This window comes from unidentified bacterial endosymbiont (assembly GCF_918797525.1).
In the GTDB taxonomy this organism is placed as follows: domain Bacteria; phylum Pseudomonadota; class Gammaproteobacteria; order Enterobacterales; family Enterobacteriaceae; genus Enterobacter.
On record NZ_OU963893.1, the window covers coordinates 1,491,809 to 1,722,494 of the forward strand.

Annotated in this window: 204 protein-coding genes, 8 tRNA genes and 12 pseudogenes (2 of these 224 cut by a window edge); 143 read left to right on the forward strand and 81 right to left on the reverse strand. The window is 53.1% G+C overall.

Features of this window, described 5'->3' with window-relative positions; translation table 11 throughout:
• Window positions 1-1,990 carry the 5' portion of a multidrug efflux RND transporter permease AcrD gene (gene acrD / locus NL510_RS07105; RefSeq protein WP_253382895.1) on the reverse strand. It extends 1,124 nt beyond the left edge of the window, so only the first 1,990 of its 3,114 coding nucleotides appear in the window; the start codon lies at window positions 1,988-1,990; its stop codon lies off the left edge, out of view.
• A gap of 238 nt (window positions 1,991-2,228) precedes the next feature.
• On the opposite strand from acrD, the gene nudK reads away from it, so the two are divergent.
• Entirely contained in the window at window positions 2,229-2,819 is a 591-nt protein-coding gene (gene nudK / locus NL510_RS07110) for a GDP-mannose pyrophosphatase NudK (protein WP_253382897.1), read from the forward strand.
• Between the two features lie 109 nt (window positions 2,820-2,928).
• Complete coding sequence (locus NL510_RS07115; RefSeq protein WP_253382899.1) at window positions 2,929-3,972, forward strand: DUF1176 domain-containing protein; 1,044 nt, start codon at window positions 2,929-2,931, stop codon at window positions 3,970-3,972.
• On the opposite strand, the gene tkt is transcribed toward NL510_RS07115, so the two are convergent.
• Window positions 3,973-5,961, reverse strand: a complete 1,989-nt coding sequence (gene tkt, locus NL510_RS07120; RefSeq protein ID WP_253382901.1) for a transketolase — start codon at window positions 5,959-5,961, stop codon at window positions 3,973-3,975.
• A 19-nt stretch (window positions 5,962-5,980) separates the two neighbouring features.
• Entirely contained in the window at window positions 5,981-6,931 is a 951-nt protein-coding gene (tal, locus tag NL510_RS07125; protein ID WP_253382903.1) for a transaldolase, read from the reverse strand.
• Between the two features lie 290 nt (window positions 6,932-7,221).
• Between tal and maeB the strand changes: the two genes are divergently transcribed.
• Window positions 7,222-9,501: an NADP-dependent oxaloacetate-decarboxylating malate dehydrogenase gene (maeB, locus tag NL510_RS07130; RefSeq protein ID WP_253382905.1), complete on the forward strand. Its 2,280-nt coding sequence runs from the start codon at window positions 7,222-7,224 to the stop codon at window positions 9,499-9,501.
• Between the two features lie 5 nt (window positions 9,502-9,506).
• Here the strand turns inward: maeB and hemF are convergent, their stop codons facing one another.
• Both hemF and amiA read right to left on the reverse strand, forming a co-directional pair.
• Window positions 9,507-10,406, reverse strand: coding sequence for an oxygen-dependent coproporphyrinogen oxidase (gene hemF / locus NL510_RS07135; protein ID WP_253382912.1), 900 nt, complete (start codon window positions 10,404-10,406; stop codon window positions 9,507-9,509).
• Entirely contained in the window at window positions 10,406-11,281 is an 876-nt protein-coding gene (gene amiA, locus NL510_RS07140; RefSeq protein WP_253382922.1) for an N-acetylmuramoyl-L-alanine amidase AmiA, read from the reverse strand. Before amiA ends, hemF begins: the two co-directional genes overlap by 1 nt.
• Before the next feature lie 176 nt (window positions 11,282-11,457).
• Between amiA and NL510_RS07145 the strand changes: the two genes are divergently transcribed.
• The 11 genes and pseudogenes from NL510_RS07145 (at window position 11,458) to NL510_RS07200 (ending at window position 21,213) form a co-directional block, all read left to right on the forward strand.
• Window positions 11,458-11,919: a GNAT family acetyltransferase gene (locus tag NL510_RS07145; RefSeq protein WP_301308602.1), complete on the forward strand. Its 462-nt coding sequence runs from the start codon at window positions 11,458-11,460 to the stop codon at window positions 11,917-11,919.
• 128 nt (window positions 11,920-12,047) lie between these two features.
• The gene (locus NL510_RS07150) at window positions 12,048-12,623 is read left to right on the forward strand and encodes an RpoE-regulated lipoprotein (RefSeq protein ID WP_253382933.1); all 576 of its coding nucleotides are present in this window, start codon (window positions 12,048-12,050) and stop codon (window positions 12,621-12,623) included.
• A gap of 92 nt (window positions 12,624-12,715) precedes the next feature.
• Complete coding sequence (locus NL510_RS07155) at window positions 12,716-13,615, forward strand: Dyp-type peroxidase (RefSeq protein ID WP_253382935.1); 900 nt, start codon at window positions 12,716-12,718, stop codon at window positions 13,613-13,615.
• Window positions 13,616-13,775: 160 nt separating this feature from the next.
• Window positions 13,776-14,789, forward strand: a complete 1,014-nt coding sequence (locus NL510_RS07160) for a sulfate ABC transporter substrate-binding protein (RefSeq protein WP_253382937.1) — start codon at window positions 13,776-13,778, stop codon at window positions 14,787-14,789.
• Window positions 14,789-15,622: a sulfate/thiosulfate ABC transporter permease CysT gene (gene cysT / locus NL510_RS07165; protein WP_253382939.1), complete on the forward strand. Its 834-nt coding sequence runs from the start codon at window positions 14,789-14,791 to the stop codon at window positions 15,620-15,622. The genes NL510_RS07160 and cysT overlap by 1 nt, the downstream gene beginning before the upstream one ends.
• On the forward strand, window positions 15,622-16,497 hold the full coding sequence (gene cysW / locus NL510_RS07170) for a sulfate/thiosulfate ABC transporter permease CysW (protein WP_253382941.1): 876 nt from the start codon (window positions 15,622-15,624) through the stop codon (window positions 16,495-16,497). Before cysT ends, cysW begins: the two co-directional genes overlap by 1 nt.
• A complete protein-coding gene (cysA, locus tag NL510_RS07175) occupies window positions 16,487-17,581 on the forward strand; it encodes a sulfate/thiosulfate ABC transporter ATP-binding protein CysA (RefSeq protein WP_253382949.1) in 1,095 nt (364 codons plus the stop codon). The genes cysW and cysA overlap by 11 nt, the downstream gene beginning before the upstream one ends.
• Before the next feature lie 67 nt (window positions 17,582-17,648).
• Window positions 17,649-18,560 carry a cysteine synthase CysM gene (gene cysM, locus NL510_RS07180; protein WP_253382951.1) on the forward strand — a complete coding sequence of 304 codons (912 nt, stop codon included), beginning with the start codon at window positions 17,649-17,651 and terminating at the stop codon, window positions 18,558-18,560.
• A gap of 5 nt (window positions 18,561-18,565) precedes the next feature.
• The gene (pdxK, locus tag NL510_RS07185) at window positions 18,566-19,402 is read left to right on the forward strand and encodes a pyridoxine/pyridoxal/pyridoxamine kinase (RefSeq protein ID WP_253382953.1); all 837 of its coding nucleotides are present in this window, start codon (window positions 18,566-18,568) and stop codon (window positions 19,400-19,402) included.
• A 418-nt stretch (window positions 19,403-19,820) separates the two neighbouring features.
• A pseudogene (locus NL510_RS22995) lies at window positions 19,821-20,999 on the forward strand (hypothetical protein).
• The gene (locus tag NL510_RS07200; protein ID WP_253382959.1) at window positions 20,968-21,213 is read left to right on the forward strand and encodes a hypothetical protein; all 246 of its coding nucleotides are present in this window, start codon (window positions 20,968-20,970) and stop codon (window positions 21,211-21,213) included. The pseudogene NL510_RS22995 and the gene NL510_RS07200 overlap by 32 nt, the downstream one beginning before the upstream one ends.
• A 251-nt stretch (window positions 21,214-21,464) precedes the next feature.
• On the opposite strand, the gene crr is transcribed toward NL510_RS07200, so the two are convergent.
• The 5 genes from crr to cysZ all read right to left on the reverse strand — a co-directional run bounded on the left by crr (window position 21,465) and on the right by cysZ (window position 26,254).
• The gene (gene crr, locus NL510_RS07205; RefSeq protein ID WP_253382961.1) at window positions 21,465-21,968 is read right to left on the reverse strand and encodes a PTS glucose transporter subunit IIA; all 504 of its coding nucleotides are present in this window, start codon (window positions 21,966-21,968) and stop codon (window positions 21,465-21,467) included.
• A 43-nt stretch (window positions 21,969-22,011) separates the two neighbouring features.
• Window positions 22,012-23,739 carry a phosphoenolpyruvate-protein phosphotransferase PtsI gene (ptsI, locus tag NL510_RS07210; RefSeq protein ID WP_253382963.1) on the reverse strand — a complete coding sequence of 576 codons (1,728 nt, stop codon included), beginning with the start codon at window positions 23,737-23,739 and terminating at the stop codon, window positions 22,012-22,014.
• A gap of 44 nt (window positions 23,740-23,783) precedes the next feature.
• Window positions 23,784-24,041 (reverse strand): phosphocarrier protein Hpr, encoded by a 258-nt coding sequence (gene ptsH, locus NL510_RS07215; RefSeq protein WP_110509083.1) that lies wholly within the window; start codon window positions 24,039-24,041, stop codon window positions 23,784-23,786.
• Window positions 24,042-24,358: 317 nt separating this feature from the next.
• A complete protein-coding gene (cysK, locus tag NL510_RS07220) occupies window positions 24,359-25,330 on the reverse strand; it encodes a cysteine synthase A (protein WP_253382965.1) in 972 nt (323 codons plus the stop codon).
• Between the two features lie 162 nt (window positions 25,331-25,492).
• A complete protein-coding gene (gene cysZ / locus NL510_RS07225) occupies window positions 25,493-26,254 on the reverse strand; it encodes a sulfate transporter CysZ (RefSeq protein ID WP_253382974.1) in 762 nt (253 codons plus the stop codon).
• A 229-nt stretch (window positions 26,255-26,483) separates the two neighbouring features.
• Here cysZ and zipA point away from each other — a divergent pair.
• The 3 genes and pseudogenes from zipA (at window position 26,484) to NL510_RS07240 (ending at window position 29,752) form a co-directional block, all read left to right on the forward strand.
• A pseudogene (zipA, locus tag NL510_RS07230) lies at window positions 26,484-27,450 on the forward strand (cell division protein ZipA).
• Between the two features lie 69 nt (window positions 27,451-27,519).
• Entirely contained in the window at window positions 27,520-29,535 is a 2,016-nt protein-coding gene (ligA, locus tag NL510_RS07235; RefSeq protein WP_253382980.1) for an NAD-dependent DNA ligase LigA, read from the forward strand.
• A 1-nt stretch (window position 29,536) separates the two neighbouring features.
• Window positions 29,537-29,752 carry a DUF3820 family protein gene (locus NL510_RS07240; protein ID WP_253382988.1) on the forward strand — a complete coding sequence of 72 codons (216 nt, stop codon included), beginning with the start codon at window positions 29,537-29,539 and terminating at the stop codon, window positions 29,750-29,752.
• On the opposite strand, the gene NL510_RS07245 is transcribed toward NL510_RS07240, so the two are convergent.
• Window positions 29,749-30,744, reverse strand: a complete 996-nt coding sequence (locus NL510_RS07245; protein ID WP_253382991.1) for a bile acid:sodium symporter family protein — start codon at window positions 30,742-30,744, stop codon at window positions 29,749-29,751. The genes NL510_RS07240 and NL510_RS07245 overlap by 4 nt on opposite strands.
• 88 nt (window positions 30,745-30,832) lie before the next feature.
• On the opposite strand from NL510_RS07245, the gene NL510_RS07250 reads away from it, so the two are divergent.
• A complete protein-coding gene (locus NL510_RS07250; protein ID WP_253382993.1) occupies window positions 30,833-31,774 on the forward strand; it encodes a LysR family transcriptional regulator in 942 nt (313 codons plus the stop codon).
• Here the strand turns inward: NL510_RS07250 and NL510_RS07255 are convergent.
• The 5 genes from NL510_RS07255 to NL510_RS07275 form a co-directional block, all read right to left on the reverse strand.
• On the reverse strand, window positions 31,765-32,106 hold the full coding sequence (locus tag NL510_RS07255; protein WP_253382995.1) for a FlxA-like family protein: 342 nt from the start codon (window positions 32,104-32,106) through the stop codon (window positions 31,765-31,767). The two genes, NL510_RS07250 and NL510_RS07255, sit on opposite strands and share 10 nt — an antisense overlap.
• Before the next feature lie 156 nt (window positions 32,107-32,262).
• Window positions 32,263-32,338: transfer RNA gene (locus tag NL510_RS07260), tRNA-Lys, on the reverse strand.
• A gap of 4 nt (window positions 32,339-32,342) precedes the next feature.
• Window positions 32,343-32,418 (reverse strand) — tRNA-Val (locus NL510_RS07265).
• A 29-nt stretch (window positions 32,419-32,447) separates the two neighbouring features.
• Window positions 32,448-32,523, reverse strand: a tRNA-Val gene (locus NL510_RS07270).
• A gap of 42 nt (window positions 32,524-32,565) precedes the next feature.
• Window positions 32,566-32,641 (reverse strand) — tRNA-Val (locus tag NL510_RS07275).
• A gap of 258 nt (window positions 32,642-32,899) precedes the next feature.
• On the opposite strand from NL510_RS07275, the gene gltX reads away from it, so the two are divergent.
• On the forward strand, window positions 32,900-34,315 hold the full coding sequence (gltX, locus tag NL510_RS07280) for a glutamate--tRNA ligase (RefSeq protein WP_253382997.1): 1,416 nt from the start codon (window positions 32,900-32,902) through the stop codon (window positions 34,313-34,315).
• A 45-nt stretch (window positions 34,316-34,360) separates the two neighbouring features.
• On the opposite strand, the gene NL510_RS07285 is transcribed toward gltX, so the two are convergent.
• Both NL510_RS07285 and NL510_RS07290 read right to left on the reverse strand, forming a co-directional pair.
• Window positions 34,361-34,756, reverse strand: coding sequence for a YfeC-like transcriptional regulator (locus NL510_RS07285; protein WP_253382999.1), 396 nt, complete (start codon window positions 34,754-34,756; stop codon window positions 34,361-34,363).
• Between the two features lies 1 nt (window position 34,757).
• Window positions 34,758-35,120: a YfeC-like transcriptional regulator gene (locus tag NL510_RS07290; protein ID WP_253383000.1), complete on the reverse strand. Its 363-nt coding sequence runs from the start codon at window positions 35,118-35,120 to the stop codon at window positions 34,758-34,760.
• A gap of 217 nt (window positions 35,121-35,337) precedes the next feature.
• Here NL510_RS07290 and NL510_RS07295 point away from each other — a divergent pair.
• The 3 genes from NL510_RS07295 to NL510_RS07305 all read left to right on the forward strand — a co-directional run bounded on the left by NL510_RS07295 (window position 35,338) and on the right by NL510_RS07305 (window position 37,930).
• Window positions 35,338-35,413, forward strand: a tRNA-Ala gene (locus tag NL510_RS07295).
• A gap of 41 nt (window positions 35,414-35,454) precedes the next feature.
• Window positions 35,455-35,530 (forward strand) — tRNA-Ala (locus NL510_RS07300).
• A 210-nt stretch (window positions 35,531-35,740) separates the two neighbouring features.
• Window positions 35,741-37,930 (forward strand): EAL domain-containing protein, encoded by a 2,190-nt coding sequence (locus NL510_RS07305; RefSeq protein ID WP_253383002.1) that lies wholly within the window; start codon window positions 35,741-35,743, stop codon window positions 37,928-37,930.
• A gap of 41 nt (window positions 37,931-37,971) precedes the next feature.
• On the opposite strand, the gene NL510_RS07310 is transcribed toward NL510_RS07305, so the two are convergent.
• From NL510_RS07310 to tnpA, 4 genes and pseudogenes are all read right to left on the reverse strand, one after another.
• The gene (locus NL510_RS07310) at window positions 37,972-39,159 is read right to left on the reverse strand and encodes a NupC/NupG family nucleoside CNT transporter (RefSeq protein WP_253383004.1); all 1,188 of its coding nucleotides are present in this window, start codon (window positions 39,157-39,159) and stop codon (window positions 37,972-37,974) included.
• A 173-nt stretch (window positions 39,160-39,332) separates the two neighbouring features.
• Window positions 39,333-40,867: pseudogene (gene tnpC, locus NL510_RS07315) on the reverse strand (IS66 family transposase).
• Between the two features lie 63 nt (window positions 40,868-40,930).
• On the reverse strand, window positions 40,931-41,266 hold the full coding sequence (tnpB, locus tag NL510_RS07320) for an IS66 family insertion sequence element accessory protein TnpB (protein WP_253379065.1): 336 nt from the start codon (window positions 41,264-41,266) through the stop codon (window positions 40,931-40,933).
• Window positions 41,253-41,561 carry an IS66 family insertion sequence element accessory protein TnpA gene (gene tnpA / locus NL510_RS07325; protein WP_253379067.1) on the reverse strand — a complete coding sequence of 103 codons (309 nt, stop codon included), beginning with the start codon at window positions 41,559-41,561 and terminating at the stop codon, window positions 41,253-41,255. The genes tnpB and tnpA overlap by 14 nt, the downstream gene beginning before the upstream one ends.
• Window positions 41,562-41,884: 323 nt before the next feature.
• Between tnpA and NL510_RS07330 the strand changes: the two genes are divergently transcribed.
• Entirely contained in the window at window positions 41,885-43,123 is a 1,239-nt protein-coding gene (locus NL510_RS07330) for an Nramp family divalent metal transporter (protein ID WP_253383006.1), read from the forward strand.
• 33 nt (window positions 43,124-43,156) lie between these two features.
• Here the strand turns inward: NL510_RS07330 and NL510_RS07335 are convergent, their stop codons facing one another.
• Together NL510_RS07335 and mgrA are read right to left on the reverse strand one after the other, a co-directional pair.
• Window positions 43,157-43,501, reverse strand: coding sequence for a DUF2502 domain-containing protein (locus tag NL510_RS07335; protein ID WP_253383014.1), 345 nt, complete (start codon window positions 43,499-43,501; stop codon window positions 43,157-43,159).
• Between the two features lie 126 nt (window positions 43,502-43,627).
• A complete protein-coding gene (mgrA, locus tag NL510_RS07340) occupies window positions 43,628-44,626 on the reverse strand; it encodes an L-glyceraldehyde 3-phosphate reductase (RefSeq protein WP_253383017.1) in 999 nt (332 codons plus the stop codon).
• Window positions 44,627-44,803: 177 nt separating this feature from the next.
• On the opposite strand from mgrA, the gene ipdC reads away from it, so the two are divergent.
• Complete coding sequence (ipdC, locus tag NL510_RS07345) at window positions 44,804-46,462, forward strand: indolepyruvate decarboxylase (RefSeq protein ID WP_253383024.1); 1,659 nt, start codon at window positions 44,804-44,806, stop codon at window positions 46,460-46,462.
• On the opposite strand, the gene NL510_RS07350 is transcribed toward ipdC, so the two are convergent.
• Window positions 46,463-47,698 carry an ion channel protein gene (locus NL510_RS07350; RefSeq protein ID WP_253383026.1) on the reverse strand — a complete coding sequence of 412 codons (1,236 nt, stop codon included), beginning with the start codon at window positions 47,696-47,698 and terminating at the stop codon, window positions 46,463-46,465.
• 205 nt (window positions 47,699-47,903) lie between these two features.
• Between NL510_RS07350 and glk the strand changes: the two genes are divergently transcribed.
• On the forward strand, window positions 47,904-48,869 hold the full coding sequence (gene glk, locus NL510_RS07355) for a glucokinase (protein ID WP_253383027.1): 966 nt from the start codon (window positions 47,904-47,906) through the stop codon (window positions 48,867-48,869).
• Window positions 48,870-48,905: 36 nt separating this feature from the next.
• On the opposite strand, the gene NL510_RS07360 is transcribed toward glk, so the two are convergent.
• Window positions 48,906-49,637, reverse strand: a complete 732-nt coding sequence (locus NL510_RS07360; protein WP_253383034.1) for a LytR/AlgR family response regulator transcription factor — start codon at window positions 49,635-49,637, stop codon at window positions 48,906-48,908.
• A 13-nt stretch (window positions 49,638-49,650) separates the two neighbouring features.
• Window positions 49,651-51,348: a sensor histidine kinase gene (locus tag NL510_RS07365; protein WP_253383042.1), complete on the reverse strand. Its 1,698-nt coding sequence runs from the start codon at window positions 51,346-51,348 to the stop codon at window positions 49,651-49,653.
• 384 nt (window positions 51,349-51,732) lie between these two features.
• Here NL510_RS07365 and alaC point away from each other — a divergent pair, with 384 nt between their 5' ends.
• Complete coding sequence (gene alaC / locus NL510_RS07370) at window positions 51,733-52,956, forward strand: alanine transaminase (RefSeq protein WP_253383044.1); 1,224 nt, start codon at window positions 51,733-51,735, stop codon at window positions 52,954-52,956.
• Between the two features lie 70 nt (window positions 52,957-53,026).
• On the opposite strand, the gene ypdK is transcribed toward alaC, so the two are convergent.
• Together ypdK and lpxP are read right to left on the reverse strand one after the other, a co-directional pair.
• Window positions 53,027-53,098 carry a membrane protein YpdK gene (gene ypdK / locus NL510_RS07375; RefSeq protein ID WP_099458937.1) on the reverse strand — a complete coding sequence of 24 codons (72 nt, stop codon included), beginning with the start codon at window positions 53,096-53,098 and terminating at the stop codon, window positions 53,027-53,029.
• Between the two features lie 336 nt (window positions 53,099-53,434).
• The gene (lpxP, locus tag NL510_RS07380) at window positions 53,435-54,352 is read right to left on the reverse strand and encodes a kdo(2)-lipid IV(A) palmitoleoyltransferase (protein ID WP_253383046.1); all 918 of its coding nucleotides are present in this window, start codon (window positions 54,350-54,352) and stop codon (window positions 53,435-53,437) included.
• A gap of 690 nt (window positions 54,353-55,042) precedes the next feature.
• Here lpxP and tssL point away from each other — a divergent pair.
• The 3 genes and pseudogenes from tssL (at window position 55,043) to NL510_RS07395 (ending at window position 58,944) form a co-directional block, all read left to right on the forward strand.
• The gene (gene tssL / locus NL510_RS07385; protein ID WP_253383048.1) at window positions 55,043-55,717 is read left to right on the forward strand and encodes a type VI secretion system protein TssL, short form; all 675 of its coding nucleotides are present in this window, start codon (window positions 55,043-55,045) and stop codon (window positions 55,715-55,717) included.
• Window positions 55,714-56,973, forward strand: a pseudogene (locus tag NL510_RS07390) (OmpA family protein); the annotation flags it as partial. The gene tssL and the pseudogene NL510_RS07390, both read left to right, overlap by 4 nt.
• 504 nt (window positions 56,974-57,477) lie before the next feature.
• A complete protein-coding gene (locus NL510_RS07395; RefSeq protein WP_366518939.1) occupies window positions 57,478-58,944 on the forward strand; it encodes a glycosyltransferase family 39 protein in 1,467 nt (488 codons plus the stop codon).
• Window positions 58,945-59,829: 885 nt separating this feature from the next.
• Here NL510_RS07395 and NL510_RS07400 read toward each other — a convergent pair.
• The 3 genes and pseudogenes from NL510_RS07400 to NL510_RS07410 all read right to left on the reverse strand — a co-directional run.
• Window positions 59,830-60,030 (reverse strand): annotated as a pseudogene (locus NL510_RS07400) (Arm DNA-binding domain-containing protein); the annotation flags it as partial.
• Window positions 60,031-60,199: 169 nt separating this feature from the next.
• Window positions 60,200-60,274 (reverse strand) — tRNA-Arg (locus tag NL510_RS07405).
• A 75-nt stretch (window positions 60,275-60,349) separates the two neighbouring features.
• Complete coding sequence (locus NL510_RS07410; protein WP_253383050.1) at window positions 60,350-61,279, reverse strand: formate/nitrite transporter family protein; 930 nt, start codon at window positions 61,277-61,279, stop codon at window positions 60,350-60,352.
• Window positions 61,280-61,594: 315 nt separating this feature from the next.
• On the opposite strand from NL510_RS07410, the gene mlaA reads away from it, so the two are divergent.
• The gene (gene mlaA / locus NL510_RS07415) at window positions 61,595-62,347 is read left to right on the forward strand and encodes a phospholipid-binding lipoprotein MlaA (protein ID WP_253383052.1); all 753 of its coding nucleotides are present in this window, start codon (window positions 61,595-61,597) and stop codon (window positions 62,345-62,347) included.
• A 44-nt stretch (window positions 62,348-62,391) separates the two neighbouring features.
• Here the strand turns inward: mlaA and fadL are convergent, their stop codons facing one another.
• A complete protein-coding gene (fadL, locus tag NL510_RS07420; RefSeq protein ID WP_494546344.1) occupies window positions 62,392-63,726 on the reverse strand; it encodes a long-chain fatty acid transporter FadL in 1,335 nt (444 codons plus the stop codon).
• Between the two features lie 366 nt (window positions 63,727-64,092).
• On the opposite strand from fadL, the gene NL510_RS07425 reads away from it, so the two are divergent.
• From NL510_RS07425 to sixA, 4 genes and pseudogenes are all read left to right on the forward strand, one after another.
• A complete protein-coding gene (locus tag NL510_RS07425) occupies window positions 64,093-64,377 on the forward strand; it encodes a YfcZ/YiiS family protein (protein ID WP_253383056.1) in 285 nt (94 codons plus the stop codon).
• Window positions 64,378-64,596: 219 nt separating this feature from the next.
• The gene (gene fadI / locus NL510_RS07430; protein ID WP_253383058.1) at window positions 64,597-65,907 is read left to right on the forward strand and encodes an acetyl-CoA C-acyltransferase FadI; all 1,311 of its coding nucleotides are present in this window, start codon (window positions 64,597-64,599) and stop codon (window positions 65,905-65,907) included.
• Window positions 65,907-68,055 (forward strand): annotated as a pseudogene (gene fadJ, locus NL510_RS07435) (fatty acid oxidation complex subunit alpha FadJ). The gene fadI and the pseudogene fadJ overlap by 1 nt, the downstream one beginning before the upstream one ends.
• 209 nt (window positions 68,056-68,264) lie before the next feature.
• Entirely contained in the window at window positions 68,265-68,750 is a 486-nt protein-coding gene (gene sixA / locus NL510_RS07440; protein WP_253383064.1) for a phosphohistidine phosphatase SixA, read from the forward strand.
• Between the two features lie 47 nt (window positions 68,751-68,797).
• Here the strand turns inward: sixA and smrB are convergent, their stop codons facing one another.
• Window positions 68,798-69,349, reverse strand: coding sequence for an endonuclease SmrB (gene smrB, locus NL510_RS07445; protein ID WP_253383072.1), 552 nt, complete (start codon window positions 69,347-69,349; stop codon window positions 68,798-68,800).
• A 145-nt stretch (window positions 69,350-69,494) separates the two neighbouring features.
• Here smrB and prmB point away from each other — a divergent pair, with 145 nt between their 5' ends.
• The 6 genes from prmB to NL510_RS07475 are packed head-to-tail and all read left to right on the forward strand — an operon-like array spanning window position 69,495 to window position 74,043.
• Window positions 69,495-70,427, forward strand: coding sequence for a 50S ribosomal protein L3 N(5)-glutamine methyltransferase (prmB, locus tag NL510_RS07450; RefSeq protein WP_253383073.1), 933 nt, complete (start codon window positions 69,495-69,497; stop codon window positions 70,425-70,427).
• Window positions 70,428-70,487: 60 nt separating this feature from the next.
• Entirely contained in the window at window positions 70,488-71,573 is a 1,086-nt protein-coding gene (aroC, locus tag NL510_RS07455; RefSeq protein ID WP_253383076.1) for a chorismate synthase, read from the forward strand.
• Between the two features lie 2 nt (window positions 71,574-71,575).
• Window positions 71,576-72,400 (forward strand): penicillin-insensitive murein endopeptidase, encoded by an 825-nt coding sequence (mepA, locus tag NL510_RS07460; protein ID WP_253383078.1) that lies wholly within the window; start codon window positions 71,576-71,578, stop codon window positions 72,398-72,400.
• Entirely contained in the window at window positions 72,400-73,209 is an 810-nt protein-coding gene (locus tag NL510_RS07465) for a sulfite exporter TauE/SafE family protein (protein WP_253383080.1), read from the forward strand. The genes mepA and NL510_RS07465 overlap by 1 nt, the downstream gene beginning before the upstream one ends.
• Window positions 73,209-73,754, forward strand: coding sequence for an elongation factor P hydroxylase (locus NL510_RS07470; RefSeq protein WP_253383082.1), 546 nt, complete (start codon window positions 73,209-73,211; stop codon window positions 73,752-73,754). The genes NL510_RS07465 and NL510_RS07470 overlap by 1 nt, the downstream gene beginning before the upstream one ends.
• 13 nt (window positions 73,755-73,767) lie before the next feature.
• On the forward strand, window positions 73,768-74,043 hold the full coding sequence (locus NL510_RS07475; protein ID WP_253383084.1) for a YfcL family protein: 276 nt from the start codon (window positions 73,768-73,770) through the stop codon (window positions 74,041-74,043).
• Between the two features lie 47 nt (window positions 74,044-74,090).
• Here the strand turns inward: NL510_RS07475 and mnmC are convergent, their stop codons facing one another.
• Complete coding sequence (gene mnmC, locus NL510_RS07480; protein ID WP_253383086.1) at window positions 74,091-76,088, reverse strand: bifunctional tRNA (5-methylaminomethyl-2-thiouridine)(34)-methyltransferase MnmC2/FAD-dependent 5-carboxymethylaminomethyl-2-thiouridine(34) oxidoreductase MnmC1; 1,998 nt, start codon at window positions 76,086-76,088, stop codon at window positions 74,091-74,093.
• A gap of 158 nt (window positions 76,089-76,246) precedes the next feature.
• Between mnmC and fabB the strand changes: the two genes are divergently transcribed.
• From fabB to NL510_RS07495, 3 genes and pseudogenes are all read left to right on the forward strand, one after another.
• On the forward strand, window positions 76,247-77,464 hold the full coding sequence (gene fabB / locus NL510_RS07485) for a beta-ketoacyl-ACP synthase I (RefSeq protein ID WP_253383088.1): 1,218 nt from the start codon (window positions 76,247-76,249) through the stop codon (window positions 77,462-77,464).
• Between the two features lie 73 nt (window positions 77,465-77,537).
• Window positions 77,538-77,705, forward strand: coding sequence for a hypothetical protein (locus tag NL510_RS07490; protein ID WP_253383090.1), 168 nt, complete (start codon window positions 77,538-77,540; stop codon window positions 77,703-77,705).
• Window positions 77,645-77,800, forward strand: a pseudogene (locus NL510_RS07495) (arabinose transporter); the annotation flags it as partial. The gene NL510_RS07490 and the pseudogene NL510_RS07495, both read left to right, overlap by 61 nt.
• A gap of 37 nt (window positions 77,801-77,837) precedes the next feature.
• Here NL510_RS07495 and flk read toward each other — a convergent pair.
• Window positions 77,838-78,843: pseudogene (gene flk / locus NL510_RS07500) on the reverse strand (flagella biosynthesis regulator Flk).
• A gap of 111 nt (window positions 78,844-78,954) precedes the next feature.
• Here flk and pdxB point away from each other — a divergent pair.
• From pdxB to purF, 9 genes are all read left to right on the forward strand, one after another.
• A complete protein-coding gene (gene pdxB / locus NL510_RS07505) occupies window positions 78,955-80,091 on the forward strand; it encodes a 4-phosphoerythronate dehydrogenase PdxB (RefSeq protein ID WP_253383092.1) in 1,137 nt (378 codons plus the stop codon).
• Between the two features lie 67 nt (window positions 80,092-80,158).
• Window positions 80,159-81,172, forward strand: coding sequence for an aspartate-semialdehyde dehydrogenase (locus NL510_RS07510; RefSeq protein ID WP_253383094.1), 1,014 nt, complete (start codon window positions 80,159-80,161; stop codon window positions 81,170-81,172).
• Entirely contained in the window at window positions 81,172-81,984 is an 813-nt protein-coding gene (gene truA / locus NL510_RS07515) for a tRNA pseudouridine(38-40) synthase TruA (protein WP_253383096.1), read from the forward strand. The genes NL510_RS07510 and truA overlap by 1 nt, the downstream gene beginning before the upstream one ends.
• Window positions 81,985-82,012: 28 nt before the next feature.
• Entirely contained in the window at window positions 82,013-82,672 is a 660-nt protein-coding gene (locus tag NL510_RS07520; RefSeq protein ID WP_253383098.1) for a DedA family protein, read from the forward strand.
• A 154-nt stretch (window positions 82,673-82,826) separates the two neighbouring features.
• Window positions 82,827-83,732: an acetyl-CoA carboxylase, carboxyltransferase subunit beta gene (gene accD, locus NL510_RS07525; protein ID WP_253383100.1), complete on the forward strand. Its 906-nt coding sequence runs from the start codon at window positions 82,827-82,829 to the stop codon at window positions 83,730-83,732.
• A gap of 70 nt (window positions 83,733-83,802) precedes the next feature.
• Window positions 83,803-85,071 carry a bifunctional tetrahydrofolate synthase/dihydrofolate synthase gene (gene folC, locus NL510_RS07530; RefSeq protein ID WP_253383102.1) on the forward strand — a complete coding sequence of 423 codons (1,269 nt, stop codon included), beginning with the start codon at window positions 83,803-83,805 and terminating at the stop codon, window positions 85,069-85,071.
• A complete protein-coding gene (gene dedD, locus NL510_RS07535) occupies window positions 85,061-85,747 on the forward strand; it encodes a cell division protein DedD (protein ID WP_253383104.1) in 687 nt (228 codons plus the stop codon). The genes folC and dedD overlap by 11 nt, the downstream gene beginning before the upstream one ends.
• Before the next feature lie 155 nt (window positions 85,748-85,902).
• Window positions 85,903-86,391 (forward strand): colicin V production protein, encoded by a 489-nt coding sequence (gene cvpA, locus NL510_RS07540; protein ID WP_253383106.1) that lies wholly within the window; start codon window positions 85,903-85,905, stop codon window positions 86,389-86,391.
• Window positions 86,392-86,426: 35 nt separating this feature from the next.
• A complete protein-coding gene (purF, locus tag NL510_RS07545; RefSeq protein ID WP_253383114.1) occupies window positions 86,427-87,944 on the forward strand; it encodes an amidophosphoribosyltransferase in 1,518 nt (505 codons plus the stop codon).
• 39 nt (window positions 87,945-87,983) lie between these two features.
• Here the strand turns inward: purF and NL510_RS07550 are convergent, their stop codons facing one another.
• Both NL510_RS07550 and NL510_RS07555 read right to left on the reverse strand, forming a co-directional pair.
• The gene (locus NL510_RS07550; RefSeq protein WP_253383122.1) at window positions 87,984-89,948 is read right to left on the reverse strand and encodes a glycoside hydrolase family 127 protein; all 1,965 of its coding nucleotides are present in this window, start codon (window positions 89,946-89,948) and stop codon (window positions 87,984-87,986) included.
• A 7-nt stretch (window positions 89,949-89,955) separates the two neighbouring features.
• The gene (locus NL510_RS07555) at window positions 89,956-91,362 is read right to left on the reverse strand and encodes an MFS transporter (RefSeq protein WP_253383124.1); all 1,407 of its coding nucleotides are present in this window, start codon (window positions 91,360-91,362) and stop codon (window positions 89,956-89,958) included.
• Window positions 91,363-91,658: 296 nt separating this feature from the next.
• On the opposite strand from NL510_RS07555, the gene NL510_RS07560 reads away from it, so the two are divergent.
• The 7 genes from NL510_RS07560 (at window position 91,659) to hisP (ending at window position 97,634) form a co-directional block, all read left to right on the forward strand.
• On the forward strand, window positions 91,659-92,672 hold the full coding sequence (locus NL510_RS07560; RefSeq protein WP_253383126.1) for a LacI family DNA-binding transcriptional regulator: 1,014 nt from the start codon (window positions 91,659-91,661) through the stop codon (window positions 92,670-92,672).
• Between the two features lie 41 nt (window positions 92,673-92,713).
• On the forward strand, window positions 92,714-93,283 hold the full coding sequence (locus NL510_RS07565; RefSeq protein WP_253384800.1) for a UbiX family flavin prenyltransferase: 570 nt from the start codon (window positions 92,714-92,716) through the stop codon (window positions 93,281-93,283).
• A 275-nt stretch (window positions 93,284-93,558) separates the two neighbouring features.
• On the forward strand, window positions 93,559-94,341 hold the full coding sequence (argT, locus tag NL510_RS07570) for a lysine/arginine/ornithine ABC transporter substrate-binding protein ArgT (RefSeq protein ID WP_253383128.1): 783 nt from the start codon (window positions 93,559-93,561) through the stop codon (window positions 94,339-94,341).
• 240 nt (window positions 94,342-94,581) lie between these two features.
• Window positions 94,582-95,364: a histidine ABC transporter substrate-binding protein HisJ gene (gene hisJ, locus NL510_RS07575; protein ID WP_253383129.1), complete on the forward strand. Its 783-nt coding sequence runs from the start codon at window positions 94,582-94,584 to the stop codon at window positions 95,362-95,364.
• Window positions 95,365-95,452: 88 nt separating this feature from the next.
• Complete coding sequence (locus NL510_RS07580) at window positions 95,453-96,139, forward strand: histidine ABC transporter permease HisQ (protein WP_253383131.1); 687 nt, start codon at window positions 95,453-95,455, stop codon at window positions 96,137-96,139.
• Window positions 96,136-96,852, forward strand: a complete 717-nt coding sequence (locus NL510_RS07585; RefSeq protein WP_253383140.1) for an ABC transporter permease — start codon at window positions 96,136-96,138, stop codon at window positions 96,850-96,852. Before NL510_RS07580 ends, NL510_RS07585 begins: the two co-directional genes overlap by 4 nt.
• Window positions 96,853-96,860: 8 nt before the next feature.
• The gene (gene hisP / locus NL510_RS07590; RefSeq protein WP_253384802.1) at window positions 96,861-97,634 is read left to right on the forward strand and encodes a histidine ABC transporter ATP-binding protein HisP; all 774 of its coding nucleotides are present in this window, start codon (window positions 96,861-96,863) and stop codon (window positions 97,632-97,634) included.
• Between the two features lie 35 nt (window positions 97,635-97,669).
• On the opposite strand, the pseudogene NL510_RS07595 reads toward hisP, so the two are convergent.
• The 4 genes and pseudogenes from NL510_RS07595 to yfcG form a co-directional block, all read right to left on the reverse strand.
• Window positions 97,670-97,866, reverse strand: a pseudogene (locus tag NL510_RS07595) (GNAT family N-acetyltransferase); the annotation flags it as partial.
• Between the two features lie 14 nt (window positions 97,867-97,880).
• A complete protein-coding gene (locus NL510_RS07600) occupies window positions 97,881-98,774 on the reverse strand; it encodes a TIGR01777 family oxidoreductase (RefSeq protein WP_253383142.1) in 894 nt (297 codons plus the stop codon).
• A 14-nt stretch (window positions 98,775-98,788) separates the two neighbouring features.
• Window positions 98,789-99,157, reverse strand: coding sequence for a dihydroneopterin triphosphate 2'-epimerase (gene folX, locus NL510_RS07605; protein WP_253383145.1), 369 nt, complete (start codon window positions 99,155-99,157; stop codon window positions 98,789-98,791).
• Window positions 99,158-99,232: 75 nt separating this feature from the next.
• Window positions 99,233-99,862: a GSH-dependent disulfide bond oxidoreductase gene (yfcG, locus tag NL510_RS07610; protein ID WP_253383147.1), complete on the reverse strand. Its 630-nt coding sequence runs from the start codon at window positions 99,860-99,862 to the stop codon at window positions 99,233-99,235.
• Window positions 99,863-100,000: 138 nt separating this feature from the next.
• On the opposite strand from yfcG, the gene yfcF reads away from it, so the two are divergent.
• From yfcF to yfcD, 3 genes are read left to right on the forward strand one after another with little or no spacing between them, the layout of a single operon-like run.
• Complete coding sequence (yfcF, locus tag NL510_RS07615) at window positions 100,001-100,645, forward strand: glutathione transferase (protein WP_253383155.1); 645 nt, start codon at window positions 100,001-100,003, stop codon at window positions 100,643-100,645.
• A 53-nt stretch (window positions 100,646-100,698) separates the two neighbouring features.
• Window positions 100,699-101,250: a phosphodiesterase gene (gene yfcE, locus NL510_RS07620; protein WP_253383157.1), complete on the forward strand. Its 552-nt coding sequence runs from the start codon at window positions 100,699-100,701 to the stop codon at window positions 101,248-101,250.
• 55 nt (window positions 101,251-101,305) lie between these two features.
• Window positions 101,306-101,872 (forward strand): NUDIX hydrolase YfcD, encoded by a 567-nt coding sequence (gene yfcD, locus NL510_RS07625; protein ID WP_253383159.1) that lies wholly within the window; start codon window positions 101,306-101,308, stop codon window positions 101,870-101,872.
• Window positions 101,873-101,875: 3 nt separating this feature from the next.
• Here the strand turns inward: yfcD and NL510_RS07630 are convergent, their stop codons facing one another.
• Window positions 101,876-102,895: a LacI family DNA-binding transcriptional regulator gene (locus NL510_RS07630; RefSeq protein ID WP_253383161.1), complete on the reverse strand. Its 1,020-nt coding sequence runs from the start codon at window positions 102,893-102,895 to the stop codon at window positions 101,876-101,878.
• 236 nt (window positions 102,896-103,131) lie between these two features.
• Here NL510_RS07630 and NL510_RS07635 point away from each other — a divergent pair, with 236 nt between their 5' ends.
• From NL510_RS07635 to NL510_RS07655, 5 genes are all read left to right on the forward strand, one after another.
• Window positions 103,132-103,575 carry a PTS sugar transporter subunit IIA gene (locus NL510_RS07635; protein WP_253383163.1) on the forward strand — a complete coding sequence of 148 codons (444 nt, stop codon included), beginning with the start codon at window positions 103,132-103,134 and terminating at the stop codon, window positions 103,573-103,575.
• 76 nt (window positions 103,576-103,651) lie between these two features.
• On the forward strand, window positions 103,652-103,924 hold the full coding sequence (locus tag NL510_RS07640) for a PTS sugar transporter subunit IIB (protein WP_253383165.1): 273 nt from the start codon (window positions 103,652-103,654) through the stop codon (window positions 103,922-103,924).
• 20 nt (window positions 103,925-103,944) lie between these two features.
• Window positions 103,945-105,336, forward strand: a complete 1,392-nt coding sequence (locus NL510_RS07645) for a PTS ascorbate transporter subunit IIC (RefSeq protein WP_253383167.1) — start codon at window positions 103,945-103,947, stop codon at window positions 105,334-105,336.
• Window positions 105,333-106,163, forward strand: coding sequence for a transketolase (locus NL510_RS07650; protein ID WP_253383169.1), 831 nt, complete (start codon window positions 105,333-105,335; stop codon window positions 106,161-106,163). The genes NL510_RS07645 and NL510_RS07650 overlap by 4 nt, the downstream gene beginning before the upstream one ends.
• A complete protein-coding gene (locus tag NL510_RS07655) occupies window positions 106,156-107,109 on the forward strand; it encodes a transketolase family protein (RefSeq protein ID WP_253383171.1) in 954 nt (317 codons plus the stop codon). The genes NL510_RS07650 and NL510_RS07655 overlap by 8 nt, the downstream gene beginning before the upstream one ends.
• Window positions 107,110-107,155: 46 nt before the next feature.
• Here the strand turns inward: NL510_RS07655 and pta are convergent, their stop codons facing one another.
• Both pta and ackA read right to left on the reverse strand, forming a co-directional pair.
• Window positions 107,156-109,297 carry a phosphate acetyltransferase gene (gene pta, locus NL510_RS07660; protein ID WP_253383173.1) on the reverse strand — a complete coding sequence of 714 codons (2,142 nt, stop codon included), beginning with the start codon at window positions 109,295-109,297 and terminating at the stop codon, window positions 107,156-107,158.
• 76 nt (window positions 109,298-109,373) lie between these two features.
• The gene (gene ackA / locus NL510_RS07665; protein WP_253383175.1) at window positions 109,374-110,576 is read right to left on the reverse strand and encodes an acetate kinase; all 1,203 of its coding nucleotides are present in this window, start codon (window positions 110,574-110,576) and stop codon (window positions 109,374-109,376) included.
• 337 nt (window positions 110,577-110,913) lie between these two features.
• Here ackA and yfbV point away from each other — a divergent pair, with 337 nt between their 5' ends.
• The 4 genes from yfbV to NL510_RS07685 all read left to right on the forward strand — a co-directional run bounded on the left by yfbV (window position 110,914) and on the right by NL510_RS07685 (window position 114,534).
• Window positions 110,914-111,369, forward strand: a complete 456-nt coding sequence (yfbV, locus tag NL510_RS07670) for a terminus macrodomain insulation protein YfbV (protein ID WP_253383177.1) — start codon at window positions 110,914-110,916, stop codon at window positions 111,367-111,369.
• 91 nt (window positions 111,370-111,460) lie between these two features.
• The gene (locus tag NL510_RS07675) at window positions 111,461-111,955 is read left to right on the forward strand and encodes a YfbU family protein (RefSeq protein ID WP_253383179.1); all 495 of its coding nucleotides are present in this window, start codon (window positions 111,461-111,463) and stop codon (window positions 111,953-111,955) included.
• An 11-nt stretch (window positions 111,956-111,966) separates the two neighbouring features.
• A complete protein-coding gene (locus NL510_RS07680) occupies window positions 111,967-112,626 on the forward strand; it encodes a sugar phosphatase (RefSeq protein WP_253383181.1) in 660 nt (219 codons plus the stop codon).
• 75 nt (window positions 112,627-112,701) lie between these two features.
• Window positions 112,702-114,534, forward strand: coding sequence for an SLC13 family permease (locus tag NL510_RS07685; protein ID WP_253383183.1), 1,833 nt, complete (start codon window positions 112,702-112,704; stop codon window positions 114,532-114,534).
• Window positions 114,535-114,575: 41 nt separating this feature from the next.
• Here NL510_RS07685 and yfbR read toward each other — a convergent pair whose 3' ends face one another.
• Window positions 114,576-115,175 carry a 5'-deoxynucleotidase gene (gene yfbR, locus NL510_RS07690; protein ID WP_253383185.1) on the reverse strand — a complete coding sequence of 200 codons (600 nt, stop codon included), beginning with the start codon at window positions 115,173-115,175 and terminating at the stop codon, window positions 114,576-114,578.
• 92 nt (window positions 115,176-115,267) lie between these two features.
• Window positions 115,268-116,482, reverse strand: coding sequence for an alanine transaminase AlaA (gene alaA / locus NL510_RS07695; RefSeq protein ID WP_253383194.1), 1,215 nt, complete (start codon window positions 116,480-116,482; stop codon window positions 115,268-115,270).
• Window positions 116,483-117,416: 934 nt separating this feature from the next.
• On the opposite strand from alaA, the gene lrhA reads away from it, so the two are divergent.
• The 14 genes from lrhA (at window position 117,417) to nuoN (ending at window position 133,929) form a co-directional block, all read left to right on the forward strand.
• Window positions 117,417-118,355: a transcriptional regulator LrhA gene (gene lrhA / locus NL510_RS07700; RefSeq protein WP_253383202.1), complete on the forward strand. Its 939-nt coding sequence runs from the start codon at window positions 117,417-117,419 to the stop codon at window positions 118,353-118,355.
• A 631-nt stretch (window positions 118,356-118,986) separates the two neighbouring features.
• A complete protein-coding gene (gene nuoA, locus NL510_RS07705; RefSeq protein WP_253383204.1) occupies window positions 118,987-119,427 on the forward strand; it encodes an NADH-quinone oxidoreductase subunit NuoA in 441 nt (146 codons plus the stop codon).
• Between the two features lie 15 nt (window positions 119,428-119,442).
• Window positions 119,443-120,117, forward strand: a complete 675-nt coding sequence (gene nuoB / locus NL510_RS07710) for an NADH-quinone oxidoreductase subunit NuoB (RefSeq protein WP_032612787.1) — start codon at window positions 119,443-119,445, stop codon at window positions 120,115-120,117.
• An 89-nt stretch (window positions 120,118-120,206) separates the two neighbouring features.
• Complete coding sequence (gene nuoC / locus NL510_RS07715) at window positions 120,207-122,009, forward strand: NADH-quinone oxidoreductase subunit C/D (protein WP_253383206.1); 1,803 nt, start codon at window positions 120,207-120,209, stop codon at window positions 122,007-122,009.
• A gap of 2 nt (window positions 122,010-122,011) precedes the next feature.
• Window positions 122,012-122,512, forward strand: coding sequence for an NADH-quinone oxidoreductase subunit NuoE (gene nuoE / locus NL510_RS07720; protein WP_148242330.1), 501 nt, complete (start codon window positions 122,012-122,014; stop codon window positions 122,510-122,512).
• The gene (nuoF, locus tag NL510_RS07725) at window positions 122,509-123,846 is read left to right on the forward strand and encodes an NADH-quinone oxidoreductase subunit NuoF (protein WP_253383208.1); all 1,338 of its coding nucleotides are present in this window, start codon (window positions 122,509-122,511) and stop codon (window positions 123,844-123,846) included. Before nuoE ends, nuoF begins: the two co-directional genes overlap by 4 nt.
• 54 nt (window positions 123,847-123,900) lie before the next feature.
• Complete coding sequence (gene nuoG, locus NL510_RS07730) at window positions 123,901-126,624, forward strand: NADH-quinone oxidoreductase subunit NuoG (RefSeq protein WP_253383211.1); 2,724 nt, start codon at window positions 123,901-123,903, stop codon at window positions 126,622-126,624.
• Window positions 126,621-127,598 carry an NADH-quinone oxidoreductase subunit NuoH gene (gene nuoH, locus NL510_RS07735; RefSeq protein WP_253383213.1) on the forward strand — a complete coding sequence of 326 codons (978 nt, stop codon included), beginning with the start codon at window positions 126,621-126,623 and terminating at the stop codon, window positions 127,596-127,598. The genes nuoG and nuoH overlap by 4 nt, the downstream gene beginning before the upstream one ends.
• Before the next feature lie 14 nt (window positions 127,599-127,612).
• Window positions 127,613-128,155 (forward strand): NADH-quinone oxidoreductase subunit NuoI, encoded by a 543-nt coding sequence (gene nuoI, locus NL510_RS07740; protein ID WP_225758355.1) that lies wholly within the window; start codon window positions 127,613-127,615, stop codon window positions 128,153-128,155.
• Between the two features lie 10 nt (window positions 128,156-128,165).
• Window positions 128,166-128,720, forward strand: a complete 555-nt coding sequence (gene nuoJ, locus NL510_RS07745) for an NADH-quinone oxidoreductase subunit J (protein WP_253383215.1) — start codon at window positions 128,166-128,168, stop codon at window positions 128,718-128,720.
• Window positions 128,717-129,019, forward strand: coding sequence for an NADH-quinone oxidoreductase subunit NuoK (nuoK, locus tag NL510_RS07750; protein WP_253383217.1), 303 nt, complete (start codon window positions 128,717-128,719; stop codon window positions 129,017-129,019). Before nuoJ ends, nuoK begins: the two co-directional genes overlap by 4 nt.
• Window positions 129,016-130,857: an NADH-quinone oxidoreductase subunit L gene (gene nuoL / locus NL510_RS07755; RefSeq protein ID WP_253383219.1), complete on the forward strand. Its 1,842-nt coding sequence runs from the start codon at window positions 129,016-129,018 to the stop codon at window positions 130,855-130,857. The genes nuoK and nuoL overlap by 4 nt, the downstream gene beginning before the upstream one ends.
• A gap of 76 nt (window positions 130,858-130,933) precedes the next feature.
• Entirely contained in the window at window positions 130,934-132,463 is a 1,530-nt protein-coding gene (gene nuoM / locus NL510_RS07760) for an NADH-quinone oxidoreductase subunit M (RefSeq protein WP_253383222.1), read from the forward strand.
• 8 nt (window positions 132,464-132,471) lie between these two features.
• Window positions 132,472-133,929: an NADH-quinone oxidoreductase subunit NuoN gene (gene nuoN, locus NL510_RS07765; RefSeq protein WP_253383224.1), complete on the forward strand. Its 1,458-nt coding sequence runs from the start codon at window positions 132,472-132,474 to the stop codon at window positions 133,927-133,929.
• Between the two features lie 161 nt (window positions 133,930-134,090).
• Here nuoN and NL510_RS07770 read toward each other — a convergent pair whose 3' ends face one another.
• Window positions 134,091-135,095 carry a chemotaxis protein gene (locus NL510_RS07770; protein ID WP_253383226.1) on the reverse strand — a complete coding sequence of 335 codons (1,005 nt, stop codon included), beginning with the start codon at window positions 135,093-135,095 and terminating at the stop codon, window positions 134,091-134,093.
• A gap of 64 nt (window positions 135,096-135,159) precedes the next feature.
• Entirely contained in the window at window positions 135,160-136,077 is a 918-nt protein-coding gene (gene rnz, locus NL510_RS07775) for a ribonuclease Z (protein ID WP_253383228.1), read from the reverse strand.
• A 70-nt stretch (window positions 136,078-136,147) separates the two neighbouring features.
• Between rnz and NL510_RS07780 the strand changes: the two genes are divergently transcribed.
• The 10 genes from NL510_RS07780 (at window position 136,148) to NL510_RS07825 (ending at window position 146,036) form a co-directional block, all read left to right on the forward strand.
• Window positions 136,148-136,609 (forward strand): GNAT family N-acetyltransferase, encoded by a 462-nt coding sequence (locus NL510_RS07780; RefSeq protein WP_253383230.1) that lies wholly within the window; start codon window positions 136,148-136,150, stop codon window positions 136,607-136,609.
• A 53-nt stretch (window positions 136,610-136,662) separates the two neighbouring features.
• Window positions 136,663-136,968, forward strand: coding sequence for a stress response protein ElaB (gene elaB, locus NL510_RS07785; protein ID WP_253383232.1), 306 nt, complete (start codon window positions 136,663-136,665; stop codon window positions 136,966-136,968).
• 96 nt (window positions 136,969-137,064) lie between these two features.
• Window positions 137,065-138,360 carry an isochorismate synthase MenF gene (gene menF / locus NL510_RS07790; protein ID WP_253383241.1) on the forward strand — a complete coding sequence of 432 codons (1,296 nt, stop codon included), beginning with the start codon at window positions 137,065-137,067 and terminating at the stop codon, window positions 138,358-138,360.
• 88 nt (window positions 138,361-138,448) lie between these two features.
• Window positions 138,449-140,119, forward strand: a complete 1,671-nt coding sequence (menD, locus tag NL510_RS07795) for a 2-succinyl-5-enolpyruvyl-6-hydroxy-3-cyclohexene-1-carboxylic-acid synthase (protein WP_253383243.1) — start codon at window positions 138,449-138,451, stop codon at window positions 140,117-140,119.
• Window positions 140,116-140,892 carry a 2-succinyl-6-hydroxy-2,4-cyclohexadiene-1-carboxylate synthase gene (gene menH, locus NL510_RS07800; protein WP_253383245.1) on the forward strand — a complete coding sequence of 259 codons (777 nt, stop codon included), beginning with the start codon at window positions 140,116-140,118 and terminating at the stop codon, window positions 140,890-140,892. Before menD ends, menH begins: the two co-directional genes overlap by 4 nt.
• The gene (gene menB / locus NL510_RS07805; protein ID WP_253383247.1) at window positions 140,889-141,746 is read left to right on the forward strand and encodes a 1,4-dihydroxy-2-naphthoyl-CoA synthase; all 858 of its coding nucleotides are present in this window, start codon (window positions 140,889-140,891) and stop codon (window positions 141,744-141,746) included. Before menH ends, menB begins: the two co-directional genes overlap by 4 nt.
• Window positions 141,746-142,711, forward strand: coding sequence for an o-succinylbenzoate synthase (gene menC, locus NL510_RS07810; RefSeq protein WP_253383249.1), 966 nt, complete (start codon window positions 141,746-141,748; stop codon window positions 142,709-142,711). Before menB ends, menC begins: the two co-directional genes overlap by 1 nt.
• On the forward strand, window positions 142,708-144,069 hold the full coding sequence (menE, locus tag NL510_RS07815; RefSeq protein ID WP_253383251.1) for an o-succinylbenzoate--CoA ligase: 1,362 nt from the start codon (window positions 142,708-142,710) through the stop codon (window positions 144,067-144,069). Before menC ends, menE begins: the two co-directional genes overlap by 4 nt.
• Window positions 144,070-144,202: 133 nt before the next feature.
• Window positions 144,203-144,742 (forward strand): YfaZ family outer membrane protein, encoded by a 540-nt coding sequence (locus NL510_RS07820; RefSeq protein WP_253383253.1) that lies wholly within the window; start codon window positions 144,203-144,205, stop codon window positions 144,740-144,742.
• Between the two features lie 94 nt (window positions 144,743-144,836).
• Window positions 144,837-146,036, forward strand: a complete 1,200-nt coding sequence (locus NL510_RS07825) for a nicotinamide mononucleotide deamidase-related protein YfaY (protein WP_253383261.1) — start codon at window positions 144,837-144,839, stop codon at window positions 146,034-146,036.
• Window positions 146,037-146,065: 29 nt separating this feature from the next.
• On the opposite strand, the gene glpC is transcribed toward NL510_RS07825, so the two are convergent.
• Genes glpC through glpA form a run of 3 tightly spaced genes read right to left on the reverse strand, consistent with a single transcriptional unit; the run spans window position 146,066 to window position 150,088 of the window.
• The gene (glpC, locus tag NL510_RS07830; protein ID WP_253383270.1) at window positions 146,066-147,256 is read right to left on the reverse strand and encodes an anaerobic glycerol-3-phosphate dehydrogenase subunit GlpC; all 1,191 of its coding nucleotides are present in this window, start codon (window positions 147,254-147,256) and stop codon (window positions 146,066-146,068) included.
• Window positions 147,253-148,470: a glycerol-3-phosphate dehydrogenase subunit GlpB gene (gene glpB, locus NL510_RS07835; RefSeq protein WP_253384804.1), complete on the reverse strand. Its 1,218-nt coding sequence runs from the start codon at window positions 148,468-148,470 to the stop codon at window positions 147,253-147,255. The genes glpC and glpB overlap by 4 nt, the downstream gene beginning before the upstream one ends.
• Window positions 148,460-150,088, reverse strand: coding sequence for an anaerobic glycerol-3-phosphate dehydrogenase subunit A (gene glpA / locus NL510_RS07840; RefSeq protein ID WP_253383271.1), 1,629 nt, complete (start codon window positions 150,086-150,088; stop codon window positions 148,460-148,462). Before glpA ends, glpB begins: the two co-directional genes overlap by 11 nt.
• Before the next feature lie 251 nt (window positions 150,089-150,339).
• Here glpA and glpT point away from each other — a divergent pair, with 251 nt between their 5' ends.
• Window positions 150,340-151,692 (forward strand): glycerol-3-phosphate transporter, encoded by a 1,353-nt coding sequence (glpT, locus tag NL510_RS07845; RefSeq protein ID WP_253383273.1) that lies wholly within the window; start codon window positions 150,340-150,342, stop codon window positions 151,690-151,692.
• A 75-nt stretch (window positions 151,693-151,767) separates the two neighbouring features.
• Here the strand turns inward: glpT and NL510_RS07850 are convergent, their stop codons facing one another.
• Complete coding sequence (locus tag NL510_RS07850) at window positions 151,768-152,649, reverse strand: LysR family transcriptional regulator (protein WP_253383275.1); 882 nt, start codon at window positions 152,647-152,649, stop codon at window positions 151,768-151,770.
• A gap of 161 nt (window positions 152,650-152,810) precedes the next feature.
• On the opposite strand from NL510_RS07850, the pseudogene NL510_RS07855 reads away from it, so the two are divergent.
• Window positions 152,811-154,002: pseudogene (locus NL510_RS07855) on the forward strand (MFS transporter).
• Between the two features lie 2 nt (window positions 154,003-154,004).
• Here NL510_RS07855 and yfaE read toward each other — a convergent pair.
• The 4 genes from yfaE to ubiG form a co-directional block, all read right to left on the reverse strand.
• Window positions 154,005-154,259, reverse strand: a complete 255-nt coding sequence (gene yfaE / locus NL510_RS07860) for a class I ribonucleotide reductase maintenance protein YfaE (protein ID WP_253383277.1) — start codon at window positions 154,257-154,259, stop codon at window positions 154,005-154,007.
• The gene (gene nrdB, locus NL510_RS07865) at window positions 154,259-155,389 is read right to left on the reverse strand and encodes a class Ia ribonucleoside-diphosphate reductase subunit beta (protein WP_253383283.1); all 1,131 of its coding nucleotides are present in this window, start codon (window positions 155,387-155,389) and stop codon (window positions 154,259-154,261) included. The genes yfaE and nrdB overlap by 1 nt, the downstream gene beginning before the upstream one ends.
• 81 nt (window positions 155,390-155,470) lie before the next feature.
• The gene (gene nrdA / locus NL510_RS07870) at window positions 155,471-157,756 is read right to left on the reverse strand and encodes a class 1a ribonucleoside-diphosphate reductase subunit alpha (protein ID WP_253383285.1); all 2,286 of its coding nucleotides are present in this window, start codon (window positions 157,754-157,756) and stop codon (window positions 155,471-155,473) included.
• Between the two features lie 335 nt (window positions 157,757-158,091).
• Complete coding sequence (ubiG, locus tag NL510_RS07875; RefSeq protein WP_253383292.1) at window positions 158,092-158,820, reverse strand: bifunctional 2-polyprenyl-6-hydroxyphenol methylase/3-demethylubiquinol 3-O-methyltransferase UbiG; 729 nt, start codon at window positions 158,818-158,820, stop codon at window positions 158,092-158,094.
• Window positions 158,821-158,966: 146 nt separating this feature from the next.
• Between ubiG and gyrA the strand changes: the two genes are divergently transcribed.
• Window positions 158,967-161,603 (forward strand): DNA topoisomerase (ATP-hydrolyzing) subunit A, encoded by a 2,637-nt coding sequence (gene gyrA / locus NL510_RS07880; protein ID WP_253383294.1) that lies wholly within the window; start codon window positions 158,967-158,969, stop codon window positions 161,601-161,603.
• 135 nt (window positions 161,604-161,738) lie between these two features.
• Window positions 161,739-164,582 (forward strand): two-component system sensor histidine kinase RcsC, encoded by a 2,844-nt coding sequence (gene rcsC, locus NL510_RS07885; RefSeq protein WP_253383296.1) that lies wholly within the window; start codon window positions 161,739-161,741, stop codon window positions 164,580-164,582.
• A gap of 65 nt (window positions 164,583-164,647) precedes the next feature.
• Here the strand turns inward: rcsC and rcsB are convergent, their stop codons facing one another.
• Together rcsB and rcsD are read right to left on the reverse strand one after the other, a co-directional pair.
• On the reverse strand, window positions 164,648-165,298 hold the full coding sequence (rcsB, locus tag NL510_RS07890) for a response regulator transcription factor RcsB (RefSeq protein ID WP_246978493.1): 651 nt from the start codon (window positions 165,296-165,298) through the stop codon (window positions 164,648-164,650).
• Window positions 165,299-165,314: 16 nt separating this feature from the next.
• Window positions 165,315-167,987: a phosphotransferase RcsD gene (rcsD, locus tag NL510_RS07895; RefSeq protein ID WP_253383298.1), complete on the reverse strand. Its 2,673-nt coding sequence runs from the start codon at window positions 167,985-167,987 to the stop codon at window positions 165,315-165,317.
• Between the two features lie 654 nt (window positions 167,988-168,641).
• Between rcsD and NL510_RS07900 the strand changes: the two genes are divergently transcribed.
• The 6 genes from NL510_RS07900 to mgtE all read left to right on the forward strand — a co-directional run bounded on the left by NL510_RS07900 (window position 168,642) and on the right by mgtE (window position 176,010).
• Window positions 168,642-169,748 carry a porin OmpC gene (locus tag NL510_RS07900; RefSeq protein WP_253383306.1) on the forward strand — a complete coding sequence of 369 codons (1,107 nt, stop codon included), beginning with the start codon at window positions 168,642-168,644 and terminating at the stop codon, window positions 169,746-169,748.
• A gap of 113 nt (window positions 169,749-169,861) precedes the next feature.
• Window positions 169,862-170,917 (forward strand): FAD:protein FMN transferase ApbE, encoded by a 1,056-nt coding sequence (apbE, locus tag NL510_RS07905; protein ID WP_253383321.1) that lies wholly within the window; start codon window positions 169,862-169,864, stop codon window positions 170,915-170,917.
• 72 nt (window positions 170,918-170,989) lie between these two features.
• The gene (gene ada, locus NL510_RS07910; RefSeq protein WP_253383323.1) at window positions 170,990-172,048 is read left to right on the forward strand and encodes a bifunctional DNA-binding transcriptional regulator/O6-methylguanine-DNA methyltransferase Ada; all 1,059 of its coding nucleotides are present in this window, start codon (window positions 170,990-170,992) and stop codon (window positions 172,046-172,048) included.
• Window positions 172,048-172,698, forward strand: coding sequence for a DNA oxidative demethylase AlkB (alkB, locus tag NL510_RS07915; RefSeq protein ID WP_253383325.1), 651 nt, complete (start codon window positions 172,048-172,050; stop codon window positions 172,696-172,698). The genes ada and alkB overlap by 1 nt, the downstream gene beginning before the upstream one ends.
• Before the next feature lie 76 nt (window positions 172,699-172,774).
• Window positions 172,775-174,418: a multidrug ABC transporter permease/ATP-binding protein gene (locus NL510_RS07920; RefSeq protein ID WP_253383331.1), complete on the forward strand. Its 1,644-nt coding sequence runs from the start codon at window positions 172,775-172,777 to the stop codon at window positions 174,416-174,418.
• 155 nt (window positions 174,419-174,573) lie between these two features.
• On the forward strand, window positions 174,574-176,010 hold the full coding sequence (gene mgtE, locus NL510_RS07925) for a magnesium transporter (RefSeq protein ID WP_253383340.1): 1,437 nt from the start codon (window positions 174,574-174,576) through the stop codon (window positions 176,008-176,010).
• Here mgtE and NL510_RS07930 read toward each other — a convergent pair.
• Window positions 175,973-177,253, reverse strand: a complete 1,281-nt coding sequence (locus tag NL510_RS07930) for a SulP family inorganic anion transporter (protein ID WP_253384807.1) — start codon at window positions 177,251-177,253, stop codon at window positions 175,973-175,975. The genes mgtE and NL510_RS07930 overlap by 38 nt on opposite strands.
• A 188-nt stretch (window positions 177,254-177,441) precedes the next feature.
• Between NL510_RS07930 and mqo the strand changes: the two genes are divergently transcribed.
• Entirely contained in the window at window positions 177,442-179,091 is a 1,650-nt protein-coding gene (gene mqo, locus NL510_RS07935; protein WP_253383342.1) for a malate dehydrogenase (quinone), read from the forward strand.
• A gap of 33 nt (window positions 179,092-179,124) precedes the next feature.
• Here the strand turns inward: mqo and eco are convergent, their stop codons facing one another.
• Window positions 179,125-179,634, reverse strand: coding sequence for a serine protease inhibitor ecotin (eco, locus tag NL510_RS07940; protein ID WP_253383344.1), 510 nt, complete (start codon window positions 179,632-179,634; stop codon window positions 179,125-179,127).
• Window positions 179,635-179,838: 204 nt separating this feature from the next.
• Between eco and NL510_RS07945 the strand changes: the two genes are divergently transcribed.
• The 4 genes from NL510_RS07945 to NL510_RS07960 all read left to right on the forward strand — a co-directional run bounded on the left by NL510_RS07945 (window position 179,839) and on the right by NL510_RS07960 (window position 183,803).
• Complete coding sequence (locus NL510_RS07945) at window positions 179,839-180,099, forward strand: DUF2534 family protein (protein ID WP_253383346.1); 261 nt, start codon at window positions 179,839-179,841, stop codon at window positions 180,097-180,099.
• A gap of 265 nt (window positions 180,100-180,364) precedes the next feature.
• Complete coding sequence (locus tag NL510_RS07950; protein ID WP_253383348.1) at window positions 180,365-181,882, forward strand: amino acid permease; 1,518 nt, start codon at window positions 180,365-180,367, stop codon at window positions 181,880-181,882.
• Window positions 181,883-181,896: 14 nt separating this feature from the next.
• Window positions 181,897-183,171 carry an arginine deiminase gene (gene arcA, locus NL510_RS07955; protein ID WP_253383350.1) on the forward strand — a complete coding sequence of 425 codons (1,275 nt, stop codon included), beginning with the start codon at window positions 181,897-181,899 and terminating at the stop codon, window positions 183,169-183,171.
• A gap of 167 nt (window positions 183,172-183,338) precedes the next feature.
• The gene (locus NL510_RS07960) at window positions 183,339-183,803 is read left to right on the forward strand and encodes an outer membrane lipoprotein (protein ID WP_253383352.1); all 465 of its coding nucleotides are present in this window, start codon (window positions 183,339-183,341) and stop codon (window positions 183,801-183,803) included.
• Window positions 183,804-183,985: 182 nt separating this feature from the next.
• Here the strand turns inward: NL510_RS07960 and NL510_RS07965 are convergent.
• Window positions 183,986-184,201: pseudogene (locus tag NL510_RS07965) on the reverse strand (DDE-type integrase/transposase/recombinase); the annotation flags it as partial.
• Between the two features lie 72 nt (window positions 184,202-184,273).
• Between NL510_RS07965 and NL510_RS07970 the strand changes: the two are divergent.
• On the forward strand, window positions 184,274-184,573 hold the full coding sequence (locus NL510_RS07970) for a hypothetical protein (protein ID WP_253383354.1): 300 nt from the start codon (window positions 184,274-184,276) through the stop codon (window positions 184,571-184,573).
• A 291-nt stretch (window positions 184,574-184,864) separates the two neighbouring features.
• Complete coding sequence (locus tag NL510_RS07975) at window positions 184,865-186,082, forward strand: ADP-ribosyltransferase domain-containing protein (protein WP_253383356.1); 1,218 nt, start codon at window positions 184,865-184,867, stop codon at window positions 186,080-186,082.
• Between the two features lie 65 nt (window positions 186,083-186,147).
• Here NL510_RS07975 and NL510_RS07980 read toward each other — a convergent pair.
• The 5 genes and pseudogenes from NL510_RS07980 to NL510_RS08000 all read right to left on the reverse strand — a co-directional run.
• Window positions 186,148-186,273, reverse strand: a pseudogene (locus tag NL510_RS07980) (IS3 family transposase); the annotation flags it as partial.
• A 243-nt stretch (window positions 186,274-186,516) separates the two neighbouring features.
• Window positions 186,517-186,593: transfer RNA gene (locus NL510_RS07985), tRNA-Pro, on the reverse strand.
• 213 nt (window positions 186,594-186,806) lie between these two features.
• Entirely contained in the window at window positions 186,807-187,673 is an 867-nt protein-coding gene (locus tag NL510_RS07990; RefSeq protein WP_253383358.1) for a hypothetical protein, read from the reverse strand.
• A 147-nt stretch (window positions 187,674-187,820) separates the two neighbouring features.
• Complete coding sequence (locus NL510_RS07995) at window positions 187,821-188,693, reverse strand: hypothetical protein (protein ID WP_253383361.1); 873 nt, start codon at window positions 188,691-188,693, stop codon at window positions 187,821-187,823.
• 257 nt (window positions 188,694-188,950) lie between these two features.
• The gene (locus NL510_RS08000) at window positions 188,951-191,368 is read right to left on the reverse strand and encodes a hypothetical protein (RefSeq protein ID WP_253383363.1); all 2,418 of its coding nucleotides are present in this window, start codon (window positions 191,366-191,368) and stop codon (window positions 188,951-188,953) included.
• 194 nt (window positions 191,369-191,562) lie between these two features.
• On the opposite strand from NL510_RS08000, the gene NL510_RS08005 reads away from it, so the two are divergent.
• From NL510_RS08005 to NL510_RS08135, 27 genes are all read left to right on the forward strand, one after another.
• Window positions 191,563-192,000 carry a hypothetical protein gene (locus NL510_RS08005; RefSeq protein ID WP_253383365.1) on the forward strand — a complete coding sequence of 146 codons (438 nt, stop codon included), beginning with the start codon at window positions 191,563-191,565 and terminating at the stop codon, window positions 191,998-192,000.
• Window positions 191,997-193,502 carry an EscC/YscC/HrcC family type III secretion system outer membrane ring protein gene (locus NL510_RS08010; protein WP_253383367.1) on the forward strand — a complete coding sequence of 502 codons (1,506 nt, stop codon included), beginning with the start codon at window positions 191,997-191,999 and terminating at the stop codon, window positions 193,500-193,502. The genes NL510_RS08005 and NL510_RS08010 overlap by 4 nt, the downstream gene beginning before the upstream one ends.
• Window positions 193,503-193,510: 8 nt before the next feature.
• Window positions 193,511-194,770 carry a type III secretion system inner membrane ring subunit SctD gene (gene sctD, locus NL510_RS08015; RefSeq protein ID WP_253383371.1) on the forward strand — a complete coding sequence of 420 codons (1,260 nt, stop codon included), beginning with the start codon at window positions 193,511-193,513 and terminating at the stop codon, window positions 194,768-194,770.
• A 1-nt stretch (window position 194,771) separates the two neighbouring features.
• Complete coding sequence (locus NL510_RS08020) at window positions 194,772-195,011, forward strand: hypothetical protein (RefSeq protein WP_253383373.1); 240 nt, start codon at window positions 194,772-194,774, stop codon at window positions 195,009-195,011.
• 19 nt (window positions 195,012-195,030) lie between these two features.
• Window positions 195,031-195,399, forward strand: coding sequence for a hypothetical protein (locus NL510_RS08025; RefSeq protein ID WP_253383375.1), 369 nt, complete (start codon window positions 195,031-195,033; stop codon window positions 195,397-195,399).
• A gap of 26 nt (window positions 195,400-195,425) precedes the next feature.
• Window positions 195,426-196,022: a hypothetical protein gene (locus tag NL510_RS08030; RefSeq protein WP_253383377.1), complete on the forward strand. Its 597-nt coding sequence runs from the start codon at window positions 195,426-195,428 to the stop codon at window positions 196,020-196,022.
• 17 nt (window positions 196,023-196,039) lie between these two features.
• Window positions 196,040-196,840: a hypothetical protein gene (locus NL510_RS08035; RefSeq protein ID WP_253383379.1), complete on the forward strand. Its 801-nt coding sequence runs from the start codon at window positions 196,040-196,042 to the stop codon at window positions 196,838-196,840.
• A gap of 22 nt (window positions 196,841-196,862) precedes the next feature.
• Window positions 196,863-197,609 carry a hypothetical protein gene (locus NL510_RS08040; RefSeq protein WP_253383381.1) on the forward strand — a complete coding sequence of 249 codons (747 nt, stop codon included), beginning with the start codon at window positions 196,863-196,865 and terminating at the stop codon, window positions 197,607-197,609.
• 55 nt (window positions 197,610-197,664) lie between these two features.
• On the forward strand, window positions 197,665-197,880 hold the full coding sequence (gene sctF / locus NL510_RS08045; protein WP_253383383.1) for a type III secretion system needle filament subunit SctF: 216 nt from the start codon (window positions 197,665-197,667) through the stop codon (window positions 197,878-197,880).
• 42 nt (window positions 197,881-197,922) lie between these two features.
• Window positions 197,923-198,123 carry a DUF1039 domain-containing protein gene (locus NL510_RS08050; RefSeq protein WP_253383391.1) on the forward strand — a complete coding sequence of 67 codons (201 nt, stop codon included), beginning with the start codon at window positions 197,923-197,925 and terminating at the stop codon, window positions 198,121-198,123.
• A gap of 10 nt (window positions 198,124-198,133) precedes the next feature.
• Window positions 198,134-198,502, forward strand: a complete 369-nt coding sequence (gene sctI / locus NL510_RS08055; protein WP_253383394.1) for a type III secretion system inner rod subunit SctI — start codon at window positions 198,134-198,136, stop codon at window positions 198,500-198,502.
• Window positions 198,499-199,245 carry a type III secretion system inner membrane ring lipoprotein SctJ gene (gene sctJ, locus NL510_RS08060; RefSeq protein ID WP_253383401.1) on the forward strand — a complete coding sequence of 249 codons (747 nt, stop codon included), beginning with the start codon at window positions 198,499-198,501 and terminating at the stop codon, window positions 199,243-199,245. Before sctI ends, sctJ begins: the two co-directional genes overlap by 4 nt.
• A 6-nt stretch (window positions 199,246-199,251) precedes the next feature.
• Window positions 199,252-199,848: a type III secretion system domain-containing protein gene (locus NL510_RS08065; protein WP_253383403.1), complete on the forward strand. Its 597-nt coding sequence runs from the start codon at window positions 199,252-199,254 to the stop codon at window positions 199,846-199,848.
• A gap of 5 nt (window positions 199,849-199,853) precedes the next feature.
• Window positions 199,854-200,564 (forward strand): hypothetical protein, encoded by a 711-nt coding sequence (locus NL510_RS08070; RefSeq protein ID WP_253383411.1) that lies wholly within the window; start codon window positions 199,854-199,856, stop codon window positions 200,562-200,564.
• On the forward strand, window positions 200,557-201,615 hold the full coding sequence (locus NL510_RS08075) for a TyeA family type III secretion system gatekeeper subunit (RefSeq protein ID WP_253383413.1): 1,059 nt from the start codon (window positions 200,557-200,559) through the stop codon (window positions 201,613-201,615). Before NL510_RS08070 ends, NL510_RS08075 begins: the two co-directional genes overlap by 8 nt.
• A 42-nt stretch (window positions 201,616-201,657) precedes the next feature.
• A complete protein-coding gene (locus NL510_RS08080; RefSeq protein WP_253383416.1) occupies window positions 201,658-202,005 on the forward strand; it encodes a hypothetical protein in 348 nt (115 codons plus the stop codon).
• Window positions 202,005-204,047, forward strand: coding sequence for a type III secretion system export apparatus subunit SctV (gene sctV, locus NL510_RS08085; RefSeq protein WP_436299126.1), 2,043 nt, complete (start codon window positions 202,005-202,007; stop codon window positions 204,045-204,047). The genes NL510_RS08080 and sctV overlap by 1 nt, the downstream gene beginning before the upstream one ends.
• Window positions 204,047-205,372 carry a FliI/YscN family ATPase gene (locus NL510_RS08090; RefSeq protein WP_436299127.1) on the forward strand — a complete coding sequence of 442 codons (1,326 nt, stop codon included), beginning with the start codon at window positions 204,047-204,049 and terminating at the stop codon, window positions 205,370-205,372. Before sctV ends, NL510_RS08090 begins: the two co-directional genes overlap by 1 nt.
• A gap of 5 nt (window positions 205,373-205,377) precedes the next feature.
• Complete coding sequence (locus NL510_RS08095; RefSeq protein ID WP_253383418.1) at window positions 205,378-205,758, forward strand: hypothetical protein; 381 nt, start codon at window positions 205,378-205,380, stop codon at window positions 205,756-205,758.
• Entirely contained in the window at window positions 205,758-206,162 is a 405-nt protein-coding gene (locus NL510_RS08100; protein WP_253383424.1) for a hypothetical protein, read from the forward strand. The genes NL510_RS08095 and NL510_RS08100 overlap by 1 nt, the downstream gene beginning before the upstream one ends.
• Window positions 206,143-207,081, forward strand: a complete 939-nt coding sequence (locus NL510_RS08105) for a type III secretion system protein SepQ (RefSeq protein ID WP_253383433.1) — start codon at window positions 206,143-206,145, stop codon at window positions 207,079-207,081. The genes NL510_RS08100 and NL510_RS08105 overlap by 20 nt, the downstream gene beginning before the upstream one ends.
• Before the next feature lie 5 nt (window positions 207,082-207,086).
• Window positions 207,087-207,737 (forward strand): type III secretion system export apparatus subunit SctR, encoded by a 651-nt coding sequence (gene sctR / locus NL510_RS08110; RefSeq protein ID WP_253383439.1) that lies wholly within the window; start codon window positions 207,087-207,089, stop codon window positions 207,735-207,737.
• Window positions 207,738-207,752: 15 nt separating this feature from the next.
• Entirely contained in the window at window positions 207,753-208,013 is a 261-nt protein-coding gene (gene sctS / locus NL510_RS08115; protein ID WP_253383450.1) for a type III secretion system export apparatus subunit SctS, read from the forward strand.
• 4 nt (window positions 208,014-208,017) lie between these two features.
• Complete coding sequence (sctT, locus tag NL510_RS08120) at window positions 208,018-208,812, forward strand: type III secretion system export apparatus subunit SctT (RefSeq protein ID WP_253383452.1); 795 nt, start codon at window positions 208,018-208,020, stop codon at window positions 208,810-208,812.
• The gene (locus NL510_RS08125; protein ID WP_253383454.1) at window positions 208,809-209,846 is read left to right on the forward strand and encodes an EscU/YscU/HrcU family type III secretion system export apparatus switch protein; all 1,038 of its coding nucleotides are present in this window, start codon (window positions 208,809-208,811) and stop codon (window positions 209,844-209,846) included. The genes sctT and NL510_RS08125 overlap by 4 nt, the downstream gene beginning before the upstream one ends.
• Before the next feature lie 94 nt (window positions 209,847-209,940).
• Entirely contained in the window at window positions 209,941-210,948 is a 1,008-nt protein-coding gene (locus tag NL510_RS08130) for an outer membrane beta-barrel protein (protein WP_253383456.1), read from the forward strand.
• Window positions 210,949-211,212: 264 nt separating this feature from the next.
• Entirely contained in the window at window positions 211,213-212,067 is an 855-nt protein-coding gene (locus NL510_RS08135) for a hypothetical protein (protein WP_253383458.1), read from the forward strand.
• A 122-nt stretch (window positions 212,068-212,189) separates the two neighbouring features.
• Here NL510_RS08135 and NL510_RS08140 read toward each other — a convergent pair whose 3' ends face one another.
• The 9 genes from NL510_RS08140 to NL510_RS08180 form a co-directional block, all read right to left on the reverse strand.
• Complete coding sequence (locus tag NL510_RS08140) at window positions 212,190-212,579, reverse strand: InvB/SpaK family type III secretion system chaperone (RefSeq protein WP_253383460.1); 390 nt, start codon at window positions 212,577-212,579, stop codon at window positions 212,190-212,192.
• A 51-nt stretch (window positions 212,580-212,630) separates the two neighbouring features.
• Window positions 212,631-213,719, reverse strand: coding sequence for a flavodoxin-dependent (E)-4-hydroxy-3-methylbut-2-enyl-diphosphate synthase (gene ispG / locus NL510_RS08145; protein ID WP_253383468.1), 1,089 nt, complete (start codon window positions 213,717-213,719; stop codon window positions 212,631-212,633).
• A gap of 9 nt (window positions 213,720-213,728) precedes the next feature.
• A complete protein-coding gene (locus NL510_RS08150) occupies window positions 213,729-214,322 on the reverse strand; it encodes a PDZ domain-containing protein (protein ID WP_253383470.1) in 594 nt (197 codons plus the stop codon).
• 205 nt (window positions 214,323-214,527) lie between these two features.
• On the reverse strand, window positions 214,528-216,597 hold the full coding sequence (locus NL510_RS08155; protein WP_253383472.1) for an inverse autotransporter beta domain-containing protein: 2,070 nt from the start codon (window positions 216,595-216,597) through the stop codon (window positions 214,528-214,530).
• 230 nt (window positions 216,598-216,827) lie between these two features.
• Complete coding sequence (locus NL510_RS08160) at window positions 216,828-217,229, reverse strand: CesT family type III secretion system chaperone (protein ID WP_253383474.1); 402 nt, start codon at window positions 217,227-217,229, stop codon at window positions 216,828-216,830.
• 242 nt (window positions 217,230-217,471) lie between these two features.
• Window positions 217,472-218,116: a helix-turn-helix domain-containing protein gene (locus NL510_RS08165; RefSeq protein WP_253383476.1), complete on the reverse strand. Its 645-nt coding sequence runs from the start codon at window positions 218,114-218,116 to the stop codon at window positions 217,472-217,474.
• Between the two features lie 157 nt (window positions 218,117-218,273).
• A complete protein-coding gene (locus NL510_RS08170) occupies window positions 218,274-218,690 on the reverse strand; it encodes a hypothetical protein (protein WP_253383478.1) in 417 nt (138 codons plus the stop codon).
• A 539-nt stretch (window positions 218,691-219,229) separates the two neighbouring features.
• The gene (gene yejM / locus NL510_RS08175) at window positions 219,230-220,990 is read right to left on the reverse strand and encodes an LPS biosynthesis-modulating metalloenzyme YejM (protein ID WP_253383480.1); all 1,761 of its coding nucleotides are present in this window, start codon (window positions 220,988-220,990) and stop codon (window positions 219,230-219,232) included.
• A gap of 19 nt (window positions 220,991-221,009) precedes the next feature.
• The gene (locus NL510_RS08180; protein WP_253383482.1) at window positions 221,010-221,237 is read right to left on the reverse strand and encodes a YejL family protein; all 228 of its coding nucleotides are present in this window, start codon (window positions 221,235-221,237) and stop codon (window positions 221,010-221,012) included.
• Between the two features lie 134 nt (window positions 221,238-221,371).
• On the opposite strand from NL510_RS08180, the gene yejK reads away from it, so the two are divergent.
• The gene (gene yejK, locus NL510_RS08185; protein WP_253383485.1) at window positions 221,372-222,379 is read left to right on the forward strand and encodes a nucleoid-associated protein YejK; all 1,008 of its coding nucleotides are present in this window, start codon (window positions 221,372-221,374) and stop codon (window positions 222,377-222,379) included.
• Between the two features lie 50 nt (window positions 222,380-222,429).
• On the opposite strand, the gene rplY is transcribed toward yejK, so the two are convergent.
• Complete coding sequence (rplY, locus tag NL510_RS08190) at window positions 222,430-222,714, reverse strand: 50S ribosomal protein L25 (protein WP_253383494.1); 285 nt, start codon at window positions 222,712-222,714, stop codon at window positions 222,430-222,432.
• Window positions 222,715-222,840: 126 nt separating this feature from the next.
• Window positions 222,841-224,601 carry a DNA repair helicase RadD gene (gene radD, locus NL510_RS08195; protein WP_253383496.1) on the reverse strand — a complete coding sequence of 587 codons (1,761 nt, stop codon included), beginning with the start codon at window positions 224,599-224,601 and terminating at the stop codon, window positions 222,841-222,843.
• 150 nt (window positions 224,602-224,751) lie between these two features.
• On the opposite strand from radD, the gene rsuA reads away from it, so the two are divergent.
• From rsuA to NL510_RS08210, 3 genes are all read left to right on the forward strand, one after another.
• Window positions 224,752-225,459 carry a 16S rRNA pseudouridine(516) synthase RsuA gene (gene rsuA, locus NL510_RS08200; protein WP_253383498.1) on the forward strand — a complete coding sequence of 236 codons (708 nt, stop codon included), beginning with the start codon at window positions 224,752-224,754 and terminating at the stop codon, window positions 225,457-225,459.
• A gap of 14 nt (window positions 225,460-225,473) precedes the next feature.
• Entirely contained in the window at window positions 225,474-226,670 is a 1,197-nt protein-coding gene (locus NL510_RS08205; protein WP_253383504.1) for a Bcr/CflA family multidrug efflux MFS transporter, read from the forward strand.
• 279 nt (window positions 226,671-226,949) lie between these two features.
• Window positions 226,950-227,294: a YejG family protein gene (locus NL510_RS08210; RefSeq protein WP_253383506.1), complete on the forward strand. Its 345-nt coding sequence runs from the start codon at window positions 226,950-226,952 to the stop codon at window positions 227,292-227,294.
• 3 nt (window positions 227,295-227,297) lie between these two features.
• Here the strand turns inward: NL510_RS08210 and yejF are convergent, their stop codons facing one another.
• The 3 genes in view from yejF to NL510_RS08225 are tightly spaced (at most 1 nt apart) and all read right to left on the reverse strand, a layout consistent with a single transcriptional unit that may run on beyond the window.
• A complete protein-coding gene (gene yejF / locus NL510_RS08215; RefSeq protein WP_253383508.1) occupies window positions 227,298-228,887 on the reverse strand; it encodes a microcin C ABC transporter ATP-binding protein YejF in 1,590 nt (529 codons plus the stop codon).
• 1 nt (window position 228,888) lies between these two features.
• Window positions 228,889-229,914, reverse strand: coding sequence for an ABC transporter permease (locus NL510_RS08220; protein WP_253383510.1), 1,026 nt, complete (start codon window positions 229,912-229,914; stop codon window positions 228,889-228,891).
• Window positions 229,914-230,686, reverse strand: the 3' portion of a protein-coding gene (locus NL510_RS08225) for a microcin C ABC transporter permease YejB (protein WP_253383512.1). Its footprint extends 322 nt past the window's final position; 773 of the gene's 1,095 nt are visible here — the last part of the coding sequence; its start codon lies off the right edge, out of view; its stop codon occupies window positions 229,914-229,916. The genes NL510_RS08220 and NL510_RS08225 overlap by 1 nt, the downstream gene beginning before the upstream one ends.

Here is a 230,686-nt window from a genome sequence, read left to right on the forward strand (position 1 = left end):
CGAAAACGCGTGCCTCTTTGATGTGGCTGAAGGCTTGAGTTGCCCGTTCGATAATGGCGAATGAGGAGCCTGTGGTGCTGTCGCGCTGATCCCAGTCTTTCAGTCGAACGAACATCCGCGCGACGTTCTGCCCGTTACCACCTGGGCCAGAGCCCACGGTTGCGAAAACAGAAACGACGTTATCTTTCTCTTTAGTGTGGAAGTAGTTCTCAACCTGCTGCACCACTTTCAGGGTCTGCTGCTGGGTTGAGCCACTCGGAAGCTGCACGGAAGTGATAAACATGCCGCGATCCTCAAGCGGCAGGAACGATGTTGGCAGACGCATGAATAAGAACACCATGCCGCCGAGCAGCAGGACATACACCACCATCCAGCGCACGCTGCGCTGCAGGATCTTGCCCACGCCAGCCTCATAGCGCGCCGCATTGCGGTTGAACATGCGGTTAAACCAGCCGAAAAAGCCTTTCTGACCGTGCTGCTCCCCTTTATGCAACGGCTTGAGCAGCGTGGCGCAAAGGGCAGGCGTAAGGATCATCGCCACCAGCACCGAGAGCACCATCGCAGAAACAATGGTAATAGAGAACTGACGATAAATGGCGCCGGTTGTTCCGCCAAAGAAGGCCATCGGGATAAATACCGCCGAGAGGACCATCGCAATCCCGACGAGCGCCCCCTGAATCTGCCCCATTGATTTGCGCGTGGCCTCACGCGGAGGGAGACCTTCCTCGCTCATGACACGCTCGACGTTTTCAACCACCACAATGGCGTCATCCACCAGCAGACCGATTGCCAGCACCATCGCAAACATCGTCAGGGTGTTAATACTGTAGCCAAACGCATACAGCACCGCGAAGGTGCCAAGCAGCACCACCGGAACGGCAATGGTCGGAATAAGCGTGGCGCGGAAGTTTTGCAGGAACAGATACATCACCAGGAACACCAGCGCGATCGCTTCGAGCAGCGTTTTCACCACATCCTTAATGGAGGCTTTCACGAAGGAGGTGGTTTCGTAGGCGACTTTGTACTCCAGACCGTGGGGAAAATAGTGGGAAAGCTCGTCCAGACGGTCAATGACCTGTTGCGCGGTAGCCATTTCATTGGCCCCGGAGGCCAGTTTGACCCCTAAACCCGAGGCCTGATTACCGTTAAAGCGGCTCAGATAATCATATTTCTCCGCCCCCATTTCCACGGTCGCGACATCACCCAGGCGGACTTCAGAGCCATCCTGATTCACCCGCAGGGTAATAGCACGGAACTGTTCCGGGGTTTGTAGCAGTGACTGCGAGTTGATGGTGGCGTTCAGGGCCTGGTTGTCCACGGACGGCGTGCCGCCAAGCTGGCCTACGGCAATCTGGGCATTCTGCGATTCGATGGCGTCGGTGACATCTTTCGCCGTCATCTGCACGCTGTTGAGTTTGTCCGGGTTAAGCCAAATGCGCATCGAATACTGCGAACCGTAGGCGTCGATATCGCCAACCCCGTTAATACGGCTGAGCGGATCCTGAATATTGCTGGCAACGTAGTCGGCAATATCCTGCTTATCCATGGACCCATCGGTGGAGACAAACGCGATAGTCAAAATGTTGGTATCACCGGTTTTACGCACGGTGACGCCCTGGTTCTGTACCGCCTGCGGCAGCTTGCGCAGGGCTGACTGTAGCTGGTTTTGCACCTGCTGCACCGCTTCGTCCGGGTTTGTGCCCGCAGTAAAGCTCAGGGTGACCGTCGCCTGGCCCGTGGCGCTACTTTGCGAGGACATGTACATCAGGTTATCGAGACCCGTCATGTTCTGCTCAATAACCTGGGTCACGGTATTTTCCAGCGTTTGTGCAGAAGCACCAGGATAGTTGGCCGTGACGCGCACGTTTGGCGGCGCCAGGTCGGGATATTGCTCAACAGGAAGTGAAGTTATGGCCAGGACCCCTGTCAGACACAACAGAATGGCAAGCACCCAGGCAAAGATGGGGCGATCGATGAAAAAATTCGCCATGAAAAAGTGACCTCGTTTTGCAGCACGTCATTATTTATTGCCCGCATCACTTTAGCGGCAAGACGCAGACCAAACGTGGAGAAATAAAGGAGATAGTGTAAATTATCATGCGCTTTTCGCCACGCAGGCCCTTTTACCGTTTTTTACCTGCCAGCGCCAAAGCCGTTCGCAATCCGACGGGCGACAACGCGGCGCGTGCGGCGTAGTATTACTACCCTCATTATGTCCTGGAGCCCCTATGACCCTGAAAATAGACATTATCAAAGACAAAATCCTTTCTGAAAATTACTTTGTCCTGCGTAACATTACCTACGATTTAACGCGCAATAACGGCGAGGTGATCCGCCACAAACGTGAGGTGTACGACCGCGGCAATGGGGCAACCATTATGCTCTACAGCCGGGAAAAACAGAGCGTCGTATTGATCCGCCAGTTTCGGGTGGCGACATGGGTGAATGGCAACCCGGACGGACGTCTGATTGAAACCTGCGCAGGCCTGCTTGATGATGACGAACCCGAGGTCTGTATTCGCAAAGAGGCCGTAGAAGAGACCGGCTTTGTCGTGGGCGAGGTCAAGAAAGTCTTCGAACTCTTTATGTCGCCAGGCGGGGTGACTGAGCTTATCCATTTCTTCATTGCCGAATACAGCGATGCACAGCGGGCCCACCGGGGGGGCGGCGTTGAGGATGAAGACATAGACGTGCTGGAGCTGCCGTTTTACCGGGCACTGGAGATGGTCAAATCTGGCGAAATTAAAGACGGTAAAACGGTAATATTGTTGCAATATTTACAAACATCTGGCTTAATGAACACGTCTTTCGAACGGTAGTGAATTGTGTTTCGTATAAATCTATCCGATAAATCCGATTGAGCACGCCAGGTTGTAACACGAAGATACCGATCAGAAAGATGTCTTCATTTCCGGGGTTGTGCCACTCATGCGTCACTGCGTTTTTATTCTGTTCTTATTTTGCCTCCTCCCCGCGCCGCTGGCGTGGGCTGCGCCCGCCCAGCAATCATTTTCAGACTGGCAGGTCACCTGCAATAACCAGAATTTTTGCGTTGCGCGCAATACCGGTGAACATCACGGCCTGGTGATGACGCTTAGCCGAAGTGCTGGCGCGAGAACAGATGCTACGCTGCGTATCGATCTCGGGGGGCTTTCCGCCCCCGCCGTGAAAGAGCCGGAGATTGCCCCTCGGCTGCTGCTGGATAAGGCCTCACTTAAGCTTGCGGCGTTGCACTGGCAATTGACGCCCTGGCACCTGAAGACGGACGATGCGGTGACCATCGCGGCATTTTTGAAGACTATTCAGGAAGGGCGGGCGCTGACATTGCGCGACGGCAGGCAGACCCTTTCGCTGGACGGCCTGAAAGCCGCGCTGCTGTTTATCGACTCTCAGCAAGAACGCGTCGGGAGCGAAACGGCCTGGATTAAAAAAGGCGACGATCCGCCGTTAAGCGTACCACCCGCCCCCCCTTTAAAGAAGGTGGCGATAGTTAACCCGACGCCGATGCCCCTTTCCCATACCGAGCTGAATGACCTGCTGGATTACGGCGCCTGGCGGATGAATAACAGCCAGTGTTCGTTAGATCCGAACCGCCGTGAAGTGCGAGTTACCGCCTTAACCGATGACAAAGCCTTGCTGATCGTTAGCTGTGAAGCGGGGGCGTATAATACCGTTGATCTGGCATGGCTGGTCTCTCGCAAAAAGCCCTTTTCGGCCCGTAGCGTCAGGCTGCGCCTGCCGTTTACCCCTCCGGGCGACAGCAGTGAAATGGAGTTGATGAACGCCAGGTTCGAAGAGAAAACGCGGGAACTGACCACCCTGGCGTTAGGGCGCGGCATTGGCGACTGCGGGATCCAGACACGCTGGCGTTTTGACGGCCAGCATTTTCGTCTGGTGCGTTATGCCCAAGAGCCAGCTTGTGATAACTGGCATGGGCCAGATGCCTGGCCCACACTGTGGATCACGCGCTAGTTACAGCACGCTCAACGCTTTCTTCACCACGTTCTCTACGGTAAAGCCAAAATACGGGAACAGCTTGTCAGCCGGCGCCGATTCACCGTAGCCGTGCATCCCGACAATGGCGCCTTTAAGCCCGACGTATTTGTACCAGTAGTCGGCAATACCGGCCTCAACCGCCACGCGAGCCGCAACGTTAGATGGCAGGACCGATTCCCGGTACGCCTCATCCTGGGCATCAAAGATATCGGTTGAAGGCAATGAAACGACGCGTACGGCATGGCCTTCGGCAGTGAGCTTCTCGGCGGCTTTTAGCGTAATTTCCATCTCGGAGCCGGTGGCAATCAGAATGACGTCTGGCTTACCGCCGCTGTCTTTAAGTATGTAGCCGCCGCGGGCAATGTTTTTCACCTGCTCAGGCGTGCGCTCAATCTGTTCCAGGTTCTGGCGCGACAGGATCAGCGCTGTTGGCCCGCTGTGGCGCTCCACGGCCAGCTTCCAGCCCACCGCCGCTTCAACCTGATCGCAAGGACGCCAGGTGCTGAAGTTTGGGGTGAGGCGCAGGCTGGCTAATTGCTCGACCGCCTGGTGCGTCGGCCCGTCCTCCCCAAGACCGATTGAATCATGGGTATAAACCATGATCTGCCGCGCCTTCATCAACGCCGCCATACGCGCCGCATTACGCGCATATTCCACGAACATCAGGAAGGTGGCGGTATAAGGGACAAATCCGCCGTGATGGGCGATGCCGTTGGCGATGGCGGTCATCCCGAACTCACGCACGCCGTAGTGAATGTAGTTCCCGGCAATATCCTCTTTCAGTGAGGTGGAGCCAGACCAGATCGTCAGGTTGCTGGGCGCCAGATCCGCCGAGCCGCCGAGCAACTCGGGCAGGATAGGCCCAATGACGTTCAGGGTGTTTTGCGATGCTTTTCGGGTGGCGATTTTTGCCGGGTTGGATTGCAGTTCCTTAATCAGGGCCTGGGTTTTTGCGTCCCACTCCTGCGGCAGTGCGCCGCTCATACGGCGGGAAAACTCGGCGGCCAGCTCCGGGTGCGCTTTTTTGTAGGCGGCAAACTTCTCGTTCCAGCGCTGCTGGGCCTTTTCACCCTCTTCACGGGCATCCCAGGCTTTGTAGATCTCTTTCGGGATCTCGAATGCCGGGTATTTCCAGCCCAGCTTCTGGCGGGTCAGCGCCACTTCCTCTTCACCCAGCGCTGCGCCGTGCGCCTCTTCTTTACCCGCTTTATTCGGCGAGCCGAAGCCAATGACCGTGCGACAGATAATCAGGGACGGTTTATCCTTAACGCTTTGTGCTTCCTGAATGGCTTTTTTCAGCGCTTCAGGGTCATGCCCGTCGATTTCATGCACCACGTGCCAGTGGTAGGCCTCAAAACGTTTTGCCGTGTCGTCGGTAAACCAGCCCTCGGTTTCACCATCAATTGATATGCCGTTGTGATCGTAAAAACCGATCAGTTTGCCCAGCCCCAGCGTACCCGCAAGGGAACAGACCTCATGGGAAATACCCTCCATCAAACAGCCGTCGCCCATAAATACGTAGGTATAGTGATCGACAATCTCGTGATCCGGCTGGTTAAACTGTGCCCCCAGCGTGCGCTCGGCAATCGCCAGCCCTACGGCATTGGCTAACCCCTGGCCCAGCGGACCGGTGGTCGTTTCAACGCCTGGCGTATAGCCTAGCTCCGGGTGGCCCGGGGTTTTTGAGTGCAACTGACGGAAGTTTTTAAGCTCGTCGAGCGGCAGATCATAACCGGACAAATGCAGCAGGCTATAGAGCAGCATTGAAGCATGGCCGTTAGAGAGAATAAAACGGTCACGGTCATACCAGGTCGGGTCGTTTGGGTTGTGCTTCAGGAAGTCGTTCCACAGCACTTCGGCAATATCGGCCATCCCCATCGGTGCGCCTGGATGGCCGGAATTGGCTTTCTGCACGGCATCCATGCTGAGGGCGCGAATGGCATTGGCTAGCTCTTTACGGGACATAATTCACTCCATGGCAAGGTTAACGTTTGGCGGCGAGGAGGTCTTCAAGTTTACGCTGGTCGACGGCGAACTGGCGGATGCCTTCCGCCAGCTTATCGACAGCCATCGCGTCCTGGTTGTGCTCCCAGCGGAACTCTGCTTCGGTCAGGGCTTTCGGTTTTGGTAACACGGTGGAGGTTGGCACCAGCTTGCGTATCACCGTATCGTCTTTATCCTGCAGCTCTTTAAGCAGGTTAGGGGAGATGGTCAGACGGTCGCAGCCTGCCAGCGCCAGGATCTGCTCGGTGCGGCGGAAGCTGGCGCCCATCACGATGGTTTCGTAGCGGTGCTGTTTGTAATAGTCGTAGATATTACGCACCGATTTCACCCCAGGGTCTTCCTCCACCACGTACGGATCCATCGGCTGTTTCGCCTGATACCAGTCGTAGATGCGCCCGACAAACGGCGACACCAGATACACGCCCGCTTCGGCGCAGGCACGCGCCTGCGCAAATGAGAACAACAGCGTCAGGTTGCAGTGAATACCTTCTTTTTCAAGCACTTCTGCGGCGCGAATGCCTTCCCATGTTGAGGCAAGCTTAATCAATATGCGTGACTGATCGATGCCCTGCTCCTGATAGAGTTCCACCAGGCGGCGGGCTTTAGTGATGCTCTTTTCCCGATCGAAAGAGAGGCGGGCGTCTACTTCGGTAGAGACGCGTCCGGGGATACTTTTCAGAATTTCCGCACCGATATTCACCGCCAGCTTGTCGCTCGCCTCGGCGACCTGCTGCTCCTGCGTCTTTCCGCGTTGCTTGCCGTAGGCAAGGGCGTCATCAATCAGATGACTGAAATGGTCAAGCCCTGCCGCCTTGAGCAGCAGCGAGGGGTTGGTGGTCGCATCTTCCGGCTGATAGTGTCGAATCGACTCGATATCGCCGCTGTCGGCAACCACGGTGGTGAATTGTTTGATGCCGTCTAACTGGTTCATAAGTAATTACTCCTTGAAATTAAAAGAGTTAGATGAGTGCGTTAGTTCACACTTCTGTGAAAATCATGATCGACTTAACAGAAAAGCATAGCAGACGGGACAGCCATTGCTGTCTGCGACGGGTAACATGATTGTTATAAATTGATAACATTTTTTGCGCTGCAATGGTGAGAGTTTGGCTGCCTTCAAAGTTTGTGGGTTCGCCTGGGGCGATACTATGCAGCACGCCAGGGTGTGCATCAGGATCCTAACATCACCCTTATTGACCGATACGTGAAAGGAATAACAAGATGGATGATCAATTAAAACAGAGTGCCCTCGATTTTCACGAGTTTCCCGTTCCGGGTAAAATCCAGGTCTCCCCAACCAAACCGCTGGCGACCCAGCGCGATCTGGCGCTGGCCTACTCGCCCGGCGTGGCAGCCCCTTGTCTCGAAATAGAAAAAGATCCGCTCGCCGCCTACAAATACACCGCACGAGGTAACCTGGTGGCGGTTATCTCTAACGGTACTGCGGTGTTGGGCCTGGGGAACATTGGCGCGCTGGCCGGAAAACCGGTTATGGAAGGGAAGGGCGTTCTGTTCAAGAAATTTGCCGGCATTGACGTGTTCGATATCGAAGTGGACGAGCGGGATCCTGACAAATTCATCAACGTAGTCGCCGCGCTGGAACCGACCTTCGGCGGAATCAACCTCGAAGACATCAAAGCGCCGGAATGTTTCTACATTGAGCAGAAGCTGCGTGAACGTATGAACATTCCCGTGTTCCATGATGACCAGCACGGTACCGCGATTATCAGCACCGCCGCGATCCTCAACGGCCTGCGCGTGGTCGAGAAAACTCTTTCTGACGTGCGCATGGTAGTCTCCGGCGCGGGGGCTGCGGCAATCGCCTGTATGAACCTGCTGGTGGCGCTTGGCATGCAGAAACACAACATTGTGGTCTGTGATTCCAAAGGTGTTATCTACAAAGACCGCGAGCCGAACATGGCGGAAACCAAGGCGGCATACGCGGTGGAAGACGACGGTAAACGTACGCTGGATGACGTTATCGACGGCGCGGATATCTTCCTTGGCTGCTCGGGGCCGAAAGTGCTGACCCAGGAGATGGTGCAGAAGATGGCGCGTGCGCCAATGATCCTGGCGCTGGCCAACCCGGAACCCGAAATTCTGCCGCCGCTGGCGAAAGCGGTGCGTGAAGATGCGATTATCTGTACCGGGCGTTCTGACTACCCGAACCAGGTGAACAACGTGCTCTGCTTCCCGTTCATTTTCCGCGGTGCGCTGGACGTAGGCGCGACGGCTATTAACGAAGAGATGAAGCTGGCGGCGGTGCGTGCGATTGCGGAGCTGGCTCATGCAGAGCAGAGTGAAGTGGTGGCTTCTGCGTATGGCGATCAGGATCTGCGTTTTGGTCCGGACTACATCATTCCTAAACCGTTCGACCCGCGCCTGATTGTCAAAATTGCGCCCGCAGTCGCAAAAGCGGCGATGGACTCCGGCGTGGCAACGCGCCCGATTCAGGATTTCGCTGCTTACGTCGATAAACTTACCGAGTTTGTCTATAAAACCAACCTGTTCATGAAGCCCATCTTCTCTCAGGCCCGCGCGGCGGCAAAACGCGTGGTGCTGGCGGAAGGGGAAGAGGCGCGCGTGCTGCACGCGACCCAGGAGCTGATCACCTTAGGGCTGGCGAAACCGATCCTGATTGGTCGTCCGAGCGTGATTGAAATGCGTATTCAGAAGCTGGGGCTGCAGATTACGCCGGGCGTTGATTTTGAGATCGTTAACAACGAATCCGATCCGCGTTTCAAAGAGTACTGGAACGAATATTACGCGATCATGAAACGTCGTGGCATCACTCAGGAGCAGGCGCAGAAAGCGGTTATCAGTAACACCACGGTGATTGGGGCGATCATGGTCCATCGCGGTGAAGCGGATGCGCTGATCTGCGGTACCATCGGCGATTACCACGAGCATTTCAGCGTGGTGCAGGAGATCTTCGGCTATCGCGAAGGGGTACACACCGCCGGGGCGATGAACGCGCTGCTGCTGCCAAGCGGCAACACCTTTATTGCCGATACCTACGTTAATGACGATCCAGGCCCGGAAGAGCTGGCGGAAATCACCGTGCTGGCGGCGGAAACCGTGCGCCGCTTCGGTATTGAGCCGAAGGTTGCGCTGCTGTCTCACTCAAACTTCGGTTCGTCCAAATCAGCCGCGGCGTGCAAAATGCGCCAGACGCTGGAGCAGGTGCGTGAACGTGCGCCGGAACTGATGATTGACGGGGAAATGCACGGCGATGCCGCGCTGGTGGAGAGCATCCGTAATGAACGTATGCCGGACAGCCCGCTGAAAGGATCGGCAAACGTATTAATTATGCCGAACGTGGAAGCGGCGCGTATCAGCTACAACCTGCTGCGCGTCTCCAGCTCTGAAGGGGTCACCGTGGGGCCGGTGCTGATGGGCGTGGCGAAACCGGTGCACGTGTTAACACCGATTGCGTCGGTACGTCGTATTGTCAATATGGTGGCGCTGGCGGTGGTTGAGGCGCAGACGCAGCCGCTGTAAATCGGTTAAACCCAGTCCCGAACCTTAATAAACTCACTCAAGGCAGCCTCCGGGCTGCCTGCTTTCGGCTCGAAATTGTACTCCCAGCGCACCAGCGGCGGCATCGACATCAGAATCGACTCCGTGCGCCCGCCGGTCTGCAGGCCGAACAGCGTGCCGCGATCCCACACCAGGTTAAACTCGACGTAACGCCCACGGCGATAAAGCTGGAACTCGCGTTCCCGCACGCCGTAGTGGCAGTTTTTACGCCGCGCCACGATGGGCAAATACGCGTCGGTATAACCCTGGCCTACCGCCTGCATAAAGCGGAATGCGGTATCGAAATCCGGAGTGTTGAGATCGTCAAAGAACAGCCCGCCGATGCCGCGTTGTTCATCACGATGCTTAAGATAGAAATAGTCGTCACACCACTTTTTGTAGGTTGGGTAAACGTCTTCGCCAAAGGGCAGGCAGAGGTCCCGGGCGGTGGTGTGCCAGTGTACAGCGTCCTCTTCAACGCCGTAATACGGCGTCAAGTCAAAACCGCCACCGAACCACCAGACCGGTTCAGCCCCGGGTTTTTCGGCGATGAAAAAGCGCACGTTCGCATGGCTGGTCGGGACAAACGGGTTGTGCGGGTGCACCACCAGAGAGACGCCCATCGCTTCGAAGCTGCGGCCCGCCAGTTCAGGGCGATGCGCCGTCGCGGACGCGGGCATCGCATCCCCGTGAACGTGGGAAAAATTAACCCCGGCCTGTTCAAATATACCGCCGTTGCGCAGCACGCGGCTGCGACCGCCGCCGCCCGCTTCACGCCGCCAGCTCTCTTCCTGAAATTCACCGCCGTCTGCGGCGGTCAGTTTCTGGCAAATCTCATCCTGCAACTGCAGCAAGAATGCTTTTACCCGCTGTGCATTGGGTTTCATCAACGTTTCCTGGAGTGGGCTTTTTGATTATCGAACCAGTTAAAGTAACTGATGACCCCGGAGGCAATGGCGTTGGCGATCTTCTGGCGAAACGCCGTGGTGCCGAGCAGCCGCTCTTCTTCGGGATTAGTAATGAAGGAGGTCTCGACCAGTACCGACGGAATCGAGGGGGATTTCAGTACCACGAACGCCGCCTGTTCCGTGCCTTTACTGTGCAGACGGTGCACTGGCTTTATCTTCTTCAGAATGTGCGATCCGAGCGTCAGACTGTTTTTGATGGTATCGGTTTGCACGAGGTCAAACAGCACCTGCTGCAACAGATGATCTTTGTCGGTCGCTTTTTTGCCTGCCACCTCATCCGCGCGGTTTTCGCGGTCGGACAAGTATTTTGCCATCGCGCTGCTGGCGCCACGGTTGGAGAGCGCAAACACTGAAGCGCCCGCCGCGGAGGGATTGGTAAAACCGTCTGCATGGATCGACATAAACAGGTCTGCACCGTGCTGGTGGGCGATCTCTACCCGGTCGTACAAAGGAATGAAAGTATCGCCAGAGCGCGTCAGGCGAGCGTCAATGCCGTGGTTGCGCAAAATGGTGCGCACGTTTTTGGCAATCGCCAGTACGACGTGCTTCTCTTTCGACCCGTTCCTGCCGATAGCGCCGGTATCAATACCGCCATGGCCCGGGTCAAGCATCACCAGGCGCTTTGCGCCAGGTTTTTTAGCCCTGGGTTTACTGTGTCCGTTACTGGTTTTGAGCGTGCTCTCGTCTTTTGCCTGAGCCTGCTTAGCAATGCCTGTTAACGTTAAGGCCGCCAGCCCCGCTTTGAGAACCTGACGACGCGATGTGAGTGCTTTTAAGGGTTTGAATGTGCTCATGCGGCCTGAATTGTAAAAATTGCGGTCATGGTGTTATATCGTATCGTGTTTACCGTTACGACTGTCCTGAATAGGAATTGTTTTACTTTTCATTTCAATACGTGACAAAGTGACATTATGCCAAATTTTGGCGAGTTTTTCCCCGCTTATTGGCTATTGCAGGCGTTCGCGCCATAATCACTGTTTTTAAACCTGAAAAGGCGGTTAATACCATGGAGATACGCGTTTTTCGCCAGGAAGATTTCGAAGAGGTGATCACCCTTTGGGAGCGCTGCGATCTGCTACGTCCGTGGAACGATCCAGAAATGGACATCGAACGTAAGGTGAATCATGACGTCACGCTGTTCCTTGTTGCCGAAGTAAACGCTGAAGTGGTGGGAACGGTAATGGGCGGTTATGACGGTCATCGCGGTTCGGCCTATTATCTGGGTGTTCACCCGGAGTATCGGGGACGGGGTATTGCCAATGCGCTGCTTAATCGTCTGGAAAAGAAATTGATTGCCCGCGGCTGCCCGAAAATTCAGATCATGGTGCGGGAAGATAACGACGTGGTGCTGGGCATGTATGAACGTTTGGGCTATGAACATGCTGATGCGTTGAGTTTGGGCAAGCGTTTGATTGAAGATGAAGAGTATTGATAACCCTTCGGCTGCTCACCCCACCCCCCCGTTTGCGCGTCTGTTTTAGGCATTAGCGAGATTAACATGGCACTTTTTGCCGATGTCGCAATCCAACAAGCGTTGATTTAACACGTAAGGACGTTTCAATGAAATCGCTGCGTTTACTTTTATGCGCCCTCCCGCTGGCCTTAACCGGCTGCTCAACCCTTTCTGCCGTTAACTGGTCTGCAGCTTATCCGTGGAACTGGTTTGGCTCCTCAACGAAGGTGACCGAAAAGGGCGTGGGCAAAATTACCGCCGTGACGGCGCTAGACCAGGACGCCATAGGGGATGCGCTGAGCAGTGACTATCGCCTGCGCAGCGGCATGAAGACGGAAAATGGCAGCATTGTGCACTATTTCGAAGCGCTGAAGGGCGACAAGCTGGCGCTGGTGATTAACGGCAATAAAGGCACGGTTAACCATATTGCGGTGCTGGATGAGGATATCCCGACGGCAAGCGGTGTCAGCGTGGGTACGCCATTTAGCGAGCTATACAAACAAGCCTACGGCAACTGCAACAGCGTGCCGTCCGACGATAAGGTTACGGTGGAGTGTCAGGCCGAAGGTAGCACGCACATTAGTTATCTCTTCTCCGGCGACTGGAGCGGTCCGCAAGGGTTAATGCCGTCTGACGACACCCTGAAAAACTGGAAAGTGAGCCAAATTATCTGGAAGCAGTAATTTGCGTCGGAACAAACCGCCTGGCTAAAAAAGCGGGTATAATCGCCGCCATCAATGCCACGCTGTCGTGGCATATTTTTTCAGGAGGAGCGATGTCTCAGGTTCAGAGTGGCATTTTGCCAGAACATTGCCGCGCGGCGATTTGGATTGAAGCCAATGTCAGAGGGGATGTGGATGCCCTGCGTGCGGCCAGCAAAATATTTGTCGATAAACTGGCCACCTTCCAGGCCACATTTCCTGATGCCCATCTGGGCGCGGTTGTCGCTTTCGGCAATAACGTCTGGCACCAGTTGAGCGGGGGGGAAGGGGCGCAGGAGCTGAAAGACTTCATCCCTTATGGTAAAGGTCTTGCGCCAGCCACCCAGTACGATGTGTTGATTCATATTCTCTCATTGCGTCACGACGTGAACTTCTCGATCGCCCAGGCGGCGATGGCAGCCTTTGGCGGCAGCATTGAGGTACAGGAAGAAATACACGGTTTCCGTTGGGTGGAAGATCGCGATTTAAGCGGTTTCGTCGACGGAACAGAAAACCCGGCGGGCGAAGACATCCGCCGTGACGTGGCCGTCATCAAAGAGGGCATAGATGCGGGCGGCAGCTATGTTTTTGTTCAGCGCTGGGAGCACAACTTAAAGCAGCTTAACCGCATGAGCGTGCATGACCAGGAGATGATGATGGGTCGCACCAAAGATGCTAATGAAGAGATTGACGGCGACGCCCGTCCGGTTACCTCGCATCTGACCCGCGTCGATCTCAAAGAGGACGGTAAAGGGCTGAAGATTGTCCGCCAGAGCCTGCCATACGGCACGGCTAGCGGTACGCACGGCCTCTATTTCTGCGCCTACTGCGCGCGGCTGTACAACATCGAACAACAGCTGTTAAGTATGTTCGGTGATACCGACGGCAAGCGCGACGCGATGCTGCGCTTCACCAAACCGGTGAGCGGTGGCTACTACTTCGCCCCGTCCGTCGAGCGCCTGCTGGCGCTTTAACACCCCTTACCCTAACCCTCTCCGCACAGGAGAGGGGAGCGTACCCTTATTCCCTTTTCTGCTTCTAAATCACCAAACGGTATATAAAACCGTTACTCCTTTCGTACTCGTTATAAATATTATGGCCATAAGATAGTCATCACATTTATAAGGGTGCGCAATGGCCGTTACTGTACTGAAAAAAGGATCGCTGGCGCTGGCGGGATTACTGCTGGTGGCGCAGGCGCAGGCCACTGAGCTGTTGAACAGCTCCTATGATGTCTCACGCGAGCTTTTTGCCGCCCTTAACCCACAGTTTCAACAACAATGGGCGAAAAACAATAACGGTGACAAGTTAACTATTAAGCAGTCTCACGCCGGTTCGTCCAAACAGGCGCTGGCGATCCTGCAGGGTCTGAAGGCCGACGTGGTGACCTACAATCAAGTGACCGATGTGCAGATCCTGCACGATAGAGGCAAGCTGATCCCGGCAAACTGGCAGAGCCGTCTGCCAAACAACAGTTCGCCGTTCTACTCCACCATGGGCTTCCTGGTGCGCAAGGGCAACCCGAAGAATATTCACGACTGGAACGACCTTGTGCGTTCGGACGTCAAATTGATTTTCCCTAACCCTAAAACCTCCGGTAATGCGCGTTATACCTATCTGGCGGCATGGGGTGCAGCGGATAAAGCAGACGGTAACGACAAAGCGAAAACCGAGCAGTTCATGACGCAGTTCCTGAAAAACGTCAAAGTATTCGATACCGGCGGCCGTGGGGCGACAACTACCTTCGCCGAGCGGGGGCTGGGTGATGTGCTGATAAGCTTTGAATCCGAAGTGAATAACATCCGTAAGCAGTATGAAGCGCAGGGTTTTGAAGTCGTTATCCCGAAAACCAATATTCTGGCGGAGTTCCCGGTAACGTGGGTGGATAAAAACGTGCAGGCTAATAATACCGAGAAAGCGGCGAAAGCGTATCTCAACTATCTGTACAGCCCGCAGGCGCAGGCGGTGATTGTCGATTATTACTACCGCGTGAACAATCCGGACGTGATGAACAAACTGAAAGATAAATTCCCCCAGACCGACCTGTTCCGCGTGGAAGACCATTTTGGCTCCTGGCCTGATGTCATGAAAACGCACTTTGTCAGCGGCGGTGAGTTAGACAAATTGCTGGCGGCGGGGCGTAAGTAATGTTTGCAGTTTCCTCCAGACGCGTGCTGCCAGGCTTTACCTTAAGCCTCGGGACTAGCCTGCTGTTCGTCTGTCTGATTTTGCTTTTACCGCTCAGCGCGCTGGTGGTACAGCTTTCTGAGATGAGCTGGGCGCAGTATTGGGACGTGATTACTAACCCGCAGGTCGTCGCGGCCTACAAGGTGACGCTGCTGTCGGCGTTTGTGGCCTCAATTTTCAATGGCGTGTTCGGCCTGCTGATGGCGTGGATTTTAACCCGTTACAGATTCCCCGGCCGCACGTTGCTTGACGCGCTTATGGATCTGCCGTTTGCGCTGCCTACCGCCGTTGCTGGCTTAACGCTGGCCTCGCTCTTTTCCGTGAACGGTTTTTACGGCGAGTGGCTGGCGAAATTTGATATTAAAGTGACTTACACCTGGCTCGGTATTGCCGTGGCGATGGCCTTTACCAGCATCCCCTTTGTGGTGCGCACCGTGCAGCCCGTGCTGGAAGAGTTAGGTCCGGAGTACGAAGAGGCCGCTGAAACGCTGGGGGCCACGCGGCTGCAAAGTTTCCGCAAAGTTGTCCTGCCGGAGCTGTCTCCTGCGCTTCTGGCAGGCGTTGCGCTGTCGTTTACCCGTAGCCTCGGCGAATTTGGCGCGGTCATCTTTATTGCCGGAAATATTGCGTGGAAAACAGAGGTGACGTCGCTAATGATTTTTGTGCGTTTGCAGGAGTTCGATTACCCGGCAGCCAGCGCTATTGCCTCGGTGATCCTCGCCGCATCGCTTTTGCTGCTGTTCTCTATTAATACTCTGCAAAGTCGCTTTGGTCGACGTGTGGTAGGTCACTGATGGCGGAAGTTTCTCAATTGACGCGCTATGACGCTCCCCGTTTTAACGGGGGAAAATGGTTTCTGATTGGGACCGGGATGGTGGTTTCGGCATTTATACTCGTCGTGCCAATGGTCTACATCTTTGTGCAGGCTTTCAGCAAGGGGATTATGCCCGCGCTGCAAAACCTGGCTGACCCGGACATGCTGCATGCCATCTGGCTGACGGTAATGATTGCCCTGATTACCGTGCCGGTGAATTTAGTTTTCGGCGTGCTGCTGGCCTGGCTGGTTACGCGCTTTAACTTTCCAGGCCGTCAGCTGTTGCTGACGTTGCTGGACATTCCTTTTGCGGTGTCACCGGTTGTGGCGGGTTTAGTCTATCTGCTCTTTTACGGCTCGAACGGCCCGCTGGGCGGCTGGCTGGATGAGCACAACCTGCAGATTATGTTCGCCTGGCCGGGTATGGTGCTGGTCACGGTCTTTGTAACCTGTCCCTTTGTGGTGCGTGAGCTGGTGCCAGTGATGTTAAGCCAGGGGAGTCATGAAGACGAAGCGGCGGTGTTGCTGGGCGCATCCGGCTGGCAGATGTTCCGCCGCGTGACGCTACCCAACATTCGCTGGGCGCTGCTTTACGGCGTGGTGCTGACCAATGCCCGTGCGATTGGCGAATTCGGCGCCGTGTCGGTGGTATCCGGCTCGATCCGCGGTGAAACCCTGTCGCTGCCGCTACAGATTGAGCTACTGGAACAGGACTACAACACCGTCGGTTCCTTTACTGCCGCAGCGTTACTGACGCTGATGGCGATTTTGACCCTGTTTTTGAAGAGTGTGGTGCAGTGGCGTTTAGAGAATCAGGAAAAACGTCAGCATCAGGAGGGAAATCATGAGCATTGAGATTGCCAATATTAAGAAGTCTTTTGGTCGCACCCAGGTGCTGAATGATATCTCGCTGGATATCCCTTCCGGGCAAATGGTGGCGCTGCTGGGGCCGTCCGGTTCCGGTAAAACCACGCTGCTGCGTATTATCGCCGGGCTTGAGCACCAGACAAGCGGGCACATTCGTTTCCATGGCACCGACGTAAGTCGACTGCACGCGCGCGATCGTAAGGTTGGTTTTGTGTTCCAGCATTACGCGCTGTTCCGCCATATGACCGTGTTCGATAACATCGCCTTTGGCCTGACGGTGCTCCCGCGTCGTGAACGCCCCAACGCGGCGACCATCAAAGCAAAAGTGACCAAACTGCTGGAGATGGTGCAACTTGCGCATCTGGCGGATCGCTTCCCGGCGCAGCTGTCCGGCGGGCAGAAGCAGCGCGTCGCACTGGCGCGTGCCCTCGCCGTGGAACCGCAAATCCTGCTGCTGGATGAACCTTTCGGCGCGCTGGATGCGCAGGTGCGTAAAGAGCTCAGGCGCTGGCTGCGTCAGTTGCATGAAGAGTTGAGGTTCACCAGCGTCTTCGTCACACACGATCAGGAAGAGGCAATGGAGGTGGCCGACCGGGTCGTGGTCATGAGCCAGGGAAATATTGAGCAGGTAGACGAGCCGGAACAGTTGTGGCGTGAACCAGCAACGCGCTTTGTGCTTGAATTTATGGGGGAAGTAAACCGTCTGCAGGGCACCATTCGCGGCGGACAGTTCCACGTCGGCGCACACCGCTGGCCGCTGGGCTATACCTCTGCGCATCAAGGGCCAGTCGATCTGTTCCTGCGTCCGTGGGAAGTGGATGCGAGCCGCCGCACCAGCCTGGATTCCCCGCTGCCGGTGCAGGTGCTTGAAGCTAGCCCTAAAGGGCACTACACCCAATTGGTGGTACAGCCGCTGGGCTGGTATACCGAGCCGCTGACGGTGGTCATGCGTGGCGAAGAACCTCCGTACCGCGGCGAGCGCTTGTTTGTAGGTCTGCAGCATGCCCGCATTTATCACGGCAACGAACGTATTGAGACGTGCGGGGATATTGCTCTGGCCGCGTCAGCCTGATAGGTTATCGCGTATGTTTTTCGCCCGGTGGCGTAATGCTTACCGGGCTTTTTATTGAGCAAAAATCGTGAATTCACTCGAACACACCATCGGCAACACGCCTCTGGTCAAACTTCAGCGCATGGGGCCGGATAACGGCAGCGAAATTTGGGTCAAACTCGAAGGCAATAATCCGGCAGGCTCGGTGAAGGACCGGGCGGCGTTGTCGATGATTGTGCAGGCCGAAAAGCGCGGCGAGATTAAGCCCGGAGACGTGCTTATTGAAGCCACCAGCGGTAATACCGGCATTGCTCTGGCGATGATCGCGGCCCTGAAAGGCTATCGTATGAAACTGCTGATGCCGGATAACATGAGCCAGGAGCGTCGTGCCGCCATGCGGGCATACGGGGCCGAGCTGATTCTGGTGACTAAAGAGCAGGGGATGGAAGGCGCGCGTGACCTGGCGCTTGAAATGGCTGAACGCGGCGAAGGTAAACTCCTCGACCAGTTTAATAACCCGGATAACCCCTACGCGCACTACACCACCACCGGCCCGGAAATCTGGCGGCAAACGGGCGGGCGTATCACCCATTTTGTCTCCAGCATGGGCACCACCGGCACCATTACCGGGGTATCGCGTTTTCTGCGCGAGCAGGATAAAGCCGTTACCATCGTCGGCCTGCAGCCGGAAGCGGGGAGCAGTATTCCGGGTATTCGCCGCTGGCCCGCGGAGTATATGCCGGGCATTTATAATGCTCAGCTTGTGGACCAGGTGCTGGATCTTCATCAGCGCGAGGCGGAGAATACCATGCGCGAACTGGCCGTACGTGAAGGTATCTTCTGTGGCGTCAGTTCAGGCGGCGCGGTAGCCGGGGCGCTCCGGGTGGCAAAGGCGGCTCCGGGCGCGGTGGTGGTCGCAATAATCTGCGATCGCGGGGATCGTTATCTCTCTACCGGCGTCTTTGGTGAAGAGAGTTATACGCAGGGGGCGGGGATTTAAGCGTCATGGAGATGATTTTATTCCGGGACAACACCCGGGCGCAGCAAACCGATATTGTCGCGGTGCAGTCTCAGGTGGTGTACGGCAGTGTGGGGAACAGCATCGCGGTGCCGAATATTCGTACTCATCAGCTAAACGTCACGGCGGTGCCAACGGTTCTGTTCAGCAATACGCCGCACTACGATACCTTCTACGGCGGGGTGATCCCCGATGAGTGGTTTAGTGGCTATCTGAAGGCGCTGGAAGAGCGCGACGTATTACGCGAGCTTAAAGCGGTCACCACCGGCTATATGGGCAGTGCCAGCCAGATTAAACTGCTGGCGCAGTGGCTTAAGGCCATCAAGGTACAGCATCCTGATTTGCTGGTGCTTGTCGACCCGGTAATGGGCGACATCGACAGCGGAATGTACGTCAAGCCGGATATCCCTGAAGCCTATCGTCAGCATCTGCTGCCCCTGGCGCAGGGGATCACGCCAAACGTGTTCGAACTCGAAGTATTGAGCGGTAAACAGTGCCGGACCCCTGAAAGCGCCATTATGGCCGCTCAGGCGCTGCTTTCTGACACGCTGAAGTGGGTCGCCATCACCAGTGCGCCGGTTGCAGACGATGCGGATAGCATCCACGTGGTGCTGGTCAGCAAAGAGGGTGTGACCGTCAGCGCACATCCGCGTGTCAAGACAGATCTCAAAGGAACGGGCGATCTGTTTTGCTCAGAGCTGGTCTGCGGCATTGTAGAAGGTGAAACCGTGGCGAATGCTATTCGCCGCGCGGGCGACCGTGTCACCAGGATAATGGTCTACACCCATGAAAAAGGCTATGACGAACTTATCCTGCCCGGTTAAACAAAAATAGCGCCCGAAGGCGTAATGCTGGTCATTAAGGTGACCAGCATTACAGCAAGCTCAATTTTTCGCTCCTGTCCAAAATAATACATCATCACCACACATAGCTTACATAAGTGGTCTCATTTAAGCTCTGTCGAGCTAATTAAATGACATTTTAATAATGGCATAATACGATAGATACATCGCTGCCTTGGGTAAATATTATTTCAGGTAAGGGGACTTACATCCTTACCCCTCTTACCCTATTACGTTCATTGCCTGATGAGACAGTATTATGCCGATACCCTCCTGTTCTAAACTTGCATTAAGCAGCTCGACTAAATTAGATGCATTCACGGAAAGAGAAGCAACGGAGAATTTTCATGAAATGATTTCTACATGGAGAATTAAAAATCATTCTGGAGAAGATCGCGATATGGCAGCAAGATGCATCCAGGAATGCTATGACAAGGAAACTACAGACCTTGATTTTGAGGGGTTGGGTTTATCCTCTTTGCCCGCTATTTTACCCCCCTCTGTAAGGAAAGTTAATCTTGCTAATAATAATCTGACTAATTTTCATGAGCACATACTCCCTTTGATTTCGAAAGGTATAGAGGTTAGTTACGAAGGTAACCCATGCTGTACCATTGGTAATAAAAGTTACAAATACGAAAAAATTGCACAAAACACACCCATATTATTTCAGTGGTCACTTTTAAAAGAAAATTCAGCCAAATATCAAAACGCTGATTGCCCAATGCCGCCTTGCTACATCGATAACATCCTCAATACGTGCAATATAGAAACTAACAGGCGAGTGGGTATATTCATTTCAGGCGTTCTTACTGAAAACCAGAAAAAATATCTGGAGAGGTTGTGTCTAAAGCAGCATAATTTGGAAATAATATATGCTGACGACATTGACTTTAGCGATTATGGCAATAAGAAATGCACATCCATCTTAAGTGAGTTAATGGAGAGTTTTCTTACCGAGGCAGAGAAAAATAATGAACCACCGGAGTATATTGAAGAATGTATGCATCAATATGAAAGGGTATTAAAGAAAATGGATGCACGGAACCCAGAGTTGACAATGTTTGATGTATGTACTTCATTTGAGGATTATAATACTGTTGATTTTTATCGAGCTATGTTTATGTTAAAATGAAAAAAGATATTTAGCGAGGTGGGTAAAAAAAATAATATAAAAGATAACGAAGTACTAAGCCTGAATGAAATTGAAGAGAACGGTGCGCTGATCTATTTTGATGTTGATATGAGACTTAATGCACCATTAGGTGATGTCTGGCTTCCTGACGGAGTGGGGATTTACCATGCCGCTAAGAAAACACCAACACTGGAAAATAGTATTCAGGCTGTTAATCGAGCCAATCACCCTGCGTTGAGAAATGTTATCCAATCCATTGAAGTCGACTTTCTCGGAAAGGTTACGCCTGGAGCGGTGTATGCAAGCTTTGTTCGCACATTAGAAACCTATTTCACCCCTAAGAAAAACGAATGCCTTTCAGAATTTATTGCTTTCCCGCTTCAGCATATGATTCCTGACGAGAGTCAGAATAATGGGGTCGTATCGTATAATCATACCCTCTAACTTCGACAGCGTATCGGCGACCAGCGCAATTGACCTTGCGGCACAACTTGCAGAGCAAACGCCGGAACACACGCTAATGCTCATGGACAAAGGTTTTTTACACCACTGGCAGTCCGGGGGCGTGAAGAAACACGGGTTAATTCTGCACAAAAAGAACGCTCAGTATCAGGTGATACAAAAGCCGGGTAAGGGGAGAATGAAATCGTTAAGCTAAATGTTTCTCCACAGGCGAGTTTGTATCTGACAGCCCAACTAAGCCTGTTCCCGGCAGTATCACCGGGTGAAATCCCGAAGTTATTAAATGAGATACTGGCCATGGCGAAGAGTTTTGTGCTGGTGGAACGCAGGGTGAGACATTATCCACGAGCAGTAAAAAAGAAGCCGCAACGCTACGCGTTGCGGCTACCTTCAAAAGCTTAACTGACAAGCATTAGCCCGAAGGCGCCTTTTTCTGTGCGGCAAGAATTACTTCTTAATGCGGATAACCGGGGTTTCACCCACGGTGACGCTGCCAGACAGTTTGGTCAGTTCTTTGATCTCATCCATGTTGGAGATAACCACCGGCGTCAGGGTAGACTTGGCTTTCTCTTCCAGCAGTGGCAGATCGAATTCAATAACCGGGTCGCCAACTTTAACACGCTGGCCTTCTTCTGCGATACGTTTGAAACCTTCACCCTTCAGTTCAACGGTGTCGATACCGAAGTGAACGAACAGTTCGATACCGCTATCAGATTCGATAGAGAACGCGTGATTGGTTTCAAAAATTTTACCGATGGTGCCGTCAACTGGAGCAACCATTTTGTTGCCGGTTGGTTTGATAGCAATGCCATCACCAACGATTTTCTCAGCAAACACAACATCCGGCACGTCTTCGATATTGACGATCTCGCCGGAGAGCGGAGCAACAATCTCAATAGTTCCGGAGTCGTTATTGCTTTTGTCACCGAACAGTTTACTAAATAAACCCATTAGACTTATCTCCTAAGCAGTAATTTGGGCCGCATCTCGTGGATTAGCAGATTGTTTTTTCTTCAATGAACTTGTTAACCAGCGTCATTAACTCGTCCGTTGTCGGTTGAGCAAGAGCCTGCTCTGCTAATACCTTCGCATCTTTGAAGTTCGTGTTACGGATGATCTTCTTAATGCGCGGGATGGAAATGGCACTCATAGAGAATTCGTCCAGACCCATACCCAGCAACAGAAGTGTAGCACGTTCATCGCCTGCAAGCTCACCACACATGCCAGTCCATTTACCTTCTGCGTGAGAAGCATCAATAACTTGCTTGATAAGCGTCAGCACTGATGGGGACATTGGCTGGTAGAGATGCGAAATCATATCATTACCACGGTCAACTGCCAGGGTGTACTGCGTTAAATCATTGGTACCGATACTGAAGAAATCCACTTCTTTAGCTAAATGACGCGCAATCGTTGCCGCGGCAGGGGTTTCTACCATTACGCCAACTTCGATGGTCTCGTCAAAGGCTTTACCTTCGTCACGCAGTTCCTGCTTGTAGATTTCAATCTCTTTCTTCAGTGTACGCACTTCTTCAACAGAGATGATCATCGGGAACATGATGCGCAGTTTGCCGAAAGCGGAAGCACGCAGGATTGCGCGAACCTGGTCACGCAGGATCTCTTTACGATCCATGGCGATACGCACGGCACGCCAGCCCAGGAACGGGTTCTCTTCTTTCGGGAAATTCATGTACGGCAGCTCTTTGTCGCCACCGATGTCCATGGTACGCACGATAACCGCCTGCGAGCCACAGGCTTCAGCCACGGCTTTGTATGCGGCAAACTGCTCTTCTTCAGTTGGTAGCGCGTCACGGTCCATGAACAGGAATTCAGTACGATACAGACCCACACCTTCCGCACCGTTGCGCTCAGCGCCTTCGACGTCACGGACGGTACCGATGTTAGCGCACACTTCTACCTGATGGCCGTCCAGCGTAATCGCCGGCAGGTCTTTCAGTTTAGCGAGTTCCGCTTTCTCGGAGGCAACCTGCTCCTGAACGGCGCGAAGTTGCTCGATCTCTTCATTAGTAGGGTTAACGTAAACCAGGTTGTTGACGGCATCCAGAATCAGATAATCGTCGTTTTTTACCTGAGAGGTGACGCTACCGGTTCCCACGATGGCAGGCAGTTCCAGAGAACGCGCCATGATCGAGGTGTGGGAGGTACGGCCACCCGCATCAGTGATGAAACCCAGCACCTTGTTCAGGTTCAGCTGTGCGGTTTCAGACGGGGTCAGGTCAGCGGCAACCAGGATAACTTCATCCTGAATGGCGCTCAAATCGATGATCGCCAGACCGAGGATATTGCGCAGCAGGCGCTTACCGATGTCACGCACGTCAGCCGCACGTTCTTTCAGGTATTCATCATCCAGTTCTTCCAGGGCAGTTGCCTGACCTTCGATAACTTCATGCGCAGCCGCGTCGGCCGTCATGCCTTTATCTTTAATCAGGGCTATGATTTCCTGCTCCAGCTCCTCATCTTCGAGCAGCATGATGTGCCCTTCGAAGATGGCTTCTTTTTCTTCACCGAAAGTTTCGCCAGCTTTAGTTTTGATGGTTTCCAGTTGCGCAGATGCCTTGGCACGACCGCTCAGAAAACGTTCAACTTCCTGATCAACCTTGTCGGCAGAAATTTTTTTCCGGTCAATGACGATTTCGTCTTCTTTCAACAGCAGTGCTTTGCCGAAAGCGATACCCGGGGATGCTAAAATGCCTGAAATCATAACCCTACCTTACTTGTGACTGATATTGAAAAGAACCCGTAAACTTACTCGAGCTCTGCCATCAGTTTAACCAGATGCTCAACTGCTTTCTGCTCGTCTTCACCTTCTGCAGAGAGGGTGACAACGGTACCCTGAGTCAGGCCCAGAGTCTGCAGTTTAAACAGGCTTTTTGCGCTAGCGCTTTTGCCGTTGGAAGTCACAGTGATTTCAGATGCGAAGCCTTTTGCTTCTTTAACAAACTGAGCAGCAGGGCGGGTATGCAGACCGTTCGGAGCGGTAATAGTAACTTCTTGCTGGAACATTGTATTTCCCCAACTTATAGGTTTAGTGTTGTGGAACTAAAGTCTAGCCTGGCGACTCAACTTTAGCCTGTATAGTTAGCGCTGACGTTTCTATCGTCATTAAACATTATGCAGCGAAAGCAAGACTTGAACCAAATCATAAAATCGATTCAGCATGGCTATTTCGTTCACTCATTAATTTCGCGCATCAAAATAATTGCTGGTTTAAATACCAGACCCAACGGGGTGAATCAATGCCAGGAGAGGCAAAACTTTGAAGCAGACCACAAAAAAGCACCCGGAAAGGTGCTTTTTTACGCGTTTTTAACATACTGGCATTACTGTTGCAGTTCTTTTTCCGTAAAGAGATCGGCAAACAATGCTGTACTTAAGTAACGCTCACCCGAGGAAGGCAGGATAACCACAATATTCTTATTGGTAAAGGTCTCATCTTCCTGAAGTTTGAGCGCTGCCGCAACCGCAGCGCCGGAAGAGATACCCGCCAGAATGCCTTCTTCATCCATTAGACGGCGTGCGGTAGAGATTGCTTCTTCATTACTGATGGCAACAACTTTATCGATAAGCTTAAGATCCAGGTTACCCGGAATGAAGCCTGCCCCGATACCCTGAATTTTGTGCGGACCCGGTTTAATTTCTTCCCCCGCCAGCGCCTGAGCGATGACAGGAGAGTCTGTCGGTTCAACGGCCACGGCAATCAGATCTTTTTTACCTTTTGTGCCTTTGATATAGCGCGTCACTCCGGTTAAGGTACCGCCGGTCCCTACGCCGGAGATAAATACATCAACCTGACCGTCTGTATCTTCCCAGATCTCCGGGCCAGTGGTTTTTTCATGGATTTCCGGGTTAGCCGGATTGCTGAACTGCTGAAGCAGCAGATATTTAGCCGGATCGCTGGCTACAATCTCTTCCGCTTTCTGGATAGCGCCCTTCATACCTTTCGCGCCTTCGGTCAGGACCAGGTTCGCGCCCAGCGCTTTCAGCAGTTTACGTCGTTCCACGCTCATGGTTTCTGGCATAGTCAGCGTCAGCTTGTAGCCGCGCGCTGCTGCTACGTAGGCCAGCGCGATACCGGTGTTACCGCTGGTCGGTTCAACCAGCTCAACGCCAGGCTTCAGCACGCCACGTTTTTCAGCATCCCAAATCATGTTTGCACCGATGCGGCATTTAACGCTGAAGCTTGGGTTACGAGATTCGACCTTCGCCAGAATGCGTCCATTACCGATACGGTTCAGTCGAACCAGGGGCGTATGACCGATAGTCAGCGAGTTGTCTTCATAAATCTTACTCATGGCCTGTCCTTAACTGTATGAAATTGGGATACCAACTCAGCATACCTGCTGAATAAGTCTGGGGAAGTAAGGAATTCGTATATCTATATGCTGATGGGAAATAATGCCATCCAGTATGGAATAAGGGCGGCATAAGCCACCCCGTGTTTACACATTTTTGCATTACTTCCATAACGCGTGCTGCGCTCGATAGCAATCCACCCACATGGCCGTCGCGCCGCAGACCGCAACCGGCATGATGAACAGATTCAGGAACGGAATCAGGGTGAAAAGACTGGTGAGTGCGCCAAACTGCATATTGGCGACCTTCTGCGTGCGCAACGCGGCGCGCATCTCCTTAAACGGCACTTTGTGGTTATCGAACGGGTAGTCGCAATATTGAATAGCCAGCATCCAGGCGCTGAACAGGAACCACAGCACCGGGGCCACCGTCTGGCCAATGCCGGGCACAAAATAGAGAATAAGCAGCACGATCGCACGCGGGAGGTACCAGGCAAATTTTTGCCACTCTCGCTTCATGATGCGCGGAACATCCTTCACGACCCCCAGCACGCCGGTATCGGGCGGGGTGGCGCCGGTAAGACGCGCTTCTAACTGCTCTGCCAGCAGCCCGTTAAAGGGTGCGGCTATCCAGTTTGCGAGGGTTGAAAAGAAATAACCGAACACCAGCAGCACCGAGATGACCACAACCGGCCACAGCAAATAACTTAACCACTGCAGCCAGTCCGGAACATGGCTCATGATGGCCGGCACCCAGCTTTCGAGCCTGGTGAATAGCCACCAGAAGGCACCGCCCATCAGGATGATATTGATCAGTAATGGCAAAATCACAAAGCGGCGAATGCCAGGCAGGGAGACCAGTTTCCAGCCCTGAGAAAAATACCAAACGCCGCTGCGTGGGGATGACGTAGATGTTGAAACCATAACCAGGCTGTACTCCTTTTACACAACCAGTGAAATTGCCCGCCTATATTATCCAGTTACGGAGCAATGACCAGTTCGGAAATGTTCGAAAAAACAGCAAAAAGCACGATTTAGCACATCTTTATGCTGTGAATGCTCCGCGCACACTTGCACTTGACGTCAACGGCAAATACTCTTAGTGAGTAAATGTTTGCCGTGGTGGCAAGGTGTTAGAACAACAGAGAATATAATGATGCAGGATTTGCGTCTGATATTAATCATTGTTGGCGCGATCGCCATAATCGCTTTACTGGTCCATGGTTTTTGGACCAGTCGTAAAGAGCGTTCTTCTATGTTTCGCGATCGCCCACTGAAGCGCATGAAATCCAGTCGAGATGACGATGACAGTGAAGATGATATCGCAGGCAGCGACGACGGCGTGGGTGAAGTTCGTGTTCATCGGGTCAATACTGCGCCTGGCGCAGCGCATGGGGAGCATGAAGCCCCCCGCACTGCGCAGCACCAGTATCAACCGCCGTATGCTTCCGCACAGCCGCGCCAGCCTGCGCAAGAGCCAGTGCGTCAGCAACCGCCACCGCCGGTCCAGCAGCCTGTCGCGCCTCAGCCGGTAATACAACCCCCGGTTCAACAACAGCCTGTGCACCAGCCCCAGCCGGTACAACCACCGACGCAGCAGCCTGTTTATGTGCAGCCTGCGCCAGTACCGCAGCCCGCGCCTCTCGTTGAGCCAGAGCCCGTTGTCGAGCCGGAACCGGTTGTTGAAAAGCCGCAGCGTAAAGAGGCGGTGATCATCATGAACGTAGCCGCGCATCATGGCACACAACTTAATGGTGAACTGCTGCTGAACAGCATTGAACAAGCAGGGTTCAAGTTTGGCGACATGAATATTTTCCATCGTCACCTTAGCCCTGACGGCAGCGGCCCGGCGCTGTTTAGCCTGGCGAATATGGTTAACCCGGGTACCTTTGATCCGGAAATGACTGGTGATTTTGTGACCCCGGGGCGTAACGATTTTTATGCAGGTGCCGTCCTACGGTGACGAACTGCAGAACTTCAAGCTGATGCTGCAGTCCGCTCAGCACATAGCCGATGAAGTCGGCGGTGTGGTGCTTGACGATCAGCGTCGTATGATGACGCCGCAGAAACTGCGTGAGTATCAGGAGCGCATCCGCGAAGTTAAGGAAGCCAACGCGTAAACGTCGCGTTATCTTCAACTCCTCCATAACCCCCGCCTGTCGGGGGTTTTTTCTCATTGATGGTGCGATATGGACTCAATCGAACAACAACTGACTCAACTGCGAACCACGCTTCGCCATCATGAATATCTTTATCATGTTATGGACGCGCCGGAAGTGCCGGATGCGGAGTATGACCGCCTGATGCGCGAGCTGCGGGAATTAGAGACGCAGTACCCGGAGCTTATCACCCCGGACTCCCCGACCCAGCGCGTTGGGGCTGAACCGCTTGGGGCATTTGGTCAAGTACGTCATGAAATGCCAATGTTGTCATTAGATAACGTGTTTGATGAAGATAGTTTTTTGGCGTTTAGTAAACGTGTTCAGAACAGGATACAAAAAGTTGATGCAATCACGTATTGCTGTGAATTGAAGTTTGATGGGCTCGCTGTGAATCTACTATATGTCAACGGTAAATTAAGGCATGCCGCTACTCGAGGGGATGGTACTGTTGGTGAGAATATAACTAGTAATATTAAAACGATTAGAGCCATTCCGTTAGTTCTTCTCGGAAAAGATATTCCGTCAAGAATTGAAGTTCGCGGTGAAGTTTTCATCACTCAGAAAAGCTTTGAGGAAATGAACAACGAAGCTCGCCGTAAAGGGCAGAAAATTTTTGCCAATCCGCGCAACGCTGCAGCAGGATCGCTTAGACAGCTTGATCCTAAAGTCACCGCCAAACGCTCATTAACTTTTTGTTGTTATGGTACTGGAGTAATAGAAGGAACTGAATTTCCTGGTACTCATATCGAAAGATTACATAAACTCCGCGATATGGGTTTCCCAATTAGTAATCATACAAAATTATGCCACAGCCCTTATGATGTTATTGAATTTTATAGAGAAATTTCAACAAGGCGTGACAGGTTAGGTTTTGATATTGATGGACTTGTAGTGAAAGTAAACTCAATCCCACTGCAGGAAAGTTTAGGGTTTATTGCAAAATCGCCACGATGGGCTACAGCTTTTAAATTTCCAGCTCAGGAGCAAATCACCCGGCTTCGTGATGTTGAATTTCAAGTGGGGCGTACAGGAGCTATAACTCCAGTTGCAAAACTTGCAGAAGTTAAGGTTGCTGGTGTTTTAGTAAAAAATGCAACGCTCCATAATGAAGATGAAATTAAAAGATTAGGCATAAAGATTAATGACAGAGTTATCGTAAGAAGAGCTGGTGATGTAATCCCGCAAATAGTTGGCGTTGTAGAATCTATGCGACCGGATGATGTTAAGCCTATTGTTTTTCCAACGGTTTGTCCCGTCTGTGGTTCAGAAATTGAACGCATCAAAGGGGAAGCTGTGGCTCGCTGTACGGGCGGATTAGTCTGTGGGGCGCAGCGTAAAGAGGCGCTGAAACACTTTGTTTCTCGCCGCGCGATGGATGTCGACGGCATGGGCGACAAGATTATCGATCAGCTGGTTGAGAAAGAGTATGTCCATACGCCAGCGGACCTGTTCAAGCTGACGGCAGGTAAGTTGACCGGTCTTGACCGCATGGGGCCGAAATCGGCGCAGAATGTGGTCAAGGCGCTGGAAAGCGCGAAACAAACCACCTTTGCCCGTTTCCTCTATGCGCTGGGCATTCGCGAAGTAGGTGAAGCGACGGCGGCGGGCCTGGCGGGGTACTTTGGCACGCTGGACGCGCTGGAAAAAGCCAGCATCGACGATCTGCAGAAAGTTCCGGACGTCGGCATCGTGGTCGCAACGCACGTCTTTAACTTCTTTGCTGAAGAGAGCAACCGCGAGGTGATCGGTAAACTGCTGAAAGAGGGCATTACATGGCCAGCGCCGATGGTCGTTAATGCCGAAGAAATCGACAGTCCGTTCGCCGGTAAAACCGTGGTACTGACCGGGAGCCTGAGCCAGCTCTCACGCGATGATGCCAAAGCGCGTCTGGCGGCGCTGGGGGCAAAAGTCGCGGGGAGTGTATCGAAGAAAACGGATCTGGTGATTGCCGGTGAGGCGGCCGGTTCGAAGCTTGCCAAAGCGCAGGAGCTGGGCATTGACGTGATCGACGAAGCGGAAATGCTGCGTCTCTTAGGAGAATAGCGTGGAGAAAGAACAGCTCGTTGAGATCGCTAACACTCAAATGCCGTTCGGTAAGTATAAAGGACGGATGTTAATCGATTTGCCGGAGGAATATCTGTTGTGGTTTGCCCGCAAGGATGAATTTCCGGCCGGGCGACTGGGCGAACTGATGTCTATCACGTTACTGATCAAAACCGAGGGGCTGACCCAGTTGGTTCAGCCCCTGAAACGGCCTTAAGCCTTCCCGGCGCGGGTCTCTACCTGCGCCAGCTTCTCTGTCTGGCGCTTATAACGACGCGCCAGCACCGCACAGGCCATCAACTGGATCTGGTGGAATATCATCAGCGGCAGCACCATCATCCCAATCACCGAGGTTGGGAAGAGAATGTTGGCCATCGGAATGCCGTTTGCCAGGCTCTTTTTCGAGCCGCAGAAGACAATGGTGATTTCATCAGCTTTATTAAAGCCGCATTTACGGGCGACATAAACGTTTACCGCAATCACAATCGCCAGCAGAACGATGCTGACCACCCCGATAAACAGCAGCGAGCCAGCGCCCACCTTATGCCAAATCCCATTAACGACCGCTTCGCTGAACGCGGAATAGACCACTAACAGAATCGACGTCTGGTCGGTTTTAGAGATCCATTTCTTGTGCTTCGTAACAAAAGCCCCCGTCCACGGACGCGAAAGATGACCAAGAATAAACGGCAGCAGCAGCTGGAGACAGATCTTGCCCACCTGCTCAAGATTACCCTCTGCGCCGTGCATATTCATCAACAGGCCAACCAGCAGCGGCGAGACGAAGATCCCAAGCAGGCTTGATGCGGAAGCGGAACAAACCGCGGCCGCAACGTTGCCGCCAGCCAGCGAAGTAAAGGCAATGGCGGACTGCACGGTGGCTGGCAGAATGCACAGATAAAGGAAACCGGTGTAAATCGCGGGGTCAACATTTACCGGTGCCCACCACGCAAACAGCACGCCGAGGACAGGGAACAGAATAAAGGTGCTACACATCACCCACAAATGCAGCCGCCAGTGTCCGCCGCCGGCAATAATGGCCTCTCGGGAGAGCCTGGCGCCGTGCATAAAGAACAGCAGGGCAATGGCTGCGGTCGTTAGCCCTTCAAAAAACGGCACGAACCCGCCGCGAGCGGGGTAGAAGGAGGCCAGCAGAACAACAACAATCAAAGTAAGGGTGAACGGATCGAGGATACGAAAGAGTTTCATAATGACTCCTGAAAACAGATTTCCTATTGTGCTTTTTTCCATTTGAGAAATAAAATTGATTTATTGCATCCATTCATGAATTTAACAGATGAATTATTCTCTACGTCAGCTTCGTGTTTTCGTTACTGTAGCGCATGCCCGCAGTTTTAGCCGGGCAGGGGAGAGGATTGGCCTTAGCCAGTCGGCCGTGAGCCACAGCGTGAAAGAGCTGGAGATCCAGACGGGCGTGCGCCTGCTCGACCGCACCACGCGTGAAGTGATGCTTACCGAAGCGGGCCAGCAGTTGGCTTTGCGCCTGGAGCGCTTGCTGGATGAACTCAACAGTACGTTGCGTGACGTGGGCCGACTTGGCCAGCAACTTTCCGGGACCGTGCGGGTCGCGGCCAGCCAGACTATTTCTGCCCACCTCATCCCACAGTGTATCGCTGAGAGTAATCATCGTTATCCGGACATTGATTTTGTCCTGCACGACAGGCCGCAGCAGTGGGTGCTGGAGAGTATTCGCCAGGGCGATGTCGATTTTGGTATTGTGATTGATCCCGGCGCAGTAACCGATCTGGAATGCGAAGTCGTGCTGTCCGAGCCTTTTTTATTGCTCTGCCGTGATGACGATCCGCTTGCAGGGTTAGCGCAGGTCTCCTGGCAGGCGTTGCAGGGAGCGAATCTTGTGTTACAGGATTACGCCTCTGGAAGCCGCCCGTTGATTGATGCAGCTCTGATGGCGCAAGGCGTTGAGGCAAATATCATGCAGGAGATTGGACATCCGGCCACACTGTTTCCTATGGTTGAAGCGGGCATAGGGATCAGCGTATTACCGGCGCTGGCACTGCCGCTGCCGCAGGGAAGCCGTCTGCGGGTGAAAAGATTTGCCCCGTGTATTAAACGACAGTTGATGCTGGTTCGACGTAAAAACCGGTCTCTGTCTGGTGCGGCGCATGCCTGCTGGGAAGTGGTGCGTATGCAGGCCCAGCGCTTGATGGAGGCCCGCACGCGCGATCCACTGTTTAAGGATGACGATAATCAGATATAGATATCAATCTGGTTATCGGCCGAAGGCTTATTAACGCCCTCGGTCACCCCCTTAGCGTTGGTCTGCTTCGGCATCGACTCTTCTGCCTTCTGGCGCTGCAACTGCGCCAGCTGTGCCTGCAACAGGGTCAGTTGGGATTCGAGTAATGCCTGCTGCTTTTGTTTCTCTTCTGCTGAGCCTTCACTCATTGCCAGTTCTTTGAGCTGCTGAGTCGCTTTCGTTATCTGTCTGGTCAGTTGGTTTATCCGGGATGCAATATCATTCCCGCCGGAACTGCTGCCGCTGCTGCCAATTTCTATCGTTGACAGTGATACCGCCCTGAACGTTGTCATATTGAGATCCTTTTCGCTATAAAACAGAGCTATCGGCACCGACAGGATTTACTTGAGATTTGTTACTGCTAACGAGGGAAGGGATAAAGATGGCAGGAATATCCGTGCTACATAGCGCAGATAGTAAAAAAGCGCCTTTAGGGCGCTTTTTTACATTGGTGGGTCGTGCAGGATTCGAACCTGCGACCAATTGATTAAAAGTCAACTGCTCTACCAACTGAGCTAACGACCCGAAATGGTGGGCGATGACGGGCTCGAACCGCCGACCCCCTCCGTGTAAAGGAGATGCTCTACCAACTGAGCTAATCGCCCATTTCGGAACTGCTGCGATAAGATGAGAATGGTGGGCGATGACGGGCTCGAACCGCCGACCCCCTCCGTGTAAAGGAGATGCTCTACCAACTGAGCTAATCGCCCAATCTCAATACTTATCTACACTGCGAGTCTACATAAAGTATATGGTGGGTGATGACGGGCTCGAACCGCCGACCCCCTCCGTGTAAAGGAGATGCTCTACCAACTGAGCTAATCACCCCCGCTGTGTGGAGTCGCATTATAGGGAGAGTTGAAAATGAGTCAACGCCTTTTCTAAAGTTTTTAATCGTTCGTCGTAAAATTAAACAAAACGATCGTGAGACGGGCTATAAAGCATGATTTCTAAACAAAAATTGCAAACTCTATCCTGATAAAGGGAACAACATTGAGGAATCGCCCTACAGTGATAGAATATTGCCCAATGTTTTTCTCCCAGGATTTGCCGATTGCCGGCATCTTTATAACGTAAGGCCATTTCATGAAAATCAAAACTCGCTTCGCGCCCAGCCCGACAGGTTATCTGCACGTCGGTGGTGCACGTACTGCTCTCTATTCCTGGCTTTTTGCGCGCCACAACAAAGGTGAGTTCGTGCTGCGTATTGAGGACACCGATCTCGAGCGCTCCACGCCGGAAGCAATTGAAGCCATTATGGATGGGATGAACTGGCTGAATCTGGAGTGGGATGAAGGCCCTTACTTCCAGACCAAACGTTTTGATCGCTACAACGCCGTGATTGATGACATGCTGGTTGCCGGTACGGCTTACAAATGTTACTGCTCCAAAGAGCGTCTGGATGCCCTGCGCGAAGAGCAGATGGCCAACGGTGAAAAACCGCGCTATGACGGCCGTTGCCGTCACGATCACCGCGAACATGCCGCTGATGAGCCTTGCGTAGTAAGGTTCGCTAACCCGCAGGACGGCTCGGTAATCTTTGATGATCAGATCCGCGGCCCGATCGAATTCAGCAACCAGGAGCTGGACGATCTGATTATTCGCCGTACCGACGGTTCCCCGACCTATAACTTCTGCGTGGTGGTGGATGACTGGGACATGGAAATTACCCACGTTATCCGCGGTGAAGACCATATCAACAACACTCCGCGTCAAATCAACATTCTCAAAGCATTGAACGCGCCAGTGCCGGTGTATGCGCACGTCTCGATGATCAACGGTGACGACGGTAAAAAATTGTCTAAACGCCACGGCGCGGTAAGCGTTATGCAGTATCGCGATGACGGCTATCTGCCGGAAGCCCTGCTGAACTACCTGGTGCGTCTGGGCTGGGCCCATGGCGATCAGGAGATCTTCAGCCGCGAAGAGATGATTGAACTGTTCTCGCTGAACTCAGTGAGCAAATCCGCCAGTGCGTTCAATACCGATAAGCTGCTGTGGCTGAACCATCACTATATCAACACCATGCAGCCAGAGTATGTCGCGACCTATCTGCAGTGGCATATTGAGCAGGCAAATATTGATACCCGTACCGGCCCTGAGCTGGCTGAACTGGTAAAACTGCTCGGCGAGCGCTGCAAAACGCTGAAAGAGATCGCGGAAAGCTGCCGCTACTTCTATGAAGAGTTTGACGCCTTCGACGCTGACGCCGCCAGGAAACACCTGCGCCCGGTGGCACGTCAACCTCTGGAAGTGGTACGCGATAAGCTGGCGGCCATTACGCAATGGACGGCTGAAAATGTGCATCATGCGATTCAGGCAACGGCGGATGAGCTGGAAGTTGGCATGGGTAAAATCGGCATGCCGCTGCGTGTTGCAGTAACTGGCGCAGGCCAGTCTCCGGCACTGGACGTCACCGTCCACGCCATCGGCAAGTCTCGCAGCGTTGCGCGTATTAATAAGGCGCTGGGCTTTATTGCTGAGCGTGAAAATCAGCAATAAGCCAGTTTGAGTGAACAAACGGCAGGTCGTCACCCTGCCGTTTTATTATGCATGCACTTCAGCAATGCCGAGACGGGTGAGAAAGCCGTGTATACCCTCGCGCGCCAGTAATACCTGAAGACGCTCCTGCTCCACCTGGGTCATGTTTTCCAGCGTATTGATAATTTGAGGCAGAAGGTTCGACGCTGCGGGCTCGCCGTACAGGGACGGGGCTTCAGCCAACTGGTACACCGCCTGGCGGCTGCGAATGGCAGGAAGGCTCAGAATGTGCTCCTTCACACGAGCATCAATGTGAATCAGCCGCGCCCGGCCACCTTTAACACCGTTAACCCCTTCGGTTTTCCACCCTTTCAGGCGTATCCAGCGATTAACCGTTTGTCTGGCGACTCCCAAACTTTCTGCCAGCTCTTCCGTGGTCATTTTACTGCGTAATTTTTTCATATCAGTTTTGATCGCGAATCCCTAAACGTTGCAATAAGCCGGTAATCCCTTCCCGCAGTAACAGCGATGTCATCTGCTTTTGCTCATCCGGCGTCATTTCATTCGCCAGTATCAGAAGCAATGTGTGAAGTGACCCGTCGAGGTAGGCATTTTCAGGTGCATCGGCTGTTTCGGATGCCCTGCGTGCGCTACGAATAAAATCGCGCACTTTTTCATTCACATGCACCAGACGCGCTTTTCCACCCTGAACTCCTGGCTTTGGCGACGTAATCCAACCCTCTTTACGAACCCATTTATTGATGGTCTGGCGGCTATAGCCCGTCAGCAGGGCTAACTCTTCCGGCGTCATTCGTTCCTTGATCATGCAATTTCCTGAGCGTTAGTAGGGGTAATTACGGGTTCATTTTATAGCACCGTTTTACGTGAAAACGTGACAGGCTTAACTCCTGACTGCGAGCAGATACGCAAAATGCTTTATTTGCATGATTTTTCGGCGATTGAATGGCAGGAGTGGATTTTGCCGTTGACACTCTGCGACGGAATTCATATTATGCCGCCCGTCAACATGACAGCTTTACGACGGGGCTATAGCTCAGCTGGGAGAGCGCCTGCATGGCATGCAGGAGGTCAGCGGTTCGATCCCGCTTAGCTCCACCAAACTCTGAACCCAACAGAGGGCGGTAAGTAAAGTAAAATCTGGGGCTATAGCTCAGCTGGGAGAGCGCTTGCATGGCATGCAAGAGGTCAGCGGTTCGATCCCGCTTAGCTCCACCAAAATGTGAACCCTCGTCGCAAGACGGGGGTTTTGTGCGTTTGTAACACCTTCCCACGGATTATGTTACCTTCGTGATAGTTTTTTATACCGCACCTCAACTCAAATCAATAAACGCCGCGATAATCCGGCTTGACCTTGCTTCGTTCAATTAATAAACCTATGATCCATCCGGTCAATAAGACGTATGGGTAAATAGATTATCTAATTTGATGAAAAGAAAAACTTACAACAATGTAAAGATATTTATGCTTACCCTGGTACTATGCCTGGTCGCTGTGCCTGCTTCTCGCTACCTTTCTCCGCGCGCGGTTGTTAATGGGCATGATGTTTATTTAGCATGGCTACCCTTAAGCGTCATGCTGGCGATGATTTTTTTATTGGGTCGTCGGGCGATCATTCCGGTTCTGCTAAGCTTCAGTATTACTAATATCTATCTTATTGATTTAACTCCGCTACATTATCTTGTTTTACTATTTTGCCAGACATTTTCAGTCTTTGTAGGCTGCGGAGTAATACGCCTCATGCTGGGTAAACGCTGGCGCTACAGTGCGCCGAACAAGTACCTTGGGATACGTATTTTCTGGCTCGGTTTTATGGTGCCGTTAGGCATTAAGTCATCAATGTATCTGGTCGGTTATATATTTGATTTTCCGCTGACTATATCCTCGTTCTTTGGTGAAGGTAGCGTAATTTATAACGTCGTTGATATTCTGAGTCTCATCGGTGCGGCACTGCTTTTCACAATGATGTTCTATTATCCATTAAGAATGATGATGAACCCCCGGTATGCCATCACGTTCTGGCGTCGAAGCGTGAAACCGGTATTTTTTCACAAAAAAGCATTATCCAGTGTCGTCTGGCTACTGCTGTTAATCGCCATTCTGGCACTTTTATGTGCGCCTTTTGAGTCACCGGTCATTGCTGGCTATCTGATGCCGCTTATTTTTATCCTCTTTACACTGGGCATCAGCCGACTGAGTTATGCGCTGATCTCTTTGCTCTGGGCGGCATCCGCACTCCTGCTGCTCACCTATAACTATAACTTTCTTAATGGTGTGGAATCGGGCCATTCGCTCTCCTTTGTTTTGTCTGTTCTCATCTCATTTGCTATCTGTTTGCTTTACATGTCGCGCATTTACCGGCGCAGCGAATGGATGAAGCAGGGCTGGCAAGAGAGGGCGCTTACCGATCCGTTGACCGGGTTACCGAATATTCGTGCGCTAGAAGATTATCTGCAGGTTCATCCTGACGCCAGAATGTGCTGCCTGCGGATGGATAATCTGGAGTTCCTCAGTCGCCACTACGGCATCCTTATGCGGGTACATTGCAAACGGACAATTGCGGCCTCGCTGCAGCCATTTTTGAAAAAAGATGAGAAGCTCTTTCAGCTTCCGGGAAGTGAGCTGGTGCTTGTTTTACTGGGGCCGGAAACCGCTGAGCGTCTGCAGCATATGGTCAATCAACTGAACAGTCGCAAAATTTTCTGGAACAATACCGGGCTGGATATTGAATTTGGCGCATCCTGGGGGAAGGTTGAAAACGGTGAGACGCTACACCATACGCTGGGGCAACTGAGCTGGTTATCAGAACAATCTTGCGGTGCTCATAATGTGCTGGCGCTGACCAATAGCCTGGAGGCGGCATCAGGGCAAACGACGGAGCGGGTATTGATGCTGGCGCGCATCAAACATGCTCTCGAAGCGGGTCAGTTTCACCTATACGCTCAACCTATCCAGGACGCCGAGGCTAAAGGTTATTATGAAATTCTGACGCGTATGGAAAGCGAAGGCGAGATAATCACCCCTGACCGGTTTATTCCCTTGATTACCCAGTTTAACCTCAGTCATCGGTTTGACCTCAGCGTAGTCGAGAAATTACTGGTATGGCTGCACGAGCGCCCGTCGACGCAGGTGGGCGCTCGTTTTTCTGTCAATCTGCTGCCGTTGACGCTCATACATAAAGAGGTCGCTGCCGAGATAATCGCACTCTTTGAGCGTTATCGCGTCGCGCCTCAGGCGGTAATTATCGAAATTACCGAAGAGCAGGCGTTTTCTAACTCCGGCAGCAGCATCAACAATATTCAGCAATTACGCGATTACGGTTTCCGTATCGCTATTGATGATTTTGGTACCGGGTATGCTAACTATGAGCGCCTTAAGCGCCTGCAGGCTGACATTATTAAGATTGACGGCTGCTTTGTGAAAGATATCTGTACCGACAGCATGGATGCGATGATCGTGCAGTCTATCTGTAATCTGGCGAAAACGAAGTCGCTCTGCGTGGTTGCAGAGTATGTCGAAACCGCTGAACAGCGGGAGATGTTGCTTCGATTTGGCGTCAATTATCTGCAGGGTTACTTGATAGGGAAACCAATACCGCTTACTCAGTTACAGTCATAAATAAGCCAGGAGCGGACCTCCCGGCTTTTTTTTAATCAGGATTACAGTACCAGCGCTGCGATAGACGCAGACAGGACGCTCACCAGCGTAGAGCCGTAAACCAGCTTCAGACCGAAGCGAGAAACCACGTTACCCTGTTCTTCATTCAGGCCTTTAATTGCGCCAGCGATGATACCGATGGAGGAGAAGTTAGCGAAGGATACCAGGAACACGGACAAGATGCCTTCCGCGCGTGGAGAGAGCGTGCTGGCAACTTTCTGCAGATCCATCATCGCCACGAATTCGTTAGACACCAGTTTGGTCGCCATGATACTGCCGACCTGCAGCGCTTCGTGAGCCGGCACACCCATCACCCAGGCAACAGGGTAGAAGATGTAGCCCAGGATGCCCTGGAAGGAAATACCGAGAACGGCGGCGAACAGTGCGTTCAGGGCGGAGATCAGGGCGATAAAGCCGATCAGCATAGCGGCAACGATAACCGCTACTTTGAAGCCTGCCAGAATATACTCGCCCAGCATTTCGAAGAAGCTCTGGCCTTCGTGCAGGTTGGACATCTGAATATTTTCTTCACTGGCGTCAACGCGGTACGGGTTGATCAGCGACAGTACGATAAAGGTGCTGAACATGTTCAGAACCAGCGCAGCTACCACGTATTTCGGCTCCAGCATGGTCATATACGCGCCCACGATAGACATGGAGACGGTAGACATTGCGGTTGCCGCCATGGTGTACATGCGGTTGCGTGACATCTTGCCAAGGATATCTTTATAGGCAATAAAGTTCTCAGACTGACCGAGGATCAGTGAACTCACGGCGTTAAACGATTCCAGCTTACCCATGCCGTTGACTTTGGATAACACGAAACCAATGCTGCGGATAACAATAGGCAGAACACGAATGTGCTGCAGAATACCGATAAGCGCAGAAATGAAGACGATTGGACATAGTACTTTAAGGAAGAAGAAGGCCAGGCCTTGATCGTTCATATTGCCAAAGACGAAGTTAGTCCCTTCGTTAGCAAATCCGAGCAGCTTTTCGAACATCTCAGAGAAGCCTTTCACGAAGCCCAGGCCTACGTTTGAGTTCAGGAAGAACCACGCAAGTAAAACTTCAATGACCAGCAGCTGAACAACATAGCGAATACGAATTTTTTTGCGGTCTGTGCTGACCAGCAATGCAAGTGCAGTAACGACAACGAGTGCCAGTACAAAATGAAGGACGCGGTCCATATTTGCTCCAAATATGAGGCAGGTTTAATTTCCGTGCACATTCTATGTAACAAGCGCAAAGAAAACGAGATCAAGGCCACACTTTAGTTACATCCTGTGATGAGTCTCAAAAGTATCGTTTCGGCGAACTCATATTGACGAAGCCGCCCCATTCTGCATTTCGCAGTTTTGCGTCAGTCGATCAGGCTATTTTTGGCGAAGGGTAATAACTCATCCAGCCGCTCCTGCGGCCATTCCGGCAGGCGTTCCAGCAACGATTTCAGCCAGCCATACGGCTCCACGCCGTTCAGTCGCGCCGTTTCCAGCAGGCTCATCACCGCTGCCGCACGATGCCCCGCCTGCAACGAGCCGGCAAACAGCCACGTATTCCGCCCCATCACCACCTGGCGGATCGCCCGCTCGCACCGGTTGTTGTCCAGCGGCAATGCGCCATCCTCCGCGAACCGGCTCAGCGCTGTTTTGTGAGACAGCGCATAGTTTATCGCCTTATGCAGCGCTGAACCCGGCGCGCATTTTTGTACCTGCGCCGTCAGCCAGCCCCACAGGATATCCAGTTGCGGCTTCGCATACCGCTGCCGCCACTGCCGGATCTTCTCCGCTGGCCGGTGGCGGATCTTTTTTTCAAGCCTGTACAGCCCGTGGAGCATTTTCAGCGCCGTTCCCGCATGCGGATCGCGATTTGCCTTATACAACGCCGCGAAGCCGCGCCGCGCATGCGCCCAACATCCCGCGTTGATGATATTACCGCCGTTTTTCAGGGAGTGATACACGGCGTAGCCGTCTGTCACCAGCCGGCCGCTCCAGCCCGCCAGCCAGGCTTCGGGATAACGCGCCGCCCGTCCGGGCTGACAGTCGAAGCAGACCACGCTGTCGCCGGTGGTTTCACCGCTGACATAGGTCCACAGGTAACCATTCTGCGCCTTTCCGCCCTTTTTCGTCTCCAGGATTTGCAACGGCGTTTCATCCGCATGAAGCACCGGGCGGCTTAACAGCGCTGTGCGCAGCCGTTCCGCCAGCGGCATCAGCCAGACGCCGGCCGCGCCCACCCATCCGGCCAGCGTGCTCACCGGCAGTTCCACCCCGGCGCGGGCGAACACCTGCTGCTGGTGATACAGCGGCTGGCGGTCGCAGTACTTGCCGACCAGCACCTGCGCCACCAGGCCGGCGTCGGGAATGCCCTTCGGGATAATCTGCGCGGGCAGACGACCGGAGACCACGCGCTGGCAGTCATCGCAACCGTACTGCGGGCGGACGTAACGTTTCACCACGAACTGCGCCGGGATGTAATCCAGCCGTTCGCTGATTTCATCGCGGATATGGCGCAGCGGCCGGCCGCAGTCCGGGCAGCCGCAGGCGTCAGGTTCGATAACGGTTTCTTCACGCGGAAGATGTTCCGGCAGCGGTTTACGCACCGGACGGGCTTTCTTCTCTTCCGGTTCCGGCTGCAGACGCGCAAGCCGGGTTTCGGCAGAGGCGATATCGGCGTCGACATCCTCTTCGAACAGGGAGCGCTGTAAGCCGCTGAAGGATTCAGCCTGACGGCCAAAGCGCTGCTGGCGGGCCAGCAGCAGGGCCTCCTTCAGCAGGTGTATCTGATGGTCTTTTTCGCTCAGGGAGGCGTCTTTTTACGGTTTTCTTCCAGCAGGGATAACGCCAGCTGACGCAGCGTGTCGGGGTCATTCGTGGAGAGAAGTACTGTGATATCCATACCGGATATTATAGGCTTTCCGGCACAGATATTCATTCAAAATCATCAGATTACCGGCAGATATTATGTCCATTTCGTCAGGTCGTGACCGGCCATTCTCTGCCAGTCAATGCCGGCGACCAGCCAGTCGAACTGCGCCGGCGTGAGCGACCATGCGCTGTCGCCGTCACGCGGCCAGGTGAATCGCCCCTGGTGCAGGCGGCGGGAACAGAGCCAGACGCCGTGTTTATCCCACCGCAGCAGTTTGATACGGGTGCGGTTTTTGTTGGTGAAGAGGAAGGCGGCGCCGTCATGCCAGGGCGTGGTGAGGGAGGCCTGAATATACTGCGTGAGGACATCAATGCCGCAGCGCATATCGACGGGCTGGCGGACAAGGAAGAGGCGTTCAGGCTTCAGCATGTTTCACCGCCCGGAGCACGTCAGGGAGTTGCGCGGGCAGGCAGTCGATACGACAGCCGCCGGGGAGATGGAGGGTGACGGCAGCGTTAATGGCGGAAGGCTCCGGAGTCACCCGGACGGGGATGACAGCGGAGTCCGGTTGATTGTTGATATCGGGGAACATGGAGGGCCAGTTTTTGAAGTAGCCGGGATTGATGTTGTGGTGCAGGGCGTACTGGCGGGAAGTGAGCCCGCTGTCGCGCCAGGCGCGGATATGATGCTTTTTGTCGTCGGCGGACCAGAAAGATAACGGCATGGCAAAACCTCAGGTGATTCAGGATGCCGCCGATGTTATCTGACTAAAAATTTTTGAAAATGTGAGTTCACCGGAACGATACTCTCAAAAATAGTGATCAGCAATACATTTTTGTTATGTTAGGTAAATGAGTGAAAAGTTAAGTTTGTGTGCTACGCTTCACAATTGACTGTGCATTTTCACATTCTGTGATATCGCACCGCCTGCCCACCTAACGTTCTTAGCTATCAGAGTAATCATGTTAAACATTATTAATGATCTTGATAATCATTCTCATTTTGATAGCATAAAACATAGCAAAGGCTATATTTCCAGAGGCAGACATGAGTAATAGTCGCATAGAGGGTCGCAGTGGCAGAGCCGCGCGTAAGCTGCGGTTCGCATTAATGGGACCTGCATTTATTGCGGCCATAGGCTATATCGATCCGGGTAATTTTGCGACCAATATTCAGGCCGGGGCCAGCTTTGGCTACAAACTGCTGTGGGTGGTGGTCTGGGCTAACCTGATGGCCATGCTGATTCAGATGCTCTCTGCAAAGCTTGGGATTGCGACGGGTAAAAATCTGGCGGAGCAGATCCGCGACCACTATCCGCGTCCGGCGGTATGGTTTTACTGGGTGCAGGCCGAAATTATTGCGATGGCGACCGATCTTGCTGAATTTATCGGGGCGGCTATCGGCTTTAAACTGATCCTGGGCGTATCGTTGTTGCAAGGCGCCGTGCTGACCGGGATTGCCACCTTCCTGATTCTGATGCTGCAGCGACGGGGACAGAAGCCCCTTGAGAGAATGATCGGCGGCCTGCTGCTGTTCGTCGCGGCGGCCTATATTGTCGAGTTGGTTTTCTCCCAGCCGAACATGGTTGAGCTCGGTAAAGGTATGGCGATCCCGAGCCTGCCAACATCTGAGGCCGTTTTCCTGGCAGCCGGGGTACTGGGGGCAACCATCATGCCGCATGTTATCTACCTGCACTCCTCATTAACACAGCATCTGCACGGCGGCTCACGCCAGGAACGCTATTCGGCAACCAAATGGGATGTCGGTATCGCCATGACGATTGCCGGATTTGTGAACCTGGCCATGATGGCTACTGCGGCGGCGGCATTCCACTTCAATGGTCATACGGGGGTTGCCGATCTTGACCAGGCGTATCTGACGCTGGAGCCGCTCTTAAGCCATGCTGCCGCGACAATATTTGGCTTGAGTCTGGTGGCGGCGGGTCTCTCTTCGACGGTAGTCGGCACGCTCGCAGGCCAGGTGGTGATGCAGGGTTTTGTGCGTTTTCATATTCCCTTGTGGGTGCGCCGTGCCGTGACCATGCTGCCCTCGTTTATTGTGATTCTGATGGGGCTGGATCCTACGCGGATCCTGGTGATGAGCCAGGTATTGCTCAGCTTTGGGATTGCCCTTGCGCTGGTGCCGCTGCTGATTTTCACCAGCAACGCATCCCTGATGGGCGAACTGGTGAATACGACGCGGGTGAAAAGGGTGGGGTGGGTCATCGTGGTGGTGGTGGTGGTGCTTAACCTTTGGCTGCTGGTGGGAATGGCCTTAGGGCTGTAATAGAAAAAGGAGCTAAATAGCCCCTTTTTACAATCAGTGATGGCCGTGACCGTGTCCATGACCTTTACCGTGACCCCAGCCGCCCCGGCGGTCATCACGGTCGCTCCAGCCTTCGCGGTAGCCGCGCTCGTAGGCTCTACGATTGTCCCAACCGCGGTGGCGGCCATTGTCATGCTTCCACCAGCGGTCTTTGCGCCATTCATAATGACGATGCCAGTAATCGCGGTCGCGCCAGCCACCGCCATCCCAGTAGTTACCATAATTGTCGCGATCGCCAATATGCAATTTAATGGATGGCAACAGGGTGATCTCGCCTGCAGTGGCGATTAGCGGGGCCGAAGCCAGCAACACCGCTGCAAGAATCAGTGACCTGAACATACTCTTCTCCTTCACGACCGGGGCCGATGTGCGGCCTGTTAACTCAATATTACGAATGGGTAAACCATCGTTACATCGCCTCAACTCCTAATTCATGAATGAGAGCATTTTTTGCTAAAAAAGAGGTTATGTTGGGCTGCTGAGGAGGGATTCTATGGTCGCCAGTTCATCAGCTGAGAAAAGACGATTCTCCAGCATGCCCGCGGCATCATCAATCTGGGCGGTTTTACTGGCGCCAATCAGCACCGAGGTCACCGCGTCGTGGCGTAAAATCCAGGCCAGTGCCATCTGCGACAGCTTTTGCCCGCGCTTTTCCGCTACCGCGTTCAGCTTGCGCACTTTTTCCAGCCTCTCTTCGGTTATCTGATCGGGATTCAGGAATTTACTGCCGCTGGCGGCGCGTGAATCTTCAGGAATACCGTTCAGATAGCGGTTAGTCAGTTGTCCGCCAGCCAGCGGCGAGAAAGGAATACAGCCGACGCCCTGTTCCTGTAACACTGCCAGCAAACCCTCTTCAGCGCCACGCTCAAACAGGGAATATTTGGGCTGATGGATAAGACACGGCGTACCGAGATCGTTCAGTATCTCAATAGCCTCACGCGTCCGTTCCGCAGGGTAATTAGATAAGCCCACGTACAGCGCTTTACCCTGTCGCACGATATGATCCAGCGCTTTCATCGTCTCCTGCAGCGGCGTTTGCGGGTCAGGACGATGATGATAAAAGATGTCGACATATTCCAGCCCCATGCGGCTGAGGCTCCTGTCCAGGCTTGAGATCAGGTATTTGCGCGAACCCCAGTCCCCGTATGGGCCATCCCACATGGTATAGCCCGCTTTAGTGGAGATGATCAGCTCATCGCGCCAGGGGAGAAAATCTTCCTGCAAAATGCGCCCGAAGTTACGTTCGGCTGATCCTGGAGGCGGGCCATAGTTGTTGGCAAGGTCAAAATGAGTAATACCCAAATCGAAAGCGCGGTGTAAAAGCTGGCGGCTATTTTCGATAAGCGTGGCGTCGCCAAAATTGTGCCAAAGCCCGAGCGAAACGGCAGGTAATTTTAGCCCGCTCTGTCCACAGCGGCGATATTGCATTGTCTGATAACGATTCTTGTCTGGCTGATAACCCATTCTCGTAACCTCTGATGCAGAAAAAAACAGTGTATACGTTTACACTAACCTGAAGAAATGGAGAATAACGCAGCTTTTTTGTAAAGCATTCTTTCCATGCCTGCTTAACGTCCTTCTGGACAGCCATCACGCTTCCTTAATACTCAAAGTGAGGTCAACGACTTAAGGACACCTGTTATGCAAACCCCATACCGCGTCGCCGACTACCTGCTGGGCCGTCTTACGGAGTGTGGCGCAGACCATCTGTTTGGCGTACCGGGCGACTACAACCTGCAGTTTCTCGACCATGTGATAGACAGCCCTGATATCTGCTGGGTGGGCTGCGCCAATGAGCTAAACGCTGCTTACGCCGCCGACGGCTACGCCCGGTGTAAGGGCTTTGCCGCGCTATTGACAACATTTGGCGTAGGGGAACTGAGCGCCATGAACGGTGTAGCCGGCAGCTTTGCAGAGTATGTGCCGGTATTACATATCGTGGGGGCGCCGGGTACGGCGTCACAGCAAAAAGGGGAGTTAATGCACCACACGTTAGGGGATGGTGAGTTCCGGCATTTTTATCATATGAGCGAGCCAATCACCGTTGCCAGGACGATATTGACTGAACAAAATGCCTGCTATGAAATTGACCGTGTGCTCACCACAATGTTACGGGAGCGCCGCCCGGGCTACCTGATGTTGCCTGCCGACGTGTCAGAAAAAAGCGCCACCCCCCCTGTAAACGCTCTCACGCTTAAGCCCGAGCAGGCCGACGTTGCCTGTCTGAACGCTTTTCGCGAGGCGGCGGCGATCAGGCTGGCGAAGAGCAAACGCCCGGCGCTGCTGGCCGATTTCCTGGTACTGCGCTATGGCCTTCAGAGCGTATTACAGCAGTGGGTAAAGGAGGTGCCGATGGCCCATGCCACAATGCTAATGGGCAAAGGGATCTTCGATGAACGGCAGGCCGGTTTTTACGGTACCTACAGCGGTTCAGCAAGTGAAAGCGTAGTCCAGCAGGCGATTGAGGGCGCAGACACTGTGCTCTGCGTCGGGACGCGTTTCGCCGATACCCTGACAGCGGGTTTTACCCATCAGCTCAGCGCCGTACAAACGATCGAGGTCCAGCCTCATGCTTCCCGCGTCGGGGAAGTCTGGTTTACCGGTATCCCGATGCATCAGGCTATTGAGACGCTGGTTGAACTGAGCAAACAGCATCTTCACGACGACCATATGCCCTCCGCCAGGCGTGATCGTGCTTTCCCACCGCCGAATGGCGCGCTCTCCCAGGAAAACGTCTGGAACACCCTGCAAACTTTTATTCGACCGGGTGACATCATCCTCGCAGACCAGGGCACCTCGGCGTTTGGCGCGGCTGGTTTGCGCCTGCCCGCCGATGTGAACTTTATCGTCCAGCCTCTCTGGGGGTCGATTGGTTATGCGCTGGCGGCGGCCTTCGGTGCACAAACGGCCTGTCAAAACAGGCGAGTCATTGTGCTGACCGGCGATGGTGCGGCGCAACTGACCATTCAGGAACTCGGCTCCATGCTGCGCGATAAACAGCATCCGATCGTTCTGGTACTGAACAACGAAGGGTACACCGTTGAAAGGGCGATCCACGGGGCGGCGCAGCGCTATAACGACATTGCGCTCTGGAACTGGACGCAAATCCCACGGGCGCTCAGCCTCGATCCTCAGGCCGAGTGCTGGCGCGTCAGTGAAGTGGGTCAGTTTGCGCAGGCGCTGGAAAAAGCAGCGAGCCACAATCGGCTATCGTTAATTGAAGTGATGTTGCCAAAAGCCGATATTCCGCCGCTATTGGAGGAGGTATCGAAAGCGCTGGAGGCGCGCAACCGGGCCTGACTACCTGTCGTTTTTCCAGGCCAATAGCATGGGTTTGCCCGCCAGCAGAAGCCAGGCGGGCAACATCACGATACAGAGTAAGGGAAAAAGTGTGGAGTCGGGCACGACCACGGCGGCCATAAAAAGGCTTAGCCATGCATCGCGCGTCACTACCAGCACCAGGCCAAGAATCGAACACGAAACGGTGATGGCCGCTGGAACAGCATCGACATGTTCATGTAGCATAAGTCCCAGCGCTACGCCGATAAATACCGCCGGGAAGATCCGCCCGCCGCGAAAGCCGCACGCCGCCGCCACAACCAGTGCCGCCAGTTTGACCAATGCGAACAGCAGATAATCGGAAACGCTAAACACCTGGCTGAACGCTAACTGTTGCATCTCGTCCAGCCCTTTAAACAGGGTCACCGTTCCGCCAATAGCACCTAAAACCCCGAGAATTAAACCCCCGGTCCCCAAAATCAATACCGGATGTTTAAGCTTATGCATCTGACGGTGCAGGCGCGGTAGACACCATACCGCCACCATCCCCAGCGCAATAGCAATGACCACCACCACCGCGCCGCTGAAAATGTCGGCGACCTGCATCTGGCCGTAGTGGGGCAAGGCGAGGGAGAAATGCGGGTGGAAAAACAGGCTGGTGGTCAGGGCGCCTGCTGCCGCGGCCATCAGCGGGGCAAAGAGTTTATCCCATAGTGGTACGTCATTATTACTGGTGAGGGTTTGGGAAAAGATCAGTGCTGCCGCGACGGGGGTACCAAATAGCGCGCCGATAGTGCCGGCAGAGGCCAGTATCGTCCAGTCGAGGGCCCCAATCCGGGGGAAAATGCGCGCGCCAAGAAACACCGCCAGGCCAATATTCACCGCCATGATCGGGTGCTCGGGGCCCAGGCTAACGCCACCCGCCAGCCCCACAATCAATGCGATGATCAACCCCGGCAGAGCAGAGGGATTGACCGGCGCGCCAATAAGCGGCTCCTGCGCAGGGTCGGGGCCAGCATGGCCTGGGCTGTAGCGAATCACCATACCCACCACTATGCCGGTTAGCGTGAGCATCATAATAATCCACGCCGGAGATTCAGGGCTGAAACCTAAATTTGCAGGAAGGGCAGTCCACAGCATCGTTTGCAGTACCGAGGCGACTTTCACCACGACGATAAGCACCAGACTTGAGGCAACGCCAATTATGAGCGCCGGAATTGCCAATAACAGCATAGTTCTGGCTCGCGGATGGAGCATGATGATTTCCTTGTAAAAAATGCTATGTCATTACTTTGCACAATCAGCATTATGGCAATAGTGCAAAAGGTGCTGAAACGGTAAAGTTATTCTGTGATGAGGATCGATAATCCAGGGGCATTCACCTTCCGGTCGTTGTTGTTATCACGCCTTGAATTTACAGTGTCTCAAAGATTTATTTTGACTTTAGCGGAGCAGTTGAAGAATGACAAAGTATGCGTTGGTAGGTGATGTGGGCGGCACGAACGCGCGCCTTGCATTATGCGATGTGAGCAGCGGTGAAATTTCCCAGGCGAAAACCTATTCCGGGCTGGATTACCCAAGCCTGGAGGCCGTTGTGCGCGTATATCTGGATGAGCATAAGGCCAGCGTTGAAGATGGCTGTATTGCCATTGCCTGTCCGATAACAGGCGACTGGGTGGCGATGACCAACCACACCTGGGCCTTCTCAATTGCCGAAATGCAAAAAAACCTCGGCTTTGCGCATCTTGAGATCATCAATGACTTTACCGCGGTATCGATGGCTATTCCGATGCTCAAGCCAGAGCATCTGATCCAGTTTGGGGGTACTGCGCCCGTTGAAGGTAAGCCGATTGCCGTTTACGGGGCCGGCACCGGTCTGGGCGTTTCGCACCTGGTTCACGTTGATAAGCGTTGGGTCAGCCTGCCGGGTGAAGGCGGCCACGTTGACTTCGCGCCAAATAGCGAAGAAGAGGGCATCATCCTTGAAGAATTACGTTCTGAGATAGGCCACGTGTCTGCCGAGCGTGTCCTCTCCGGCCCGGGGCTGGTGAACCTGTATCGGGCGATTGTGAAATCGGACGGACGCCTGCCGGAAAACCTGCAGCCAAAAGATATTACTGAACGTGCGCTGGCGGATAGCTGCACCGACTGCCGCCGCGCCCTGTCGCTATTTTGTGTGATTATGGGGCGTTTTGGCGGCAACCTGGCGCTTAATCTCAGCACCTTCGGTGGCGTCTATATTGCGGGCGGGATCGTACCGCGCTTTCTCGACTTCTTTAAGGCATCCGGTTTTCGCGGCGGTTTTGAAGATAAAGGGCGTTTTCGAAGCTACGTGCAGGATATCCCTGTATACCTGATTGTACACGATAACCCAGGGTTGCTGGGCTCAGGCGCCCATTTGCGCCAGGTGCTGGGTTATATCCTGTGATCGCTCTCCCCTCTGCGAAAGGAGAGGGGAGACCTTTCAAAGGTGCATGAGCTGACGGAATTCTTTGACCTTGCTGCGGCTCACCGGCACCTGAAAATCAAGATCCTTCAGGCGTAAAATGTAGGTGTTGTTGAACCACGGCTCTATCTCGCGGATCTTAATCAGGTTTACGCAATACGAACGGTGGCAGCGGAAAAAGCGTGCGGCTGGCAGCTTGCTGCAAAATTCGGTCATGTTCATCGCCATCACGTAAGACTCGCGGCGCGTATAAACAAACGTCATCTTCTCATGCGCTTCGGCGTAGTAGATATCGTTGACGGGCGTCACAATGATACGTTCATCCTTGACCAGATTAACGGTGTCATTTTCCCGCACGGTAGGGCTGGCATTAGCCGGAACGGCCTGCTGCTGCCAGGCGGTCTCGAGCTTTTGCAACATGCTGATAATGCGTGATTCCTGATAAGGCTTAAGGATGTAGTCAAAGGCGTCCAGCTCGAAGGCCTCTACGGCATGCTCTTTCCAGGCGGTAACAAAGACGATAAATGGCTTATGGGCAAACTGATTGATATTTTGCGCCAGCAGCACGCCGTCCAGCGACGGGATGTTGATATCGAGAAAAATGGCATCGACCCGGTTGTGCTGCAGGAATTTGAGCACGTCCAGGCCATCGTCAAAGGTGCCTGCAATCTCCATCTGGCTGTGCGTATTGATAAGCCAGCTTAGCTCCTGTTGAGCCAGAATTTCATCTTCTACAATGATGACTTTCATCTGTTACTCCGGCCTACGGCAGCAAGGATATCGGCGCATGAACGGCAACCCGTTCATGCGGAACGTAAAACGCAATTTCAGTTCCCGGCTCAAGGCGACGAATATGCAGCCCCTCGCCGTACAGCAGTTTGACCCGGTGATGCACATTCAACAGGCCAATTTTATTGCCCGGCATCTCATTGGACTCAACGCGTTCAATCACCTTCGGGTCAATACCATGGCCCGTATCACGCACCGCAATACGAACCCGGTTGCCGCTCTCGGTTACGCTGATGGTGACCACGCCTTTCCCTTTACACGGCTGTATACCGTGGACAATCGCGTTTTCGACCAGCGGCTGGATCAGCAGGCTCGGGATCACGCCGTTCACCTCTTCATCAATATCGTAAATCACCGTGAGTTTATCGCCAAAGCGCGCTTGCTCAATCGCAATGTAGTCTTTGATTTGATAAAGCTCTTTTTTGATGTCTATCTGCTCGTCATCGTTAAGCTCGATGTTGTAGCGCAGATAGCGTGAAAGATTGAAAATCAGCTGGCGCGCGGTGTCCGGATTCAGGCGAATGGACGAGGAGATCGCATTCAGGGCGTTAAACAGGAAATGGGGATTGATCTTACTTTGTAGCGCGCGCAGCTCCGCCTTATTTGCCATCTCGCGCAGCTGTTCTGCACGGGACACCTCCAGTTGGGTGGAGATGATTTGCGACAGCCCAATGGCCATCTCCTGCAGCGTGGAGGTTATCTGGTGCGCGTGGCAGTAGTAAATCTTTAGCGTGCCTGTCACCACGCCTTTCTCCCATAAAGGGATGACCAGCATAGAGTGAATTTCAGGGGTTCGGTGGGCTTCATCGTTGTTTTTAATAATGATTTTCCCGTAATTGATCGCCTTGCGGGTGGTGGGGCTAATTGTGTCGTCACTGTCACGATAGTTATCTTCCCCGACGCCAACGTAGGCCAGCACATGGTCAATGTTAGTAATGGCAACGGCATCAGCATGTATATCGCGGCGGATAATATCGCAGACCTGGCGCAGGGATTCGGCGTTTACGTCCCGGAACAGCGGTAGCGTTTTGTTGGCAATATCGAGCGCCAGCTTAGCCTGACGCGCGGCGCTGGCCTCTTTTTCCCCCTCGACGCTTTGCACCAGCAGTACGATAAATCCGATGCAGACGCTGCCGAGGATCATCGGTACACCGATTTTTGACACAATATCCAGGCCCAGCGCGGTTGTCGGTGCCCAAACCACGACCAGGATCATCGTCAGCGTCTCGCACATCATGCCTGCGACGATCCCGGCGCGCCAGTGCTGCTTTTTGGGGATTTTACGGTTAATCCAGCCGGAGAGCCCTCCGGCGATAATACTGGTGATAAAGCAGGGGATCGCCGTCACCCCGCCGATATCAATCAGATAACGATGCGTCCCGGCAATCAGGCCTGTAATAATGCCTACCCAGGGGCCAAATAAAATCCCGCCAGACATCACCGCAATGACACGCACGTTGACCAGCGACCCCTCTACAGGAACGCCGGACCAGGTACTGAACAGGGCAAACAGCGAAAAGATGGCGGTAACGGCCAGCAACTCTTTTGGCGAATGCGCAGACTTATGCAAAAGCTCGCGGAACAGGCGAATGCGAATGAGGAAGAACAGGCAGATTAGCATTAATGCCGCGCGATCAAAGACCGCCAGCAGCATAGTGAATATTTCGTGCACAAGTGAACCTGGGAAAACGGGAAACAATCATGATAGAAAACCTGACGCCTGTTGACCAGCTATCCGTCAGGTTTATCAAATGAGGAAAAACCATAACTTGCAAAGGGGATCGAAAGCGCATTGTCGGTTTATCCCCTTTTTGGCTGTCGGAGAACAGTCAGGTAACGGATTTGATAGCATTGTGTTAATCAACAAGTATTAAATCAGGCTTACTGCTACATCGCTTCCGCTTTTCTCGGCACCAGGGGTCCTGTTTTAGCAAGAGATGTTTTTTTCACATTCGCTCTCGACAGCACCTTTTTTTTCAGGTTATTTTCTAAACATGCCGCATCGGTGGCAGCGTCGCTCGGATGGTCCGGGCGCTCACGTTAATCTGAGGAATCTATGGCTGAATTCAGTCCTGAACGTCGTTTTACGCGTATCGATCGTCTCCCCCCTTATGTTTTCAATATTACAGCGGAACTGAAAATGGCTGCGCGTCGGCGTGGCGAAGATATTATCGATTTCAGCATGGGCAACCCTGACGGCCCAACGCCCGCGCATATCGTTGAGAAGCTCTGCACGGTCGCTCAGCGTCCGGATACCCACGGCTACTCAACCTCTCGCGGTATTCCTCGATTACGCCGCGCCATTTCCCGCTGGTATCAGGATCGCTACCAGGTGGATATCGATCCTGAAAGCGAAGCCATTGTTACCATTGGCTCGAAAGAGGGGCTGGCCCACCTGATGCTGGCAACTCTTGATCATGGCGATACCGTGCTGGTGCCCAACCCAAGTTACCCGATCCATATCTACGGTGCGGTGATTGCTGGTGCGCAGGTGCGTTCCGTGCCGCTGGTGGACGGTGTCGATTTTTTTAACGAACTGGAACGCGCCATTCGTGAAAGCTACCCAAAACCAAAGATGATGATCCTCGGCTTCCCGTCGAACCCAACGGCGCAGTGCGTGGAACTGGAATTCTTCGAGAAAGTTGTCGAGCTGGCTAAACGTTACGATGTACTGGTCGTGCACGATCTCGCCTATGCAGACATAGTGTATGACGGCTGGAAAGCGCCTTCCATTATGGAGGTGCCAGGCGCGCGCGATGTGGCCGTTGAGTTTTTCACCCTCTCGAAAAGCTACAATATGGCAGGCTGGCGTATTGGTTTTATGGTGGGTAACAAGACGCTGGTCAACGCGCTGGCGCGCATCAAAAGTTACCACGACTACGGTACCTTTACGCCGCTTCAGGTGGCGGCTATTGCTGCGCTGGAGGGCGACCAGCAGTGCGTCCACGATATTGCCGCGCAGTACAAACGTCGCCGTGATGTGCTGGTGAAAGGCTTACATGAAGCCGACTGGATGGTGGAAATACCCAGGGCGTCGATGTATGTCTGGGCAAAAATTCCTGAACCGTATGCGGCGATGGGATCGCTGGAATTCGCCAGGAAGCTCCTGCAGGATGCGAAGGTCTGCGTCTCTCCCGGCATTGGTTTTGGCGAATATGGCGACACGCATGTGCGCTTTGCTTTGATAGAAAACAGCGACCGCATTCGTCAGGCGGTGAGGGGCATCAAGAGTATGTTCCGGGCCGACGGGCTCCTTTCTGGTAAGAGCACGGTGGAATAGCCCCTGTCGTAATAACGCAAAAAAAACAGGCGCCACGGGTGACGCCTGTTTTTAAACTGTGCTTGCTTCGCTAGATCATCAGGGCAAAGGTTCCGGCCCACACCAAAACAATCACCGAAATGCCCATAAAGAAATATTTCACGTTCATCGCTCCGCGTATCTAAGGGTACGCACTTAAAAACCGAGTTCACCTGATGATAGAGCTGCAATTGAGCAGTCCACATGCCGCTAATTTCAGCTCAGAATTCTGTGCTTTCCTGTTGCCAGATGGCGCTAATGTACGCCTAAAAATTAGGGGTGACAAGAGGGGGATTTTTTAAATACTTTCTGATAGTTACGAGTGTCGGGGAACGGCGACAGTTTGATTTCAGCGCGCAATAAATCATCGTTGAGCGACGCATTAGCGGAATCGTTATTGAAGGTAATGACAGGTGATTGAAAAGGTTAGTTTCTTAGGGAAACTAACCTTGTGAAGGGGTTAGATATAGAGTGAAGATTCGCCTGGTGGGCGCGTTTTAAAGCGGCGATGCATCCACAAATACTGCTCAGGCGCCCGCATAATTTCTTTTTCTATCACTCTATTGATGAATGCGGCGGCTTCACCTTCCTCAGCAGGATAGTTAGCCATCTCAGGTGAAATATGCAGACGATAGCCGGATTTGTCCGCTTTTCTCACCATCGTCACTGTTAACATTGCTGCCCCTGAGAGACGGGAAATTACAAAGGTACCGTTTGTTGTCGCAACATTTTTAACCGCAAAGAAAGGGGCAAAGCTGCTGCCTTTACGCCCGTAATCCTGATCAGGCGCAAACCAGACGGCTTCACCTTTTTTCAAGGCACCCACCATACCGCGCAGGTTATTTCGGCTGATCATGGCTTTATTAGAACGCATACGACCGCGCGTTTGCACCCACTCCATTACCGCGCTGTTATGCGGGCGATAGGTTGCCATCATCGGCTGACAAATGCCCATTACACGTCCGCCGAGTTCCAGCGACATAAAGTGAACGCCGACAACCATCACGCCACGATTTTGCGCCTGTGCACGTTTTAAGTTTTCCAGTCCTTCGACATCAAACCATTTACGCACTCGTTCATCAGACCAGAACCAGGCCATACCGGTTTCAAGCAAGGCCATACCGATAGATTTGAAATTTTCTGCAATCAGCTTTTCGCGCTGCTGGGCATTGTACTGCGGAAAGCAAAGTTCGAGATTTTTAAGGGCAATAGATTCTCGCCGCTTAAGGAAAAACCGCGATGCGCTGCCCAGTTTAGAGCCCAGGATACGGATGACAGGGTAAGGAAGCTGAACCAGCAACCAAAGAACCCCAAGACCAAACCACGTAAACCAGTAACGCGGGTGTAAAAACGCGCGTGTAAATTTGGATTGAGACAAATTGTAGAACCTATGTAAAGCCTGTGAAAGTAACGCCTGAGGCGAAACCACGTGCTAAGTAGACCGTAAGACAAGGTCATGGTTGCAGGCTTTACCGATCTTTACGGCGTTACCTGGCCATTACTGACGTTGGGTGGATAGCATAATGTAGCATCCTTTATACGGTATGTGCTATCGATCGTTTTTGACTAAAAAAGCGCCAGTCGATGTGATGTTTGATTCCGCTCTGAATTTTCCTCTCATCCGCCTCTCGCCGTCCGCAGGCTTCCTCAAAGGGAATGTAACAATCACATTTAGCTGGGTATTTTGAAGAATTAAGCATTGATCTAAATCAATAATAGTGGTGATTTTTAATATTATTCTCAAAGCTTTAGCTTTTTCGCTATAAATATTGGATTTTATGAGGTATGTCAGTGTCTTTTACTGAATGGCCAGAACAAAATATCATTAACATTTAGAGGAAAATTCTTAAGAAATTTCTTATCAAGGAGGAAAGGTCGGTAAATTTGATCTTGAGTCGACCATTATTCTATCATCGCCCGGGAATAAGTTTTGTCTGAAAGCGTAAATGGCGACAATAAAGGATGACAAATGGCTGGCAGTTTGCGGAATGAAAAGAGGGTCGGTGACGATCTTTATGCCGGGCATGTTGGGAGAATATGAATGTGAACGGACTGCGGTACTAAGAACATGAGCGACAAACCGCTGTGGGAAATCGATGCATTGCTGCAAGACACCTGGCTGCAAACCATTAGTCTGCGCCACGGCCCCTCTTTTCACGATGGAGAAGGACGGGTGTTGTGGGAACGCTGCGTAGAAGATGTGGAGCGTGTTCAGGAGAGGCTTAAAGCCGCAGGAATGAGTGATGACAACTGCCAACATATCCTTTATGCGCAATGCGCCCTTCTTGATGAAGCTGTAAAGGGGCGTGGAGTCGAAGATGATGCCTTCATACAGTGGTATGACACATCGCTGCAGGAACATTTTGCCGGAACAGGGGATGTGGGTAATAAGCTTTGTAACCGTATGCGGGAGGTTTTACATGAGCCTGCGCCGGATATCGCGGTGCTGATCTGTTTTCACCGCGTCATGATGCTGGGTTTTCTGGGCGTTTACCGTTCACTCAACGATCCGCAGAGAAAGAAACTGGTTGATGCTTTGAACGTACTGGTTCCGCCGTTTACTTATCCGCAGACGCATCCCGTGCTCGCTGACGTACCGGCTGGCCGGGGAGCAAGGGGGATATTGTTCAGCTGGCCGGCATGCGTCCTGTTCAGCGTTCTGCTGCTGGTAGCGCTATGGTATGGGCTGGACCTCTGGCTGGATCGGACGCTGAGCGCTCTGTTGTCAGGAGTAAAAAAATGAGTTCAGCACAGTACCGTCTGCTGGCACTATGGGCAATGCTCCTTACGGCCATCATTTGCTTTGCGTTTCTCCCGGTTTCCATGCTGGTTGCGCTTCTGCTGACGCTGAGCGTCTGGAGCCTTATTATTGGCTTTGCGGTCGGTCAACGTGATAAAGAACGGTCGGATATTGTGCTGGATAACCTGCCTGATGCGGCATATCGCCAGCCTGTGGTGCTGGTTTGCGGCGATTTAACCCATCCCTGGCCGCAAAATAGCCCCGTGTTGATCGTCAGCCAGGGATGCTGGATCAGGGTCGATAATCATCAGGATCTCGACCGCGTGGCTCGCCAGCTGCTGTGGCTTCGCCCTGAATGGGGGCCACAACTGTCGGTGATGGTTGCCATTTGCCCTCAGCAGCACACGGATATGGCGCTGATGACCCGCCGTCTGCTCTCACTGCGCGGGCAAATCTGCCAGTTGCGCAAAGAAACAGGTCAATCCATTCCTTTGGTATTGAACGGGCAGGAGGGAAGCGCGATGACCAACGATGTACTGTGGCAGGCGGCGTTACCCGGTGAGGGCGTCTGGGTCTGGCGGGCATCTCAGGTATCATCATCTATTGCGTCGTGGGTTACCACGGGTGGCACCATGGCGATGCAACAACAGGTTCAGATGAATAGCCTGATGAGCTGGTTCTATCGACATGTCAAAGCCGTGTTTATCGATGCAACTACGGATATGCCTGTCGTTATGCCCACCGCCGTGCTCTGGGGGTTAATGCCACGCCTTGACGGCGCGCGCGATGGCTCCGTCTGGACCCGCTGGTTATCAGATCTGACAGCGTTGAACCGGGTGACGGGCTGGCAGCCAGCCAGTGAAGGGGCGACGAGCGCCTCGCTGCCCGACTTTATTCTCCCGCTACTCCCGGACAGTACTGGCCTGACGCCGCGTCAGCGCGTCAGGCGCTGTGCATTAAGTCTGTTCACTCTGGCAGGTGTCTTAGCCCTGCTCAGTAGCGCATGGAATAACCATGCCCTTATCCAGCGTATTGGCTTTGATATCGCCCACTATAACCGTATTCCCATGACCGACTATGGCCCGAAAGCCGCTGCCGTATCGGTTCTGCGCCAGGATGCCGACCAGCTTAATAATTGGGCGCGCAACCCCGAGCCGCTGAGGATGAGTTTAGGGCTGTACCAGGGAGAGCGTCTGGTTATGCCGGTTCTGGAAGCTATCCGCACTTATGTACCGCCCCCGGTGCAGGAACCTGCGCCGTAATCTGTATTTTAAAGTGATTTAAGCCTGTTTATATCCGTCATACTTCAAGTTGCATGTGCGTTGGCTGCACGCGTTCACCCCAGTCACGTACTTATGTACGCTCCCGGGGATTCACTCCCTTGCCGCCTCTCTGCAACTCGAATTATTTAGGGTATATCTATTTTGGATTTTCACCTTCATGCGCAAAGCCATAGGCTGGATTATTTTTTTTCTAAAAAGAAAGATTGCTTCCTCTCTTTTAATCGTATGAAGAAACGGGACATGAGTGGTAAACCTGAATTACCCATATTGTAGTGCAACACGTAAAGTGTGGGTAAAGTATGATGGTTTTGGATATCAGTTGAATGGCTTTAGGCTCTGTTTCTTTAACAAATTACGACCATCGGTCTTTTACCTTAGGCTGCTTTTAATCGTGCCATTAATTGGTTTTTGTTTAACTGAGATATACGATGGCTTCTCCAGAATAGGAAACGGAATTCATTATTTTATCAGGGGAAACTCTTGACTACGGTACGTTTAATTGGGTGGGTGAGCTTATATGCTTTCTTTTGGACCCTGGCAACAATCTATCTGGACCCTGCAGTTCCCTACGACGCCGTGGAAGCACTGAACTGGGCGCAAAATGCTGAGTGGGGATCACCGAAAAATCCCTGGCTGGTAGGTATGGTATGGCGTCCGGCACTCTGGTTTCCGGCGATCTCTTTAAGCGCTTACTGGTATATCACACATTTTCTGGCAATTGCTGTCGGGATGGCTGGTTGCTGGTTTCTCGCCAGATACCTCAGTAATAGTAACCGTCTGGCCTGGCTCGCGCTGTTCACTCTTAATCTGTCCGGAATCATCAACTTCGATATAATTAGTTATAATGATAACTATCTACTTGTTATGCTGTGGCCATGGATGACGCTGTTCTTCTTTATGGCGATAACTCGCCACCCTGCATGGTGGCTGCTATTTGCATTAACCGCCGGATTGGGAACAATGGCCAAATATTCGACACTGGCATTTGTAGGTGCGGTATGTATCGCGACACTGGTTGTACCAAAGATTCGGATGTGTTACCGGCAGCCAATATTCTATGTGGCGCTTCTTACTGGTTTCGCAATTATCGTTCCAAACTTCTTCTGGTTGCAGCAGCATGAATTCGCTGCGTTTAACTGGGTGGACTCACAGATAAGGCGGGAGTTCAATCCAGGGATATTTTTAAAGCTGCTCACTATTTATTATCCGCTACTGGTTTTATGGTGGATATTGCGGTTGAAAAAAATTCAGCTCAGATGGCCAACCGAAACTAATACAAGCGTCCTGATATTGGTAGTCTTGCTACCTCAGGTATTGATTTGGTTGTGGTTTATGTTTCATCACGGAGGACGGCTGACGGAATGGCTTCAGCCTTTTTTCATACTGTCACCGGCACTCGTTGTCGCCTGCGCCGTCCCCCCTGTGGCACAAACGTTAAGAGGTCCTGCTTTAGTACTCATGAGTACCGCTGTGTTGGTTCTGCTTGGATACAGCCTGGTTATGGCAACGAATGTGCGGGGGGCGGGGCAAAAAATGCGTTATATCATCCCGTTCAGCCTTGAAGTTGAGCAACTGTGGCAAAAGCGTTACGGTACTCCTCTACGTTATGTAGGCGGGGAACACCTGGCTGAGTGGCTTACTTTTTATGCACCGTCCAGGCCCAAAATCATCACACCCTGGAGTAATAAAGTAAAACCTAATATCTATAACGCTGATATCAGACTCTCCGACATACATCATTCGGGAGCATTACTCATCGGCAAGTCAGAGGATAATTGCACTCTCAGTTCGTTTACTCATGTGCTAGCGCTGTGGCCGCAGCTGCGACTTGATGCTATAAGCAAGATAGCGATTACGGAGGATAACCAACATAGCAGTTATCCTGTCTGCATAGGGTTTATAAAACCGGTCACTGAAACAAAAAACGCTCCGGTATCGCCACAGTAACTGCCTGTTTATAATGACTGCCCTGATCGCTGTGGAAGATTACTCCGACGGGCTTGCCGTGCGTTTCAGCGCTTTCATGGTGCTGGTGAGAACCCCGGTTCTTTCATGAGCGCCCATCTGGTAGCCTCTCTGAGGTGCCATTGTGGCAATGCTTTTGCTCTGGCCGAACCGGGGCTGATGCCATGTAGTTCAAATACCTGACTGCCTAATTCAGGCCGTCCGATCAATGGCGTTGGGGTAGGGCTCAACGGTCTTCAGGTCATAGCAGGTATTTTGGTGATTGGAGCTTCCCTTGCGTCAGGGGCAATCATAGGGACAGCCTTTGGAGGCATGTTGGTTTTGCATGGACTTAACGGTTTGCGAACCTTGTGTATGGCAAAACCGACAGCATAGGGTTACTTAAACAGGGTTATGTTCGCGGTATCATATCAAGGAAATGAGTAGGAAAGCGCCATTCATTGAAGTCTACAATGACACATGGGTCATTAAGTCATTATCTGATACCTACAATGAATGACCATGCTTTTTCATGAACCTGTAAGCTTTAAATGCAGGTTTCAAAGGTACGAATATATATATAAAATAACGAAACCTGCTACAGCGTAATTGAAGGCGCAACAAGGTTTTCTTGTGTACCACTGCAAATGGTATAAATGAGTCCTGCGAGAAAAATTGCTATTAATATCATGGCAAGCAGGAATTTTTTCTTTAACTGTGAAAGGCTGCTGGTTTTTTTTAGAAATAGTCCCTTACGCTAACGCTTGCGCATAAAATATATGCTTTGTAATTCCTATGAGAACTGAGCTTGTTAATTATTGGGTTCAGTTGAGGTGATATTTTTCAGTTTCCATCATTCTTCGTGAAGTTAATGCTGTTCTCACCGAACCGCTGCCTGGCTTCTGATAACGTGACCTCAGGATACACACCGAGTGCAAGAATCTTTTGTTTGCTACCAAAGCGATACTGAAAACGCCAGTATTTGGAACCGTTTGGGGTAATCAAAAGATGTATACCATTACCGTCTGTCATTTTGACGGGCTTCACAGCAGCCTTCGCATTCCTTACCTTTAACTCAGTGAGCGGCATAGTAAAAATCCTCGGCTGATGGTATCTGCATTATCGAACCAAACATACCAGCAATTGTACCAACATGGCACTGTGGATTTTGTGAGACTACTGGAGACGCGGGTGGACTATGAAGCTGAGTTAACTAACTGAATAGATTAAATAAAGTGGACGTTGAGAGACGAGCATTTGGTGTCCCCTGCAGGAATCGAACCTGCAACTAGCCCTTAGGAGGGGCTCGTTATATCCATTTAACTAAGGGGACGAGGCGGCACGAGTATAACGTTATTTCCACTGTGCGTTAAGCTCATCGCCGCCTGACTGCTCAAAGAGTCACCATTCAGGCCGATTTTTTTGCCTTTTTATCATTTTCTTCCTGAGCCTTAAGCTCAGCCTTGCGCTTGTTGGACATATCGTTGCGGATCTGCGCATGGCTTAGCAGCGCGAAGATAAAGGTCCCGCCGCAAATATTACCGGCAAGCGTGGGCAGGGCAAACGGCCAGAAAAAATCGCTCCAGTGAAGCGTGCCGTTAAAGACCAGATACAAAATTTCAACGGTGCCCACCACAATATGGGTTGTATCCCCCAGCGCGATTAGCCAGGTCATCAAAATGATGACCACAATTTTTGCGCTCCCCGCCGAGGGAAACATCCACACCATAGTGGCGATAATCCAGCCGGAGATTATGGCATTGGAAAACATCTCTACAGGTGTATTCTTCATCACATCCATGCCGATCTTTACAAACGCATCGCGGGTGGGTTCATCGAATATCGGCATATATTCAAACGCCCATGCCGCGATGCCTGTACCAATGAGGTTCCCCAGCAAAACCACGCTCCACAGGCGCATCAGCAAACCGAAATTACCGAGAGTTGGGTTTTGCATAACCGGTAATACGGCGGTGACGGTGTTCTCAGTAAACAGCTGTTGACGCGCCATAATGACAATAATAAAGCCGAAGGTATAACCAAGATTTTCCAGTAAAAATCCGCCGGGCACACCCTCCAGCTGTACATGAAAAATCCCTTTAGCCAGCAGTGAAGCGCTCATGGATAAACCGGCTGCAACAGCTGACCACAGCAGCGCCATGGCATCACGCTCCATCTCTTTTTCGCCGTCCTGGCGAATATGCTCATGAATGGCCATTGCCCGCGAAGGCAGGCGATCTTCATCAACCTCTATCTTCTCCCCACGGTTTTTCTCCTCGCTTTCAACTTCGACTTCTTCATTTTGCTCGCCAATTTTTTCTTCCATAACGTCCTTCATATCCGCTCCGACAAAAAAAGCTTTCTTTTAAGCGTAGCGGCTTTTAATGAATTGCCCGTGGGGATGCTCTTAAATCGTCGTCAATGGCAATAAAGGCGATACATCTCTTTCAAAGTCATTATAAAATCACCCGCGAAACGAATTGCAAAAGCCAGGCTATGCTGAGATTAGCGTGACGGTGGTTTCTACCCGTCATTGTGCTCATAGACATCGGTAACCGTGCTGTTACAATCGCTTGCACGTTTACAGGCGGAGCGTCACACGCTCCGTTACGGATGGCAATCAACGATAGCCATACTGAACAGGGAGACATTTATGAAACTTCGGCTGTCGGCGCTTGCGCTGGGTGCAACGATGCTTGTGGGCTGCGCCAGCTCTGGAGAACAAACGGGACGCTCAGATCCTCTCGAAGGATTTAACCGTTCTATGTATAGCTTTAACTACAACGTACTGGATCCCTATGTGGTTCGCCCGGTCGCAGTGGCATGGCGTGATTACGTTCCGCAGCCTGCGCGTAACGGGTTAAGCAATTTCACCAGTAACCTGGAAGAACCTGCGGTAATGGTGAACTTCTTCCTGCAGGGTGACCCTTATCAGGGGATGGTGCACTTTACTCGCTTCTTCCTGAACACCATTCTGGGGATGGGCGGTTTTATCGATGTAGCCGGTATGGCAAACCAGAAGCTGCAGCGTGAGCAGCCACACCGTTTTGGTAGCACCTTAGGGCATTATGGCGTGGGTTATGGTCCTTATGTTCACCTGCCATTCTATGGCAGTTTCACCGTCCGTGAGGACGGCGGCGATATGGTGGATACCCTTTATCCGGTGCTGTCGTGGCTGACCTGGCCGCTGTCGATCGGTAAATGGACGGTTGAAGGGATTGAATCGCGTGCGCAACTGCTCGACTCCGACGGCCTGCTGCGTCAGTCCTCGGACCCGTACATTCTGGTGCGTGAAGCGTATTTCCAGAATCGCGACTTTATTGCGAACGGCGGTAATCTGAAGCCGGAAGAAAATCCAAACGCGAAAGCGATCGAAAACGAATTAAAAGATATTGATTCGGAATGAATGAAAAAGGTGAGCAGCGCTCACCTTTTTCATGTATGCGCGAATTAGAACGCGTAGTTGAAGTTCATACCGTACAGCCACGCTTTCCCTTCAGAAGAGAATTCATACGGGCCTTCCTGGAAGGTCACTTTCTGACCATGCATATAAGAGATACCGGCATCGATTGAGGCATCTTTGTTAAATGCATAGGTTGCACCCGCGCTCAGCCAGAAACGATCCTGATCCGGAATTGAGATAGAGCGCTTATTCGCCGGAACCGGGCTATCATCAAATGCGATACCGGTACGCAGCGTCCAGTTGTCATCCATATAATAGGTTGTACCCAGCGCAATACGGTAAGCATCACGGAAGCTTTCATCTTTATAGAAGAGAGTATCGCCATTGCTGTTCGTCGCTTTCAGCTCCTGGAACTGGCTCCAGCTGGTGTAGGTCAGGCTATAGTGAACCGCCCACTGTGGCGCCACTTTATTGTAACCGGACACTTCCCACATCTCCGGTAAGTTAAGGCTCAGAGAACCCCCCGTGGTGCGGCCGTCGGTGCCCATTGGCAGGCCGAAGCTACCGAGGATCTGATTATAAGCGGAAGGCAGGCTGCTCTTATAATCGCCGTCGAAGTCGATTTTCACTTCAGACCGGTAGGTAAAGCCGTAACGGTTGTTTTTATCGATTTCATAAAGAATACCGGCGTTCCAGCCAAAGCCCCACTCGTCACCCTTCAGATACGCTATCTGAGAATTGGCAGGGATCCCCGCTACCTGCTGTGCCAGGCCTGGTATTGGCGGCAATGCGCCTGAGCCTGCAACGATTTGTCCCAAATCGCCCGCGTAGCGCTCAATCTTCGCTTTGGCGTAAACCGCATCAAAGCCGACGCCAAAACTCCAGTGGTTATTAAGACGATAAGCACCGCTCAGGTTAAGGTTTAACGTTTCGAGGTCGGTTGTACCGCCGTAGGCGCCTGCGGCGTAGTTATTATTAAACTCGGTCGCCAATCCATAATTAGAGGTAACGGATGCGCCCCAGCCAAATTGATCGTTAATCGGTGCCACGAAATGCAGGTTTGGAACCCATGCCGTTGGTGCAATGTTGTTCGCATTCAGGCTCGCGCCCGTTGGGGAACGACCGGACACATCAACACCCGGATCAACAAAGATGGCGCCGGCGGAGAAGGTTGGACGATCAAACATCATGATCAGTGCAGGGTTACGGCTTGCGTTACCTGCGTCATCAGCAATTGCACCTTCCCCGGAATACGCGCGGCCAAGGCCAGAGGAAGAAAATTCGTTTAGCTGAAAGCCCGCTGACCAGGCGGACGTAGAGACGATTGCCACTGCGACTGCCAGCGCAGTCTTTTTAAACAGGGTTTTCTGGCTCATGACCATAACCTCATTGAGTTATTTTTATTCAATAATTGTTACATACCGTAACAGGAACGCGAAGTGTAGGGTCTGCGGTATGACATACAAATCAGACCAGTGGCGAGAGTATAGGTCTGACCAGCTGGTATGTTGCAAGTTTGTTTATTAATATTTTCACACATGTTTCTTGAAACGGGATCTGAGTGGCAAAATTGTGTCCATTGCGACTCATCCGAAAAGGTGGTTTTTGTTTTAGATCATTTTTTAGTGTGATATTGGTCACTTATCCCGTTTGGGGTCATTAACGGCTGGAGAGCGACAGCATCGCGGCGTAAAATAGCAGCAACGTGTTTATCTCGCGCATGGCGCGAATACAGAGGAAATTGAGCTATGAGTAAATGCAGTGCTGATGAAACCCCGGTTTGCTGCTGTATGGATGTTGGTACCATTATGGACAACACGGATTGCACCGCCTCTTACAGCCGCATTTTTGGCAACCGGGCCGAAGCGGAAGAAACCCTGGCTGCGCTCAGCCAGCGTGCGCACGAAGTTGAATCCGACCCCTGTGAGATTAAATCCACCTTCACTGAGGTGGACGGCGGCGTGCAGCTGGATATCGACTTTGTATTCGCCTGCGAAGCAGAAACGCTGATCTTCCAGTTGGGTTTACGTTAACCCCGGCGGCCTGATGTCCTCAACCCGGTCTCTGTACGTGACTGGGTGCACACCATCGTCCCCCAAATGCCTCTGCCCTGCAGGGGCATTTTCTTTTTCTTCTCTGTGTCTTAGCTCGCATTTTTTCGTTTCCCCGATTGGCTGAATGTAAAAAAATGGTTAAGACTGTTGTCAGGTCAGACCACTTTTTATTTGCCTATATTTTTACAGGGGTGCGTTATGAGTCAGGCATTACCGCTTATCACCCGACAAGGTGACCGCATTGCCATTGTCAGCGGGTTGCGTACGCCGTTTGCACGCCAGGCAACGGCGTTTCACGGCATACCGGCTGTCGATCTTGGGAAGATGGTGGTGGGAGAGATGCTGGCTCGCAGCGATATACCGCCAGAGGTCATCGAGCAGCTCGTGTTTGGTCAGGTTGTTCAAATGCCTGCAGCCCCCAACATCGCGCGGGAAATTGTCCTCGGCACGGGGATGAACGTTCACACCGATGCCTATAGCGTCAGCCGCGCCTGCGCAACCAGTTTCCAGGCCGTGGCAAACGTCGCCGAAAGCCTGATGGCGGGGACCATTCGTGCCGGGATCGCTGGCGGAGCAGACTCCTCATCCGTATTGCCCATTGGCGTGAGTAAAAAGCTGGCGCGCATTCTGGTCGATGCCAATAAGGCCCGCACCACCGGGCAAAAGCTCAAACTCTTCTCGCGCTTACGGTTACGTGACCTCGTGCCTGTTCCTCCCGCAGTGGCTGAATATTCCACCGGCCTGCGGATGGGCGATACCGCCGAGCAGATGGCAAAAACCTATGGCATCACCCGCGAGCAGCAAGATGCGCTGGCACACCGTTCACATCAGCTCGCCGCACAAGCCTGGTTGGAAGGCAAACTCACCGACGAGGTCATGACCGCCTACATTCCGCCATACCGCGACCCTCTCGTGGAGGATAACAATATCCGCGGCGCCTCGACGCTGGCGGATTACGCAAAACTTCGTCCGGCCTTTGACCGTAAGCACGGTACCGTGACGGCGGCCAACAGCACACCGCTGACCGATGGGGCTGCCGCAGTGATCCTGATGACCGAATCCCGCGCCAACGAGTTAGGTCTAAAACCGCTCGGCTACCTGCGCAGTTACGCGTTCACCGCCATTGACGTCTGGCAGGACATGCTCTTAGGCCCAGCCTGGTCCACGCCGCTGGCGCTGGACCGCGCGGGGCTTACGCTTGCGGATTTAACCCTCATTGATATGCACGAAGCCTTCGCCGCGCAAACCCTTGCGAACCTGCAACTGCTGGCCAGCGAGCGTTTCGCCCGGGATGTTCTGGGCCGCGCACAGGCTACCGGCGAAGTGGATCAAAGCAAATTTAACGTGCTGGGCGGCTCTATCGCCTACGGTCACCCGTTTGCGGCAACGGGCGCGCGGATGATCACTCAGACGCTACATGAGTTACGTCGCCGGGGGGGCGGGTTTGGCCTCGTTACCGCCTGCGCGGCGGGTGGTTTAGGCGCAGCAATGGTTCTGGAGGCTGAATAATGGCGATACCCTCTGCATTTAATCTGACGGTGCGCCCCGATAACGTGGCGGTTGTCACTATTGATGTACCAGATGAAAAGATGAACACCCTGAAGGCCGAATTTGCCGTTCAGGTACGCGCGATGCTCAAACAGATCCGCGAAAACAAAGCGATTCGCGGTGTGGTTTTTATTTCGGCTAAGCCGGATAACTTTATTGCCGGGGCGGATATCAACATGATCGCCCGTGCGCAAAACGCGCAGGAAGCCGAAGAGCTGGCGCGCCAGGGCCAGCAGGTGATGGCTGAGATCCATGCCCTGCCGATCCCGACGATCGCCGCGATCCACGGCGCGTGTCTGGGTGGCGGGTTAGAGCTCGCGCTGGCCTGCCATAGCCGTATTTGTACCGACGATGCGAAAACCGTTTTAGGTCTGCCGGAAGTTCAGCTAGGCCTGTTGCCAGGCTCTGGCGGAACACAGCGTCTGCCGCGTCTGATTGGGGTTAGCACGGCGCTGGAGATCCTCTTAACCGGTAAACAGCTGCGAGCCCGACAGGCGCTGAAGGCCGGCCTGGTCGACGAGGTGGTTACGCATTCGATATTGTTGACCGCCGCTGTGGAACAGGCCCTGAAGGGACGTCAGGCACAACGTCCTTTGCCGGTGCGCGAGCGCATTCTTGCCGGGCCGCTGGGACGTGCGCTGTTGTTCAACATGGTGGGCAAAAAAAACCGAACAGAAAACCAACGGTAACTACCCGGCGGCGAAGCGCATTCTTGAGGTCGTTGAAACCGGGCTGGCGCAGGGCAGCAGCAGCGGTTACGCGGCTGAGGCAAAAGCCTTTGGTGAACTGGCGATGACGCCGCAGTCGCAGGCGCTGCGCACTCTTTTCTTTGCCAGCACCGAGGTGAAAAAAGACCCCGGGAGTGAGGCGGAACCTGGGCCGCTACGTGCGGTAGGCGTACTTGGCGGAGGGCTGATGGGCGGCGGCATTGCGTTTGTGACGGCAAGCAAAGGCAAGGTGCCAGTGCGCATCAAAGACATTACCCCTAAGGGAATCAACCACGCGCTGCAGTACAGCTGGCAGAATCTTGAAAGGAAGGTCAAACGCCGCCATATCAATGCCAGCGAGCGTGACAAAACGCTCGGCATGATTACCGGGACCACGAATTATCGCGGGTTTGCGCATCGCGATGTAGTGATAGAGGCCGTGTTTGAAGACCTGGCGCTCAAGCAACAGATGGTAGCGGACGTTGAGCAGTATTGCGCGCCACACACCATTTTCGCATCCAATACCTCGTCTTTACCGATTGGCGATATTGCTGCGAAGGCGGCACGTCCGGAGCGGGTAATTGGTCTGCACTATTTTAGCCCGGTTGAGAAAATGCCGCTGGTGGAGGTGATCCCCCACGCCGCAACCAGCCCGCAAACCATTGCCACCGTGGTGAAACTGGCGAAACTGCAGGGCAAAACAGCGGTGGTGGTGGCAGATAAAGCGGGCTTTTACGTAAACCGTATTCTGGCGCCGTATATCAATGAAGCGATGCGTCTGCTCACCGAAGGCGAAAAGATCGAACACGTCGATGAAGCGCTGGTGAAGTTTGGTTTTCCTGTCGGTCCAATTCAGCTTTTGGATGAGGTAGGAATAGATACCGGCACTAAAATTATTCCTGTGCTGGAGGCCACTTATGGCGAGCGCTTTACTCCTCCTGCAAATATTGTTGCTGCAATTTTGAAGGACGATCGCAAAGGCAGAAAAAATGAACGCGGTTTCTATCTTTACGCGACAAAAGGGCGTAAAAGCAAGAAACAGGTCGACCCCTCGGTATATGGGCTTATTCAGACTACCGGGCCGGGGAAATTGTCGGCGGCTCAGTGTGCTGAACGCTGTGTAATGATGATGCTCAATGAGGCTGCGCGCTGCTTCGGTGAGCAGGTTATCAAAACGGCACGCGATGGCGACATCGGTGCCGTGTTCGGTATTGGATTCCCGCCGTTCCTCGGCGGCCCGTTCCGGTATATGGACTCTCTCGGCGCGGGTGAAGTGGTTGCTGTTTTGCAACGTCTCGCCACGCAATATGGTCCGCGGTTTACACCTTGTGACGAATTAATGCATATGGCGGAACGGGGCCAGACATTTTGGTCTTTAAGGGAAGCTGTAAGTGTAAGTTAAGGTATGAAAAGGGTAAATCCCGAGGTGAATGAACCTGTTCTGGCGAATTTATAAACAGAGATTGACTATACTTACGCCATTGAGGTAAAAAACTGCGTTTCATTCACCGAATGGATCAGGCACAATGCCCGGCCATCGGGTTTTCTACCTCGCGACATCCATTGCGGGTAGTCGACGCCGGTGATTCTGGTTAACAAAAGCGGTGCAATATGCAAGTTTTTATCATGCGTCACGGCGACGCGGCACTTGATGCCGCCAGTGACTCAGTACGTCCTTTGACCGTCTGTGGCTGCGACGAATCTCGTCAGATGGCGACATGGCTTAAAGGTCAAAAAGTGGACATCGAACGCGTTCTGGTGAGTCCGTTCCTGCGGGCAGAACAGACGCTGGGCGTGGTGGGGGAGTGTATGAACCTGCCAGCCAGTGTTGATGTTCTCCCTGAACTCACGCCGTGTGGCGATGTCGGTCTTGTGGGTGAGTACCTGCAGGCGCTGTGCAAGGAAGGCGTCGCGTCCGCGCTGGTCATTTCCCATCTGCCGCTGGTTGGCTATCTGGTATCAGAGCTGTGCCCGGGCCAAACGCCGCCCATGTTCACGACTTCCGCCATTGCCAATGTTTCTCTCGACGAAACGGGCAAAGGGGTCCTCAACTGGCAAATGAGCCCGTGCAACCTGAAGATGGCAAAAGCTATCTGATGTGACGTGTGCGTTGGCGGGGTGCAAATGTGCTCTCCGCCACCCTTTCAGAGCAGCTCGGGCGGCTGCCACTCTTCCACTTCAATCAACACCAGTAATGCGGCATCCCCGCCATACGCTTTCGGTGCCTGATGAAACGCCATGACGTGTGGGTGTTGCGCCAGCCACAGCGGCGTTTGTTGCTTCAGGATATGTTTACCGTGGCCGTGCATCACGCAGGCGCAAAAAACATGTTCGCGGCGGCAGGCGGCAATCAACGCTCCTAATTCCTGTTTCGCCTGCATCTGGGTTAACCCGTGCAAATCAAGAAACAGCTCGGGTGAATAATCCCCCCGGCGTAATTTTTTCAGCTCGAAGTGACTGACGTCTTCGCGTACATACTTAACTGCTCCCTGGGTATTAAGCAGCGGCTGAAATTCATCTGAAAAATAGTGGCTATTATCCGCCTGTTCCTGTAAGAGTCGCTTGACCGGAACTTCAGTGATTTTTTTACGCTGAGGACGATGGACAATGGTGTCCTGCCTGATTTGGCGCGTCCCGGTCATCAGCTGTCGGAAGAGCGTCTGATCCTCCTCGCTGAGCGATGTTTTCTTTTTCATTTGTCCGTCTCATCTCTTATTTCCTTCAGTGTACCTGACTAAACGCATTTTTTAACCTCAAGCGGTACGCGTCATTGCTGATTTATCGCCGTCTTCATGGCAAACTAGCCGCCGAAAATTATGCGAGCATGCCCTGGAGGAAAGAGTGGATAAAATTTTTGTCGATGAAGCAGTAAACGAGCTGCATACCATACAGGACATGTTGCGCTGGTCGGTTAGCCGCTTCAGCGCCGCCAATATCTGGTACGGACACGGTACTGATAATCCGTGGGATGAGGCCGTTCAACTGGTGCTGCCTTCCCTCTACCTGCCGCTGGATATTCCGGAAGACATGCGCAGCGCGCGTCTGACCTCCAGTGAAAAGCACCGCATTGTAGAACGCGTGATCCGCCGCGTGAACGAGCGCATTCCGGTGGCTTATCTCACCAACAAAGCCTGGTTCTGCGGCCACGAATTTTACGTGGATGAACGCGTACTGGTGCCGCGCTCGCCAATCGGCGAGCTTATCAACAACCACTTCGCTGGCCTGATTACCCGTCAGCCGCAGCACATTCTCGATATGTGTACCGGCAGCGGCTGCATCGCGATTGCTTGCGCGTATGCCTTCCCGGAAGCGGAAGTGGATGCGGTAGACATCTCCACCGATGCGCTGGCCGTCACCGAGCACAATATAGAAGAGCACGGGCTGATCCACCACGTTACCCCAATCCGCTCTGACCTGTTCCGCGACCTGCCGACCCTGCAATACGATCTGATCGTCACCAACCCGCCGTACGTTGATGCAGAAGACATGTCCGATCTGCCAAACGAATACCGTCACGAGCCTGAGCTGGGCCTGGCATCAGGCTCTGACGGCCTGAAGCTGACGCGGCGTATTCTGGCCTGCGCGCCGGATTATCTGTCCGACCACGGCGTTCTGATTTGTGAAGTCGGCAACAGCATGGTACATCTGATAGAGCAGTACCCGGATGTGCCGTTCACCTGGCTTGAGTTCGACAACGGCGGTGACGGCGTCTTTATGCTGACCAAAGCGCAGCTTCTCGACGCGCGCGAACACTTCAGTATCTACAAAGATTAATCCAGCGGGCTGCGGCCCGTTTCACAACGCTCAAACACAAATAACGACATCGGAGCCGTGATGGCAGGAAACAGTATTGGACAAGTATTCCGCGTGACCACCTTTGGTGAGTCGCACGGGCTGGCGCTGGGGTGTATCGTCGATGGCGTACCGCCAGGTATCGAATTGACCGAAGCCGATTTACAGCATGACCTCGACCGTCGTCGTCCTGGAACCTCTCGTTACACCACGCAGCGTCGCGAGCCAGACCAGGTCAAAATTCTCTCCGGCGTCTTTGAAGGCCGCACCACCGGCACCAGCATTGGTCTGCTGATTGAAAACACCGATCAGCGCTCCCAGGACTACGGCAGCATCAAAGATGTCTTCCGTCCAGGCCATGCCGACTACACCTACGAACAAAAATACGGTTTCCGCGACTATCGCGGCGGCGGACGTTCCTCCGCGCGTGAAACCGCGATGCGTGTGGCGGCAGGGGCGATTGCCAAAAAATACCTGCAGCAGAAATTTGGCATCGCGATCCGCGGCTGTTTGACCCAGATGGGCGATATCCCGCTGGCGATCAAAGACTGGGCCCAGGTGGAACAAAACCCGTTCTTCAGCGCTGATGCCGACAAGCTGGAGGCGCTGGATGAATTAATGCGTGGCCTGAAAAAAGAGGGCGACTCTATCGGCGCCAAAGTCACCGTGGTGGCCGACGGCGTGCCGCCAGGCTTAGGTGAGCCGGTATTCGACCGTCTCGATGCCGATATCGCTCACGCGCTGATGAGCATCAACGCGGTGAAAGGCGTGGAGATTGGCGACGGGTTTGACGTGGTTCAGCTTCGCGGCAGCCAGAACCGCGACGAAATCACGAAAAACGGTTTCCAGAGCAACCACGCGGGCGGCATTCTCGGCGGGATCAGCAGCGGGCAGCAGATTGTCGCCAATATCGCGCTGAAGCCAACCTCCAGCATTACCGTGCCGGGCCACACGATTAACCGCTCTGGCGAAGAAGTTGAGATGATCACCAAAGGACGTCACGATCCTTGTGTCGGGATCCGCGCGGTGCCGATCGCAGAAGCTATGCTTGCGATCGTGCTAATGGATCACTTCTTGCGCCAGCGCGCGCAGAATGCGGATGTGATGACCACTATTCCACGCTGGTAACTATGAAAAAAACCACAATTGCTCTGCTGGCGCTGCTCGCCAGTGGAGCCAGTCTGGCCGCCACGCCGTGGCAAAAAATCACCCACCCGGTGGCGGGGAGCGCGCAGTCGATTGGCGCATTCTCGAATGGCTGCATCGTGGGGGCGCAGCCGTTGCCGCTGCAATCTGAAACCTACCAGGTGATGCGTACCGACCAGCGCCGCTACTTCGGCCATCCGGATCTGGTGCTGTTTATCCAGCGTCTGGGAAACCAGGTGCATAACCTGGGGCTGGGGACGATGCTGATTGGCGACATGGGAATGCCTGCCGGTGGCCGCTTTAACGGCGGTCACGCCAGCCACCAGTCCGGACTGGACGTCGATATCTTTCTGCAACTGCCGAAAGCGCGCTGGCGCGCTGCCCAACTGTTAAAACCGCAGGCGCTGGATCTTGTTGCGCGTGACGGTAAAAACGTGGTGCCATCGCTCTGGACGCCAGAGGTGTTCAGCCTGATCAAGCTGGCGGCGGAAGATAACGACGTCACGCGAATTTTTGTGAACCCGGCAATCAAGCAACAGCTGTGTCTGGATGCGGGAACCGATCGCGACTGGCTGAGAAAAGTGCGTCCGTGGTTCCAGCATCGTGCGCATATGCACGTGCGTCTGCGCTGCCCGGCGAACAGCCTGGAATGTGAAGATCAGCCGTCGCCGCCGCCGGGCGATGGCTGCGGCGCGGAACTGCAGAGCTGGTTTGAACCTGCCAAACCTGGCACCTCTAAGCCTGAGAAGAAGACACCGCCTCCGCTGCCGCCTTCCTGTCAGGCGCTACTGGATGAGCATGTACTTTAATGGATAATTTCGTCGATCTGTTCATGGTGACGCCGCTGATGCTGGTTGCGCTCTTTTTTGTTGCGATGCTGGCCGGCTTCATTGACGCCCTGGCGGGTGGCGGCGGTTTGCTGACCGTCCCGGCGCTACTGGCGGTAGGGATGAACCCAGCCCAGGCGCTGGCAACCAATAAACTGCAGGCCTGTGGCGGTTCGCTTTCCGCGTCGCTTTACTTTATTCGCTGCAAAGTGGTTAACCTTGCCGATCAGAAACTCAATATTCTGATGACCTTTATTGGCTCCACGGCGGGTGCGCTTCTGGTCCAGCACGTGCAGTCCGACATCTTGCGCCAAATCCTGCCGATTCTGGTTATCTGCATCGGCCTGTACTTTTTACTGATGCCAAAGCTCGGGGAAGAAGACCGCCAGCGCCGTCTGCACGGCCTGCCGTTTGCGCTTATTGCCGGCGGTTGTGTTGGGTTTTACGATGGCTTTTTTGGCCCGGGTGCAGGCTCGTTTTATGCCTTAGCCTTTGTGACGCTTGCCGGGTTTAACCTCGCCAAATCCACCGCGCACGCCAAAGTGCTCAACGCCACGTCCAACGTCGGCGGTCTGCTGCTGTTTATCATTGGCGGCAAGGTTATCTGGGCAACCGGGTTTGTGATGATGGCAGGGCAATTTTTAGGCGCGCGCGCAGGCTCGCGTCTGGTATTAAGCAAGGGGCAAAAGCTGATCCGCCCAATGATTGTTATTGTCTCTGCGGTGATGAGCGCCAAACTTCTTTATGACAGCCATGGACAGGAGATCCTCCACTGGTTGGGGATGCATTAATGGACAATACGCATAACTATGAACAGCTGATCGCAATTTTTGACGGCTGTTTTGCTGACGATTTTAATACCCGTCTGATTAAAGGCGACGACGAACCGATCTATCTTCCTGCTGATGCCGATGTGCCCTATAACCGCATCGTGTTTGCGCACGGCTTTTACGCCAGCGGTTTACACGAGATTTCCCACTGGTGTATTGCGGGGAAAGCGCGTCGTGAGCGGGTGGACTTCGGCTACTGGTACTGCCCGGACGGTCGCGACGCCGCGACGCAGGGACAGTTTGAAGATGTAGAAGTCAAACCGCAGGCGCTGGAATGGTTGTTCTGCGTGGCGGCGGGTTTCCCGTTCAACGTGAGCTGTGACAACCTCGACGGTGAATGTGAGCCAGACCGTATCGTCTTCCAGCGCCGTGTGCATGCGCAGGTGATGGCGTATCTTGAGAAAGGCATTCCGGAACGTCCGGCGCGCCTTATCAAGGCGTTACAGAATTATTACCACACGCCGGACATCACGGCGGAATGCTTCCCGTGGCCGGAAGATCTTTAACAGAGGAACTAAGATGATCGCAGATTTTGAAGCACGCATTCTGGCGTTAATTGATGATATGGTGGAACACGCCAGTGATGATGAGCTATTCGCCAGCGGTTATCTGCGTGGTCATCTGACGCTGGCCGTCGCCGAACTGGAGCCGGGAGACGATCACACTGCCGAAGCGGTGCACGCGGAAGTGACCCGCAGCCTGGAGAAAGCGATTCAGGCGGGCGAACTCTCTCCGCGCGACCAGTCTTTAGTGCTGGGCATGTGGGACAACCTGTTCCAGCAGGCCAAACGTTAAGACGCCGCTTTCACTCCCCCTCTCCTCGTTGAGGAGAGGGGGGAACGCTACTTAACCATTTTCCCTTTTAATAACTTCCGCACCCACAGCCGGTTTGGGTTCAGCCCTGCCAGGGTTATTGCGTCCAGCGGGATCGGCTCATCACTCATCTGCGCGGCCAACACTTCAGCCATGAGTGGCGCAGAGCAAAGTCCACGCGAACCTAAACCCCCCAGCATAAACAGCTCCGGATAAACCGGCGCGCTTTCCGCCGTTTGCCTGTTTTCAGCCAGATCCTGATAGGCCTCAAGCGTCGCGTCATAATCCGGCACATTTCCCGCCATCGGCAGATGGTCACGGGTGGCGCAGCGTACCCCGCATCGCGCATCGCCTGCGCTGACATCAACCTCTTTCGCCCATGCCGCCTCAGGGAAACAGTCAATCAAGCGCTGACGATTGTGCTGCTGATCGTCTTCGCGGTAGCGCATCTCCGTCTCTCCGCGGTGATAGCTGGCGCCGATGCAGTGATGCCCGTTAGACGGGTTTTGCGGCGTCAAATAGCCGTCATAGCAGAGCACCTGGCGCAGTTTGCTGAGTTCAGGCGTCGTGGGGATATGGCTGACCTGGCCGCCGACCGGATACAGCGGCAGCTTCTCTGTCTGGATAAACTGGCCGATGTGATGCCCGTTGGCCAGCACCACGCTGGCATGTTGTGCCTGCTTGCCATCGGCAAAATGCAAATTCCAGCGATCGGTGCGGCTGAGTGATTCAACCTTATGGTCATAATGAACCGAAAGCCCGCGCGACTGCGCAAGGGCTATTGCCGCCGTCGTCAGTTCAGCAGGGCACAGCCAGCCGCCGAGCGGATACTGAATACCCTCGCAGTCGGTTTCAATGCCGGTGGTTTCAAAAAACTGCTGCGCGGTTACCGCATGCGCGATGATCGGCGGTAAACCCAGCGACAGCATCTGGGTGATTTTTTGCTGGCTCTTCTCATCCCAGCCGAGCTGCGTCACGCCGCACCAGTGGTGATCAAATGCGACAGGCAGCGTGTCGTACAGGCGTCGGGCAAAGGTAAATGCTGCGGGGAAGAACTGGCTTAAGGCCGGATCGTGGGCGCTCAGCAGCGGGTAGAGCGCCCCCTGTCGGTTGCCCGATGCCCCCTTTGCCGGCGCTTCGTCTGCGCAGTAGAGCGTCACCTGCCAGCCGCGATGTAGCAGCGCGAGGGAGAGCAGGGCGCTGGCAATGCCCCCGCCGACTATCGCCACCTGGCGGGATGCGCTGGCGCGGCGAGCAAACCAGGGCGTGCGGGCGGGGACCGTCTGTTCCTGCTCCATCACCCCGACCAGCATGTCGCGTTTGCGACCAAAGCCTTTGGTTTTTTTCATGCTAAAGCCCGCCTCCTGCAAGCCTCGGCGCACAAAACCTGCCGAGGTAAAGGTGGCGAGCGTCGCGCCAGGGCGCGCCAGACGCGCCATCGCCATAAACAGATGCTGACTCCACATATCCGGGTTTTTGGCGGGAGCAAAACCGTCCAGGAACCAGGCGTCTACCTTCTGGTTCATTGCGTCGTCGAGTTTATCGGTCAGGTCGTTGATGTCACCCAGCCACAGATCCAGAGTCACGCGACCGCCGTCAAGCAGCAGGCGATGACAGCCGCCAATTGCTGGTGGCCACTGGTCCTGAAGCTGTTCCGCCCACGGGGCAAGTTCCGGCCAGTGCTGGTGAGCAAGACGCAGATCGTGTGCGGTCAGGGGAAATTTCTCGAAACTGATAAAATGTAATCTTTGTAGCGTAGCCTGAGGATGGGCAGCGTGAAACTGGTTAAATGCCTGCCAGAGGGTCAGAAAATTCAGCCCGGTACCGAATCCGCTCTCTGCAACGACAAACAGACTGCGGGGATGGGTGGGGAAACGCGCGCTGAGCTGATTACCGTCCAGAAAAACATACCGGGTTTCTTCCAGCCCGTTATCATTAGAGAAATAGACGTCATCAAAATCTCGGGAAACAGGTGTACCCTCAGCGTTGAATTCGAGGTTGGCGGGTTGTATGGCGTTTTGTTTCACGTAAGTTACTCGTCTGACAGGCAGTGGCACGATCTTAACGATGTGAGCCCATTGGTGCAAATTTCCGCATAAATTGGCTGATCGGACTTGTTCGGCGTACAAGTGTACGCTATTGTGCCACTCGAAACTTACTATAGTGCGACTTACAGAGGTATTGAATGAAACGTGCAGTGATTACTGGCCTGGGCATCGTTTCCAGCATCGGTAATAACCAGCAGGAAGTCCTGGCATCTCTGCGTGAAGGACGCTCCGGGATCACTTTCTCTGAAGAGTTTAAAGATTCAGGTATGCGTAGCCACGTATGGGGTAATGTCAAACTGGACACCACCGGTTTGATTGACCGTAAAGTGGTTCGTTTCATGAACGATGCCTCTATCTATGCCTATCTTTCCATGCAGGAAGCCATTGCTGATGCTGGCCTGAGCGAAGACGTTTATCAGAACAACCCACGCGTGGGCCTGATCGCCGGCTCCGGCGGCTCTTCAAAAGCGCAGGTGTTCGGTGCCGACGCCATGCGTAGCCCGCGCGGTCTGAAAGCAGTGGGTCCCTATGTTGTGACCAAAGCCATGGGCTCAGCGGTTTCGGCATGCCTCGCAACGCCGTTTAAGATCCACGGCGTGAACTACTCAATCAGCTCTGCCTGTGCGACTTCCGCACACTGCATCGGTAATGCGGTAGAGCAGATCCAACTGGGTAAACAGGACATTGTATTTGCTGGCGGCGGCGAAGAGCTGGGCTGGGAAATGGCCTGTGAGTTCGATGCAATGGGCGCGCTCTCCACCAAATACAACGACACCCCGGAAAAAGCCTCCCGTACCTATGACGCACAGCGTGACGGTTTCATCATCGCTGGCGGCGGCGGTATGGTTGTGGTGGAAGAGCTGGAACACGCTCTGGCACGTGGCGCACACATCTATGCTGAAATCGTGGGTTACGGCGCAACGTCTGACGGCGCTGACATGGTTGCGCCATCCGGCGAAGGCGCGGTGCGCTGCATGAGGATGGCGATGCACGGCGTTGACACCCCGATCGACTACCTTAACTCCCACGGTACCTCTACGCCGGTGGGCGACGTGAAGGAGCTGGGTGCAATCCGTGAAGTGTTCGGCGACAACAGCCCGGCCATCTCCGCGACTAAAGCCATGACCGGTCACTCTCTGGGCGCGGCTGGCGTGCAGGAAGCAATCTACTCTCTGCTGATGCTGGAAAACGGCTTTATCGCGCCAAGCATCAACATTGACGAGCTGGACGAACAGGCTGCTGGTCTGAACATCGTCACCCAACCTACCGACGCGACGCTGACGACGGTAATGTCTAACAGCTTCGGTTTCGGCGGGACGAACGCCACGCTGGTCATGCGCAAGCTGAAAGCATAAGCGTTTAAATGTAGAGTAGTGGGAGCCTGAGGGTTCCCTTTTTTATGCCTGTTACGCAGCTACCCAGTTACGCATGACAATTGTTTTCCCCGCAGAGAATATTACCTCTGCGAATGTCTCGCTGTTTCGCATCGCGTTTGCGGTGTTCCTGACCTACATGACCGTTGGCCTGCCGCTGCAGGTGATCCCGCGTTTCAGGATATCTCCTGCGGGGTCACTGCGCCGCTGGCGGGTCTGTTGACCACGTCGTTTGGCTATTTGGCAGTTTTCCTCGCCGGGGCCGTGTCCGCGCTGGCCGGAATTGTGGTAACCCTGGCGGCATTTCGACAGACGTAGATTTTTGCCCGGCGGCGCTACGCGTACCGGGCGCAGTTTAGGTAATCAGCAAGGCAATCGCCAGCGCAATCACCAGCGCAATAAACATCAGTCCCGGGCGGGCTGACAGGGTTTTGAAGGTTTCCACCACCGGCGCAAACAGCGGGTTATAGATTGGCTGAATGTTACGCGCTTCCGGCACGCCGTCTTCCCGCTCGGCGCGGCGAATAAAGATTTGATTCAACACATCCTGGATCTGCGCGGTGGTCAATACCGTTTGCGGCGTAGCCTGCCAGGTCTGCTGGGCATAATCCCGAATCGCGTCGAATTCGTGCGGCTCAAGCGGCTGTTTAAGCGCGGCCTGAAGCGTATGCAGAGTAGGGGCATGTTGGCTGCTGAGCGTCTGCCTCGCCTGCAGCCACGTGACCAGGTGGGTAAACTGTTTTGCCGGGATCAGCTCACCCGCCTTAACCCCTGAAAGCTCAAGCATCGACTGCCAGATAAGCTTGTTCGACTCGCCGGTCGCCGCGGCCAGTTTAGTGACCATCTGCTTCAGCGTGTTGTGCTCCGCCGGAAGCAACGATCGTTCAGTTGCCGGACGCTGCTGCGGCTGCGGAATAGAGAGCTGATTGTTTTGCAACAACGTCAGGACGGTTTTCAACTGCTCCGGCGTCAGCTGGCTCAGTGCGGTATGACCGAACTGTTGACGAATAAAATCGCTCGCCGCCTGGCGGTTGTTTCCCTGACCCAACAGCTCGGTCAGCTGCGAGACAATCTGACGGGTGGTGTGATTCTGCTGTGCAGAATGAATACGCTGACTCAAGTTTTGCTCGGCGGCGGGGAAATGGCGCGACTGCAGCGGCGCGTCGTTCCTGACCCCCAGATCGTGCTTAACGCCCGCCCACACTTCGGCGTTCTGCTGCGACGTAAGCGCTATCAGGCGCGTGATTCAAACGCTCCAGCACGGTGCGCTGTTGCGTAGAGAGCGGTTGTTCACCGGCGACATTGTGCTTTACGGGGCCATCACCCGGAGGGCGCGGCGGCGAACCTGATATAGGCTGCATCGTCAAAATCCTTAAAGTCAAACTCAGCGTAAACCCGGCTTACTTATATGCCTGGCGGCCAGATTATGGCACACTTGCCAGGTTTACTTCCTCTCAAACAGGTACTCAGACGTGAAAATCCTCGTTGATGAAAATATGCCTTACGCACGCGAGCTATTTAGCCGTCTCGGCGACGTTAAGGCTGTCCCTGGTCGCCCAATCCCGGTGGATGAACTGGCTGATGCAAACGCGCTTATGGTGCGCTCGGTGACCAACGTAAATGCGGCACTGCTTGGCGACACCGCGATAAAATTCGTGGGTACCGCAACGGCAGGGACGGATCATGTGGATGATAAATGGCTTGCGCAGGCGGGGATCGGTTTTTCCGCCGCGCCCGGCTGTAACGCCATTGCGGTGGTGGAATATGTTTTCTCTTCCCTGCTGATGCTGGCAGAGCGTGACGGTTTTGCCCTGAAAGACCGCACAGTGGGGATTGTCGGCGTGGGGAACGTAGGGGGACGTCTGCAAAAGCGCCTTGAGTCGTTAGGCATTCGCACGCTGTTGTGCGATCCCCCGCGTAAAGACAGCGGCGACGACGAGGAATTCCACTCTCTTAGCACCCTGGTTGAACAGTGCGATGTGATCACCTTCCATACGCCGCTGTTTAAAGAGGGGCCGTATAAGACTTTTCATCTGGCAGACGACGCGCTAATTCGTCGCCTGAAGGCGGGCGCTATTCTGATAAATGCCTGCCGTGGCCCGGTTGTCGATAACGCCGCGCTGCTGAAGTGCCTGGAAGAGGGACAAGAGCTCAGCGTGGTGCTGGACGTCTGGGAGCCAGAGCCCGATCTTAACATTGCGCTACTCAACAACGTCGACGTGGGTAGCGCGCATATCGCTGGTTATACTCTCGAAGGCAAGGCACGCGGCACGACACAAGTGTTTGAGGCCTACAGCGCCTTTATTGGCCAGTCTCAGCAGGTTGCGCTGGACACGCTGCTGCCCGCGCCGGAATTTGGCCGCCTTACCCTGCACGGCCCGCTCGATCAGGCAACGCTAAAAAGGCTGGTGCATTTGGTGTATGATGTGCGCCGCGACGACGCACTGCTGCGTAAATCAGCGGGTATTCCGGGTGAATTTGACAAGCTGCGCAAGAATTATGTCGAGCGCCGCGAGTGGTCCTCTTTGTACGTGATGTGCGACGACGCAACGGCCGCCGCGCAGCTGCATGAACTGGGTTTTAACGCCGTTCATCACCCGGCGCGTTAATGTCTTCTTAATGCTCCCTGTTGGGTACGCTGACAGGGACGCTCTTTTATTTCTGGAGTAAACCACCATGTCTGAAGGCTGGAACATTGCCATTTTAGGTGCCACAGGCGCCGTGGGCGAAGCCCTGCTTGAAACCCTTGCTGAGCGTCAGTTCCCGGTGGGCGATATCTATGCGCTGGCGCGGGCCGAAAGCGCGGGCGAGCATCTGCGTTTCGGCCCTAAATCCGTAAAGGTTCAGGATGCGGCGGAATTTGACTGGACCCAGGCGCAACTGGCGTTTTTCGCCGCGGGCGCTGAAGCCACTGTCTCTTACATCGAAGAAGCAACCCAATCGGGCTGTCTGGTGATTGATCTCAGCGGTCTGTTCTCGCTTGAGTCAGACGTGCCGCTGGTGGTGCCGGATGTCAACCCGTTTGTGCTGGCGGACTACCGTAACCGTAACGTGATTGCCGTGCCAGATAGCCTGACCAGTCAGCTGCTTACCGCGCTGAAACCGCTGATCGACGATGGCGGCCTGTCGCGTATTATCGTTACCAGCCTGCTGTCGGCCTCCGCTCAGGGCAAAAAAGCGGTGGATGCCCTGGCGGGGCAGAGCGCAAAACTGCTCAACGGCATCCCGGTAGACGAGGACGATTATTTTGGACGCCAGCTGGCGTTTAACATGCTGCCGTTGCTGCCCGACCGTGAAGGCTCCGTGCGCGAAGAGCGCCGTATCGTTGATGAAGTCCGCAAAATAATGCAGGACGAAGGTCTGATGATTTCCGCACACTGCGTGCAGTCTCCGGTCTTCTACGGCCACGCGCAGATGGTGGGTTTTGAAGCCCTGCGTCCGCTGGCGGCAGAAGAGGCGCGTGATGCCTTTAGTCGCGGCGAAGACATTGTGCTTTCTGAAGAGCGCGAGTTCCCGACCCAGGTAGGGGACGCCAGCGGCAGCGCGCACCTTTCGGTGGGCTGCGTACGTAACGACTACGGTATGCCGGAGCAGGTCCAGTTCTGGTCAGTTGCTGATAATGTTCGCTTTGGCGGCGCGTTGATGGCGGTCAAAATTGCGGAAAAACTGGTGCAGGAGTATCTGTACTGATGTCAGAAGTGGAGCACAAGCTGGTCTATAGACTCGCTCTCGGTATTGAGTACGACGGCAGTAAATACTATGGCTGGCAGCGTCAGAATGAGGTGCGCAGCGTCCAGGAAAAACTGGAGAAAGCGCTCTCTCAGGTGGCGAATGAACCGATCAACGTTCTGTGCGCAGGCCGCACGGACGCTGGCGTCCACGGCACGGGACAGGTGGTGCATTTTGAAACCACCGCTGTGCGCAAAGATGCCGCGTGGACGTTGGGCGTAAATGCGAATTTACCCGGCGATATCGCGGTGCGTTGGGTAAAAGCTGTACCGGATGATTTTCACGCACGATTCAGCGCCACCGCGCGCCGTTACCGCTATGTCATCTATAACCAGCGCCTGCGCCCGGCGGTTCTGAGCCAGGGCGTGACGCATTTTTATGAGCCGCTTGATGCAGAACGTATGCAGCGTGCGGCGCAGTGTCTGACTGGAGAAAATGACTTTACCTCGTTTCGTGCGGTGCAGTGTCAGTCCCGCACGCCGTGGCGTAACGTCATGCACATAAACGTCAGTCGTTATGGCGCGTATGTGGTGGTGGATATCAAAGCCAATGCCTTTGTACATCATATGGTACGGAATATTGTGGGCAGCCTGATGGAAGTAGGCGCCGGACACCAGCCGGAGAGCTGGATTGCAGAACTGCTGGCAGCGAAGGACAGAACGCTTGCAGCAGCAACGGCGAAAGCGGAAGGGCTGTACCTGGTATCGGTGGATTATCCGGACCGGTTTGACCTGCCAAAACCGCCAATGGGCCCGCTTTTTTTAGCGGACTAAACGAAGGCGCAATTAAGGTTTAAACAATATGGACGTAATACATTTTCTGATCGATTTCATTTTGCATATTGATGTTCACCTGGCTGAACTGGTCGCGCAGTACGGCGTCTGGGTTTATGCCATTCTGTTCTTGATTCTGTTCTGTGAAACCGGGCTGGTCGTCACGCCGTTCCTGCCGGGTGATTCACTGCTGTTCGTCGCAGGGGCGATATCCGCGCTGCCCACCAATGACCTGAATGTGCATTTGATGGTGGTGTTGATGATTATCGCCGCGATTATCGGCGATGCGGTCAACTACACGATAGGGCGAGTGTTCGGGGAACGGCTGTTCAGTAATCCTGACTCGAAAATTTTTCGCCGTAGCTATTTAGACAAGACCCATGCGTTTTATGAACGCCATGGCGGTAAAACCATTATCCTTGCGCGCTTTGTGCCTATTGTCCGTACGTTTGCCCCCTTTGTGGCGGGAATGGGACATATGTCCTATCGTCACTTTGCGATATACAACGTTGTTGGCGCCCTGCTGTGGGTACTGATCTTTACCTATGCAGGCTACGTGTTTGGCGATCTCCCTGTGGTTCAGGAAAACCTTAAGTTACTGATTGTTGCGATTATTGTGCTTTCAGTGTTACCGGGAGTTTTCGAAATTATTCGTCACCGGCGGGCGGCGGCAAAACAAGCGAAGTAAATGCACATCGGCGGTTCGAGCACATTTTTATCCAAAGTTTCGGGCTGTTATGTTTTAATGTGCAACATTCATGGTCTGTTGGAGGCAAAAATGGCATCATTCGCCTCTTATAGCAAAACTGGCATACGACCAGGTTCAGGCAGAAAGGTTATCAATGAGCTGGATTGAACGAATTAAAAGCAACATCGCCCCGACTCGCAAAGCGAGCATTCCTGAAGGGGTATGGACGAAGTGTGATAGCTGCGGCCAGGTTCTGTATCGCGCGGAACTGGAACGCAATCTTGAAGTGTGTCCGAAATGCGACCACCACATGCGTATGTCGGCGCGTAACCGCCTGCACAGCCTGCTGGACGAAGGTTCTCTGGTCGAACTGGGTAGCGAACTTGAGCCAAAAGACTTGCTGAAGTTCCGCGATTCCAAAAAATACAAAGATCGTCTGGCCTCTGCACAGAAAGAGACCGGCGAGAAAGATGCGCTGATCGTGATGAAAGGCACCCTGCATGAAATGCCGGTTGTCGCCGCCGCCTTTGAGTTCTCCTTTATGGGCGGCTCCATGGGCTCTGTGGTTGGCGCACGTTTCGTGCGTGCCGTTGAGCAGGCGCTGGAAGATAACTGCCCGCTGATCTGCTTCTCTGCCTCGGGTGGCGCGCGTATGCAGGAAGCGTTAATGTCTCTGATGCAGATGGCGAAAACCTCTGCTGCGCTGGCGAAAATGCAGGAGCGCGGTCTGCCGTACATCTCAGTACTGACCGACCCAACCATGGGCGGCGTATCCGCAAGCTTCGCGATGCTGGGCGACCTGAACATCGCTGAGCCGAAAGCGCTGATCGGCTTCGCCGGTCCTCGCGTTATTGAACAAACCGTGCGTGAGAAACTGCCGCCGGGCTTCCAGCGCAGTGAATTTCTCATCGAGAAAGGCGCTATCGACATGATCGTTCGCCGCCCGGAAATGCGCCTGAAGCTGGCAAGTATTCTGGCGAAGCTGATGAATCTGCCCGCGCCTGACCCGGATGAACCGCGCGAAGGCGTAGTTGTACCGGATCAGGAACCCGAGGCCTGATAACTGAAAAGGGCAGGGCCAGACGGCGCTGCCCTTTTACTTTTTAAACTGTTAATGACAACCGGGCATCATGGAAAATAAACGCATTCCCCAAGCCACGTCGCCCCTGGTCGCGTGGCTTTCTTATCTGGAAAATCTGCACAGCAAAACCATCGATATGGGCCTTGAGCGTGTCAGTCAGGTCGCTACGCGTCTCGGGATGCTGAAACCGGCGCCTTTCGTGTTTACCGTCGCCGGTACCAACGGCAAAGGCACCACCTGCCGTACGCTGGAATCTGTTCTGATGGCTGCGGGTTACAGGGTGGGGGTTTACAGCTCCCCCCATCTGGTGCGCTATACCGAGCGGGTTCGCGTGCAAAATACCGAGCTGGCGGAATCGGCGCATACGGCGTCGTTCGCAGAAATCGAAGCGGCACGCGGTGAGATCTCATTAACCTATTTCGAATACGGTACGCTCTCGGCGCTGTGGTTGTTTAAACAGGCGCAACTGGATGTGGTTATCCTCGAAGTCGGCCTTGGCGGACGTCTCGATGCCACGAATATGGTGGATGCGGATGTGAGCGTGGTGACCAGCATTGCGCTGGATCATACCGACTGGCTGGGACCAGACCGCGAGAGCATTGGTCGCGAAAAGGCCGGGATTTTCCGCGCTAACCGGCCCGCAGTGGTCGGCGAGCCGGATATGCCGCACACCATTGCGGACGTGGCGAAAGAGAAGGGCGCACTGCTGCTGCGTCGTGGCGTTGACTGGCAGTATGAGGTTTACGACAATGGCTGGCGTTTTACCGATGCCCGGGTCGTGCTGGATAACCTGCCTCTGCCGCAGGTGCCGCAGCCAAACGCGGCGACGGCCCTGGCGGCTTTGCGCGCAAGCGGGCTCGCAGTGAGCGAGCAGGCGATCCGCGACGGCATTCAGCACGCGATTTTGCCGGGTCGATTCCAGATTGTGAGCGGTTCACCGCGCGTGATTCTGGATGTGGCGCATAATCCCCATGCGGCGGCGTATCTCGCAGGTCGTCTCAAATCGTTACCAAAAACCGGGCACGTACTGGCAGTTATCGGTATGCTTCATGATAAAGATATCGGCGGCACGCTGGCCTGCATGGAGGCTGTGGTCGATAGCTGGTATTGTGCTCCCCTGGAAGGGCCACGCGGCGCGACGGCTGAACAGTTAAGGGAACATCTCGGCAACGGCAAAATTTTTGCGAGCGTTGAGCAGGCGTGGCGTACCGCGATGGCGGAGGCGAGACCAGAAGATACCGTGCTGGTGTGTGGTTCGTTCCACACGGTGGCACATGTCATGGAAGTGATGGACGCGGGGAGAACCGGTGGCGAGTAAGTTTCAGAACCGTTTAACAGGAACCATTGTGCTGGTCGCGCTCGGGGTGATTATTCTCCCGGGTTTGCTCGACGGGCAGAAAAAACATTATCAGGATGAGTTTGCGGCCATTCCGCTGGTGCCAAAACCGGGCGATCGCGACGAGCCGGATATGCTGCCAGCCGCAACGCAGGCGCTGCCTGCTCAGCCGCCGGAAGGTGCTGCCGAAGAGGTGCGCGCGGGAGATGCCGCCGCGCCGTCGCTTGACCCCTCTCGCCTGACGGCGAATAACAACATCGAGATTGATCCGCTACCGGTAGAGCAGCCTAAGCCGGCTGTAAAACCGAAGCCGGTGGAGAAGCCGCAGCCGAAACCGCAGCGAGATAAAGCAGCCGGACAGCTGGCTGCCGCCTCAGAATCGCCGCCGCCGGCTAAACAAGACGCGGCGCCAACTGGAAAAGCCTATGTTGTTCAGCTCGGCGCATTGAAAAACGCCGATAAAGTCAACGAGGTGGTGAGTAAACTGCGCGGGGCGGGGTATCGAGTTTATACTTCACCTTCCACACCGGTGCAGGGTAAAATTACCCGCATCCTCGTCGGTCCTGATGCCTCTAAGGATAAGCTGAAAGGGTCGCTGGGTGAGCTGAAGCAGATCTCCGGTTTGAGTGGTGTGGTGATGAACTACAGCGCGAACTAAAACCCGACGGGGAGAGGGTAGGGTGAGGGGCGTTGAACATTTTTTCAGCGCCTTTTTTATTTACGCGCGGGAAGGAAATCCCTACGCAAACGTTTTCTTTTTCTGTTAGAATTCGCCCCGAACGGGATGACAGGGCGTTAAATCGTGGGACACATATGGTCTGGATTGATTACGCCATCATTGCGGTGATTGGTTTTTCCTGTCTGGTTAGCCTGATCCGTGGCTTTGTTCGTGAAGCGTTATCGCTGGTGACATGGGGTTGTGCTTTCTTTGTTGCCAGTCATTACTACACGTACCTGTCTGTCTGGTTCACGGGCTTTGAAGATGAACTGGTTCGAAACGGGATCGCCATCGCGGTGCTGTTTATCGCAACGCTGATTGTCGGCGCTATCGTCAATTACGTGATAGGTCAACTGGTGGAGAAAACCGGTCTGTCTGGAACAGACAGGGTGCTCGGGATCTGTTTTGGGGCGTTGCGAGGCGTGCTGATTGTGGCCGCGATACTGTTCTTCCTGGATACCTTCACCGGGTTTTCCAAAAGCGAAGACTGGCAGAAGTCGCAGCTCATTCCAGAGTTCAGCGTCATCATCAGATGGTTCTTTGACTATCTGCAAAGTTCGTCGAGTTTCTTGCCCAGAGCCTAAGTGCTCTGAGATGTGGCTTAACGAGGAAAAAACGAATGTGCGGTATTGTCGGTATCGCCGGTTTCATGCCGGTAAACCAGTCTATTTATGACGCATTGTCGGTGCTTCAGCACCGTGGTCAGGATGCTGCGGGTATCATCACCATTGATGCACACAACTGCTTCCGTTTACGTAAGGCGAATGGCCTGGTAAACGATGTGTTTGAAGCCCGCCATATGCAGCGCCTGCAAGGTAATATGGGGATTGGTCACGTTCGTTATCCTACTGCTGGCAGTTCCAGCGCCTCTGAAGCCCAGCCTTTCTATGTCAACTCTCCTTATGGCATCACGCTTGCCCACAACGGCAACCTGACTAACGCCCATGAGCTGCGGAAAAAGCTGTTCGAAGAGAAACGTCGCCACATTAACACCACCTCTGATTCTGAAATCCTGCTCAATATCTTCGCCAGTGAGCTGGATAACTTCCGCCATTATCCGCTGGAAGCAGACAACATTTTTGCCGCCGTTGCCGCCACTAATCGCCTGATCCGCGGGGCGTATGCCTGCGTGGCGATGATTATCGGTCACGGAATGGTGGCTTTTCGCGATCCCAACGGTATCCGTCCGCTGGTGCTCGGAAAGCGCGATCTCGGCGATGACCGTAGCGAATACATGGTCGCCTCTGAAAGCGTGGCGCTGGATACCCTGGGCTTCGAGTTCTTACGCGACGTTGCGCCGGGTGAAGCGGTTTACATCACTGAGAAGGGCCAACTGTTTACCCGCCAGTGTGCAGATAACCCGGTCAGCAACCCGTGCCTGTTCGAGTATGTTTACTTCGCTCGTCCGGACTCGTTCATCGACAAGATTTCGGTCTACAGCGCACGCGTAAACATGGGCACCAAACTCGGTGAGAAGATTGCCCGCGAGTGGGACGATCTGGATATCGACGTGGTGATCCCTATTCCGGAAACCTCCTGCGATATCGCGCTGGAAATTGCCCGCATTCTGGATAAGCCATACCGTCAGGGCTTCGTGAAGAACCGCTACGTTGGTCGTACCTTTATCATGCCGGGCCAGCAGCTGCGCCGTAAGTCCGTGCGGCGTAAACTGAACGCCAACCGCGCAGAGTTCCGCGATAAAAACGTGCTGCTGGTCGATGATTCCATCGTGCGCGGCACCACCTCCGGGCAGATTATCGAGATGGCGCGTGAAGCGGGTGCGAAGAAGGTGTATCTGGCTTCAGCAGCCCCGGAGATCCGCTTCCCGAACGTGTATGGTATCGATATGCCCACCGCCACCGAGCTGATTGCTCATGGTCGTGAAGTGGACGAAATTCGTCAGATCATTGGCGCAGACGGCCTGATTTTCCAGGATCTGAACGATCTGATCGACGCGGTGTGCGCCGAGAACCCGGATATCCAGCAATTTGAATGCTCCGTATTCAACGGCATTTACGTGACTAAAGACGTTGATCAGCAGTACCTCGACTATCTTGATTCGCTGCGTAACGACGACGCCAAAGCCGTCCAGTTGCAAAACGATCTGGAAAGCCTGGAGATGCACAACGAAGGCTAATGAAACTGAAGGGCGACGTTGATGTCGCCCTTCGTTTTTTTAACTGCCTTCATTCACCCAGATCCGCATTTCTCCTTCACCTCTGTTGGCCCAGCTAAACCATGGAATAAACGTCAACGTCTGGGTTTGAACCGCCGTTTGCGGATAGTCAAAACTGTATAACGGTGCGTTATTAACGGGCGTTGCCAGCCGTTTTCCCTCTGCCTGGATCACAATTTTATTCTCCAGTACACCGGTACCGACGCTCTCCCGCAGCACGCAGTCTCGCCCCAGCATGAGATTATGTAACGCCTCGCCGTTATCCACTTCTTCAAGGCAATACACCAGCGGACCGCGCTGAAGAGCCACTTTACCGGCCGCGTGGCGTACCTGAGGGTTGGCGTAGACCCGCTTGCAGCGCATCGGCAAAGAGAGCTGGATACGGTCGCCCTTTTGCCACGTCCGGTGCAGATGCAGATAGCCTTTAATGATTTCGCCCTGCGCGGCTTCACCGTTGACCTTGACGTGCGGATTATCGCACCAGTCGGGCAGGCGCAGCGCCAGAGTATGCGCGACCGGGTGCGGGTTATTAAGGGTGATGGCTATGTTGCCATCCCAGGGATAATTCCCCTGAATCGAGAGCTGCAAAGTACCATCGGCGACCCTGAACGCCGCCTCGCTGCCGGCGTAAAAATTAATGAGCAACGCGTCGGGAAGGGGCGTGAAAAGATAATGGCCCACCGCCACTAGCGTGCGGGCAATGTTCGGTGGACAGCAGGCACAGCCGAACCAGGGCTGGCGAACGGGTTTAATGTGGTCGTAGATGTGGTTGTGGGGAAGGCTTTTCGGGTGCGTTTCCAGCGGATTGACGTAAAAAAAGTGCTTACCATCGAGCGCCATTCCTCCCAGTACCGTGTTGTAAAATGCCCGCTCCATCACGTCGGCGTACCGTGCGTCAGCCTCGATCTCCAGCATCCTGCGGGCGAACATCATCAGGCCAATCGAGGCGCAGCTTTCACTATAAGCGGTATCATTAGGCAGGTCGTAATCACTGGTGAAGGCTTCTCCGATCCCCTGGGAGCCTATGCCACCCGTGATGTACATCCGGCGTTGAACCATGTTGTTCCAGATACGCAGGCAGGTCTGGCGCTTCTCTTCATCGTGGGTGAGGCGGGCGATATGCGCCAGCCCGGCCATCAGGTAAACCGAGCGCACCGCATGCCCGACCGCCTGATCCTGTTCATTAAGCGGCTTATGCGCGTGAGTATAGGCTTTGTCTTTGACCATCCACGCCTCACCCCAGTTGCCCCAGTGCCAGGTACCGCCACGCTTTGCAAACTCGATATCATAGTAGTGTGGACGTTGGCCTCGCGCTTGCACAAAGAAGCACGCCAGCGCCTGGTAACGAGGCTCCCGGGTAACTTCGTACAAGCGCATTAAGGCCAGTTCAATTTCCGGATGCCCGGGATAACCGCGCAACTGACCGTCGCCTGGGCCAAAGGTCGCGTCGATATGGTCGGCAAAGCGACAGGCTATCTCGAGCAGGCGACGTTTGCCCGTGGCGTTATAGAAGGCGACGGCGGCTTCAAAAAGGTGGCCTGCACAGTAAAGCTCATGGCACTCGGCAAGGTTAGTCCAGCGCAGGCCCGGCTCTTTTACCGTATACCAGGTGTTGAGATAACCATCCGCCCACTGGGCTTGTGCCAGCAGCTCAATGATCTCGTCGGCGGTTTTTTCAAGTTCAAGATCGGGTTTTTGACGCAAAGACCATGCCACGGCCTCCAGCCACTTGGTGACGTCGCTGTCCTGAAAAACCATGCCATAAAACTCGCCTGAGGTTAAGCCCGCCGCGATACGGTAGTTTTCAATGGCGTGGCTCGGCTCCGCATGCACAAGGGTATCGTTCAGCGCTTGCCACTGATAAGGAATAACCACATCGCGGATAAGCCGCTGGTACTCGCCTAAAAAGGGATCGGTGAGGGTAATCAGGTTCAGGTCCGCTTCAATCACATCAGAATGCATCATGTTTACCTCAGGAAATGTGTGTATGACGATGGTGAAGATCGCTGGCAATACGTTGCATCATGGTTTTATTCAGGCTGCACTTCAGCAGACACAGGGCCAGTACAAGATGGAAAAATGCCGGAATAAGGCTTTGCAGGAGAGTGATCCCTTCAATTGACGACGTGGTCTGGTTTTCCAGCCCGGGGCGATAGGCGACCATTATCAGGATAAGACTGATTATCCCACCGGAAGAGGCCCAGGAGAGTTTGATGAAAAAGAGGTTGAAGGCGAAATTCATTCCGGAAGAGCGCACGCCGTTCTTCCATTCACCGTAGTCATCGGCAAACGCCATAATGGAGAAATGCAGAGGGAGGGTGAATCCCAGCACGATATTGTTTACTAAAATAGAGATCAGCCACAGCGTCTGGTGCTGAGGCCCGGTGGGGAGGAAAACCATCGCCACGCCAAAGGCGACGAGAACCAGGTTGGTAGAGAAATAGAGTTTAACCATATCAATATAGCGGGAGAGCAGGTTGACGACGATGGCCCCGATAATGGCCGCCACGGTGACAACGGCAAAAAACAGCGACATATATCCTGCGCTACCCTGCAGGGCCCAGGAGATGAAATACATATACCCGCCGCCGCGGATGCACAAAATATTGACCAGCAGGAAGGACATCACCAGCATCATCAGCAACTGATCGTTTTTACGCAGGCCTTGTAAATGCTGGCGCAGGGTAGCGTTGCCCGCAAGCGAGAGCGGCACACGCTCCTTTACCCACAAGAAGCAGAGTAAGAACATCACGACGCCAAGGGTGCACAGCACCGTCACACCGTACTGATAGCCTTTTGCCAGATTGCCTTGTCCGAAGAAGGACACCATCCACGGCAGGCCCACGGCCACCAGAAAACCGGCAATACCGCTTAAAACAAAGCGCCATGACTGGCAAGACATCACCTGATCGTGGCGGTTGGTCATGGCGTTGATCAATGCACAGTACGGAACGTTGATGGCGGTATAGCCCACGGAGAGCAGCAGGTAAGTGCCAAAAGCCCAGACGATTTTCAGGTTTGGGCTCATGTCCGGCACGGTAAAGGTGAGTATCCCTATCACGCCAAGCGGTACGGCAATCCACAATTGCCACGGACGAAAACGCCCCCAGCGGGTGCGGGTGCGATCGGCAATCACCCCCATCACCGGGTCGGAAATGGCGTCGAAAATCCTGAGGATCAAAAACATCGCGCCGACTATAGCCGGGCTGAGACCAAAGACGTCGGTATAGAAAAAAAGGAGAAAGCCGCTGATTAAATCAGAGATGCAATGCCCACCCGCATCTCCAAGCCCGTAACCGATTTTTTCGCGCGTGGAGAGGGTTTCTCCCGCATCGGCCGTACTCTGCACATCACTTTCCGGAAAATCGACAGTAGCCATAACCTATCCCCCTATGCCTGGCAAGTCGCGAGTGTTTAGCAAGCCATTACGACATTTCTCTGACTTTTTCGTAAAAAAAAGAACGGTTTTGAGCATAGATCTGGCTTGATGTTGTGGTACATAACCTTGATGTGCGCTTGTGAAAATGATCTCTATTTTTACTAGAAATAATTAATTTAAAGTGATATTTATCACTTTTTTTGCCCGGGGAGAGCCATTGGCATGGGGTTTTACCGTGGCAACGGGTAATATATTTTTAGTGAATGGGATGCGGTAGGCAGAAGGTAACGGTCGCGATGGTGAAAAAAACACGTATCAAAGATATTGCCACGGCGAGCGGTGTGTCGATTGCGGCCGTCTCGCGAGCGCTGAAAGGGCAGCCGGGCCTGAGCGAAGCGACCCGACAGCGCATCCTCGCCGTTGCCCAGGCGGAAGGCTATGACTTCAGTCGCTTGCGTAACGGGCGCATAAAGCGGCTACTGTTTTTGCTCCATAAACAGCACAACATCGCCAGCGCATTACCGTTTTATTCATCCGTTATGCTGGGCGTTGCCGATGCCTGCCGTGAAAATGAGGTCGCCATGAGCTTTCAGCCGATAGGGCCAGATGATCCTGTTGCTGAACTGGTGAATCTGCATCAGCCTGATGCGCTGATTTGCGCGGGCTTTCTGGAGCCGGAAATCCTGGATGCTATCCGTACACTGGCGCTGCCGACGACGCTGGTCGACCTTTGGGCCGCTGATTTTCCCTGTGTTAACCCGGATAACTTCCACGGCGGATTTGTCGCAACCCGGCACCTTATCCAGCAGGGCAGAAAACGCATCGCCTTTTTGGGCCAGTCATTACATCACTACAGTATTCGCCAGCGCGTGGAAGGGTATCAGCAGGCGCTGTTTGATGCTGGCTTGACGTTATCGGCGGCGTATCGGGTAGAAACCCCGCCAGTTAAAGATATTGAACAGGCGCTGGTTGAGGGAATGGACGGTCTGCTTGCGCTGCCCCGGCCGCCAGATGCTATCTTTGCGTATAACGACGTGGCCGCGCTGGTCGCGATGCGGGCGTGTGCCCGTAAGGGGCTAAACGTGCCCGATGATATCGCCATTGTGGGTTTCGATGATATTGATGCTGCCTCCTGGGCGCATCCGCCGCTGACGACGGTGGCTATTGATAAACGTGAGCTTGGGCGCGATGCGTTTCGCCTGCTGAGCAATGAGCAGGGAGAGAGAAATCTGCTGCAGCCCGTACGGTTGGTTATCCGTGAAAGCTCTGGCAGCGGGAGGGGGCACGCACAGTTGCGTCCGGCACGGTAATCCGGCAAAGTTTGCGCCATTACGTTAAAGAGGCAATCATGGTGAAACGACTCATTGTAGGGATCAGCGGGGCCAGCGGGGCCATTTATGGCGTGCGCCTGTTGCAGATAGCGCGCGACGTCGCTGAGGTGGAAACCCATCTGGTGATGAGCCAGGCGGCGCGTCAGACGCTCTCGCTTGAAACGGACTTCTCCCTGCGTGAGGTGCAGTCGCTGGCGGATGTAGTGCATGATGCCCGTGATATTGCCGCCAGTATCTCTTCAGGCTCGTTCAAAACCGCAGGCATGGTTATCCTGCCTTGCTCAATCAAAACCCTCTCCGGCATTGTCAACAGCTATACCGATACGCTGGTGACACGCGCTGCAGACGTCGTGTTAAAGGAGCGTCGTCCGCTGGTGCTGTGCGTACGGGAGACGCCGCTGCACCTCGGGCACCTGCGTTTAATGACCCAGGCCGCCGAATTAGGCGCGGTGATTATGCCGCCGGTCCCGGCGTTCTACCATCGGCCGTCATCTGTAGATGAGGTGGTTAATCAGACGGTTAACCGCGTGCTGGACCAGTTTGATATCGACCTGCCGGAAGATCTCTTTACCCGCTGGCAGGGCGCCTGAGCGGGTGCATAAAAAGACACGTTGCCCTGTTTCAGGGCAAATCTGCAAGCGCGATCATATCCTCGACATTTAATTCGTTTTTTCCCCATCTCTCTCTGCGGTTCGTTCGGCAGACCTGCTATCTTTCCTCATAAAGGCAACATCGCAACGTTTTATTAACATATTTAACGTCAAAGTTTTGATCCGACGGCAATGTGGCATAAGACCTGCAAGAGAAGCCTGCAACACAACACAACGCAAACCATAATAAAATCACGGTATTTGAGGGTAAATGTATGAAGAAGACGGTTCTGGCTTTGTCTTTGCTCGTGGGGTTAAGTGCAGCAGCAGGTAGCTATGCGGCACTGCCACAGACGGTTCGTATCGGTACCGACGCCACCTACGCGCCATTCTCTTCCAAAGATGCCAAAGGCGAGTTCGTTGGCTTTGATATCGATCTGGGAAATGAGATGTGCAAACGCATGGAAGTGAAGTGCACGTGGGTGGGCAGCGATTTCGACGCGCTGATCCCGTCGCTGAAAGCCAAAAAAATCGACGCTATCCTCTCCTCTCTTTCTATTACCGAGAAGCGTCAGCAGGAGATTGCCTTCTCTGAAAAACTTTATGCCGCAGACTCGCGTCTGATTGCCGCCAAAGGCTCGCCGATCCAGCCGACGATCGCGTCGCTAAAAGGCAAGCACGTCGGCGTGCTGCAGGGCTCTACTCAGGAAGCGTTCGCCAATGCCCACTGGCGTGAACAAGGGGTAGATGTGGTGGCTTATCAGAACCAGGATCTGATCTACTCCGATCTCGCGGCAGGCCGTCTGGATGCGGCATTCCAGGATGAAGTCGCGGCGAGCGAAGGCTTCCTGAAGCAGCCTGCGGGTAAAGAATTCGCCTTTGCGGGCCCGTCAGTCAAGGACAAGAAATACTTTGGCGATGGCACCGGTATTGGTCTGCGCAAGGATGATACCGAGCTGAAAGCAGCCTTTGATAAAGCCTTTACGGAGCTGCGTAAAGACGGTACCTACGACAAACTGGCGAAGAAATACTTCGACTTCAACGTCTACGGCGACTGACTGTCGCTGACGGGACTGCACCATGATGGCGAGCCGTCATGGTGCGTTGCGGGTGCGTGTGAACCATTTTAGTGCGCATTGGCGATTAATTGCGCCATGAGTGCATAGTTAAGCACTCCCGATGCAAAAAATCCCATCGTTTGGGCATTATCTTTTGCCTTAAGAAGGGGATTAATGGCACATTAACGCCACCCCGTCGTCGTAAAAATCCCGTAAGAATCCGGTTTGTTGAGGACAGATATGAAAAAACTGATTTTGTCACTTTCTCTGGTGCTGGCCGTTTCCAGCGTCAGTGCGGCGTTTGCTGCAATTCCGCAAAAAATTCGTATTGGTACCGACCCTACCTATGCCCCGTTCGAATCGAAGAATTCTAAAGGGGAACTGGTCGGTTTTGACATCGATATTGCCAACGAGCTGTGCAAGCGCCTTAATGTGCAGTGTACCTACGTTGAGAACCCGCTGGATGCGCTGATCCCCTCGCTTAAAGCCAAAAAAATTGATGTGATCATGTCTTCTCTCTCCATCACAGAAAAACGCCAGCAGGAGATTGCTTTTACCGACAAAATGTACGCGGCAGATTCCCGTCTGGTGGTGGCGAATGACGCTGACATTCAGCCAACGGTTGAATCGCTGAAAGGTAAACGCGTGGGCGTGCTGCAGGGCACAACCCAGGAAACCTACGGTAAAGAACACTGGGCGCCAAACGGGATTGAAATCGTCTCTTATCAGGGCCAGGAAAATATCTACGCTGACCTGACGGCTGGCCGTATCGATGCCGCATTCCAGGATGAAGTTGCCGCAAGCGAAGGCTTCCTAAAACAGCCTGTCGGGAAAAATTACACGTTCGGCGGTCCGTCCATCAAGGACGAAAAACTCTTTGGGGTGGGCACCGGTATGGGTCTGCGTAAAGAAGACAACGAACTGCGCGAAGCGCTGAATAAAGCCTTTGCCGAGATGCGTGCTGACGGTACGTACGACAAGCTGGCGAAAAAATACTTCAATTTTAATGTTTACGGCGGCTAATTCCCCCGTCTGATAACGTGCAGCCCCTCCTCGTGCAGGAGGGGAAAAGACACGGTTCCACCATTCACGATACGACAGGGCACGCGCTATGCTGTATGGATTTTCTGGCGTTATTTTACAAGGCGCGCTCGTCACCCTTGAGCTGGCATTAAGCTCCGTGGTACTGGCGGTACTGATAGGCCTGGTGGGCGCGGGGGCGAAACTGTCGGCGAATAAACCGCTGGCTATGGTGTTTGAAGCCTATACCACGCTGATTCGCGGCGTTCCCGACCTGGTGCTGATGCTGCTGATCTTTTACGGTCTGCAGATTGCGCTAAACGGCGTAACGGACGCTATTGGCATGACGCAGATTGATATCGACCCGATGGTGGCCGGTATTATTACCCTCGGCTTTATCTACGGCGCGTACTTCACTGAAACCTTTCGCGGCGCGTATATGGCGGTGCCGAATGGGCACATTGAAGCGGCTACCGCGTTTGGTTTTACCGCCGCGCAGACGTTTCGCCGAATCATGTTTCCGGCCATGATGCGTTACGCGCTGCCAGGCATCGGCAACAACTGGCAGGTTATCCTCAAAGCTACCGCCCTGGTCTCGCTGTTGGGTCTGGAAGATGTGGTCAAAGCGACCCAACTGGCAGGTAAGAGTACCTGGGAGCCGTTCTACTTTGCGGTGGTGTGTGGCGTAATCTATCTGGTCTTTACGACGGTCTCCAATGGTGTGCTACTGCTGCTCGAACGTCGCTACTCCGTGGGTGTGAAGAGGGCTGACCTGTGATTGAGATTATTCAGGAGTACTGGAAATCGCTGCTGTGGACAGATGGTTATCGCTTTACCGGTGTGGCGATCACCCTGTGGCTGCTGATTGCTTCCGTGGTGATGGGCGGCATTCTGGCGGTGTTTCTCGCCATTGGTCGCGTATCGAATAACAAATTCATTCGCTTCCCTGTCTGGCTGTTCACCTACGTATTCCGCGGCACGCCGCTGTACGTGCAACTGTTGGTATTCTACTCAGGAATGTATACGCTGGAGATCGTGAAAGGCACCGAGATGCTGAACGCCTTCTTCCGCAGTGGTTTGAACTGTACGTTGCTGGCGTTGACGCTTAATACCTGCGCCTATACCACCGAAATTTTCGCCGGCGCCATCCGCGCCGTGCCTTACGGTGAAATCGAGGCGGGGCGCGCGTACGGCTTCTCTTCGGTGAAGCTCTATCGCTGCATTATTCTGCCTTCAGCGCTGCGTATCTCGCTGCCTGCGTACAGCAACGAAGTGATTTTGATGCTGCACTCGACCGCGCTGGCTTTTACCGCGACGGTGCCGGACTTACTGAAAATCGCGCGCGATATCAACTCCGCTACCTACCAGCCGTTTACCGCGTTTGGCATTGCAGCAGTGCTTTACTTGATGATCTCCTGGGTCCTGATTAGCCTGTTCCGTAAGGCTGAAAAACGCTGGTTGCAGCACATAAAACCGTCTTCGACGCACTGAGAATTATGATGGCTGAGAATAAACTTAACGTTATCGACTTGCACAAGCGCTACGGCGAACATGAAGTGCTAAAAGGGGTGTCGCTGCAGGCTAACGCGGGCGACGTGATCAGTATTATCGGCTCATCCGGTTCCGGTAAAAGCACCTTCCTGCGCTGCATTAATTTCCTCGAAAAACCGAGCGAAGGCTCGATCACGGTGAGCGGGCAGAACATCAACCTGGTGCGGGATAAGGATGGCCAGCTTAAGGTGGCGGATAAGCATCAACTGCGCCTGCTGCGTACGCGGCTGACGATGGTTTTCCAGCATTTCAACCTCTGGAGCCATATGACGGTGCTGGAGAATGTAATGGAAGCGCCGATTCAGGTGCTGGGCCTGAGCAAGCACGAAGCCCGCGAGCGAGCGGTGAAATACCTGGCGAAAGTGGGTATCGACGAGCGTCAGCAGATGAAGTACCCGGTGCACTTGTCCGGCGGCCAGCAGCAGCGCGTCTCTATCGCCCGTGCGCTGGCAATGGAACCGGAAGTACTCCTGTTCGACGAGCCGACCTCGGCGCTGGATCCGGAACTCGTCGGGGAGGTGCTGCGCATCATGCAGAAGCTGGCCGAAGAGGGCAAAACGATGGTGGTGGTGACGCACGAGATGGGCTTTGCCCGAAACGTCTCTAACCATGTCATTTTCCTGCATCAGGGTAAAATCGAAGAGCAGGGGCATCCGGATGAGGTATTAGCCAACCCGCAAAGCTTGCGTCTGCAGCAATTCCTGAAGGGATCGTTAAAGTAGTTTTGCCTTTCGCCCTCTCCCTGCAGGAGAGGGCGTCAGACCGCACCGTACTCCAGCCGATACACCCAGTCGTCAAAATACACGCCGTCAATCTCGTACGCCTTCACCAGCACCTGCGTGCGTACAAATCCGGCTTTCTCTAACCGGCAGGCACGACGGTATCGCCAATATCCGCCTTTTCAGCGTTTTCCGCGCTGATTTGCAAACCAATATCGCCGAGCGGGGTTTCATCTGACAGTAACATACTCACTGAACCACATTCCCCAGCGCCTCGTCTACATCATACCAGCGGAACGCAAACCCGGCCGCTTCCAGCCGTTTCGGCAGCGCGCGTTGTCCGCCCAGCACCAGCACCGATGATTCCCCCATTAACAGCCGTATCACCGACGCGGGCACGCGCAGCACCGCCGGACGGCGCAGAGCGCGCCCTAACGCATGGGCAAACTGCTCATTACGCACCGGATAGGGTGAAACCATATTAAATGGTCCGCGCAGGTCGTTATCCAGCAGCCAGAGAATACCGTTCACCATATCGTCGATGTGGATCCAGGCAAGATACTGACGGCCGTTACCGATTGGCCCGCCGAGACCCAGCCTGAAGGGGGGAAGCATTTTGCCCAGAATACCGCCTTCTGACGCCAGTACCACGCCGGTACGCAGCAGGCAGACGCGCGTATTATCGCTTTGCGCGGCGCAGGCGAGGCGTTCCCACTGGGCGCAGAGTTTATGGGTAAACTCATTGTGCGGCGGCTCCTCTTCGGTCACCACCACCTCGCCGAGGTCGCCGTAATATCCCGTCGCGGAGCCCGAAATCAACACCGACGGCGGGGTGTGGCTGTTACGGATAAGCTCAACCAGCCTTTCGGTGAGGGTCCAGCGGCTGCTGCACAAGCGCTGCTTTTGCGCCTCGCTCCAGCGTTTATCCGCAATCGGTTCGCCCGCGAGGTTAATGACGGCGTCAAAACCGTCAAGATCCTGCTGCCCGGACAGTCCTTTCCAGAAGACGATCCCGGCGCCCAGCACCCGACGTGCTTTTTCAGGGCTGCGCGTGACCACGGTGATGTCGTGTTGCAACGACTGCAGGCGAAGAACGAGATGACGACCAATCAGGCCCGTACCGCCGGTCAGCAGAATCTTCATACACTCTCCTGGTTTTACGCCTCGCGCTGCCAGCTTAACGTCATTGAGACGGAATCGGCATAACGCAGGGCGTGGAGTTTATCGATCTCAACTTCAGCATAGGTGACCCACTGGTGTTCGCGTGCGATATCGAGCACATCCTGAGTTAATTTTTCAAGTAAAAAGAAACGGTTGTTTTCAACGTACTGGATGATGCTTTTGGTAATGGTGCGATAGTTCAGGGCGTCATTGATATCTTCGCTCGCGCGCGCCCTGTCGGCCGGGTAGTGGATCGCCACATTCACCACGATATCCTGACGGTTGGCAATCTCTTCCTCTTTGATGCCAATAAAGGTGCGCAGGCGTAAGTTTTTTATACGAATAACAGCGTCTTGCTGGGACATTGCAGGTCTTCTCCGGGTCAGTATTTCCTCCCCATAATACATGAGCGCAACGCGTGCGCCCAACCAGGCGCAGAGTTAAATCTGCTGGATTTTTTGCATCGCGCGTTCGGTGGCCGGGCGGTTGCGAATGCGCTCAAACCAATTGTTCACCGCAGGGTAAGACGCTAAATCGATACGGTGACGCTCATGGCTATTCACCCACGGCCAGCAGGCGATATCGGCAATGCTGTAATGGTCGCCGCCGAGCCACGGCGTTTTCTCCAGCCGACGGTTGAGGACGCCATACAGCCGCTGTGTTTCAACCTGATAACGCTCGATAGCGTAAGGGATAGGCTGCGGGGCAAAGGCGGTAAAGTGATGATTTTGTCCGAGCATCGGACCGAAGCCGCTCGTCTGCCAGAAAAGCCATTGCAGCGTCTGGTGGCGTTCGCGCAGTTCGCCGCTGAGCAATTTGCCGGTTTTCTCCGCCAGATAAAGCAAAATCTCCCCGGATTCAAAAAGACTCAGTGGTTTGCCGCCGTCTTCCGGCAGGTTATCGATAATGGCCGGAATTTTATTATTGGGCGATATCGCCAGAAAAACCGGTCTGAACTGATCGCCTTTACTGATTTCGACGCGAATGATGCGATACTCCAGCTCGGCTTCTTCAAGAAAAAGGGTGATTTTATGGCCGTTTGGGGTAGGGGCATAGTAAAGGTCGATCATTTTCAACTCCTGTCAGTGTGAAAGGTGATGCCATAAAAATCAGTATAGTGCCTGTTGTAAATCATGAGTTTTGATCAAGTGACAGCGGCATAAAGAGGTTATATGTTGAGTGAAAAGCGATCGGTTAATGAGGATGTTATGCACCAGCCTGCAATTACCCTGTGGTCAGATTCCCGCTATTTTTCACCCTATGCGTTGAGCGTTTACGTGGCGCTGGCCGAAAAAGGGCTGACGTTTACCCTGAAAACGGTTGATTTAAACGGTGGCGAGCACCTCAATCCGCAGTGGCAAGGGTACGCCCTGACCCGACGCGTGCCGGTCGTGGATATTGAAGGCTTTCAACTGAGTGAATCTTCGGCGATCGATGAATACCTTGAAGATCGTTTTGCGCCGCCGGAGTGGGAACGGATCTATCCACACGATCGGCAGAAACGCGCCCGCGCGCGTCAGATCCAGGCGTGGTTGCGCAGCGATCTGGTGCCTGTCCGCATTGAACGCTCAACCGATGTGGTGTTTGCCGGCGTGAAAAAGCCTGCGCTGAGCGCTGAAGGCCATGCAAGCGCGCAAAAGCTGATTGAAACCGCCTCCGCGCTGCTTGCGCACGGCAACGCAAATCTGTTTGGCGAGTGGTGTATTGCAGATACTGACCTGGCGCTGATGCTAAACCGCCTGATCCTTAACGGCGACCACGTGCCGCAACGGCTGGTGGACTATGCCGTATTCCAGTGGCAGCGGGCTTCGGTACAGCGCTATGTGGCACTCTCCGCTAAGCGTGCTGGCTGATAAGGTTCGGGGCTTCAGGTATGATAGGGGCCGTTTTTTCTGAGGAAACACTGATGAAACTAATGTTTGCGTCGGATATCCATGGATCGCTGCTCGCAACCGAGCGTATTCTTGCTCTGTTTGCCGAAAGCGAGGCGCAGTGGCTGGTGCTGCTGGGTGATGTGTTAAACCATGGCCCACGAAATGCCCTGCCGGAAGGCTACAACCCTGCGCAGGTGGCGGAAACGCTCAACCAATACGCCTCACGAATTATTGCCGTTCGCGGCAACTGCGACAGTGAAGTGGACCAGATGCTACTGCATTTTCCGCTGACTGCGCCCTGGCAGCAGGTGCTGTTGAAAAATTGCCGTCTGTTTTTAACGCATGGTCATCTTTATGGCCCGGATACTCTGCCTGCGCTCGCGGCTGGCGATGTCCTGGTTTACGGTCATACTCATATTCCGGTTGCGGAAAAACGCGGGGAGATTTATCACGTTAACCCTGGTTCGGTCAGTATCCCCAAAGGCGGGTATCCGGCGAGCTATGGCCTATTCGATGAGAATACCTTTAGCGTAATCGCACTTAATGATCAGCAAGTTATTGCGCAGGTAGCGATTAATCCGTAAGTTACACCTCAACTGCAAACGCGCCGAAAGAGCGCTTAGACGAGAAGGTTTCCCGATGGTGGAGCAGAGTCATTTGGCAAGTACAGAGTGGGTTGACATTGTCAGCGAAGAGAATGAAGTGATCGCGCAGGCCAGCCGCGAACAAATGCGTGCAGAGCGTTTGCGTCACCGCGCGACCTATATCGTGGTGCATGACGGTATGGGCAAAATTCTGGTCCAGCGTCGCACGGACAGCAAAGATTTTCTGCCGGGTATGCTGGATGCCACCGCCGGCGGCGTCGTCCAGGCGGATGAAGTGCTGCTGGATTCCGCCCGTCGTGAGGCAGAAGAAGAGTTAGGTATCGCCGGCGTGCCGTTCGCTGAGCACGGTCAGTTCTATTTCGAGGACGAAAATTGCCGCGTCTGGGGCGGGCTTTTCAGCTGCGTCTCCCACGGGCCTTTCGCGCTGCAGGAAGAAGAGGTGAGTGAAGTTAGCTGGATGACGCCGGAAGAGATTACCGCGCGTTGCGACGAGTTCACGCCGGATTCGCTAAAAGCGCTGGCGCTGTGGATGACCCGCAACGCCAAAAACGAATCCACTAAACCAGAAAATAAACCGGCAAAAGAGGAAGAGGCTGAATAAGCCTTAACAACTCTCCCTCACGCACAGGCTGGACGCGATAGGTTTATGGTCGCGCCAGTCTCCGTCATGCAAACGTTCCAGCAGCGCTTTGCCCGCTTCAATACCAATCTTACGATGCGGAACTGCCATCGTGGTCAGCGGCGGCTGACAAACGCGGCTAACGTCGCTATCGCCAAACCCCACCACGGCAAGGTCGTCCGGCACTTTGATGCGTCTGCGCTGGCACTCATAGAGCACGCCGCAGGCCAGTTCATCGGCAACACACACCAGCGCATCCAGCTCCGGCCACGCCAGTAAAAACTCCGGTAGCTGAGCGGCCCCCGTGGAAAAGCTCGGCGGCATGGCGGCGTTAATCACCCTGTTTGGCGACATATGGTGGCGCAGCATCGCTTTGTACCAGCCCTGAAGGTGTTGCTGGAAGATCCACTGTTCCTGGTTAGCACATAGTATGCCAATGTTCTGATAGCCCCGCCTAATGACCATCTCCGTGAGCTCGTACATGGCCGCGACGTTATCTATACCGATGTTCATATCGAGAGGATCGGCGCGCATCGCCCCTATCTCCATCACCGGGATGGAGGAATTTTTCAGCCAGTGGCGGACAGTGTCAGTATGTTCAACGCTGAGCAAAATAGCGGCGGCAATATTCGAGGCCAGCAGCGTTTCGAGCAACTTCTCTTCCTGTTCAAGACGATGCTGGGATTCCGCCAGCATAATCTGGTATCCGGCAGGCTGTAGCACCTGCTGTAGCCCGGCAAACATCTCCGAGCAACCCGCTTCAGAGAGATTAGGAACCACCATCGCAATCGTCCACGATGATGCCGACGCCAGCGCGCTGGCCGCGAGATTGGGCATGTATCCCAGCTCTTGTACTGCGCTTTCGATTTTTTCTCGCAGTTTATCGGAAACCTGTTCAGGCGTGCGGAGTGCACGGGACACGGTCATGGTGCCCACACCGGCAAGCTGTGCGACATCGGCGAGTGTCACTTTGCCGGTACTGCGCCGTTTTCGGGTTAAAGACATACCTCTTCCTGCTGACAGGACGCGACTCATTTCATCCTTCGCTTCACGTGACTGGCAGTATACGCCTTAAACCCCTTTTTTTGCTGTGATTTGATGCGATGATTGCAATTTGATAGCGCTATCACATTTATGCATGTTCGTGAATGATAGCGCTATCTTTGTGATCCTGATCGCAGTCAATTGCGGAAGGGTTGAATAAAGTTTGTCCATCTTTTGCGATATGGCGGGAGTGAAAAGTGCTCAAAAAGTGGATATATGATACAACCATTACGCTGTTAGATAGCGTAGAGGACTGGCAGCAAGCGCTGGATCGGTGCGCGAAACCTTTGCTGGATTTACAGGTTATCTCACCGGAATACGTCGCGGCGATTGTCGAGCAGCATCACACCTTAGGACCCTATTATGTGCTGGCGCCAGGGTTGGCCATGCCGCATGCGCGGCCGGAAGAGGGGGCGAAAGGACTCGGCCTGTCATTATTAAAACTGAAACAAGGCGTCGCTTTTGGTGCCGGAGAATTTGACCCGGTGAATGTTATCGTGATGCTCGCGGCGCCGGACAAACATAGCCATATCGAAATGATCTCCGCGCTGGCTGAATTATTTTCCAGCGACCAGGACATGGCTGAATTACATCAGGCGAATACGCTGGAGGAGATAAAAACGATAATCGACCGCTTCTGATTTAATTAATCCGGTTCATCACCACATTACGCATCAGCGTGATGGGTCGTACTCTACTCAAAAGAAGGGGATAACAATGAAAATTATGGCTATTTGCGGTTCCGGCCTGGGCAGTAGTTTTATGGTCGAAATGAATATTAAAAAGGTGCTCAAAAAGATGGATATTGAGGCCGATGTTGAACACTCCGATCTCTCTTCTGCAACGCCCGGCGCGGCCGATCTCTTCGTGATGGCGAAAGATATTGCGGCCAGCGCCAGCGTCCCGGAAGGCCAACTGGTGGTGATCAACAACATCATTGATATTAACGAGCTCGAAGCGCAACTGCGCGCCTGGTTCGCAAAACAATAACCCTGATTGGCGAGGTGGATATGTTTATCCTTGAAACGCTGAATTTCGTTGTTGATATTTTAAAGGTCCCTTCGGTACTGGTGGGGTTAATTGCCTTAATTGGCCTTGTCGCGCAAAAAAAAGCTTTTTCTGATGTGGTGAAAGGGACGATTAAAACCATTCTTGGTTTTATTGTTCTGGGCGGCGGGGCCACGGTGCTGGTCGGGTCGTTAAACCCATTAGGCGGCATGTTCGAGCACGCTTTTGATATTCAGGGCATTATTCCGAACAATGAAGCTATTGTGTCGATTGCCCTGGAAAAATACGGTGCCTCAACTGCGCTGATTATGGCCTTCGGTATGGTGGCGAATATCATTGTCGCCCGCTTCACCCGTCTGAAGTACATCTTCCTGACCGGCCACCACACCTTCTACATGGCGTGCATGATAGGCGTGATCCTGACGGTGGCCGGCTTTGAAGGCGTGGGGCTGGTGTTTACCGGTTCACTGATCCTCGGGCTGATCATGGCTTTCTTCCCGGCGATTGCCCAGCGTTATATGAAACGCATCACTGGCAATGATGACATCGCCTTTGGCCACTTCGGTACCCTTGGCTACGTGCTTTCGGGCTGGCTTGGCAGCAAGTGCGGCAAGGGCTCGCGCTCGACCGAAGAGATGAACCTGCCGAAAAACCTGAGCTTCCTGCGCGACAGCTCAATCTCCATTTCGCTGACCATGATGATTATCTACCTGATCATGGCGGTGAGCGCCGGGGGGGAGTACGTTGAAGCGACCTTCAGCGGCGGCCAGAACTACCTGGTGTACGCCATCATCATGGCGATTACCTTTGCGGCGGGTGTTTTCATCATCCTGCAGGGGGTGCGTTTGATCCTGGCGGAAATTGTCCCGGCCTTTACCGGTTTCTCGGAAAAACTGGTGCCTAATGCGCGTCCTGCGCTGGACTGCCCGGTAGTCTACCCGTATGCGCCAAATGCGGTACTGATTGGCTTTTTGTTCAGCTTCCTTGGCGGACTGGTCGGGCTGTTCATCTGCGGGCAGTTTAGCTGGGTACTGATCCTGCCCGGAGTGGTGCCGCACTTCTTCACCGGCGCGACCGCAGGCGTATTCGGTAACGCCACCGGCGGGCGTCGCGGGGCGATGATCGGCGCCTTCGCCAACGGACTGTTGATCACCTTCCTGCCGGTGCTGTTGTTGCCGGTACTGGGGGCGATTGGTTTTGCTAACACCACCTTCTCGGATGCCGACTTTGGGGCCGTCGGGATTGTGCTGGGCAACCTGGCGCGCTTCCTGCCGCCGCTTGCCATCACCGGGCTGGTAGTGGCGTTATTCGCGCTGCTGGTGGCGTATAACGTCTTCGCTAAAAACAAACCTACGGGCGGTAGCGCACAGGAAAATACCGGAGCCAAATTATGAGTGAGCATGAGATAACCGACCTGGCGCGTCAAATCCGTCTTGAAACGCTGAAATCACTGACGCAACTGGGCTTTGGGCATTACGGCGGTAGTATGTCGGTCGTCGAGACGCTGGCCGTACTGTATGGTGCCGTGATGAAAATCGACCCAGCCGAACCGGACTGGCCGGAGCGAGACTACTTTGTTCTGTCGAAAGGTCACGCCGGACCGGCACTCTACAGTACCCTCGCGATTAAGGGTTATTTTCCGGTGGAAGAGCTGAGCACGCTGAACCAGAACGGCACGCGCCTGCCAAGCCACCCGGATCGCCTGAAGACCCGCGGCGTGGATGCGACCACCGGCTCGCTGGGGCAGGGCATTTCCATCGCCGGCGGGATGGCGCTATCGCACAAGCTGGCTGGCAGGCCAAATCGGGTATTTTGCATCGTCGGCGACGGTGAGTTAAACGAAGGCCAGTGCTGGGAAGCGTTCCAGTTTATCGCCCATCATCGCCTGAACAATCTCACGGTGTTCGTCGACTGGAACAAACAGCAACTCGACGGTGAACTGGATGAAATCATCTGCGCCTTCGACCTTGAAGGAAAATTCCGCGCTTTTGGTTACGATGTCGTGACGGTGAAAGGGGACGACATCCCGGCGCTGCTGGAGGTCACGTCGCTGATCCCGGAGGAGGATGCCCGTCCGCTGGTGGTGATCCTTGACAGCATCAAAGGTCAGGGGGTGCCATATCTGGAACAGTTGAGTAACTCTCACCACCTGCGTCTGACCGAGGAGAGTAAAGCGGCGCTCAACGAGACGATTCGCCAACTGGAGGCTACACATGATTAAGGTTGCACCTGCAGGACAGAAAGATGCCGTTGAGATGCGCAAGGTCTACGCGGGCTTTGTGGCACAGCAGATTGAAGCCGGAAGCGAAATTATCGCCCTGGAAGCGGATCTGATGAGCTCAATGGCGATGGACGGCGTGGCGCGCGATTACCCGCAGCACGTGATCAACTGCGGCATCATGGAAGCTAACGTCATCGGCACGGCGGCCGGGCTGTCGCTCACCGGGCGTAAGCCGTTCGTGCATACCTTTACCGCGTTTGCCAGCCGCCGCTGCTTCGACCAGCTGTTTATGTCCCTGGACTACCCGCGTAACAACGTAAAGGTGATCGCCTCGGATGCGGGCGTGACTGCGTGTCATAACGGTGGTACGCATATGTCGTTTGAGGACATGGGCATTGTGCGCGGGCTGGCGAATTCGGTGGTGCTGGAGGTGACTGACGCGGTGATGTTCGAGGACATACTGCGCCAGCTTATCGATCTCGAAGGCTTCTACTGGGTACGGACCATCCGTAAGCAGGCCCCGAGCGTGTATGCACCTGGTTCGACGTTTACCCTTGGCAAAGGCAACGTGCTGCGCGACGGCCGCGACATTACGTTAATTGCCAACGGCATCATGGTGGCGGAAGCGCTGGAGGCAGCCCGGCAGCTGGAGCAGGAAGGGGTGAGCGCAGCGGTAATCGACATGTTTACCCTCAAGCCCATCGACCGGATGCTGGTGAAAAACTATGCCGAGAAAACCGGACGTATTGTGACGTGTGAAAACCATAGCATTCATAACGGCTTGGGTTCGGCGGTCGCGGAAGTGCTGGTGGAAACCAGCCCGGTGCCGATGCGGCGGGTTGGCGTGAAGGAGCGTTACGGCCAGGTGGGCACGCAGGACTTCCTGCAAAAAGAGTATGGCCTGACGGCGCATGACATTGTGACGGCGGCGAGGGAACTGCTGTAAATACAAAAGGCGACCATCGGGTCGCCTTTTTAGTACAGCGGATAAATTACTGCTGCTGTGAAGACTGGATCGCGGTCAGGGCAATGGTGTAGACGATATCGTCAACCAGCGCGCCACGAGACAGGTCGTTCACCGGTTTACGCATCCCTTGCAGCATAGGCCCGATGGAGATCAGGTCTGCAGAACGCTGTACCGCTTTGTAGGTGGTGTTACCGGTGTTCAAATCCGGGAAGATGAACACGGTAGCGCGACCTGCAACCGGAGAGTTCGGCGCTTTGGATTTCGCAACGTCAGCCATAACCGCGGCGTCGTACTGCAGCGGGCCGTCGATCATCAGATCAGGGCGTTTTTCCTGTGCCAGACGCGTCGCTTCACGCACTTTCTCTACGTCGCTACCTGCACCAGAGGTACCGGTAGAGTAGGAGAGCATTGCCACGCGCGGTTCGATACCAAAGGCAATCGCCGAGTCTGCAGACTGGATAGCGATCTCAGCCAGCTGTTCTGCTGTTGGATCCGGGTTGATCGCGCAGTCGCCGTAAACGTAAACCTGTTCAGGCAGCAGCATGAAGAACACGGAAGAGACCAGCGAGCTGCCCGGTGCCGTTTTGATCAGCTGCAGCGGTGGACGAATGGTGTTTGCGGTGGTGTGAACGGCACCGGAAACCAGACCATCAACTTCGTCCTGTTCCAGCATCAGCGTACCCAACACCACGTTGTCTTCAAGCTGCTCACGGGCAACGGCTTCGGTCATGCCCTTGCTCTTACGCAGCTCAACCAGACGGGCAACGTAACTTTCGCGAACCACTTCCGGGTCGACGATTTCGATACCTGCGCCCAGTTCAACGCCCTGAGATGCCGCAACACGGGTGATCTCATCCGGGTTACCCAGCAGCACGCAGGTCGCAATCCCGCGCTCTGCACAGATCGCTGCCGCTTTAACGGTACGTGGTTCGTCCCCTTCCGGCAGAACCACGCGTTTGCCCGCTTTACGCGCCATCTCGGTCAGTTGATAACGGAACGCTGGCGGAGACAGACGACGGCTGCGCTCGGAGGTCGCCGTCAGGGATTCAATCCAGTCTGCATTGATGTAGCCCGCAACGTATTCCTGAACTTTCTCGATACGCTCGTGGTCATCAACCGGCACTTCCAGGTTGAAGCTCTGCAGGCTCAGCGAGGTCTGCCAGGTGTTGGTGTTGACCATGAATACCGGCAGGCCCGTCGCAAATGCGCGCTCGCACAGTTTGCTCACGCGTGGGTCCATCTCGTAAGCACCGGTCAACAGAATGGCACCGATTTCAACGCCGTTCATGGCGGCCAGACATGCGGCAACCAGCACGTCAGGACGGTCTGCAGAGGTCACCAGCAGGGACCCTGCGCGGAAGTGTTCAAGCATGTGCGGAATGCTACGCGCACAGAAGGTCACGGACTTCACGCGGCGGGTGTTGATGTCGCCTTCGTTAACCACGGTAGCGTTCAGGTGGCGCGCCATGTCGATGGCACGGGTGGCGATCAGCTCGAAGCTCCACGGCACTACACCCAGAACCGGCAGCGGGCTGGATTCCTGCAGAGAGGCCGGGTCAACTTTGATCACTTTCGCTTTGGAGGAGTCGTCGAAGATCTCGGACAGGTCAGGGCGCGTACGGCCCTGCTCATCAACCGGGGCGTTCAGTTTATTAACGATAACGCCGGTGATGTTGGTATTTTTTGCGCCGCCGAAGCTGCTGCGGGTCAGTTCGATACGCTCTTTCAGCTGTTCCTGAGTATCTGTACCCTGGGACATTACGAAGACGATTTCTGCGTTCAGCGTTTTGGCGATTTCAAAGTTCAGCGACTGAGCGAACTGGTGTTTACGCGTAGGGACCAGACCTTCAACCAGCACCACTTCTGCGTCTTGCGCATTGGCGTGATAGTTGGCGATGATCTCTTCCATCAGCACGTCTTTCTGGTTGCTTGACAGCAGAGACTCAACGTAGCTCATCTTCAGCGGTTCAGCCGCAGGCAGATTAGAGTTCTTACGTACGATGGAGGTGGTCTGGTCAGGCGCATCGCCACCGGCACGAGGCTGGGCGATAGGCTTAAAGACGCTCAGACGAACGCCTTTACGTTCCATAGCACGGATAACGCCAAGGCTGACGCTGGTCAGGCCGACGCTGGTTCCGGTAGGGATCAGCATAATTGTACGGGACACGGTTTATCCTCTTTCGTTACCGTCGCGATTGGACGGGTGACAAAACAGCACCGCCAGCAAAGCTGGCGGTGTGGAATCAGGCAGTCAGACGGTTCGCGTCTTGCGCGATAACCAGCTCTTCGTTCGTTGGGATAACGATAGCAGGGCGGGTGCCTTCTTTGTTGATGAAGCCAGACTTGCCGAAGCGGGCAGCCAGGTTGCGCTCGTGATCAACCTCAAAGCCCAGAACGCCCAGTTTGCCCAGGGACAGTTCACGGACCATTGCTGCGTTTTCACCTATACCGCCGGTGAAGATGACTGCGTCCAGACGACCGTCCATCAGTGCCGTGTAAGAGCCGATGTATTTCGCCAGACGGTGGCAGTAAACGTCCATTGCACGTTTAGCGTCTGCTTTGTCGGTGTAGTTGTCTTCAACGTAACGGCAATCGCTGGTGACTTCGGTCAGACCCAGCAGGCCAGACTCTTTGGTCAGCATTTTGTTGATCTGGTCAACGCTCATGCCCAGGGTGTCATGCAGGTGGAAGATAATAGCCGGGTCGATATCACCGGAACGGGTCCCCATCACCAGACCTTCCAGCGGAGTCAGACCCATGGAGGTATCAACACACTGGCCGTTGCGGATAGCTGAAACAGAACCCCCGTTGCCCAGATGGCAAGTGATGATGTTCACTTCTGTAACTGGCTTGTTCAGTACTTTTGCGGCTTCCTGAGTCACGTAGAAGTGGCTGGTGCCGTGTGCGCCGTAGCGACGTACGCCATGATCTTTATACAGGCTGTATGGCAGAGCATACAGGTAAGACTCTTCCGGCATGGTCTGATGGAACGCGGTGTCAAACACGGCCACGTTTTTGTCTTTCAGATTCGGGAAGGATTTCAGTGCTTCAGCGATACCGATCAGGTGAGCCGGGTTATGCAGCGGTGCGAAAGAGGCAGAGTCTTTGATGCCCTGGATAACAGATTCGTCGATAACCACGGAGCGGGTGTATTTTTCGCCGCCGTGGACGATTCGGTGACCAATCGCAGTCAGCTGAGCAGACAGTTCTGGTTTTTGTGCCAGAATAGTGTTAACGATAAAGTTCAGCGCTTCACTGTGAGCGGCGCCTGCACCTAAAGCCGCTTCTTGTTTGCTGCCGTCCATCTTCCACTTGATACGCGCTTCAGGCAGATGGAAACATTCGGCCAAACCAGAGAGGTACTCGTCACCGTTGAGCGCATCGATGATGGCGAATTTCAGTGAGGAGCTACCGCAGTTCAGAACCAGTACTAACTTACTCGACATGGAAGTACCTATAATTGATACGTGGCTAAAAAAACGTCAGTGAGTCTAAAAGCGTAACGCATACTGACCCAGACATTTATGATTAACATCATGCCAAACCAAAATTCTGGCATGATGGAAGGAATACTTATGATTTTAAGCCATTTTGCTCATTTTTCAGACAATGGCATACTATGCGATAATTTGACGAGTTAACGATTCTCGTCTAAGGCCCTATCAGGCTGGCACAGGATACCCGATACGGGGTAGTGAAGACAAAATATTTTGAACGTTGTCATAGCCTGTTGTGGTTTTGCACGAAAATTTTAATGTTTATATGTGAAGTTGAGGTACAGCCATGTCGACACCTGAGATCCCGTCCGTAAACTTTTTTAGTCTGTTTCGTCGTGGACAGCATTACGCAAAGACGTGGCCACTGGAAAAGCGCCTTGCGCCGATGTTTATTGAGAACCGCGTTATCCGCGCCACGCGCTATGCGATTCGCTTTATGCCGCCCGTCGCCATCTTTACCTTATGCTGGCAAATCGCCCTCGGCGGGCAGCTTGGCCCGGCGGTTGCCACCGCGCTCTTCGCCCTGAGCCTGCCGATGCAGGGGCTATGGTGGTTAGGTAAGCGTTCAGTTACGCCTTTACCACCTACTATTTTACACTGGTTTTATGAAGTGCGCGGGAAACTCGAGGAAGCCGGGCAGGCGCTGGCCCCCGTTGAAGGCAAGCCGGATTACCAGGCGCTGGCCGACACGCTCAAGCGCGCTTTTAAGCAACTTGATAAAACATTTCTTGATGACTTGTGATTGATCATCGAAACGACAAATAAAAGAAGGCACAGTAACAACGAGTTACCGTGTCTTTTTTACAAGTGCAATGCGCTACAGGAGTCGAAAGATGGAAATGACCCATGCTCAACGTCTGATTTTGTCTAACCAGTACAAGATGATGACTATGCTAGATCCCGATAACGCTGAGCGTTACAGCCGTTTGCAGACCATCGTTGAACGCGGGTTTGGTTTGCAGATGCGCGAACTGGATCGCGAGTTTGGCGAGCTGAAAGAAGAAACCTGCCGCATCGTTATCGACATCATGGAGATGTACCATGCGCTGCACGTCTCATGGACGAATAACAAAGATTCGCAGTCTATTGACGAACGTCGCGTCACCTTTTTAGGCTTTGATGCGGCCACGGAAGCGCGCTATCTCAGCTATGTGCGCTTTATGGTCACTACCGAAGGGCGTTATACCCACTTCGATGCGGGTACCCACGGCTTTAACGCGCAAACCCCGATGTGGGAAAAATACCAGCGCATGCTGAACGTGTGGCACGCCTGCCCGCGTCAGTACCATTTGAGCAGCAACGAAATTCAACAAATCATTAATGCCTGACGGAGGTGCGTGTGCAGTGTAAAGGTTTTCTGTTTGATCTGGACGGTACGCTGGTGGATTCGTTACCGGTAGTGGAGCGTTCGTGGTGCCACTGGGCTGACCGACATGGCATCGACCATCAGGAGGTACTGAATTTCATCCATGGCAAGCAGGCCATTACCTCACTACGACATTTCCTGGCGGGGCGCGCTGAGGAAGAGATTCAGGCAGAGTTCAACTATCTTGAACGCATTGAAGCGACGGATACCGATGGCATTGTCGCGCTGCCGGGCGCGCGTGAACTGCTTGAGCACCTTAACGAAGCGCATATTCCGTGGGCCATTGTTACCTCCGGTTCCATTCCCGTGGCCCATGCCCGTCACCAGGCGGCCGGACTACCGCAGCCAGAGGTGTTTATTACCGCTGAGTGCGTGAAGCTTGGCAAACCGGAACCGGATGCCTTTTTACTCGGGGCTGAATTGCTTGGTCTTGCGCCGCAAGAGTGCGTGGTAGTAGAAGATGCTGCGACAGGGGTATTGGCTGGCCTGAATGCGGGGAGCCACGTTATTGCCGTGAATGTCCCGGCGGACTCTCCCCGGCTCGACGAGGCGGACTTTGTTCTCACGAGCTTGACAGCAATCCGCGTCGCTAAGGCAGTTGACGGAGTTGTAACCGTCTCGCTAAAAATGTAAGCGTAAGATTTAGCCCCACTTTGTTGGGGCTTTTTTATGGCAGAATTCCTTTTCCTCCACTGACAAGGATATGTTGTGAACGGTGAACTGATTTGGGTTCTCAGCCTGCTTTTAATCGCCATTATTCTTTTTGCCACGGGCAAAGTGCGCATGGATGCTGTCGCCTTGTTCGTGATTGTCGCCTTTGTACTGAGCGGCACGCTGACCCTTACGGAAGCATTTTCCGGCTTTAGCGATCCCAACGTTATTCTGATTGCCGCCCTGTTTATCATCGGCGATGGACTGGTGCGTACCGGCGTGGCGACGGCTATGGGCTCGTGGCTGGTGAAGGTGGCAGGCAGCAGCGAGACCAAAATGCTGGTCTACCTGATGGTGACCGTCGCCGGGCTGGGGGCGTTTATGAGTTCAACGGGGGTCGTCGCCATCTTTATTCCGGTGGTGCTGAGCGTTTCCATGCGGATGCAAATCTCGCCGTCTCGTCTGATGATGCCTCTGAGCTTCGCCGGTCTTATTAGCGGCATGATGACGCTGGTGGCGACGCCGCCAAACCTGGTCGTCAACAGTGAGTTGCTCCGCGAAGGTCTTGAGGGGTTCAGCTTTTTCAGCGTCACGCCGCTAGGGTTGGTCATTCTGGTTCTGGGCGTTGCCTATATGCTGCTGGCCCGCATTGCCCTGAAAGGCGAAAAGCTGGATAAAAACAAAGACGGCTGGAAGCGGCGTACTTTCCGCGACTTGATTAAAGAGTACCGCCTGACCGGAAGGGCGCGCCGCCTGGCTATCCGCCCCGGTTCGCCGATGGTTGGCCAGCGCCTGGACGACCTGAAACTGCGCGAACGCTACGGCGCGAACGTAATTGGCGTGGAGCGCTGGCGTCGCTTTCGGCGCGTGATCGTTAACGTCAACGGAGTATCGGAATTCCGTGCGCGTGATGTTCTGCTAATTGATATGTCGACGGCGGATGTGGATCTGCGCGAATTCTGTGGCGAACAGATGCTGGAGCCGATGGTGCTGCGCGGGGAGTACTTCTCCGATCAGGCGTTGGATGTCGGCATGGCGGAAGTGTCATTGATCCCGGAATCTGAGCTGCTGGGTAAAACGGTACGCGAAATGGCGTTCCGTACCCGCTATGGCCTGAACGTGGTCGGCTTAAAGCGCGACGGCGTGGCGCTGGACGGTGCCGTGGTGGATGAGCCAATCCTGCTGGGAGATATTTTCCTCGTGGTCGGCAACTGGAAGCTCATCAGCCAGCTCGGACAAAAAGGCCGCGATTTCGTGGTACTCAATATGCCGGTTGAACAGAGCGAGGCCTCTCCGGCGCATAGCCAGGCGCCGCACGCGATTTTCTGTCTGGTGCTGATGGTGGCGCTGATGCTGACCGATGAGATCCCCAATCCGGTCGCGGCAATGATTGCCTGCCTTCTGATGGGCAAGTTCCGCTGTATTGATGCCGAAAGCGCCTACAAGGCGATCCACTGGCCAAGCATCATTCTGATCGTCGGGATGATGCCTTTTGCACTTGCGCTACAAAAAACCGGCGGCGTGGATTTGATCGTTAAAGGGCTGATGGACGTCGGCGGGGGATATGGGCCTTATATGATGATGGTGTGTCTGTTTGTGATGTGCGCCACTATCGGCCTGTTTATCTCTAATACCGCCACGGCAGTGCTTATGGCGCCCATCGCGCTGGCGATGGCGAAAACCATGGGCGTTTCGCCGTATCCGTTTGCGATGATGGTGGCGATGGCAGCGTCAGCGGCATTTATGACGCCGGTCTCCTCGCCGGTAAACACGCTGGTGCTTGGGCCAGGGAACTACACCTTTAGCGATTTCGTGAAGATCGGCGTGCCGTTCACCGTGCTGGTGATGGCGGTTTGCGTAGTGTTAATACCTGTTCTGTTCCCGTTCTAAGGCAAATGCCGGGTGAGGCGAAGCCGCCGCCCGGCACGTTGTCAGAGCGGAGAATCCTGGCTTATCTCATCCAGAGAGAGCTGGAAGCTCGGCACAAACACCTGCATAAAGTAATCCATCTCCTCGCTGCGGCGGGATTCCAGCGTTTTCTCAAGCCGCGTTTTCGCCAGCAAAAACTCGTTGTTTCCGGCTGACAGCTCTTCCAGACACTTCAGGTAGGCGCACAGCGCATCGGCCTGCTTCACCAGCGATTTTTCATCTTCTGTGTACTGGTGCTCATCAATCAACGGTTCAAAAATATCGCGTAACGCCTCGGGCACCATATCGATGAGCTTTTGCTGAGCAATCTTCTCAATGGCCTTATATTCCTGGGCGATCTGCGAGTTAAAGTACTTCACCGGCGTCGGCAGATCCCCGGTCAGCACTTCTGAGGCATCATGGTACATCGCCAGCAGGGCAATACGCTCGGCGTTAACCTGACCGTTGAATTTACGGTTTTTAATCGCCGCAAGGGCGTGGGCGACCATGGCTACCTGCAGGCTGTGCTCCGACACGTTCTCAGTGCGCACGTTGCGCATCAAAGGCCAGCGGTTAATGAGCTTCAGGCGGGAGAGGTGGGCAAAGAAATGACTCTGACTCATAGGTTACCTTTTGTCTTGACTGCGACAGGCTTCATTGTGCGGGGAGGAGAGGGAAGATGCAAATCAGGCTACCGGAGTAGCCTGATTTAAAATTACTGATGGTATCCCGAGAGGAATCGTCCGAAGCGACTAATGGCCATCTCAAGATCGTCTTCACGCGGCAGCGTAACGATGCGCACGTGATCCGGCCACGGCCAGTTAAACGCGGTCCCCTGAACCAGCAGCACCTTTTCCTGCAGCAGGAAATCGAGCACCATTTTCTGATCGTCGTGAATATTGAAACGCTTGGCGTCAATTTTCGGGAACATGTAGAGCGCGCCGTTCGGCTTCACGCAGGAGACGCCCGGTATCTCGTTAATGAGCTCCCATGCGCGGTTACGTTGTTCGTACAAACGACCGCCGGGAACAATAAATTCGCTGATGCTTTGATAGCCCCCGAGGGCGGTCTGGATCGCATGCTGCGCCGGAACGTTGGCGCAAAGGCGCATGGATGCCAGCATCTCCAGCCCTTCAATATAGCCTTTCGCGTGCTTTTTCGGCCCGTTCAGGACCATCCAGCCCTGACGGAAACCGGCGACGCGATAGGTTTTAGATAAGCCGTTAAAGGTAATGGTCAGCAGATCGGGCGCCAGTGCGGCAATGGAGTGGTGCTGCGCCGCGTCGTACAGGATCTTGTCGTAAATTTCATCCGCGAAGATGATCAAGTTATGCTGGCGGGCGATCTCGACGATCTCCATCAGCAACGCTTTAGAATAGACCGCGCCCGTGGGGTTGTTCGGGTTGATAATCACAATGCCGCGCGTGCGTGGGGTGATTTTCGCGCGGATATCATCGAGATCCGGGAACCAGTCAGAGGACTCGTCGCACAAATAGTGCACCGCTTTACCGCTGGACAGGGACACTGCCGCCGTCCACAGCGGGTAGTCTGGGGCGGGAACCAGCATTTCATCGCCGCTGTTCAGCAGCGCCTGCATGGCCTGCACGATAAGTTCTGATACGCCGTTGCCGATATAGATATCTTCGACGGTAACGTCACGTATCCCACGCGCCTGATAATGCTGCATGATGGCTTTACGTGCGGAGTAGAGTCCTTTCGAATCGCAATAGCCTTGTGCGGTGGGCAGGTTACGGATCACATCAACCAGAATTTCATCCGGCGCTTCAAAACCAAACGGCGCGGGGTTACCAATATTGAGTTTAAGAACCTTATTGCCTTCTTCTTCAAGGCGCTTCGCCTCTTTCAGAACCGGGCCACGGATGTCGTAACAGACGTTATCAAGCTTGCTGGATTTTTCGATAGGGGACATGAACCTTAACCTTTTCGCTATTATTGCCACTCCCTGCCGTGGAAGTCAGCACGGAATAATGTACTCCCCCATCGCCTCGTTTTGAAGGGTGTACAGGAGAAGATTTTGTGCAATGCGCGAAAGGCTTTGTAATCTATTTTACTACCTTATGGCCTTTTTTGTGATCTAAAGTCATGTCAAGTAGGTATTTTAAGGTTTATTGTGCTGGGAAATGGTTTTTTTTGTGAACAATACGCTGGTCTAAATACAATAACGATCCCGGTCGCACATGAAGTTTACCAGGGTGACATTTCGCAAAATCTGAATGTTCTGGTCAGAGCGCTACTAATGGTACAGCGGGGTTAAACGTTACTGATGTAAATTTAATGTTAAGTGTTATTAATGTTTGAACTTAATCTAAATTAACCTTTATTTATTATTAATGACGAAAATGCACTTTTTGTTAATATTAATAAAATTAGTGTCGCCACTTATCAACGTCCTTTAATCCTGAATATTGCAATAAGACTTATAAATAAAGTGGATTTGGGTTAAGATGTCTTTCGGGAAAGTGGATGAGAGATACTCAAATTACGAATGTCTGAACGCTCTTTTCTGAATTAATTGATTGTTATTATTAAAGTTATCTCTGGCGGGTTTGTGTAAGTCTTACCTTGCTACGATGATAGCGCTGCGCGAAAGATGGCAGGGACAGTGTTATACCTTTAATGGAATTTACATAATCCTGCAAACATCTAAATATCCTTAACGTTTAAGAGAAAAAAATACGTCATGATACGTGCTTTCTGACTGTTAATATAAAGCAGCACACTAACTGTCTGTCAGGCAGTCTGCCGGGCCGGGATACGAGGGAAACCTTCAGAAGGAATTGCTTAACTGTACACACAGCTTCAACCCGGACAGCTCCACACGAGCAACCTGAAAGTGAAAAGATATGATAAATGCAAATCGTCCGATAATGAATCTCGACCTCGATCTGCTGAGAACGTTTGTTGCGGTCGCCGATCTCAACACTTTTGCAGCCGCCGCCGCCGCAGTGTGCCGAACCCAGTCTGCCGTTAGCCAGCAAATGCAGCGGCTGGAGCAACTGGTTGGTAAAGAGCTTTTTGCTCGTCATGGGCGCAATAAGCTATTGACTGAACACGGTATTCAGCTACTGGGTTATGCCAGGAAAATACTTCGCTTTAATGATGAAGCATGTATGTCATTAATGTTTAGTAACCTCCAGGGGGTGTTAACCTTAGGTGCATCTGATGAGTCGGCGGATACCATATTGCCGTTTCTGCTCAATCGCATTAGTTCGGTTTATCCGAAGCTTGCGCTGGACGTGAGCGTAAAGCGTAATGCGTTTATGGTTGAGATGCTCAAAGAGAACGAAGTTGACCTTGTGGTGACAACGCATCGCCCAGGGCAATTTGATTGTCTGACCCTGCGGACGTCTCCGACACACTGGTACTGTGCCGCAGAATATGTTCTGCAAAAAGGGGAATCCATCCCACTGGTCTTGCTGGATGAGCCGAGTCCGTTCCGCGATATGGTGTTGACGGCGCTGAACGAAGCCAGCATTGCGTGGCGGCTGGCCTATGTGGCGTCTACGTTGCCAGCGGTGCGTGCAGCAGTGAAAGCTGGTCTTGGCGTCACTGCGCGTCCGGTTGAGATGATGAGCCCCGATCTGCGCGTGCTGGGCAAGAGCGAGGGGCTTCCTGTGCTGCCGGATACCCAATACCTGCTGTGCCACAACCCATCCAGCAATAACGAGCTGGCGAAGATGGTGTTTGATGCCATGCAAAATTACCTTAATCCCTGGCGGTTCGAGCCTGTTGCCCCTGTAGAGGGGGGGGACTCTCTCATCGTCGAAGGGAGCGTCGAGTGATCCTTCACTCAATATTCTGGTAACAATTTGTAAGTTTAAAAAAAGGCCACTCGCGCGATTTTAGCGTGGAGTGGTTTTTTTTTGTCATCCTTACCCTCTTTTTACATGGGAGATGAGTACAATATTATTATTTATCAATACATTAATCACATTCCGGTAAAAGGTGTTCACGTTACCTCCACACGATCTCTCCCCCCTGATAATGTTAAAAAAGCAGAAAAAATGTTGCCGTTTTTTTGAATGAATTAACAAAAGCGTGTCTCAGATCAAGAAAATACTCCTATTTGGGGGGATGAATCGTTGGAGAATCCTGTCAAAATAGGAGAGTTATTTTTTTTACTTCCAAAACGGACACGATTCAACAAGATGCATTTGACGTAAAGTCAGACACCCACCAGGGTTATAGGGCATTAAATGTTAATGAGAATCGGTTGATGTCATTTAATGTGAAGAAACCTTTGTTAAAGTTGACAAAAGGTTATAGAAAGGAGTAAAAAACCACATCATTTTGCTGCCTATGTCTCATTTCTGGCAGTTAGTGTAAGGTTATTTTATTCCTCCCCATGAATCGATGTGATGCCCATCTGCCAGCAAGAGCAGTGTTACAGGTATCACTTTTGATGAGTAAGCAATGAGTATGTCAACATCCACAGAAGTCATCGCTCATCACTGGGCATTCGCAATCTTTCTTATTGTAGCCATTGGTCTGTGCTGCCTGATGTTAGTCGGCGGCTGGTTCCTGGGCGGTCGCGCCCGCGCAAGGCACAAAAACACGCCTTTTGAATCAGGTATTGATTCAGTCGGTACCGCTCGCTTACGCATGTCTGCCAAGTTTTATCTGGTCGCCATGTTCTTCGTCATCTTCGACGTGGAAGCGCTTTACCTGTTCGCATGGTCAACTTCTATTCGCGAAAGCGGTTGGGTGGGCTTTGTCGAGGCCGCAATTTTCATTTTAGTGTTACTGGCCGGTCTGGTTTATCTGGTGCGTACTGGCGCACTGGACTGGACACCTGTGCGTTCACGCCGTGAACACACCAACCCGGAAAACAGTATCTCTAATCGTCAGCAGTAACAGCGAGGCAATAAGATGGATTATACGCTCACCCGCATAGATCCTAACGGTGAGAATGACCGTTACCCCCTGCAAAAACAGGAGATCGTAACCGACCCCCTGGAGCAAGAAGTCAACAAAAGCGTGTATATGGGCAAGCTCGAAAATGCCATGCACGATATGGTCAACTGGGGTCGTAAGAACTCAATCTGGCCTTATAACTTTGGCCTTTCTTGCTGCTACGTTGAAATGGTCACGTCATTCACTGCGGTGCATGACGTTGCGCGTTTTGGGGCAGAAGTTCTACGTGCTTCACCCCGTCAGGCTGACCTGATGGTGGTGGCCGGTACCTGCTTTACCAAGATGGCGCCGGTTATTCAGCGTCTTTATGACCAGATGCTGGAGCCAAAATGGGTGATCTCCATGGGCGCATGCGCCAACTCAGGCGGTATGTACGACATTTACTCTGTCGTACAGGGCGTTGATAAGTTCATTCCGGTGGATGTGTATATCCCGGGCTGTCCGCCACGTCCGGAGGCTTACATGCAGGCGCTGATGCTGCTGCAGGAGTCTATTGGTAAAGAACGTCGCCCGCTCTCATGGGTGGTAGGCGATCAGGGCGTGTATCGCGCGAACATGCAGTCTGAGCGCGAGCGTAAACGCGGTGAACGTATTGCAGTGACCAACCTGCGTACGCCTGACGAAATTTAAATTGCGCCTGTGGGCCTGGAGAATACCTTCGCATATCACTACTCAAATAGCGCGAAGCCAGGCTTAGCAGTCACCACGGACCATTTGCAATGGTGAACAATATGACCGACTTAACCGCGCAAGAAGCCGCCTGGCAGACCCGGGATCATCTGGATGACCCTGTCATCGGCGAACTGCGCAACCGTTTTGGGCCGGATGCCTTTACTGTTCAGGCCACCCGCACTGGGGTACCCGTTGTCTGGGTGAAGCGTGAACAATTACTGGACGCTGTCGATTTCCTCAAGAAATTGCCAAAGCCTTACGTCATGCTGTTTGATTTACACGGCATGGATGAACGTCTGCGTACGCACCGCCAGGGCCTCCCTGCTGCGGACTTTTCCGTTTTCTACCACCTGATCTCCATAGACCGTAACACGGATATCATGCTCAAGGTGGCACTGTCTGAAAACGACATGCATCTGCCGACGATCACTAAACTTTTCCCTAACGCCAACTGGTATGAGCGTGAAACCTGGGAAATGTTCGGTATGACCTTTGACGGCCACCCGCACCTGACGCGCATCATGATGCCGCACACCTGGACTGGCCACCCGCTGCGTAAAGACTACCCGGCACGCGCAACCGAATTCGACCCGTTTGAGCTGACTAAAGCCAAACAGGATCTGGAAATGGAAGCACTGACCTTCAAGCCGGAAGACTGGGGCATGAAGCGCGGTACCGAAAACGAGGACTTCATGTTCCTCAACCTCGGTCCAAACCACCCGTCGGCGCACGGTGCATTCCGTATTATTCTTCAGCTTGACGGCGAAGAGATTGTCGACTGCGTGCCGGATATCGGTTATCACCACCGTGGTGCTGAGAAGATGGGCGAGCGGCAGTCCTGGCATAGCTACATTCCGTACACCGACCGTATTGAGTACCTCGGCGGCTGCGTAAACGAAATGCCATACGTGCTGGCCGTTGAGAAACTGGCGGGTATCGTTACGCCGGACCGCGTTAACGTGATCCGCGTGATGCTCTCCGAGCTGTTCCGTATTAATAGCCACCTGCTGTACATCTCCACGTTCATTCAGGACGTCGGCGCGATGACCCCGGTCTTCTTCGCCTTTACCGACCGTCAGAAAATCTACGATCTGGTGGAAGCGATTACCGGTTTCCGTATGCACCCGGCCTGGTTCCGTATCGGCGGCGTGGCGCACGATCTGCCGCGCGGCTGGGACCGCCTGCTGCGTGAGTTCCTCGACTGGATGCCAAAACGTCTGGCCTCCTACGAGAAAGCCGCGCTGCGTAACTCCATTTTGATTGGCCGTTCGAAGGGCGTTGCCGCCTACGGTGCGAAAGAGGCGCTGGAGTGGGGCACAACGGGCGCTGGCCTGCGTGCCACCGGTATTGATTTCGACGTGCGTAAAGCCCGTCCTTACTCTGGCTACGAGAACTTCGACTTTGACGTCCCGGTTGGCGGCGGCGTTTCCGACTGCTACACCCGCGTGATGCTGAAAGTCGAAGAGCTGCGCCAGAGTCTGCGCATCCTTGAGCAGTGCCTCAACAACATGCCGGAAGGCCCGTTCAAAGCGGATCACCCGCTGACGACGCCGCCGCCGAAAGAGCGCACGCTGCAACATATCGAAACCCTGATCACGCACTTCCTGCAGGTTTCCTGGGGACCGGTGATGCCGGCGCAGGAATCTTTCCAGATGATTGAAGCGACCAAGGGTATCAACAGTTACTACCTGACCAGCGACGGCAGCACCATGAGCTACCGTACCCGTGTGCGTACGCCAAGCTTCGCGCACCTGCAGCAGATCCCGGCCGCCATCCGCGGCAGTCTGGTTTCCGACCTGATTGTGTATCTGGGTAGTATCGATTTTGTTATGTCAGATGTGGACCGCTAATTATGCACGAGAATCAACAACCACAGACCGAGGCTTTTGAGCTCAGTGAAGCAGAACGTGCCGCCATTGAGCACGAGATGCACCACTACGAAGACCCGCGTGCGGCGTCCATTGAAGCGCTGAAAATCGTACAGAAACAGCGTGGTTGGGTGCCGGATGGGGCGATCTACGCGATCGCAGAAGTGCTGGGTATTCCGGCAAGTGACGTAGAGGGCGTAGCCACCTTCTACAGCCAGATTTTCCGTCAGCCGGTGGGCCGCCATGTGATCCGCTACTGTGACAGCGTGGTTTGTCACATTACCGGTTATCAGGGCATTCAGGCGGCGATTGAGCAGAAGCTCAATATCAAGCCGGGCCAGACCACTTTTGATGGGCGCTTTACTCTGCTGCCCACCTGCTGCCTGGGTAACTGCGACAAGGGGCCGACCATGATGATTGATGAGGACACGCACAGCCATCTGACGCCGGAAGCCATTCCTGACCTGCTGGAGCAGTACAAATGAAAACGGTAATTCGTACTGCTGAAACGCATCCGCTGACCTGGCGTCTGCGCGATGACAAACAGCCGGTATGGCTTGAAGAATACGAAAGCAAAAACGGCTATGCCGGCGCACGTAAAGCCCTCGGCGGCCTGGCGCCGGATGAAATCGTCAATGCGGTGAAAGACGCCGGCCTGAAAGGGCGCGGCGGCGCGGGCTTTTCCACCGGTCTGAAGTGGAGCCTGATGCCGAAAGATGAATCTATGAACATCCGTTACCTGCTGTGTAACGCCGATGAAATGGAGCCTGGCACCTATAAAGACCGCCTGCTGATGGAGCAACTGCCGCACCTGCTGGTGGAAGGCATGCTGATCTCCGCGTTTGCGCTCAAAGCGTACCGTGGCTATATCTTCCTGCGCGGCGAGTACATCGAAGCGGCGCAAAACCTGCGTCGGGCGATTGCGCAAGCCACCGAAGCGGGCCTGTTGGGTAAAAACATCCTCGGTACCGGTTTTGACTTTGAACTGTTCGTGCACACCGGGGCCGGGCGTTATATCTGCGGGGAAGAGACCGCGCTGATTAACTCCCTCGAAGGCCGCCGCGCGAACCCGCGTTCCAAGCCACCGTTTCCGGCAAGCTCTGGCGTATGGGGTAAACCGACCTGCGTTAATAACGTCGAAACCCTGTGTAACGTCCCGGCGATCCTCGCCAACGGCGTGGAGTGGTATCAGGGCATCTCCTCAAGTAAAGATGCCGGAACCAAGCTGATGGGCTTCTCCGGGCGCGTGAAGAACCCCGGCGTCTGGGAGCTGCCGTTTGGCACCACCGCCCGCGAAATCCTTGAAGACTACGCCGGCGGTATGCGCGACGGGCTGAAATTTAAAGCCTGGCAGCCGGGCGGGGCGGGGACCGATTTCCTGACCGAAGCCCACCTTGACCTGCCAATGGAGTTCGAAAGTATTGGTAAAGCAGGCAGCCGTCTGGGTACCGCGCTGGCGATGGCCGTCGACCACGAGATAGGCATGGTCTCGCTGGTGCGCAACCTGGAAGAGTTCTTCGCCCGCGAGTCCTGTGGCTGGTGTACACCGTGCCGTGATGGTCTGCCGTGGAGCGTGAAGATCCTGCGTGCTATCGAGCGTGGTGAAGGTCAGCCGGGCGATATCGAGACACTTGAGCAACTGTGTCGATTCTTAGGGCCGGGTAAAACCTTCTGTGCCCACGCACCGGGCGCCGTTGAGCCACTGCAAAGCGCGATTAAATATTTCCGCGACGAATTCGAAGCAGGCATCAAGCAGCCGTTCAGCAATACCCATTCAATCAATGGTATTCAGCCGAACCTGCTGAAAGCGCGCTGGTAAAAGCAGAATTTTGATTAACGCTCGGTTTCGACCGAGCCAACTGGAAGCATGCTAATGGCTACGATTCATGTAGACGGCAAAGAATATGAAGTCAACGGGGCGGACAACCTGCTGGAAGCTTGTCTGTCTCTTGGCCTTGATATTCCGTACTTTTGCTGGCATCCGGCGCTGGGCAGCGTCGGTGCTTGCCGCCAGTGTGCGGTGAAGCAATATCAAAACGCGGAAGACACGCGTGGTCGCCTGGTGATGTCCTGTATGACGCCAGCCGCCGAAGGCACCTTTATTTCGATTGATGACGAAGAAGCCAAACAGTTCCGCGAAAGCGTGGTGGAGTGGTTAATGACCAACCACCCGCATGACTGTCCGGTCTGTGAAGAGGGCGGTAACTGCCACCTTCAGGATATGACCGTGATGACCGGTCACAGCTTCCGTCGCTATCGCTTTACCAAACGTACTCACCGTAACCAGGACCTGGGGCCGTTCGTCTCTCACGAAATGAACCGCTGTATTGCCTGCTACCGCTGCGTGCGTTACTACAAAGATTACGCAGACGGTCAGGATCTGGGCGTGTATGGCGCCCATGACAACGTCTACTTCGGCCGTCCGCAGGACGGTACGCTTGAAAGTGAATTCTCCGGCAACCTGGTGGAAATCTGCCCGACCGGCGTCTTCACGGACAAAACCCACTCCGAGCGCTACAACCGTAAGTGGGACATGCAGTTTGCGCCAAGCATCTGCCAGCAATGCTCGCTGGGCTGTAACACCAGCCCGGGTGAACGTTATGGCGAACTGCGTCGTATCGAAAACCGCTACAACGGTACCGTTAACCACTACTTCCTCTGCGACCGCGGTCGTTTTGGCTATGGCTATGTGAACCTGAAAGACCGTCCGCGTCAGCCGGTTCAGCGCCGTGGCGACGACTTCATTACCCTGAACGCCGAGCAGGCGATGCAGGGCGCGGCGGATATTCTGCGCCAGTCGAAGAAAGCGATCGGTATCGGCTCCCCGCGCGCCAGCATCGAAAGCAACTTCGCGCTGCGCGAGCTGGTTGGAGCGGAAAACTTCTATACCGGCATCGCCCAGGGCGAGCAGGAACGTCTGCAACTGGTGCTGAAAGTGCTGCGTGAGGGCGGTATTCACACCCCTGCGCTGCGCGAAATCGAATCTTACGATGCGGTTCTGGTGCTGGGTGAAGACCTGACGCAGACCGGCGCTCGCGCGGCTCTGGCGGTTCGCCAGGCGGTGAAGGGTAAAGCACGTGAAATGGCGGCAGCCCAGAAAGTGGCTGACTGGCAGATTGCGGCCATCCTTAACATCGGCCAGCGCGCGAAGCATCCGCTGTTCGTGACTAACGTTGACAGCACCCGTCTGGACGACATCGCCGCGTGGACCTATTGCGCGCCGGTGGAAGATCAGGCACGTCTTGGTTTTGCCATCGCACACGCCCTGGACAACACCGCGCCGGCGGTTGAACTGGATCGCGATTTGCAAAACAAGGTCGACGTGATTGTTCAGGCCCTGGCGGGTGCGAAGAAACCGCTGATTATTTCGGGTACTAACGCCGGAAGCGCGGAAATCATTCAGGCCGCAGCAAACGTTGCCAAAGCCCTGAAAGGCCGCGGCGCGGACGTTGGTGTGACCATGATTGCCCGCGCGGTGAACAGCATTGGTCTGGGTATGATTGGCGGCGGCTCGCTGGAAGAAGCGTTACGCGAGCTGGAATCCGGCTCTGCAGATGCCGTTGTGGTGCTGGAAAACGACCTGCATCGCCACGCGTCTGCCGCACGCGTTGATGCCGCGCTCTCCAAAGCCCCGCTGGTGATGGTTATCGACCATCAGCGCACGGCGATTATGGACAAAGCGCACCTGGTGCTCTCTGCGGCAAGCTTCGCCGAAAGCGACGGTACGGTTATCAACAACGAAGGCCGCGCGCAGCGCTTCTTCCAGGTATACGACCCGGCCTACTACGACAACAACACCCTGATGCTGGAAAGCTGGCGCTGGCTGCACTCCCTGCACAGCACCGTGCAGAGCCGTGAGGTGGACTGGACGCAGCTCGACCACGTTATCGACGCAGTGGTAGAAAAACTGCCGCAACTGGCAGGCATTAAAGATGCTGCGCCTGACGCAAGCTTCCGTATTCGTGGCCAGAAACTGGCGCGTGAACCGCACCGTTACAGCGGTCGTACCGCGATGCGTGCCAACATCAGCGTGCATGAACCGCGTCAGCCGCAGGATAAAGACACTATGTTCGCCTTCTCGATGGAAGGGAACAACCAGCCGTCTGCGCCGCGCTCTCAGGTTCCGTTCGCCTGGGCGCCGGGCTGGAACTCCCCGCAGGCATGGAACAAGTTCCAGGCTGAAGTGGGCGGCTCCCTGCGCCACGGCGATCCGGGCGTGCGTCTGATTGAAGCCTCTGAAACCGGTCTGGACTTCTTTACTACCGTTCCGGCGAGCTTCGAGGCCCAGGACGGTAACTGGCGTATTGCGCCGTACTACCATCTGTTTGGTAGCGATGAGCTATCCCAGCGTTCTCCGGTCTTCCAGACCCGTATGCCGCAGCCGTACATCAAGCTCAACCCGGCGGATGCCTTAGAGCTTGGCGTCAGCGCGGGGGCGAGTATCGCCTTCAGCTACGATGGCCAGACAATCAGTCTGCCGCTGATTATCTCTGAGGGTCTGACAGCGGGGCAGGTCGGTCTGCCGATGGGTATGCCTGGTATCGCGCCTTTCCTTGCGGGTGCGCGTCTTGATAACCTGCAGGAGGCAAAAGCATGAGTTGGTTAACGCCGGATCTTATCGACATCCTGCTGAGCATTTTGAAAGCGATTGTTATCCTGCTGGTGGTGGTCACCTGCGGCGCGTTCATGAGCTTCGGTGAACGTCGTCTGCTCGGTCTGTTCCAGAACCGTTATGGGCCGAACCGCGTGGGCTGGGGAGGGTCACTTCAGCTGGTCGCGGACATGATCAAGATGTTCTTCAAAGAGGACTGGATCCCGAAATTCTCGGATCGCGTGATCTTTACGCTGGCACCGATGATCGCCTTTACCTCGCTGCTGCTGGCGTTTGCTATCGTTCCCGTCAGCCCGACGTGGGTTGTCGCTGACCTGAACATCGGCATTCTGTTCTTCCTGATGATGGCGGGCCTCGCGGTTTACGCGGTGCTGTTCGCAGGCTGGTCCAGTAACAACAAATACTCCCTGCTGGGTGCGATGCGTGCATCTGCCCAGACGCTGAGCTACGAAGTGTTCCTTGGGCTCTCGCTGATGGGCGTGGTGGCGCAGGCCGGTTCATTCAACATGACCGACATCGTCAACAACCAGGCCGACATCTGGAACGTTATTCCGCAGTTCTTTGGTTTTGTCACCTTTGCAATCGCGGGCGTGGCGGTGTGTCACCGTCACCCGTTTGACCAGCCAGAAGCCGAACAGGAACTGGCCGACGGTTACCACATTGAATATTCCGGCATGAAGTTCGGTCTGTTCTTCGTGGGCGAGTACATCGGTATCGTCACCATTTCGGCGTTGATGGTAACGCTGTTCTTTGGTGGCTGGCATGGCCCGTTCTTACCGCCGTTCATCTGGTTCGCGCTGAAAACCGCGTTCTTCATGATGATGTTCATTTTGATTCGTGCGTCGTTACCGCGTCCTCGTTATGACCAGGTAATGTCCTTCGGCTGGAAAGTGTGCCTGCCGCTGACGCTCGTCAACTTGTTGGTAACGGCCGCTGTCATTCTCTGGCAGCAGCCATAAGGGGCTTTGAGATCATGACCTTAAAAGAAATATTGGTAGGCACCGGTACCCAGTTGCGCAGCATCTGGATGATCGGCCTGCATGCGTTTGCCAAACGTGAAACCCGGATGTACCCGGAAGAGCCGGTATACCTGCCGCCGCGCTACCGTGGCCGTATCGTGCTCACGCGCGATCCGGACGGTTCAGAGCGCTGCGTGGCCTGTAACCTGTGTGCGGTAGCGTGTCCGGTAGGCTGTATCTCCCTGCAAAAAGCAGAGACGGTAGACGGCCGTTGGTACCCTGAGTTCTTCCGCATCAACTTCTCACGCTGCATTTTCTGCGGTCTGTGTGAAGAAGCGTGCCCAACCACGGCGATTCAGCTCACTCCAGACTTCGAGCTGGGTGAGTACAAGCGTCAGGACCTGGTGTACGAGAAAGAGGATCTGCTGATTTCCGGTCCGGGCAAATACCCGGAATATAACTTCTACCGGATGGCGGGTATGGCAATCGACGGCAAAGATAAGGGCGAAGCAGAGAACGAAGCCAAGCCTATCGACGTCAAGAGCCTGTTACCGTAAGGAGAGGGCAATGGAATTCGCTTTTTATATCTGTGGCCTTATCGCCATCCTGGCTACGCTGCGAGTGATCACGCACACCAACCCGGTGCATGCGCTGCTGTACTTAATCATCTCGCTGCTGGCCATTTCCGGGGTGTTCTTTGCGCTAGGCGCGCACTTCGCCGGTGCGCTGGAAATCATCGTCTACGCCGGGGCCATCATGGTGCTGTTCGTGTTCGTGGTGATGATGCTGAACCTGGGCGGCTCTGAAATTGAGCAGGAACGTCAGTGGTTAAAACCGCAGGTGTGGGTAGGCCCGGCAATTTTGTCGGCCATCATGCTGGTAGTGATCGTCTACGCCATTCTGGGCGTGAACGATCAGGGCATCGACGGCACGCCAATCAGCGCCAAGGCTGTTGGTATTGCGCTGTTCGGTCCATACGTTCTGGCGGTTGAACTGGCCTCTATGCTGCTGCTGGCGGGCCTGGTTGTTGCCTTCCACGTGGGCCGCGAAGAGCGAGCAGGGGAAGTGCTGAGCAACCGCCCTGATGACCGCGCGAAAAGAAAAACGGAGGAGCGCGCATGATCCCCTTAACACATGGACTGATCCTCGCGGCGATGTTGTTCGTTCTGGGTTTAACTGGTCTGGTTATCCGCCGCAATCTGCTGTTTATGCTGATTGGTCTGGAAATCATGATTAACGCCTCCGCGCTGGCCTTCGTGGTCGCCGGGAGCTACTGGGGCCAGGCCGACGGTCAGGTGATGTACATCCTCGCCATCAGCCTCGCGGCTGCGGAAGCGAGTATTGGCCTGGCGCTGTTGCTGCAGCTCCATCGTCGCCGCCAGAACCTGAACATCGATTCAGTAAGTGAGTTGCGTGGATGAACATGCTTGCCTTAACCATTATTTTTCCGCTGATTGGCTTCGTGCTGCTGGCGTTTTCTCGCGGCCGCTGGTCTGAGAACCTGTCGGCAACCGTCGGCATTGGCGCTATCGGTCTGTCTGCGCTGGTCACGGCGTATGCGGGGATCGATTTCTTCAACAATGGACGTCAGGCCTACAGCGTGCCGCTGTGGAACTGGATGTCGGTCGGTGATTTCAACATCGGATTCAACCTGGTGCTGGATGGTCTCTCGCTGACCATGCTCTCCGTGGTGACCGGCGTGGGCTTCCTGATCCACATGTTCGCCTCCTGGTATATGCGCGGTGAAGAGGGGTACTCCCGCTTCTTCGCCTACACCAACCTGTTTATCGCCAGCATGGTGGTTCTGGTGCTGGCCGATAACCTGCTGCTGATGTATCTCGGCTGGGAAGGCGTGGGCCTGTGCTCTTACCTGCTGATCGGTTTCTACTACACCGATCCGAAGAATGGCGCAGCAGCGATGAAAGCGTTTGTCGTGACCCGCGTAGGTGACGTCTTCCTCGCTTTTGCGTTGTTCATTCTCTACAACGAACTGGGCACGCTAAACTTCCGCGAAATGGTGGAACTGGCGCCGGCGCATTTCGAAGCGGGCAACAACATGCTGTGGTGGGCAACGCTGATGCTGCTGGGTGGCGCGGTGGGTAAATCCGCGCAGTTGCCGTTGCAGACCTGGCTTGCCGATGCGATGGCAGGCCCGACGCCTGTTTCCGCGCTGATCCACGCCGCGACCATGGTGACCGCTGGTGTCTACCTGATTGCGCGTACCCATGGTCTGTTCCTGATGACCCCGGAAATTCTGCATCTGGTGGGGATCGTCGGTGCGGTGACGCTGGTGCTGGCGGGCTTTGCCGCGCTGGTGCAAACCGACATCAAACGCGTGCTCGCCTACTCCACCATGAGCCAGATTGGTTACATGTTCCTGGCCCTGGGCGTTCAGGCGTGGGACGCGGCGATTTTCCACCTGATGACGCACGCGTTCTTTAAAGCGCTGCTGTTCCTCTCATCCGGTTCGGTGATCCTCGCCTGCCACCACGAGCAGAACATCTTCAAGATGGGCGGACTGCGCAAATCCATTCCGCTGGTTTACGTCTGCTTCCTGGTGGGCGGCGCGGCGCTGTCGGCGCTGCCGTTAATTACGGCGGGCTTCTTCAGTAAGGATGAGATCCTGGCCGGCGCCATGGCGAATGGCCATATCAATCTGATGGTTGCGGGTCTGGTCGGCGCGTTCATGACCTCCCTGTACACCTTCCGTATGATTTTCATCGTCTTCCACGGTAAAGAACAAATTCACGCTCACGCAGGGAAGGGGATCACCCACCACCTGCCGCTGATGGTGCTGCTGGTACTCTCCACCTTCGTTGGCGCGATGATTGTGCCGCCGCTGCAGGGTGTACTGCCGGCCACAACCGAGCTTGAGCACGGTCGCGTTCTGACGCTTGAAATCACCTCCGGCGTGGTCGCTATCGCGGGCATCCTGATTGCTGCCTGGCTGTGGCTGGGCAAACGCACGCTGGTGACCGCCGTTGCCAACAGTGCGCCGGGCCGTCTGCTGAGTACCTGGTGGTACAACGCGTGGGGCTTCGACTGGTTGTACGACATGATCTTCGTTAAGCCTTTCCTGGGCATTGCGTGGCTGATTAAACGTGACCCGCTGAACGCTTTGATGAATATCCCGGCGATCCTGTCTCGCTTGGCAGGTAAAGGCCTGCTGTTCAGCGAGAACGGTTACTTGCGCTGGTATGTGGCGTCCATGAGCATCGGTGCCGTCGTCGTGCTGGCGCTACTGATGGTATTGCGTTGATCGTTAAGTGAATTTTATTCGAATTCGTTGAAAATCAGGCCCCTACCGGGGGCCTTAAAAAGGAATGCAAATCGCCATGTTACTACCCTGGCTAATACTAATTCCCTTTATCGGTGGTTTTCTGTGCTGGCAGACTGAACGCTTTGGCGTGAAGATGCCGCGCTGGATCGCCCTGATCACCATGGGATTGACGCTCGCACTTGGTCTGCAACTGTGGTTGCAGGGTGGCTACTCACTGACCCAGTCTGCGGGTCTTCCGCAGTGGCAGGACGAGTTCATTCTGCCGTGGATCCCGCGTTTCGGCATTACTGTTCACCTGGCTATTGACGGCCTGTCGCTGCTGATGGTGGTGCTGACCGGCCTGCTCGGCGTTCTGGCGGTACTGTGCTCCTGGCGAGAAATCGAAAAATACCAGGGCTTCTTCCACCTGAACCTGATGTGGATCCTGGGCGGCGTTATTGGCGTATTCCTGGCCATCGACATGTTCCTGTTCTTCTTCTTCTGGGAGATGATGCTGGTGCCGATGTACTTCCTGATCGCGCTGTGGGGCCATAAGGCATCTGACGGTAAAACGCGTATCACGGCGGCAACCAAGTTCTTCATCTATACCCAGGCGAGCGGTCTGGTGATGCTGATTGCGATTCTGGCGCTGGTATTCGTGCACTACAACGCGACCGGGGTCTGGACCTTCAACTACGAAGAGCTGCTGAAAACCCCAATGTCGCACGGCGTTGAATACCTGCTGATGCTGGGCTTCTTTATTGCCTTCGCGGTAAAAATGCCGGTGGTTCCGCTGCACGGCTGGCTGCCAGACGCGCACTCCCAGGCGCCAACGGCAGGTTCCGTTGACCTGGCCGGTATCCTGCTGAAAACCGCGGCCTACGGTCTGCTGCGTTTCGCGCTGCCGCTGTTCCCGAACGCCTCCGCAGAGTTCGCGCCGATTGCCATGTGGCTGGGTGTGATCGGTATATTCTACGGTGCCTGGATGGCCTTCACGCAGTACGACATCAAGCGTCTGATTGCCTACACCTCCGTTTCCCACATGGGCTTCGTGCTGATTGCTATCTACACCGGCAGCCAACTGGCGTACCAGGGCGCGGTTATTCAGATGATTGCGCACGGTCTCTCCGCCGCCGGTCTCTTCATTCTGTGCGGTCAGCTGTACGAACGTCTGCACACCCGCGACATGCGTATGATGGGCGGCCTGTGGGGTAAAATGAAATGGCTGCCAGCGCTGTCCATGTTCTTTGCGGTGGCAACACTGGGTATGCCGGGCACCGGTAACTTCGTCGGCGAATTTATGATTCTGTTCGGCAGCTTCAGGGTGGTGCCGGGCATTACCGTGATCTCCACCTTCGGGCTGGTGTTCGCGTCCGTTTACTCGCTGGCGATGCTGCACAGGGCTTACTTCGGTAAAGCGAAGAGCGAAATTGCAGCCCAAGAACTGCCGGGGATGACGCTGCGTGAGCTGTTCATCATCCTGCTGCTGGTCGTACTGCTGGTGCTGCTGGGCTTTTACCCGCAGCCGATTCTGGATACCTCGCATTCCGCGATGGGCAACATCCAGCAGTGGTTTGTTAATTCTGCTTCTACTACAAGGCCGTAAATTCGCTCATGACGATAACTCCACAACAACTGATTGCGCTGCTACCGCTGCTGATCGTCGGATTGACGGTGGTGGTTGTGATGCTCTCCATTGCGTGGCGACGCAATCACTTCCTGAATGCGACCCTGTCCGTTTTGGGTCTGAACGCTGCGTTGGTTTCCCTCTGGTTTGTTGGCCAGGCGGGCGCGATGGACGTCACCCCGCTGATGCGCGTTGACGGCTTCGCCATGCTGTACACCGGTCTGGTGCTGCTGGCAAGCCTGGCGACCTGTACCTTCGCCTATCCGTGGCTCGAAGGCTACAAAGACAACAAAGAAGAGTTTTACCTGCTGGTACTGATTGCCTCCCTGGGTGGTATTTTGCTGGCCAACGCCAACCATATGGCTGCGCTGTTCCTCGGGATTGAGCTTATCTCCGTGCCGCTGTTCGGCCTGATTGGCTACGCTTTTCGTCAGAAACGTTCTCTGGAAGCGAGCATTAAATACACCATTCTGTCTGCGGCTGCGTCGTCATTCCTGCTTTTCGGTATCGCGCTGGTTTACGCCCAGACGGGTAACCTCTCCTTCCTGGCCATCGGCAAGAGCCTCGGCGACGGCATGCTGCACGAGCCGCTGATGCTGGCGGGTCTGGGCATGATGATTGTTGGCCTCGGCTTTAAACTCTCTCTGGTGCCATTCCATCTGTGGACGCCAGACGTTTACCAGGGCGTGCCGGCTCCGGTTTCGACCTTCCTGGCGACGGCGAGCAAAATCGCTATCTTCGGTGTAGTGATGCGTCTGTTCCTGTACGCGCCGGTCGGTGACAGTGAAGCGGTTCGCGTGGTGCTGGGTATTATCGCCTTTGTGTCGATCATCTTCGGTAACGTGATGGCGCTGAGCCAGACCAACATCAAACGTCTTCTCGGTTACTCGTCTATCTCCCATCTGGGCTATCTGCTGGTGGCGCTGATTGCGCTGCAGAGCGGAGAGATGTCGATGGAAGCTGTGGGCGTGTATCTGGCCGGTTACCTGTTCAGCAGCCTCGGCGCGTTCGGCGTGGTGAGCCTGATGTCCAGCCCGTTCCGTGGCCCGGATGCAGATTCTCTGTTCTCCTACCGTGGCCTGTTCTGGCACCGTCCGATTTTGTCTGCAGTAATGACCGTAATGATGCTGTCGCTGGCGGGTATTCCGATGACGCTGGGCTTTATCGGTAAGTTTTACGTGCTAGCCGTGGGTGTTCATGCCGGTCTGTGGTGGCTGACGGCGGGGGTTGTTATCGGCTCCGCGATTGGTCTTTACTACTACCTGCGCGTTGCCGTGAGCCTGTACCTGAGCGCGCCTTCGCAGCTCACCCGCGATGCGCCGACCAACTGGCAGTATAGCGCCGGGGGGATCGTGGTGCTCATTTCCGCGCTGCTGGTGCTGATCTTCGGTATTTATCCTCAGCCGCTGATTGATATCGTGCAGCGAGCGATGCCGCTGATGTAAAAACAAAAAACCCGCCTCGGCGGGTTTTTTGTTTTCTCCCTCTCCCCGTGGGAGAGGGCCGGGGTGAGGGCACCAGCCCGCACAGAGTAAAACATGCCTAGCGGCGCTACGCTTGCAGGGCCTACGGGTTTTGTAGGTCGGGTAAGCGTAGCGCCACCCGACTAAGCCAGTTGCTTGCGGCTAATCAACGGCCCGTCAATCTTCTTCATCGACCGGTCCAGCACTTCCTCAATCACCGACGACAGCTCGTTCAGCTCAAATTTCGCCACATAGCCGTCCGCCTTCACTTTACGTATATGATCTTCGTTGGCATTGCCCGAAAGCGAGGAGTGGATCACCACCGGAATGTCTTTCAGGAACGGATCGGTTTTAATTTTGCGCGTCAGCGTGAAACCGTCCATCTCCGGCATCTCGAGGTCGGTCAGCACCAGGGCGATTTTATCGGTGATCGGTACACCCTCGGCCTGTGCCTGCGTCGCCAGCGTGCCTATTTTTTCCCACGCGTCTCTCCCGGTGATATGCAACTGCGCCGGGATTTTCATCGCCTGAAGCCCTTTTTCAAGCATTGAGCGAGCCACTTTTGAATCTTCCGCAACAATCGCGACCGAGCCGGGCTTAATGTTGAATGTAGAGGTCTTCAGATTCGTGGCGTGCAGATCGTGGTTGGCCGGGGTGATGTCGTAGAGGATCTGCTCCACGTCCAGCACCATCGCCAGGTCGTTGGTATCGCTCTTCTCGTCCAGGCAGGCAATACTGGTGATGTAACGTCCGCTAACGGCGGTTTCAGCCGCATGGACCTGCTTCCAGTCCAGACGCATGATGTTCTCGACCGACTCCACGGCAAACGCCTGCACACTACGGGCATACTCGGTGATCAGCAGAATGTTCAGTCCGGTTGTCGGCTTACAGCCTGCCACGGCGGCGAGGTCAATCACCGGGATCACCTGGTCGCGAATATTCACCATCCCCATCAGCGGCGACTTCATACCCGCCGGTTTGGTGAATGTTGGCATCGGCACAATTTCGCGCAGCTTAAACACGTTAATGCCAAACAGTTCGGATTTGTTTTCGTTCAAAGAGGCGCCAAGACGGAACAGCAACAGTTCAAAACGGTTCGACAGGGTGAGATTCGCCCTGTCATCAATATCTTTCTGGAAATTATCCATTCTACCCTCAAGAGAAATGCTGACCTTTTACTCGTTATCGGCACCCTGAGGGAAAAATGAAGGACTAAACGCTGACCTGCGCGAAATCTTCCGCCAGCTCACATGCCGGGAAGACCTCCCGACACTCCGCCAGCAGGCTTTCACCACCCCGCGCGTCATAGCGCGAGCTGATGTGGGTAACAATCAATTTCCCCACCTTCGCATCACGGGCAAGCTGCGCCGCCTGGCGCGCAGAACTGTGGCCGCGCCCGTTGGCTTTCTCCTCCATCGCCGATTCCAGCGTGGCTTCATGCACCATCACATCCACGCCCTGCGCAAGCAGTCGGGCAGCAGGGCACGGCGCGGTATCGCCAAAAATCGCCAGCTTCTTACCCGGCTGAGGCTGCGCGAGATAATCCCGACCGTTGATCGCGCGACCATCCTCAAGCGTGATGGTTTCGCCCTGTTTCAGACGCTGGAACAGCGGCCCTGGCTTCACGCCGTCAGCGATTAACGCAGTGGCATCCAGCGCACCGGGTTTGTCATGCGCTTCGATGCGGTAGCCGTAGCACTCAATCGGATGATTAAGCGGTCGGGCGGTCACCTTATAAACGCCGTCATCGAAGACCACACCTTCGGCAATCTCTACGACCTTCAGCGGATAATCTGTCCAGGATCCGCTCAGGCGCAGGGTAGATTCAACAAATTCGGCAATACCTTTAGGCCCGTAGATCGTGAGCGGATGCGTAATACCCGCCATTGAGCGGCTGCACAGCAGGCCGGGCAGGCCAAAGAGATGATCGCCGTGCAAATGGGTGATAAAGATCGTATCCAGCTTGCCCGGATGGTAAGCGGTGCGCAGCAACTGGTGCTGAGTGCCTTCGCCGCAGTCAAACAGCCACAATCCGCTTCGGGTAGGGTGCTGCAAATCCAGCAGGATTGCCGTCACGTTCCGGGAGCGGGTTGGCACGCCGGCGGACGTGCCCAAAAAAATCAGTTCCATAATGCAATCAGCCCTTTGCTGAATGGGAAGGGGTTTAGTATAACGGGAGAAACTCAGCAAGGAGACTGACATGATCCAGTGGCACGATTTACACCACAGCGAACTCACCGTTAATGCGCTGTACGCCCTACTAAAACTGCGCTGCGAAGTGTTTATAGTGGAACAAACCTGCCCGTATCAGGATATCGATGGCGATGACCTGGTCGGCGACAATCGTCACATCCTCGGCTGGCGGGATAACGAACTGGTGGCGTATGCGAGGATTCTGAAAAGCGAAAGCGATTTTGAGCCCGTGGTGATTGGCCGCGTCATTATTAGCGCTAAGGCGCGGGGGGAAAAGCTGGGATATACGTTGATGGAGAAAACGCTGGAAACATGCCAAAAACAGTGGCCGGACAAAGCGTTATACCTCGGCGCGCAGGCGCACCTGCAGCCCTTCTACGCCCATTTTGGCTTCACACCGGTGACGGACATTTATGACGAAGACGGCATTCCCCACATTGGGATGGCGAAAGAAGCGAAACAGGCGTAGTGGCAACTCGTTGACTATAGTTAGCTAACTGGTGAACTAACATGGAGAAAAATATGTCATTTCAATCCTGGGATAACCGTATCGATGACGACCTGGCTTTACTGAGCGAAACGCTGGAAGAGGTGTTACGTTCGTCGGGCGACCCTGCCGATCAAAAATACATTGAGCTGAAAGAACGTGCCGAACAGGCGTTGCACGAGGTGAAATCTCGCGTCAGCCAGGCCTCTGATTCCACCTATTATCGTGCCAAAAAAGCGGTATACCGTGCCGATGATTATGTGCATGAAAAACCGTGGCAGGGGATTGGCATTGGCGCCGCCGCAGGCCTGGTGCTGGGGCTGCTGTTAGCTCGCCGCTAACCCCCTCTCACACGCTTAACCCCTCCCTGTACGTGGGTACTGCACAATATCGTCAGTACCCCGTATACTATGAGGTTTTAGCAGGGAGAGGCTCGCGTGCATTCGATTTTCCTCGCGCTGGAACATCTGCGCAACCAGCTTGTGTCAGCATTACCCGCTACACCCGGTTTACGTCATTTCGACGCCGCTTTCCCGTTAAACGACGCTTTCGACCCGCTGGCATGGCTGGGGGCGCAACACGCATTTCCCCAATTCTACTGGCAGCAGCGTAACGGTGACGAAGAGCTGGCGGCGCTCGGGGCCGTCGCTCATTTTACCTCTCTGGCCAGCGCCTCGCGGTTTTTGCACCAGCAGAATGCGCATCAGGATACCCGAATTTGCGGACTCAACGCCTTCAACCCGCAGCGCGGCAGCCTGTTTTTACCGCGTCTGCTCTGGCGACGAAATGCCGGAACGGCCACCCTGCGCCTGCAGTTGTGGAGTGAGCGCTCGCTCGCCGATGATGCCCGCGCTGCAGAGGACTTTTTACATCAACTGCAAAACGCCAACGCGATCCGCCCGCTCTCTGTGAAGGTTATGCTGGAAACGCACCGTCCGCAAAAAAGCGAATGGCTGCGCCTGGTCCGCCAGGCGACGGACGCCATTGCTCACGGCAATGTTGAGAAGGTGGTACTCGCTCGTGCCACCGATATTGCGTTCAACCAGCCGCTTAACGCCGTGGCGTTGATAGCCGCCAGCCGGGCGCTGAATTTCAATTGCTACCACTTCTGCATGGTATTTGATGCCCGCAACGCCTTTCTCGGCTCAACGCCTGAGCGTCTGTGGCGGCGTCGCGGTACGCTGCTACGCACGGAAGCGCTGGCGGGAACGGTTGCCAGCCATACTGACGAAAAACAGGCCCAGCGCCTTGGCGACTGGCTGATGAAAGACGATAAAAATCAGCGTGAAAATATGCTGGTTGTGGAAGATATCTGCCAGCGATTGCAAAACGCTACCCTAACGCTGGAAGTCTTGCCCGCTCAGGTTGTCCGGCTGCGAAAAGTTCAGCATCTGCGCCGCTGCATCTGGACGGAGCTGGATGACGCCAGCGATGAGCTTTGCCTGCAATGGCTCCAGCCAACGGCGGCGGTTGCTGGCCTGCCGCGTCAGGCTGCACGTGAATTCATTGATAAAGTGGAACCTTTTGATCGTGAATGGTACGCCGGTTCCGCGGGCTATTTATCCCCAGAACAAAGTGAATTCTGCGTGGCGTTACGTTCCGCCCGCGTTGAGGGTAGCGCCCTGCGGCTGTACGCCGGGGCGGGGATTGTCAGTGGATCTGACCCGGAACAGGAGTGGCAGGAGATAGAAAACAAAGCCGCGGGGCTGCGTTCTCTGCTCCTTAGGGATTAATACTGTTTCGCGCAATCCCGATTCATATCAAAATAGCGAATTTTTCTATTATTTATACTGTGTCGTATTCTTGATACCGGACAATCTCATGTCAGTAAGTTCTTTTAACCGACGCTGGGCGACGGTGATCCTCGAAGCCCTGACTCGCCATGGCGTAAGGCATGTGTGCATTGCGCCGGGTTCTCGCTCCACCCCATTGACGCTGGCGGCGGCGCAGAACCAGGCCTTTATTCATCACACCCATTTTGACGAGCGCGGGCTTGGCCATCTGGCTTTGGGGCTGGCGAAAGTCAGCAAACAGCCTGTGGCGGTGATTGTTACCTCCGGTACCGCGGTGGCGAACCTCTATCCGGCCATTATTGAAGCCGGGCTAACCGGGGAAAAACTGATCCTGCTGACGGCAGATCGCCCGCCGGAGCTTATCGACTGTGGCGCGAACCAGGCGATTCGCCAGCCGGGTCTCTTCGCTTCTCACCCTTCGCAGACGATCTCGCTACCTCGTCCGACGCGGGACATACCCGCCAGCTGGCTGGTATCGACGCTCGATCATGCTGTGGCGTCATTGCACGGCGGCGCGCTACATATCAACTGTCCGTTTGCCGAGCCGTTGTACGGTGAAATGGATGACGCGGGGCTGGCCTGGCAGCAATCACTCGGCGACTGGTGGGAAAGCGAAACCCCGTGGCTGCACGGGCAGACGCATCTGGAAAGTGCGAAACAGCGCGACTGGGTCTTCTGGCGACAAAAGCGCGGCGTGGTCGTTGCCGGGCGCATGAGTGCCGCCGAAGGAAAACAGGCTGCCGAATGGGCGCAAACGCTGGGCTGGCCGCTGATTGGCGATGTGCTGTCTCAGACCGGGCAACCCTTACCCTGTGCCGATCTTTGGCTCGGCAACGCCAGGGCCGTAACCGAGCTTTCGCAGGCGCAGATTGTGGTCCAGCTTGGCGCAAGCCTTACCGGCAAACGGCTGCTGCAGTGGCAAGCGACCTGCGCGCCGCAAGAGTACTGGCTGGTGGATCAGCTGGAAGGGCGGCTCGATCCGGCGCACCACCGCGGGCGCCGCCTGGTCAGTGAGATTGCTGCCTGGCTGGAACGGCATCCGGCTGAAAAACGTAAACCCTGGGCCGTTGCGATCCCGGAACTTTCACGCCAGGCGTGGGCGCTCACCCGTGCGCGGTGCGAAGGTTTTGGTGAAGCGGAGCTGGCGCATCGCATCCGTCATTGTCTGCCTGAGCAAGGGCAGCTGTTTGTCGGCAATAGCCTGGTGGTACGCCTGATTGATGCCTTCTCACAGCTTCCTGCGGGATACCCGGTATACAGTAATCGCGGCGCCAGCGGGATTGATGGGTTAATCTCTACGGCGGCGGGCGTACAGCGCGCCAGCGCCAAATCGACCCTGGCGATCGTCGGCGATCTCTCGGCGCTGTATGACCTTAATGCCCTGGCGCTGCTGCGCCAGGTCCCGGCGCCGTTTGTGTTGATCGTGGTAAACAACAATGGCGGGCAGATTTTCTCCCTGCTGCCGACGCCGCAAAATGAACGTGAACGTTTCTATTTGATGCCGCAGAACGTACAGTTTGAACATGCCGCAGCGATGTTTAGCCTGAAATATCATCGTCCGCAAAGCTGGGCTGAGCTTGACGCGGCGCTGAACACCGCCTGGCGACAGCCCGGCGCAACGCTGATAGAGCTGGTGGTGAACGATGCCGACGGCGCGCAAACGCTGCAGCACCTGCTGGCGCAGGTAAGCCACCTATGATCCTCGCAGGCGCGCAGCAGACCGGGAGACCAGGCAACCCCTGGCTGGTCTTTTTGCATGGTTTCTCCGGCGATGGCCGCGAGTGGCAGCCGGTTGGCGAGACGCTAAGCGATTACCCCCGGCTGTATCTTGATTTGCCCGGACACGGGCGCTCCGCCGATGTCACGGTATCCAGTTTCGCACAGACCAGTGAATTACTCACCCGCACCCTTATTAGTTACAACATACTTAACCACTGGCTGGTGGGGTACTCCCTCGGCGGCCGTATTGCGATGTATCACGCCTGCCGGCAGCCGAAAGGGCTATGCGGCGTGGTGGTGGAGGGTGCACATCCTGGCCTGCAGGATGCCCGTGCGCGCGCGGCCCGGTTCGGATCCGATCGTATCTGGGCGAGCCGTTTTCGCACGGAGCCGCTGGATAACGTCTTCGCCGACTGGTATCAACAGCCGGTGTTTGCCGCCCTGACGGATGCACAGCGTAAGGCGCTGGTTAGCCTGCGCAGCCAGAATCATGGCGTAAACCTGGCGGCGATGTTTGAGGCCACAACCCTCGCCGCACAGCCCGATTTGCGGGCTGCCCTCCGCGCGCGGGATTTCCCTTTTTACTTTCTCTATGGCGAACGGGATAGCAAGTTCGCGGCCATCGCCGCCGGACTGCATGCTGAGCGCCATGTTATTCCCCACGCCGGACACAATGCCCATCGGGAAAACCCCGAGGCGGTTGCTGCGTGTCTGGCTCAGATACTGCGTCTTCGAACAAAGGACACTCTATGATCTATCCTGATGAACATATGCTGTATGCGCCAGTTGAATGGCAAGACTGCTCCGAAGGCTACACCGACATTCGTTACCACAAATCCGCCGACGGCATTGCCAAAATCACCATCAACCGCCCGCAGGTGCGTAACGCCTTCCGCCCGCTGACCGTCAAAGAGATGATTCAGGCCCTGGCGGATGCGCGCTATGACGACAACATCGGCGTGATTATTCTGACTGGCGAAGGGGACAAAGCCTTCTGCTCAGGGGGCGATCAGAAAGTGCGTGGCGACTACGGCGGATACCAGGATGACGCAGGTACCCACCACCTGAACGTGCTCGATTTCCAGCGCCAGATCCGCACCTGCCCAAAACCGGTTGTCGCTATGGTCGCAGGCTTCTCCATCGGCGGCGGTCACGTGCTGCACATGATGTGTGACCTGACAATTGCCGCCGAGAACGCCATCTTTGGCCAGACCGGCCCGAAAGTTGGCTCCTTCGACGGTGGCTGGGGCGCATCGTATATGGCGCGTATCGTCGGGCAGAAGAAAGCCCGCGAAATCTGGTTCCTGTGCCGTCAGTACAACGCCGAGGAGGCGCTGGATATGGGCCTGGTCAACACCGTAGTGCCCGTTGCTGAGCTGGAAAAAGAGACCGTGCGCTGGTGTCGTGAAATGCTGCAAAACAGCCCGATGGCGCTGCGCTGCCTGAAGGCGGCACTGAATGCCGACTGCGACGGTCAGGCTGGTCTGCAGGAGCTGGCGGGCAATGCCACCATGCTGTTCTACATGACCGAAGAGGGCCAGGAAGGACGCAACGCGTTTAATGAAAAACGCCAGCCGGACTTCAGCAAATACAAACGGAACCCGTAATGCGGCGCGCGCAGGTTTACCGCTGGCAGATACCGATGGACGCGGGCGTGGTGCTGCGTGAACGGCGGTTACAAACCCGTGACGGTTTTTTGCTGCATCTCCGGCACGGCGAGCGGGAAGGGTGGGGCGAAGTCTCGCCGTTGCCGGGCTTTAGCCAGGAATCGCTGGATGATGCGCAATCTGCCCTGCTGGCCTGGACGCGCGGGTGGCGTGAAGGCGCCTGCCCGCAACTGCCGGAGGTGCCTTCCGCCGCCTTCGGCATCAGCTGTGCGCTGGCAGAGCTTGACGGCAGTTTGCCTGACGCGGCCAATTATCGCGCCGCACCGCTCTGCACCGGCGACCCGGATGCGCTTTTTGCGTTGCTTACCGCCATGCCTGGCGAGAAAGTGGCGAAAATCAAAGTCGGGTTGTACGAGGCGGTACGCGACGGCATGGTCGTTAACCTGCTGCTGGAAGCCATTCCCGATCTGCGCCTGCGGCTGGATGCTAACCGGGCCTGGACCCCGCTCAAGGCGCAGCAGTTTGCAAAGTATGTCAACCCGGCGTACCGCAGCCGCATCGCCTTTCTGGAAGAGCCGTGCAAAACCCGCGACGACTCCCGCACCTTTGCCCGGGAAACGGGTATCGCCATTGCGTGGGATGAAAGCCTGCGCGAGCCTGATTTTGCGTTTGTCGCCGAGCCGGGCGTGAGTGCGGTGGTGATCAAACCGATGCTCACCGGCAGCCTGGCGAAGGTCCGCGAGCAGGTCGCGGCGGCCCATGCTTCAGGGCTGACGGCGGTGATCAGCTCCTCTCTTGAGTCCAGTCTTGGCCTGACGCAGCTGGCGCGCATCGCTGCATGGCTGACCCCGGATACCATCCCGGGCCTCGATACGTTGAGCCTGATGCAGTCCCAGCTTATCCGCCAGTGGCCGGAAAGCCCGCTGCCGTGCCCCGGCGTTGAGGCGCTGGAGCCGCTGCTATGAGTTTTACCGACTGGCCGTGGCGGTACTGGCGCATGCAGTGGGCCGATAAACCCGCCCTGCGCCTGAACGACGAGACGCTCAGCTGGCGGCGGCTCTGCGCGCGCGTGGAGGGGCTTGCGGCAGGGTTCCAGCACCAGGGGCTACGCGAGGGCGACGGCGTGCTGCTGCTGGGCCATAACCACCCCCAGACGCTACTGGCGTGGCTGGCGCTGCTGCAGTGCGGCGCACGCATCCTGCCCGTTAACCCGCAGTTGCCGCCTCCGCTACTGGATGTATTACTCCCGCAGATGACGCTGCGCTTTGCGCTGGTGCTGGACGGGCATTACGACGGACTGACGGCGTTGAACATGGCTGAGCAGACGGGGGCGGGCGGCGTGGCGTGGCAGCCGGAGCGGCTGGCGTCCATGACCTTAACTTCTGGCTCCACCGGCGTGCCTAAAGCGGCGGTGCATAGCTGTGCGGCGCATCTGGCCAGTGCTGCAGGCGTGCTGGCGTTGATGCCCTACGGCGATGACGACGACTGGCTGCTTTCGTTGCCGCTTTTTCACGTCTCCGGCCAGGGCATTTTGTGGCGCTGGCTACTTGCCGGGGCGCGCCTGACTGTGCGCGACAAACGGCCGCTGGAGCAAGGGCTTGCGGGCTGTACGCACGCCTCGCTGGTCCCGACCCAGCTCTGGCGTCTGCTCAACAGCGAAAGCCAGGTCGCCCTGAAGGCGGTATTACTTGGCGGTGCGGCTATTCCCGTTGAGCTGACGCAAACGGCCCGCGAGAAGGGGATACGCACTTACTGCGGCTACGGTCTGACGGAGTTTGCCTCAACCGTCTGTGCCAAAGAGGCGGACGGCGAGCCGGACATTGGCCGCGCGCTGCCTGGCAGAGACGTGCGGGTGGTTGACGGTGAAGTGTGGCTCAGGGCGCAAAGCATGGCGGCGGGCTACTGGCGGGACGGGGAATTGCTGCCGCTGACGAACGCGCAGGGCTGGTTCGCCACCCGCGATCGCGGCGAATGGCGTAACGGCCGTCTGACCATCCTCGGGCGGATGGATAATCTCTTTTTCAGCGGTGGAGAAGGGATCCAGCCGGAAACCGTGGAGCGGATCATCGCCACTCACCCGCAGATAAACCAGGTGTTCATTGTCCCGCTGGACGACGCCGAGTTTGGTCAGCGACCCGTTGCGGTGGTGGAGTGCGAGCCCGGCGCCGATATTGCGTCCTTCCCGGAGTGGGTGAAGGGCAGGCTGGCGCGTTTTCAACAACCCGTGCGCTGGCTGATATTACCGACTGAGCTAAAAAATGGCGGGATAAAAGTGTCGCGTCGGGCTCTGCAGCAGTGGGTAAATGCCTCCTTCAAGCGATAGTTTTACTTGCCGTGGTTTCAAATAGTTACAAACTTATCGTCTGGCGCACGCAGAGTGCTTGATCCGCGAGAGACTCAGGTTAAAATCTCGCGGTTTTGGGACATCTCTGAAAAAACTGCGCGGGAACACAACAATGAATAAAGTGGCATTACTGGGCTTAGGCCTGATGGTTGTATCGGCGGCGGCGAACGCCATTAGCTTTAACGGCCAGGCGGGTAAGGATTACACCCACCTGGGCTTTGGCCTTGGCACAGAAACCTCCGGCCTGGCGATGACCGGCGGATGGACGCATAACGATGACGACGGCGATGCCGCCAGCCTCGGTCTTGGTCTGAACGTGCCTCTCGGCCCGTTGCTGGCGACCGTCGGCGGTAAAGGGATTTACACCAACCCGAACAACGGCGACGAAGGCTACGCGGCGGCGGTCGGTGGCGGCCTGCAGTGGAAAATTGGCGACAGCTTTGGCCTGTTCGGTGAGTATTATTACTCTCCGGATTCCCTCTCCAGCGGTATCGACAGCTATGAAGAAGCCAACGCTGGCGCGCGCTGGACTATCATCCGTCCGATCACCATTGAAGCAGGCTATCGCTACCTGAACCTGGCGGGCAAAGACGGCAACCGCGACAACGCGCTGGCCGACGGCCCGTACGTGGGCGTTAGCGCCGGTTTCTAATCTCTTTGGCGCGACGTTCTGTTGCGCCAGTTTCTCTCTTCTCCCCGTGCGCGATTGCGCTATAGTGTTTTGTCCATAGAAATGGGAGAACACAATGATAAACGTGGAAATGTTATCCACTGGCGACGAGGTGCTGCAGGGGCAAATTATTGATACCAATGCCGCCTGGCTTGCCGATTTATTTTTTGAGCAGGGATTACCGTTAACGCGCCGCAATACCGTGGGTGATAATCTTGAGTCACTGGTAAACATACTGCGTGAGCGCAGCGAGCACGCCGACGTGCTGATTGTGAACGGTGGTCTTGGCCCGACCAGCGACGATCTCAGCGCGATCGCCGCCGCCACCGCGAAAGGCGAAGGGCTGGTGATGGATGAAGAGTGGCTGGCGCAGATGAAGCGCTTTTTTACCGGGCGTGGCCGGGTGATGGCCCCCACCAACCGTAAACAGGCTGAAATTCCCGCCAGCGCGGAACGCCTTGATAACCCGGTCGGCACCGCCTGCGGATTTGCCGTTAAGCTGAACCGCTGTCTGATGTTCTTCACGCCGGGCGTTCCGTCTGAATTTAAAGTGATGGTCGAGCAGCAGATCCTGCCACGCCTGCGCGCGCGTTTTACCCTGCCTGAGCCTCCGTTGTGTCTGCGCCTGACCACCTTTGGCCGCTCTGAAAGCGATCTCGCCCAGAGCCTTGACCACCTGCAACTGCCCCCGGGCGTGTCGATGGGCTATCGCTCTTCAATGCCGATTATCGAACTGAAGCTCACCGGCCCGGCAACGCAAAAATCCGCCATGCTGGCGCTGTGGCCGGAAGTTCAGCGCGTGGCGGGCGAAAGCCTGATTTTTGAAGGTACGCAAGGGCTACCGCCGCAGATTGCAGAGGATCTTCAGTTCCGTCAGCTAAGTGTAACTTTAAGCGAGCAGTTCACCGGCGGCCTGCTGGCGCTGCAGTTGTCCCGCGCTGGCGCGCCGCTACTCGCCAGTGAGGTGGTCCCGTTCCAGCAGGAGACGCTGGCCCAGACCGCGCGCTGGGCGTCAGAACGTAGGGTGAACCATTTTGCCGGGCTGGCGCTCTCTGTCGGCGGAGTGGATGGAGAGCACCTGAATTTTGCCCTTGCGACGCCGGAAGGCACCCATGCGCTGCGGGTGAAAATGAGCATGACCCGCCACAGCCTGGCGGTGCGCCAGGAAGTGTGCGCCATGATGGCGCTGAACATGCTGCGCCGCTGGTTGAACGGGAAAGCGGTCGCCAGCGAGCACGGCTGGATTAACGTCGTCGAATCGCTGTTCGTCGAGTAACCGGTTACCGGAAAGTTTCCCGGCCACGGTTAGCCCAGCGCGTTTGCCAGCAGGGTTATGGGATGTTCACACCGCTTGCGGGTGGACATCTCAATCTGCCATTTGCAGGTTTCGCAATCTGTCACCACGATATCCGCGCCGCTCTCGTCAATCTGGCGGAACAGCGGTGCGCCAATTGCCTGTGAGGTGGGGTAGTTTTCGCGCTTGAAGCCGTAGGTTCCGGCAATGCCACAGCAGCGTGAATCCAGCACTGTCAGCTCCAGCCCCGGGATCAGCCGCAGCAGCTCCAGCGTATAAAGCGACCAGCCCATCTTTTCCATATGACACGGCGTGTGGTAGACCACTTTTAGCGGTAACGACTTCAGCGGGAGCGTTTGTCCGCTATCGAGTTTGCGCCACAGGAAACGCGTCGCCAGCTCAATGTGTTCGCGCAGGCCGCTGTTATCCACATCCAGCAGGTGCGGATACTCATCCCGGAGGGTGAACGTGCAGGTGGATGAGGTGGCCAACACCGGGAGCCCTTTTTCAACAATCGCCTCGCGCAATGAGATGACGTTACGTTTGGCCTGTTTACGCGCTTTATCGGTAAAACCGTTGGCAATCAGCGGTACGCCGCAGCACGTCTCCTTGCTGAGAAGCTGCATGCCTGTTCCCATCGCATTCAGCACTTTCAGCAGATCTTTTCCCAACTGCGGATGGTTGTAGTTCACATAGCAGCCGTGGAAAAATGCCACCCGATCGTGATATTGCGCCTGGTGTGCCGCCACCGTCCTGTACCAGCGGCGGAAGGTGCCATGAGAATATTTGGGCAGGCTACGGTGATGGTCGATTTTCAGCGTTACGTCCAGCAGTTGACGGACCGGTTTGAGCGCCGTCGCGGCGTTGATAAGCGGAGCGAAAGGCGTTGAGACGCTGCCCATCAGGTCGGTATGGCTGAGGATCGCATCGCGTAGCGTCGGTTTCTGCGTGCTATAGCGCGCCCGGGCACGCTGGATGATGTCGCCAATTTTGACGTCAGACGGGCAGGCCACTTCGCAGCGTTTGCAGTTGATACAGTATTTCAGCGCGTCATCGTACAGCGCGCCGTCTTTCAGACGCAGGCGTTCGCCGTCTGGCCCGGCCTGTTTTGGGCCTGGGTAGCGCGGGTTCACGCCGCTGACCGGGCAGACGGTGGTGCAGACTGTACATTTTATGCAGCTTTCGAAGCGAGTGTCATTCATGATTGCGCCCCCGTGCGCTGGCAAATCTGCTCTGCCACATACAGCGCCGTGATGGCGCAAACGCCCCCACCGCAGCCCTGCACGATGGGATCGTATCCGCCCAGAACAGAGCCAATGGCGAAAAGAGTGTCGACAGGCTTAGCCGAAAGTTGTGGATGCAACTGCGTATCCACAATGACGCCAAACTGTTGCCAGGGCTGGGGCGCAAAGAAATCACTCTGATACCAGTCCGCCCGGGACGGGCTTTGCCTGACGTCCAGCCCCAGAATAGCTTCACGAATACCTTCCCGGCTGCTCAGCAACCCATTGCTGAAGAAACTGCCGCTTGCCAGTACCGTATAAGGCGCGCGAAGGGGGATATCGCCGTGGTTACGCGTCCACACCTCGCTGGCTTCGCCGTGGTTTAGGGTGATTTTTTTCACTTCGTCACCCGCCATCCATACGCCACCCTGAGCGATAAACCGGCGCTGAAGCTGGTTATGCAGGCGAATGCCGGGTACGGAGGGCGCAAGCGTGGGGAGCAAACCGAGAGTGCAGGGCAGGCGATCCGACAGCCAGCGCCAGAGCCGGTTATCCGTCAGGCCAAAGCAGGCGGGCATCATTAGCGTGTCGCACTTGTTGCCTAAGGGGCTGAGCGCGTCGTACAGCAGGGGCCAGTTATCTTCGTTATCCAGCAGTCGGGCAATATTCACCGCCCGAAATTCGCTGGGGTTGTCGCGCAGTACGTCAAGCTCGGGGAGGTCTATCTCTGTCGCATTAACATTTATCCCCTGGCGACTGAGCGACGCTGCGGCAAGATGGGGCTGAAAATCGAGAAAACCGCTGATCCCCACCACCAGCACGCGTTTCGCGTTGAATGGCGCGATGGGGACCTCTTCCGGGCTGAGCCAGGCCGAGCGCAATGTGCCGAGCGGAGTGACCCGCAGGTGATTCTCCCCGGCGTTGCCCTGTAAGCGCGCGCCGCAATCGGCCAGCAGCGCTTCGGCTTCATGGGCGAAACGGGTCATATTCTGCGTGCCGACCAGGCGATACGGGTGCGCTGGCGGCAACGTATTGCGATGCGCCGCGTCGAGTAGATCCAGCGAACCAGAGGAGAAGTGCAGGGCGCTCTGACCCCGGGTGATGATGGCGCAGCGTAGCCCCTGACGGGTAAGCTTAATGCCGCAAAGCAGCCCCGCCAGCCCGCCGCCGACAATCACGGTGTCAAAATTCATCATGGTATTCCTTCTCCAGACCACAAAGCCCCTGGTAGACCCAGCGGGTAAACTCGCTTTCGCGCAGGGCATCGCCCCAGGCGACAGGCTGAATGCCTTTCCAGCGCTCGTTTAAAAAAACGCTGAGCTGATCCAGCGACCGGACGGCAGTGGTGGAATGAAAACGGTGTAACAGCCCGGCGGCGCGGCAGGCGCAGAGTTCCCCCTGACAGGTCCCCATCCCGACGCGGGTGCGGCGGCGTAAATCAAGCAGGTTATTTACCCTCAGATTCTCCACCGCATACTGCACTTCGCCTGCCGTTACCGCTTCACACTCGCACACCAGGCTGCGGCTAAGACGCTCATTACCCAGCCAGGTTGGCGTTCTGTCGCCGTGGCGATAAATGGCGGAGCCGCGCAACGGGGCGGGCAGTGAGATGATTTTGTGAAGCGTTTTCTCCGTAGACTGGCGCGAGCCGGGCAGCGGCTGCTCCGCCGTCACGCAACCTTCGTTGTTCCCCAGTTTGTGGCAGACGGCATCCGTTACCCACTGGGCCATCAGACGGTAGGTCATCAGCTTGCCGCCGGTGATGGTGATAAAGCCGTCCATGCCGTCGCGCTCTGCGTGATCGAGCAACACAATGCCGCGGCTGACGTTACGCCCGCTCGGGTCGTTATCGCAGGCTACCAGCGGGCGCACGCCCGCATAGGCCCGCAGAATTCGCGTCTGCGCCATCACCGGGGCCAGTTTTTCCCCTTCGCGCAGCAGGATGTCGACCTCTTCAGCCGTCACCCGGTTGTCGTCAATCTCACTGTAATCCACATGAGTTGAGGTGGTGCCGATGAGCGAAATGGTGTCACCGGGCACCAGAATATCGGCGTCGGACGGTTTTCGGCAGCGGTTGATCACATGATTATTGATACGGTGGTCGAGGATAAGCAGTGAACCTTTGGCCGGGAACATGCGAATCGACAAATCGGCATATTCTGCGATGCGCTGCCCCCAGATCCCCGCCGCGTTGACCACCACGGCGGCAAACAGCTCGCGGTGCTCAAGATATTGCGTGTCGTAAGTGCGTACGCCGCAGACGGTGTTACCTTCGCGAATAAGCCCGGTGACCACATGCCCGGTCAGGATTTGGGCGCCATGTTCCCGAGCGTCCAGCATATTGGCGGCCGTCAGGCGAAAAGGATCTACCGTGCCGTCAGGGACTTTCACCGCCCCGATAAGCGCTGGGTTCACAGAAGGTTCAAGACGGCGCGCCTGCGCCGGGTCAATGGCTTCAGCCTGAATGCTCGCGGCATGGCAGGCGGAGATAAACGTCTGTTGAAAGGCGATGTCGTCTTGCGGAAGGGTGATAAAGAGGCCGTCGGTCGGCTCAATACAGTGGCGGGCAATGCGTTTGAGGATCTGGTTTTCGGCAATACACTCCCGGGCTGATTCACCGTCGGTGACCGCGTATCGCGCACCGCTGTGTAGCAAACCATGATTGCGCCCGGTCGCGCCCGTTGCAATGTCATGACGCTCCAGAAGCGTGACGCTTAAGCCTCGTAGGGCGCAATCACGTGCGATCCCGGCGCCGGTGGCGCCACCGCCAATTATGATCACGTCGCTATAGTGCGGGTCATGAAATGCCATCGTCTACCCTCTATATTCGTTTTTTTACCATTTAGCCACAATCACAATGTAGTTTGTTTGATTTCGAACATAAACGCGCATAATTCGAAAATGAAACGTGATTTCGTGCGCCTTTTTGCGCACTTTGTCATATTTCTGTAACAATTTGTGCGTTGATTCACAGTAACAATCAATGTGATTTCTTAACATCGCCGCCTCTGGAATCAGGTGCAAGCCACCTGATTAATTACGACAAGGCCACGGAGGCTGTCATGCTGAGTATTTTCAAACCTGCGCCGCACAGGGCGCGTCTGCCAGAGGCAGACATTGATCCGCTATACCGTCGCCTGCGCTGGCAAATTTTCCTCGGAATTTTCTTTGGCTACGCGGCGTATTATCTGGTGCGTAAGAACTTCGCCCTTGCCATGCCTTATCTGGTGGAGCAGGGCTTCTCGCGGGGGGATTTAGGCTTCGCGCTGTCGGGGATCTCCATCGCCTACGGTTTTTCCAAATTTATTATGGGCTCCGTGTCGGACCGTTCGAACCCGCGCGTGTTCTTGCCTGCCGGTCTGATTCTGGCCGCCGCGGTGATGCTGTTTATGGGCTTTGTCCCGTGGGCAACATCAAGCATTGCGGTGATGTTTGTGCTGTTGTTCCTCTGCGGCTGGTTCCAGGGAATGGGATGGCCGCCATGCGGGCGCACCATGGTGCACTGGTGGTCGCAGAAAGAGCGTGGCGGCATCGTGTCGGTGTGGAACTGCGCGCATAACGTCGGAGGCGGTATTCCGCCGCTGCTGTTCCTGCTGGGAATGGCCTGGTTCAACGACTGGAAAGCCGCACTCTATATGCCTGCCTTTGGCGCGATTGTGGTGGCGATTATTGCCTTTGCGCTGATGCGTGACACCCCGCAATCCTGCGGTTTGCCGCCCATCGAAGAGTATAAAAATGACTATCCGGACGATTACAGCGAGCAACACGAAGAGGAACTGACCGCCAAACAGATCTTCATGAAATACGTGCTGCCCAACAAACTGCTGTGGTACATCGCGATAGCGAACGTGTTTGTGTATCTGCTGCGCTACGGCATTCTCGACTGGTCACCGACCTACCTGAAGGAGGTTAAGCATTTCGCGCTGGATAAATCGTCCTGGGCCTACTTCCTGTATGAATATGCCGGGATCCCCGGTACGCTGATTTGCGGCTGGATGTCGGACAAGGTGTTCAGAGGTAACCGTGGCGCGACGGGCGTGTTCTTTATGACCCTCGTCACCATCGCCACCGTGGTCTACTGGCTCAACCCGCCGGGCAACCCGGGCGTGGATATGGCCTGTATGATCGTCATCGGTTTCCTGATTTACGGCCCGGTCATGCTGATTGGCCTGCACGCGCTGGAGCTGGCGCCGAAAAAAGCGGCAGGCACCGCAGCAGGCTTTACCGGTCTGTTTGGTTATCTCGGCGGCTCGGTCGCGGCAAGCGCCATTGTGGGCTATACCGTTGACTTCTTCGGCTGGGACGGCGGCTTTATGGTGATGATTGGCGGCAGCGTGCTGGCCGTTCTGTTGCTGATTGTGGTGATGATTGGTGAAAGACGCCACCACGCAGAAATAGAAGCGCGTCGTCAATAAAGAGAAGTACGAGGGTGATGACCGGCCTGCTGCAGGCCGGTATAACTCTGAAAGTGGACGCTCGGTAAAATGACCTTAGGGAACGCCGTTCAACGAGAGTTGTGATCCCATATACGCCTGCAGCAGAGATAACGGGCTGCCGTTCACCGGCGGTTCTTTTGCCAGTAACGAGATTTGCCGATAAAACGTCGGGGCCAGCGCAACTGAGCGAATCTCCCCGCCGACTGCCTTCAGCGTGAGTTCCGGTAACAATGCAATCCCCAACCCCTGACGGATAAAGCTCATGGCGCTATCCGGGTGGTTAAATTCGTATTTAATCACCGGTTCAATTCCCTTCTCTTTGAATAACGCCATGATGCTTAATTCATAGCGCCCTTTACTGACAATCAGCGGTTCTCCCTTCAGCGCTTCCAGTGAGAGGGTGGTGTGTTTGGCGAGAGGGTGGTTTTCAGGAACCACCACGGTGAATTTATCGCGATAGACCGGCACACAGTACATACCGCTGACCGGAAAGTGCACAAAGCCTGCATCAATGCTGCCATTGCGCAGGGAGTCGACAATCTCGTTGCTGTTCTCTTCATAAGGAATGATTTTGATGTTCGGGTGATGCTGCTCGAAATAACGGATAATGCCGGGCAATATGCAGGCGCAGACGCTGGGAAAACAGCCGATATGCAGGGTACGGATCGGGTTTTGTTTCTCCTGCTCCGCAATCTCTTTCACCGCGTGCGTTTGCACAATGATCTCCCTCAGATGCGGGAGCAGTCTGCTGCCTGCTGCCGTTAGCTGAATCGCTTTTCGACGGTCGCGGACCAGGATATTGACCCCCAGCTCCTCTTCAAGCGCTGAAATGGCCTGACTAACCGCGGACTGCGTCATAAAGAGCCGTTTGCTGGCTTCGGTAAAACCGCCAAATTCAAGCACGGCAAGCAGGGCATGGATCTGGGTTATAGTCATTAGTATTCTCTAATTAATATAATTAAAATGATTAATTTCTCTAATAGAGTGAGCCTGTTTATACTCACCGTCTAGCATAAAAATCATATTTTGACGCACCTGAACGTTTTTCAGTTGAGCTCAGCGTTGTCTGCGTGCGCCGTCTGGACGGGTTGTCGGAAATGAAAGAAAAACTGTGGACGAAAGATTTTTGGGCAATAACTCTTATCAGCTTCATCATCTTTTTTGTTTTCTATGTTCTACTGACGCTGCTGCCGATCTACATTTCCGATCGCCTGCACGCCACCCCTGATAAGGCTGGGTTATTAGTGACCTTCTTTTTAGGGGCTGCCATTCTTGTTCGCCCTTTTGCCGGGCAATGGGTGGGGAAATATTCGAATAAAACGATTCTGGTGCTCTCTTCTCTGGCCTTTCTGGTGGTCACTGCGCTGTATCCGCTTTGCCATTCAATTGAATCACTCTTGCTTGTTCGGGTGCTTCACGGTGTAACGTTCGGCGTTATTACTACGGTGAAAGGGACGATTTCCGCGCGGTTGATACCGGCCTCCCGACGTGGGGAGGGCATCAGCTTTTTCTCTTTAGCAATGGGCCTGGCGATGGTGGTAGGGCCGTGGGTTGGGCTGAACATGGCGCGCTGGGAAGCCTGGACCGTCGCATTCTGGCTCTGTACGGCCGTTTCGGTGCTGGGTATTGTTCTGTCGCTCATCGTCGCGGTACCGCCCGTTATTCGTCACGCCGATGGTTCTACACCCAGACTGGGATTTACTGCCATGTTTGACCGCGCAGCGCTGCCCTTCGCGATGGTGACGTTTTTTATGACCTTCTCTTATGCGGGCGTCTCTGCGTTCCTTGCGCTTTACGCCCGGGAGCTGGATTTGATGGCGGCCGCCAGTAATTTCCTGCTGTGCTACGCGATTTGCCTGATGGGATGCCGAACCTTTACCGGCAATATTTGCGATAAGAAAGGGCCGAGATATGTCGTTTACCCCTGTCTGCTGGCCTTTACCGTAGGGCTGGTGGCGCTTGGCTACACCAGCGGCAGCGTCATGATGATTATTGCCGGCGGATTGATTGGCATTGGTTATGGCTCAGTGACGCCCGTATTCCAGACGCAAATTATCAGCTCGGTAGAGCCGCATAAGATTGGGGTTGCAAATTCTTTATTTTTCAATGCAATGGATGCAGGAATGGCGATCGGCGCCTTTATTATGGGGATGATGGTCGAGGGGATGGGGGTACCGGGCAATTTATCTGGTCGGGGCGCTGCTGGTGGTGCTGGCCGGTGCGCTGTATATCGTGCAGATGAAAAAATGCGGAGACAGGGTGATGGTCTCCGCGCATGAGGTTCACTAGGCTTACATTTCGATCTCAATATCGCCTTTTGCCCTGCAGCAGCAGGGCAAAATGTCCCCTTCGCTGATAAAGGCCAGCGGTTCGGTCAGCCAGTCTACCTGGCCTGCGACCAGACGGCAGCGGCAGGCGCCGCAAAACCCTTCCCGACACTGGTACTCTACCTCCACCTGGTGGGCCTCAAGCGCCACCAGCAGGGAAGGGTGCTCTTCGTGGCACAACACTTCGGTACCCGAAAGGCTTAGCGTTACGCGCGTCATCAGAGCTGGAAATCGCTCAGGTCGTCAGTGTTGACCTCAGAATCGATCTGTCCCACCAGATACGAACTCACTTCCACTTCCTGCGGCGCAACCTGCACGTTATCGGATACCAGCCAGGTGTTGATCCACGGGATTGGGTTAGAGCGGGTCTGGAACGGCAGCTCAAGGCCAACCGCCTGCATACGGATGTTGGTGATGTACTCAACATACTGGCACAGTATGTCTTTGTTCAGGCCGATCATCGAGCCGTCGCGGAACAGGTAATCGGCCCACTCTTTCTCCTGCTGAGCCGCCAGCACGAACAGGTCATAACACTCCTGTTTGCACTCTTCGGCGATCCCGGCCATTTCCGGGTCGTCCACGCCGCTGCGCAGCAGGTTCAGCATGTGCTGGGTGCCGGTCAGGTGCAGGGCTTCGTCACGGGCGATCAGACGGATGATTTTGGCGTTACCTTCCATCAGCTTGCGCTCGGCAAAAGCGAAGGAGCAGGCGAAGCTGACGTAGAAGCGGATTGCTTCCAGGGCGTTAACGCTCATCAGGCACAGATACAGCTGTTTTTTCAGCGCGCGCAGGTTCACCGTAACGGTTTTACCGTTGACGTTGTGCGTGCCTTCGCCCAGCAGATGCCAGTAGCTGGTCATCTCGATCAATTGGTCGTAATAGTGGGCAATACCTTCCGCACGCTTTTGGATCTGCTCGTTGGTGACGATATCGTCAAACACCACCGCCGGATCGTTAACGATGTTGCGGATGATATGCGTGTAAGAGCGCGAGTGGATCGTCTCTGAGAACGCCCAGGTCTCCACCCAGGTTTCCAGCTCCGGAATGGAGATCAACGGCAGCAGCGCCACGTTCGGGCTACGGCCCTGGATGGAGTCCAGCAGCGTCTGGTACTTCAGGTTGCTGAGAAAGATATGCTTTTCGTGATCCGGCAGTGCCTGGAAATCAATGCGATCGCGGGAAACGTCCACTTCTTCCGGACGCCAGAAGAAGGAGAGTTGCTTTTCAATCAGCTTTTCGAAGATATCATATTTTTGCTGATCGTAGCGGGCCACATTGACCGACTGGCCGAAGAACATCGGTTCTTTGAGCTGGTCATTTTTCGTCTGTGAAAAGGTGGTGTATGCCATGCGTGTATCCTGTGAGAGATTTTGCGGGTCGGGCAAACAAAATCGTAGGCCGGGTAAGCGCAGCGCCACCCGGCATTGACATTAAATCTTACATGCGCCGCTTTCGCAGCCATCATCCTGAATTGACGCTACCATGTCATCCTGCGCATCTTCCGCACCGTCACGGGTGTTGTGATAGTACAGGGTTTTCACGCCAAATTTATAGGCGGTGAGCAGGTCTTTCAGCAGTTGCTGCATTGGGACCTTGCCGGACGGGAAGCGCGTTGGGTCATAGTTGGTATTGGCAGAGATCGACTGGTCGATAAACTTCTGCATGATACCCACCAGTTGCAGGTAACCGTCGTTGTTTGGCATCTCCCACAGTAGCTCATAGTTGTCACCCAGCGTCTCGTAATCCGGCACTACCTGACGCAGAACGCCGTCTTTCGAGGCTTTGATACTGACGTGTCCGCGCGGTGGCTCAATACCGTTGGTGGCGTTGGAGATCTGCGACGAGGTCTCGGACGGCATCAGGGCAGAGAGCGTGGAGTTACGCAGGCCGTGAGCCTTAATGGACGCGCGCAGGCCTTCCCAGTCGAGGTGCAGCGGTTCGTTAACAATCGCATCCAGGTCTTTCTTGTAGGTGTCGATCGGCAGAATGCCTTTCGCGTAGGTGGTCTCGTTAAACCACGGGCATGCGCCTTGCTCTTTCGCCAGTTCGTTGGATGCTTTCATCAGGTAGAACTGAATGGCTTCGAACGTCTGGTGCGTCAGGTTGTTGGCGCTGCCGTCAGAGTAACGCTTGCCGTTTTTCGCCAGCCAGTAGGCGAAGTTAATCACGCCAATACCCAGGGTACGACGGCCCATCGCGCCGCGTTTTGCCGCCGGAATAGGATAATCCTGGTAGTCCAGCAGGGCATCGAGCGCACGTACCGCCAGCACCGCCAGCTCTTCCAGCTCGTCAAGGCTCTTAATTGCACCCAGGTTGAACGCAGACAGCGTGCACAGGGCAATTTCACCGTTTTCGTCGTTCACATCGTTCAGCGGTTTGGTTGGCAGCGCGATTTCCAGGCACAGGTTAGACTGGCGCACTGGCGCAACAACCGGGTCGAACGGACTGTGGGTGTTGCAGTGGTCCACGTTCTGGATGTAGATACGGCCGGTAGAAGCACGCTCCTGCATCATCAGCGAGAACAGATCTACCGCCTTCACGTGCTGTTTACGGATGCTGTCGTCTTTTTCGTATTTTGTGTACAGACGCTCAAACTCGTCCTGATCGGCGAAGAACGCGTCGTACAGGCCTGGCACGTCGGACGGGCTGAACAGAGTGATCTCTTCTCCTTTCAGCAGACGGGTGTACATCAGCTTGTTGATCTGTACGCCGTAGTCCATGTGACGCACGCGGTTGCCTTCAACGCCACGGTTGTTCTTCAGCACCAGCAGGCTTTCCACTTCGAGGTGCCACATTGGGTAGAACAGTGTCGCTGCCCCCCCGCGCACGCCGCCCTGAGAGCAGGATTTCACCGCCGTCTGGAAGTGTTTGTAGAACGGAATACAGCCTGTGTGGAAGGCTTCACCGCCGCGAATTGGGCTACCCAGCGCACGAATACGACCGGCGTTAATACCGATACCGGCACGCTGAGAGACGTATTTCACAATCGCGCTGGAGGTGGCGTTGATGGAATCCAGGCTGTCACCGCACTCGATAAGCACGCAGGAGCTGAACTGACGAGTAGGAGTACGTACGCCGGACATAATGGGCGTCGGCAGAGAAATCTTAAACGTCGATACCGCATCGTAGAAACGCTTCACGTATTCCAGACGGGTATCACGCGGGTAATTAGAGAACAGACAGGCAGCCACCAGAATATAGAGGAACTGGGCGCTCTCGTAGATTTCACCCGTTACGCGGTTCTGCACCAGGTATTTGCCTTCGAGCTGCTTCACTGCCGCGTAGGAGAAGTTCATGTCGCGCCAGTGGTCGATAAACCCGTTCATCTGCTCGAACTCTTCTTGCGTATAGTCTTCCAGCAGATGCGTGTCGTATTTGCCCAGCTCGACCATTTTCACCACGTGAGCGAAAAGCGTCGGCGGTTCAAACTGGCCGTAGGCTTTTTTACGCAGGTGGAAAATCGCCAGACGTGCGGCGAGATACTGATAATCCGGTGCGTCGCGGGAGATAAGATCCGCCGCGGCCTTGATGATGGTTTCATGGATATCAGAGGTTTTAATGCCGTCGTAGAACTGGATGTGCGAGCGCAGCTCAACCTGGGAGATAGATACGTTGTTCAGTCCTTCTGCTGCCCAGTCGAGAACGCGATGGATTTTGTCCAGATTGATACGCTCGGTAGTACCGTCGCGCTTTGTCACCAGCAGACTCTGATTCATGTGGGTTTTTACCTGTCCGTGAAAATAAGAAAATATCCCCCGCTTATCCACAGGTTACTGTGGATAAATACTACATATAGGGGTTGTTCGTTAAAGTTAACGCAAGATGGTGAGTATTCTAGTAAGGATTCTTTTCAGTACAAGAGTTGATTTTGACGTTAAAGTGAGGTTGCTAAAGCGTAATAAAGGCTAAGTCCACGTATTGTAAGGCCTGAAGGTGATGTCAATATTACGCAAAAAAAATCCAAAATTTGATCGAGTGCTGATTTCTTCAACGCGTGGTCAGAATTGCGCAACATGATGCCGCGCAATCTTTATAAAATTAACGCATGACGTTAGTCATTTTTGGCGGTTGTGTGCAACATGTAGTTAACATCCACACCCGCTGCAAGCTTGAATTTATCGGTTAATGGATTGTAGTGCAGCCCGATGATGTGCTGCTCTTTGAGCCAGGTCTGGTCGACCCAGCTTAACAATTCGGCAGGCTTGATGAATTTCTTCACGTCGTGGGTTCCTTTGGGCACCATGCGCAGCACATACTCTGCACCGACAACGGCCATCAGCCAGGCTTTACCGTTACGGTTGATGGTCGAGAAGAACACCTGGCCCCCCGGCTTTACCAGTTTTGCGCAGGCGGTGACGACAGACTGCGGATCGGGCACGTGCTCCAGCATCTCCATACAGGTGACCACATCGTACTGATGGGCCTGTTTTACCGCATGTTCTTCAACGGTCTCCTGCACGTACACTACCTGCACGCCGGATTCCAGCGCATGCAGGCGCGCAACCTGCAGCGGCTCAAAGCCCATATCCAGGCCGGTGACGGTTGCGCCTTCACGGGCCATGCTCTCTGCCAGAATGCCGCCGCCGCAGCCGACGTCGAGCACCTTCTTACCGAACAGCCCGCCGGAACGTTCCGCGATATAGCCCAGACGCAGGGGGTTTATGCGGTGCAACGGTTTAAACTCACCGTCGAGATCCCACCAGCGGGACGCCACCGCTTCAAATTTTGCAATCTCTTGGTGGTCAACGTTGTGAGCCACCGGGGGGGTTTCGGCATTCATGGGCGCTTTTACTCCTTATTATGCAAGACTTCGGAGTATATCAGCCCACACGGTTGAATAAAGCTTATTGGTTTACCTCAATCACTGCGGCTGTGTTATAATTTGCGACCTTTGAATCCGGGATACAGTAGAGGGATAGCGGTTAGATGAGCGACCTTGCGAGAGAAATTACACCGGTTAACATCGAGGAAGAGCTAAAGAGCTCCTATCTGGATTATGCGATGTCGGTCATTGTTGGCCGTGCGCTGCCGGACGTCCGCGATGGCCTTAAGCCGGTACACCGTCGCGTACTATACGCCATGAACGTATTGGGCAATGACTGGAATAAAGCCTATAAAAAATCTGCCCGTGTCGTGGGTGACGTTATCGGTAAATATCACCCGCATGGTGATACTGCTGTTTATGACACGATAGTCCGTATGGCGCAGCCATTCTCCCTGCGTTACATGCTGGTAGATGGTCAGGGTAACTTTGGTTCGGTCGACGGCGACTCCGCAGCGGCGATGCGTTATACGGAAATCCGTATGTCGAAGATCGCCCATGAGCTGATGGCCGACCTGGAAAAAGAGACCGTTGATTTCGTTGATAACTACGACGGCACCGAACGCATCCCAGACGTCATGCCAACCAAGATCCCGAACCTGTTGGTTAACGGTTCGTCCGGTATCGCAGTGGGGATGGCAACCAACATCCCACCGCATAACATCACGGAAGTCATCAACGGCTGCCTGGCCTTTATCGACGATGAAGAGATCAGCATTGAAGGGCTGATGGAACACATCCCGGGGCCGGACTTCCCGACGGCGGCGATCATCAACGGTCGTCGTGGTATCGAAGAAGCGTATCGCACCGGACGCGGCAAGATCTACATCCGGGCCCGCGCCGAAGTAGAAGCCGACGGCAAAACCGGCCGTGAAACCATTATTGTTCACGAGATCCCGTATCAGGTGAACAAGGCGCGTCTGATTGAAAAAATTGCCGAGCTGGTAAAAGAAAAGCGCGTAGAAGGTATCAGCGCGCTGCGTGACGAATCTGATAAAGACGGCATGCGTATCGTCATTGAGATTAAACGCGACGCGGTGGGCGAAGTTGTTCTGAACAACCTCTATTCCCAGACTCAGCTTCAGGTCTCCTTCGGTATAAACATGGTTGCGCTGCACCATGGTCAGCCGAAGATCATGAACCTGAAAGAGATCCTCAGCGCGTTCGTGCGTCACCGCCGTGAAGTGGTGACTCGCCGTACTATTTTCGAACTGCGTAAAGCGCGCGATCGTGCGCACATCCTTGAAGCGCTGGCCGTTGCTCTGGCGAATATTGACCCGATTATCGAGTTGATTCGCCGCGCCCCTACGCCTGCGGAAGCGAAAGCAGGCCTGGTCGCGCAACCATGGGCGCTGGGTAACGTCTCAGCTATGCTCGAACGCGCAGGTGATGACGCCGCGCGTCCGGAATGGCTGGAACCTGAATTTGGCGTGCGCGACGGCCAGTACTACCTGACCGAACAGCAGGCCCAGGCGATTCTGGATCTGCGTTTGCAGAAGCTGACCGGTCTTGAGCATGAAAAACTGCTCGACGAGTACAAAGAGCTGCTGGAGCAGATTGCCGAGCTGCTGCACATTCTGGGCAGCGCAGAGCGCCTGATGGAAGTGATCCGTGAAGAGCTGGAACTGGTCCGCGATCAGTTTGGCGATGAGCGTCGCACTGAAATCACCGCTAACAGCTCTGATATCAACATTGAAGATCTGATCAACCGCGAAGACGTGGTGGTTACCCTGTCTCACCAGGGCTATGTGAAGTATCAACCACTGACTGACTACGAGGCACAACGTCGTGGTGGTAAGGGTAAATCTGCGGCACGCATTAAAGAAGAAGACTTTATTGACCGCCTGCTGGTGGCCAACACCCACGACACCATCCTCTGCTTCTCCAGCCGTGGGCGTCTGTACTGGATGAAGGTTTATCAACTGCCGGAAGCGAGCCGCGGTGCGCGCGGTCGTCCAATCGTGAACCTGCTGCCGCTGGAAGCGAACGAACGTATTACCGCTATTCTGCCGGTTCGCGAGTACGAAGAGGGCGTGAACGTCTTCATGGCGACCGCCAGCGGTACGGTGAAGAAAACCGCTCTGACCGAGTTCAGTCGTCCACGTTCTGCCGGGATTATCGCGGTGAACCTGAACGAAGGCGATGAACTGATTGGCGTGGATCTGACCTCCGGCTCTGATGAAGTCATGCTGTTCTCTGCCGCCGGTAAAGTGGTGCGCTTTAAAGAGAACGCCGTGCGCGCAATGGGTCGTACCGCGACCGGCGTTCGCGGGATCAAGCTGGCGGGTGAAGACGTCGTGGTTTCCCTGATTGTTCCACGTGGCGAAGGCGCAATCCTGACCGTCACGCAGAATGGTTACGGTAAACGTACGGCAGAAAGCGAGTACCCGACCAAGTCGCGCGGCACGCAGGGCGTTATCTCTATCAAAGTGACCGAGCGCAACGGTTCTGTTGTGGGCGCGGTGCAGGTAGACGACGCTGACCAGATCATGATGATTACCGACGCTGGTACGCTGGTACGCACACGCGTGTCGGAAATCAGCGTGGTGGGCCGCAACACCCAGGGCGTTATCCTCATCCGTACCGCGGAAGATGAAAATGTGGTGGGTCTGCAGCGCGTTGCTGAGCCGGTAGATGACGAAGAGCTCGACTCTATCGACGGTAGCGTAGCGGAAGGCGAAGAGGATATCGCCCCAGAAGCTGACGCCGACGATGACGTAGCGGACGACGCTGACGAGTAATCTCTCCTGACAAATAAGGGCCGGATCCACGGCCCTTTTCTTTTAACGATGCAGATAAGTGAACGTTGCGACCAGGCGCGTTTACCGCTACCTTAACCACATTCTTTTTGACCCCGACGGCGGAGCCGTGCCCCTTTGAAATACCTTGTCTCCTTTCGTACCACGCTGAAAATCTCCCGCTATCTGTTTCGGGCGCTGGCGCTCTTGCTTTGGATCCTGGTGGCGTTGTTCTCGGTGTTTTACATCGTAAACGCATTGCACCAGAAAGAAGCGGAGATCCGCCAGGAGTTCAACTTAAGCTCCGATCAGGCTCAGCGCTATATTCAGCGCACCGCTGATGTCATGAAGGAGCTGAAGTACATTGCTGAAAACCGCCTGACTGCAGAAAACGGCATTCTTGCCCTCCGTGGGCGCAATGATAAAACCGAGGTACCGGATTTTGAGCCGCTGTTCCCGGATTCCGATTGCTCCGCGATGGGCAGCACCTGGCGCGGATCGCTGGAATCTCTGGCGTGGTTTATGCGCTACTGGCGCGACAATTTCTCTGCGGCCTATGACCTGAATCGCGTGTTCCTGATAGGCAGTGATAACCTCTGTATGGCGGACTTTGGCCTGCGCGATATGCCCGTCGAACGTGAGGATGCGCTGAAAAGTTTGCATGAGCGTATTGTGAAATACCGCAATGCGCCCCAGGACGAGCGTGGAAACAACATTTTCTGGATAAGCCAGGGCCCACGCATGGGCGTCGGTTATTTCTATGCCCTGACGCCGGTCTATCTGGGCAACCGCCTGCAGGCGCTGCTGGGCATTGAACAGACCATTCGTATGGAAAACTTTTTCACGCCGGGCAGCCTGCCGATGGGCGTGACTATCCTCGATGAAAATGGCCATACCCTGATCTCGCTCACCGGGCCGGAAAATCGGTTGAATGTGGATCCGCACTGGATGCAGGAGCGCTCGTGGTTCGGCTACACCTCGGGTTTCCGCGAGCTGGTACTGAAGAAAAGTTTACCGCCATCGTCGCTGAGTATTGTCTACTCGCTGCCTGCGGATGTGGTTCTGGAACGTATCCGTATTCTCATCATGAATGCCATTTTACTTAATCTTCTGGTGGGCGGTGCGTTATTTACCCTTGCGCGCATGTACGAGCGGCGGATCTTTATTCCTGCTGAAATCGACGCCCAGCGGCTGGAAGAGCATGAGCAGTTTAACCGTAAGATTGTTGCTTCCGCGCCGGTTGGCATCTGTATTCTGCGTACGCTGGACGGCACCAATATCCTCAGTAATGAGCTGGCGCATAACTACCTGAACATGCTGACGCATGAAGATCGGCAGCGATTAACGCAGATAATCTGCGGGCAGCAGGTTAACTTCGTTGACGTACTGACCAGCACCCACACCAATTTGCAAATTAGCTTTGTTCATTCGCGCTATCGCAATGAAAACGTGGCGATTTGTGTGCTGGTGGACGTCTCGGCGCGGGTGAAGATGGAAGAGTCGCTGCAGGAGATGGCGCAGGCGGCCGAGCAGGCCAGCCAGTCGAAATCGATGTTCCTTGCCACCGTCAGCCATGAGCTGAGAACGCCGCTGTACGGGATTATCGGCAACCTCGATCTGCTGCAGACGAAAGAGTTGCCGAAAGGGGTCGACAGACTGGTGACGGCGATGAACAACTCCTCGAGCCTGCTGTTGAAAATCATTAGCGATATTCTCGACTTCTCTAAAATTGAGTCCGAGCAGCTTAAAATCGAGCCGCGGGAATTTTCGCCGCGTGAGGTGATGAACCATATCAGCGCTAACTATATGCCGCTGGTGGTACGTAAACAGCTCGGGCTTTATTGTTTTATCGAGCCAGATGTTCCGCTGACGTTGCACGGAGATCCGATGCGCCTGCAGCAAGTTATCTCTAACCTGCTGAGCAACGCCATCAAATTCACCGATACCGGCTGTATTGTGTTACACGTCTGCCGTGCGGGGGATTACCTCAGTATTCGCGTGCGTGACACCGGGGTGGGGATCCCGGCGAAAGAGGTGGTTCGTCTGTTTGATCCGTTCTTCCAGGTAGGGACAGGTGTGCAGCGTAACTTCCAGGGCACCGGCCTGGGACTGGCGATCTGTGAGAAACTCATCAGTATGATGGACGGGGATATCTCCGTTGATACCGAGCCAGGCATGGGAAGCCAGTTCACCATCCGTATTCCGCTCTATTCGGCGCAGTATCCGACCAAAACCACGGTCGACGGGTTGAGCGACAAACGCTGTTGGCTGGCGGTGCATAATGCCTTCCTCAATGATTATCTGACGGCGCTGCTCACCAGCAGCGGCGTGCGGGTATCTTGTTATGAAGGACAAACGCCGGACGTGGACGACCTGCTGATAACCGATGACAGGCTCGCACAGCCGTGGTCGGGAAGAGGGGCGGTTATCTTCTGCCGTCGTCACATAGGCATTCCGCTTGAACATGCGCCTGGTGAATGGTTGCACAGTGTGGCCACGCCGCACGAACTGTTAGGCCTGCTGGCGCGCATTTACAGTATCCAGTTGGATGATGAAGGCTCAGTGGTCTTGCCATTGCCGGAAACGCTCTCCCCGGTGAATGAAGACATGATGATTCTGGTGGTTGACGACCATCCGATTAACCGTCGTCTGCTTGCCGACCAGCTTGGCTCTCTGGGTTATCAGTGCAAAACGGCCAACGATGGCGTAGATGCACTGAATGTATTGAGTAAAAACCATATTGATATCGTACTGAGCGACGTCAACATGCCCAATATGGATGGCTATCGTTTGACGCAGCGTATTCGCCAGCTTGGCCTGACGCTGCCGGTGGTGGGGGTGACGGCAAATGCCCTTGCTGAGGAGAAGCAACGCTGCCTGGAATCAGGTATGGACAGTTGCCTGTCGAAGCCGGTCACGCTGGACGTGCTGAAACAGACGTTGTCGGTTTATGCCGAGCGCGTCAGGAAAACAAGATTATAAAAAAGGCCCGAAAGGGCCTTTTTTAGCGTTCTTCCTCTGCGGTGGAAGAGGATTGAGACCCAATATCAATCTTTGTCCGAGGCGCTCAGCGTGACGGAAGAGAGATAATTGAGCAGCGCAATATCGTTATCCACGCCCAGTTTCATCATCGCTGATTTCTTCTGGCTGCTGATGGTTTTAATACTGCGGTTCAGCTTCTTGGCGATCTCCGTCACCAGGAAACCTTCGGCGAACAGACGCAGAACTTCACTCTCTTTTGGCGACAGACGTTTGTCGCCATAGCCACCCGCGCTGATTTTCTCCAGCAGGCGGGAGACGCTCTCAGGTGTGAACTTCTTACCCTTCTGCAGCGAGGCGAGCGCTTTTGGCAGATCGGTCGGTGCGCCTTGTTTCAGTACGATCCCTTCGATATCCAGATCCAGAACGGCACTCAGGATCGCCGGGTTATTGTTCATGGTCAGAACAATGATCGAGATGTCAGGGAAGTGACGCTTAATGTATTTAATCAGCGTGATGCCATCACCGTATTTATCTCCGGGCATGGAGAGATCGGTGATGAGCACATGCGCATCAAGCTTTGGGAGGTTATTGATAAGTGCTGTGGAGTCTTCAAATTCACCGACTACATTCACCCACTCGATCTGCTCAAGTGACTTGCGAATACCGAACAGTACAATCGGATGGTCATCGGCAATAATTACGTTCATATTGTTCATGTATAAGGCTACCTTGCTACAGCAAGCTTTTGACGTAGGCGTCAATGTCGCTGATATATTTTTCAATGCCAGAGGCATCTTTCTCACGAATTAGATGTTCCAGCGTTTCACATAACTGCTTGCCGGGAACCAGATTAAGCATGGCAAACACCCCTTTAAGCCGGTGTGCTGTCTGCGCCAGCGCTGCAAAATCCTTCGCAGCGGACTCAGTATACAACCGCTTGACATCATCTGGTACTGTATCAACAAAGAGTGAATAATAGCCGCTGGCCTGCAGCTCGGCATTTTCATTGCCGCCTGAGGGTGACGCCGATATCTCTTCCTGCGCCAGTTGCTCTTCTATAAGTTGTAGTACAGCTTCCTGCATTGCATTGCTCATATTAAAGTTGACGCGCATCTGGCCTGGGCCGATTTTTTGCACGCCTGACTCATCATCGCTTAAAAGCAAGCCGGAGGCAGTAAGATTAGACGGATTATCCGTTAAAAACAGATCAAATTCTTGACTCGCTAGCCTTTCGTCCGGCGTGATGCAGGCAGCGCCCCAGTTTTCTAACTGGCGAACCACGATGTTGCGGATCTCATTGGAGGTCACATCCACCATTACGATAACATCGTCGAGCAGACGCTCTTCATCCTCTTCCTGCGGATTGACGGCCATTTTAACGTGCAGGGAGTAGCGCGTACCCAGCGATTCGCGCGCCTTTATGTTCAGATGGCCCCCAAGCTTACGCGCCAGCTGATCGCACAGCCAGAAGGTCAGGGCGTTGGCCTTACCATAGCGATCGCTCTGAGTATCGTTGAGGAACGGGAAGTGCAGGTTATCAATTTCACTGGCGGTGATGCCTTCACCGGTGTCGAGAATGCGAAAGGTCAGGCGATCCTCGGCGGAATCGTCACGGCTGACTTCGAGGGTGATTTTGCCGATTTGCGTGGTCGTCACCGCGTACTGGATAATCATCAACAGAATACGACGCAGCGCTTCGCGGTCGCCATGCCGCTCGTCGTTGGCTGGCAAATGGTTAGCGATCAGCAACTGCAGACCTTTACGTTTAATCACCGGCAGAACGTCCGGCACTACTTCGTCAATCAGAGACTGGATGGAGAAGAGGGTGGGCGTGCTTTTCCAGAAGTCATTTTCCAGCATGTTTGCCAACTGGATCTCATCAACCAGACGCACCAGCGAGTCGGCCTGGGCCACAAGCTGATGGCTCTCTGGCGTGCTCAAATCTTCGGCCTGTGCGGACAGCGTTTTCAACGGCAGCCTTAACGCATCGCCAATATTCTGCATAAACGCGGCGCGGCCCTGCTGGTTTTTCTCATACAGCCTTTGCGCCTGCTTAAGCTTTTTATTGACCAACACTTCACGGTCCTGATCGCGGATGACGAAGATCTGCGTGCGTGAGGCGACCTGGCTGCGGAACTGGCGGATCTCATACAGTTCATTATTGATGGTGGCCTGAATTATCCCCTGATGCTGGTCCGCCATGGTGGTGATGTTCTGCAGGTTGAGGTGCGGCAGAAGGTGATCGGCAATTTTATTGCTCATCACCGTGCGGTTCGCTTCCTGGTCGTGAACTAATATGCCAAGCGGCAGCACGGAAATAATCTCTTCATTCAGCGCGCGTAGTACGCGTAACTCACCGCTGGTCCCTGCGGATACCGAGGTTGACTCGCTCTGGCGTCCCGGCTGGAAACGGAAGGTGCTATACCCGAACAATGCCAGCGCCAGCAGGCCGATATTCAACAGCAGCGGCAGCAAAATATTTTGCAGCGTATCGAGCAGCAGCGTTCCAAACGGGACCTGCCACACCAGGCGCATACCGGTTGAGTTCAGGGAAGAGGCAATTTCTATCTTCGAGCCATTAAAGGAGATAGAGACGCTCTCGGCCGCCTCTTTATCCGGTGGCGTGCGCATATTCTGGGTGCTGTTATCCGGCTCGAGGCGGAAGCTCTCCAGGGGCATATCCGGCGGGATCAGGTCATTAATGGGCAAATCGAAGGCGACCACCGTCGCCAGATGCCCGGGCTGGTTGAAGGTGGTGCGAAGCGTAAAGTAGTGGCCATTTTGCCAGGCCAGACGTCGCAACGAGGAAAAACTCTCGCGTTCATCAAGGGCATTCGCCTGCTGCAGCATTTCTGCCCGGCGAGAATCGACGATGCTGCCCACGGTGGTCTCTTTAAAGCCAGATGAGAGATCTTTTAGCGGCAGGGTTGAGATAAGGATCAGACTGTTGTCCTGACCATTCAAATAATACATCGACCAGGGCACGGTTTCGGCGCCCCATAGCGTATCAAGGTAGGCGGACATGCGCTGCGTCATCTCAAGCGTTGCGCTGTCATGAGAGCCAAAAATCAGGGCTTCTGTCTTGCGCTGCGGTTTTTCGAGAAAGTAGACATCTTGCTTAAGACGCGTTTCCTGAAGCCCTTCCCCGGTGGAGGACGTTGGCGCAGCAGCGATATTGTCGTAAATCTGCCAGGTGGCGTAGCGCCAGGTATCAATGCGTTTATGCACGGAATGGGTGATATCAACGATTTGATAGCTTTTGTCCTTCAGCCAGGCGTTAACCGCGCTCTGAACCATAACCCCCATCGTGACTAACAGCACAATGATCAATAAAAGAAAGAAACGGGTAATGCTCCCGGGAAGAAGAGAGAACTTACTTGAGGCGGTGGTCTCAGACTGACTCATTGATTTGTATAACCCGTGATAACCGTGCTTTAAGGGGATAGGGCAGTATAAAGGGTAATACCTGAATTTCCAGCGCCTCTGGCTGACAGCGGGCGACATTTTCGGGGAAGTACGCAGAATTCGGTCACAGGGACACGGCACAATCAGGGCGGGAAATGATTGCGCACGAAACTGGTTAACAGGCGTAACAATTTGCAGGTGGTAGCACAAGGTAAGCGGAATAACGTAAAGAAAGGTAAAAAAAACCGAATGCAGAGCATCCGGTAGAATTAGGGATAAACAGACATTCAAAGCTGAATGACGGTAATAAATAAAAGTTAATGATGATAGCGTAGATAGTTTAGTGATATCCGGGGAATTTGTTTTGTCATTCAGTGCGGTAAAGCGTCCATGTTTAATTTATTGATTTTGAGTGATATTAATTTATTTTTGATTATAAGTGCTATATTTTTAAGCGATTTATGCTGTGTAAAAGTTCCTTTTAATTTACAAATTGAAACACCTTTATGGATGAATGAAACATCTTCAAAGTTTTCGTATCATATTCCCGTTGGATTATTCTGTAATTTTAAGGAGAATGAGGTTGCCGACTGGTTAAGAGGGTTAATCAGTAAGCAGTGGTAATAATAAGGCATATAACAGAGGGTTTATAAAATGAAAGTTAAAGTCCTGTCCCTCCTGGTACCAGCACTGCTGGTAGCAGGCGCAGCCAATGCGGCTGAAATTTATAATAAAGACGGCAACAAATTAGACCTGTACGGCAAAGTTGATGGTCTGCACTACTTCTCCGATGACGACAGCGTTGATGGCGACCAGACTTACATGCGTCTTGGCTTCAAAGGCGAAACTCAGGTTAACGATCAACTGACCGGTTACGGCCAGTGGGAATACCAGATTCAGGGCAACACCACCGAAAGCGACAACCAGTCCTGGACGCGTGTGGCGTTCGCGGGTCTGAAATTCGCTGACGCGGGCTCTTTCGACTACGGTCGTAACTACGGCGTCATCTACGATGTCACTTCATGGACCGACGTTCTGCCGGAATTCGGCGGCGACACTTACGGTTCAGACAACTTCCTGCAATCCCGTGCAAACGGCGTAGCCACTTATCGTAACCAGGACTTCTTCGGTCTGGTTGATGGCCTGAACTTTGCTCTGCAGTATCAGGGTAAAAACGGCAGCGTAAGCGGTGAAAACGACGTCGGTCGCAGCACCCTGAAACAGAACGGTGACGGTTACGGCGCGTCCCTGACCTATAACCTGGGTGAAGGCTTCAGCGTAGGCGGTGCGATGTCCTCCTCCAAACGCACCTCCGACCAGAACGCTGCTGACGTTTACGGCAATGGCGATCGCGCAGAAGTTTACTCTGGCGGCCTGAAATATGACGCTAATAACGTCTACCTGGCGGCACAGTACTCTCAGACCTATAACGCGACCCGTTTCGGCAACTCTCAGAACAACAGCACCGTCTACGGCTTTGCTAACAAAGCGCAGAACTTCGAAGTGGTTGCGCAGTACCAGTTCGACTTCGGCCTGCGTCCATCCGTGGCTTACCTGCAGTCCAAAGGTAAAGACATCGAAGGTTACGGCGACCAGAATCTGCTGAAATATGTGGATGTGGGTGCGACTTACTACTTCAACAAAAACATGTCTACCTACGTGGATTATAAAATTAACCTGCTGGATGACAAAGAGTTCACCCGTCAGGCAGGTGTCAGCACTGATGACATCGTAGCGCTGGGCCTGGTTTACCAGTTCTAATCGCATTGCAATATGACTCAGGGGCCAATGGCCCCTTTTTTTCTGCTGTTTTAGGGTCTTATCATTGCCTTTTTTAGTGTACTCTTGCCGTCCCGGCATGAGGATAATAACGAATGGACATGACTTTTATACGCGCCAGCGTTCTGGCTACGCTTTTTTTCCTGACGGCATGCGACTCTTCCACGCCTGCGATCAAACCGGACGCGCCAGCGGCGACGGTACTGGAAGGCAAAACGATGGGGACATTCTGGCGTGTCAGCGTCATGGACCTCGATAAAACGCGCGCAGACGAACTTCGCGGCAAAATTCAGTCGCAACTGGACGCCGACGACCATCAGCTGACGACCTATAAAAACGACTCTGCGCTGATGCGCTTCAACCTGTCTGCCAGCACTTCCCTGTGGCCGGTCAGTGAGGCGATGGCCGATATCGTGACCGAATCGATGCGCGTGGGCTATAAAACCAACGGCGCGATGGACATCACCGTGGGGCCGCTGGTCAACCTCTGGGGGTTTGGCCCCAATACGCCGCCTGCCTCTACGCCTGACCAGAAGGCCATTGAGGATGCCCGTGCCCGCACGGGGTTACAGCACCTGTCGGTGATCAACCAGTACGGGCAGCAGTACCTGCAAAAAGATATCCCCGATCTGTTTGTCGATCTCTCAACTGTGGGGGAGGGCTATGCGGCGGATCATCTGGCCGCGCTAATGGCGCAGGAAGGCATCTCCCGGTATCTGGTTTCGGTGGGCGGCGCATTGGTTAGCCGGGGGATGAACGCCAGCGGTAAACCGTGGCGCGTGGCCATTCAAAAACCGACCGACCAGCAAAATGCGGTACAGGCGATTGTCGATATCAACGGTCATGGCATCAGCACTGCCGGGAGCTACCGCAACTATTATGAACTTGACGGTAAGCGCATTTCGCATGTTATCGATCCGCAGACCGGACGGCCTATCGAGCATAATCTGGTTTCCGTCACGGTGATTGCGCCCACCGCGCTGGAAGCCGATGCCTGGGATACGGGATTGATGGTTCTGGGTGAGGAGAGAGCCAAAGAGGTGGTACGCCAGGAAGGGCTGGCGGTCTATATGATTACCAAAGAGGCCGATGGCTTTAAGACCTGGAGTTCACCGCAGTTCAACAGTTTCCTGGTGAGCGAAAAAAATTAAACAGCAAGGTTGCGGGTTTTTCTTCGCTGGCGCTCAGGCATGCTGCAGGTATGCTTATAAGAGGAGCCGAAGATGCAAAACCTAACCTGTATGACCGATGAGGATCGCTGGCTGGCCGTGCTGGCCCGCAATCCGCGCGCTGATAACCAGTTTGTCTTCGCCGTGCAGACGACGGGCGTTTTTTGTCGCCCGTCCTGCCGAGCTCGCCGCCCGCTGCGTAAAAACGTTCACTTTTTCCCGGATGTTCAGCATGCACGTCAGGCCGGTTTTCGCCCCTGTAAACGCTGTATGCCCGATAAACCCAGCCCGCAGGAGCAGAAGCTGGCAAAAGTCGAACTGGCCTGCCGACTTCTGGCGCAGGACCCGGCATTGACCCTGCACGCGCTGGCGCAGCAGGTTGCCAGCAGTCCTTTCCATTTTCATCGTCTGTTTAAGTCTGTGACCGGTATGACGCCCAAAGCCTGGCAGCAGGCGGCGCGGGAGCAACGCCTGCGCCGCGCGCTGGCCGATGGCGAAAAAATTACCGATGCGGTGCTCGGGGCAGGCTTTGCCGATAGCAGCAGCTACTACCGTAAGGCCAATGGTGCGCTGGGGATGACGGCGAAGCAGTACCGCAAAGGCGATGCGCGGGTGCGCTACGCGATGGATGACTGTTCGTTAGGCCGCTGTCTGGTGGGCGAAAGCGAGCGCGGGATCTGCGCGATCCTGCTGGGCGACGACGATACGGCATTAACCGCAGAGTTATTAACGCTGTTTCCCAACGCCCGGCAAGAACCGCTGGAAGGTGCCTTTGGTAAGCGCATCCATCAGGTGATTACCAGTATCGATAGCCGCGCTGTGCCGCTGGCGTTGCCGCTGGATATTCGCGGGACTGCGTTTCAACAACGGGTCTGGCAGGCCTTACGCGCCATTCCCGATGGAGAAACGGCAAGTTACCAGCAGGTGGCGAAGGCAATTGGCAAACCTGGCGCCGTTCGCGCGGTAGCAGGCGCTTGCGCGGCGAACAAACTGGCGATTATCATTCCCTGTCACCGCGTTGTGCATTCTGATGGCACGCTGTCCGGCTACCGCTGGGGGGCCGCAAGAAAGGCGCTACTGTTACAACGTGAGTCCTTAAGCGAGGAGGCCTGATGCTCGATCTTTTTGCGGATGCCGAACCCTGGCAGGAAGCGCTTGCCCCGGGGGCGGTGATCCTGCGCCGTTTTGCGCTTTCCCGCGCGGATACGCTGCTTGGAGGCATCAATGACGTGGCGGCGGTCTCGCCGTTTCGTCACATGATAACGCCAGGAGGCTACACCATGTCGGTGGCAATGACCAACTGCGGCAAGCTGGGCTGGGCCACCAACGCGCGCGGCTACTTGTATGCCGCGCAGGATCCCATCACCGGTAATCCGTGGCCGCCGATGCCCGCCGTGTTTCAGTCGCTATGCCACGACGCCGCCATGACGGCGGGCTACGCTGAGTTTGTACCCGATGCCTGCCTGGTGAACCGCTACGCCGTCGGCGCAAAACTCTCGTTGCACCAGGATAAAGACGAGCCTGACCTGCGCGCGCCAATCGTCTCAGTCTCTTTAGGCTTGCCCGCCGTGTTTCAGTTCGGCGGTTTACAGCGTAACGATCCACTTCAACGCCTGCTGCTCGAACATGGCGACGTGGTGGTATGGGGAGGGGTGTCGAGGCTGTTTTATCACGGTATCCAGCCGCTTAAGCCGGGCGTTCATCCGCAGACGGGCGAGTTCCGCTATAACCTGACGTTCCGCCAGGCGGCGTATAGCGAATAAAAATAAGAATTATTCTTGCTGTAGCCGTAAGGCAGTTTACACTGCTGGCTGATTTTTACTGCCTGGATTGCTTTGCATGCAACTACTCCTCCTTGTCTGGCGTCAGTATCGCTGGCCCTTTATTGCGGTAATGGCGCTCAGCCTTGCCAGCGCGGCGTTGGGCATTGGCCTGATTGCGTTCATCAACGTGCGTTTGATTGAAATGGTTGATTCCTCTCTGTCCGTGCTGCCGGAATTTTTGGGATTGCTTCTGCTGCTGATGGCGGTCACGCTGGGCTCACAGCTGGCCCTGACGGCGCTGGGCCATCATTTTGTGTTTCGTCTGCGCAGTGAATTTATCAAGCGGATCCTCGACACCCAGGTGGAACGCGTTGAGCAACTCGGTAGCGCCTCGCTGCTGGCGGGGCTGACCAGCGACGTCCGGGCCATTACCATCGCCTTTGTTCGTCTGCCGGAGCTGGTACAGGGGATCATTCTGACCTTCGGCTCGGCGGGTTATCTCGCCTGGCTCTCCACCAAAATGCTGGCGGTGACCGCGCTGTGGATTGTGATCACCATCTGGGGTGGGTTCATGCTGGTATCACGCGTCTATAAACATATGGCGGTGCTGCGTGAAACCGAAGACAAACTGTATAACGACTACCAGACGGTGCTGGAAGGGCGTAAAGAGCTAACGCTAAACCGCGAGCGCGCTGAGTATATCTTTAACAACCTCTATATTCCCGATGCCCGGGAATATCGCCACCACATTATTCGCGCGGATACATTCCACCTGAGCGCGGTGAACTGGTCGAACATCATGATGCTGGGCGCCATCGGCCTGGTGTTCTGGATGGCAAACAGCCTGGGCTGGGCCGACACCAACGTGGCCGCGACCTATTCGCTGACGTTGCTCTTTTTACGTACCCCGCTGCTTTCCGCCGTGGGCGCACTGCCAACCCTGCTGAGCGCCCAGGTGGCATTTAACAAGCTCAAGAAATTCGACCTTGCGCCGTTCAGGGCCGAGTTCCCGCATCCACAGACATTCCCGAACTGGCAAACGCTGGAACTGCGTAACGTCATGTTCCAGTATCAGGACAACGCATTTTCCGTTGGGCCGGTTAATCTGACCCTTCATCGCGGTGAACTGGTGTTCCTGATCGGCGGCAATGGCAGTGGAAAATCGACCCTGGCGATGCTGCTAACCGGCCTATACCAGCCGCAGTCGGGTGAAATTCTGCTGGATGGACAGCCGCTGAGCGCAGAAAAACCGGAAGATTATCGCAAACTCTTCTCTGCCGTGTTCACCGACGTCTGGCTCTTTGAGCAACTGCTGGGGCCAGAAGGCCAACAGGCCCGTCCGGCGTTGGTGGATAAATGGCTCTCGCATTTGCAGATGTCGCATAAGCTCGCGTTGCAGGACGGGAAAATCCTCAATCTCAAGCTCTCGAAAGGGCAGAAAAAACGCGTTGCGCTGCTGCTGGCGCTGGCAGAGGAGCGAGACATCATCCTGCTGGATGAGTGGGCGGCCGATCAGGATCCGCATTTCCGCCGTGAATTTTATCAGGTGCTGCTGCCGCTGATGCAGGAGATGGGGAAAACCATCTTTGCTATCAGCCACGACGATCACTACTTCATCCACGCAGATCGCCTGCTGGAGATGCGCGACGGCAAGCTGAGCGAACTGACCGGCGCGGAGCGCGCTGCGGCATCCCGCGATGCGGTGGCACGCACGGCCTGATGTCTGAGACCAGTCCCTCTCCTCAATCCGGGCAGGAGAGGGCATAATTTCCCGCCAATTCGCGGCTTTTTTCTTCATCCCACCGCATTGTATATTCTTATTTACATATACCCGCGCTATGCTTGATGTCATCTCATCTTATGGATTTATGATTGATGTCGTTATTAAAGAAAAACAGCGCACGGCAGCGTGACCAGGAGCGTGCGCGTCTCATCTGGCTTCTCACCACGGATAAAGCGGTAACCTCCACGCTATTAGGTAAATTGACCCTGGCTGAGCAATATGATGTCGGTACCCTGGCCGACGATATTGCTGAGGTAGGTGCGCTGGTCGCTCATTTACCCCCGCCTGACCTGGCGGACACCCTGGAAGCGTTGCCTTCTGAAGAACGCCACGCCCTGTGGCGTCTGGTAGAGGATCACGAACGTGGACAGGTCCTGCTGGAAGCATCCGAGAACGTCTGGGACGATCTGATTGATGAGATGAGCGACCGGGATATTCTTGATGCGCTACAGACGCTGGATATCGATGAGCAGATCTACCTTGTTCAACACCTGCCGCGCAACCTGACGGGACGCCTGCTGGCCTCGCTGCCGGCGGAAGAACGCGCGCGGGTGCGCCAGGTAATGGACTACGAGAAAAACACTGTTGGCGCGATCATGGAGTTCGGCGTTATCACCGTGCGCCCGGACGTCACCCTCGGCACGGTGCAGCGCTATTTGCGGCGTCTGGGCAGTATGCCGGATAACACCGATAAGCTGTTTGTCACCGCCCGGGATAAAACCCTGCTCGGCGAGCTGGAGCTGAAAACCATTCTCCTGAACAGCACCCAGCGGCGGGTGAGCGAGGTAATGGAAACCGAGCCGATGGTTTTCTCCCCGGAAGATGATGCCGAAAAAGCGGCACGTACCTTTGAACGTGATGACCTTGTCAGCGCCGCGGTGGTAGATTCTGTGGGCAAACTGATGGGGCGTCTGACCATCGATGAGATCGTTGATGTGGTCTACGAAGAGACCGATAACGACTTACGTGCGCTCGGCGGGATCAGCGCGGAAGACGACGTTCACGCTTCCGTTGGCAAGGCGGTTAAAACCCGCTGGGCATGGCTGGCCATTAACCTCTGTACCGCGTTTATTGCCTCGCGCGTCATCGATGGCTTCGAACATACCATTTCACAGCTGGTGGCCCTGGCCTCGCTGATGCCCATCGTGGCGGGGATTGGTGGTAACACCGGCAACCAGACCATTACCATGATCGTCCGCGCCCTGGCGCTGGAGAATATACAGCCGGGTAATTTTGCGTTTCTGATCTTCAGAGAGATGGGCGTCGCGCTGATTAACGGTCTGGTATGGGGCGGCATTATGGGCGCTATCACCTGGTGGCTGTACGACGATATGGCGCTGGGTGGGGTGATGATGCTGGCGATGGTGCTCAACCTGCTGGTGGCGTCGATGATGGGGGTGATCATCCCGCTGACGATGACCAAACTGGGACGCGACCCCGCGGTGGGGTCGAGCGTAATGATTACCGCCATCACTGATACCGGCGGTTTCTTTATTTTTCTTGGTCTGGCAACGGTTTTTCTGCTTTAGCCCGACGCTTAATCCGGGCGGGCAGCACAATCATGACGACGATCCCGCCCAGCACGCCAATGGCCAGGTTGCCGGTTGACACCGTTGCCGCAACGGTGACCAGCATGACAACGGTTTCCGCGACCGGCGCACCCTTCACTATTGCAGGCTTCAGGCTATGCCAACTGAAGGTTTTGAAGGCGACAATGGCCATGATCCCCGCCAGCACGGCCATGGGGATTTTGGCCATCACTTCGCTCAGTGCCGTCACCAGCACCAGCAGTACAACCCCTGCCGCAACGGTTGAAATACGGCTTCTGCCTTTGCCCATCTCCACGTTGACAATGGTTTGTCCAATCATCGCGCAGCCTGCAATACCGCCATAAAGTCCGGCCAGAATGTTACCCACACCCAGGCCGATGCTCTCCCGGCGTTTGCTCGATGGCGTTACGGTCAGTTCATCCACCAGTTTTGCCGTCAGCAGGGACTCCAGCAGGCCAACAAAGGCGATGCTTAACGCGCACGGCCAGATGATGCTCAACGTCTGCAGATTCAGGGGCACCAGCAGTTGCGTCAGGCCAGGCAGACCGCCGCCCATCGAACCTTCATCCCCGACCGTGGGCAGGATCTGCCCGCTGGTCACCGTGAACAGCGTCAACACCACAATCGCAATCAGGGGGGAGGGGATGCTTTTGATGTAGCGCGGCACCCATAGCACAATCAGCAGCGTCAGGACGAACAGGCCGACAATCAGCGGGCTACGGCTCCAGAAATGGGGCACCTGGGCAAAGAAAATCAAAATACCGAGGGCGTTAACAAACCCGGTCATTACCGACTGGGGAATAAAGCGCATCAGCCGCGCCATCCCCAGCACGCCGAAGAGAATTTGGATACCCCCGGCCATCAGTACGGCGGGCAAAATGTACTGCACACCGTGCTGATGCACCATCGGGCCAATCACCAGCGCAACAGAACCGGCGGCTGCGGTCACCATCGCCGGACGACCGCCGAGGAGCGACAGCGTGAGGCACAGCACCACCGACGCAATCAGGCTGACTTTCGGGTCAACGCCTGCGACCACGGAAAAGGAGATCACTTCGGGGATAAGCGCCAGTGCGGTAATCACGCCCGCCAGCGTTTCCCGCATCAGCCGGTGCGGTGAGCGTAATACCGTGGCGACGTGGCCTTCAGAAGAATGAGGTAATGACATAACAGTTCGCTGGTTAGGGCAGGCTTCCGTGCGCGCGATCACAAAGTGCAGCATAGTAGCCAGAAAAACCGTCCATTGCCAGCGACGTGGTGTTATCCCATACAAACAATCCATCATTAAATTTCACAATTACAATAATTATTTAACCTTTTAACCCTATTTAAAAATTGCTACCGTGCCCTCCGCAGTTTTTCTCACCTGCAATTTCCACGCATCAGCGTTATTTAACTAAGGCATAAATTATGAAAAAAATGACTGCCATGCTCTTTTCTCTGGCTGTGGGGCTGAATACCGTCTCTATGGCGGCGAAAGCAGACGCACCAAAAGAGCAGGAAACGGACGTCCTTTTAATTGGCGGCGGCATCATGAGCGCCACTCTGGGAACCTATCTACAAGAACTGCAGCCAGACTGGTCAATGACCATGGTCGAACGCCTGGATGGCGTGGCACAGGAGAGCTCTAACGGCTGGAACAACGCCGGTACCGGGCATTCGGCGCTGATGGAACTGAACTACACGCCACAGAAAAAGGACGGTTCCATTAGTATCGAGAAAGCGGTTGAGATCAACGAAGCCTTCCAGATTTCTCGCCAGTTCTGGTCTCACCAGGTCAACAGCGGCGTGATGCACGATCCGCACACTTTTATTAACACCGTACCGCACATGAGCTTTGTGTGGGGCGACCAGAACGTTAACTTCCTGCGCGCACGCTATGCAGCGCTGCAGCAGAGCACCCTGTTCCGCGGTATGAAGTACTCTGAAGATCACGCCCGGATCAAAGAGTGGGCGCCGCTGGTCATGGAAGGGCGCGACCCGAACCAGAAAGTGGCGGCCACCCGAACGGAGATTGGTACTGACGTCAACTACGGTGAAATCACCCGTCAGCTGGTGGCTGGTCTGAAGAAAAAAGAGAACTTTACGCTGCAGCTCAGCACCGAGGTGCGCGGTTTCAAGCGCAACGCGGATAACAGCTGGAGCGTCACCGTTGCCGACCTGAAAAACAATGAGGCCGAACGCGTCATTAAGGCGAAGTTTGTCTTTATCGGCGCCGGCGGCGCGGCGCTGAAGCTGCTGCAGGAATCTGGTATTCCTGAAGCGGACGACTACGCGGGCTTCCCGGTTGGTGGACAGTTCCTGGTCTCGGAAAACCCGGAGGTGGTTAACCGTCATCTGGCGAAAGTGTATGGTCAGGCCTCCGTGGGTGCGCCACCGATGTCTGTTCCACACATTGATACGCGTATGCTGGACGGTAAACGCGTAGTGCTGTTCGGGCCGTTCGCCACCTTCTCGACTAAGTTCCTGAAAAACGGCTCCCTGTGGGACCTGCTGAGCGCGACCACCCCCTCTAACGTTATGCCCATGATGGATGTCGGTCTGGATAACTTCGATCTGGTGAAATACCTGATAAGCCAGGTGATGCTCTCAGATGACGACCGTTTCGAGGCGTTGAAAGAGTACTATCCGCAGGCGAAAAAAGAGGACTGGCGTTTGTGGCAGGCGGGCCAGCGCGTACAGATAATCAAAAGCGATCCGAAAGAGGGCGGCGTGCTGCGTCTGGGTACCGAAGTGGTGAGTGATAAAGACGGCACTATCGCCGCGCTGCTGGGCGCATCGCCCGGCGCGTCTACCGCTGCGCCAATCATGCTGCACCTGATGGAAAAAGTGTTCAAAGATAAAGTCGCCAGCCCGGAATGGCAGGCGAAACTGAAAACCATTATTCCTTCTTATGGTACAAAGCTGAACGGCAATGTCGATGCCACAGAGCGGGAGCTGGAATACACCAGCCGCGTACTGCAACTGCAATACGTTAAACCGCAGGCGGCAGAGGCTGCGCCAAAAGCTGAACTGAAGCCACAGCCGGAAAACAAACCGGTGGCGGGTATCGCGCTCTGATGGATAAAGGCCGGGTGAGCGCCCGGCTTTTTATCAACGAACGACCGCTTGTCCGACAGCTTCATCCGCCTTCCACACGCGATATTTCACATCAACATTATCAGGCGTAAACACCACGATTGGCAACTTGCTGTTGTAGCGTATCAGGCTGTTTTCACCCAGAAATGCGGTGACGAATTTCTTCTCTTTCTTACCGTCCGGACAGGCCATTTTGGTCGAGATCCCGGATGTCAGCTTATCAAAGACAAAGTAGTCGTATCCCCAGCCTTCCAGGGTTTTGGTCTCCAGCCGACCGCCCAGGCGATGAAGGTTACAGTCCACTTCCAGCGTCTGGCCGATCAACAATTCCACTTTAAAATTCGCTTCATCCTGCTGGGCCGGTAGGTGAATGACTTGGCGCTTCATCCCTTTTTCCGCCTGCGGATAAGGGGCAATTTTTTCCAGCGGCTGCTCTTTTGGCGTTTCATTAGCGAAAGCGCTGCTGCTGAAGCAGGCGGCGGCAATCATAGCGATGGCAAATTTAGGTGCGTTTTTCACAGTCATTCCTTTATGTCAAAACGTTCAAGGTGAGATTAGCATAACGTCGATCGCGCCTTAGCGTGATTTACTCACTTTTTCAAATTGTACCGAGGAATAAACTGCCTGTGACCGTGTTTATGCGTGGATCGCGCCATATTGGAGTCCTGCAGGCGATCGTGTTATTTTATGCGCTTGTTAATGTTATTCATCTGTAAAGGGACGAGAGACATGGTTCGCGCAAAACTGAAAACACCTGAAGGCCGCAAGTTCCTGTTAGCGCTGCTGGTTGTATTTATGATTGCTGCCGCATGCGTTGGGCGGGCAACCATTGTCGGGGTGATTGAGCAGTACAATATTCCACTATCTGAGTGGACGACCAGTATGTATGTTCTGCAATCGGCGATGATCTGCGTGTACAGCCTGGTATTTACCGTTCTGCTTGCCATCCCTTTGGGGATTTACTTCCTGGGTGAGCGCGAAAAGCGCTAAATCCATTACTGCCTTAAACAAACCAGCCTGCGGGCTGGTTTGTTATTTCTGCCGCGCGTCAGCATCGTTAATTACACTATCTTCAATTAAAATAATCAGTTAACTACTCACGGTAAATACATCGCCGTTAATTCAACGCTGCGAAAGCATGATTTCATGCAAATAAAACAGAAAAATAAATGACAGGGACTAAGCTTTTAAAGGCTCCTTTTGGATCAGTTTTAATTCGAACATGTCCTCTGATGAATGTTGAAAAAGGAACGATATGGAAGGCTCAACCGAAAATAAGTTATCGCAATGGTCACTGACGGCGTTGGTCGTCGGCTCCATGATTGGCGCAGGGATATTCTCCTTACCTGCAACATTCGGCAGGGCCACCGGTGTGCTGGGGGCAATCATTGCCTGGTGTATTGCTGGTGGGGGGATGTTAATGCTTGCCTTTGTATTTCAGACGCTTGCAGAACGTAAGCCGAATCTGGATTCCGGGGTATTCATCTATGCAAAGGCGGGTTTTGGTCACTATCTCGGATTCACCTCGGCCTTAGGTTTTTGGGCCGGAACCTGTATCGGGAACGTCTCGTATTTCGTGTTGATAAAATCGACCCTCGGCGCATTTTTCCCGGTATTTGGCGATGGTAATACCCTTTTGGCGGTATTGTTCGCTTCAGCACTCCTGTGGGGATTCCATTTCCTTGTGCTGCGCGGTGTAAAAGGCGCCGCTTCCATTAACACCATCGCCACGGTTGCAAAAATAGTTCCCATCATTTTATTTATCGTCGTTTTAATTTTTGCCTTTAATAATGAAACCTTTATGCAAAACTTCTGGGGAACGCCACCGGCGCAACCTGCCGCCTTGATGATGGATTTACATCATCTTGATGAGTTTGGTTATGCCGGCCACGCGGCAACCCATCTGCCGCCAGCGGAATCACCGGAATCGTTGTTCAGCCAGGTGCGCAGTACAATGCTGGTGACGGTATTTGTCTTTTTAGGCATTGAAGGGGCGAGTATTTATTCGCGATATGCCAAAAAACGTAGCCACGTTGGGGTGGCGACTGTGCTGGGCTTTATTGGCGTACTGTGCCTGCTGGTGATGATCACTATGCTCTCCTACGGTGTATTGCTCCGTCCGGATTTAGCCGGATTGCGCCAGCCTTCAATGGCGGGCGTGCTTGAAGCGGTGGTAGGGCGCTGGGGGGCAATTTTCATCAGCGTCGGGCTGCTGATTTCGGTACTGGGGGCGTATCTCTCCTGGTCGCTGCTGGCTGCCGAGGTCTTGTACAGCGCAGCAAAAAGTCAAAGCATGCCGAGCCTGTTCGCCCGGGAAAATACAAATGCGGTTCCCTACGCCGCCGTGTGGCTGACCAACATCACGATTCAGGTCTTCCTGCTGCTCACCCTGCTGAGCGACTATGCCTTCCAGCTTGCACTGGAACTGACCAGCTCTCTGACGTTAATACCGTATCTCCTTGTCGCGGCATATGGGTTAAAGCTCGCCTGGACAAGAGAAAGTTATGAACTAACCCCTTCAGCCAGACAAAAAGATCTCATTATTGCCGCCGTTGCCACCTTCTATTCGCTGCTGATGATCTACGCCGGAGGAATGAAGTATTTACTTTTGTCGGCCATTATCTACGGGCCCGGCACAATTTTATATCTTCTGGCGAAACGCGAGCAAAAAGCGAAGGCGTTTACCTCTGTTGAGTTAGCCATTTTTGTGGTGGTCATGATTGCGGCGCTGTTTGCAATTTACAGTTTAGCAACCGGTGCAATTACCATTTGAACGAGGAATAAAATATGCCAGATCATGTAAATAAAGGTCATCCGCTGGGCGTGCATTCCGAGGTGGGGAAATTGCACAAGGTGATGGTTTGCGCACCGGGTAAAGCGCATAACCGACTGACGCCAAGTAATTGCGATGAATTGCTGTTTGATGATGTCCTGTGGGTTGAGAGGGCGAAAAGAGATCACTTTGATTTCATGACCAAGATGCGAGAAAAAGGCGTTGAGGTCGTGGAAATGCACAACCTTCTGGCAGAAACGCTAACCCAGCCTGAGGCCAGAAAATGGATTTTGGACCAGCAAATAGTGCCCAATGAAGTCTCCCTGGGCATTTTGACTGAAACGCGCAGTTACCTCGACGGCCTGGCGCCGAGGGTGCTGGCGGAAGTGCTCATTGGCGGTCTTTCAACCACCGAACTGGCTCAGCAGGGGTATGCCGACCATGAAGAACTTCAATTGATTCGTGAGGCGGTAGGGATCACTGAATATCTTCTGCCGCCCCTGCCGAATACCCTCTACACGCGGGATACAACGTGCTGGATCTACGGCGGGGTGACGCTCAACCCGTTATACTGGCCCGCGCGACATGAAGAAACCCTGCTCACCGCCGCAATCTACCGATTCCACCCTGATTTTGGGCCAGACAAGGTGAAGGTCTGGTGGGGGGACCCAACCGTCCACCATGGCACAGCGACCCTGGAAGGGGGAGACGTCATGCCCATTGGCAACAAAACGGTGCTGATTGGTATGAGCGAAAGGACATCGCACCAGGCCATCACCCAACTGGCCAGTCGACTTTTTGCCGATAGCCAGTCGGGCGTTGAAAGAGTGATGATTGCTGCCATGCCGAAGCTACGCGCGGCAATGCACCTGGATACCGTATTTACCTTCTGCGATCGTGATGTTGTCACGCTCTATCCGGCTATCGTGAATCAAATTAAGACCTTTTCGCTACGTCCTGATAGCGGGCCTACGGGAATGAAGTTAAGCCGTGACAGCGATAACTTCGTTGATGCCGTCGCGGATGCCTTACATCTTAAAAAACTGCGGGTGGTGGAAACGGAAGGTAATGACTATGACACCGAGCGCCAGCAGTGGGATAGCGGAAATAATATGGTGGCGCTTTCTCCGGGGGTGGTAATGGCCTATGACCGTAATACCAAAACCAACACCCAACTGCGTAAGGAGGGGGTTGAAGTAATAGAGATCGTCGGCAGTGAATTAGGCCGTGGCAGAGGCGGCGGGCACTGTATGACCTGTCCTATTATCCGCGACCCTGTCGACTATTGATCGCTACGAGGGATGCTAATAAATGTCCCGGGCGGCTGCGACATATTTGCCGGACGACCCCGGTTAAAAACGCCAATCCGGGAGATGAAAAAACCTGAATGGAAAACTGTCCGTGTTATCAGGGCATTTGCAGACCATGATTAACCTTCTGAAATCAAGGTGCGTATATGAACTCAAGGATTTTATTCACACTGTTCGCATTTGCTCTGGTGGGCTGCTCAAGCACCAGCAGCCTTTCTGGTGACGTCCATTCGGCCTCCGCTTCCGGGCGGGTGCAGCAGGTCCAGTTCGGGACGTTGGTCTCTGTACGCCCGGTACAAATTCAGGCCGGTGACGACAATAATGCGCTGGGCGCAGTCGCGGGTGGCGTGCTGGGTGGCCTGGCCGGTAGCACCGTAGGGGGAGGGTCAGGACGTCGTTTAACCACGGCGACAGGTGCTGTCGCGGGCGGGCTTACTGGCCAGGCGGCTCAGTCACGAATGAATCGGGTGCAGGGGGTAGAGCTTGAAATCCGCTTAGATGACGGAAGAAGCATTGTTGTTGTTCAACGTCAGGGAACCACGCGATTCTCAGCCGGACAGCGCGTCGCCATCTCTTCCACAGGCGGGCAGGTGACCGTTTCGCCGCGCTGAGGAGGATATAAAAAAACCAGCCGTGAGGCTGGTTTTGAAAAGATTTTGGTCGGCACGAGAGGATTGGAATAGTTCATTCAACGGTATGAATTTATAGGTATTTAAAAATTATTTCTATGATAAATATGCCTATCCAGATGCAATAAAATATGGGCTTATGAAATTTGCTCACTTTTCCATTGTCGACCTCTGTTGTCGACTGCCCGGTAAAGATAAGCCCACCGACCATTGACCTTAACGTATGTCTCATCAATGTGCCACGGACAAAGATCGGAAGGGTTACGCCAGTACCTGCGCAGTCGTTTTTCCATTTCCGGTGCGTAGCGCTGGACCCAGCGGTAAATCGTGGTGTGATCGACATTCATTCCACGCTCGGCCAGCATCTCCTCAAGATTGCGATCGTAATAAAAAAACAGTGTGTTACCCGACCATTTCTTAACGCGACAGAACCGGGCAGGGCACCTGGCAACATGCCTCCGCTGGTCTCCACTGAGATCCTGCCTCAGTACCGCGCCGGAACGGATGCCGGTGCGTCAGATAAGGCCACTCACGTCACTCAACAGAAAAACCGGCAGTCAATGACGCATGTGGGTATCATTACCGAATGCTACCAGCCCCGCGAAGACAGGTTGCGGGAAACCGGCACCTGGTGGGTCAGTGAATGCGGTCTGCGCTTCAGAAAGTCCACTGGCGCTGCGGTCGGAAGCGGTGTCTGGAGTGCAAACCGTCTTGATTTGAGCAGCATCCGGGAAATTAAGTCCGGTGAATAATCGTCAGGGCTCGGTCTCGAGGTTAACAACCCCCAGGCAGATGTATGATGCCTTACTTCTTTTTCTTGATGGCGAACCTTACGGTACTGCGCCTACCGAAAGGGCAAAACTGTAAATTGCTCATCAAATGACCTGTTTATCCAATATATCCTCTCAGCTACTTTCTGCCGCCTGTCATATGTGACTAAAAATCGTTTTTTGAAAGCCCTCAATCTTAAAATCTGCAATCTTATAATCCTTAGTGAACTCATATGTTAACAATATTTATGTACTCAACAACGAGGAAAATAAATGCCAATAAATTCTATTAAAAATAATACCATAGTGCCTATGAATGACATACGGCAAGAGCGGAGCAAATTAAGCAAGCTTAAAAACGACCTATCGCAAAACCTCTCAGATATCAGAAATTGCGTAACTAAACTAAACAAATCTATTACCGCACATAACAAAAGTATTGCCGGTAATCAGTCATTACTTAAAAGTCTTCAGTCAGTCTCAGCAAAACATGGTGAGGATGCCTCTGTACGTCTGAAAAATGATCATTTCAAATACGGTCAGGCTAGTAATTTTTTTAAAAATACTTTTCATGGTAATCGTTATCAGACTGAGCGCGAAGCCGCAGTCAAAATGGTCAATGCTGAAGGGAGTAAAGTATCTGCCGGAATGGTGATAAATACGTTACAGTCAAAAATTGATAGTGCCTTGAGTGAGGTTAATGAGCTAAAAAAAGAGGTCGCCGGGTATGATAAGAAAATTGACGATATCGAGGCGAGAAAATATGGCATAGAGAAAAAAATAGACAAATTTGCTAAAATTGAAACCGATGCGAAAAAAGCTGATGAAAAAAACCATAAGGCTCGACAGGAATTTTCCATGATATACCAAAGTAATGTGGGATTCAAAGCAATCAATGTTGAGGCACGCCATCAATTTAGTAACGCTCCCTCAGCGGGAAAAGTGAGCGGTAATAAAGTCGTTGAAGAATACCGCAGGGTTCATGGATATGAGATTTTTAGCCGTGGTAATAAGGTTCTTGAATCTACTATCAAGACAAATTGTAGCAATCTGAGCGAACTGGTGAAAACGGGTGCTAAAGCATGGTACACCCCGACAGGAAAAAATATTACAACTTACCGCGGCCAGGGAATTACACCGAGTGGGATTAATAAGTTAATTTCACGATTCGATGCAGATAAACAGAACAAAACAGAAACTGTGTACAACCTTGGGCAATTCTTCTCCACATCCAGACATGTAAATGTTGCCAGCGATTTTGCAAAACGTAGCCCGGATAGTGAAAAAGTTATATTCAAGGTGAAAGGAAATAGCAGCAACGGGTTATCCGTCCCGGGTGGCCTGTCATTTGAAAATGATGAGGGCGAAAGGCTGTATTCCCCGCTGGCGAATTTCAAAGTTACAGCCGTATCCAGAGTAGCGTCGAATACCTACAATGTCACATTAGAGGAAGTCACAAAGGGTGACAAGGCGCAGCCCCTGCCCTATTAACTAAAAGTGCACTGTTGTAAAGTTAGCGATGAAGCTGATCCTACCCACGTACTGTGGACACAGCCCTAAGTGAGGTTCTGGTTTTCAAATTGTTCCGGGCTAAGTCCACCACAGGCACTGTACCGACGCCACCGAGTGCAATCGCACTCAATATAATTAAATACCGTCGTTCGCATGATTTCCCGGCTGACGAGGCAACGGAGCAGATAGCAACACATTGTGAGTTGTAGGTGTCCTGGTTTTCCAGAACCATGCGTTCAGAGGGAAATCGGTTATGTTTTGTCATCCTGGTTACCTCTCTCAAAGAGTGTAGTCTCCAGGATTACCGGGGCGGTTCAAGACAATAAAAAAACAGCAGGTTTCAACAACCTACTGTTTAAACTGTTTTTTAAGGTTCTCTCTGAACTTCACTAGACAAAACGTTGGGATAATTTTGGTCGGCACGAGAGGATTTGAACCTCCGACCCCCGACACCCCATGACGGTGCGCTACCAGGCTGCGCTACGTGCCGATGCATGTAAAGAATACTACTCGATTCCGCTTCGAATGCAAGAAGAACACGACGCTAACTGGTTTAATATTAGCCAGTTAGCGAGAAATCCTTTCCCGGCTACCCTGTCCTGTATGCATACCGAGTTTAAAAAGCGGTGATATGTTCAATGTGCCAGGTGCTCAAGTGGCCGGGAAAAATGAGAGTTTCAACATCGTAAAGGAATTAGATGATTCAAATAATCAGTAATTTATCCGCAATCGCCATCCAGCCGCCTGGCTCTTTAATTAATTTATCAACCTGATGCTTACCCCAGACGAAACCGGTTAATCCTTTTCGTTCAAATAATTCAAAGAGGATCTCCCTGGCAGGGCCAGACGCTTTCTTGTTTCCCTGTCCGAGCGTTTCCAGGAGAATCGTTTCTTGCATAGCCCGCCAGTGTAAATCCATCGCGGTAAAACGACAGACATTGGAGTATTTAAAACTAATCCCTAATTTTGCCGCCGAGCTTAAGGAACTACCGATGATGGAAAAGGCTGTAGATAAAGCAGGGATGGCAGATAAAAAAGCGAAGCTGACCTGTCCTCCCCGTACTGCCAGTTTGAGATTTTTCAGGGTGATGATGACATCAAGCCACGCCTGAATGGTCGCACTCTCTTTATATTTCGCCGCTATATCCCGCAGGCCGGCCAGATGCCTCATCGTCGATGCACAGGCCGCGCCTCCCTGGCCGACGGTACCGACATCTATACATGTGACCAAAGAACCGCCTGCGCTGGCAATGGCGATAGCCGAAGACGCCGCTGAAACATAGCCGCGCTTTTTTATATACTTGATCGTTTCCAGGCTGGGGCTGTCATCATGTTGGTTCCAGACAAACCATGGGTTTGGCACCGGCGTGACGGGATGGTTATTGATTAAGCTGTGAAGCTCTTTAATGATCGTCGTGGAGGTAGTCAGTACGGGCAGGCTGGTCAGGGTATCGATTACTGCGGTGCCGCTGTCGGCTATCGCCCAAAATATCTCACTTTTATCAATATCTTCTTTTGCGGAAAGTTCGATGAGTGATCGAATCTCTTTATAGTATTCTGTGTTTGGCATGTATGGTTATCCTGAATGATAATCTGTTGCTGTTATATAATTCATTTCGGAGCTATGTAGTCAATAAATCTGATTAATATCGTAGAGTATCAAAAAGTTAGGCTATTTATTCAAATAGCCTAACCATTAAATTAAGTTGGGTTTAAATTACAAATGCGTTTTTTGACTACTCTTTAAATATTGACTTAAATTTTCTCGGCTTGGTTTTACTCCAGCATCTCTGAGATATTCTAAGTTTTCAGTACTATATCCAATTTCAAACTTCTTAAATTCTGCACTGATTAAATTGTGTGTATTGGTTATATTTTTATTAATACGTTCAACACTTTTTTCAAGTGCAATAATTTCTTTCGCGTCTGTTAAGCAGTCGTGCCATGCATCGTGCCCAGGAAGATTATTATCTTTCCGTTTTTGTATTGTGTGTGTCCTTTCAAAACGACCTGTAGATTCTACGGATTTATAAGTACTTTCTCTCTTCAGATGCCCAACAGCAGCTTCTGCAGCATTTCTCTTTAATGTTATACTGGCATTAGGGTCAAGGCACTTGTTTTTTAACGATGTAATATAAGGATCATTACGAGGATCAATATTATTTAATCGTGCGTTCAACTGCGATTTACGAATATGAATTTTTGTGTTGAGGTTAGTGACAGTTTCTGTAGCGGTTTTATGTTCAACCATGCTCTTCAGAATTCGCTCATATGATTTAGCTTCTTCGGATTTTATTTTGATTGCATTGTTAATAATTTTATTAAGTTTGTTGATCTTAGTCTCGGTTATACTACTATTTTGATTTCTGATGACTGTCCGCAAATCTTTTAAGAACGATATATCACTGTGACTAACTTTATTTCCCTGTTTGTCACGTTCCTTTATGCATTTTTGTAAGCTATTAAGATCACTTTTACTCACATATTGTTGTATGTGTGCACCATCACGTCGAGCTGCGGTTAAAGCATCCTGATGCAAAGAACTAGCGTTCGCAAGTTGCTGGTTCATATTTCCGATAATAGTTGTCATATTTTACTCCTCAATTAGCAACGCTAAATGGTCAGACAATAAGGGTTAATGATTGAAAGGGATATAATCTATGCTCTCACAGAGTAGCAAGGGTAGGGAAGTCCAATTCTGGTATCAATGATGTGTATTAATCTCTGCATGGTAATCGGTAGGGGGGGTCAGCTATAGAATACCCAACTATTCGGGTATTCTATATGATTAGACTTTAAGTCTGGCAGGATGTAAATATTAGCTAATGAAAACAGGAAAAGTGCTGTTTATGCTAACGCTGCCGTCCTCTGTGGTCGTACAGAGCTATTGTCCTCTTCCCCCAGCATATCATCCACCGGCGGTAGTTGTGGAAAATCTATCACGCTGTCTGCGTCCTGGCCTGCCCTTGCATTCTGAACGTCTGGCGTGCGAAGAGCATCAGGGTCAGCAGTCTCATCCACTGCTTCGACATCTCCTACCTGTGCCGCTTGGGTTGCTTCGGCATCTGACCCCTGCTCTGCGTGGACTACTTCGGCATTTTCAACCTGCTCCGCTTGTGCTTTAGCGAGTTTTTCTGCCTGCTTGTTATGGCGAGTGTTGAGAGCAAGTTTAGCGAAAAGAGGAACAGAGACTGCCATAGAGATAGCCCCGAATGTTTCCATTCCAATGAATGCCGACTGTGAAATACCTGGTTGAGTCACCGTTGTTTGTTCATTTATATAGTTTTGAACACTTTCTTTCACTGTACCCAGCTTCTCGGATACCGCCTCGGCGTTTTGACTGTATGCGCTGGCATCAGCGCTGAGTTTATGAAGGGTATTGCCTGCCTGGCTGATTTCGCCAGCCCGGGTATTGATCCGTTGGGCTGTGTTATTTAACGCTTTTTCAGTGATTTTTTCGGCCTGTGCTGCAGCAACTTTTGCTTCTATTTCACACTCAGCTTTGGCAGCCTCCGTCAACTGACCGTTTGAAATAACATTACCGGAATCATCAATCGTCATCTGTTGATTATTCGGATCCTTATACGCTTCTGCTTCTGCGGCAGCGAGTTTGGCATCATAAGCCTTCTGCGCAACATCCTGACTAATCTTCTCATTTTCATTATTCAGCATATCGGCGAACTGGTTCATCTTCTCCGCGCTGTTATCGCATTTATCAGCAAGTTTATCCAGCGCTTCGCTCATTTTTGCTTCAGCTGCTGCATCTTGTTCCAGACTATCAATTGCATCATCCAATTCAGCGGGCAAATCGCTTAACTGTTCGGATGCATCCGTTTCCGTGGAACCGCCGTCCTGTTTTAATATCGCACCCAGCGCACTGACCAATGCACCCGTGACGACAGATACCAGGCCGAAAATAGCAAGGAACATGCTATCAGACATCCGGTGTGTATGTTTGGCTTCTTTGGCTTCAACTGACTTAGCGGTCGCGGTCTGGGTGCTGCTATCAACGTTCTGATCATCAGTAATATTTGCGACCTCTCCCTCATTAGAAGAGTTACCGACCTCTCCATTACCAGAGACATGACCCATATTTCCATCAAGAGAATCAGAATCAGAATCAGAATCAAGAGAATCAGAATCGACATCTAACCCACCAGGTAAATAACCACCATTGCCAGAAGTTAAAGCACGCACATTCTCTAACTGTGCTTGTCCTAATTGAGAGGTCTCATCATTAACTCTTACTTCATTTAAATTATCAGGTCGAGTTAATAAATAAGAAGTATCTTGCTCGGCATGTTGGTATTGTGAAGATGTGGCTATGTCAACGTCGTGGTTTACAAGCTGTTCATTAAAAAAACGTATCGTCTCTTGAACTTCTTTAGGTGTTTGAGATTCAGGAGCATCATTCTTCATGACATTGATGCCGTCTGCTTGACCTGATTCGTAAAGTTTTTTGCTAATTTCAAACATTGTTTGAGCTTTTAGGATACGCTCAATTTCATCATCAAGTTCTCTTTCTTTTTGTGCACTTGCATCAGATGTTGATCTCTGATCTTTAGCAGATTTAGGAATCTCTGGAAGAGGTCTATCTGCTAAACTTTTGGTCGGTTTACTTTCTGATTCTTTAGCGGCAGCTTTAGGCTCTGAGTTTACGGTACTGGCGAACAGACCCGCTTTTTTAAGGTCTTCGGCTATCTTTTTGACGTAGCCAGGACCCTTAGGAATCTCACTTCCAGTCTGTGAAGCTACTGCGTTAGCGGTATCGCCCGCTGGTTTAGATCTGACACCGCCGTTCTGTCTTGAAATTTCTTTCGAAGCATTCGTTGTTCCACCACCATCAGCAAATGCAGAAGCCAGAATTTGCACTGAATGACTAGTAAGCTCCGGACTATCACCTAAATTATTAATAACATTATTTGTAACGGCTTCCATATTCGCGGGTTTGTTAGCTAAATTCGAACCTATACCCTCAAAATTTCTGGTTACAGCAGTAGTCAAATTATCAGCGAAATCGGGATTATTAATTTGATTACGCCCCTTATCAGAAATTACTCCTGAAACAGCGTTTTTCAGTTCAATGCTAAAGCCTTGTGTAAGAACAGGTGATCTTGCTTTGCAGTCATATTTCCGAACGGTCATTCCTATGTTATTAGTGGCTTGGGGATGATCATTTTTATTTTGACTCGTAATACGAGAAGAACTAGCATGTTCTGTATTACGGGGGCTTGACGTCGATTGCAAACCAATAGTAGTTGTCATAACTAGCTCCATAAATAATTAACGAAGGAATTTTTACAGAGAATATGGTATTTAAAGTGATGATAAAGGACAATACCTTTTTTTAAAGGTGTGCGGGTCTATTATTGGACTTGTATGTGTGTAATGCCATTTATTGATTTTGAGGGGCTGTTTTGCGACTCTTGCACAATAATAAGAGACGTAAGGAAAGCGCAATGGCAACGTGGCAAGATATTCCCGAAATGATCTTCTTGGCTCCAAAAATGAGTGATGTTAAAGAACATAATAGCTTTAATGTTCAAATAAGTTTTTTGTCCGGGAAAGTCATTAAATGCAACACCGAAGCGTGGTTGTTGCTGGTCAAGTTACCGACCCCGGCAAAAGAACTCATTTTTCGCTGGGTTAACTGCTGTGGCGTCCTGTTGGCGGCAAATGAGGGTTGGCATTATGGGGTTATGCAACGCAATGATGCCTGGTGGTTGGTTCAACGCTTTACCGATCAGTATCCTGTTAGTGCGTTACGTCGTAAGGTGCATGAGCAAATTGCGGTAGCCACGCTGCTTGGTCGACGCCTTCAGAAACAATTACAGAATGTCATGAAAAATGATAAGCAGTTGAATTCATTTTACATGGCAAAAAACGGTCTGGTATGAAAAACTGGATTTTATCACTTACGCTGCTTCTGATGCCGCTTGAGTCATCATTAGCGGCTGTGCTTGACTGGAAAGGGTCGCCTTTTTTTGTGATGACTCACGGTATGCCTGTGACCGAGTTATTGAAAGATTTTGGCGCAAATTATGGCGTGGCGGTTGTGACCAGCCCGCTGATTCATGACGTTTTTATTGGTCGTTTTGATAAAGCAACACCGGAGCAGCAACTGGATATGCTCGGGCGTACGTATAATCTGGTTTGGTATTATGACGGTAAAGCACTTTATGTGTATAAAAATAGTGAGATAGTCTCTTCTGTTATTACACCAGAGTTTGATACGCGCGACCAGCTTAAACAATATCTACGCCAGACTGGCGTACTTGCGAAGGGAACATGCCAGGTACGCCAGATTGGCGGTTCACAATCATTTGAGATCTACGGGGTTCCGGAGTGCATTAAGCGCATCACTGAGATTGCGAACCAACTCAGTATTTCATCGCGTAACATGGCACAGGTGGACCAACAAAAAGAAGACGTTCAGGTATTTCCGCTGAAATACGCTTCAGCAACGGATGTTACCTATCAGTATCGCGACCAGAGTGTGGTTATTCCTGGGGTTGTGACCGTGCTGCAACAAATGAACAACTCCCAGGCCGTTAATAATGGTGCCACGCCAACGCAGCTCACCGCTGCGCAACAGCAGACCGAAAGCAGCGGGCCGACATTCTCTGCTGACCCGCGGCAAAATGCGGTGGTTGTTCGCGATCGTGATGCCAACATGGCCATGTACCAAAGATTGATTTCACAACTGGATCATCGCCAGGATGCGATTGAAATTACGGTATCTATTATTGATGTCAATGCCGAAGATCTTGGGGCATTGGGTATTGACTGGGCTGCGAATGCAGATATCGGCGGCATGAATCTGCAGTTAAATACCAATTTATCCAGTGCTGGGGGCTACGCGACTTCGGTCATTACCGATGCCAGTGATTTCATGGTGCGCGTTAGCGCGCTGGAGCAAAAATCGCAGGCCAAAGTGCTATCTCAGCCATCCGTGGTGACCTTAAATAACGTCCAGGCGGTACTGGATAAAAATACGACCTTTTATACCAAACTGGTGGGCGAAAAAGTGGCACAGCTCGCCTCTGTCACCAGCGGTACCTTAATGCAAGTGACGCCGCGCGTGGTAAAAGACGGGACAGGAATTGCTGAAGTGTTGTTGTTCTTAAGCATTCAGGATGGAAGCCAGCAGACGTCTGGGCCTGGCGCCAACGGTATGCCGCAGGTGCAGAACTCAGAAATTGATACACAGGCAACGTTGAAAAGTGGACAAAGCCTCCTGCTCGGCGGTTTTATTCAGGATCAGGATGTTATTACCGAACGCAAGATCCCTTTCTTAGGCGATATCTGGGGGATTGGCAATCTGTTCAAAAGCAAAGAAAAAACGAAGATACAAACTGTGCGCCTTTTTTTAATCAAAGCTGTACCACTTAAGATCTGAGGCGCGTAATGGATTACATCTACAAAATTAAATTTCTGAATCCGCCACTGGCGGGGCGTGAACTGTTCCTGAGGGAAGGTCCGTTTAGCATCGGCTCGGGCGATTGCGACGTGTATGTGGCTTTGCTGGAAGGCGATGCAACGGAGATAGTTTTTGAGGTCGGTAGCCAGGGCGTGAGTTTACCGGCAGCGGGGAAACTGTGGTGTGATGGCGTTGGACAAACTCTCGAAGCCGGAGAATATTTGCCGCAAGGGGTGTGTCTTGATATTGCTGGCGTGCAGTTTGCACTTGGCGAGACAGAGAGCAGCCTGGATCCTGTTGTGGCAGTGGCACGGCGACAAGACGTTACCATCCAGGCTGCTGGTAGCAAAGTGTTCCAAAAGATTGCCCTTTTGCTGGCGGTGGTAAGCATTGCTGTACTGGGTGGCTCAGTGTATTGGGTTAACCGCGCTCAGCCTGAAGTTGATGCAATATTATCCTACGCTGAGGTACAAAAAAAGGTCACGGAGTTCCAAAAGAAGACGTCTTTAGAGGGAATAAACTTCAACTGGCAAAAAAATGGAGTGGTAAAAATATCGGGCCAATGCAAGAGCGAAAAGAATCTGCAGCCCGTGCTGGCGTTATTTAAAAGTAACAACATTAATTATGCCCTGGATGCAGTGTGCGATGACCGTCTGATAAAAAACGTAACGGATGTACTGCAGCTTAACGGATTTGATCGGGTTTTAGCGTACATGGATAAGACGCCCGGCAAAGTGATCATCAGCGGCGAAGTGGAAGAAGATCATCGCTGGCAGCAGGTGGTTAATTTATTGAATGACGTGCAGGGCCTGCGTTCGTGGACAGTGAAATCAGTGAATGATAAAGAGCTGGTTGACTTAATTAATGCGCTGCGAAAGTCTGAGCTACTGCCTATGCTAAGCGTTCAGCGTGTCGATGAGCGTATTGTCGTCAGTGGCCACCTTAATAACCGGGATCGTGACGCATTATACAGTTTGATCCGCGATCATATGCGCACTTTTCCGGGAACGCAGGAAATTGTTTATCAAAATATCAACACCAGCTCAAGTGCATTAGGGATCTTCCCGGCCCCTATTGTTAGCGTCGGTGGCAACAGCGAGTTTCCTTATGTCATCCTGCAGGATGGCACACGTTTACAGAAGGGGGCCGTTTTACCTGGTGGGTATCAAATCGCAAATATCGACAGTATTAACGGTATCGAACTTTCAAAACGCGGGGGGTTATTACATCTACCGCTAGGGTTGTAATATGGAAAATAATGCTTTTGTTAATATCATAGGTGATATAACTGAGAGTAGTGAGAGATTAATGAGTGATTTCTCTGGAGAATATTCTTTCCTGTTACAGGATATCATAGTAACAGCGATAAATGAGCAAAAAAAAATCCCCGGAGAGCATCAGGAAATTATAATGCAGGCATTATTATCGGCTTCGCATGTTATTGATGCCGTTACCGCGCGTGCGCGGCATAAATTAATACGAAAGTGATCGGTTATGAGAGGGTGGTATGACTGAATTAGAACAAGTGTCGGCAAATGTAGAGCGTGAGAGATACAGGCTTCTTTGTGAGTTAGAGCGTTTTAATAAATTGAAAGAGCAGTACATGCAGTTAGTTGAGAGGGCACAAACGGATCCTCGTATCGCTGCGCAACTCTCAGAGTTTGAGAAGGCATACGGTCCCGAGTTTAAGGCCAATACGGAAACACTCAAGGCTGAAATCCGTAAGGCAAACGACCAGTACCAATTATTTATCGCAATGAAGAATCAAAATAGTTCTTCTTTTCCAGAGAATCAGCGATCCCTGAACAATGATAGCGCTGCAGCTCCTGAGAAAAAAGAAAAAGTGAAATCGATACTACAAAGTAAATCGAATTAACGAAGGTTTTCATAAGAGGTTATCACATGCAAATGAATGTTAGCGCTACACCTGGACTTATTTATGCCTCATCACCGGTAGGCGTAACATCTTCATCTTCAGTTATCTATTCACAAGTCAGTCTATTTTCGGCTGTCTGTCTGCTATTGGTTGCACACTGTAATGCCGTTAAAGGTGAAATGGTATCGTTAGGTGAGGAGTACAACAGGCAGACACAGGATGAACTGGAATGCCAAAAAATGTCCAATGAAACCAACGAAGTACTCACGAATGTTCAAAACGAAGTTTCTGAAGAAAACGACCCCAACATCACAGCAGCATTGCCTGAAGATGTTGTGGATTTTATCAACGAAAACGCCATTGTGATCACTGGCGTCACAGACGGAGGTTCAGGCGGCTCATTTTCTCCTATAAGTACTTCTACTGAGTTTAATGAAGGGCAGTTACAAGCTATTAAAGGCCAGTTCGATATTATGTCGACGGCTTATTCTGATTCAAATAGCAAGTATCAGCTTGGTTTACAGGTGACTCTTCAGACGCTCAGCCAGGGCATTACTGCCATCTCACAAACTATGGCAAAATCCAATCAGGTTATCTCTCAGATAGTCTCAAACTTAAAATAGTTAATTTGGAGGTTCGTATGCTTATTTCAGGTACAAATTCAACAAACGCCAGTGCCAATGGCTCCAGCGGCGTGATGAAAAATTTCATGGCAATCCGAATGATGAACAGACTTAATATGTTACTTTCTGTTCAAAGTCAGAGTATCCAGAATAAAGGTGAAATTTCTGGGATCAAACAGCAACAGCAAAATGCGCTTGAGACTCAGGAAGATAATGAGGAGGAATATCAAAAGGAACATCGGCACCGTATTCTGCACGCCATTATCAGTATTTTTACGCATATTGTTAATATTGTCATGGCTGTTATCAGGCCTGTTAAACACATTGCGAAAGCAGCAAAAAAGACATTAACTAAAAGCCTGAATAAAGGTATCAAAAAGGCAACTAACGGCATCATGAAGCACCTTGGTCTGGCGAAGCCGATGCAGCGGGTAGGCAAGGGCGTTCAAAAAAGTCTTAAGGCTGGAATCAAAGAGCCAGGCATGGGTTCACGCGCGTTAACCCATATTGCAAACGGTGGTCTTGAAGATTTTATTAAACGCACGGCCATTATTAATACGGTTGGTAATAGCGTTAATAAAATTGATGATGGTATATTTGGTATGCAAACAGCCAAACTCAAAGAAGATATCGCCATAATCAAAACTAATATGGAATTAATTGATTACAACTGTCAGCTTTCTGAGTCTATTAAGCAACAAGAGCAGGGTAATATTAAAACCCAGGTCAATGAGAATATTCAAATGCTGGAGGATATCAACTCAGCGGTGAATGCACTTGGCAATTTGAATATGCAAGTTATAGCTAAAGCAGCCTAATCATTAACAGGAGAGTAATTAAATGGGAAATTCACTTTCAAGTACACCAGTCAGCCAAACGAATAATACTGGTACCAGTACGGTTACTTCAGCTACCAAGAATAGCAGTAATACCACGCATTTGAGCGTTATTACTCCTGGACGAAAGGACTTGATAGAAGCTTTTGCGGATCTGGCAGAGTCTGAGGCTAATCTTCGCAACCTGCAGTATACGCAGGCTGTTGAACAGTCCGTTAATGCTACTGGCGCCATGGAGCATACCGTGGAGCATGAGCGCGATGCAGCGAATAAAACGATGAAGGGCACCATGCTGGGTAGCGCAGGGGAAATTGCTGGTGGCCTTGCGGGTGGGGTATCACAGTTTTTAGGCTTTTTAGGCGACAGAGGCATTGGCGAGAAGAATGGATTGCGCAGAAGAACAGAGCAAATAGCAAAAGGTATGTCGGGAGATGAGCAGATAGCCTTTACACAAGCTCATCGCAAAGAACTACGTCCGCACAGAAAGCTGAGTCTGATGGGACGTTGTGCTGAGCCTATTAGTCAACTTGTGAGTCAGCCCTTTAAAATCGGTGGCAGCATTTTAAGTGCTGGCGCTAAAAAAATGGAAACTACTGCTGAACTGACCAGGTTAGTGAGCAATCAGGCGCAGAGTAATGCCAAAGAGTGTTCAGAACAGGGTAAAAATTCGTCAGGTTTCTTTTCGAGGTTAGTCAGTATCGTAGCAGGCTTCGCACAGAATTTAACCCGTGCGTTAGCTGCTATCGGTTAATACATCGTGGCCTGTTTTACAGGCCACATTTAACATCGCTAAAGGAATAATTACGATGAGTCTCGAAAGTGTAAATTCACAGCTTCTGACCTCAGCCAGCAATAACTGGGGGAATGTGCAGAATAATATGTCCATTGCAGACCTTAATAGCCCGGTAGATATGCTGCGCATCCAGCAGTGGACCCAGCAGTATTCTACCGCGGTGCAACTGGACAGCGCCATGATAAAAATGTTTAAAGACCTGTTGTCAGGCATTACGTCTAAAATTTAAATGACCAGTACAACTAAACGGCTATTAGTGGATTGCCTTTTCATGGCCGCACAATATCGTATGCGAGCCGAAGGCGATGCGATCCTTAAGGTGCTACCTTTGTTGATTGCAGATGTGAATGACAAAGAGTTGTGTGAAGCACTTTATTATATCCTTCTTAAAGATGAGGCTGGTTTTGCCCGTGTGGCAGAGCGGCTCTCACCAGAAATGAAAGACAAAGTGGCATTACTTACACTAGCGTAACAGGTGATGTATGGATATATCAGCAATATCGAACGCGGCGTTACAATCTTTACCGTCAAACGAGCTTGCGGCAAATATTAACGTGCCGGACGTCAGGGATATCGAAACATTTAAAAAAATGATGGCCTCGTCACAACCCGTCCCTGAGGCTCAAATGGCCGATGCACTCCAGCAGCAGCAGGAAATGTTTGCCAGCACGGTGACAAAAGTGAATTCCATTACCCGTGACGAACAGATGAGTGGGACTAAGACAGATAGCGTGACAAATTTATTGGGCGCACAATACGAACTTTTTAATTTGTCTTTCAATCTGGATTTAACCGCGAAGGTTGCCGGGCAATTTTCGCAAGCTATTAATAAATTGACGACTATGCAATGATGCAATGTTTAAGGTTTTTAAGCCCATTACTTATTGTCATGATGCTCTGTGGTTGTAAATCAGAGCTTTATGATAATTTGTCGCAGGATGAGGCTAACCAGATGGTTGCACTATTACTTTCCCAACATATTGACGTTGAGAAAGCGGTCAATAAAGACGGTTTATTTACGTTGTCGATTGATAAAGACGATTTTGTGTCCGCTGTTGAAATACTGAGCCTCCATGGTTATCCGCAAAAAAAATATCGCACTATCGAGGATGTCTTCCCAAGCGACCAGCTGGTGACTTCCCCAGGGCAGGAGTTGAGTAAGATTGTCTATTTGAAAGAGCAGAGCGTGGAACGTATGCTATCTGATATGGATGGCGTCATTTCTGCGCGTGTTTCCATCGCTCAACCGGTGGTGACGGATGATACCTCTGATAAAAAAATGTCGTCGGTATCCGTTTTCATAAAATATTCTCCAGACGTCAATCTACAAAACTCTGTTACCCAGGTTAAAGGGCTGGTACATGACAGTATCCCCGATCTTGATTATGACAAAATAAGCGTGGTTTTACAGCCCGTGCATTACCTCACCACCACCATTAAACCCGTAAAACAGCAGTCATTGAAAGACTGGCTTAATCTTTACGGCTTTTGGATCGCCGTAGCGGCGGTGGGGTGTGCATGGTTAATTTTCCTCGTAATGATTGGTTATAGTCGGTTTAAAAAATGGAAAAAACGCGCTCAAGACAAAGGATAACCCGGTATGGTAGATGACAAAGTATATCTGACGTTGTACCGGTTTTATGTTTGCCCGGGCGAACTAGTGCATAAAGAATACTGGAGTCTATGCGAACTGAATGACTGGCATGATGATTATTTTACCTACCCCGTGTTGCGCCCGAGAATCGACAGTTTATTTCGTCAGCGGTTACAGTGGGAATGGCATGACCGGGGTAACTGCCTGACGGAATATCAACGGCAATGGATCCAATGGATGCCAAAATTGCCAGCCATACTGACATCGTTAGGCATAATGTCCCTCAATAATGCGGAATATTTTGTCCTCGGCCAATTTCGCCGTGTTCTGGTCGACCTTTTAGGTGACATTACCGTAAACCAGTTATCGGTATTGTGCCAGGGTGAAAATAAAGAATCCATTATCAGTGCCGATCAACTACCCGGCTTCGCGTTTACTCTGGGGGTGCAAATTTATTCGCAAATAGTCGGTGATGACTGGGTTGGTAAGATGATTATTCATACCCTGCCGCCTCTCGACGTGTGTGAGGACGTTCAATTGTTGAGTCAGTCAGAATTAGAGGCGATGAACGCCATGCTGGTGCGCCTGGAGAGATTTATATGAAACTGTTGAGCGAGAAAACGCTTTTTGGCCACGCTGCAGAGTTCCTTGCTTATGTGCCAGAGCCTGGTGAAATCATCCTTAAGCCAGAAGTGCTGAATGATTACTACCGTGTGAATAATGATATCACCCGCGTGCGCAACAGCGCCGCCCGTTCGATCAGGAAAATGCGAAGAAAGCAACGCCAGTGCCTGGTCGCTCAGCAGGAAAAGCTTCTTGCGCAAAACGCACTCACCCTGCAGCAATTGACCCGTAACAACGAAACAGAGCGCAGAAAATTAGTGTCTGAAGCAGTGCAATGGATGGTTGAGGAGAGCGATTTAGAACAGCAACTTTATTCTACCGCGATGCTGAAGGCCCAGCAGTGGACGATTGAGGCCCTTCAGCAGTGGGGGATTGGCGCAAACTGGGACGAACCGCTGTATGTACGCGTCAAAGAGATGATCAGGCAGTTTGAAAAAGAACCCGATTTAGTTTTGGCGCTGCCTTGTGAAGCATTAGCAAAAACATTCAGCCAAAGGTTAGCTGATAGCCCTGAAAACAACCGGTGCCATGTTAACGTTGTAGTAGATACTGCGCTTACAGCTTGTCAGGCAAAATTAAGTAATTCGTTAGTCAGCGTCTTACTGGATATGAACGCTGAGCTGGATGATATATTAGCGCAGTTACGCAGCCAGCCTGTGGCGAATACCCTGCCGGTGGCAGAGTGCTATGAATAAAATTAACCATACGCAACCTGTCGCATTATGGCACGGCCAAACCCGGGATGAGCTGGCCAGGAAAGTTGATACGCGCAGACAAATGCAGGAGTTACCTTCCAGTGATGTTGAAGCGGCATTAAGCGACATGCAGGATGTGGCGCTCCAGGATACGATGGAAGATATGAGCCTGGTATTAGGAAACAGGTTAAGAGGGAAATCACAGCGTACTCTGGGGTCAGGTAATGATGAGCTCATCGAGCGGGATGAACAGCTTGCGTTACTGGCAGAGCAGGTGGCCGGAGATAAACTCGACGCTGTGCTGGAAAATCTTAAGTCTGGCGGAAACGACGATATTTTCACGCTGTTTCGCCAGGGGGAGTTAAGTTTTAGCGATGCTGCACTGCTATTAGCCGCTGAAATGAATGGATTAGCCCCCGGGAGCAAACGACGTAAACGCCTCTCTGAGCAGTTAGATGAACTGCTGGCAGGAAAAGAGGACTGGGCTCTGGAGATGTTTGCCGAGTTAGAGTTAGGTTCAGTCGATTCCGAAACTATGCATTCCATGCAGCGTATTATTCGCCAGCATCACCGCCACGATCGGGAAGGAAACTCACCTGAAGGAATTTGGCAATGGTTCAACACTATTAAAGAGTGGTCAGACCGTTCAAAACGCATTCGGGTACTGATACATACTTTTGCTTTTGAGCTTTCCACGGGGGAGTCTGGTCTCGTCGGCCCCAGGCTGGTTGCTGCGCTGTTCGATTTAAAAAAATTATTGATTTTCATGGGGATGGAGGATATCGCTCGCGGGCTGGCTAAGATCGTTGGCCTTTCAGAAGACCAGGCGCTTAGCGAAATTTTGCTGATGATCGAGCAACGCTGGATGTACCCGGAGTGGTTAGCCAACCGAATTACGTACCTGAACATTAAAATGAATAAACGGGTGTTATATCTTATTAAACTCTGTGACGTGCTTAAATTTTTGCCTGAAATCTGCTTCCTTGATGTTCAGCAAAGAAACCAACTGGTTGAAGCCACCGAAGAGTACATTTATCAATTAAGCCAGTAATGCAAATATCAGTGTGCTGAGGTCATAATGGATCACCAGGTGATGAGCAAGCTAGCGCTTTTTTTTTCACTTTGTAATATTGATGGGGTTAATGTAAGTTCACAAAATAGATTTACCAGCGGGGCTTTCACTGTACGTATTAATGTTATAGATAACGATGCGCAAAGCGTAGTGGTATTAACATTAAAAACTAACGCAGTACAGTCGGATATTGCTTTACGGTTGTGTCAAAGTATGCGCCCGGAGTCTATTTTTGGAGTTGTTGGGAGCTTTTTTTTCGTCAATAATTACTTGTCATTTAGCTGTGTATTTCCTGATGAATTAAGTTCTGATGATTGGTATCGGATTTTTGAGTATCAAAAGGCTTATATGTTATCATTTTTAAGCTAATAATAAAGGAATTGACTTTGTTCGGGCAAAAGAAAATCAGTAAATATCAAGGGGCTATTTTAGCTGCGGCGCTGGTGTTGGCCGTATTCATGATGATATTGCCCTTACCGACTGCAGTGGTTGATGTATTAATTGCTTTTAACCTGGTTTTCTCGCTCGTGCTGCTAATGGTGGTCGTCTACCTGAACAGTGCCGTTGAGTTCTCGGTTTTCCCTTCATTATTGCTGATTACCACCCTCTATCGTCTCTCCTTGACCGTCAGCACTTCCCGCCTCATTTTACTGCAGCATGACGCAGGAAATATTGTGTATGCATTCGGGAATTTTGTGGTGGGGGGAAACCTCACGGTCGGTTTAATCATTTTTTCTATTATTACCATTGTCCAGTTCATTGTTATTACCAAAGGGTCGGAGCGTGTTGCCGAGGTCAGTGCGCGATTTTCACTTGATGGCATGCCTGGCAAACAGATGAGTATCGATGGTGATTTACGTGCGGGTTCAATCACCGTTGAACAGGCCGCTATGCGTAGAGAGATGGTTCAGCATGAGAGTAAGCTTTATGGTTCGATGGATGGCGCCATGAAGTTTGTGAAAGGAGACGCCATTGCGAGCATTATCGTCATTCTCGTCAACATTTTCGGTGGGATGGCCATCGGGGTTATGCATGAAGGAATGAGTGCTTCAGAGGCCCTCTCAACGTATTCGATCCTTTCTGTGGGTGATGGCTTAGTGGCTCAAATACCCGCTCTGCTGATTTCAATCACGGCCGGTGTATTGGTCACTCGCGTTCCTGGCGTTAATGGTAACAACAATCTTGCGACTGAACTCTTTACTCAACTGGGTAGCAGGAGCATGCCCCTCCTCATTGCCAGCGCGGTACTGACGCTGTTTGCCTGTATTCCCGGTTTTCCGGCAGCCGTGTTCTTGCCGATGGCGGTGCTTATTGGTGGCGCCGGCTATTTAATTCACCGCAGAGGTGAAAGTACCGGCGATGAAAGCGGTGCTGAACAGGGAAATGAGAGCACAAGTCTGTCGCCTGGCGTCGAACCGCTGGTGGTTCGGGTGCCTTCATCAATGGAAAGCGGCGATCTCGCTGATGCTCTGGAAGCCTTGCGCTGGCGGTTTTTTGAGAGCCATGGCATCGCGCTGGGCAAAATAAAGGTAGAAAATTTGCCCAGCGAGGAGGATCAAGGCCTGCCTAAAGTGGTTTTTTGCCTTTACCATGAACCGGTTCGTGAGGTTTATCTTGTGCCCGAACACCCTTATGTTGCCGCGCCAGGCACTTCGCTGGAAGCGATTGAGTCGGGGGTTATTACTCAGAAATTATTCTCTGATGTCGACATATCTTGGCTAAACGAAGAAGCCAAAGAAAAAGTTCTTTTACAAGGTGATACCGCTTACGAGTGTGGGCGAGGGTTAGCCTGGTGTATGGAAGTCATACTTGAGCGCAATGCGAAAGAGTTTATCGGCGTGCAAGAGACCCGCTATCTGATGGATGCAATGGAGAGTAATTATTCCGAACTGGTGAAAGAGCTGCAACGTCAGGTGCAATTAAACCGGGTCTCTGATGTGTTACAACGATTAGTCGACGAGGGGGTATCGATTCGCGACCTTCGTACGATTTTTGAAACGCTGATTATATGGTCCGCGAAGGAAAAAGATATCGTCACGTTAACGGAGTATGTTCGCGTGGCGTTAAAAAGGCAGATTGTTAACCGACAGCATAAAATAAATAACGGCAAAATATGGATAATCGGTTCTAATATCGAAAGTCTTATCAGAGAATCGATACGCCAGTCTGTTGCAGGGGCTTATTCGGCGCTGGACTCAAGTACCACTCAAACGATTACCGACAAAATAGCGCAGGCGCTCGAAGGACATCGTGCCGGGATCCTGCTCACCGCTATCGACACCCGGCGCTATTTACGCAAAATGATCGAGTCAGACTATTACAGGTTTTCTGTCCTTTCCTTTATGGAAGTGAGTGATGTTAATGATTTCGACGTTATGGGTGGTATCGACCTCATTGGTGAGCCATCGTGATACGCAAACCCGATATTAACCGGCTTATTACGTCGGTGCTGGGTACCGATATGGGAGGCAAGATACAGCCGCCTAAGATTGCGCCCGTTGGCTACCTCACCGAGGTGAAGGCGACTATTTTAAAAGCCTATATTCCCTGGGCGCATTTAGGTGAGCTTTGCTATATCGGCGAACAGAAACTCTTAGCGGAAGTGGTGTCACTACAAAATGGTTATGCCTACTTGTCTCTTTTTGACATTGCCGCTGGTTTACGCTGTGGAACCCCGGTTGTCGCGTCGGGGGCTGAATATAAAATAGCCGTGGGTGATTTTCTGCTCGGTAAAACCCTGGATGGGCTAGGCCGCTTGCCTGATAACAGTGAAATCCCGTATGGAACAGAGTATCGCCCTTTAGATGCACTCCCGCCTGATCCTATGGAAAGAGAGCTGATTACCGATATCTTGCCGGTTGGCGTCAGGGCTATCGACGCGACGCTAACCTGTGGCCGTGGGCAACGAATAGGCATATTTGCCGCGGCAGGAGGAGGAAAAAGCACCTTACTCAGTATGCTCTGCGATGGTGTAGAGGCAGATATTATTGTGTTAGCGCTTGTGGGGGAACGCGGGCGCGAGGTACGAGAGTTTATCGAATACACCCTTAGCGAACATGCTCGCTCACGCTGCGTCATGGTTGTCGCCACATCTGAGAGAGCGGCATTAGAACGTTTAAAAGCGGCTTTCGTCGCGACGACAGTTGCAGAATATTTCCGTGACCAGGGTAAAAATGTCGTATTGATGATTGACTCCCTGACTCGTTATGCGCGTGCTGCGCGCGAGGTGGGGTTATCAAGCGGCGAACCGCCGGTGGCATCGGGGTTCCCCCCCTCCGTCTTTGCAACATTGCCCCGTCTGCTTGAGCGGGCGGGAAATGGCAGGGTGGGGAGCATCACCGGCTTTTATACCGTGCTGGTTGAAGGTGACAACATGAATGAGCCCGTAGCGGATGAAGTGCGTTCTATTCTCGATGGTCATATCGTGTTATCGCGCAAACTGGCGGAAGCCAACCACTACCCGGCCATTGATGTGAGCGCGAGCGTCAGTCGCGTTATGCGACAAATTGCCGATGAAGAGCATGTGTGGTTAGCCGGCCATCTACGAAGCTTAATGGCCCTGTATCGCGAAATTGAACTGCTGGTCCGCGTCGGAGAGTACCGAGAGGGAGAAGATTTTGACTCTGACAAAGCATTACGCTGCTGGCCTGCCATATGTCAGTTCCTGCAACAGCCTGCCGGGAATCCTCAAACCTTACCGGAAACGCTAGAGATGTTGAGAGCGGCTGTGGAATAACCTGAATGCTTCATCAGCTTTTGTATATTAAGCAGCGCAAAGAGAGAACAATCAGAAACTCTATCTCACGCGTAGTGCGACTGCAAAAACAGGTAGAGCAGGAGATTATAAAATTGCGACAGTTGCAAACAGAAACCCAAAAGGCCTGGCAACTGGCCTGCAGCCAGTTTGCTGGCAAAGTCGAACGTCTGAGTTTAATGAAATGGCAAGAAGATATGCGCAGTTACCAAACGAAATATGAAAACATTGGACTTCAGGTGGCTAAAATGGCGCAGCAGCGGGAAATATTAATTGAAAAAGAAAATGAATTACAGGGAATGTTAAAAGAAGTACTCATCGCGCAGGAGAAAATAAACTATATTATTGCTACTGAAGACAGTCCCTGATGGCGCATAATTCAATTTTCATTAACCGACAGTCTGTTTCGCCGTGGGGCCAGGAAGGTGAAAAAACGGCTACCCAAAACGTTGACTCATACAATGGTCAAGGCGAGTTCACTGTCTTATCTTTTCAGGTTCTGCGAAATACTTTATTGCAGGGGCTGGGGCTTACGGCCGAAGTGAGTTATGAAGGCGAAAAAAATGCATGTTATAAAATTAAAAGTGGTTTTTTTAATGATGCAATGATTTTTCTTTCATTACAGGGAGAGTGTCTTTATGTCGGGTTTACTGTGGTTAACCCTGAGCAACACGGCGCCTTGTTGGGGTTATCTCAGGGGATTGAGAAAAAATTGTCTTCAGGCGTGCAACGTTGCAAGGTAGAGGTGATATTTGAAAGTCGTAGGGTATAGCGATCTTTTTATTCAACAATCGGCTTTTATCGGTAGCGGATTTTATAAACCCAGCGATAAATCTACACTCCGTTTTCGCGTGATGTACGGCGAAGGTATTTGGTTGACGTTCCGCTGGCATCAGGAAAGGTTAAATGCATGGTGCGAAGAACACGCCTGGCGTAACTGGATTGAAGAGAAAATATGCTTTTGCGATCTTCAAAGTGCGGACGAAAACCTTCTCGCCTTAGCCGCACAATGGAGTCTGCTGGCAGTGAGTGAAGAATTAAAAAATGCAGATATAGCCCTGGAAGAAGTCTCTGGCTACGCCAGTCTTTTATCGGGTTGGTCTCCTGTAGTGACCTTAAACCAGGGGAACAAAAAGCTGGATTTAACGTTGGTCGATTGGCCTGAAGATGCGCTGCGTGGGCTGGTCAAAGAGTGGAAGCCTCTGGTGGCGGCAAAGGGCGGTACTAAACCGTTGTTGCGCTGCCCAATGACCGTTGGTCCTGTGACCTTTCCTTATGGTCGCCTTGCCGAATGCCAGCCTGGGGCAGTGATTATGCTTCCCGCTGAATACCATAAACAGGATGTTCACTTTTGGATGATCGCCGGGGACGTTCTCATTAAATTAGTCAAGGATAACGAGGCATATATGGTAAGCGAAATAAAAACGCCAGAAGAAAATGAGATTGTTGAAGACGAGGCTGTATTGTCTTCGCTGGCTGACATTAATGTGAATGTTGTTTTCGATATAGGAAGCACATTATTGACATTTGCAGAAATATCGGCACTTAAGCCCGGAAGTGTTATAAAGCCAGACATAGCAACATCTGAGACGGTTAACGTTCGCGTCAATGGGAAAATTTTCGCGACCGGTAATTTTGTTTTATTGGGTGATATACCGGGAGTTCGGATCAATAAGCTGTTGTCAGAGTAATAACAATGAGTGAATTTATTCATCAGCCATATGCATTAATCATTCTGCTGGTTTCGCTTTCTATACTCCCGTTTATTGTCGTGAGCTGTACCTCTTTTCTCAAAATTGCAGTGGTATTTTCCCTGTTACGTAATGCCTTAGGCATCCAACAGATACCGCCTAATATGGCGATCTATGGCATGGCGCTGATGTTAACATTTTTTATCATGGCTCCGGTGGGAATGTCCATTAGCGACCGTTTTGAGAAACATCCGTTTTCCATTGCGGATGAAAATCTTTACGCTAATGTTGAGCAAACGATTATTGAACCTTATATGGAGTTTTTAAAAAAGAACACCAAACAAAAACAGATCAATTACTTTAGCCGTATCGGGCATCAGATATGGCCTAAACAATATCAACAGCGGCTTAACGCCGATTCACTATTTGTTATGTTACCCGCCTTTGGTATCACCCAACTGGATGAGGCTTTTAAGATTGGGCTGTTATTGTATTTACCCTTTGTCGCTATCGATTTGATTGTGTCGAATATTTTGCTGGCAATGGGGATGATGATGGTTTCCCCGACAACCATATCGCTGCCATTTAAAATTATGTTATTTATTATTGCAGGCGGGTGGCAGTATTTAATTGAAAAATTGGTTCTTTCATTCTGATGAAGGTGAAGACGCGTGAGTAATGATATTATAGCGCACCTTGGCGTAGAACTTTTATGGATTGTTGTATGGCTATCCTTACCCACGGTCGTGGCCGCATCTGTGGTTGGCGTAATTATCAGTCTTATCCAGGCGGTGACACAGATCCAGGACCAGACAGTGCCTTTTTTGGTGAAGTTAGTGGTCGTTTCTGTGGTATTGGTGATGACTTACAACTGGATGGGGCATGCACTGCTTAGCTATACCAATCTGATATTCCAGCAGATTGGCAGGTAACGTCATGAATGATTTCTTACTGACCATTGAAAAGTTAGCTCCCCATCTCATCATGGCATGCCTTCGGCCGTTAGGGATATTTTTCTTAATGCCCGTGCTGGTGAGTAAAAATATCGGCGGGTCATTAGTACGTAACGCGCTCGTGATTTTGATCGTTCTCCCGGTTTTCCCTGCTATAGATCAGCAAAACGTTCTTGCTCAGGAGAGATCAGCAGATTTTTCCCTTTTTTTGGGTATGGCCCAGGAAATTATGATTGGCGTATTGATTGGTTTTGTCGCAGGGATCCCCTTCTGGGCTATTGATTCTGCTGGCTCCCTGATCGATACGGTACGAGGTTCGTCAATGGGTAATATTTATAACCCCTCGCTTTCTGAATCCTCAACCTTGCTCGGGGTGTTTTTTTCACAATTACTTACCGTCGTTTTTTTTAGCTGCGGCGGCATCAACGCTTTAATGACCGCACTGTATCAATCTTATGTCCTGTTTCCTCCCGGCGGGCATATTGTGTTAAATCACTCCCTGTTAGTGTTTCTTAAACAGCAATGGGATTTACTCTTCACGCTATTTTTAAAATTCTCATTGCCCGCAGTGGGCATTATGCTGTTAACCGATATTGCAATGGGGCTGCTTAACAGAACCGCTCAACAACTCAACGTTTTCTTCCTGGCAATGTCGATAAAAAGCGTGCTTGCTTTGCTGGTACTAATGATTACGCTTGTTTTTTCATTAAGCGATCTGGGCAAAACGATCAACACCAACCTCTCTTCATTCACTTCATTGTGGGCGAAAATACAATGAGCAGTGAAAAGACGCTTCCCCCCACCAGTAAAAAAATACGTGATGCGCGAGAAGAAGGGCAGGTTGTTAAAAGTAGCGAACTTGCTGCTGGTGTTCAGTTGGGTGTTATCTTAATGTACCTTTATATCTTCGGTGAAGATATCTGGCAAGACTTATGTCATATTTTAATTCTGACCATCAACACCATCGATCAGCCGCTCTCGTTAGCCTTCTCATCGTTTATTACAGCCTTAGGGGTGTTTATTTTTAAAGACCTGGCTTTTATGTTTTTAGTGTTATTTATTGCTACTGTGGCATCTTTTGTTGGCCAGGTTGGATTTCTGTTTTCCGGGAAGGCTATGATGCCAAAGCTGGATAAGCTTGATATTGTCAAAAATATCCAGAATTTATTCTCTTTAAAATCTGTCGTCGAGTTATTAAAGAATATCGTAAAGATGGCGGTGATAGGCTGCGTATTCTACTATCTTTTTCATCGATATGCGCCCTCACTCGCTAATATGGCATACGTTAATCCCGTCGCCGCCATGCAGGTCACCTTGAAAATTATTTTCTGGCTGTGGGGCGTACTGGTGCTTTGCTATATTATTTTTTTTCTGGCTGATTATGCTTATCAACGCTATGAAGTCATGAAAAACTTGAAAATGTCGCATGAGGAAGTAAAACAAGAGTACAAAGATTCCGAAGGTAATCAGGAAATTAAACAACAACGGCACTCTCTCCATCAGCAGATACAAAGTGGAAGCCTGGCGAGCGTGGTAAAAAAATCCAGTGCGATTATTAAAAACCCAACGCATCTGGCAATATGCATTTATTACGACGAAGCGACAACCCCGCTGCCTAAAGTGGTCGCTAAAGGTGCCGATCATATGGCGGCAAGAATGATAAAGATCGCGGAAAAAGAAGGCGTACCGGTTATTGAGAACGTCCCTCTGGCCCGGGGGTTAAACAAGTCAATTGCAGTAGGGGAATATATTACCCCGCCTTTTTTTGCTGCTATCTCTGAAATTTTACTGATGATAAAAATGGAGGTGTAAAACTGGATTGTACTCGTCTTTTGTTGTTCTCCATTGCAGGGTGTAAATTTGTTATCATTTTCAGCCTAATTTCACTATTAAATGAGGCGAATGTGTGAGTACTCAATATTACATGCCAGGCAAATTATCATGCCTGACCTTACTGGCTTTATTACCGCTTATTTCTTCAGCACAGGCTGCAAGCGATGGACTTTACGCAGGTGCGAATGTTGGCTGGTCGCAGTTTGACAGTAATGAATTTACCAGAGGCAATTATCGGGATAGCATTGGATATGGCGGCTTTGTCGGCTATCAATTTTCGCCATGGTTTTCTCTGGAAGGGGGCGGAAGTAGTCTTGGCAGTGCTCATGGCGATAATGGCGCATCTATGGATGTACAGGGGCTTAACCTGAGCGGTAAATTTACCTACTCCTGGTCAGGGATGAGTTTGTATAGCCGGCTGGGCGGCATGTGGTACCGTAGCGACGTCAGTAATAATGATATTAACAAAAGTGAAGTGGGTACCGGCGTTGCCCCTTTAGCGGCTTTGGGTTTAGAACATAGCTGGAACTCGAACATCACTTCCCGTCTTGAGTATCAATGGACCGGGGATATAAAAAATGACGCTGCCACGTCAGCAACCTTAAATAATGGTTATCTGTCTGTTGGCTTTACCTGGCACTTTGGAAATTCGGATGATGCCGTCGTCCCCGTAACGGTACATCCAGCCGCGCCAGCCACAACGCTTGAAGCCGTCACGGTACCGGTCAAAGGTGAACTGGCCATATTATATCCTTTCAATGAGTACAAGCTTTCAAAGGATAATCAACGCAAAATCCTTGATTATTATAATCCGGTAACGTCTGATCCCTCAACCAAGATAGATATTAATGGTTACAGTGACACGCAGGGAAGTGATAAAAATAATTATTTCATCTCCGAACAGCGTGCAAATTCCGTCAAGGAGTTCCTGATCAGCAATGGCGCTAACCATGAAAACATCACCCTTCATGCGCTTGGCAGCACGTCCCGCTTCAGCCATGTTGATGCTGATAAAATGGGGCCAACCGAAAATACCGACGACTATTCGTTGAATCGCAGGGTTACAATTAAAGCATATTAGTCATAGTTGTTATCCGTGTTATTTGAGAGGCGAACGATGAGATACACCTTAGGGGCGACTCTGTTTGTTACGGGTTGTTGTATAGTAGCATTAATGGATCTTTCATTTCTTCTTTTTATAATCTTTGAAGATTTAGCCTGATATCCACGTCAGCTCCTGTATCTGAATTTTCTAGCTAATCACTTTGGGCTTATACGATTTTTTAAAATTGTTGGCCCAGAATTTTATTGTAATGGTTAGGCTTAATATGAGTGAAGGCTAAATATGAATATAATTACCGGTGGAACCTTACAACGTGTTACAAGAACACCCAGCCATACAATACCTCAGCAGCTGGAAAAAGAGATAGATAAGCTGTTGATTGACACCCCTATACTGCCAGGAGCAACAGCAGCGACTGCAAAGTCTCATCGAAAAGAGATGTTGCAATGTAAAAACACCCTTGTCTCCTCAGGCAGTTGGAGCCAGCAGCAGAATGATGCTAAAAATCGGGATATCGCGGTGGGCATGCAGGCCGTGATTGAAACGGCCCTCATGAATGGTCTAATTAACGACCCTAAATCGCAATTATCGGTAATCGTTCATACCAATAACCCCCCCACACCCTTATGTTCAGAAGAGGCCTCAAAATCTTTTTTCCATCCGGGCGTCAGGGACAACCTGGCGGTAGAGTCTACGGTCACTAGCCGCATCAAGACCAATAATATGTTTTTAAGGCTAGGGCATCAGGTTTTATTTTGTTCGATGTATGGCACAAAACGTGAGTCTTCTGAACAGCAAATGCATTTTGATACCATGTGCGCTACTCATCCGAACCTGCTTGCCTTTCAGGCGAATCATAACCCGCCGGTCGACCTGTCTGGTGCAACATATATTTATACTAACGGGCAAAATGAAAAAACAATCATTGGCGTCAGAATTACGCAAGCTAATATACCTTCAGAAAAATGCAGCCTTTTTATAGGAAATAATAGCCATGATGCCCGAACAGGCAAGCATCTTGTTTCACTTTCGGATTATATTCGCACCGTCCGGGAAGATAACATGCCGGAAGGTTGCACTGTAAATAGCCGGAGAGATTTTTTTGAATTGATTAACATCCAAAATATGATTTCATAGTCCTCCCTTCTGACCCATATCGCTGCTAGCGAAATGTGGGGCCTTTACTGCGAGGTAGGGTTTATATTAAGATGGGATGTGTATGGAAAGGGGGAGTTCTTCGTCGAACTCCCCCTTCTGGTTTATATACCGCTAAAGTAATTACTATAAATATGGACATAGTCATAAAAAAGGCCTAATACTGTGGCCATTTCCAGATGCCCTTGAATATTTACTTTATTAATCGCACTCAATATCAATATGTCTTGATTGTAAAAAGAGAATGAGAACGTACCGAAGCGTTCGAGATCATGGCCGATTGAGACTAATGCATCACTTATTTCTGCTGATTGAATGACGTTATCCTCCCGCCCCCTGATGCTGCTCCAGAATAATATTCTGTCGCCATCGACAACAATATTGATTTCTGGGGTGTTGTTAAATTCTAACGTGACCGACTCACTGCCCCTGAGCATCGATGCCCTCGCGCCATACACGCTAAGCGCTTGCTGTACGAGTTCTCCAACGTCCACTGTGGTTCCTCTGTGGCTGCTAATAAAAGTATTATCACACGCGTAACCGTGTTACATCCCTTCTCTGGCAAGCAATGCGCGTATTTCAATTTCGAGTTCGTCAGCCATGTGCTCATTACTCATTCTTTTTTGCTGTCTTACGCCGTGCATGTAAAGTGCGCTTTTGGTTTTGCTACCGGCTACGCCGATCGTTGATACCAGTGCTTCGCCGGGTCCATTCACCACGCAGCCAATAATGGACACATCGAGAGGGGTAACAATATCTTCAAGGCGCTGCTCCAGCTCATTCACTACGCTAATAACGTCAAATTCCTGGCGTGAACAGGTTGGGCAGGCGATGAAGTTGATGCCTCGTGAACGCAGGCGCAGGGATTTCAAAATATCAAAGCCCACTTTGATCTCCTCTACCGGATCGGCCGCCAGAGAGACCCTTAACGTATCGCCAATGCCTTCGGAAAGCAGCATTCCAATTCCAATAGCCGATTTTACCGCTCCTGCCCTGAACCCGCCAGCTTCAGTAATACCCAGGTGAAGCGGTTGTTGAATTTCACGGGCTAATAAACGGTACGAATTCACCGCGAGGTTAACATCGGAGGCCTTAACGCTTATTTTGAAGTTATCAAAATTATGATCCAGCAGAATATTGACGTGACGCATTGCCGATGCCAGCAGGGCCTCAGGGGTTGGTTCGCCGAATTTTTCCTGAATATCACGCTCAAGCGAACCGGCATTAACGCCAATGCGAATAGGAATGTTACGGTCCCTGGCACAGTCAATGACCGACCGTATCCTTGTTTCATTGCCAATATTACCCGGATTTATTCGTAAGCAATCTGCGCCATAATCCGCGACTTTTAATGCAATGCGGTAATCGAAATGAATGTCTGCAATTAAGGGCACATGCGATGACGCTTTAATGGTTTTAAAACACTCAGCAGCCTCCATCGTGGGTACAGACACTCTGATAATATCGGCACCTACCGCCTCAAGGGCATGAATTTGCTTCAGCGTGGCAGCAATATCACAGGTGTTGGTGTTGGTCATAGACTGCACCGTTATGGGGGCGTCGCCCCCAACGGCAACATCCCCCACGTAGATTTTGTGCGATTTACGGCGTTCATTTACAGCTGTATTTTTCATGCGCTTTCCTTATAAATTCACGTATGTGTATACTGTTCCGTCTTCGGCAAATGCATTAGCCTGCAGTTCTATTTCAAGCATATATACATCCGGACGAGCAAGCTTGAGAGGTGATTGTTTGATAGTTTTGTTTTTGCACATCTTCAGCCACTGTTGGTATTGCTCCTGTTTTTCCTCAACTTTTTTGCCAGTAGAGTAAAGTTCTTTTAAACATTCCAGCGCTTCCTTATGCGATGCGCCTTGAAGCGATTTGTCTTTCTCTTTTTCTTTAATTAGTTTGAGGATGAAATCACCTTCTGCAATTCTGTTATATTTATAAGGGTTAGATTTGCTTATATTGAAATACTGCATTTTAGCTTCAAGGAATCTCTTGATCGCAGGGCTGTAATGGACAACGTCGTTTGGTGTTAAAAATAAAATGAGACTGATAGATTCTTCCCAGAAATGTAAATTTTTATCGAGTTTCTGTAACTTTTTCATTGGGTCATAATGGAGAACACGAATACGAAAATTAGTCAATGATTTCGCGTCATCGCTTTTGTTTTTCGCATGTAAATGCGCTCTATTCTGAGCGGGTGAAGTAGACGCAGTCGCTGTAGGCACGGTAATCTCCTGATATGCGGTTTAACAAATTTATTATGACTGAAAATTATACGTGACAAGTAAATGGAGGAGGAGAGCAATTTAGAGCGGTGGAGGGGTGAATTTTATATCGATTACGTGCTGAAAATGTTAATGTCTCAGGCGAATTGTTGCTTTTAGCAAAAAAAATAATGCCAGCCCGTCAGAGCTGGCATTGGCATAGAGCTTACTCTAAGCATCCTTGATAGTTAGGATCGGTTTTCACAATATTATTCTGCACCTTGCCATCTTTCATTCGGTAGGCTGACCCAACATCTGCAGCCTCCTCGCTATTGGCCCATACATATTGTGGCATAGCGGCATACGTTGGATAACTTGCCATATGTCCCCACAGTGCCGTTATGCGTTGGAAATCCGCTATCTCAGGCATTTTACGACCCGCACTGGCGCAGTTGTTTTTGGCATCAGCGTAAGTTTCCAGGTCAGAGGTGACATGGAGCATTTCATTACCTTTTTTGACATGCAAGGAATTGGCATCATCAGATGTCCTTCCGAGGGTAGTGATAGTGATTGTGAAGTCAGCAAGCTGATCTTTGATGGTCACGCTTCCGTGATCATCTACCGTTGCGACGTTATCATCTGATGATTTCCAGATATAGTTACCATCTCCACCTGTCGCCGTCTCGCCGAGTTCAAACTGGGTATTACTGATCCAAGATGCCGGAAGTGAATTTTGCAGCAACGCTTTTCCTTCAAGTTGAAGTTGTCCAGACAGTTTTGGAATAGCATTAAATTCTACACGTTGCTGAGAACAGGTGGTCGTACCTGTGATACAGGCGGTTATTTCTGTCACCGTTCCTCTTGTTGTTTCAGTGGTAGAATATAGTGTTGTCGCAACGGCATTTCCGTTAACTAATTTTGTTTCGACATCGCTTTCACTAAAGGAACAGTCACTACAGTTGGTAGAGAATGTTACAGATGCTCCTGTGGCGGGATTACCGTCAGCATTTTTTACGGACACGCTAATCGGCTCTTGCCGGTCAACCCAAGCGGTTGCGGGGGTGGCAAAAGTTATTTGCTTATTACCAGGGTCTTCACCTCCCGTGACTGAAAACTGCGTCTGCGCGGTATTAGAGGCATTGTTATGACGGTCATAGGCGGTGCCTTTGAGCGTATATTGTCCGGCCACCGGGGGTAAGGTCACCTTGAAATGGGTTTTATCACTTCCAGGCGTAACAACGCCGCCCGCTTTCAACAGGGATGAAGATGGATCCCATTGAATATGATCAAGCCCATTTTTTGCTTCAACTGAAGCCGCAAGGGTGACATCTTGTGAAGCCTGGCCGCTTAAGGATGCCGGCAGGGATAACTTGATAACATCCTGTTTGCGATACTGCATGACAATATCGTTATTGCGGTCGACGAAATCAAAGCGGGAGCCCATCAACGAGCGACGAGCCTGTACCGCATCCGGTGAAACTTGTTCTGACCATGGAACACCGAATGCATAGTTAAAGGCTAACGATACTGCCGTGTCGTCCAGCGAATCACTGCCTTTTTTATAATCAACGGCGAAGGTAACTAAAGGAACGGGCGTGTAGCTCAGCCCAACGGTTATAGCTTTAGGATCGGTTTGCAGGTCATCGGTTCCAAATAATGCAACATCATCACCAAAATATTGCTCATATTTTACATGACCGCCCAGTTGTGCATAAGAGGGTAAATATCCCTCGACCTGCAGATCATAGCCATCTGCGGCTTTCTCATCATAATCTTGCATTTCATCGGAATCTTTCCAGTCGCTCAATGCAAAGTAGGCGTTGCCGGCAAATTTAAAATAGTCGCGCCAAAGCTCAACGCCCACGCCTGCGCGCGTCACGTTACTGCTCATATTCTGATCATAAAAGACGTTGTAACCCAACATGCTCTTGTTTTTCAGAAAATAGCGTTGACCCAAACCGACGTTGACGATCATATCGTCAGTGTCTTGATAGTGGGTATCAAACTGAATGTAGTCGAGCCGGTTTTCTTGATTGTGAAGGCCAAATAAAATATCGGCGCTGCTGTTGGCAAGGGCTTTACTATTATCTGTCTGAGAATTGAGTGTGATACGCGCATTACCATATTGCTTCAGCCAATTCTCAATGGTTCCGGATGCAAGCTGTGACATCTGTTCGTAGGCATAATTACCCACCGAACCATTCATCCTGGCTAATGATGTTGCGGTTTTACTGATGGTCTTATCGGTAGACGGGGCCGTTTGAGCTGATGTTGATGTGGAGCCCAATGTTGGCAAATTCTCACTTTCCACTGTTGGTGAGGAATGCGTATCTTGGGCGTTAACAACCGTAACTGCACTCGTTAAAAACAGTGCAAGTAAAAATTTTTTTTTTCCATAAGAGTAAATATACTTGTATTGTGAATAGTTAAAAACAGGGTTCTACTCACTGCTGGTTTACAGCTAAGCTCAGTTTAAATGATCCGCTGCCATGAGTAAGTTGCATAAGTAGAGCCGCGTCAGTTTTCTCAGGCTTCAATTTCTTCCAGAGTACTTCGCACACTTTTAATTGAATCAATAATCTGGTTGATGGTACCTTCGAGAATGCTGGCGGTTATATTATCCAGATAAAGGACTTTCATTAAAATGTATGCCTGAGTTTGTGATTCATAGCAACACACGATCTCAGAGGTCCCAAAAAGAAAAGTATTCGCGGCAATAAGAACCAAAGATTTTTGATTGGCTTCTTCAAGTGTCACATTGGCCAATACGCCGTACATGAAGATTTTTTCATCACTATCAGCGATAAGGGTAATATCATATTCCTCATCGATCATAAGCGAACAAATACCATGTTCATTAAATTCCATATCTGGCACACCCTGAGAAATGCCAAACTCTTTTAAGATCAAATTTGCCCGTGATGACATCAAACTACTCCTTATAATCTGCGCAATTATTTATGAATTTTGAGTCCGCTCCTACATAGACAAGGCGAGTATAAAACTCCTTCTCTGTATGTGGGAAGTGTAATGTCGTGCCATCTATGGGCTTAAAATGACATCATGTGGTCTCATTTTGGATCTTGTCCGCGCACGTATTTTTTTATAACGTAGAATCTGGTTGAGTAATTACAGGGCATAATATTTGAAACAGTCTTAAACGATCATTACTAAAATTTTTCCGGTAGCTTTTTATTAATCTTTATTAACTTTCCATTTTCCATTTCAATGAATCCACCAATCTTCAATTGTGCAAGAATTTTAAGTATCATACTTCGTGATAGCCTTGAGAAAGTTTGCATATATTTTACAACGGTGTATCTTTCTTTTATTGCATAAGATGTTTCCAGTTCCATATAAATAAGGTAGCTGCGAATTATCTCATATGCTGATTGCAATCCTGAGGTTGACGCTCGAACCGCCAGCGTTGCCAGCGCAGGGAGCATGATTTGGACCACGTCGCTCCACATGTTGTTATCATCTACCGCTTTCCTGAAGACATCAATTTCAACAGAATCCAGCAGGCAGGGGGCTACTGACTCGAAATCACAGATCAGCCCTGTCTGGCCTAGCTGCCCCAGTCCAAGAATATATGGGCTCGTGGTAATCCCCAGGTTTTGTTTTTTTTCACCTTCGCCAACCGAACCTATCATTGCGCCATCAAGTAAAAAGTAAATTCTTTCCTGCATAGAATCGTTCTTTTCCTTGATGTTTAATACTTTCCCCGACTCAAGCAAAAATGGTCGTGAAACAGGAAATAGTGCGAGCAATTTTTCTATACGATCGGTCTGTTTATTTATTTCATGAAGATTCATAATATCAACCCGTGTTAAAGTGTGCTCAGGAAAGATCCAATAAAGAGATAATACTACCAGACATTTCGTTTAAAAATGATGGCAATCGGCCCATTATTACACTCCCGATGAGTATAATTAGATTTATTTATTCTATGATTGATTTGCCAAAATTTATTTATTTTAGTGATGTATTCATGTTTTTCCCTTCATCATTTTGTTCTTCCTTTTCGCGATATTTGTTTCTGATGCTGGTCAGATGGAGTAATGACTTACTTAGTGTCGCAATGAATTCTAATTTTTCTGTCGCTATTTGCTTACTGTTGTCCTGCTCTTCAGCTAATTTTTTTAAGAGCGTATCTGTTGGCAGTTTCGTACACTCTTCAAAACTTATGTTCAGTATGTTGGCAATACTTTCGTTAATTTTAGGCGCTATTCTTACTCTGAGCTTTTTTTTCTCGGTAATGTTTAAGTCGCTTTTGTCCAGCCCTCTCAATATCTGAGATATCTTTTCTATTTTGAACTGTAACGCTAAAATATCAGAATTGTACTGTTCTATTTTTTTGCATTGAATCTTTTGCTCTTCGCTGCTCATAATGACGATACTCCGGTTATAAATGATAAAAGGAAAAAAAGATTCTCATAAATTTATTAATTGAGTGCATTTCAGTCAGTCGCCACCTTTGTCATGCAATGGGTGTTATAACCTAAACGAGTTAATACGAGAAGCCCATTTTTAGACAGCAGGTATTTTCTTAACAAGTTGTTATCATCCCTTTGCCGTTTATCCAGTTGTGATAACAGCACTTTTTCAAAAAATATAGTCCGTATCGACACCTCTATCTAACCTGAAACAGAATCAGGGTTGCGTTAACACAAATGTGTATTAAGGTTATTTGATGATGCGTTTAATTATAGTTATTTTATATATTTATTGAGGTGTTAAGCGGGCCCGAACGCAGACTTAATAATAATTTTTTTATAATAATTTCCGAATAATAACCGGGTGAATTTGGTCAGCTTTTCGCAGTTATAAGGCTAAACCTGGCCAATGCCATGCTCGGGAATCGGAAAACAGGAAGAGAGTTCCCCTTGCATGCAAGGGGAAGAGGGCGCTAACCGAACGGTGAAGAATCAGTTAGCGATAAAGCGCTTCTCGTCGGTGAGTACCTGCAAAAGCAGGCTTAACTGCGGTTTCTGATCTTTCATCTTCTCGCCCTGCAGGTCATACGTCTGGTAATTGCCATTGCTGTTCAGTACCAGCGTTTGCTCAGGGGTCGTGACCACCAGCGTGTTCGCACTGGCAGCGGTCACCCAGTTATTACGCCGCGTGGCGCTGAACAGATCCTGCCCTTGCGAGTACTCGTTTGCAGGCGTACTGACGTGCAGCAGTCGCTGCATCAGGGTGGTCATTACATCTTTATGTTCCGTTAGCATGCTGATGCGCTGCGCCGGGGTGCCAGGCCAGTGGATAACCAGTGGGACATGCAGATTTGGCCGAGACCACTCCATGCTCCTGGTCTCATCTCCCAGCGGTACTCCATGACCGGCGGTAATAATCACCACGGTGTTATCGAACCTGCCGGATGACCGCAGCGCGTCCAGCACGCGGCCAATTTGTACATCTACGGCTCCTGTCGCGCGACTGTAGCGGCGGGCAAAGCTTTTTTGATGGCTGTCATCAAGGTTGGTGCCGTTTAAAGCCACCCAGGAGAACCAGCGATTGTCTTCCTGCGCGTAGCGCTGAAGCCAGTTGATCCACTGATTAGCGGTCTGCTCATCCGACTGGCTTTGCGGCGTCGGCAGGGAGAAATCGGACAGCAGCGCCTGGCGGTATAAGGGGCTGTTAAAACCATCCGAGGAGAACAAGCCTAGCTGATAGCCCTGTTGATTAAGCCCGGTAATCAGCGCCGCTGGCGTGCGTGAAGAGAGCACGCCATCCATGTATCCCGCTGAGATGCCGTAGAACAAGCCAAAAATACCGGCGTCGGTTGAGTTACCGGAACTCATATGCTGCGTGAACGACACGTTCTGACGGGCAAATTCAGCCAGCACAGGCATCTGTTTTTCGTAACGCGAATAGTTGAGGCCATCGACGGTGACAAGCAGCACGTTTTGTCCGCGGCCCATATCCCGGTAGCGTAAATCGCTCAGAGGATACTGCACGGAGACCGCTTCCGGATTACCTTGCTCCACCAGACGACGCTGATACTCCTGGGCATCAAGCAGGCCGTGTTTCTCAAGGAAACGGCGTGCCGTCATTGGGTATGAGAGCGGCAGGTTAGCGCGCTGCATGGTAATAGGACGATAGAAGTTCGCATCTGCCCAGATGTACATAATGTGCGAACTGATAAACGAGACGAAAAAAAGCGCGGCAACAGGCTTTGCGTAATGGCGTCGCCGGGTCAGGCTGCGGAGTTTTTGCCAGCTCCATGTGGCAAACAGCATCTGGATCAGAAGAATTATTGGAACGCTGATAAACATCAACTGCCAGTCACGGGCCGTTTCATTCTGATCGGGGTTAATCACCAGTTCCCAGACGACAGGGTTGAGATGCAGGTGGAAGCGGGTAAACACTTCGCTGTCGATAAGCAATAGCGTCATGCCCGCTGTGGCAAGGATCGCGGACAAGAAGCGCATTAGCCGCTGCGACATGACGATAAACGTCAGGGGAAACAGGATAAGCAGATAGGTGGCGAACACCAGAAAGCTAAAGTGGCCAACAACGCTTATCCAGGAGTAAATTCGCCCGGTTAGCGTTGTCGGCCAGTCAGCGACAAACAGATAACGACAGCCAATAAGCGTCGCCAACAGAATGTTGAACAGGGCAAACCAGTGTCCCCAACTGACCATCTGGGAGACTTTTTCACGGTAGCGCTGACGATTCGTCACCATAAACTGTTATTCGTATCCCTTAATGGGCCTGGTCGTCGCTAACGGAGGACTGCAAAGCCTGGGCGAAAGAGTTGGCGATCGCCTGACGTTGAGCCGGAGCAACGCTGGTATTGATAAGGTTGGTGACCATGTTTCCCAACACCATCAGGGAAAGATCGGTCGGCGTTTTGTGTTTTTCCAGTACGTTGACCAGCTCACCGAGCAATTGTTCAACGTGTTCATCACTGTAGCGGGAATGTTGTGGCATAAATCAAAATCAGTTTGTTGATGAAAGGGCAACATATTACCGTAGGACCAGCTTTTTTTCCCCTTTTTTATCTTCTGTTGCACACATGCGTTGGGGGTGGTTGAATACCGCCCGGTCTTAAAGGAGAGTTTATCATGAGTCTGGAAATCAACCAGATTGCTTTGCACCAGCTTATCAAGCGTGATGAGCAAACCCTGGAGGTGGTGCTGCGCGATTCATTACTGGAACCAACGCCTACTGTTGTGGACATGATGGCGGAACTGCACCGCGTCTACAGCGCAAAAAATAAAGCTTATGGCCTGTTTAGCGACGAGAGCGAACTGGCCGATAGCCTGCGTCTGCAACGTCGGGGCGAAGAGGATTTTCTGGCGTTCAGCCGTGCGGCAACCGGACGCCTGCGCGACGAGCTGGCGAAATATCCCTTCGCCGATGGCGGTATCGTGCTGTTCTGCCACTACCGTTATCTGGCGGTGGACTATCTACTGGTGACCGTGCTGAACAACTTAAGCAGCATGCGCGTCAATGAGCAGCTTGACATCAGCTCCACACATTATCTGGATATCAACCATGCGGATATTGTGGCGCGTATCGATTTGACCGAGTGGGAAACCAACCCGGAATCGACCCGCTATCTGACCTTCCTCAAAGGGCGAGTGGGCCGTAAAGTGGCCGATTTCTTTATGGACTTTCTCGGTGCCAGCGAAGGGCTAAACGCCAAAGCGCAGAACAAAGGCTTGCTGCAGGCGGTTGATGACTTCACGGCAGAAGCGCAGCTCGATAAATCTGAACGCCAGACCGTGCGTCAGCAGGTTTACAGCTACTGCAACGAGCAACTGCAGGCCGGAGAAGAGATTGAGCTTGAGTCGCTCTCCAAAGAGCTGGCGGGCGTGAGCGAGGTGAGCTTCCAGGCGTTCACCGCTGAGAAGGGGTACGAGCTTGAAGAGAGCTTCCCGGCGGATCGCAGTACGCTGCGTCAGTTAACCAAATTTGCCGGAAGCGGCGGTGGTTTGACGGTCAATTTTGACGCCATGCTGCTCGGGGAACGTATCTTCTGGGATCCGGCCACCGACACGCTGACCATCAAAGGCACGCCGCCAAATCTGCGCGATCAACTGCAGCGTCGCACGTCTGGCGGTAACTAGCGGCCATAAAAAACCCCGCAAAAGCGGGGTTTATGTCGACAGGTTGGCGATTACGCGCGAACGAAGTCGATGTGAGACAGTTTTGGCTTGAACGGGTGACGCTGAACAGCCTGAACCTTCACTTTTTCTTCTTTCCCGCCAACAACGATAGTCAGCACTTCGCTGTAAAAACCATCTTTGGTCTGCAGGTTCCACACTTTGTCGTGGTCCAGTTCGATAGCCACTGGAGCAGCTTCGCCACCGTAAACGATAGCCGGGAACTTGTTGGCGTTACGCAGGCGGCGGCTCGCACCCTTACCCTGAACGTCACGTACTACTGCTTCGATAGTAAACATTGATTTCTCTCTGTATTTAAAAACCCCGCTACAGGCGACCCAGCAGCAGGTGAGTGTTCTGCCTCACGGATGCGAGGCGGGCGGCATTTTATACTCAATTGCCTCCCACAGCAATGAAAAGTCCCTTCAACCGCGTAATTCGTTGGCCCGGCGAAAGCGGCCTTGATAGTCAAAAACTTTTTCACGTACCTGCCAGAACGGGCCTTTCTTACGCGCGACGACAAAATCAGGATGGCGCAGCAAGGCCTGCAACTGAACGATATCGGCAACGGTTAGCCAGTGCAGGGGAACCCCGGGCGTTCGGGTGTGCGGACGAATAAAGAGCTGTTCGAACGCCGTTCGCTGGGCAGGCGTATGGATCCTGAACCGCTCACTGACGTCGGCGCCATCTTCATCGTAATAGGTTATTTTCAGCCACTCGCCTTTTTCATCTGCGCCCGGCTGCAGCGCCATGCCGGAGCAGCGGAGCACCCGCGCATCTTTGAGCTTCAGCGCCGCTTTCAGCATGTCGTCCGGGTCGACCAGTATCGCGTCGCATTCCCGACAGCGGCGGGCGGCAATGTCGTTTTCGGCGTTACACTGCGGACAGTTTTTAAAACGAAAGCGGAAGTCGCACTGTTCGCGATGGCCTTCATCATCTTCAAACCAGCCCTGGCAGCGGCGGCCAAAATGTTCAATCAGGGTGCCGTCGGCGGCAGTTTTGCCCCAGAAGGTGTTAGCAAATCCGCAGGCCGGACAAAAAACCTGAACGGGTACGTTATCACTTTTCCCTTTGGGCGTGCCGACTTCCGGGGAGTAGAGATCGTGCGGGTTACCGGCGTAGTCCAGAATCAGACAGTCGGTTTTGCCCGGCGCCAGCCGCAGCCCGCGCCCGACAATTTGCTGGTAAAGGCTAACGGATTCCGTCGGTCGTAAAATGGCAATCAGATCAACATGGGGGGCGTCAAATCCGGTGGTCAGCACAGAGACATTCACCAGATAGCGGAGCTGCTGGGCTTTAAACGCCTCAATCAACCGGTCGCGCTCCGGGCCGGGCGTTTCACCGGTGATAAGCGCCGCATCGTCAGCGGGCAGTAAACCGGTGATTTCGCGCGCGTGCTCAACGGTGGAGGCAAATATCATCACCCCTTTACGCGTCTGCGCAAACTCTGCTATCTGGCTGATGATGTGCGGGGTGATACGCTTTTGTTTTTTCAGCTCCTGGTTGAGGTCAGCGTCACTGAACAACCCGTTGCTTTGTGCCTGAAGGCGGCTGAAATCGTACTGCACCACTGGCATATCCAGCCGCTCTGGCGGCGTCAGGTACCCGTGCTTAATCATATAGCGCAGCGGCAGTTCATAGATACAGTCGCTGAACAACGCTTTCTCAGTGCCGCGCACCATTCCGTGATAGTGGAAGTGATAAATCCAGCCTTTGCCCAGCCGGAACGGGGTCGCCGTCAGGCCGAGCATACGTAAGTGAGGGTTCACCTCTTTCAGATGCGTGAGGATTTGCTGGTACTGGCTATCGTCTTCATCGCTGATGCGGTGACACTCATCGACAATCAACAGCGAAAACTCGCTGCGAAACAGTGCCAGGTTACGGGCAACAGACTGCACGCTACCGAAGACCACTTTCCCGTGGCGCTCTTTGCGTTTTAACCCGGCGGCGAAGATATCGGCTTCAAGGCCGAGGGCACAATACTTAGCGTGGTTCTGCGCCACCAGCTCTTTAACGTGCGCCAGCACCAGCACGCGGCCGCGCGCCAGACGCGCCAGCTCGGCGATAACCAGGCTTTTGCCCGCGCCAGTTGGCAGTACAATCGCGGCTGGCTTCCGGTGTTTGCGGAACCAGGCGAGGGTGGCATCAACGGCTTCCTGCTGATAAGGACGAAGTGTAAAAGTCATGGGTTCTCAATCTCATCATTTCGCCCATAGTATGCCACGAAACTTTTTCCCTTGAGTGGCGCAACCAGACCATTATACTGAACCGTTCTTGACTGCTTCTTTTTCGGACCCGTTGTCCGACTCTCAGCACCATTAAGGCTAAAAAGATCCATGCGACTTGATAAGTTTATCGCTCAGCAACTCGGCGTAAGCCGCGCTATTGCCGGGCGCGAGATCCGCGCCAGCCGCGTTACTGTGGATGGCGACATTGTGAAAGACACTGCTTTCAAACTCAAGCCTGAGCATCAGGTTGAGTATGATGGCAACGCGTTGACCCAGCAGCATGGCCCGCGCTACTTCATGCTCAACAAGCCGGAAGGCTACGTGTGCTCGACCGACGATCCGGAGAATCCAACGGTACTTTATTTCCTCGACGAGCCGGTGGCGCACAAGCTGCATGCGGCGGGACGTCTGGATATCGATACCACCGGACTGGTGCTGATGACCGACGACGGTCAATGGTCGCACCGCATTACTTCTCCGCGCCATCACTGCGAGAAAACCTACCTGGTCACCCTGGCGTCGCCGGTTGCGGATGACACGGCAGAGCAATTCTCCCAGGGCGTTCAACTGCATAATGAAAAAGATCTGACCAGACCGGCGGTGCTGGACGTCATTACGCCGACCCAGGTCCGTCTGACCATCAGCGAAGGGCGCTATCATCAGGTGAAACGTATGTTTGCCGCGGTGGGTAACCACGTTATAGCGCTGCATCGTGAACGTATTGGTGCGATTGAGCTTGATCTGGATCTGGCGCCTGGCGACTATCGCCCGCTGACCGAAGAAGAGATTGCCAGCGTCGGTCTGCCTTCGCATTAACTTAGGAGAACTCTGTGACCACCAGGCCACACTCGTCTTTCAAAATAGTGTTCATTCTTGGCCTGCTGGCCATGTTAATGCCGCTCTCTATCGATATGTATCTGCCCGCACTTCCGGTGATTTCAGCCCAGTTTGGTGTACCGGCAGGCAGCGCGCAAATGACGCTCAGCACCTATATTCTCGGTTTTGCTCTCGGCCAGTTGTTCTATGGGCCCATGGCCGACAGTCTGGGGCGTAAACCGGTTATCCTCGGCGGAACGCTGATCTTCGCGGGTGCGGCGGTGGCTTGTGCGCTGGCGCAAAGTATCGATCAGCTTATCGTGATGCGTTTTCTGCACGGTCTGGCTGCGGCTGCGGCAAGCGTGGTGATTAACGCCCTGATGCGCGATATCTACCCGAAAGAAGAGTTCTCCCGCATGATGTCATTCGTGATGCTGGTCACGACCATTGCGCCGCTGGTGGCCCCGATGGCGGGCGGTGCGGTGCTGGTGTGGTTCAGCTGGCACGCGATTTTCTGGATCCTGGCGATTGCCGCGCTGCTGGCGTCGGCGATGATTTTCTTCTTTATTGATGAAACGCTGCCCGTCGAGCGCCGACAGACGTTCCATATCCGCACCACCATGGCGAACTTTGCCTCGCTCTTTCGCCACAAGCGCGTGTTGAGCTATATGCTGGCCAGCGGCTTTAGCTTTGCCGGCATGTTCTCTTTCCTTAGCGCCGGGCCGTTTGTCTATATCGAACTGAACCACGTCTCACCCCAGCATTTCGGCTATTACTTTGCGCTCAACATCGTGTTCTTGTTCATTATGACCATCATTAACAGCCGCTTTGTTCGCCGCGTGGGGGCGATCAACATGTTCCGCGCGGGGCTGTGGATCCAGTTTGTCGTGGCGGTCTGGCTGGTGATCAGTGCCTTTTTCGACGTCGGCTTCTGGGCGCTGGTGGTGGGGGTGGCCGCCTTTGTCGGCTGTGTTTCAATGGTGTCGTCTAATGGGATGGCGGTGATCCTCGACGAGTTCCCGCATATGGCGGGTACGGCATCGTCGCTGGCGGGGACGTTCCGCTTCGGGATTGGCGCTATTGTCGGTGCGTTGCTCTCATTGGCGACCTTCAACACCGCGTGGCCGATGCTGTGGGCCATCGCATTTTGCGCGACCAGCTCTATTCTTTTCTATCTCTATGCCCGTCGACCGCGCAAACTAGCTCACTAAAGCACAGATAAGGCCCGATTTGGGCCTTTTTGTTGATGAATATCAACCAAAGCTCCGTTCGTTTACCCTGTGTTTGTTTATTTTATGTAAAATATATTTATGTAAAAAGTCATATCATTGTATTTAAAAAGGTTGAGTTAGATCGCATAAACGGGTACATATAGCGCCAACGCAAGCCTGTCACGCCTATAAAAACCGCCGAACAGTGCGGGTTAACGATGATGTGTTATTCTTAATGTAAATAAATTGTGAAGTAATTTTTGCTTCCGGGGAACGAACGTGAATAGATTACAGCTCTCCATTGTCCATCGCTTGCCCCAGAGCTATCGCTGGTCGGCGGGTTTTGCCGGTTCGAAAGTTGAACCGATTCCGCAAAGCAGTGCAGAGTGCGAAAATTCTCTGGTGGCGCTCAAACTGCTTAGCCCGGGTGAAGAAAATGCATGGCCGGTAATGGAACGCCTCAGCCAGGCGTTGACGGACATTGAAGTGGACAGCTCGGTGCTGGAATGTGAAGGCGAGCCGTGCCTGTTTGTGAAACGCCAGGACGAGTTTGCGGCCACCTGCTGTTTGAAAAACTTCGGTGTCGCCATTGCCGAGCCTTTCTCTGGTCAATATCCTTTCTGAGCGCTACCCGGCCGCGAGCAGCTGGCGCGTATAGCTCTGCGTGGGCGCCGCGAAGATGCGCTGGCACTCTCCCTGTTCGACCACCTCTCCCTGGCGCAAGACAATCACCTGATGGCATAGCGTCCGCACAACCTGTAGATCATGGCTGATAAAGATATAGGCCAGCCGATGTTTTTCCTGCAAGCTTTTTAACAGCGCCAGAATTTGCGCCTGCACGGTCCTGTCCAGCGACGATGTGGGTTCATCCAGAACGATCAGCTCTGGTTTGAGGATCAGCGCCCGGGCAATGGCGATGCGCTGGCGCTGGCCGCCGGAGAATTCAGCCGGGTAGCGGTGACGCGTCCTGGGATCTAAGCCCGATTCCGTCATCACCCGTATCACTTCTGCTTCACGCTGCGACGCCGTTAGCGTGGGCTGGTGGACGCGTAAACCCTCTTCGATAATCTGCAAAATATTCAGCCGAGGGTTAAGCGAGGCGTTGGGATCCTGGAAAACCACCTGCAAACGCGGACGCACGGGCAGCATCTGGCGCCGGTTCCAGCCGTGCAGCGGCATACCGTCAAAAATGATCTCACCCTGAGAGGCGATCAAACGCAGTAACGCCAGCCCGGTCGTGCTTTTACCTGAGCCAGACTCGCCAACCAGCCCCAGAGATTCTCCCGGGCGCAGAGAAAACGCGATATTTTTCAGTACCGGATTCGCCTCGACAACCCGCCGCAGAATACCTTTGCGGACCGGGAACGACACGCTCAGCCCGTTAACGTGCAACAACGGCGCGCTGTCGGCGTCCAGCGGTACCGGGTCGCCTGAGGGCTCGCTATCCAGCAGGCGCTGAGTGTAGGGATGCTGAGGCGCGTTCAGCAGCGTGACAGCCCTGTTATGCTCAACGCAGCGCCCGTTTTGCATCACGGCGACGCTGTCCGCCAGCTTTTTCACGATGCTCAGGTTGTGGGTAATAAACAGCAGGCTCATGTTTAGTTCGTTACGCAACTCGCGCAGCAGTTGCAAAATTTGCGCCTGCACCGTGACGTCCAGCGCCGTGGTCGGTTCATCGGCAATCAGCAGCTCTGGCCGAGTGAGCAGCGCCATGGCAATCATGACCCGCTGACGTTCACCCCCGGAAAGCTGATGCGGAAAATCGCTTAGTCGTTTGGCAGCATGGCGAATACCGGTTCGTTCAAGACAGTCGAGGATCTCGCCGCGTGCAGCCTCCTTGCGCATCCCCCGGTGCAGGGACAGCACTTCGTAAAGCTGTTTTTCCAGCGTATGCAGCGGGTTGAGGGAGACCATCGGTTCCTGGAAGATCATGGCAATTTTGTTGCCGCGGATCCCGCGCAGCGTTTGCTCATCGGCGTGCAGCAGGGAACTGCCGTGGAACAGAATATCCCCCTGCGGATAACTCACCGGCGGTGACGGGATCAGGCGCAGGACAGAGAGTGCCGAGACGCTTTTGCCCGAGCCAGATTCGCCTACCAGCGCCAGCGTTTCGCCAGGCGCGATCTGCAGCGACAGATCCTTGACCACCGTGCGCGTCTCGCCCTGCCCGGAAAAGGCAATCGACAGGTTATCAATACTGAGAAGAGGCTGGGTCACTTTATACCGCCTTGTTGGGATCAAAGGCATCGCGCACGGCTTCGCCAATAAAAATCAGCAGCGAGAGCAGCACGGCCACACAGAGAAAGGCGGTGATACCCAGCCACGGGGCCTGCAGGTTGTTTTTGCCCTGCAGCAACAGCTCGCCGAGCGAAGGCGAACCGAGCGGTAACCCAAAGCCGAGGAAGTCAAGCGAGGTCAGCGTCGTGATCGAGCTGCACAGAATAAACGGCAGAAACGTCAGGGTCGCCACCACGGCATTAGGGAGCATATGGCGGAATATGATTTCGCGGTCGCCCACCCCGAGCGCCTGGGCGGCGCGAATGTAGTCGAAATTCCGCGTTCGCAGAAATTCCGCCCGCACCACCCCTACCAGCGCCATCCAGCCGAACAAAACGGTGATCCCCAACAGCCACCAAAAGTTTGGCTGTATCACGCTTGAGAGCAGGATAATCAGAAACAGCGTCGGCATGCCGGACCACACTTCAATTACCCGTTGGCCCCAGAGATCAATCCTGCCGCCGTAATAGCCCTGCACCGCGCCCGCCACGACGCCCATCACGCTGGAAAAGAGAGTCAGCATCAGGCCAAATAGCAGCGAGATGCGCGTACCGTAAAGCACGCGCGCCAGCACGTCACCGCCGTTCGCGTCCGTACCCAGCCAGTTTTGCGCGGAGGGGGGAGAGGGGAAGGGGCGGGTAGTGGCGAAGTTAATGCTGTTTGCGCCAAAGCGAACCGGCGCCCAGAGCGCCCAGCCGTGTTGCTCGATCTGCTGGCGAAGCCACGGATCCTGGTACTGCGCGGGTGTAGCAAAAGGGCCGCCAAAATCGCTTTCGCTGTAGTTGGCAAGCACCGGGACATACCAGCGGTCGTTGAAGTGCACCAGAAGAGGTTTGTCGTTGGCTATCAGTTCTGAACACATGCTAAACACAAACAGGACCACGAAGATCCATAGCGACCAGTAGCCGCGACGGTTGTGGCGAAAGCGGGCCCAGCGGGCCTGGTTGACGGGGCTTAAATGCGGCATCAGCGGCCCTCAAAATCAATTCGGGGATCGACCAGCGTATAGCTGATATCACTGACGATATTCAGCAGCAGGCCAATCAGGGTGAAAATGTAAAGTGTGCCAAACATCACCGGATAGTCGCGCGACACAGTCGCTTCATAGCCCAGCAGCCCCAGGCCGTTCAGGGAGAACATCACTTCTATCAGCAGCGAGCCGGTAAAAAACATACTGATAAACGTGGCGGGAAAACCGGCAATTACCAGCAGCATGGCGTTACGGAACACATGCTTCCACATAATCTGCTTTTCAGCCACTCCCTTCGCGCGGGCGGTGACAACATACTGTTTGCGTATTTCATCGAGAAACGCATTTTTGGTCAACATGGTAAGGGCGGCAAACCCGCCAATCACCGTTGCGAGGACCGGCAGCGTGATATGCCACAGATAGTCGGTGATTTTTTGATACCACGGCAGAGTGCTGAAATCGGCTGACACTAATCCGCGCAGCGGGAAGATATCGAAATAACTGCCACCGGCAAAAAAGACAATCAGCAGGACGGCAAACAGAAACGCCGGGATGGCATAGCCGATAATAATGAAGGTGCTACTCCAGATATCAAAGCGGCTGCCGTTATAAACCGCTTTACGGATGCCGAGCGGTATCGATACCAGGTAGATAATCAGCGTTCCCCATAGTCCCAGGGTGATGGAAACCGGCAGGCTTTGCTTGATCAAGGCTAAGACGGATGCGCTGCGAAACAGGCTGTCGCCAAAATCAAAACGGACGTAGTTCC

What these genes read in the sequence shown, in the direction of transcription:
- nudK (WP_253382897.1), top strand. Translation starts at nt 2,229, where the DNA reads ATGACCCTGAAAATAGACATTATCAAAGACAAAATCCTTTCTGAAAAT.
- NL510_RS07115 (WP_253382899.1), top strand. Translation starts at nt 2,929, where the DNA reads ATGCGTCACTGCGTTTTTATTCTGTTCTTATTTTGCCTCCTCCCCGCG.
- tkt (WP_253382901.1), bottom strand. Translation starts at nt 5,961, where the DNA reads ATGTCCCGTAAAGAGCTAGCCAATGCCATTCGCGCCCTCAGCATGGAT.
- tal (WP_253382903.1), bottom strand. Translation starts at nt 6,931, where the DNA reads ATGAACCAGTTAGACGGCATCAAACAATTCACCACCGTGGTTGCCGAC.
- maeB (WP_253382905.1), top strand. Translation starts at nt 7,222, where the DNA reads ATGGATGATCAATTAAAACAGAGTGCCCTCGATTTTCACGAGTTTCCC.
- hemF (WP_253382912.1), bottom strand. Translation starts at nt 10,406, where the DNA reads ATGAAACCCAATGCACAGCGGGTAAAAGCATTCTTGCTGCAGTTGCAG.
- amiA (WP_253382922.1), bottom strand. Translation starts at nt 11,281, where the DNA reads ATGAGCACATTCAAACCCTTAAAAGCACTCACATCGCGTCGTCAGGTT.
- NL510_RS07150 (WP_253382933.1), top strand. Translation starts at nt 12,048, where the DNA reads ATGAAATCGCTGCGTTTACTTTTATGCGCCCTCCCGCTGGCCTTAACC.
- NL510_RS07155 (WP_253382935.1), top strand. Translation starts at nt 12,716, where the DNA reads ATGTCTCAGGTTCAGAGTGGCATTTTGCCAGAACATTGCCGCGCGGCG.
- NL510_RS07160 (WP_253382937.1), top strand. Translation starts at nt 13,776, where the DNA reads ATGGCCGTTACTGTACTGAAAAAAGGATCGCTGGCGCTGGCGGGATTA.
- cysT (WP_253382939.1), top strand. Translation starts at nt 14,789, where the DNA reads ATGTTTGCAGTTTCCTCCAGACGCGTGCTGCCAGGCTTTACCTTAAGC.
- cysW (WP_253382941.1), top strand. Translation starts at nt 15,622, where the DNA reads ATGGCGGAAGTTTCTCAATTGACGCGCTATGACGCTCCCCGTTTTAAC.
- cysA (WP_253382949.1), top strand. Translation starts at nt 16,487, where the DNA reads ATGAGCATTGAGATTGCCAATATTAAGAAGTCTTTTGGTCGCACCCAG.
- pdxK (WP_253382953.1), top strand. Translation starts at nt 18,566, where the DNA reads ATGGAGATGATTTTATTCCGGGACAACACCCGGGCGCAGCAAACCGAT.
- NL510_RS07200 (WP_253382959.1), top strand. Translation starts at nt 20,968, where the DNA reads ATGGGGTCGTATCGTATAATCATACCCTCTAACTTCGACAGCGTATCG.
- crr (WP_253382961.1), bottom strand. Translation starts at nt 21,968, where the DNA reads ATGGGTTTATTTAGTAAACTGTTCGGTGACAAAAGCAATAACGACTCC.
- ptsI (WP_253382963.1), bottom strand. Translation starts at nt 23,739, where the DNA reads ATGATTTCAGGCATTTTAGCATCCCCGGGTATCGCTTTCGGCAAAGCA.
- ptsH (WP_110509083.1), bottom strand. Translation starts at nt 24,041, where the DNA reads ATGTTCCAGCAAGAAGTTACTATTACCGCTCCGAACGGTCTGCATACC.
- cysK (WP_253382965.1), bottom strand. Translation starts at nt 25,330, where the DNA reads ATGAGTAAGATTTATGAAGACAACTCGCTGACTATCGGTCATACGCCC.
- cysZ (WP_253382974.1), bottom strand. Translation starts at nt 26,254, where the DNA reads ATGGTTTCAACATCTACGTCATCCCCACGCAGCGGCGTTTGGTATTTT.
- ligA (WP_253382980.1), top strand. Translation starts at nt 27,520, where the DNA reads ATGGACTCAATCGAACAACAACTGACTCAACTGCGAACCACGCTTCGC.
- NL510_RS07245 (WP_253382991.1), bottom strand. Translation starts at nt 30,744, where the DNA reads ATGAAACTCTTTCGTATCCTCGATCCGTTCACCCTTACTTTGATTGTT.
- NL510_RS07250 (WP_253382993.1), top strand. Translation starts at nt 30,833, where the DNA reads ATGAATTATTCTCTACGTCAGCTTCGTGTTTTCGTTACTGTAGCGCAT.
- NL510_RS07255 (WP_253382995.1), bottom strand. Translation starts at nt 32,106, where the DNA reads ATGACAACGTTCAGGGCGGTATCACTGTCAACGATAGAAATTGGCAGC.
- gltX (WP_253382997.1), top strand. Translation starts at nt 32,900, where the DNA reads ATGAAAATCAAAACTCGCTTCGCGCCCAGCCCGACAGGTTATCTGCAC.
- NL510_RS07285 (WP_253382999.1), bottom strand. Translation starts at nt 34,756, where the DNA reads ATGAAAAAATTACGCAGTAAAATGACCACGGAAGAGCTGGCAGAAAGT.
- NL510_RS07290 (WP_253383000.1), bottom strand. Translation starts at nt 35,120, where the DNA reads ATGATCAAGGAACGAATGACGCCGGAAGAGTTAGCCCTGCTGACGGGC.
- NL510_RS07305 (WP_253383002.1), top strand. Translation starts at nt 35,741, where the DNA reads ATGAAAAGAAAAACTTACAACAATGTAAAGATATTTATGCTTACCCTG.
- NL510_RS07310 (WP_253383004.1), bottom strand. Translation starts at nt 39,159, where the DNA reads ATGGACCGCGTCCTTCATTTTGTACTGGCACTCGTTGTCGTTACTGCA.
- tnpB (WP_253379065.1), bottom strand. Translation starts at nt 41,266, where the DNA reads ATGCTGAAGCCTGAACGCCTCTTCCTTGTCCGCCAGCCCGTCGATATG.
- tnpA (WP_253379067.1), bottom strand. Translation starts at nt 41,561, where the DNA reads ATGCCGTTATCTTTCTGGTCCGCCGACGACAAAAAGCATCATATCCGC.
- NL510_RS07330 (WP_253383006.1), top strand. Translation starts at nt 41,885, where the DNA reads ATGAGTAATAGTCGCATAGAGGGTCGCAGTGGCAGAGCCGCGCGTAAG.
- NL510_RS07335 (WP_253383014.1), bottom strand. Translation starts at nt 43,501, where the DNA reads ATGTTCAGGTCACTGATTCTTGCAGCGGTGTTGCTGGCTTCGGCCCCG.
- mgrA (WP_253383017.1), bottom strand. Translation starts at nt 44,626, where the DNA reads ATGGGTTATCAGCCAGACAAGAATCGTTATCAGACAATGCAATATCGC.
- ipdC (WP_253383024.1), top strand. Translation starts at nt 44,804, where the DNA reads ATGCAAACCCCATACCGCGTCGCCGACTACCTGCTGGGCCGTCTTACG.
- NL510_RS07350 (WP_253383026.1), bottom strand. Translation starts at nt 47,698, where the DNA reads ATGCTCCATCCGCGAGCCAGAACTATGCTGTTATTGGCAATTCCGGCG.
- glk (WP_253383027.1), top strand. Translation starts at nt 47,904, where the DNA reads ATGACAAAGTATGCGTTGGTAGGTGATGTGGGCGGCACGAACGCGCGC.
- NL510_RS07360 (WP_253383034.1), bottom strand. Translation starts at nt 49,637, where the DNA reads ATGAAAGTCATCATTGTAGAAGATGAAATTCTGGCTCAACAGGAGCTA.
- alaC (WP_253383044.1), top strand. Translation starts at nt 51,733, where the DNA reads ATGGCTGAATTCAGTCCTGAACGTCGTTTTACGCGTATCGATCGTCTC.
- tssL (WP_253383048.1), top strand. Translation starts at nt 55,043, where the DNA reads ATGAGCGACAAACCGCTGTGGGAAATCGATGCATTGCTGCAAGACACC.
- NL510_RS07410 (WP_253383050.1), bottom strand. Translation starts at nt 61,279, where the DNA reads ATGAAGGACGTTATGGAAGAAAAAATTGGCGAGCAAAATGAAGAAGTC.
- mlaA (WP_253383052.1), top strand. Translation starts at nt 61,595, where the DNA reads ATGAAACTTCGGCTGTCGGCGCTTGCGCTGGGTGCAACGATGCTTGTG.
- fadL (WP_494546344.1), bottom strand. Translation starts at nt 63,726, where the DNA reads ATGGTCATGAGCCAGAAAACCCTGTTTAAAAAGACTGCGCTGGCAGTC.
- NL510_RS07425 (WP_253383056.1), top strand. Translation starts at nt 64,093, where the DNA reads ATGAGTAAATGCAGTGCTGATGAAACCCCGGTTTGCTGCTGTATGGAT.
- fadI (WP_253383058.1), top strand. Translation starts at nt 64,597, where the DNA reads ATGAGTCAGGCATTACCGCTTATCACCCGACAAGGTGACCGCATTGCC.
- sixA (WP_253383064.1), top strand. Translation starts at nt 68,265, where the DNA reads ATGCAAGTTTTTATCATGCGTCACGGCGACGCGGCACTTGATGCCGCC.
- smrB (WP_253383072.1), bottom strand. Translation starts at nt 69,349, where the DNA reads ATGAAAAAGAAAACATCGCTCAGCGAGGAGGATCAGACGCTCTTCCGA.
- aroC (WP_253383076.1), top strand. Translation starts at nt 70,488, where the DNA reads ATGGCAGGAAACAGTATTGGACAAGTATTCCGCGTGACCACCTTTGGT.
- mepA (WP_253383078.1), top strand. Translation starts at nt 71,576, where the DNA reads ATGAAAAAAACCACAATTGCTCTGCTGGCGCTGCTCGCCAGTGGAGCC.
- NL510_RS07465 (WP_253383080.1), top strand. Translation starts at nt 72,400, where the DNA reads ATGGATAATTTCGTCGATCTGTTCATGGTGACGCCGCTGATGCTGGTT.
- NL510_RS07470 (WP_253383082.1), top strand. Translation starts at nt 73,209, where the DNA reads ATGGACAATACGCATAACTATGAACAGCTGATCGCAATTTTTGACGGC.
- NL510_RS07475 (WP_253383084.1), top strand. Translation starts at nt 73,768, where the DNA reads ATGATCGCAGATTTTGAAGCACGCATTCTGGCGTTAATTGATGATATG.
- fabB (WP_253383088.1), top strand. Translation starts at nt 76,247, where the DNA reads ATGAAACGTGCAGTGATTACTGGCCTGGGCATCGTTTCCAGCATCGGT.
- NL510_RS07490 (WP_253383090.1), top strand. Translation starts at nt 77,538, where the DNA reads ATGACAATTGTTTTCCCCGCAGAGAATATTACCTCTGCGAATGTCTCG.
- NL510_RS07510 (WP_253383094.1), top strand. Translation starts at nt 80,159, where the DNA reads ATGTCTGAAGGCTGGAACATTGCCATTTTAGGTGCCACAGGCGCCGTG.
- truA (WP_253383096.1), top strand. Translation starts at nt 81,172, where the DNA reads ATGTCAGAAGTGGAGCACAAGCTGGTCTATAGACTCGCTCTCGGTATT.
- NL510_RS07520 (WP_253383098.1), top strand. Translation starts at nt 82,013, where the DNA reads ATGGACGTAATACATTTTCTGATCGATTTCATTTTGCATATTGATGTT.
- accD (WP_253383100.1), top strand. Translation starts at nt 82,827, where the DNA reads ATGAGCTGGATTGAACGAATTAAAAGCAACATCGCCCCGACTCGCAAA.
- folC (WP_253383102.1), top strand. Translation starts at nt 83,803, where the DNA reads ATGGAAAATAAACGCATTCCCCAAGCCACGTCGCCCCTGGTCGCGTGG.
- cvpA (WP_253383106.1), top strand. Translation starts at nt 85,903, where the DNA reads ATGGTCTGGATTGATTACGCCATCATTGCGGTGATTGGTTTTTCCTGT.
- purF (WP_253383114.1), top strand. Translation starts at nt 86,427, where the DNA reads ATGTGCGGTATTGTCGGTATCGCCGGTTTCATGCCGGTAAACCAGTCT.
- NL510_RS07550 (WP_253383122.1), bottom strand. Translation starts at nt 89,948, where the DNA reads ATGATGCATTCTGATGTGATTGAAGCGGACCTGAACCTGATTACCCTC.
- NL510_RS07555 (WP_253383124.1), bottom strand. Translation starts at nt 91,362, where the DNA reads ATGGCTACTGTCGATTTTCCGGAAAGTGATGTGCAGAGTACGGCCGAT.
- NL510_RS07560 (WP_253383126.1), top strand. Translation starts at nt 91,659, where the DNA reads ATGGTGAAAAAAACACGTATCAAAGATATTGCCACGGCGAGCGGTGTG.
- argT (WP_253383128.1), top strand. Translation starts at nt 93,559, where the DNA reads ATGAAGAAGACGGTTCTGGCTTTGTCTTTGCTCGTGGGGTTAAGTGCA.
- hisJ (WP_253383129.1), top strand. Translation starts at nt 94,582, where the DNA reads ATGAAAAAACTGATTTTGTCACTTTCTCTGGTGCTGGCCGTTTCCAGC.
- NL510_RS07580 (WP_253383131.1), top strand. Translation starts at nt 95,453, where the DNA reads ATGCTGTATGGATTTTCTGGCGTTATTTTACAAGGCGCGCTCGTCACC.
- hisP (WP_253384802.1), top strand. Translation starts at nt 96,861, where the DNA reads ATGGCTGAGAATAAACTTAACGTTATCGACTTGCACAAGCGCTACGGC.
- NL510_RS07600 (WP_253383142.1), bottom strand. Translation starts at nt 98,774, where the DNA reads ATGAAGATTCTGCTGACCGGCGGTACGGGCCTGATTGGTCGTCATCTC.
- folX (WP_253383145.1), bottom strand. Translation starts at nt 99,157, where the DNA reads ATGTCCCAGCAAGACGCTGTTATTCGTATAAAAAACTTACGCCTGCGC.
- yfcG (WP_253383147.1), bottom strand. Translation starts at nt 99,862, where the DNA reads ATGATCGACCTTTACTATGCCCCTACCCCAAACGGCCATAAAATCACC.
- yfcF (WP_253383155.1), top strand. Translation starts at nt 100,001, where the DNA reads ATGCACCAGCCTGCAATTACCCTGTGGTCAGATTCCCGCTATTTTTCA.
- yfcE (WP_253383157.1), top strand. Translation starts at nt 100,699, where the DNA reads ATGAAACTAATGTTTGCGTCGGATATCCATGGATCGCTGCTCGCAACC.
- yfcD (WP_253383159.1), top strand. Translation starts at nt 101,306, where the DNA reads ATGGTGGAGCAGAGTCATTTGGCAAGTACAGAGTGGGTTGACATTGTC.
- NL510_RS07630 (WP_253383161.1), bottom strand. Translation starts at nt 102,895, where the DNA reads ATGTCTTTAACCCGAAAACGGCGCAGTACCGGCAAAGTGACACTCGCC.
- NL510_RS07640 (WP_253383165.1), top strand. Translation starts at nt 103,652, where the DNA reads ATGAAAATTATGGCTATTTGCGGTTCCGGCCTGGGCAGTAGTTTTATG.
- NL510_RS07645 (WP_253383167.1), top strand. Translation starts at nt 103,945, where the DNA reads ATGTTTATCCTTGAAACGCTGAATTTCGTTGTTGATATTTTAAAGGTC.
- NL510_RS07650 (WP_253383169.1), top strand. Translation starts at nt 105,333, where the DNA reads ATGAGTGAGCATGAGATAACCGACCTGGCGCGTCAAATCCGTCTTGAA.
- NL510_RS07655 (WP_253383171.1), top strand. Translation starts at nt 106,156, where the DNA reads ATGATTAAGGTTGCACCTGCAGGACAGAAAGATGCCGTTGAGATGCGC.
- ackA (WP_253383175.1), bottom strand. Translation starts at nt 110,576, where the DNA reads ATGTCGAGTAAGTTAGTACTGGTTCTGAACTGCGGTAGCTCCTCACTG.
- yfbV (WP_253383177.1), top strand. Translation starts at nt 110,914, where the DNA reads ATGTCGACACCTGAGATCCCGTCCGTAAACTTTTTTAGTCTGTTTCGT.
- NL510_RS07675 (WP_253383179.1), top strand. Translation starts at nt 111,461, where the DNA reads ATGGAAATGACCCATGCTCAACGTCTGATTTTGTCTAACCAGTACAAG.
- yfbR (WP_253383185.1), bottom strand. Translation starts at nt 115,175, where the DNA reads ATGAGTCAGAGTCATTTCTTTGCCCACCTCTCCCGCCTGAAGCTCATT.
- alaA (WP_253383194.1), bottom strand. Translation starts at nt 116,482, where the DNA reads ATGTCCCCTATCGAAAAATCCAGCAAGCTTGATAACGTCTGTTACGAC.
- lrhA (WP_253383202.1), top strand. Translation starts at nt 117,417, where the DNA reads ATGATAAATGCAAATCGTCCGATAATGAATCTCGACCTCGATCTGCTG.
- nuoA (WP_253383204.1), top strand. Translation starts at nt 118,987, where the DNA reads ATGAGTATGTCAACATCCACAGAAGTCATCGCTCATCACTGGGCATTC.
- nuoB (WP_032612787.1), top strand. Translation starts at nt 119,443, where the DNA reads ATGGATTATACGCTCACCCGCATAGATCCTAACGGTGAGAATGACCGT.
- nuoC (WP_253383206.1), top strand. Translation starts at nt 120,207, where the DNA reads ATGGTGAACAATATGACCGACTTAACCGCGCAAGAAGCCGCCTGGCAG.
- nuoE (WP_148242330.1), top strand. Translation starts at nt 122,012, where the DNA reads ATGCACGAGAATCAACAACCACAGACCGAGGCTTTTGAGCTCAGTGAA.
- nuoF (WP_253383208.1), top strand. Translation starts at nt 122,509, where the DNA reads ATGAAAACGGTAATTCGTACTGCTGAAACGCATCCGCTGACCTGGCGT.
- nuoG (WP_253383211.1), top strand. Translation starts at nt 123,901, where the DNA reads ATGGCTACGATTCATGTAGACGGCAAAGAATATGAAGTCAACGGGGCG.
- nuoH (WP_253383213.1), top strand. Translation starts at nt 126,621, where the DNA reads ATGAGTTGGTTAACGCCGGATCTTATCGACATCCTGCTGAGCATTTTG.
- nuoI (WP_225758355.1), top strand. Translation starts at nt 127,613, where the DNA reads ATGACCTTAAAAGAAATATTGGTAGGCACCGGTACCCAGTTGCGCAGC.
- nuoJ (WP_253383215.1), top strand. Translation starts at nt 128,166, where the DNA reads ATGGAATTCGCTTTTTATATCTGTGGCCTTATCGCCATCCTGGCTACG.
- nuoK (WP_253383217.1), top strand. Translation starts at nt 128,717, where the DNA reads ATGATCCCCTTAACACATGGACTGATCCTCGCGGCGATGTTGTTCGTT.
- nuoL (WP_253383219.1), top strand. Translation starts at nt 129,016, where the DNA reads ATGAACATGCTTGCCTTAACCATTATTTTTCCGCTGATTGGCTTCGTG.
- nuoM (WP_253383222.1), top strand. Translation starts at nt 130,934, where the DNA reads ATGTTACTACCCTGGCTAATACTAATTCCCTTTATCGGTGGTTTTCTG.
- nuoN (WP_253383224.1), top strand. Translation starts at nt 132,472, where the DNA reads ATGACGATAACTCCACAACAACTGATTGCGCTGCTACCGCTGCTGATC.
- NL510_RS07770 (WP_253383226.1), bottom strand. Translation starts at nt 135,095, where the DNA reads ATGGATAATTTCCAGAAAGATATTGATGACAGGGCGAATCTCACCCTG.
- rnz (WP_253383228.1), bottom strand. Translation starts at nt 136,077, where the DNA reads ATGGAACTGATTTTTTTGGGCACGTCCGCCGGCGTGCCAACCCGCTCC.
- NL510_RS07780 (WP_253383230.1), top strand. Translation starts at nt 136,148, where the DNA reads ATGATCCAGTGGCACGATTTACACCACAGCGAACTCACCGTTAATGCG.
- elaB (WP_253383232.1), top strand. Translation starts at nt 136,663, where the DNA reads ATGTCATTTCAATCCTGGGATAACCGTATCGATGACGACCTGGCTTTA.
- menD (WP_253383243.1), top strand. Translation starts at nt 138,449, where the DNA reads ATGTCAGTAAGTTCTTTTAACCGACGCTGGGCGACGGTGATCCTCGAA.
- menH (WP_253383245.1), top strand. Translation starts at nt 140,116, where the DNA reads ATGATCCTCGCAGGCGCGCAGCAGACCGGGAGACCAGGCAACCCCTGG.
- menB (WP_253383247.1), top strand. Translation starts at nt 140,889, where the DNA reads ATGATCTATCCTGATGAACATATGCTGTATGCGCCAGTTGAATGGCAA.
- menC (WP_253383249.1), top strand. Translation starts at nt 141,746, where the DNA reads ATGCGGCGCGCGCAGGTTTACCGCTGGCAGATACCGATGGACGCGGGC.
- menE (WP_253383251.1), top strand. Translation starts at nt 142,708, where the DNA reads ATGAGTTTTACCGACTGGCCGTGGCGGTACTGGCGCATGCAGTGGGCC.
- NL510_RS07820 (WP_253383253.1), top strand. Translation starts at nt 144,203, where the DNA reads ATGAATAAAGTGGCATTACTGGGCTTAGGCCTGATGGTTGTATCGGCG.
- NL510_RS07825 (WP_253383261.1), top strand. Translation starts at nt 144,837, where the DNA reads ATGATAAACGTGGAAATGTTATCCACTGGCGACGAGGTGCTGCAGGGG.
- glpC (WP_253383270.1), bottom strand. Translation starts at nt 147,256, where the DNA reads ATGAATGACACTCGCTTCGAAAGCTGCATAAAATGTACAGTCTGCACC.
- glpB (WP_253384804.1), bottom strand. Translation starts at nt 148,470, where the DNA reads ATGAATTTTGACACCGTGATTGTCGGCGGCGGGCTGGCGGGGCTGCTT.
- glpA (WP_253383271.1), bottom strand. Translation starts at nt 150,088, where the DNA reads ATGGCATTTCATGACCCGCACTATAGCGACGTGATCATAATTGGCGGT.
- glpT (WP_253383273.1), top strand. Translation starts at nt 150,340, where the DNA reads ATGCTGAGTATTTTCAAACCTGCGCCGCACAGGGCGCGTCTGCCAGAG.
- NL510_RS07850 (WP_253383275.1), bottom strand. Translation starts at nt 152,649, where the DNA reads ATGACTATAACCCAGATCCATGCCCTGCTTGCCGTGCTTGAATTTGGC.
- yfaE (WP_253383277.1), bottom strand. Translation starts at nt 154,259, where the DNA reads ATGACGCGCGTAACGCTAAGCCTTTCGGGTACCGAAGTGTTGTGCCAC.
- nrdB (WP_253383283.1), bottom strand. Translation starts at nt 155,389, where the DNA reads ATGGCATACACCACCTTTTCACAGACGAAAAATGACCAGCTCAAAGAA.
- nrdA (WP_253383285.1), bottom strand. Translation starts at nt 157,756, where the DNA reads ATGAATCAGAGTCTGCTGGTGACAAAGCGCGACGGTACTACCGAGCGT.
- ubiG (WP_253383292.1), bottom strand. Translation starts at nt 158,820, where the DNA reads ATGAATGCCGAAACCCCCCCGGTGGCTCACAACGTTGACCACCAAGAG.
- gyrA (WP_253383294.1), top strand. Translation starts at nt 158,967, where the DNA reads ATGAGCGACCTTGCGAGAGAAATTACACCGGTTAACATCGAGGAAGAG.
- rcsB (WP_246978493.1), bottom strand. Translation starts at nt 165,298, where the DNA reads ATGAACAATATGAACGTAATTATTGCCGATGACCATCCGATTGTACTG.
- rcsD (WP_253383298.1), bottom strand. Translation starts at nt 167,987, where the DNA reads ATGAGTCAGTCTGAGACCACCGCCTCAAGTAAGTTCTCTCTTCTTCCC.
- NL510_RS07900 (WP_253383306.1), top strand. Translation starts at nt 168,642, where the DNA reads ATGAAAGTTAAAGTCCTGTCCCTCCTGGTACCAGCACTGCTGGTAGCA.
- apbE (WP_253383321.1), top strand. Translation starts at nt 169,862, where the DNA reads ATGGACATGACTTTTATACGCGCCAGCGTTCTGGCTACGCTTTTTTTC.
- ada (WP_253383323.1), top strand. Translation starts at nt 170,990, where the DNA reads ATGCAAAACCTAACCTGTATGACCGATGAGGATCGCTGGCTGGCCGTG.
- alkB (WP_253383325.1), top strand. Translation starts at nt 172,048, where the DNA reads ATGCTCGATCTTTTTGCGGATGCCGAACCCTGGCAGGAAGCGCTTGCC.
- NL510_RS07920 (WP_253383331.1), top strand. Translation starts at nt 172,775, where the DNA reads ATGCAACTACTCCTCCTTGTCTGGCGTCAGTATCGCTGGCCCTTTATT.
- mgtE (WP_253383340.1), top strand. Translation starts at nt 174,574, where the DNA reads ATGTCGTTATTAAAGAAAAACAGCGCACGGCAGCGTGACCAGGAGCGT.
- NL510_RS07930 (WP_253384807.1), bottom strand. Translation starts at nt 177,253, where the DNA reads ATGCTGCACTTTGTGATCGCGCGCACGGAAGCCTGCCCTAACCAGCGA.
- mqo (WP_253383342.1), top strand. Translation starts at nt 177,442, where the DNA reads ATGAAAAAAATGACTGCCATGCTCTTTTCTCTGGCTGTGGGGCTGAAT.
- eco (WP_253383344.1), bottom strand. Translation starts at nt 179,634, where the DNA reads ATGACTGTGAAAAACGCACCTAAATTTGCCATCGCTATGATTGCCGCC.
- NL510_RS07945 (WP_253383346.1), top strand. Translation starts at nt 179,839, where the DNA reads ATGGTTCGCGCAAAACTGAAAACACCTGAAGGCCGCAAGTTCCTGTTA.
- NL510_RS07950 (WP_253383348.1), top strand. Translation starts at nt 180,365, where the DNA reads ATGGAAGGCTCAACCGAAAATAAGTTATCGCAATGGTCACTGACGGCG.
- arcA (WP_253383350.1), top strand. Translation starts at nt 181,897, where the DNA reads ATGCCAGATCATGTAAATAAAGGTCATCCGCTGGGCGTGCATTCCGAG.
- NL510_RS07960 (WP_253383352.1), top strand. Translation starts at nt 183,339, where the DNA reads ATGAACTCAAGGATTTTATTCACACTGTTCGCATTTGCTCTGGTGGGC.
- NL510_RS07970 (WP_253383354.1), top strand. Translation starts at nt 184,274, where the DNA reads ATGCCTCCGCTGGTCTCCACTGAGATCCTGCCTCAGTACCGCGCCGGA.
- NL510_RS07975 (WP_253383356.1), top strand. Translation starts at nt 184,865, where the DNA reads ATGCCAATAAATTCTATTAAAAATAATACCATAGTGCCTATGAATGAC.
- NL510_RS07990 (WP_253383358.1), bottom strand. Translation starts at nt 187,673, where the DNA reads ATGCCAAACACAGAATACTATAAAGAGATTCGATCACTCATCGAACTT.
- NL510_RS07995 (WP_253383361.1), bottom strand. Translation starts at nt 188,693, where the DNA reads ATGACAACTATTATCGGAAATATGAACCAGCAACTTGCGAACGCTAGT.
- NL510_RS08000 (WP_253383363.1), bottom strand. Translation starts at nt 191,368, where the DNA reads ATGACAACTACTATTGGTTTGCAATCGACGTCAAGCCCCCGTAATACA.
- NL510_RS08005 (WP_253383365.1), top strand. Translation starts at nt 191,563, where the DNA reads ATGGCAACGTGGCAAGATATTCCCGAAATGATCTTCTTGGCTCCAAAA.
- NL510_RS08010 (WP_253383367.1), top strand. Translation starts at nt 191,997, where the DNA reads ATGAAAAACTGGATTTTATCACTTACGCTGCTTCTGATGCCGCTTGAG.
- sctD (WP_253383371.1), top strand. Translation starts at nt 193,511, where the DNA reads ATGGATTACATCTACAAAATTAAATTTCTGAATCCGCCACTGGCGGGG.
- NL510_RS08020 (WP_253383373.1), top strand. Translation starts at nt 194,772, where the DNA reads ATGGAAAATAATGCTTTTGTTAATATCATAGGTGATATAACTGAGAGT.
- NL510_RS08025 (WP_253383375.1), top strand. Translation starts at nt 195,031, where the DNA reads ATGACTGAATTAGAACAAGTGTCGGCAAATGTAGAGCGTGAGAGATAC.
- NL510_RS08030 (WP_253383377.1), top strand. Translation starts at nt 195,426, where the DNA reads ATGCAAATGAATGTTAGCGCTACACCTGGACTTATTTATGCCTCATCA.
- NL510_RS08035 (WP_253383379.1), top strand. Translation starts at nt 196,040, where the DNA reads ATGCTTATTTCAGGTACAAATTCAACAAACGCCAGTGCCAATGGCTCC.
- NL510_RS08040 (WP_253383381.1), top strand. Translation starts at nt 196,863, where the DNA reads ATGGGAAATTCACTTTCAAGTACACCAGTCAGCCAAACGAATAATACT.
- sctF (WP_253383383.1), top strand. Translation starts at nt 197,665, where the DNA reads ATGAGTCTCGAAAGTGTAAATTCACAGCTTCTGACCTCAGCCAGCAAT.
- NL510_RS08050 (WP_253383391.1), top strand. Translation starts at nt 197,923, where the DNA reads ATGGCCGCACAATATCGTATGCGAGCCGAAGGCGATGCGATCCTTAAG.
- sctI (WP_253383394.1), top strand. Translation starts at nt 198,134, where the DNA reads ATGGATATATCAGCAATATCGAACGCGGCGTTACAATCTTTACCGTCA.
- sctJ (WP_253383401.1), top strand. Translation starts at nt 198,499, where the DNA reads ATGATGCAATGTTTAAGGTTTTTAAGCCCATTACTTATTGTCATGATG.
- NL510_RS08065 (WP_253383403.1), top strand. Translation starts at nt 199,252, where the DNA reads ATGGTAGATGACAAAGTATATCTGACGTTGTACCGGTTTTATGTTTGC.
- NL510_RS08075 (WP_253383413.1), top strand. Translation starts at nt 200,557, where the DNA reads ATGAATAAAATTAACCATACGCAACCTGTCGCATTATGGCACGGCCAA.
- NL510_RS08080 (WP_253383416.1), top strand. Translation starts at nt 201,658, where the DNA reads ATGAGCAAGCTAGCGCTTTTTTTTTCACTTTGTAATATTGATGGGGTT.
- NL510_RS08095 (WP_253383418.1), top strand. Translation starts at nt 205,378, where the DNA reads ATGCTTCATCAGCTTTTGTATATTAAGCAGCGCAAAGAGAGAACAATC.
- NL510_RS08100 (WP_253383424.1), top strand. Translation starts at nt 205,758, where the DNA reads ATGGCGCATAATTCAATTTTCATTAACCGACAGTCTGTTTCGCCGTGG.
- sctR (WP_253383439.1), top strand. Translation starts at nt 207,087, where the DNA reads ATGAGTGAATTTATTCATCAGCCATATGCATTAATCATTCTGCTGGTT.
- sctT (WP_253383452.1), top strand. Translation starts at nt 208,018, where the DNA reads ATGAATGATTTCTTACTGACCATTGAAAAGTTAGCTCCCCATCTCATC.
- NL510_RS08125 (WP_253383454.1), top strand. Translation starts at nt 208,809, where the DNA reads ATGAGCAGTGAAAAGACGCTTCCCCCCACCAGTAAAAAAATACGTGAT.
- NL510_RS08135 (WP_253383458.1), top strand. Translation starts at nt 211,213, where the DNA reads ATGAATATAATTACCGGTGGAACCTTACAACGTGTTACAAGAACACCC.
- ispG (WP_253383468.1), bottom strand. Translation starts at nt 213,719, where the DNA reads ATGAAAAATACAGCTGTAAATGAACGCCGTAAATCGCACAAAATCTAC.
- NL510_RS08160 (WP_253383474.1), bottom strand. Translation starts at nt 217,229, where the DNA reads ATGTCATCACGGGCAAATTTGATCTTAAAAGAGTTTGGCATTTCTCAG.
- NL510_RS08165 (WP_253383476.1), bottom strand. Translation starts at nt 218,116, where the DNA reads ATGAATCTTCATGAAATAAATAAACAGACCGATCGTATAGAAAAATTG.
- NL510_RS08170 (WP_253383478.1), bottom strand. Translation starts at nt 218,690, where the DNA reads ATGAGCAGCGAAGAGCAAAAGATTCAATGCAAAAAAATAGAACAGTAC.
- yejM (WP_253383480.1), bottom strand. Translation starts at nt 220,990, where the DNA reads ATGGTGACGAATCGTCAGCGCTACCGTGAAAAAGTCTCCCAGATGGTC.
- NL510_RS08180 (WP_253383482.1), bottom strand. Translation starts at nt 221,237, where the DNA reads ATGCCACAACATTCCCGCTACAGTGATGAACACGTTGAACAATTGCTC.
- yejK (WP_253383485.1), top strand. Translation starts at nt 221,372, where the DNA reads ATGAGTCTGGAAATCAACCAGATTGCTTTGCACCAGCTTATCAAGCGT.
- rplY (WP_253383494.1), bottom strand. Translation starts at nt 222,714, where the DNA reads ATGTTTACTATCGAAGCAGTAGTACGTGACGTTCAGGGTAAGGGTGCG.
- radD (WP_253383496.1), bottom strand. Translation starts at nt 224,601, where the DNA reads ATGACTTTTACACTTCGTCCTTATCAGCAGGAAGCCGTTGATGCCACC.
- rsuA (WP_253383498.1), top strand. Translation starts at nt 224,752, where the DNA reads ATGCGACTTGATAAGTTTATCGCTCAGCAACTCGGCGTAAGCCGCGCT.
- NL510_RS08220 (WP_253383510.1), bottom strand. Translation starts at nt 229,914, where the DNA reads ATGCCGCATTTAAGCCCCGTCAACCAGGCCCGCTGGGCCCGCTTTCGC.